At 32.2% G+C, this 218,210-nt stretch carries 200 protein-coding genes, 3 tRNA genes and 1 other RNA gene (1 of these 204 only partly in view); 143 read left to right on the forward strand and 61 right to left on the reverse strand.

What is annotated here, in order from left to right; all coding sequences use genetic code 11:
- The 5 genes from EV196_RS15555 to EV196_RS15575 all read left to right on the forward strand — a co-directional run.
- Nucleotides 1–647: the 3' portion of a polysaccharide biosynthesis/export family protein gene (locus EV196_RS15555; protein WP_132218700.1), read on the forward strand. 151 nt of this gene lie to the left of the window's left edge; the window shows 647 of its 798 coding nt (coding positions 152–798); its start codon lies off the left edge, out of view; the stop codon is at nt 645–647.
- Between the two features lie 9 nt (nt 648–656).
- A complete protein-coding gene (locus EV196_RS15560; protein ID WP_132218701.1) occupies nt 657–3,110 on the forward strand; it encodes an exopolysaccharide transport family protein in 2,454 nt (817 codons plus the stop codon).
- 57 nt (nt 3,111–3,167) lie between these two features.
- On the forward strand, nt 3,168–3,956 hold the full coding sequence (cysQ, locus tag EV196_RS15565) for a 3'(2'),5'-bisphosphate nucleotidase CysQ (protein ID WP_132218702.1): 789 nt from the start codon (nt 3,168–3,170) through the stop codon (nt 3,954–3,956).
- A 5-nt stretch (nt 3,957–3,961) separates the two neighbouring features.
- Complete coding sequence (cysC, locus tag EV196_RS15570; protein ID WP_132218703.1) at nt 3,962–4,546, forward strand: adenylyl-sulfate kinase; 585 nt, start codon at nt 3,962–3,964, stop codon at nt 4,544–4,546.
- 481 nt (nt 4,547–5,027) lie between these two features.
- A complete protein-coding gene (locus EV196_RS15575) occupies nt 5,028–5,342 on the forward strand; it encodes a GIY-YIG nuclease family protein (RefSeq protein ID WP_132218704.1) in 315 nt (104 codons plus the stop codon).
- A gap of 111 nt (nt 5,343–5,453) precedes the next feature.
- Here the strand turns inward: EV196_RS15575 and EV196_RS15580 are convergent, their stop codons facing one another.
- The gene (locus EV196_RS15580; RefSeq protein ID WP_132218705.1) at nt 5,454–6,203 is read right to left on the reverse strand and encodes a hypothetical protein; all 750 of its coding nucleotides are present in this window, start codon (nt 6,201–6,203) and stop codon (nt 5,454–5,456) included.
- A 562-nt stretch (nt 6,204–6,765) separates the two neighbouring features.
- Between EV196_RS15580 and EV196_RS15585 the strand changes: the two genes are divergently transcribed.
- The 36 genes from EV196_RS15585 to EV196_RS15755 all read left to right on the forward strand — a co-directional run bounded on the left by EV196_RS15585 (nt 6,766) and on the right by EV196_RS15755 (nt 43,979).
- Nucleotides 6,766–6,969 (forward strand): hypothetical protein, encoded by a 204-nt coding sequence (locus EV196_RS15585; RefSeq protein ID WP_132218706.1) that lies wholly within the window; start codon nt 6,766–6,768, stop codon nt 6,967–6,969.
- A gap of 178 nt (nt 6,970–7,147) precedes the next feature.
- Entirely contained in the window at nt 7,148–7,993 is an 846-nt protein-coding gene (locus tag EV196_RS15590) for an ABC transporter permease (protein ID WP_132218707.1), read from the forward strand.
- 94 nt (nt 7,994–8,087) lie between these two features.
- Nucleotides 8,088–8,438, forward strand: a complete 351-nt coding sequence (locus EV196_RS20055; RefSeq protein ID WP_207902869.1) for a four helix bundle protein — start codon at nt 8,088–8,090, stop codon at nt 8,436–8,438.
- Nucleotides 8,439–8,543: 105 nt separating this feature from the next.
- On the forward strand, nt 8,544–9,779 hold the full coding sequence (locus EV196_RS15595; protein ID WP_132218708.1) for an ABC transporter ATP-binding protein: 1,236 nt from the start codon (nt 8,544–8,546) through the stop codon (nt 9,777–9,779).
- Nucleotides 9,763–10,392: a sulfotransferase gene (locus EV196_RS15600; RefSeq protein ID WP_132218709.1), complete on the forward strand. Its 630-nt coding sequence runs from the start codon at nt 9,763–9,765 to the stop codon at nt 10,390–10,392. The genes EV196_RS15595 and EV196_RS15600 overlap by 17 nt, the downstream gene beginning before the upstream one ends.
- Complete coding sequence (locus EV196_RS15605; RefSeq protein ID WP_132218710.1) at nt 10,389–11,468, forward strand: DegT/DnrJ/EryC1/StrS family aminotransferase; 1,080 nt, start codon at nt 10,389–10,391, stop codon at nt 11,466–11,468. The genes EV196_RS15600 and EV196_RS15605 overlap by 4 nt, the downstream gene beginning before the upstream one ends.
- Nucleotides 11,462–12,103, forward strand: coding sequence for a NeuD/PglB/VioB family sugar acetyltransferase (locus tag EV196_RS15610; RefSeq protein ID WP_243652255.1), 642 nt, complete (start codon nt 11,462–11,464; stop codon nt 12,101–12,103). Before EV196_RS15605 ends, EV196_RS15610 begins: the two co-directional genes overlap by 7 nt.
- Nucleotide 12,104: 1 nt before the next feature.
- Nucleotides 12,105–13,085, forward strand: a complete 981-nt coding sequence (locus tag EV196_RS15615) for a glycosyltransferase family 2 protein (protein WP_132218712.1) — start codon at nt 12,105–12,107, stop codon at nt 13,083–13,085.
- Nucleotides 13,082–14,035, forward strand: coding sequence for a sulfotransferase family protein (locus tag EV196_RS15620; protein WP_132218713.1), 954 nt, complete (start codon nt 13,082–13,084; stop codon nt 14,033–14,035). The genes EV196_RS15615 and EV196_RS15620 overlap by 4 nt, the downstream gene beginning before the upstream one ends.
- A gap of 11 nt (nt 14,036–14,046) precedes the next feature.
- Complete coding sequence (locus EV196_RS15625) at nt 14,047–14,826, forward strand: glycosyltransferase family 2 protein (RefSeq protein WP_132218714.1); 780 nt, start codon at nt 14,047–14,049, stop codon at nt 14,824–14,826.
- A gap of 4 nt (nt 14,827–14,830) precedes the next feature.
- The gene (locus EV196_RS15630) at nt 14,831–15,970 is read left to right on the forward strand and encodes a glycosyltransferase family 4 protein (RefSeq protein WP_132218715.1); all 1,140 of its coding nucleotides are present in this window, start codon (nt 14,831–14,833) and stop codon (nt 15,968–15,970) included.
- A 74-nt stretch (nt 15,971–16,044) separates the two neighbouring features.
- The gene (locus tag EV196_RS15635) at nt 16,045–17,037 is read left to right on the forward strand and encodes a hypothetical protein (RefSeq protein WP_132218716.1); all 993 of its coding nucleotides are present in this window, start codon (nt 16,045–16,047) and stop codon (nt 17,035–17,037) included.
- Between the two features lie 12 nt (nt 17,038–17,049).
- Complete coding sequence (locus EV196_RS15640; RefSeq protein WP_132218717.1) at nt 17,050–18,039, forward strand: glycosyltransferase; 990 nt, start codon at nt 17,050–17,052, stop codon at nt 18,037–18,039.
- Nucleotides 18,036–19,253, forward strand: coding sequence for a glycosyltransferase family 4 protein (locus EV196_RS15645; RefSeq protein WP_132218718.1), 1,218 nt, complete (start codon nt 18,036–18,038; stop codon nt 19,251–19,253). Before EV196_RS15640 ends, EV196_RS15645 begins: the two co-directional genes overlap by 4 nt.
- Before the next feature lie 73 nt (nt 19,254–19,326).
- A complete protein-coding gene (locus EV196_RS15650) occupies nt 19,327–20,271 on the forward strand; it encodes a glycosyltransferase family 2 protein (RefSeq protein WP_132218719.1) in 945 nt (314 codons plus the stop codon).
- Nucleotides 20,268–21,215 carry a glycosyltransferase family 2 protein gene (locus EV196_RS15655; protein WP_132218720.1) on the forward strand — a complete coding sequence of 316 codons (948 nt, stop codon included), beginning with the start codon at nt 20,268–20,270 and terminating at the stop codon, nt 21,213–21,215. The genes EV196_RS15650 and EV196_RS15655 overlap by 4 nt, the downstream gene beginning before the upstream one ends.
- A 26-nt stretch (nt 21,216–21,241) precedes the next feature.
- Nucleotides 21,242–22,060 carry a polysaccharide pyruvyl transferase family protein gene (locus tag EV196_RS15660; protein ID WP_132218721.1) on the forward strand — a complete coding sequence of 273 codons (819 nt, stop codon included), beginning with the start codon at nt 21,242–21,244 and terminating at the stop codon, nt 22,058–22,060.
- Entirely contained in the window at nt 22,050–23,081 is a 1,032-nt protein-coding gene (locus EV196_RS15665; protein ID WP_132218722.1) for a glycosyltransferase family A protein, read from the forward strand. Before EV196_RS15660 ends, EV196_RS15665 begins: the two co-directional genes overlap by 11 nt.
- Nucleotides 23,074–24,138 (forward strand): glycosyltransferase family 2 protein, encoded by a 1,065-nt coding sequence (locus tag EV196_RS15670; RefSeq protein WP_165876179.1) that lies wholly within the window; start codon nt 23,074–23,076, stop codon nt 24,136–24,138. Before EV196_RS15665 ends, EV196_RS15670 begins: the two co-directional genes overlap by 8 nt.
- Complete coding sequence (locus tag EV196_RS15675) at nt 24,135–25,286, forward strand: glycosyltransferase (protein ID WP_132218724.1); 1,152 nt, start codon at nt 24,135–24,137, stop codon at nt 25,284–25,286. Before EV196_RS15670 ends, EV196_RS15675 begins: the two co-directional genes overlap by 4 nt.
- On the forward strand, nt 25,283–26,440 hold the full coding sequence (locus EV196_RS15680) for a hypothetical protein (RefSeq protein ID WP_132218725.1): 1,158 nt from the start codon (nt 25,283–25,285) through the stop codon (nt 26,438–26,440). The genes EV196_RS15675 and EV196_RS15680 overlap by 4 nt, the downstream gene beginning before the upstream one ends.
- 113 nt (nt 26,441–26,553) lie before the next feature.
- Complete coding sequence (locus tag EV196_RS15685; RefSeq protein WP_132218726.1) at nt 26,554–27,708, forward strand: acylneuraminate cytidylyltransferase; 1,155 nt, start codon at nt 26,554–26,556, stop codon at nt 27,706–27,708.
- 856 nt (nt 27,709–28,564) lie between these two features.
- Entirely contained in the window at nt 28,565–28,891 is a 327-nt protein-coding gene (locus EV196_RS15690; RefSeq protein ID WP_132218727.1) for a GIY-YIG nuclease family protein, read from the forward strand.
- Between the two features lie 666 nt (nt 28,892–29,557).
- Nucleotides 29,558–30,433 (forward strand): N-acetylneuraminate synthase family protein, encoded by an 876-nt coding sequence (locus EV196_RS15695; RefSeq protein WP_132218728.1) that lies wholly within the window; start codon nt 29,558–29,560, stop codon nt 30,431–30,433.
- Between the two features lie 12 nt (nt 30,434–30,445).
- Nucleotides 30,446–31,840: a glycosyltransferase family protein gene (locus EV196_RS15700; RefSeq protein ID WP_132218729.1), complete on the forward strand. Its 1,395-nt coding sequence runs from the start codon at nt 30,446–30,448 to the stop codon at nt 31,838–31,840.
- Nucleotides 31,837–32,982 carry a glycosyltransferase family 4 protein gene (locus tag EV196_RS15705; RefSeq protein ID WP_132218730.1) on the forward strand — a complete coding sequence of 382 codons (1,146 nt, stop codon included), beginning with the start codon at nt 31,837–31,839 and terminating at the stop codon, nt 32,980–32,982. The genes EV196_RS15700 and EV196_RS15705 overlap by 4 nt, the downstream gene beginning before the upstream one ends.
- Complete coding sequence (locus EV196_RS15710; RefSeq protein ID WP_132218731.1) at nt 32,979–34,523, forward strand: glycosyltransferase family 2 protein; 1,545 nt, start codon at nt 32,979–32,981, stop codon at nt 34,521–34,523. Before EV196_RS15705 ends, EV196_RS15710 begins: the two co-directional genes overlap by 4 nt.
- 41 nt (nt 34,524–34,564) lie before the next feature.
- Nucleotides 34,565–35,383 (forward strand): FkbM family methyltransferase, encoded by an 819-nt coding sequence (locus EV196_RS15715; RefSeq protein WP_165876180.1) that lies wholly within the window; start codon nt 34,565–34,567, stop codon nt 35,381–35,383.
- Entirely contained in the window at nt 35,376–36,407 is a 1,032-nt protein-coding gene (locus tag EV196_RS15720) for an exostosin domain-containing protein (protein ID WP_132218733.1), read from the forward strand. Before EV196_RS15715 ends, EV196_RS15720 begins: the two co-directional genes overlap by 8 nt.
- 1 nt (nt 36,408) lies before the next feature.
- Nucleotides 36,409–37,410 carry a glycosyltransferase family 2 protein gene (locus tag EV196_RS15725; protein ID WP_132218734.1) on the forward strand — a complete coding sequence of 334 codons (1,002 nt, stop codon included), beginning with the start codon at nt 36,409–36,411 and terminating at the stop codon, nt 37,408–37,410.
- A 150-nt stretch (nt 37,411–37,560) separates the two neighbouring features.
- Nucleotides 37,561–37,962 carry a serine O-acetyltransferase gene (locus EV196_RS15730; RefSeq protein WP_243652256.1) on the forward strand — a complete coding sequence of 134 codons (402 nt, stop codon included), beginning with the start codon at nt 37,561–37,563 and terminating at the stop codon, nt 37,960–37,962.
- The gene (locus tag EV196_RS15735) at nt 37,962–39,077 is read left to right on the forward strand and encodes a glycosyltransferase family 4 protein (RefSeq protein ID WP_132218736.1); all 1,116 of its coding nucleotides are present in this window, start codon (nt 37,962–37,964) and stop codon (nt 39,075–39,077) included. Before EV196_RS15730 ends, EV196_RS15735 begins: the two co-directional genes overlap by 1 nt.
- Nucleotides 39,074–40,150, forward strand: coding sequence for a glycosyltransferase (locus EV196_RS15740; RefSeq protein ID WP_132218737.1), 1,077 nt, complete (start codon nt 39,074–39,076; stop codon nt 40,148–40,150). Before EV196_RS15735 ends, EV196_RS15740 begins: the two co-directional genes overlap by 4 nt.
- Nucleotide 40,151: 1 nt before the next feature.
- On the forward strand, nt 40,152–41,525 hold the full coding sequence (locus EV196_RS15745) for an O-antigen ligase family protein (protein WP_243652257.1): 1,374 nt from the start codon (nt 40,152–40,154) through the stop codon (nt 41,523–41,525).
- Complete coding sequence (locus EV196_RS15750; RefSeq protein ID WP_132218738.1) at nt 41,522–42,532, forward strand: glycosyltransferase family 4 protein; 1,011 nt, start codon at nt 41,522–41,524, stop codon at nt 42,530–42,532. Before EV196_RS15745 ends, EV196_RS15750 begins: the two co-directional genes overlap by 4 nt.
- A 55-nt stretch (nt 42,533–42,587) precedes the next feature.
- Complete coding sequence (locus EV196_RS15755; RefSeq protein WP_132218739.1) at nt 42,588–43,979, forward strand: sugar transferase; 1,392 nt, start codon at nt 42,588–42,590, stop codon at nt 43,977–43,979.
- Nucleotides 43,980–44,129: 150 nt separating this feature from the next.
- On the opposite strand, the gene EV196_RS15760 is transcribed toward EV196_RS15755, so the two are convergent.
- Nucleotides 44,130–45,305, reverse strand: a complete 1,176-nt coding sequence (locus EV196_RS15760) for a lipoprotein N-acyltransferase Lnb domain-containing protein (protein WP_132218740.1) — start codon at nt 45,303–45,305, stop codon at nt 44,130–44,132.
- Nucleotides 45,306–45,316: 11 nt separating this feature from the next.
- Nucleotides 45,317–46,390, reverse strand: a complete 1,074-nt coding sequence (locus EV196_RS15765; protein ID WP_449405349.1) for a putative type IX sorting system protein PorV2 — start codon at nt 46,388–46,390, stop codon at nt 45,317–45,319.
- A gap of 115 nt (nt 46,391–46,505) precedes the next feature.
- On the opposite strand from EV196_RS15765, the gene EV196_RS15770 reads away from it, so the two are divergent.
- Both EV196_RS15770 and EV196_RS15775 read left to right on the forward strand, forming a co-directional pair.
- The gene (locus EV196_RS15770; RefSeq protein ID WP_132218742.1) at nt 46,506–47,249 is read left to right on the forward strand and encodes a CDP-alcohol phosphatidyltransferase family protein; all 744 of its coding nucleotides are present in this window, start codon (nt 46,506–46,508) and stop codon (nt 47,247–47,249) included.
- A 12-nt stretch (nt 47,250–47,261) separates the two neighbouring features.
- Nucleotides 47,262–48,137: a DUF808 domain-containing protein gene (locus EV196_RS15775; RefSeq protein ID WP_132218743.1), complete on the forward strand. Its 876-nt coding sequence runs from the start codon at nt 47,262–47,264 to the stop codon at nt 48,135–48,137.
- Nucleotides 48,138–48,166: 29 nt separating this feature from the next.
- Here EV196_RS15775 and lptB read toward each other — a convergent pair whose 3' ends face one another.
- From lptB to EV196_RS15795, 4 genes are all read right to left on the reverse strand, one after another.
- Nucleotides 48,167–48,907 carry an LPS export ABC transporter ATP-binding protein gene (gene lptB, locus EV196_RS15780; protein ID WP_132218744.1) on the reverse strand — a complete coding sequence of 247 codons (741 nt, stop codon included), beginning with the start codon at nt 48,905–48,907 and terminating at the stop codon, nt 48,167–48,169.
- Nucleotides 48,908–48,970: 63 nt separating this feature from the next.
- A complete protein-coding gene (locus EV196_RS15785) occupies nt 48,971–49,330 on the reverse strand; it encodes a carboxymuconolactone decarboxylase family protein (protein WP_132218745.1) in 360 nt (119 codons plus the stop codon).
- Nucleotides 49,314–50,153 carry a twin-arginine translocase subunit TatC gene (gene tatC / locus EV196_RS15790; RefSeq protein WP_132218746.1) on the reverse strand — a complete coding sequence of 280 codons (840 nt, stop codon included), beginning with the start codon at nt 50,151–50,153 and terminating at the stop codon, nt 49,314–49,316. Before tatC ends, EV196_RS15785 begins: the two co-directional genes overlap by 17 nt.
- Entirely contained in the window at nt 50,153–51,118 is a 966-nt protein-coding gene (locus tag EV196_RS15795; protein ID WP_132218747.1) for a KpsF/GutQ family sugar-phosphate isomerase, read from the reverse strand. The genes tatC and EV196_RS15795 overlap by 1 nt, the downstream gene beginning before the upstream one ends.
- A gap of 203 nt (nt 51,119–51,321) precedes the next feature.
- Here EV196_RS15795 and EV196_RS15800 point away from each other — a divergent pair, with 203 nt between their 5' ends.
- The 5 genes from EV196_RS15800 (at nt 51,322) to EV196_RS15820 (ending at nt 56,311) form a co-directional block, all read left to right on the forward strand.
- The gene (locus tag EV196_RS15800; RefSeq protein ID WP_132218748.1) at nt 51,322–53,526 is read left to right on the forward strand and encodes a RecQ family ATP-dependent DNA helicase; all 2,205 of its coding nucleotides are present in this window, start codon (nt 51,322–51,324) and stop codon (nt 53,524–53,526) included.
- Nucleotides 53,527–53,733: 207 nt separating this feature from the next.
- On the forward strand, nt 53,734–54,666 hold the full coding sequence (locus tag EV196_RS15805; RefSeq protein WP_132218749.1) for a peptidylprolyl isomerase: 933 nt from the start codon (nt 53,734–53,736) through the stop codon (nt 54,664–54,666).
- 166 nt (nt 54,667–54,832) lie between these two features.
- Nucleotides 54,833–55,255 (forward strand): hypothetical protein, encoded by a 423-nt coding sequence (locus tag EV196_RS15810; RefSeq protein ID WP_132218750.1) that lies wholly within the window; start codon nt 54,833–54,835, stop codon nt 55,253–55,255.
- A gap of 21 nt (nt 55,256–55,276) precedes the next feature.
- On the forward strand, nt 55,277–55,822 hold the full coding sequence (locus tag EV196_RS15815; RefSeq protein ID WP_132218751.1) for a YfiT family bacillithiol transferase: 546 nt from the start codon (nt 55,277–55,279) through the stop codon (nt 55,820–55,822).
- Between the two features lie 6 nt (nt 55,823–55,828).
- Nucleotides 55,829–56,311 carry a GNAT family N-acetyltransferase gene (locus EV196_RS15820; RefSeq protein WP_132218752.1) on the forward strand — a complete coding sequence of 161 codons (483 nt, stop codon included), beginning with the start codon at nt 55,829–55,831 and terminating at the stop codon, nt 56,309–56,311.
- A gap of 19 nt (nt 56,312–56,330) precedes the next feature.
- Here EV196_RS15820 and EV196_RS15825 read toward each other — a convergent pair whose 3' ends face one another.
- Entirely contained in the window at nt 56,331–56,888 is a 558-nt protein-coding gene (locus EV196_RS15825) for a thioredoxin family protein (protein ID WP_132218753.1), read from the reverse strand.
- Nucleotides 56,889–56,935: 47 nt separating this feature from the next.
- On the opposite strand from EV196_RS15825, the gene EV196_RS15830 reads away from it, so the two are divergent.
- Entirely contained in the window at nt 56,936–57,271 is a 336-nt protein-coding gene (locus tag EV196_RS15830) for a tRNA-binding protein (RefSeq protein WP_132218754.1), read from the forward strand.
- Nucleotides 57,272–57,431: 160 nt separating this feature from the next.
- On the opposite strand, the gene EV196_RS15835 is transcribed toward EV196_RS15830, so the two are convergent.
- Nucleotides 57,432–57,821 carry a PUR family DNA/RNA-binding protein gene (locus EV196_RS15835; RefSeq protein ID WP_165876181.1) on the reverse strand — a complete coding sequence of 130 codons (390 nt, stop codon included), beginning with the start codon at nt 57,819–57,821 and terminating at the stop codon, nt 57,432–57,434.
- A gap of 143 nt (nt 57,822–57,964) precedes the next feature.
- A complete protein-coding gene (locus EV196_RS15840) occupies nt 57,965–59,728 on the reverse strand; it encodes an ABC transporter ATP-binding protein (protein ID WP_132218756.1) in 1,764 nt (587 codons plus the stop codon).
- 274 nt (nt 59,729–60,002) lie between these two features.
- Here EV196_RS15840 and nusB point away from each other — a divergent pair, with 274 nt between their 5' ends.
- The 7 genes from nusB (at nt 60,003) to proB (ending at nt 64,469) form a co-directional block, all read left to right on the forward strand.
- Entirely contained in the window at nt 60,003–60,947 is a 945-nt protein-coding gene (gene nusB, locus EV196_RS15845) for a transcription antitermination factor NusB (protein WP_243652258.1), read from the forward strand.
- Between the two features lie 82 nt (nt 60,948–61,029).
- Complete coding sequence (locus EV196_RS15850) at nt 61,030–61,485, forward strand: DUF1573 domain-containing protein (RefSeq protein WP_132218757.1); 456 nt, start codon at nt 61,030–61,032, stop codon at nt 61,483–61,485.
- A gap of 46 nt (nt 61,486–61,531) precedes the next feature.
- The gene (gene yajC / locus EV196_RS15855; protein ID WP_132218758.1) at nt 61,532–61,813 is read left to right on the forward strand and encodes a preprotein translocase subunit YajC; all 282 of its coding nucleotides are present in this window, start codon (nt 61,532–61,534) and stop codon (nt 61,811–61,813) included.
- Between the two features lie 381 nt (nt 61,814–62,194).
- Nucleotides 62,195–62,635, forward strand: coding sequence for a GNAT family N-acetyltransferase (locus EV196_RS15860; RefSeq protein ID WP_132218759.1), 441 nt, complete (start codon nt 62,195–62,197; stop codon nt 62,633–62,635).
- A 32-nt stretch (nt 62,636–62,667) separates the two neighbouring features.
- Entirely contained in the window at nt 62,668–62,859 is a 192-nt protein-coding gene (locus tag EV196_RS15865) for a hypothetical protein (protein WP_132218760.1), read from the forward strand.
- 29 nt (nt 62,860–62,888) lie between these two features.
- On the forward strand, nt 62,889–63,695 hold the full coding sequence (gene proC / locus EV196_RS15870; RefSeq protein ID WP_132218761.1) for a pyrroline-5-carboxylate reductase: 807 nt from the start codon (nt 62,889–62,891) through the stop codon (nt 63,693–63,695).
- Nucleotides 63,696–63,698: 3 nt separating this feature from the next.
- Entirely contained in the window at nt 63,699–64,469 is a 771-nt protein-coding gene (proB, locus tag EV196_RS15875) for a glutamate 5-kinase (RefSeq protein ID WP_132218762.1), read from the forward strand.
- 64 nt (nt 64,470–64,533) lie between these two features.
- Here proB and nhaD read toward each other — a convergent pair whose 3' ends face one another.
- Both nhaD and pepT read right to left on the reverse strand, forming a co-directional pair.
- Nucleotides 64,534–65,832 (reverse strand): sodium:proton antiporter NhaD, encoded by a 1,299-nt coding sequence (gene nhaD / locus EV196_RS15880; RefSeq protein ID WP_132218763.1) that lies wholly within the window; start codon nt 65,830–65,832, stop codon nt 64,534–64,536.
- 147 nt (nt 65,833–65,979) lie between these two features.
- Nucleotides 65,980–67,224 carry a peptidase T gene (pepT, locus tag EV196_RS15885; RefSeq protein WP_132218764.1) on the reverse strand — a complete coding sequence of 415 codons (1,245 nt, stop codon included), beginning with the start codon at nt 67,222–67,224 and terminating at the stop codon, nt 65,980–65,982.
- Between the two features lie 166 nt (nt 67,225–67,390).
- On the opposite strand from pepT, the gene EV196_RS15890 reads away from it, so the two are divergent.
- Nucleotides 67,391–68,422: a quinone-dependent dihydroorotate dehydrogenase gene (locus tag EV196_RS15890; protein WP_132218765.1), complete on the forward strand. Its 1,032-nt coding sequence runs from the start codon at nt 67,391–67,393 to the stop codon at nt 68,420–68,422.
- Nucleotides 68,423–68,428: 6 nt separating this feature from the next.
- Here EV196_RS15890 and EV196_RS15895 read toward each other — a convergent pair whose 3' ends face one another.
- On the reverse strand, nt 68,429–70,351 hold the full coding sequence (locus EV196_RS15895) for a T9SS-dependent choice-of-anchor J family protein (RefSeq protein ID WP_165876182.1): 1,923 nt from the start codon (nt 70,349–70,351) through the stop codon (nt 68,429–68,431).
- A 237-nt stretch (nt 70,352–70,588) separates the two neighbouring features.
- On the opposite strand from EV196_RS15895, the gene EV196_RS15900 reads away from it, so the two are divergent.
- From EV196_RS15900 to EV196_RS15925, 6 genes are all read left to right on the forward strand, one after another.
- On the forward strand, nt 70,589–71,452 hold the full coding sequence (locus EV196_RS15900) for a hydroxymethylglutaryl-CoA lyase (protein WP_132218767.1): 864 nt from the start codon (nt 70,589–70,591) through the stop codon (nt 71,450–71,452).
- Nucleotides 71,453–71,651: 199 nt separating this feature from the next.
- Nucleotides 71,652–72,425: a diaminopimelate epimerase gene (gene dapF / locus EV196_RS15905; RefSeq protein ID WP_132218768.1), complete on the forward strand. Its 774-nt coding sequence runs from the start codon at nt 71,652–71,654 to the stop codon at nt 72,423–72,425.
- Nucleotides 72,422–72,946, forward strand: a complete 525-nt coding sequence (locus tag EV196_RS15910) for a GNAT family N-acetyltransferase (RefSeq protein WP_132218769.1) — start codon at nt 72,422–72,424, stop codon at nt 72,944–72,946. The genes dapF and EV196_RS15910 overlap by 4 nt, the downstream gene beginning before the upstream one ends.
- A complete protein-coding gene (mltG, locus tag EV196_RS15915) occupies nt 72,947–73,990 on the forward strand; it encodes an endolytic transglycosylase MltG (RefSeq protein ID WP_132218770.1) in 1,044 nt (347 codons plus the stop codon). It abuts the gene before it with no gap.
- Between the two features lie 41 nt (nt 73,991–74,031).
- The gene (locus EV196_RS15920) at nt 74,032–74,901 is read left to right on the forward strand and encodes a DUF2279 domain-containing protein (RefSeq protein WP_132218771.1); all 870 of its coding nucleotides are present in this window, start codon (nt 74,032–74,034) and stop codon (nt 74,899–74,901) included.
- A gap of 111 nt (nt 74,902–75,012) precedes the next feature.
- A complete protein-coding gene (locus EV196_RS15925) occupies nt 75,013–75,672 on the forward strand; it encodes a peptidoglycan-binding protein LysM (protein ID WP_132218772.1) in 660 nt (219 codons plus the stop codon).
- A gap of 1 nt (nt 75,673) precedes the next feature.
- On the opposite strand, the gene EV196_RS15930 is transcribed toward EV196_RS15925, so the two are convergent.
- The 4 genes from EV196_RS15930 to dnaA all read right to left on the reverse strand — a co-directional run bounded on the left by EV196_RS15930 (nt 75,674) and on the right by dnaA (nt 79,759).
- Nucleotides 75,674–76,390 (reverse strand): SAM-dependent methyltransferase, encoded by a 717-nt coding sequence (locus tag EV196_RS15930; protein ID WP_132218773.1) that lies wholly within the window; start codon nt 76,388–76,390, stop codon nt 75,674–75,676.
- Nucleotides 76,390–77,796: a PQQ-dependent sugar dehydrogenase gene (locus EV196_RS15935; protein WP_132218774.1), complete on the reverse strand. Its 1,407-nt coding sequence runs from the start codon at nt 77,794–77,796 to the stop codon at nt 76,390–76,392. Before EV196_RS15935 ends, EV196_RS15930 begins: the two co-directional genes overlap by 1 nt.
- Before the next feature lie 67 nt (nt 77,797–77,863).
- Nucleotides 77,864–78,319: a low molecular weight protein-tyrosine-phosphatase gene (locus tag EV196_RS15940; RefSeq protein WP_243652259.1), complete on the reverse strand. Its 456-nt coding sequence runs from the start codon at nt 78,317–78,319 to the stop codon at nt 77,864–77,866.
- A 12-nt stretch (nt 78,320–78,331) separates the two neighbouring features.
- The gene (dnaA, locus tag EV196_RS15945; RefSeq protein WP_132218775.1) at nt 78,332–79,759 is read right to left on the reverse strand and encodes a chromosomal replication initiator protein DnaA; all 1,428 of its coding nucleotides are present in this window, start codon (nt 79,757–79,759) and stop codon (nt 78,332–78,334) included.
- A 183-nt stretch (nt 79,760–79,942) separates the two neighbouring features.
- Between dnaA and EV196_RS15950 the strand changes: the two genes are divergently transcribed.
- Nucleotides 79,943–80,341, forward strand: a complete 399-nt coding sequence (locus EV196_RS15950; RefSeq protein WP_132218776.1) for an acyl-CoA thioesterase — start codon at nt 79,943–79,945, stop codon at nt 80,339–80,341.
- 1 nt (nt 80,342) lies between these two features.
- Here the strand turns inward: EV196_RS15950 and EV196_RS15955 are convergent, their stop codons facing one another.
- The 3 genes from EV196_RS15955 to ribD are packed head-to-tail and all read right to left on the reverse strand — an operon-like array spanning nt 80,343 to nt 82,565.
- The gene (locus tag EV196_RS15955; RefSeq protein WP_132218777.1) at nt 80,343–80,951 is read right to left on the reverse strand and encodes an IMPACT family protein; all 609 of its coding nucleotides are present in this window, start codon (nt 80,949–80,951) and stop codon (nt 80,343–80,345) included.
- Between the two features lie 5 nt (nt 80,952–80,956).
- Nucleotides 80,957–81,568, reverse strand: a complete 612-nt coding sequence (locus EV196_RS15960; protein WP_132218778.1) for an HAD family hydrolase — start codon at nt 81,566–81,568, stop codon at nt 80,957–80,959.
- Nucleotides 81,561–82,565 (reverse strand): bifunctional diaminohydroxyphosphoribosylaminopyrimidine deaminase/5-amino-6-(5-phosphoribosylamino)uracil reductase RibD, encoded by a 1,005-nt coding sequence (gene ribD / locus EV196_RS15965; RefSeq protein WP_132218779.1) that lies wholly within the window; start codon nt 82,563–82,565, stop codon nt 81,561–81,563. Before ribD ends, EV196_RS15960 begins: the two co-directional genes overlap by 8 nt.
- Before the next feature lie 189 nt (nt 82,566–82,754).
- On the opposite strand from ribD, the gene EV196_RS15970 reads away from it, so the two are divergent.
- The 5 genes from EV196_RS15970 (at nt 82,755) to EV196_RS15990 (ending at nt 87,959) form a co-directional block, all read left to right on the forward strand.
- The gene (locus EV196_RS15970; protein WP_132218780.1) at nt 82,755–83,246 is read left to right on the forward strand and encodes a GNAT family N-acetyltransferase; all 492 of its coding nucleotides are present in this window, start codon (nt 82,755–82,757) and stop codon (nt 83,244–83,246) included.
- 56 nt (nt 83,247–83,302) lie between these two features.
- The gene (prmC, locus tag EV196_RS15975; protein ID WP_132218781.1) at nt 83,303–84,172 is read left to right on the forward strand and encodes a peptide chain release factor N(5)-glutamine methyltransferase; all 870 of its coding nucleotides are present in this window, start codon (nt 83,303–83,305) and stop codon (nt 84,170–84,172) included.
- Nucleotides 84,173–84,255: 83 nt separating this feature from the next.
- Nucleotides 84,256–86,250, forward strand: coding sequence for an NAD-dependent DNA ligase LigA (ligA, locus tag EV196_RS15980; protein WP_132218782.1), 1,995 nt, complete (start codon nt 84,256–84,258; stop codon nt 86,248–86,250).
- An 86-nt stretch (nt 86,251–86,336) separates the two neighbouring features.
- Nucleotides 86,337–87,053 (forward strand): hypothetical protein, encoded by a 717-nt coding sequence (locus tag EV196_RS15985; RefSeq protein ID WP_132218783.1) that lies wholly within the window; start codon nt 86,337–86,339, stop codon nt 87,051–87,053.
- Nucleotides 87,054–87,257: 204 nt separating this feature from the next.
- Entirely contained in the window at nt 87,258–87,959 is a 702-nt protein-coding gene (locus EV196_RS15990; protein WP_132218784.1) for a hypothetical protein, read from the forward strand.
- On the opposite strand, the gene EV196_RS15995 is transcribed toward EV196_RS15990, so the two are convergent.
- Together EV196_RS15995 and EV196_RS16000 are read right to left on the reverse strand one after the other, a co-directional pair.
- Nucleotides 87,956–88,873, reverse strand: coding sequence for a bifunctional metallophosphatase/5'-nucleotidase (locus EV196_RS15995; protein ID WP_132218785.1), 918 nt, complete (start codon nt 88,871–88,873; stop codon nt 87,956–87,958). The genes EV196_RS15990 and EV196_RS15995 overlap by 4 nt on opposite strands.
- A gap of 110 nt (nt 88,874–88,983) precedes the next feature.
- Nucleotides 88,984–89,742 carry a 5'-nucleotidase C-terminal domain-containing protein gene (locus EV196_RS16000; RefSeq protein WP_132218786.1) on the reverse strand — a complete coding sequence of 253 codons (759 nt, stop codon included), beginning with the start codon at nt 89,740–89,742 and terminating at the stop codon, nt 88,984–88,986.
- A 59-nt stretch (nt 89,743–89,801) separates the two neighbouring features.
- Here EV196_RS16000 and EV196_RS16005 point away from each other — a divergent pair, with 59 nt between their 5' ends.
- The 13 genes from EV196_RS16005 to EV196_RS16065 all read left to right on the forward strand — a co-directional run bounded on the left by EV196_RS16005 (nt 89,802) and on the right by EV196_RS16065 (nt 102,274).
- Complete coding sequence (locus EV196_RS16005; protein ID WP_132218787.1) at nt 89,802–90,329, forward strand: DUF6913 domain-containing protein; 528 nt, start codon at nt 89,802–89,804, stop codon at nt 90,327–90,329.
- Nucleotides 90,322–91,200: a 4-hydroxy-tetrahydrodipicolinate synthase gene (dapA, locus tag EV196_RS16010; RefSeq protein WP_132218788.1), complete on the forward strand. Its 879-nt coding sequence runs from the start codon at nt 90,322–90,324 to the stop codon at nt 91,198–91,200. The genes EV196_RS16005 and dapA overlap by 8 nt, the downstream gene beginning before the upstream one ends.
- A gap of 137 nt (nt 91,201–91,337) precedes the next feature.
- Nucleotides 91,338–92,165 (forward strand): outer membrane protein assembly factor BamD, encoded by an 828-nt coding sequence (locus EV196_RS16015; protein ID WP_132218789.1) that lies wholly within the window; start codon nt 91,338–91,340, stop codon nt 92,163–92,165.
- A gap of 12 nt (nt 92,166–92,177) precedes the next feature.
- Complete coding sequence (locus EV196_RS16020; protein WP_132218790.1) at nt 92,178–92,504, forward strand: DNA-directed RNA polymerase subunit omega; 327 nt, start codon at nt 92,178–92,180, stop codon at nt 92,502–92,504.
- Nucleotides 92,505–92,515: 11 nt separating this feature from the next.
- Nucleotides 92,516–93,727: a bifunctional phosphopantothenoylcysteine decarboxylase/phosphopantothenate--cysteine ligase CoaBC gene (coaBC, locus tag EV196_RS16025; RefSeq protein ID WP_132218791.1), complete on the forward strand. Its 1,212-nt coding sequence runs from the start codon at nt 92,516–92,518 to the stop codon at nt 93,725–93,727.
- Nucleotides 93,720–94,607, forward strand: a complete 888-nt coding sequence (gene porD / locus EV196_RS16030; RefSeq protein ID WP_132218792.1) for a type IX secretion system protein PorD — start codon at nt 93,720–93,722, stop codon at nt 94,605–94,607. The genes coaBC and porD overlap by 8 nt, the downstream gene beginning before the upstream one ends.
- Nucleotides 94,608–94,733: 126 nt before the next feature.
- The gene (gene recN, locus EV196_RS16035; RefSeq protein ID WP_132218793.1) at nt 94,734–96,386 is read left to right on the forward strand and encodes a DNA repair protein RecN; all 1,653 of its coding nucleotides are present in this window, start codon (nt 94,734–94,736) and stop codon (nt 96,384–96,386) included.
- Nucleotides 96,387–96,443: 57 nt separating this feature from the next.
- Entirely contained in the window at nt 96,444–97,262 is an 819-nt protein-coding gene (locus tag EV196_RS16040) for an enoyl-ACP reductase FabI (RefSeq protein WP_132218794.1), read from the forward strand.
- A gap of 112 nt (nt 97,263–97,374) precedes the next feature.
- Nucleotides 97,375–98,385: a glycosyltransferase gene (locus EV196_RS16045; RefSeq protein ID WP_132218795.1), complete on the forward strand. Its 1,011-nt coding sequence runs from the start codon at nt 97,375–97,377 to the stop codon at nt 98,383–98,385.
- On the forward strand, nt 98,379–99,338 hold the full coding sequence (locus EV196_RS16050; RefSeq protein ID WP_132218796.1) for a YbbR-like domain-containing protein: 960 nt from the start codon (nt 98,379–98,381) through the stop codon (nt 99,336–99,338). The genes EV196_RS16045 and EV196_RS16050 overlap by 7 nt, the downstream gene beginning before the upstream one ends.
- A complete protein-coding gene (gene coaE / locus EV196_RS16055; RefSeq protein ID WP_132218797.1) occupies nt 99,335–99,922 on the forward strand; it encodes a dephospho-CoA kinase in 588 nt (195 codons plus the stop codon). The genes EV196_RS16050 and coaE overlap by 4 nt, the downstream gene beginning before the upstream one ends.
- A 76-nt stretch (nt 99,923–99,998) precedes the next feature.
- Nucleotides 99,999–101,570, forward strand: coding sequence for a sensor histidine kinase (locus EV196_RS16060; RefSeq protein ID WP_165876183.1), 1,572 nt, complete (start codon nt 99,999–100,001; stop codon nt 101,568–101,570).
- A gap of 2 nt (nt 101,571–101,572) precedes the next feature.
- Nucleotides 101,573–102,274 (forward strand): response regulator transcription factor, encoded by a 702-nt coding sequence (locus EV196_RS16065; protein ID WP_132218798.1) that lies wholly within the window; start codon nt 101,573–101,575, stop codon nt 102,272–102,274.
- A 222-nt stretch (nt 102,275–102,496) separates the two neighbouring features.
- Here the strand turns inward: EV196_RS16065 and EV196_RS16070 are convergent, their stop codons facing one another.
- Complete coding sequence (locus EV196_RS16070; RefSeq protein ID WP_132218799.1) at nt 102,497–103,195, reverse strand: outer membrane beta-barrel protein; 699 nt, start codon at nt 103,193–103,195, stop codon at nt 102,497–102,499.
- A gap of 221 nt (nt 103,196–103,416) precedes the next feature.
- Nucleotides 103,417–103,653: a hypothetical protein gene (locus tag EV196_RS16075; RefSeq protein WP_132218800.1), complete on the reverse strand. Its 237-nt coding sequence runs from the start codon at nt 103,651–103,653 to the stop codon at nt 103,417–103,419.
- Between the two features lie 144 nt (nt 103,654–103,797).
- Here EV196_RS16075 and EV196_RS16080 point away from each other — a divergent pair, with 144 nt between their 5' ends.
- The 6 genes from EV196_RS16080 to EV196_RS16105 all read left to right on the forward strand — a co-directional run bounded on the left by EV196_RS16080 (nt 103,798) and on the right by EV196_RS16105 (nt 114,505).
- A complete protein-coding gene (locus EV196_RS16080) occupies nt 103,798–105,753 on the forward strand; it encodes a peptidylprolyl isomerase (protein WP_132218801.1) in 1,956 nt (651 codons plus the stop codon).
- Nucleotides 105,754–106,605, forward strand: coding sequence for a peptidyl-prolyl cis-trans isomerase (locus tag EV196_RS16085; protein ID WP_132218802.1), 852 nt, complete (start codon nt 105,754–105,756; stop codon nt 106,603–106,605).
- Nucleotides 106,568–108,022, forward strand: a complete 1,455-nt coding sequence (locus EV196_RS16090) for a peptidylprolyl isomerase (protein ID WP_132218803.1) — start codon at nt 106,568–106,570, stop codon at nt 108,020–108,022. Before EV196_RS16085 ends, EV196_RS16090 begins: the two co-directional genes overlap by 38 nt.
- Before the next feature lie 3 nt (nt 108,023–108,025).
- Nucleotides 108,026–108,979: an AAA family ATPase gene (locus EV196_RS16095; RefSeq protein WP_132218804.1), complete on the forward strand. Its 954-nt coding sequence runs from the start codon at nt 108,026–108,028 to the stop codon at nt 108,977–108,979.
- A gap of 277 nt (nt 108,980–109,256) precedes the next feature.
- Entirely contained in the window at nt 109,257–112,034 is a 2,778-nt protein-coding gene (locus EV196_RS16100; protein ID WP_132218805.1) for a bifunctional aconitate hydratase 2/2-methylisocitrate dehydratase, read from the forward strand.
- A gap of 200 nt (nt 112,035–112,234) precedes the next feature.
- Nucleotides 112,235–114,505: an aconitate hydratase gene (locus EV196_RS16105; protein ID WP_132218806.1), complete on the forward strand. Its 2,271-nt coding sequence runs from the start codon at nt 112,235–112,237 to the stop codon at nt 114,503–114,505.
- Between the two features lie 344 nt (nt 114,506–114,849).
- On the opposite strand, the gene EV196_RS16110 is transcribed toward EV196_RS16105, so the two are convergent.
- Nucleotides 114,850–115,644 (reverse strand): cation transporter, encoded by a 795-nt coding sequence (locus tag EV196_RS16110; RefSeq protein WP_132218807.1) that lies wholly within the window; start codon nt 115,642–115,644, stop codon nt 114,850–114,852.
- 984 nt (nt 115,645–116,628) lie between these two features.
- On the opposite strand from EV196_RS16110, the gene mazG reads away from it, so the two are divergent.
- Both mazG and EV196_RS16120 read left to right on the forward strand, forming a co-directional pair.
- Entirely contained in the window at nt 116,629–117,402 is a 774-nt protein-coding gene (mazG, locus tag EV196_RS16115; protein WP_132218808.1) for a nucleoside triphosphate pyrophosphohydrolase, read from the forward strand.
- Between the two features lie 81 nt (nt 117,403–117,483).
- A complete protein-coding gene (locus EV196_RS16120) occupies nt 117,484–119,628 on the forward strand; it encodes an Ig-like domain-containing protein (RefSeq protein ID WP_165876184.1) in 2,145 nt (714 codons plus the stop codon).
- A gap of 53 nt (nt 119,629–119,681) precedes the next feature.
- Here EV196_RS16120 and EV196_RS16125 read toward each other — a convergent pair whose 3' ends face one another.
- The 11 genes from EV196_RS16125 to EV196_RS16175 all read right to left on the reverse strand — a co-directional run bounded on the left by EV196_RS16125 (nt 119,682) and on the right by EV196_RS16175 (nt 133,745).
- Nucleotides 119,682–121,679, reverse strand: a complete 1,998-nt coding sequence (locus EV196_RS16125; protein WP_132218810.1) for a DUF349 domain-containing protein — start codon at nt 121,677–121,679, stop codon at nt 119,682–119,684.
- Nucleotides 121,680–121,784: 105 nt separating this feature from the next.
- On the reverse strand, nt 121,785–122,525 hold the full coding sequence (locus EV196_RS16130; protein ID WP_132218811.1) for a shikimate dehydrogenase family protein: 741 nt from the start codon (nt 122,523–122,525) through the stop codon (nt 121,785–121,787).
- Nucleotides 122,518–123,537, reverse strand: a complete 1,020-nt coding sequence (locus EV196_RS16135; protein WP_132218812.1) for a DUF368 domain-containing protein — start codon at nt 123,535–123,537, stop codon at nt 122,518–122,520. The genes EV196_RS16130 and EV196_RS16135 overlap by 8 nt, the downstream gene beginning before the upstream one ends.
- Nucleotides 123,537–124,457 (reverse strand): DUF368 domain-containing protein, encoded by a 921-nt coding sequence (locus EV196_RS16140; RefSeq protein WP_132218813.1) that lies wholly within the window; start codon nt 124,455–124,457, stop codon nt 123,537–123,539. Before EV196_RS16140 ends, EV196_RS16135 begins: the two co-directional genes overlap by 1 nt.
- Before the next feature lie 52 nt (nt 124,458–124,509).
- Entirely contained in the window at nt 124,510–125,898 is a 1,389-nt protein-coding gene (locus EV196_RS16145; RefSeq protein ID WP_132218814.1) for a tetratricopeptide repeat protein, read from the reverse strand.
- 159 nt (nt 125,899–126,057) lie between these two features.
- Complete coding sequence (locus EV196_RS16150; protein WP_132218815.1) at nt 126,058–127,239, reverse strand: aspartate aminotransferase family protein; 1,182 nt, start codon at nt 127,237–127,239, stop codon at nt 126,058–126,060.
- A gap of 36 nt (nt 127,240–127,275) precedes the next feature.
- Nucleotides 127,276–129,006: an OstA-like protein gene (locus EV196_RS16155; protein ID WP_132218816.1), complete on the reverse strand. Its 1,731-nt coding sequence runs from the start codon at nt 129,004–129,006 to the stop codon at nt 127,276–127,278.
- Nucleotides 129,007–129,114: 108 nt separating this feature from the next.
- Complete coding sequence (locus EV196_RS16160) at nt 129,115–130,392, reverse strand: adenylosuccinate synthase (RefSeq protein ID WP_132218817.1); 1,278 nt, start codon at nt 130,390–130,392, stop codon at nt 129,115–129,117.
- 12 nt (nt 130,393–130,404) lie between these two features.
- Nucleotides 130,405–130,857, reverse strand: coding sequence for a Fur family transcriptional regulator (locus tag EV196_RS16165; protein WP_132218818.1), 453 nt, complete (start codon nt 130,855–130,857; stop codon nt 130,405–130,407).
- 26 nt (nt 130,858–130,883) lie between these two features.
- Nucleotides 130,884–133,103 carry a RelA/SpoT family protein gene (locus EV196_RS16170; RefSeq protein WP_132218819.1) on the reverse strand — a complete coding sequence of 740 codons (2,220 nt, stop codon included), beginning with the start codon at nt 133,101–133,103 and terminating at the stop codon, nt 130,884–130,886.
- Nucleotides 133,104–133,166: 63 nt separating this feature from the next.
- Nucleotides 133,167–133,745, reverse strand: coding sequence for a non-canonical purine NTP diphosphatase (locus EV196_RS16175; RefSeq protein ID WP_132218820.1), 579 nt, complete (start codon nt 133,743–133,745; stop codon nt 133,167–133,169).
- Between the two features lie 160 nt (nt 133,746–133,905).
- On the opposite strand from EV196_RS16175, the gene hpf reads away from it, so the two are divergent.
- The gene (gene hpf, locus EV196_RS16180; RefSeq protein ID WP_132218821.1) at nt 133,906–134,205 is read left to right on the forward strand and encodes a ribosome hibernation-promoting factor, HPF/YfiA family; all 300 of its coding nucleotides are present in this window, start codon (nt 133,906–133,908) and stop codon (nt 134,203–134,205) included.
- A 19-nt stretch (nt 134,206–134,224) separates the two neighbouring features.
- Here hpf and rlmH read toward each other — a convergent pair whose 3' ends face one another.
- The gene (rlmH, locus tag EV196_RS16185) at nt 134,225–134,698 is read right to left on the reverse strand and encodes a 23S rRNA (pseudouridine(1915)-N(3))-methyltransferase RlmH (RefSeq protein ID WP_132218822.1); all 474 of its coding nucleotides are present in this window, start codon (nt 134,696–134,698) and stop codon (nt 134,225–134,227) included.
- 127 nt (nt 134,699–134,825) lie between these two features.
- On the opposite strand from rlmH, the gene nadC reads away from it, so the two are divergent.
- From nadC to priA, 3 genes are all read left to right on the forward strand, one after another.
- Nucleotides 134,826–135,686, forward strand: coding sequence for a carboxylating nicotinate-nucleotide diphosphorylase (nadC, locus tag EV196_RS16190; protein WP_132218823.1), 861 nt, complete (start codon nt 134,826–134,828; stop codon nt 135,684–135,686).
- Between the two features lie 100 nt (nt 135,687–135,786).
- Nucleotides 135,787–136,728 (forward strand): YihY/virulence factor BrkB family protein, encoded by a 942-nt coding sequence (locus EV196_RS16195; protein WP_132218824.1) that lies wholly within the window; start codon nt 135,787–135,789, stop codon nt 136,726–136,728.
- A 3-nt stretch (nt 136,729–136,731) separates the two neighbouring features.
- Entirely contained in the window at nt 136,732–139,182 is a 2,451-nt protein-coding gene (priA, locus tag EV196_RS16200) for a replication restart helicase PriA (RefSeq protein WP_132218825.1), read from the forward strand.
- Nucleotides 139,183–139,198: 16 nt separating this feature from the next.
- On the opposite strand, the gene EV196_RS16205 is transcribed toward priA, so the two are convergent.
- On the reverse strand, nt 139,199–139,894 hold the full coding sequence (locus EV196_RS16205) for a LytR/AlgR family response regulator transcription factor (RefSeq protein ID WP_132218826.1): 696 nt from the start codon (nt 139,892–139,894) through the stop codon (nt 139,199–139,201).
- A 211-nt stretch (nt 139,895–140,105) separates the two neighbouring features.
- On the opposite strand from EV196_RS16205, the gene rpsF reads away from it, so the two are divergent.
- The 6 genes from rpsF to hisS all read left to right on the forward strand — a co-directional run bounded on the left by rpsF (nt 140,106) and on the right by hisS (nt 144,911).
- Entirely contained in the window at nt 140,106–140,444 is a 339-nt protein-coding gene (gene rpsF, locus EV196_RS16210) for a 30S ribosomal protein S6 (RefSeq protein ID WP_117176518.1), read from the forward strand.
- Nucleotides 140,445–140,446: 2 nt separating this feature from the next.
- Nucleotides 140,447–140,743, forward strand: coding sequence for a 30S ribosomal protein S18 (gene rpsR / locus EV196_RS16215; RefSeq protein ID WP_132218827.1), 297 nt, complete (start codon nt 140,447–140,449; stop codon nt 140,741–140,743).
- Between the two features lie 13 nt (nt 140,744–140,756).
- A complete protein-coding gene (gene rplI / locus EV196_RS16220) occupies nt 140,757–141,206 on the forward strand; it encodes a 50S ribosomal protein L9 (protein ID WP_132218828.1) in 450 nt (149 codons plus the stop codon).
- Between the two features lie 238 nt (nt 141,207–141,444).
- A complete protein-coding gene (locus EV196_RS16225; protein ID WP_243652260.1) occupies nt 141,445–142,263 on the forward strand; it encodes a glycerophosphodiester phosphodiesterase family protein in 819 nt (272 codons plus the stop codon).
- A 43-nt stretch (nt 142,264–142,306) separates the two neighbouring features.
- Nucleotides 142,307–142,777 carry a DUF6495 family protein gene (locus tag EV196_RS16230; RefSeq protein ID WP_132218830.1) on the forward strand — a complete coding sequence of 157 codons (471 nt, stop codon included), beginning with the start codon at nt 142,307–142,309 and terminating at the stop codon, nt 142,775–142,777.
- 367 nt (nt 142,778–143,144) lie between these two features.
- Nucleotides 143,145–144,911, forward strand: a complete 1,767-nt coding sequence (hisS, locus tag EV196_RS16235; protein ID WP_132218831.1) for a histidine--tRNA ligase — start codon at nt 143,145–143,147, stop codon at nt 144,909–144,911.
- Between the two features lie 177 nt (nt 144,912–145,088).
- Here hisS and EV196_RS16240 read toward each other — a convergent pair whose 3' ends face one another.
- The 6 genes from EV196_RS16240 to rlmD form a co-directional block, all read right to left on the reverse strand.
- Complete coding sequence (locus EV196_RS16240) at nt 145,089–149,474, reverse strand: Ig-like domain-containing protein (protein ID WP_132218832.1); 4,386 nt, start codon at nt 149,472–149,474, stop codon at nt 145,089–145,091.
- Nucleotides 149,475–149,976: 502 nt separating this feature from the next.
- Entirely contained in the window at nt 149,977–151,014 is a 1,038-nt protein-coding gene (locus EV196_RS16245) for an agmatine deiminase family protein (protein ID WP_132218833.1), read from the reverse strand.
- A gap of 34 nt (nt 151,015–151,048) precedes the next feature.
- Nucleotides 151,049–151,936: a carbon-nitrogen hydrolase gene (locus tag EV196_RS16250; protein ID WP_132218834.1), complete on the reverse strand. Its 888-nt coding sequence runs from the start codon at nt 151,934–151,936 to the stop codon at nt 151,049–151,051.
- A gap of 47 nt (nt 151,937–151,983) precedes the next feature.
- Entirely contained in the window at nt 151,984–152,715 is a 732-nt protein-coding gene (locus EV196_RS16255) for a DUF6048 family protein (RefSeq protein WP_132218835.1), read from the reverse strand.
- Nucleotides 152,681–153,226, reverse strand: a complete 546-nt coding sequence (locus EV196_RS16260; protein WP_132218836.1) for a DUF6452 family protein — start codon at nt 153,224–153,226, stop codon at nt 152,681–152,683. The genes EV196_RS16255 and EV196_RS16260 overlap by 35 nt, the downstream gene beginning before the upstream one ends.
- 96 nt (nt 153,227–153,322) lie before the next feature.
- Nucleotides 153,323–154,732, reverse strand: coding sequence for a 23S rRNA (uracil(1939)-C(5))-methyltransferase RlmD (rlmD, locus tag EV196_RS16265; RefSeq protein WP_132218837.1), 1,410 nt, complete (start codon nt 154,730–154,732; stop codon nt 153,323–153,325).
- A gap of 302 nt (nt 154,733–155,034) precedes the next feature.
- Here rlmD and rocD point away from each other — a divergent pair, with 302 nt between their 5' ends.
- Nucleotides 155,035–156,279 carry an ornithine--oxo-acid transaminase gene (gene rocD, locus EV196_RS16270; RefSeq protein ID WP_132218838.1) on the forward strand — a complete coding sequence of 415 codons (1,245 nt, stop codon included), beginning with the start codon at nt 155,035–155,037 and terminating at the stop codon, nt 156,277–156,279.
- A gap of 72 nt (nt 156,280–156,351) precedes the next feature.
- Here rocD and EV196_RS16275 read toward each other — a convergent pair whose 3' ends face one another.
- A complete protein-coding gene (locus EV196_RS16275; RefSeq protein ID WP_132218839.1) occupies nt 156,352–156,684 on the reverse strand; it encodes a CCC motif membrane protein in 333 nt (110 codons plus the stop codon).
- Between the two features lie 10 nt (nt 156,685–156,694).
- Complete coding sequence (locus tag EV196_RS16280; protein ID WP_132218840.1) at nt 156,695–156,976, reverse strand: DUF2752 domain-containing protein; 282 nt, start codon at nt 156,974–156,976, stop codon at nt 156,695–156,697.
- A gap of 285 nt (nt 156,977–157,261) precedes the next feature.
- Here EV196_RS16280 and EV196_RS16285 point away from each other — a divergent pair, with 285 nt between their 5' ends.
- Together EV196_RS16285 and EV196_RS16290 are read left to right on the forward strand one after the other, a co-directional pair.
- Nucleotides 157,262–157,450: a hypothetical protein gene (locus EV196_RS16285; protein WP_132218841.1), complete on the forward strand. Its 189-nt coding sequence runs from the start codon at nt 157,262–157,264 to the stop codon at nt 157,448–157,450.
- 2 nt (nt 157,451–157,452) lie between these two features.
- The gene (locus tag EV196_RS16290) at nt 157,453–158,016 is read left to right on the forward strand and encodes a Smr/MutS family protein (RefSeq protein ID WP_132218842.1); all 564 of its coding nucleotides are present in this window, start codon (nt 157,453–157,455) and stop codon (nt 158,014–158,016) included.
- On the opposite strand, the gene EV196_RS16295 is transcribed toward EV196_RS16290, so the two are convergent.
- Nucleotides 158,009–158,908: a hypothetical protein gene (locus tag EV196_RS16295; RefSeq protein WP_132218843.1), complete on the reverse strand. Its 900-nt coding sequence runs from the start codon at nt 158,906–158,908 to the stop codon at nt 158,009–158,011. The two genes, EV196_RS16290 and EV196_RS16295, sit on opposite strands and share 8 nt — an antisense overlap.
- Before the next feature lie 100 nt (nt 158,909–159,008).
- Here EV196_RS16295 and EV196_RS16300 point away from each other — a divergent pair, with 100 nt between their 5' ends.
- The gene (locus tag EV196_RS16300) at nt 159,009–160,151 is read left to right on the forward strand and encodes a cysteine desulfurase family protein (RefSeq protein ID WP_132218844.1); all 1,143 of its coding nucleotides are present in this window, start codon (nt 159,009–159,011) and stop codon (nt 160,149–160,151) included.
- Here EV196_RS16300 and EV196_RS16305 read toward each other — a convergent pair.
- Nucleotides 160,148–162,610: a TonB-dependent receptor gene (locus EV196_RS16305; RefSeq protein ID WP_243652261.1), complete on the reverse strand. Its 2,463-nt coding sequence runs from the start codon at nt 162,608–162,610 to the stop codon at nt 160,148–160,150. The two genes, EV196_RS16300 and EV196_RS16305, sit on opposite strands and share 4 nt — an antisense overlap.
- Nucleotides 162,611–162,627: 17 nt before the next feature.
- Entirely contained in the window at nt 162,628–164,313 is a 1,686-nt protein-coding gene (locus EV196_RS16310; RefSeq protein WP_132218845.1) for a M23 family metallopeptidase, read from the reverse strand.
- Between the two features lie 178 nt (nt 164,314–164,491).
- On the opposite strand from EV196_RS16310, the gene EV196_RS16315 reads away from it, so the two are divergent.
- The 4 genes from EV196_RS16315 to rny all read left to right on the forward strand — a co-directional run bounded on the left by EV196_RS16315 (nt 164,492) and on the right by rny (nt 166,890).
- The gene (locus EV196_RS16315) at nt 164,492–164,782 is read left to right on the forward strand and encodes a hypothetical protein (RefSeq protein ID WP_132218846.1); all 291 of its coding nucleotides are present in this window, start codon (nt 164,492–164,494) and stop codon (nt 164,780–164,782) included.
- Nucleotides 164,783–164,797: 15 nt separating this feature from the next.
- Nucleotides 164,798–165,091, forward strand: coding sequence for a cell division protein ZapA (locus tag EV196_RS16320; protein WP_132218847.1), 294 nt, complete (start codon nt 164,798–164,800; stop codon nt 165,089–165,091).
- 58 nt (nt 165,092–165,149) lie between these two features.
- Nucleotides 165,150–165,256, forward strand: a non-coding RNA gene (ssrS, locus tag EV196_RS16325) — 6S RNA.
- Between the two features lie 59 nt (nt 165,257–165,315).
- A complete protein-coding gene (gene rny, locus EV196_RS16330) occupies nt 165,316–166,890 on the forward strand; it encodes a ribonuclease Y (RefSeq protein ID WP_132218848.1) in 1,575 nt (524 codons plus the stop codon).
- A 45-nt stretch (nt 166,891–166,935) separates the two neighbouring features.
- Here the strand turns inward: rny and EV196_RS16335 are convergent, their stop codons facing one another.
- From EV196_RS16335 to EV196_RS16345, 3 genes are all read right to left on the reverse strand, one after another.
- Complete coding sequence (locus EV196_RS16335; RefSeq protein WP_132218849.1) at nt 166,936–168,093, reverse strand: PAS domain-containing sensor histidine kinase; 1,158 nt, start codon at nt 168,091–168,093, stop codon at nt 166,936–166,938.
- A gap of 269 nt (nt 168,094–168,362) precedes the next feature.
- Nucleotides 168,363–169,475 (reverse strand): sensor histidine kinase, encoded by a 1,113-nt coding sequence (locus EV196_RS16340; RefSeq protein ID WP_132218850.1) that lies wholly within the window; start codon nt 169,473–169,475, stop codon nt 168,363–168,365.
- Nucleotides 169,476–169,630: 155 nt separating this feature from the next.
- A complete protein-coding gene (locus EV196_RS16345; protein ID WP_132218851.1) occupies nt 169,631–170,542 on the reverse strand; it encodes a site-specific tyrosine recombinase in 912 nt (303 codons plus the stop codon).
- A gap of 182 nt (nt 170,543–170,724) precedes the next feature.
- On the opposite strand from EV196_RS16345, the gene EV196_RS16350 reads away from it, so the two are divergent.
- The 4 genes from EV196_RS16350 to EV196_RS16365 all read left to right on the forward strand — a co-directional run bounded on the left by EV196_RS16350 (nt 170,725) and on the right by EV196_RS16365 (nt 173,202).
- Nucleotides 170,725–171,327, forward strand: a complete 603-nt coding sequence (locus EV196_RS16350; protein ID WP_132218852.1) for a porin family protein — start codon at nt 170,725–170,727, stop codon at nt 171,325–171,327.
- Nucleotides 171,328–171,584: 257 nt separating this feature from the next.
- Nucleotides 171,585–172,097, forward strand: a complete 513-nt coding sequence (locus EV196_RS16355; RefSeq protein WP_132218853.1) for a porin family protein — start codon at nt 171,585–171,587, stop codon at nt 172,095–172,097.
- A 76-nt stretch (nt 172,098–172,173) separates the two neighbouring features.
- Nucleotides 172,174–172,590 (forward strand): type II 3-dehydroquinate dehydratase, encoded by a 417-nt coding sequence (gene aroQ, locus EV196_RS16360; RefSeq protein ID WP_132218854.1) that lies wholly within the window; start codon nt 172,174–172,176, stop codon nt 172,588–172,590.
- A gap of 129 nt (nt 172,591–172,719) precedes the next feature.
- A complete protein-coding gene (locus tag EV196_RS16365) occupies nt 172,720–173,202 on the forward strand; it encodes a hypothetical protein (RefSeq protein WP_132218855.1) in 483 nt (160 codons plus the stop codon).
- Between the two features lie 75 nt (nt 173,203–173,277).
- Here EV196_RS16365 and lpdA read toward each other — a convergent pair whose 3' ends face one another.
- Nucleotides 173,278–174,654, reverse strand: a complete 1,377-nt coding sequence (gene lpdA, locus EV196_RS16370; RefSeq protein WP_132218856.1) for a dihydrolipoyl dehydrogenase — start codon at nt 174,652–174,654, stop codon at nt 173,278–173,280.
- Between the two features lie 116 nt (nt 174,655–174,770).
- Between lpdA and EV196_RS16375 the strand changes: the two genes are divergently transcribed.
- Nucleotides 174,771–176,054 (forward strand): NAD(P)/FAD-dependent oxidoreductase, encoded by a 1,284-nt coding sequence (locus tag EV196_RS16375; protein WP_132218857.1) that lies wholly within the window; start codon nt 174,771–174,773, stop codon nt 176,052–176,054.
- A gap of 148 nt (nt 176,055–176,202) precedes the next feature.
- Here EV196_RS16375 and EV196_RS16380 read toward each other — a convergent pair whose 3' ends face one another.
- Both EV196_RS16380 and msrB read right to left on the reverse strand, forming a co-directional pair.
- Nucleotides 176,203–176,754 (reverse strand): DUF1572 family protein, encoded by a 552-nt coding sequence (locus tag EV196_RS16380; protein WP_132218858.1) that lies wholly within the window; start codon nt 176,752–176,754, stop codon nt 176,203–176,205.
- Nucleotides 176,755–176,860: 106 nt separating this feature from the next.
- Nucleotides 176,861–177,334, reverse strand: coding sequence for a peptide-methionine (R)-S-oxide reductase MsrB (gene msrB / locus EV196_RS16385; RefSeq protein ID WP_132218859.1), 474 nt, complete (start codon nt 177,332–177,334; stop codon nt 176,861–176,863).
- Between the two features lie 170 nt (nt 177,335–177,504).
- Between msrB and EV196_RS16390 the strand changes: the two genes are divergently transcribed.
- Nucleotides 177,505–178,320, forward strand: a complete 816-nt coding sequence (locus tag EV196_RS16390; RefSeq protein WP_132218860.1) for a M48 family metallopeptidase — start codon at nt 177,505–177,507, stop codon at nt 178,318–178,320.
- 73 nt (nt 178,321–178,393) lie between these two features.
- The gene (locus tag EV196_RS16395) at nt 178,394–179,704 is read left to right on the forward strand and encodes an MFS transporter (protein ID WP_132218861.1); all 1,311 of its coding nucleotides are present in this window, start codon (nt 178,394–178,396) and stop codon (nt 179,702–179,704) included.
- 64 nt (nt 179,705–179,768) lie between these two features.
- On the opposite strand, the gene EV196_RS16400 is transcribed toward EV196_RS16395, so the two are convergent.
- On the reverse strand, nt 179,769–182,315 hold the full coding sequence (locus EV196_RS16400; protein WP_132218862.1) for an ATP-dependent Clp protease ATP-binding subunit: 2,547 nt from the start codon (nt 182,313–182,315) through the stop codon (nt 179,769–179,771).
- Nucleotides 182,316–182,575: 260 nt separating this feature from the next.
- Here EV196_RS16400 and gyrA point away from each other — a divergent pair, with 260 nt between their 5' ends.
- Nucleotides 182,576–185,131 carry a DNA gyrase subunit A gene (gyrA, locus tag EV196_RS16405; RefSeq protein WP_132218863.1) on the forward strand — a complete coding sequence of 852 codons (2,556 nt, stop codon included), beginning with the start codon at nt 182,576–182,578 and terminating at the stop codon, nt 185,129–185,131.
- A 16-nt stretch (nt 185,132–185,147) separates the two neighbouring features.
- On the forward strand, nt 185,148–186,398 hold the full coding sequence (locus tag EV196_RS16410; protein ID WP_132218864.1) for a tetratricopeptide repeat protein: 1,251 nt from the start codon (nt 185,148–185,150) through the stop codon (nt 186,396–186,398).
- 117 nt (nt 186,399–186,515) lie between these two features.
- On the opposite strand, the gene EV196_RS16415 is transcribed toward EV196_RS16410, so the two are convergent.
- Together EV196_RS16415 and EV196_RS16420 are read right to left on the reverse strand one after the other, a co-directional pair.
- Nucleotides 186,516–187,265, reverse strand: coding sequence for a C40 family peptidase (locus EV196_RS16415; protein ID WP_132218865.1), 750 nt, complete (start codon nt 187,263–187,265; stop codon nt 186,516–186,518).
- A 100-nt stretch (nt 187,266–187,365) separates the two neighbouring features.
- Entirely contained in the window at nt 187,366–188,550 is a 1,185-nt protein-coding gene (locus EV196_RS16420; protein ID WP_132218866.1) for an acetyl-CoA C-acyltransferase, read from the reverse strand.
- A gap of 128 nt (nt 188,551–188,678) precedes the next feature.
- Between EV196_RS16420 and EV196_RS16425 the strand changes: the two genes are divergently transcribed.
- The 5 genes from EV196_RS16425 (at nt 188,679) to EV196_RS16445 (ending at nt 194,368) form a co-directional block, all read left to right on the forward strand.
- Nucleotides 188,679–190,730, forward strand: a complete 2,052-nt coding sequence (locus tag EV196_RS16425) for an HD family phosphohydrolase (RefSeq protein ID WP_132218867.1) — start codon at nt 188,679–188,681, stop codon at nt 190,728–190,730.
- Between the two features lie 96 nt (nt 190,731–190,826).
- A tRNA-Ser gene (locus EV196_RS16430) sits at nt 190,827–190,910 on the forward strand.
- Nucleotides 190,911–190,918: 8 nt separating this feature from the next.
- A tRNA-Pro gene (locus EV196_RS16435) sits at nt 190,919–190,993 on the forward strand.
- Between the two features lie 250 nt (nt 190,994–191,243).
- Entirely contained in the window at nt 191,244–192,497 is a 1,254-nt protein-coding gene (locus EV196_RS16440) for a site-specific integrase (protein ID WP_132218868.1), read from the forward strand.
- 605 nt (nt 192,498–193,102) lie between these two features.
- Nucleotides 193,103–194,368, forward strand: a complete 1,266-nt coding sequence (locus tag EV196_RS16445; RefSeq protein WP_132218869.1) for a site-specific integrase — start codon at nt 193,103–193,105, stop codon at nt 194,366–194,368.
- A gap of 233 nt (nt 194,369–194,601) precedes the next feature.
- Here EV196_RS16445 and EV196_RS16450 read toward each other — a convergent pair whose 3' ends face one another.
- Nucleotides 194,602–194,829: a helix-turn-helix domain-containing protein gene (locus EV196_RS16450; RefSeq protein ID WP_132218870.1), complete on the reverse strand. Its 228-nt coding sequence runs from the start codon at nt 194,827–194,829 to the stop codon at nt 194,602–194,604.
- A gap of 284 nt (nt 194,830–195,113) precedes the next feature.
- On the opposite strand from EV196_RS16450, the gene EV196_RS16455 reads away from it, so the two are divergent.
- The 21 genes from EV196_RS16455 (at nt 195,114) to EV196_RS16555 (ending at nt 214,854) form a co-directional block, all read left to right on the forward strand.
- Nucleotides 195,114–196,127: a HEPN domain-containing protein gene (locus tag EV196_RS16455; protein WP_165876186.1), complete on the forward strand. Its 1,014-nt coding sequence runs from the start codon at nt 195,114–195,116 to the stop codon at nt 196,125–196,127.
- 67 nt (nt 196,128–196,194) lie between these two features.
- Entirely contained in the window at nt 196,195–196,521 is a 327-nt protein-coding gene (locus tag EV196_RS16460; protein ID WP_132218872.1) for a hypothetical protein, read from the forward strand.
- A gap of 5 nt (nt 196,522–196,526) precedes the next feature.
- Nucleotides 196,527–196,856: a hypothetical protein gene (locus EV196_RS16465; RefSeq protein WP_132218873.1), complete on the forward strand. Its 330-nt coding sequence runs from the start codon at nt 196,527–196,529 to the stop codon at nt 196,854–196,856.
- Between the two features lie 1,099 nt (nt 196,857–197,955).
- Nucleotides 197,956–198,549 (forward strand): hypothetical protein, encoded by a 594-nt coding sequence (locus EV196_RS16470; RefSeq protein ID WP_132218874.1) that lies wholly within the window; start codon nt 197,956–197,958, stop codon nt 198,547–198,549.
- 42 nt (nt 198,550–198,591) lie between these two features.
- Nucleotides 198,592–198,795 carry a hypothetical protein gene (locus tag EV196_RS16475; RefSeq protein ID WP_132218875.1) on the forward strand — a complete coding sequence of 68 codons (204 nt, stop codon included), beginning with the start codon at nt 198,592–198,594 and terminating at the stop codon, nt 198,793–198,795.
- A gap of 11 nt (nt 198,796–198,806) precedes the next feature.
- Complete coding sequence (locus EV196_RS16480) at nt 198,807–199,133, forward strand: helix-turn-helix domain-containing protein (protein ID WP_132218876.1); 327 nt, start codon at nt 198,807–198,809, stop codon at nt 199,131–199,133.
- A gap of 56 nt (nt 199,134–199,189) precedes the next feature.
- Nucleotides 199,190–199,275 (forward strand) — tRNA-Phe (locus tag EV196_RS16485).
- A gap of 183 nt (nt 199,276–199,458) precedes the next feature.
- Nucleotides 199,459–200,016 (forward strand): restriction endonuclease subunit S, encoded by a 558-nt coding sequence (locus tag EV196_RS16490; protein WP_132218877.1) that lies wholly within the window; start codon nt 199,459–199,461, stop codon nt 200,014–200,016.
- Nucleotides 200,017–200,023: 7 nt separating this feature from the next.
- Nucleotides 200,024–200,245, forward strand: coding sequence for a hypothetical protein (locus EV196_RS16495; RefSeq protein ID WP_132218878.1), 222 nt, complete (start codon nt 200,024–200,026; stop codon nt 200,243–200,245).
- Between the two features lie 17 nt (nt 200,246–200,262).
- On the forward strand, nt 200,263–201,795 hold the full coding sequence (locus EV196_RS16500; protein ID WP_132218879.1) for a type I restriction-modification system subunit M: 1,533 nt from the start codon (nt 200,263–200,265) through the stop codon (nt 201,793–201,795).
- Nucleotides 201,796–201,808: 13 nt separating this feature from the next.
- Complete coding sequence (locus EV196_RS16505; protein ID WP_132218880.1) at nt 201,809–202,576, forward strand: metallophosphoesterase; 768 nt, start codon at nt 201,809–201,811, stop codon at nt 202,574–202,576.
- 81 nt (nt 202,577–202,657) lie between these two features.
- The gene (locus EV196_RS16510; RefSeq protein ID WP_132218881.1) at nt 202,658–203,668 is read left to right on the forward strand and encodes a MarR family transcriptional regulator; all 1,011 of its coding nucleotides are present in this window, start codon (nt 202,658–202,660) and stop codon (nt 203,666–203,668) included.
- Nucleotides 203,662–204,432, forward strand: a complete 771-nt coding sequence (locus EV196_RS16515; protein ID WP_132218882.1) for a hypothetical protein — start codon at nt 203,662–203,664, stop codon at nt 204,430–204,432. Before EV196_RS16510 ends, EV196_RS16515 begins: the two co-directional genes overlap by 7 nt.
- Before the next feature lie 11 nt (nt 204,433–204,443).
- Complete coding sequence (locus tag EV196_RS16520) at nt 204,444–205,724, forward strand: nucleotidyltransferase domain-containing protein (protein ID WP_132218883.1); 1,281 nt, start codon at nt 204,444–204,446, stop codon at nt 205,722–205,724.
- Nucleotides 205,717–206,148, forward strand: a complete 432-nt coding sequence (locus EV196_RS16525) for a hypothetical protein (RefSeq protein WP_207902870.1) — start codon at nt 205,717–205,719, stop codon at nt 206,146–206,148. The genes EV196_RS16520 and EV196_RS16525 overlap by 8 nt, the downstream gene beginning before the upstream one ends.
- A gap of 9 nt (nt 206,149–206,157) precedes the next feature.
- On the forward strand, nt 206,158–207,438 hold the full coding sequence (locus EV196_RS16530) for a restriction endonuclease subunit S (RefSeq protein WP_132218884.1): 1,281 nt from the start codon (nt 206,158–206,160) through the stop codon (nt 207,436–207,438).
- Nucleotides 207,435–208,460, forward strand: coding sequence for a CBASS cGAMP-activated phospholipase (locus EV196_RS16535; protein ID WP_132218885.1), 1,026 nt, complete (start codon nt 207,435–207,437; stop codon nt 208,458–208,460). Before EV196_RS16530 ends, EV196_RS16535 begins: the two co-directional genes overlap by 4 nt.
- Nucleotides 208,457–209,209, forward strand: coding sequence for a GGDEF domain-containing protein (locus EV196_RS16540; protein ID WP_132218886.1), 753 nt, complete (start codon nt 208,457–208,459; stop codon nt 209,207–209,209). Before EV196_RS16535 ends, EV196_RS16540 begins: the two co-directional genes overlap by 4 nt.
- Before the next feature lies 1 nt (nt 209,210).
- On the forward strand, nt 209,211–212,432 hold the full coding sequence (locus tag EV196_RS16545) for a type I restriction endonuclease subunit R (RefSeq protein WP_132218887.1): 3,222 nt from the start codon (nt 209,211–209,213) through the stop codon (nt 212,430–212,432).
- Nucleotides 212,432–213,142 (forward strand): M48 family metallopeptidase, encoded by a 711-nt coding sequence (locus tag EV196_RS16550; RefSeq protein ID WP_132218888.1) that lies wholly within the window; start codon nt 212,432–212,434, stop codon nt 213,140–213,142. The genes EV196_RS16545 and EV196_RS16550 overlap by 1 nt, the downstream gene beginning before the upstream one ends.
- A 428-nt stretch (nt 213,143–213,570) precedes the next feature.
- Entirely contained in the window at nt 213,571–214,854 is a 1,284-nt protein-coding gene (locus EV196_RS16555) for a site-specific integrase (RefSeq protein ID WP_132218889.1), read from the forward strand.
- A gap of 620 nt (nt 214,855–215,474) precedes the next feature.
- Here the strand turns inward: EV196_RS16555 and EV196_RS20295 are convergent.
- Complete coding sequence (locus tag EV196_RS20295; RefSeq protein ID WP_317128023.1) at nt 215,475–216,467, reverse strand: thioredoxin domain-containing protein; 993 nt, start codon at nt 216,465–216,467, stop codon at nt 215,475–215,477.
- A gap of 13 nt (nt 216,468–216,480) precedes the next feature.
- Nucleotides 216,481–217,563: a thioredoxin domain-containing protein gene (locus EV196_RS20300; RefSeq protein ID WP_317128024.1), complete on the reverse strand. Its 1,083-nt coding sequence runs from the start codon at nt 217,561–217,563 to the stop codon at nt 216,481–216,483.
- Nucleotides 217,564–218,210: the final 647 nt, after the last annotated feature.

Raw genomic sequence — 218,210 nt, forward strand, 5'->3', positions numbered from 1 at the left:
TTCAAATTAACGATATACTAAGTATAAATGTAAAGGCTTTAGATAATGAACTTACGGCTATTTTTAATCCGGTGAGTACAAACAATACAAGTAATGGGCAAGGGCAGGCTGGTTTATATTTTAGTGGGTTTACCATCGATTTACACGGAAATATTAAATTCCCAATTTTAGGTGAGATTAATGTTTTGGGCTATACCATTAAAGAAATAGAAGATAAGGTTAAAAGTGAATTACTGGCGCAATATTTTAAAGAATCGGCAGAACTGTTTGTAACCGTAAAATTAGCGGGACTAAAATACACCACCATAGGAGAAGTAGGTACGGGTGTGCAGACTCTTTATCAAGATCGTGTAAATATTATTGAGGCTTTGGCAAATGCAGGCGATATCAGTCAAACAGGGGATAGAAGAGATGTTTTGATAATACGGCAATACCCCGATGGGCAAAAAATTCACCACATCGATTTAACAGATATTGCAGCAATGCAATCGCCCTATTATTATATCCAACCTAACGATATTATATTGGTGAAACCATTAAAACGTAAAGCTTTAGGTGCAGGACAAACGGCTATTCAAAATATAACAACCATTGCTTCCATATTATCGGTTCTAGTATCCACTTATTTTTTAACTAAAAATTTATAAGCTTTTAATATGAATGATGAATTTGAAGTATCGGAATCGCAATTTCAATCGGCATTTGATTTTAAAGCTTTTTTGCATCGAGCTTTAAGTTATTGGAAACTGTACATACTTTTTATTGGGATTGGCGTCTTCATCGTCTATCAACAAAATATAAGAAAACAACAATCTTACCGGTTAGCCACTCAAATCTCCATTGAAGAAGAATCGAACCCTTTATTTACTTCAACTGCCAGTTTAACATTTAATTGGGGAGGTGTTTCTGGTAAAGTACAAACCATGATGACCTCTTTAAGTTCGCGCTCTATTCACGAAAAAGTAGTTGATAATCTTCAGTTTTATGTGTCCTATTTAAAGCAAGCACGTTTCAGAAAAGACGATATTTATAAACAAGCACCTTTTAGACTTCAATTAATCCCCAACACCAATCAAGTTTTAAATGTTCCTATAAAAATTGTTTTCATAGATAAAAACACGTACGAATTAACGTTTAATTTTGAAACCAGTGTTGTAAGCGCACAAAACTTTACGACTAAAGAAAGACTTAATTTAGATGTGCCAGTTGAAGAACTTAAAATGAAATTTGCTTTGGGTGAGCCCGTTATTCTCCCATATTTTAATGGCACTATTGAACTTGCCGAAAAAAGAACAGCAACTATTGGTGATGAGTATTTTATACAATTTAGCGATTTTGATGCCGTTGTAGCCAATTATAAAAACCGATTAGCCATTGACAACCCAAGAAATTCTGCCATATTAAATTTAAGTATGGTAGATGTCAATACAGGGAAAATAGTCGATTATTTAAATGAAACGGTTCAAGTTTTAAGTGAAGATCAATTAAACAGAAAAAACCAGTTTGTAACCAATACCATCAATTTTATTGACGCACAGCTAGAAAGAGTGAGAACGCAACTTACCTTAAACGCCGATTCTTTAAATAATTATAGAGAACAAAATAAAATTTATAATTTGGATGGTGAAAGTGCCACTATAAACAATAAATTAACTGATTTAGAATTAGAAAAAGATAATATGAATAGGAAACTCGCTTACTATGCCAGTTTAAAAACCTATTTAGAAACAAGCAATAGTTTTACAGATGTTCCTGCACCATCTATTGCAGGGATTGATGATGGTAACATACTTTCAAACATCGGGAAAATAAATCAACTATCTGTACAAAAATCCAAATACGAATCTACAGTAAGAAAAGATGCCTTAATTTTTGATGACCTTAACAGGCAAATAGAGGGTATAAAAACCGTACTTCTTGAAAATATAAGTTCTGCAACCAGCGGCATTAAAAGAGAAATGCAGACTGTAAATTCTAAAATAGCTACAGCTGAATCTGAAATAAGAAGACTCCCTAAAGCGCAACAAAAATTATTAGGCATAAAAAGGCAATATGCTTTAAGTGAGCAAACTTATAATGTGTTTTTAGCAAAACGAGGTGAAGCAGATATTATAAAATCGGCAAGCGTTTCAGATGTTTTGGTTATCGATACCGCCAAAGATACAGGAGCTATTCCTATAGATTTAAAATTAAGCTCCAGATATTTATTTGCGGTAGTTGGGGGCTTATTATTACCATTAATGCTTGCCTTAATACTCACTTTTTTCGATAAAAAAATTCATAGTCCACAGGCTTTAGGGAATTTATCTAAAATACCGTTGTTAGGAGTGGTTGGTAAAAGCACTTTAGAGAACAACTTAATTGTGCATTTAAAACCGAAATCGGCAGTTGCCGAGTCTTTTAGAGGTATCAGATCGAGTTTGCAGTACATGTATAGTAAAAAAGATTTAAACAGCTCAAAAACAGTCATGGTCACTTCGTCTGTAAGTGGTGAAGGTAAAACGTTTTGCTCTATAAATATTGCAACAGTTTTTGCGTTAAGCGGAAAAAAAACAGTGTTGGTAGGGTTAGATTTAAGAAAGCCGAAAATTTTTGGTGATTTTGAAGTGAAAAATGATATCGGTGCCGTAAACTATTTAATAGGGCAAGAAGCTGTAAAAGACATTGTTCAGCAAACAAATATTGAAAATTTAGACGTGATAACATCAGGTCCTATACCACCTAATCCATCAGAGTTACTTATAGGTGAAAAAACCGATGCTTTAATGGCTACACTAAAAGAAACCTACGATTTTATTGTGTTAGACACACCACCAATAGGTTTAGTGGCCGATGCTTTTGAATTATTAAAATATACAGATGCTACGGTTTACGTAGTAAGACAAGACTATTCCGAAAAGGGCATGTTGAACCTTATTAACGATAAATACGATAAAGGAGAAGTTAAAAATTTAAGTTTCCTTTATAATTATTACGACCAAAAAGGAAAATATGGTTATGGCTACGGATATGGTTATGGCTATGGACATTATGCCAATGGGTATCATGAAGATGAAAAAACTAAAAAAGGATTGATATTTAAATTAAAGAAGTTCTTTAAAAAAAGTTAATAATTCTATATCAATTTATAATTTAAGATTTTTGATTTTTTATCGAGCGAATATACAATGAAGATATTGCTTAAAATAGCTATAAAGGCAGCAATTCATGCAGGAGAAGACATAATGAAAATTTATTCTGAAGGTTTTGAGGTCACTTTAAAACAAGATAATTCGCCGTTAACAATCGCCGATGAAAATGCAAATGCCATTATAAATTCTTATTTAGAAAAAACGGACATTCCTATTATAAGTGAAGAGAATAAACAAGTTTCTTATACCATTAGAAAAGATTGGGATATGTGTTGGATAGTAGATCCTTTAGATGGTACCAAAGAATTTATAAAACGAAACGGTGAGTTTACGGTTAATATAGCACTTATAAAAAATAACACACCTGTTTTGGGCGTTATTTATGTGCCTGTAACCAAGACCTTATATTATGCCATAGTTTCAGATAATAAAGCGTACAAATGTGAGTTGAATTCACATGCGTTTACAGAAAGTATATTTCAAAACAGTGTAGAAATAGCAGCTAAAAAAGAAGAAAATAATCAAATAAAAATAGTAGGGAGTCGTTCTCATAAAAGTGAAGAAACCGATGCTTTTATTAAAACCTTAGAATTACAAGGAAAAGGTATTGAGTTAGTTTCAAAAGGAAGTTCCTTAAAATTTTGTTTGGTTGCAGAGGGGCGTGCAAATATATATCCAAGATTTGCACCAACTATGGAGTGGGATACCGCCGCAGGACATGCTATTTGTAATGCCGTAGGTTTAAAAGTGACTCAAGCAAATAAAAACGAAGCTTTATTATACAATAAAGAAAATTTATTAAATCCTTATTTTGTTGTACAATAGAGGTAATGAAAAATAATAAAAAGCAAAATTATACTATAAAGGGGCAAGATAGAGCGCTCATTAATAAGCATAAACCCTGTTTAATTTGGTTTACGGGTTTATCTGGTTCTGGTAAATCGACTATTGCTAATTTGTTGGAAAAAGAATTATATAAAAAGGACATACATACTTATACCTTGGATGGCGATAATTTAAGAAGAGGTTTGAATAAAGATTTGCTGTTTACCAAAGAAGATCGCATTGAAAATTTAAGACGTACCGCCGAGGTCGCTAAATTATTTATTGATGCAGGTTTAGTAGTTATAGCCGCTTTTATTACGCCATATAATAAAATACGGGAAGATATAAAAGCCATTGTTGGTAGCGATTATTACATTGAAGTATTTGTAAATACGCCTTTAGAAGTATGTGAGCAACGTGATGTAAAAGGACTGTATAAAAAAGCACGTACTGGAGAAATAAAAAACTTTACAGGGATTAGTTCGCCTTTTGAAATGCCTATGTATCCAACTATAGAGATAGAAACCGTTAAGGAGAGCCCAGAAGCGGCAGTAGCTAAAATTTTAGCAGTTTTAAAGGGGCGGTTGTAAACTGTAATTTATTTTGTCCTGCTGAATTTATTTCAGCATCAAAGTTCATTTAGAACTTTGGTTTCATAAGGTGTAGATTCCGAAACAAGTTCGGAATGACAAATGAGAGAATGTTTGGAATGATAAAAGTAAATTGCTTTGTTTTGCTGAATTTATTTCAGCATCTAATTTGCTGTTATGAGAGATTCCGAAATATTGAAGCAGGACTCTGATAAGACCCTGAAATGAATTCAGGATGACAAGTCTAAATGTGATTGATTTATCATGGTAAGTTTGTTTTAGCATCTAATATAAAGTTACATAAGATTCCGAAATGTTGAAAGAAGGAGGCTGTCTTAAAAGTGTATGGTATTTACTTTGTCAGGTTGAGCTTGTCGAAACTGATATTGATTATCAGTAAGTTAAAATATTTCGACAGGCTCAATATGACACAGAATTACACTTTTAAGACAGCCTCGACAAATTATAAGAAATCAACTCATTGAAGCGTGCATATCATAATTATTGGGTCTATATTTTAACCAACAAGGCTAGAGGCACGCTCTATATAGGTGTTTCAGGAGGTATAGACGATAGGATGGAACGCCATGTATCTGGTAACGGCTCAAAGTTTACAAAGAAGTACCAGCTCAAACACCTAGTGTATTTTGAGGAATTTCAATATATAGATGATGCTATAAAACGAGAAAAGCAATTAAAGAACTGGCATCGGGAATGGAAAATTAATCTGATTGAAAGTCAAAACCCAGAATGGAAAAACTTGTGGACGCCTGTAGTGACTGAACTAAGACCCTGAAACGAGTTCAGGGTAACAAGTAGGAGTTTAGGGTTACAAGTTTTTTGGGGGACGGTGCGATAAAAAAGCACCACCTTTTGAAATGTATAGATGGTGCTAAATTTCTTTTTTTTACAGAATTTCCACTAATTTTAAGGCATTAAAGGTGCCATTGTTCAGGGCATATTGTAAACCATTTACTTCTTGATAAAATGCCACTTTAAGAAAATACATTTTATTTCCTGTTCCAGAAGGTACTCCAGCTGGCGTTAATGTTACCGGCGTGTTTGTGTTGTCGATAGGCAGATTAACCGATGGACTCACCTGTAGGTCTTTTACATCTGTATTAAAATCGATATCTAAAAACCCGGCTATTAAACTTACATGTGTGCTGCCTTGAGGCGCATTTAGGTTTTGAGAGGGAATAAATTCTGCCATACTTATGGCACCAGTGGTGGTGTTTAACGTAAAGTCTGAGAGTAGCACGCTGCTTAAAATGGCATTGATATTAAAGTTGAAGCCGTTTAATGCCAATTTACCAAGTGGTGTTGCGAGACCTATGGCTACTTGGCGTTGGCCTCTGGGGGATGTGGTGTCTGCATCTTTAACTTTTGTCATGGTTTGGGTTAAACGCGATGTGACTAAATCGTCTTTAGCATCGGTTAACAGGTCTAAAATACCACGACGCAGTTGTTTTCCGCTGGTGGCTGCATGTCCAAATTCGACACCGTTTTCCCTGGTTCGTGCATAAGCAGGATCGTTTTTAATGCGTTTGGCGCTCACGCTACTTTTTGTTTTTACTAAATACCCTTCTTTGCCCTTGTAAAAGGTAAGATTGTCTAGGGTGCCTTCAATCTTAATAAAGCTGTTTAATTTTGCCATGATTTGGGGGTTTATGTTCCGTAATTTTTTAGGAACTGGTTTAGGCTTTACTACCGCTTTGGTAGTTTTTGTAAGGGTAAACATAGTGTGTTTTTTGTTTCCATGTTTTTGGATAAGGCTTTAAACGGTGTTTTTTTCGTGAATAGGTGTTTTTTGTTTATTTGTATGGGTTTTAGTGGTTTTTTCTGCTTTTTTTAGCTATTTGTGGCTTTGTGCATTAGTTCTGTCGGCATGCCTTATCTATGCTTTAGCTATACATGAGCTATGTGGATGTTGTTTATTTGGTTTATGAGGTTATTGGTTTATAAGTTTATGAGGTTATTGGTTTATAAGTTTATAAGGTTATTGGTTTATAAGGTTATTGGTTTTGAGTAGATTACTGCTTTTGTAGGGATTGATTTGTTATTTTTGCCTACATTAATTATTTTTTTGTATTAAAAATTATATTATTATTGTAAAGTAATATATTTATGTGTGTTTGTAGGTTATTTAAATTATGTGTACCCCTTCTAATTTATTATAGCTCTTGTAATTAGTGTTTCGTTTAACCATTATTTATTTTATGCATCGAATTTGTATTTATTCCCAAGATATTATTTGGATAACGGGACGAAGTGAACGTTATGCTCAAGAAGTGATGCGGGATATTCGATTATTGTATCATAAAGATAGGCATCAACATGTTACCATTGCCGAAGCTTGTTCTTATTTGGGCTTGCCTTATGAAGACGTTTTTAATATGATTAATAATATTAAGGTTGGATAGGTTTGTTATTTGTTGAGATGTTTGTTGTTTAGCTGTTTAGTTGTTTGCTTCTAATGTATTTCATCTATTACAACTGTATCATAATACCTTATTTTATATTATTTCTAAGTGTATGCCTTATCTTATCAAAGATAAATCCTCTATAATTATTATATTAGCCAAGTAATTACATCTTAGCATGGCCCTAGAAACTCGTATCTATCAAAAAGAGAATAACATCCATTTTTTAAAACTTTTAAAAGCAAGTGCTAAAGATTTATTTGGGTCTCATTTTTTAGCAAAACAATTAGCAACTCGAGATATAAAATCGCAATACAGACAATCCTATTTGGGTATTATTTGGGCTTTTATTATGCCCGTTACTTCAGCTTTAGTTTGGATATTTTTAAATTTAACTGGTACTATTAAGCTTTCTGATACTGGCGTACCATATCCTGTGTATGCGTTTTCGGGTACATTAATTTGGTCTATCATTACCGAAGCTATTAATTCGCCAACCAGTAGTACTAATGCGGCAAGGGGTATTATGTCTAAAATAAATTTCCCCAAAGAAGCACTTGTATTATCTGGTATTTACAAACTTCTTTTTAATAGCCTCATAAAAATAATGCTATTAGTGGTTTTTATTTTTGTTTTTGGAATAGGCTTTCATTGGTCATTGTTATTGTTCCCTTTTGCGATATTAGCGGCTATATTGTTTGGTACAACGCTAGGTTTGTTTATGACGCCCATAGGTATGATTTACAATGACATTGCGAAAATAATAAGTATGAGTTTAAGTTTTTTAATGTACGTTACACCGGTAGTATATGCGATTCCAAAAAAAGGCATCATGAAAACTATTATGGAGATTAATCCTTTTTCGGCTTTAATTTTAACATCACGAGACCTTGCTTTAGGTACTTCGCCTGACTATTTGGGATATTTCTGTTGGATTTTTGCTGCCAGTGTCGCTTTATTTTTTATAGCCTTATTATTTTATAGGATATCGATTCCAATTATTGTTGAACGTTTAAGTGCTTAAATACGTGAAAGGTGAAATGGGAGTTGTGAAACTTGAGGCGCGAAAGGTGAAAGGTGAAACGTGAATTTCGTCTTACGTTTCACGTGAAAAAAATATGGAACATATAGATTTAGATGTTTGGAAATATAGCATGAATTTGGTAGAGGACATTTATAAGTTATCCTCTAAATTTCCTGATGATGAGCGGTATGGATTAACAAGTCAAATTAGAAGAGCTGCCATTTCAATACCTTCAAACATAGCAGAAGGCTCAGGTAGAAAAAGTGATAAAGAATTAATTCAATTTATTTCAATAGCTTTAGGGTCATTAACCGAATTAGAAACACAGTATCTTATTGCCATCAAATTGAAATATGTAGATAAGAATGATGGATTAATGACGTTAATATTAAAAGTAAAACAATTGTTATTGGGATTTAGGAATTATTTGAAACGGAAAGGGTAAAAGGTGAATCGTGAGACGTGAAATGTGAAGCGTAAAAGGAGAATTATTTCACTTTTCATAAAACCCCGTTTCACATCTCACGAGCATCGTGTCACGAAAAAATATATGATTGAAGAAAAAAACATAGAAACCAATAAAGAAGTTCTTGTAAAAGTTGAAGGCTTAAGCAAGAAATTCTGTAAAGATTTAAAAACCAGCTTATGGTATGGTGTAAAAGATTTAGTGTCCAATATAAAGGGTAACAAAAATGAAAGATTACTTCGAGATAAAGAATTTTGGGCAGTAAAAGATATTAATTTTGAGTTACGCCGTGGCGAATGTTTAGGCTTGATAGGGCATAATGGCGCAGGGAAATCTACTTTATTAAAAATATTAAATGGTTTAATAAATCCTGATGCAGGAAAAATCACTATCAAGGGTAGGGTTGGTGCATTAATTGAATTAGGAGCTGGTTTTAATCCCATTTTAAGTGGGCGTGAAAATATATATAATAACGGCGCGGTATTAGGGTTCACCAAAAAAGAAATAAATGCTAAAGTTGAAGATATTATAGACTTTTCTGAAATACGCGAGTTTATAGATATGCCAGTACAAAATTATAGCTCTGGTATGAAAGTACGTTTGGGGTTTGCCGTAGCAGCACAAATGGAACCTGATGTATTGATTATTGATGAGGTTTTGGCGGTTGGGGATTTGGGTTTTGTACTAAAATGTCTAAAGACGATTGATATTATTTTGCCAAATACAGCTATCATATTTGTTTCTCATAGCATGCCAATGGTATCTCGTATTTGTAGTCAAATAATTTTAATGGATAAAGGGATGGCTAAATTCCAAGGAGTAGATGTTTCAACAGCTATTGATTTATATTATACTAGATTCTCTAACAATGAAAGTAATGTGGTGTTTACGGATTATAGCTTAGTATTAGAACATGTTGAAGTTATTACTAATAAAAAAAACGAAAAAAATATATCCCAATTAAATTGGGGTGATGATTTAAAAGTATTAATAAAATTAAGTTTTACTAAAAATGTTAAGGTACCAAAATTTTTCATATCTGTTTTTGATAAAGAACAAAGAGCGGTGGCATTGTTTAAAAACAATGATGTATATTCAAATATTAAAATAATAAATAATAAAATTGAGTTTATTATTACTCATTCCAATTTACAATTTTCAAAGGGAATATATTCTTTGAATATATCTATAGGGAAAATGGAAAATGAAGAACCTTTATTTAGAGCCAACAATATAGTTTCATTTCAAATTATAGATAAAAAAGAAGTATGGCCACCGTTTTTGTTAAACTCATCTTATAATAATGTTTACAATAAATAAAAATAAAATATTTTGTATTGGTTATAATAAAACAGGTACAACTTCTCTTGAGAAGGTTTTAATGGATTTTGATTTTAAAATGGGGAAACAGGAAGAAGCAGAACTTCTGATAAAGAATTATTTGGAAAAAGATTATAAACCTATTGTGAAATATTGTAAAAAAGCCGAAGCTTTTCAAGATGTCCCTTTTTCTTTGCCATATTTGTGGATAATTCTTAAAGAGCATTATCCAAATGCTAAGTTTATATTGACTATAAGAGATCCTAATAAATGGTATAATTCTATAACAAAATTTCATTCAAATAAATTTGCGGATGGGGCTCGGGTTCCAGAAAAAAATGATTTAATTAATGCGACCTATAGGTATAAAGGTTTTTTGTGGGATTATAATCGTGCTGTGTTCAATACTCCTGAAGATGATATATACAACAAAGAGTTATTATTGGAAAGCTATAACAAACACAACAAAGAGGTGATGTTGTATTTTAAAAATGATCCTAATTTTATTTGTATTGATGTATCTAAAAATAGTGATTATAAACAATTATGTAAATTTTTGAAAAAAGAATCAAATAATGAATGCTTTCCACATTTAAATATAACAGATTTATGATTAATGTTACTAAAACATTTTTTCCTCCACTAGAAGAATATCATGCTATTCTAAAAACAGCTTGGGATGTTGGTTGGTTAACTAATAGAGGTGTGCTTGTTTTGGAATTAGAACATAAATTAAAACAATATTTAAAAGTTAAAAACATTATTATTACAAACAATGGAACAATTCCATTACAAATAGCCTTAAAATTATTTGGAAATAATGGAGAAATTATAACAACGCCCTTTAGTTATGTAGCTACTACAAGTAGTATTGTTTGGGAAGGATGTACACCTGTATTTGTTGATATAAACCCCGATTATTTAACTATAGATGAAACAAAAATAGAACAAGCAATAACAAAGAAAACTACAGCAATATTGGCTACTCATGTATTCGGTAATCCATGTCATGTGGATGCGATAGATGCTATTGCCAAGAAGCATGGTTTAAAAGTTATTTATGATGCTGCTCATTGTTTTGGCGTAAACTACAAAGAACAGTCCCTTTTTAATTATGGAGATGTAAGTACCTGTAGTTTTCACGCGACAAAATTATTTCAAACAGGAGAAGGAGGTGCTATGTTTTGTAAAGATAGGGATGTATATAACAAACTTTATTATAGTCATAATTTTGGGCACGATGGACATTTAGAATTTCATGGATTAGGCATTAATGGAAAGATTTCTGAATTGCAAGCAGCTATGGGGCTTGCTGTTTTTCCTTATTTAAAAACTATACTTAAAGAAAGAAAAATTGTTGTTGAGTATTATTTGAATCATTTAAAGGAATTAGATTTAAAATGTCTTAAAATTAGAGAACACACTGAGTGGAATTATAGTTATTTTCCAGTTGTTTTTAGTTCTGAAAAAGACTTGCTTAAAGTAGAAAGAGCATTAAATGAAAATAATATTAATGCTAGGCGATATTTTTATCCCTCATTAAATAAATTACCTTATATAAAAGAACAAACCATGGAAATATCAGAATCTATTTCTTCTCGGGTTTTGTGTTTGCCTCTTTATGTAGGATTAGATGAAAATAATTTAAAAATTATTGTAAATATTATAAAACAACAATTACAATGTTAATTGTAGGAGCTAAAGGACTTGCAAAAGAATTGCTACAAGTTTTATCGATAGATATGAATTTATCTGATGAAAGCATTCTATTTTTTGATAATGTAAGTCATGATTTACCAGAAAAAATATATAATAGATTTAAAATTTTAAATTCTTTTGATGCAGTTGAAAATTATTTTAAAGCATATATAGATAAATCTTTTGTTCTTGGATTAGGTCATCCTCTACGTCGAGAAAAATTATATAAACAGTTTGTTGAATTAGGTGCCAATCCAATAATATTAATCTCGAAAAGTGCTGAAGTTGGTGATTTTGAAGTAGAAATTAAAGAAGGAACTTCTATTTTGGCAGGAGCAAGAATATCTAATTCTGTACAAATAGGAAAAGGCTGTTTAATATATTATAATTCAGTTGTTGCACATGACTCTAATATCGGTGATTTTGTAGAAATATCTCCAAATGTAACAATACTAGGTAGGTGTATTATTGGAAATAATTCAACTTTAGGTGCTGGTTGTGTGATTTTGCCAGACGTTATTATAGGGGAGAATGTTAAAGTAGGTGCCGGAGCTGTTATTTTAAAAGATGTACCGGATAATTCTACAATTGTAGGAGTGCCTGGTAGAGTTATAAAATCATTTTAATATGGTAATAGTTTCAGTCTGTATGATTACTTATAATCATCAAGATTATATTGTTGAGGCAATTGAAAGCGTGTTAAAACAAAAAACTTCCTTTTCATTAGAAATTATATTATCTAATGATGCTTCTGTAGATAATACAAATAGTGTAATTGATAATTTTATACTTAATAATCTCAACTCTAATATTATTAGGTATTATAACCATAAAACCAATATAGGTATGATACCAAATCTTATTTTTGCTTTAAAAAAATGTAAAGGAAAATATATTGCACTTTTGGAAGGAGATGATTATTGGACAGATTGTTTGAAATTACAAAAACAGTTTGATTTATTGGAGAGTAACCCAAACTTAATAGCTTCCCACCATTGGCAGAAAATTTCTGAAAAAGAAAATAATAAATTTATTGAAAAAGAAAGTCCTAAACAAGGATACTTTCCTCAGCCTATTTCTAGTGTAGCTCCAATTTTTTGTAATAAAATGCGGGTAAAATTAAGAACTTTAATGTTTAGAAATGTTATTAATGAGGGTTTTTTTCCAAATTGGTATTACGATGTCGCTTTTGGTGATGTGCCTTTATCTTTTTTATTAGGTAAATATGGTGATTTCGGCTTTATAGATGAAAAGATGGCTGTATATAGATATATCGACTCGGGTGTTTCTAAATCAGGATTAAAAGAATTAGGTATTAAGAAATTAAGTATTCTCCATAGTGAAAATTGGATAAAAATATGGGATTACGCAGATAAGCATTTCAACTATATATACCATCAAGAAGCATCTAGATCAGTAAAAGGTTTTTACCAAACGATTGTTTTAAATTTACCAAAAACTATGTCGAGTTTTTATAAATTATTAAAATATACAATAGTTATAAGGAAATTGTCGGTTTCGAAAACCATATCACATACTATTTGGTTATTCTTTTATTACTTTAAATTTTTTGGATACAAACTTAAGAAAAAATTACAGAGACTATGAAAGAAGAAAGTCTTATTTTTATTATATCCCAACCTCGAGCAGGTTCCACATATCTACAAAATTTGTTATCAAATAATAGTGAAGCTAACACATGTAGTGAGCCTTGGCTTTTGTTAAATTTTGTAAACCAAATTAAGCCAGAATTAATTAAAGCTCCGTTCGATAATAGTTTGGCACACAATGCTTTTAAAGATTATATTGATAAATATAAAATAGATTTTAATTTAAAACAAAAGCAATTCTTATTAAGTTTATATAAACCAGTATCTGAAGGTTTTACGTTTGTTATAGATAAAACCCCTAGATATTGGGAAATTTTAAATGAAATAATTTTACTTTTTCCAAAAAGTAAAATTATTATTTTAAAGCGAAATCCTATAGATGTGGTGAAGTCTATAATTAAAACATGGGAAGTGGAAACCTTAGAAAGGTTAAATTACTATAAACGAGATTTGTTTTTGGCACCCAAGAAAATACATTCATTTTGTGAAATGAATAAAAATAATGATAATATATTTGTTATTAGATATGAAGATTTAGTACAGGACACCTCTAATAAGGTAGAAGTTTTATACAATTGGTTAGGTATAGGTTTTCATGATGCTGTTTTAGATGTTTCAAAAAATCATAAATTTAAAGGTAAATACGGTGACCCATATCAGAATGCCGAAGTCGATGAGATGATTAATAGAAAAATTGGTAATGAAAAATATTTAGAAAATGAAATTTTTATTGATTTTTTAAAAGGATATGCTCATTATTTAGGTAATGATTTTTTGTTTGACTATGGTAATTATCAATTAAAAAGTAAAACAAAAACATCTAGAAAATTTAAAGCATTTATGTACTTGGGAGATTATGAAAATATTGATAGTATAAAGAATTCTAGAGAGTTTAAAATTGGGAAATTAATTTTAAAACCTATTAGATTTGTTAAAAACATCCTTTAAAGTATTAAATAATGAAAATAAGCGTCCTTACACCTAGTTTTAATTCTGGAAATTATATAGCTAAAGCTATAGAGAGTGTAATGAGACAAACTTACACTAATTGGGAACATATAATAGTAGATGGAAAATCTATAGATAATACAATTTCCACTTTAAAAGATTATCCTCATGTAAAATGGGTTTCAGAAAAGGATTCTGGTCAATCTGATGCTATGAATAAAGCTTTTTCACTGAGCACAGGAGATTTAATTATCTATTTAAATGCAGATGATTATTTTTATCCTGATGCTTTTCAAATTTTTGTTGGAGCATTTAATAAAACCCCAAAAGCGGATATTATTGTTGGGAATCTACATATGAAAATAAATGATAAATTTATTGAAAGCTCGAATGTCACAATATCATGGAAGGATTTATCTATCCTTAAAGGGCGTTTTCCAACAAACCCATTAAGCTATATGTATAAGCGTAAAGTTCAAGAGAAAATTGGTAAGTTTCCAATAAAAGAACATTATACTATGGACTATTGGTTTTTGCTACGAGCATTTTATTTTTTTAAACCTTTAAAAGTTGAAGATTTTCTAGGCTGTTTTGTGTTTGTAAAAAATAATAAATCTAGTACAATACAAGGAGAGTTTCAAATACAAATGCCACATGCCCTTAAGTTTTGCTTAAAATATACACCGAAACGATTTTTATATGTAAGCAAACAACTATTGACACATGCAAAAAACCCAAACAAACAGGTAAAAAGAATATTAAAAAATTATCGTACAATTAAGAATAGATAAAAATTTGAAAAAAAGATTCCTCTTCATTACACACGAAACATCAAGAACAGGAGCTCCTATGGTCATGCTCCTTTTTATAAAATGGTTACAGGATAATAAACCAGAGGTGCTTGTGGATGTTTTAGCCTTAAAGGGAGGAAGTCTAGAAGCTGATTTCCAAGCCAATTGTAACACATATTATAATTATGCTTTGTCAATTAAAAAAGAAGGCATGCCATTTGCTAAACGTATTTTAAAGAAACTAGGAGTTTATACTCCTTTAAACAAAAAGGAAGTCTTTATATCTAATGTTTCAAGTATAGGGTATGATATTATATATGCTAATACTATTATATCAATTCCTATGTCAATAGATATAAAATATGGCAGTCCTAAAAGTAAAATTATAGGTCATATACATGAGTTAGAGGTAATGATTAAAAATATGTTACCAAACTTAAATTGTTTTTTGCCAGATATAGAAATGGTTATTGTACCAGCAAAATTGGTAAAAGCAAATTTGTTGAAAAATTGGAAAATTGACGAATCGCAAATCAAAGTTGTGTATGAGTGTGCTTTTAAAGATTGTTCTGTTTCTAAAATTGAGAAGAAAAAAGAGACACATAGTTTTATTGTTGGTGCATCGGGTACAGTTGATTGGCGTAAAGGTTATGATTTGTTTGTGTTGGTTGCTCGTTATATAAAAGCACAACAGCCATCAGCAGTTATTGTTTTTAAATGGGTGGGACGTTTATCAAAGCAGGTTGCTAATATTATTGATGAAGATCTTAACAAAATGGGGCTTTCAGATCGTGTTACTTTTGTTGGAGAAGTTGAAAATACGGAAGACTATTTTAATGATTTTGATGTGTTTTTAATGCCTTCAAGAGAGGATCCATTTCCTTTGGTGTGTATTGAGGTTGGTTTATTAGGGAAGCCAATAATTAGTTTTGATCAAGCTGTAGGAACTAATGAGATTTTAAAAGATGGTGGTGGGTTTATTGTTCCGTATTTAGATGTTGTAGCTATGGCTGAAAGTGTACTTACTTATTATAACAATAGAGAAATATTAGAAAGACATGGAACATATAATAAAGTTGCTTTCACTAAATTTACACCAGAAGAAATTTGTCCACAATTATATGACATAATTAAAAGTATTTAACATCATAATTTTAGCCATAGGTTTATTTAAAGTAATACTTAGAATTTTCGAAGAATAATAAAAAAATAAAACATATGATTGGTGCATTCACCATTTGTGCAAATAACTATTTGGCACATGCCAAAACTTTAGCGGTGTCTTTTAAAAAGCATCATCACAACAAAAGGTTTACAATAGCCATACTAGACGCACCTTATAGCACTATAGATTATAACGATTTAGGTGCAGATGAGGTTTTATGGATTCCTACTTTATTTAAAGATTTAATTGATAGTTTGCAATATAAATATGGTATAGCAGAATTATGTACTGTAGTTAAGCCCGAGTTGTTTAAGTATTTTTTTAATCAAGGTTATGAAAAGTTACTTTATATAGATCCAGATATCAAAGTATTTTCTCCTTTTAAAGAAGTATTTTCAGCTTTAGAAACTCATCAAATGGTGCTTACACCGCATATATGTAGTCCTACGGGAGAGGTTGGCCATCCACAGGATAAAGACCTAATGCGTACAGGTATTTATAATTTAGGCTTTTTAGCTGTAAATAATACACCTGAAATTTTAAGTTTTATAATGTGGTGGGGTAAAAGAGTTAAGACCTACGGGTATCATGATTTGAGTAAAGGCTATTTTTACGATCAGATATGGTTGGGTTATGGACCTGCCTTTTTAGATAAGGTATATGTTTTAAGACATTTAGGTTATAATGTTGCTAATTGGAATTTGCATGAGCGTCAAATTTTAAAACTAGCAGATACCTATTATGTTAATACAGAAAATACAGCACTACGCTTTTTTCATTATAGTCATTATAAGATTGAAAACGAACCACTATTAGCTTCGTATAACAAGAATTTTAATTTAGAAAATCGATTAGATATTGTTCCTATATTTAATTTGTATAAAGCATGCTTAAAAGCTAATAATTATGTAAGATTAAAACAGGTGAATTTTGTTTATGGAAAACAACCAGCATTAAAAATAACGAATGCACACTCAAATGCTAATCGATTTAAAAATGCTTATAAAGCTTTTAAACAGGTGATTAAAATATTACTAGGGAGGTGAAAATATTTAATTATGCTTAAAAAAGGAGTTTCTATAGTATTATGTACTTATAATGGTAAAGAACGTTTAGCACCAACACTAAGCCATTTAGCAAAGCAAAAATTAAATATTCCTTGTGAAATTATTTTTGTAGACAATGCTTCTACAGATGGTACCAAGAATTTTGCTGATGATTTCTGGAAAGAAAATGGAAATTTACACATAGCATATCAATCATATGTACAATCAATTCCTGGTAAATCTTACGCACAAGAATTGGGTTACGAAAAAGCAAATTATGAATACTTATTAATTTGTGATGATGATAATTGGTTGTGTGATACTTATGTTCAAAATGCTTATGATGTTATGGAATCTGATGATTCTATTGGTGCGTTGGGAGGATGGTGCGATGCTGTATTTGAAAAAGAAAAACCGGAGTGGTTTGATAATCTGTCCAAATATTTTGCTATATCTAAACAAGGAAATGTAAGTGGCGACATTACAAATAAAAAAGGGTGTTTGTATGGAGCAGGAATGGTTGTTAGAAAAAGCCATTGGCAAACACTTCAAACATTAGGTTTTAAGCAGCAATTAACCTGTAGAAAAGGAACTTCGTTAAGTAGTGGCGGCGATACAGAACATAGTTATGCTTTACGCTTATTAGGATATAAAATTTGGTTTGATGAACGCCTATATTTTAAACATTTTATGTCGAACAGTCGGCTCAATTTAAGTTATATATCTAGATTGAGAAAGGGAATGACGGATGCCAATTTTATTTTAAAACCTTATTTAGATTTGATTTCAAATAAAGAACAAACTAAAAATACCTTAAGAAAAGAAGCTAACACGCTTTTACTTAAACATTGGAAAAAAAACCTATTTTATTTGATGTTTGGAAATTTTTCTAAAAAGGAAGATTCAAAACATTTTTTTAGAACACTAAAGAAAATGTATTTTAATTTTGAAGTCTATCAGCAGTCAAAAGAAAGTATTTTAAAATGGAAATCTAATAGATGAAGTCTATAGTTATAAAAATCCAATCATTTCCTAATGTCTCAGAAACCTTTGTTACACAGGCTACTGTTGAGGCTATAAAGTTTGGTTATGAAGTACAAATTATAACCGATAAATTAAAAAGTTTAAATAATTCATCGCAGCAAGAACTCATATTAAAATACAATCTCTTAGATAAAGTAATAGTTTTTAAAAATCCTAAAAACAGGTTTAAACGGCGTTTAGATTTTGCGTGTATATGCTTCAACCCAATAAAACTTTATTATTTTATTAAGTATTGCAAAACAAGAAAAAAAATAAGTTTAGATTATTTATATTACCTAAAGTTTTATGAACAGTTTAAAAATACACCTGTTTTTCATATACATTTTGCAACAGCTTTACAGCCCATACTATATTTAAAAAAAATTGGGTTTTTGAAATCGAAAATTATTGTAACATTTCATGGTTATGATGCCCATTATTTACTAGAAAGAACGATGCTAAAAGAGATGGTTAATGATTATAAAACCTATGTAAATGAAATAACTACGAACTCTCAATTTTTAAAGAACAAATTAATTGACAAAGGTTTCCATAGTGACCAAATAACTGTAGTCCCTATAGGTATTGATACTCGTTTTTTTAACCCTGGTAGTGAAAGTAAAATTAGAAATACAAACGAGCTCTTTAAATTAGTGTCCGTTGCTAGGTTAACTCCTTTAAAAGGACAAGAATTTGCCATTCAAGCTTTGAAAATTTTAATAACAAAAAAATATAAAGTTCATTTAACATTGGTAGGAGCTGGACAGGATGAAAATAGATTGAAAAAAATAGTTAAAGACTTAGAATTAAATGAATATGTGAGTTTTTTAGGAAAAAAATCACAAAGTGAAATAAAAATTATTCTATCTAATCATGATTTATTTTTAATGACTTCAACAAAAGATAAAGATGGCAGAAGCGAAGCATTTGGTGTTGTGTCATTAGAAGCACAAGCCATGGGTTTGCCAATTGTAGGGTTCAATTCAGGAGGTGTGTCAGAAACATTAATACAAGATCAAACAGGCTACTTGGTAGAGGATAAAAATGTAGAAGCCTTTGTAAATGCCATTCAAACATTGTATGATGATATGGCGTTATATAAAAAAATGAGTGCCAATGCAATATATGCAGTACAGAAAAAGTTTAATATAAAAATAATGGCTAAACAATACCAAATGCTTTACGAAAAGTAACTCGTAGATTTCAAAGTCACTTAATTTACCATTTAATTTTTTTGCTTGTATATTAGCTGTTTAAATTCATTTAATGCAACAACCTTTAGTCTCCATAATAATTCCAACCTACAATCGAGCACGCTTTATAGGTGAAACACTTGATAGTGTGTTGGCACAAACCCACCTAAATTGGGAATGTATTGTGGTTGACGATGGTTCTACAGATAATACAGCAGAAATTTTAGAAAAGTACATAGAGAAAGATAGTCGATTTCAATATCATTTAAGACCTACTAATTATGCTAAAGGAGGAAATGGTGCTAGAAATTATGGTTTGGATATAAGTAATGGTGAATTTGTAAATTGGATTGATGATGATGATATCATGGACATTAACAAGCTTTCAATTCAAATAGCATCTTTACTGAAATCTGATTTTAAGTTTTCTATTTGTCAAACATTAAATTTCAAATATGAACTTGTTGATTTTTATGGTCTTAGACCTGAAAATGAATGTTTAAAAGATCCTTTTGAAGCTTATTTGAAAGAAGAGTTTGTTGTTTTTACACCATCCACACTATGGAATAAAAGCTTTCTTGTTGAAAGAAACTATAAATTTAATGAAAGTTTGAAGGCTTCTCAAGAGTGGGAATTTTATTGTAATGTTTTCTATAATGATAAAATCTTTTGTTTTGTTGAAAAACCTTTAGTTTACATTAGATATCATGACCAAAGAATAACAACAAAAAAACCAAGTCAAAAGTTCTGGCATTATTATTTAGCAAGATTTATTATCTACAAAAAATACTATAAAAAATTACCATTGGAGATTCAGAAGTACCTTGTAAATTATTTTATTTCAATTTATAAAACACTATTAAAACGTAAAGAATACATAAAATCCTTGAAGATATTTTTTGTGGTTTTTTTTGCAAAAACATTGAATTTAAAGATGAAATTTTTTTTAATTATGAGCCTGTTTTCATTTATTTTTTTTAAAAGAGGAGAATTTTTTATTAATAGAATAAAGCTATGATTTCAATTGTTATTCCATGTTATAATAGAGAAAATTTAATTGTTCAAACATTGTTGTCAATTAAAAAACAAACCTATGAAGATTGGGAGTGTATTATAGTTGATGATGGTTCTCAAGATGGAACTTATTTTGAAATTGAAAAATTTATTGAAACAGACAGTAGGTTTAAATTATATAAGAGGCCTGAAACCAAACCTAAAGGCCCAAGTGCTTGTCGAAATTATGCAATTACAAAATCAAAAGGAGATTATCTTCAGTTTTTTGATAGTGATGATGTTATGCATCCAGATCATCTTAAAATTAAATTTGAGGCAATTAATACTCACGATTTTCAATTTGTTTCTTGTGATTTAAAACGGGTGGTTTTTGAAAATGAATTGGATTTTGACTTATATAAAAAAAAAGATCTAGATAATAATTTGGATATTTTTAAAGATTTTGTAAAAGGTGGCTTTCCATTAATGATGATGGCACCATTATGGAAATTTGATTTTATAAAATTGTATTTACCAATGCGTGAAGATATGGATATGCTTGAAGATCATGAGCTATACGCAAGAGCGTTGAAAGATGTTACAAGCTATTTTCATATAAATAAAGTATTAATACTGCTAAGAGATGGACATGAAAGTTTAACCAATAAATTTTTAAAAGATGTAAGTTCAGGAGTTGTTTCCTATTTAAAAGCAACAAAAACGGTTTTTGATTTAATTGATGGAGATAATGAAATAGAATTAGCGTTATTAAAAAAGGTATTATGGGTTTTTAGATTAGCTATTGCACAAAAAGAATATGATAGTGCAGATTTATGTTTAACTTTCATAAAAAAAAATACTAAGGGAATTATTTTAAATATGAAAATTCTAAGAATTGAAGTGTTTTATAATTTATTTAGGTCTATTGGTCGAGGCGATACATTGTTTAAAAGATTATTGAAAATATAAAAGGTTTAAAATTAAGTATAATTAATATGATGGGGATAAGGTTATATTGGTGGCGTGAAAAGAGAAAAAATGGATTAGAAAACTATGGCGATTTATTGTCGAAGTATTTAGTTGAAAAAATATCAAATAAAAAAGTAATATCTATTAAGCATCCATTAAAAGGGTTCCATAAATATTTTTTCAAGCACTATATTTGTATAGGTAGTATTATTTCTTCTGCATCAAAGAAATCCATTGTTTGGGGAAGTGGTATTATTAAGAAGAATGATAATATTCGAAATGCAAAATTTTTAGCCGTAAGAGGTCCAGAAACAAGAGCAAAAATATTGGAAAAAGGTTTTGAATGCGCTGAAGTTTATGGAGATCCAGCAATACTATTACCAGATTATTATTCTCCTAAAATAAAAAAAATATATGAGTTAGGTATTGTGCCTCATTATGTTGATTATGATAGGGTTGTTGAAGTTTTTTCTAATGAAAAAAATATTAAAATTATTAATCTATTAACGACTGATATTGAGAAAACTACTGATGAAATATTAGAATGTGAAAAAATCATATCATCCTCACTTCATGGCTTGATATTACCACATGCATATGGAATTCCTGCTATTTGGATTAAATTCTCAGATAAATTATCAGGTGATAATATTAAGTTTTACGATTATTACAAATCCATGGATATCGATTTTAATGCAGAATCTTTGATAGATTTAACAAACACTTCCTTTCAAAACTTAAATAGGCTTTTTGAGGTAAATAAATTGTTCTTGTTACCAAAAGAATCTATTTTAAACTCTAGAAAAAAGGCATTAATAAATAGTTGTCCATTTAATGATGCGTAAGGGAGAAAACATATCTAAAGAGAATCTATTAAATCTAACCCAGTGTTCTCATAGGGTCATTATCCCTTTACATATTCCTCATCAAAATGATTATTACAAAGACGCTTTTCAAATATTTGAAATGTGTTTGAAATCAGTTTTAAAAACAGCGCAATCCCCTTTAAAAATTTCTATAATTAGTGATGCTTGTTGTGATAAGGTTAATAAACAGCTGCTTAACCTAAAGGAACAAAACTATATAGATGAGCTTATTTTTGAGACTGAAAACATAGGAAAAATAAATAGTATATTAAAAGCATTACGTAATACACAAGAACGTTTAGTAACTATAACCGATGCCGATGTGATTTTTATAAACAATTGGGAACAAGAGGTTTTAAAAGTTTTTGAAAGTTTCCCCAATGCAGGAGTCGTGTGTCCTGTACCTGTGTTTAGAACTCATTTTCGATTAACGAGTAATATCTGGCTTCGTTATTTATTTTCAAAAAAACTTTACTTTTTGCCTGTTAAAAATGAAGTTGCGTTAACTAAGTTTGCCAATAGTATTGGTTGGCCGTGGCTAGATACTAAATGGAAAGATACTATAGGCGCCATTAAGGCTAAAAATGGAACTATAGCAGTTTTAGGAAGTTCGCATTTTGTAGCTACTTACAAAATCGAAGTATTTAAAAAGTTGCCCAAAGATGATTCTGTATATAAGTTGGGTGGTGATAGTGAACACCTATATACTGATCTACCTGTTTTAAAAGTAGATGGATTTAGACTAGCAACGTATGATAATTTTGCATATCATTTAGGGAACACTTTGGAAAATTGGGCAATAGATGCTTTTGAAAATTTAGAGGAAGAACCCAAGGTTTTCAATAATTTTCAGTCTTTAAAAAAACTCAAAAGTCAACCTTTTAACTATTGGTTATCTGAAAAAATTTTTAAAAAGATATTTTATTTTATACCTTTTAAAAAGTTCATTTTAAAAACTAAAGGACTTAATAATGAACAAATAAAACATTTCGTTGAATAATTTGATAACTATTGTACTTACATATCGAGATAGAGAGAGAAGCATTGTAACTAAGTGTTTAGAATCTTTAAAAAACCAAACGAATAAAGAATTTGAAGTCGTTTTGGTTGACTATGGTAGTAAGGCAGCGATTGATGAATTGGTACTAGCTTATACATTTGTTAAGCTAATTAAATGTAAAACGGAACAACAACTTTGGTGTAAATCGAGAGCTATAAATATTGTTTTAAAAAATTGTAAAACACCCTATTTTTTTGTGGGTGATATGGATATGATTTACCATCCAAATTTTATTGAAACATTGCAGCAATTAAAGCAAAAACAAGAAGCTATTTATTTTCAAGTCGGATTTTTAAATGGAACGGAATCAAAAAAGGATGTTTCTTTTCATGATTATTCAATAAATTTTAAATCGTATGAAGATGCTACTGGCATGACATTCTTCAAAACGGAGGCTTTAAAATCAATTCATGGTTATGATGAATTTTACAATGGTTGGGGTGGCGAAGATACCGATGTGCATGTCAGATTAAAAAACGCTGGTTATAAAGTCAATTTTTATACCGAAAAAGTGTTAATGCTTCATCAATGGCATCCTAAACACTATAGGATAGCAAGCGATATCATGCCTTTTCACCCTAAATTAGAACAAATAAATCATCAATATTTAGAATTTACAAGGCAGACAAATAAAACCAAGGCTAATTTAAATTTTGATTGGGGAATTTATAATGAATCAGACTATGTTACCCTTGAGAATGCAGATTTCAATTTTAGTTTAACTAACAAAGAAGCTGAAGTAAAATCGTTTATTAGTAATGTGTTATTAGCAGAAAAAGACAAGGTGATTAAAGTTTCTATTACACTTGATGCTGATTATAAGTCTATAAAGCAAACCACCAAAAAGCTTCTCCAAAAAAAGACCATATCGTTTTTAGAGATGTTTGCTATAAATAAATTGCTATTGGAGTGCATCATCAATAATTTAAGAGATTGCGCTTATCAATATCAATACAATTCTAATAAACAAACCATTCATTTAATCATAAAATTATGAGAATATTAATGGTTTCCATGAATTCTATCCATTTTGTACGATGGACACAGCAACTAGAAAAATCTGGTCACGACGTGTTTTGGTTCGATATTTTGGATGGTGGTAAATCAAAACATCTACCGTGGGTAAAGCAAATTACTGGCTGGAAACAAAAGTACCCCAATTTCAAAGGTCGCTATTTTTTTAAAAAAAGATTGCCCTTTTTATACAAAAAACTAAGTTTTTTGTTTGAATACAATACGGAGAAAGTTTTTGAAAACGTATTGCTTGAAGTAAAACCAGATGTGGTACATAGTTTTGTTTTGCAAATCTCATGTTTACCTATTTTAGAAATCATGAAAAAGCACAGAGGCATCAAGTGGATTTATTCGTCATGGGGAAGCGATTTGTTTAATAAGAAAAATAAGCCCAATTATAAAAATGATTTAAAATCGGTTCTTTCTCGAATAGATTATTTGTTTACTGATTGTAGAAGAGATTATAATATTTCGGTTGAATATGGGTTTAAAGGAACTTTTTTAGGGGTTTTTCCTGGTGGTGGAGGTTTTAAATACAGAGAACTTGAAGTTGATTATATAAAACCATTGAATGGAAGAAAAATTATTTTGGTAAAAGGATATCAAGGAAAATTAGGAAGAGCAATAGCTATTTTAAAAGCATTATCTTTATTGACTGATCAGTTAAGTAATATTAATGTTGTTGTTTTTGGAGCAGATGAAGAAGTTCGGAAATATATAAAAAGAAATGAAATATTTTCTAAATTAGAAATTGAAGTAAAACCAAAGAAAGAATTTTTACCTCATGAAGAAATTCTTAAACTAATGGGAAAGTCTTTAATTTACGTTGGTAATAGTGTGTCAGACGGTATGCCGAACACCTTGTTGGAAGCGTTAGTTATGGGGGCTTTTCCTATTCAATCCAATCCAGGAGGTGCTACCGAAGACTTTATTGAATCGCGCAAAAACGGGTTACTTATTAATGATTGTGACAATCATGTTCACATAGCAGAACTTATTGAAGGTGTTTTAAAAAATCCAGAATTACTTGAAAGTGCATTTAAAATAAATCAATATAAAATAAAACCTAAACTTGAATATTCATATATTCAAAAACAAGTACTTAATGCTTATGATGGAATAGAAATATGATTATATACCCACCCAAAATAATTGTTAATGTAAATAAATGCGTCCTTGAAACTGTTTTTGAAACACAAGGAAGACAGGATGTTTTGTGGTATAAATTCCCATTGGAGTATAAAGAGTTGTTAGTGTTAGAACAATCTGATGCTGCTTTAGTAGGACTTTTAGTTTTGGCTATGAAAAACAATGAAGATATTCACATTAAGGGTGCCATATCTTCAAAACTATATTATACAATAAGTTCTTATTTAATAAGAGCGATACATATTTCAAATCCAACCTATCATCTTATTACTATCTATCCAGAATCGTTAAGTGAAAAAGTGTTTAACATTCGAAAGATTGCAGCTACTGGTATTTCTTGTGGAATAGATTCTTTTGCTACTATAGCGACACATGAAGAATTCGAAGATGCATATCAAATAAAATATTTCACTTATTTCAATGCAGGATCTCATGGAGTTTTTGGAGGAGCTATTGCCAATAAAATATATGAAAAAGGTATTGCAAAAGCAAAAGCTTATGCAGCTTTAAATAATATTCCATTGATTTCTATAGAATCGAATGTTGTAGATGTTGTGGGTATAAATTTTCAAAAATTGCATAGTTTATATCATTTGTCATGTGTATTAACATTGCAGAAAATAATTAGTGTTTATTATTATTCATCTGCTTTTCGCCTAGATTATTACAAATTAAGCGATAATGATACCAGTGATTGGGACATTGTTTTAATTAGACTGTTAGAAACAGAGTCAGTTAATTTCTATTCTTCGGTTTCACAATTTACAAGGTTTGAAAGAACAGCATTGGTTAGTAACTATAAACCATCATATGAATTTTTAGATGTTTGTACTGCCGCTCAGAATTCAAAAAAAATAAATTGCTCTAAATGTGAGAAATGTTTAAGAACTCAAGTTTCCTTGGAATTGTTGGGTAAATTAAATGAGTATGGTGCTGTTTTTGATTTTGAAGTGTACAAAATCCATAAAGACCAATTTATAAGTAAACTGATTTTTGAAAAAAATAAAAATCAAATAAATTTAGAATTATATTTAAAACTGAAAGCAGCAAATCAAATTAAATTAAAGCAATATTTGTTAAATGTCCTTCCGTTTTTTTGTAAAAGAATTTATAATTTGAAGAAATGGTTTAGATAAGAATAAATCTGAGTGACTGTATTAATGAAAGAGAAATCTAAGTTTTTTGTAAATTCTTTTTCAAAAACTGTATTTTAGCGATTAATTATTGATATCAGTCTTAAACCATTTCCATGAAAAAAATCGGCTTTATACCTCTTAGAAAAAAATCCAAAGGAATTGCAAATAAAAACAAACGTAAAATGGTTGGCAGACCCCTATTTACATGGGTTTTAGGTGAAGCTATTTTTTCTGAATTAGACATGGTTTATGTTTATACTGATGATACTGATATTATCGATTTTATAAATAAAGAATACCATTGGACTACTAAAGTAGAAGCTATTTTGCGAAGTGATGAAAGTGCGACCGACACCGCTTCTACCGAGTTTGCCATGTTAGAATTCGCTGAAAAAATAAATTATAATTTTGACGTATTTTGTTTACTTCAAGCCACATCGCCATTCACTAAAAGAAACGATATTAATACCTGTTTAGATAAACTTAAAAATGGGTTTGACTCTGCTTTAACCGTTGTAAATACCCATCGTTTTTTATGGAATGAAAATGGAACAGCGATTAATTACAATCCACATAAAAGACCACGTAGACAAGATTTTGAAGGCTTGTTGGTTGAAAATGGATCTGTTTATACCACAACAAAAGAAGCCTTACAGAAGCATAAAAATAGAATAGGCGATAAAGTAGCCGTGGTTAAAATGCCAGAAGATACCTTATTGGAAATAGATTCTGAAACAGATTGGCTAGCCGTTGAAACCTTACTCATCGAACGCCAAAAACGAGCAAAAGAATCACAAAAGATCACGCACATTGTTTTAGATGTGGATGGTGTTTTTACCGATGGCACTATTACTTATACCAAAGATGGCGAACATACCAAAGGTTTTGATATGCGCGATGGCATGGGCCTTGAAATTTTACGTCAATTTAATATTGAGGTTATGATTATGACATCGGAACAGTCTGAATTGGTTGCCAAACGAATGCAAAAGCTAAAAATTAATCATGTGTTTTTAGGCGTTAAAGATAAATACAGCTTATTGCAACATGTTTTAAAAGAACAAAACGTATCACTAAACAACGTCGCTTATTTAGGTGATGATGTAAACGATTTAACCAATATTTGCAGTGTGGGTTGGTCTTTAACCCCCAATAATGCTACGGATGTTGTGAAACAGCATGCAGACATAGTGCTTTCTAAAAATTCTGGTGCAGGTGCTATTCGAGAAGCATGTCAGTTCATTTTTAATTATAATAAACGTTTTTAATATAATACGCTTGTCACGCTGAGCTTGTCGAAGCGCATGTGTGTAGTGAACATGAGGACTTCGACAGGCTCAGTCTGACAATGCAGTTGGTAGTGATGTACGTTTGATACGCTTTGCTTGTTGAAGTGTAAATGAGTATTGGATATAAGGACTTCGACAGGACTTCGACAGGCTCAGTCTGACACTAAGGTTAGTATTGATGTACATTTGTCACGCTGAGCTTGTCGAAGCGCATGTGTGTAGTGAACATGAGGACTTCGACAAGCTCAGTCTGACAATGTAGTTGGTAGTGATATACGTTTGTTACGCTTTGCTTGTTGAAGTGTAAAAGAGTATAGGATATATGGACTTCGACAGGACTTCGACAGGCTCAGTCTGATAATGTAGTTGGTAGTGATGTACGTTTGTTACGCTTTGCTTATTGAAGTGTAAATTAGTATAGGATATAAGGATTTCGATAGGACTTCGACAGGCTCAGTCTGACAATGTAGTTGGTAGTGATGTACGTTTGATACGCTTTGCTTGTTGAAGTGTAAATTAGTATAGGATATACGGACTTCGATAGGACTTCGACAGGCTCAGTCTGATAATGTAGTTGGTAGTGATGTACGTTTGATACGCTTTGCTTATTGAAGTGTAAATTGATATAGGATATACGGACTTCGATAGGACTTCGACAGGCTCAGTCTGACACTAAGGTTAGTATTGATGTACGTTTGATACGCTTTGCTTATTGAAGTGTAAATTAGTATAGGATATATGGACTTCGACAGGCTCAGTCTGACAATATAGTTGATATTGATATACGCTTGTCACGCTGAGCTTGTCGAAGCGCTAATAAATCAGGATAATTATTATGAAAACCTATTTTGTTTATATCGTAAAATGTAAAGATGATTCATTTTACACAGGAATTACGAACAATGTATCAAGACGCTTAATAGAACATAATCAAGGTTTAGATATTGATGCTTACACGTATAAACGAAGGCCAGTGACGTTGGTTTGGTTTGAAATGTTTACCGATCCAAACCAAGCTATTGCATGTGAAAAGAAAATAAAAGGGTGGAGTAGAAGAAAAAAGCAAGCTTTAATTGATCAGGATTGGGATAAATTGGTAACATACTCAAAAAATTATACTCAATTTGGAAAGGGTGATGGGACTTCGACAGGCTCAGTCTGACACTAAGGTTAGTATTGATATACGTTTGTTACGCTTTGCTTGTTGAAGTGTAAATGAGTATAGGATATAAGGATTTCGATAGGATTTCGACAGGCTCAGTCTGACACTAAGGTTAGTATTGATATACGTTTTTTACGCTTTGCTTGTTGAAGTGTAAATGAGTATAGGATATAAGGATTTCGATAGGACTTCGACAGGCTCAGTCTGACAATACGGTTAGTATTGATATACATTTGTTACGCTTTGCTTGTTGAAGTGTAAATGAGTATAGGATATATGGACTTCGACAGGACTTCGACAGGCTCAGTCTGACAATACGGTTAGTATTGATATACGTTTGTTACGCTTTGCTTGTTGAAGTGTAAATGAGTATAGGATATAAGGATTTCGATAGGACTTCGACAGGCTCAGTCTGACAATACGGTTAGTATTGATATACGTTTGTTACGCTTTGCTTGTTGAAGTGTAAAAGAGTATAGGATATAAGGACTTCGACAGGACTTCGACAGGCTCAGTCTGACAATATGGTTAATATTGTATATTTTTGTTGCGTTCTGCTAGGTAAAGCGTTAATTTGTTTTGTAGAAAAAATAATAAAACTATCAACTAAAATTTAGATTATTCAGTGTAATTGTTTTTTCTTTATTTTGTTAAATAATGAAGAAAATGAATTTATATAAAAAACCCTACATCATAGCCGAAATTGGTTGTAACCATAAAGGCGACATGGAAATAGCCAAAGAACTCATTAAAGTGGCAAAAATATTTTGCAATGCCGATGCGGTAAAGTTTCAAAAACGAAATAATAAAGAATTACTAACTGAGGAACAATACAACCAACCACACCCCAATCCTGCCAATTCCTATGGGGAAACTTATGGGGAACATCGGGAATATTTAGAGTTTGATGTGAAGCAACATCAAGAATTGAAGTTGTATTGTGAGGAAATAGGCATTACGTATTCAACATCTGTTTGGGATCTTACATCGGCTAAAGAAATAACTTCTTTGAACCCAGATTTTATTAAAATACCATCAGCATGTAACAATAACATGAACATGTTGGATTGGTTGTGTAAACATTATCAAGGGGAACTTCATATTTCAACAGGTATGACCACTAAAAATGAAATTGAAGACTTGGTTCAGTTTTTCAAAAAACACAATAGAAATAAAGACTTGGTGCTTTACAATTGTACATCAGGGTATCCCGTTCCGTTTGAAGATGTGTGTCTTTTAGATATTAATTTACTTATTGAAAAATATAAAAACGACGTAAAACATATTGGTTTTTCTGGGCATCATTTAGGCATTGCTGTAGATGTAGCTGCATATACATTGGGTGCAAACATAATTGAAAGACATTACACTATCGATAGAACATGGAAAGGCACCGACCACGCTGCTTCATTAGAGCCTATGGGGCTGCGTAAATTGTCAAGAGATTTGAATGCCGTTTATAAAGCGCTTAGCTACAAATCTCAAGATATTTTGCCCATAGAACAAGTTCAACGTAATAAATTGAAAAACCAAAAAGGTTAGTTAATAATTAAAATGAAGAAAAAAATATTCGTTTTTTTTCCCGATGGCGTAGGTTTAAGAAACTTTGTATTTACCGATTTTAAGGATATAGGCGAAAACAAGGGCTTTGATATTCATTATTGGAACAACACCGTTTTTTCGCTAAAAGATAATTTAGGCTTTAATGAAGTTAAGATTGAGAATCATCAAACGCATCCATTAACGCCATTATATTTAAGAGCTAGAAAACACATTGAATTGAATGTCTCAAAAAGAAAATTTGATGATCAGGTGTATCCAACCTATAAATTTCCATTCAACTACAGAGGGTTTAAAAATACACTAAAAACGCTTTATATTAAATCACTGATTGGTTTAAATAATTCTGAAAGAGGCATTGAACGCATTCGAAAAAAAATAAATACGTTAGAACGTTCTACTTCAAAATATGCTTACTGTAAGGCACAACTAGAAGTTCATAAACCAGATTTGGTGTTTTGTACCACACAACGTGCATCTCAATCCATAAGTGCTTTATTGGCAGCTAAAGATTTGGGTATTCCAACGGCAACGTTTGTATATTCTTGGGATAACGTGCCTAAAGCGATGCAAGTGGTAGAAACCGATTATTATTTTGTTTGGAGCGACCTTATGAAAGCTGAGGTATTACAATACTATCCTTTTGTTAAAGAAGAACAAATATTTGTAACAGGAACACCTCAATTTGAAACACATTTTGATACCAGTTTATTGGAATCAAGAGTTAATTTTTTTAAACAGTATAGCTTGGATGTAAACAAAAAATACATTTGTTATTCAGGTGATGATGAAACCACATCGCCATTAGATCAGTATTATTTAGAAGATTTAGCAAATGCCGTTAGAAGTTTAAATAATAAAGGCTATAACTTAGGTATTATTTATAGGAAGTGTCCGGTCGATTTCACCAAAAGGTACGACGCTGTTATTGAGGCTAATAAAGATGTTATTGAAGTGATAGATCCCATTTGGAAACAAGTTGGTACTATGTGGAATGAAGTCTTGCCTGCCAAAGAAGATTTAAAATTGCTATACAATGTGTGTGAACATAGTGAATTTGTTACTAACGTTTGTTCATCTACGGTATTCGATTTTGTAGCTCATAATAAACCTTGTATTTATTACAATTATGAACAACCTCAATTAAAAAAAGGCATTCGTGATATTGGTCAGAATTACAAATACGTTCATTTTAGAAGCATGCCAAGTGATCAAGCGGCTGTATTTTGCACAAATAAAAACGATTTAGAAGGATTGGTACAACAAATTTTAGATGGAAAATTATCTAATGTTTCTGAAGGTAAAAAATGGTTTGAAATTGTGGCAGGAAAAACACCAACAAAGGCCTCTGAGAATATTTGGAAGGCTGTGAAAACTATACTGGAATGAAGGTAGGTTTTATCACATCCGAATATCCTCATCCCCAAATAACTCATGCTGCAGGAATTGGTACGAGTATTAAAAACCTAGCAGTTGCATTAGTAAACAAAGGCGTTGGTGTTACGGTATTTGTATATCAGCAAAATGAGAATACTATTATTTCAGATGAAGGTGTTGAAATTCATCTTATAAAAAAAGAATCTTTTAAATATTTCACGTGGTATTTTTATAGAAAACTGATTCAACTATATGTAAACAAAGTCGTTGAAGATAAGAAGATAGATGTTTTAGAAGCACCCGATTGGACAGGCATTACAGCTTTTACAACGTTTAAAGTGCCTTTGGTAATTCGGTTTCATGGAAGTGATGCCTATTTTTGTAAATTGGAAAAACGAAAACAGAAGTTTAAAAATTTTGTTTTTGAAAAAAAGGCTTTAATTAAAGCAGCTGCTTACATCGCACCAACAACCTTTGCAGGTAAAGAAACGCAAAAGATTTTCAGCTTAAATAAAAAGAAAATAAAAACCATTCATTACGGGTTACAATTAAAGGATTTTGAAAATGAAACGCCTTTAATTTATAACCGAAACACGATACTTTATATAGGAACCATCATAAGAAAAAAAGGTGTTTTTGAATTGGCCGAAATATTTAATAAAGTAATAGAATCAAATCAAGAAGCGCAGTTAATTTTAATAGGAAACGATGCTCCAGATATTAAAACGGGGGCTTCTTCAACTTATAAATTGGTAGAAAATTTGTTTTCAAATGAAGCAAAAAAGAAGGTTAACTATTTAGGAAAAGTACCTTATTCCGAAGTGAAGAATCACATTAAAAATGCTCATGTTTGCGTTTTTCCTAGTTTTGCTGAAACGTTAGGGATGGTAGCCATAGAATCTATGGCGTTACAAAAACCAGTAGTAAATACAAATATTGGGTGGGCACAAGAATTAATAGATGATGGCGAAAATGGCTTTTTAGTGCATCCTTCAAATATTGATTTATATGCAAAACATATTTTAACTTTAATGAATGATGAAAACCTATGTGCTAAAATTGGTAAAACAGCAAGAAAAAAGGTTGAAACTACGTTTAATATTGAAATTTTAGCAGACCAAAATATAGCTTATTACAAGTCCATATTAAAATGATTATACTAGTTCATAAAAATAATAAGCCAGTGGCGATCAATTACGCAACAAGTGGTGATGCTATTGATTTTGATATTCAAAAATCAGTAAGCAGCATATTATTTGAATTGGCAAAAAATAATCCTGACGACTTATTAATTTGGGTACACCAAGATTATAAAAACCATATAAACATAGATGAACTAAATAATATTTTTCACCATAAGCTAATCATGGCTTCTTATTCGGTTTCAAATCACTATGTTATTCCACCGCAAATAGGGTATATAGAGCAGAAACCTTATACGAACGTGTCTCATTCTGTTACTTATCCAACATGGTTGATGAGTAGTGACATAGGTGGCATTTATGCTGAAACGCTTCAAAACATAAAAAGTAAACATCCTAAAGAGAAGAGTTTCGATGCTCTTTTATGTTCATTAGCGAAACAAGCGATGCCTAAAGGACTTTTTTGTTATTCCAATCCGAATTTGTTTATAAATAAAAATGAGTTAAAGGTTCGTGAAATAAAAGTTTCAACGTTTCAATTGTTCAAATTTGTAAAGCAACATTATAAAATTGTTTGGGTATTCAACTTATTGTTCTGTTTTTTGTTTTTTGAGCATAAACTTCAATTGTTACCATTCTTTAAAAGTTTGTTTTTTAAAAGGTTACATGCTCAAATTGATTTTAGCAATATCCGAGTAAAATCAACCATTGACGAAAACATAAACGAAGATGTTGATGTTATTATACCAACTTTAGGAAGAAAAGCTTGTTTGTATGATGTATTAAAGGACTTATCAAACCAAACAATCCTTCCTAAAAACGTAATTATAGTGGAGCAAAACCCTATAGAAAACTCAGTTTCAGAATTAGATTATTTAACCAATCAATCGTGGCCGTTTACCATTAAGCATCATTTTATTCATCAAACAGGCGCTTGTAATGCGCGTAACTTGGCTTTGAGTTTAGTTGAAACCGATTGGGTTTTCTTTGCTGATGACGACATTCGGTTTGAGAGAAACTTAATAGAGAAGACTTTTACTTTTATACAAAAATACAGAGTTAAGTCTTTTAATTATTTATGTTTGCAACGACAGGAGAAGCAAGCCTATTTTATAATTTCGCAGACGGAAATTTTTGGTTCTGGCACTAGTTTTCTAAACTCATCCTTGTTAGAAAAAGTAAAATTTGATACTGCTTTTGAATATGGTTATGGAGAAGATTCCGATTTTGGTATGCAGTTAAGAAAAACTGGAAACGATGTTATTTTTTTTCCAGATATTAAAATAACACACTTAAAAGCATCCATAGGTGGTTTTAGAACCAAAGTAAAACAACTTTGGGAAGAAGATGATGTTCAACCAAAACCATCGCCTACTATCATGTTGTTTGCAAAAAAGCATTATAATGATTTTCAGCTAAGAGGTTATAAGTATAATTTGTTTGTTAAATTTTATGGAAAACAAAGTATTAAAAATCCTTTTAAATATTTAAAAACCATGCAGACTCAATGGGAACGAAGTGTGTTTTGGTGTAATCAGTTAAAGATTAGATGAAAATAAATAGGGTTTATAATAAGTTGATTTTAAGATTTGGGATGTTAAAAAAACATCCTTTAACAAAAACATCACCTTTAAAAGGAATGTTGAGATACTTAATGTTTAATGTATATCAAACAATATTTCCTAAACCAAGAGTTTATAAATGGATTAACGGATTAAAATTTTATGCAGAAAAAGGAGACGCAGGATTGGTTGGGAATATTTATTATGGATTAATGGACTACGACGATTCCATGTTTTTAATTGACCATTTGAAAAGCGAAAATTTATTTGTAGATGTTGGTGCAAATTTAGGGCATTACACATTATTAGCAAATGGAATATGTAAAGCAAAAGTAATAGCTTTTGAGCCTATAGAAAGTACAATTGTAAAATTAAGAAAGAATATTGTTTTAAACGGTTTAGAAAAAAACGTGACTATACTTAAATATGGGGTTGGAGATAAAAACGAGATGCTTAATTTTACAACCAATAGAACGGTAATGAATAGTGTTTCGATTAAAGAAAATACAAACACTATTAAATTAGAAGTAAAAACGCTTAATGAATTGTTGAAAAATGAATCGCCTACATTTATAAAGATTGATGTAGAAGGGTATGAATATAAGGTGCTTATAGGTGCTTCAGATATTTTAGAGAAACCATCATTAAAATACTTAATGGTAGAGTTTAATAACTCAGGTGAGCGCTACAATATAAAAGATGACGATGTGTATCGTTTAATTTTAACACATAATTTTGTGCCGATAAGCTATAATGTTGAAACAAAAGAAATTGCTATTTTAGAAAGTTATAACAAAGAAAAGTTTAACACACTATTTATTAGAAAAGACTCCTTGCCAAATAATGCTTAAATTATACACCGATATACAATTTTTAACAGAAGCCCATCGTAAATCGGTATTCCCATTATTGTTTGATTTGCACTATTTGAAAAATGAGAAACTATCTGATTATTATGTTTTAAGCAACGATGTTTCAAACTGCGACGTCATTGTATTTCCTACAAATTATTCACAGTTTATAAAATTTTCAAAAGCCTTTAAAAATTTACTTCAATTAGCAAAAAAGCATGATAAACCTATTTGGATTTATTCTGGTGGCGATTATGGTTTTACAACATACATAAAGAATAGCATTACATTTAGATTGGGGGGTTTTGATAGTAAATTAAGTGACACCAATTTTATATTGCCCTCTTTTATAAACGATCCATATTTAAGTTGTTTACCCCAAGGTTTTTCTACTTTGAAAAAAGAAAATGAGCCAACAATTGGTTTTGTTGGGCATGCTAAATCGGGTATTTTTAAATATGCAAAAGAATTATTAATCCATTTTAAATTCAAAATTAAAAGAAATATGGGCTTTGTTTTGGCGGATAAACAATCATTTTATCCTTCTAGTATAAAACGAGCGGGGTATTTACATAAGTTGCGATTATCAAAAGGTTTAAAAACCCATTTCATTTTAAGAAATCATTATAGAGCAGGTGTACAAACTCAAACTGATAAACAAACATCAACCCAAGAGTTTTACAATAATATTTTCAATAATGCCTATACCTTTTGTAGTCGTGGAGTTGGTAATTTTTCAGTTCGGTTTTACGAAACTCTAGCGGTTGGACGTATTCCCATTTTATTAAATACCGATTGTAGATTACCTTTAAATGATATTATAGATTGGTCAAAACATTGTGTTATTTTAGATGAAACAAGGAAGATGTCATTTGAAAATCAAATCATGGAATTCCATAATTCTAAAACAGAAATAGTATTTGAAGCACTTCAAAAAAGCAATAGAGCGCTTTGGGAAACTCATTTAATGCGACCATCATATTTTATTAAAGTTCACGATGCATTTTTAAATAAAGTGAGTTAAAATGAATAAAATATTTACACTTATCATTTGTACTTACATGAGGCCAAAACCACTCGTTAAATTGTTGGAATCAGTTGAAAAACAATCTCTTTATCCCAACGAAATTTTAATTATTGATGGCTCAACCAATAACGAAACAAAAGTCATTTTAGATGAAAAACCATTTCGTAATTTAAAGTATTATAAAGTTGATGACGCCAATAGAGGTTTAACAAAACAACGTAATTATGGTGTTAATTTGGTTCAAGAAACATCTGAAATCATTTGTTTTTTGGATGACGATACAGTACTAAATGCGGATTATTTCATGGAATTATTAAATACATATACAATGTATCCAAAAGCTTTAGCTGTAGGAGGTTATATTTCGAATGAAATTGAATGGCAAATTACCGATGGGAAAAAAAATAAAAAAAAATTTTATTATGATGGTTGGGTGCGCAATGAGCCCTCTCGGTTTAAAATACGTCGGTTTTTTGGACTTTTACCAGATATGCCTCCAGGGTTTTTACCAACTTTTTCACATGGCAGATCCATTGGTTTTTTTCCTCCTTCCGGTAAAATTTATGAGGTGGAACAAATTATGGGAGGTGTTGCCAGTTATAAAAAAGAAGTTTTTGAACACTTGTCATTTTCTAAGTATTTCCAAGGATACGGATTATACGAAGATGCCGATTTTTCATTAAGATTAGCAAAAAAAGGGTCACTTTATATAAATACTAAAGCGCAATTAGCTCATTATCATGAAGACTCTGGTCGTCCAAATCAATATAAATATGGAAAAATGGTGGTAAGAAATGGCTGGTATGTTTGGCGGGTTAAGTATCCAAATCCTAATTTTAAAGCAATATTTAAATGGCACGCTACGTCATTTTTATTAACACTAATAAGATTTACAAATACAATTAACACGAATAAAAAACAAGAAGCCTTTACCGAAAGTTTGGGAAGAGTGGTAGGATGGTTATCTTTATTTTTTAATAAACCTAGTATTGAAAGATAAATGGGAACGTTTTATTCTGATATAAAAAAGTATAAAAAATATAGTAACAATAAACCCACTATATTATTGGTGTTATTGCATCAAGGCCTTTGGGCGCTATGTGTTTATCGTATATCCAATTCTATTTATAGAAGTAAACTTCCAAATATTTTGAAACAGATACTTTTGGTTTTTGCAGTACTCTGGCAAAAAATGATAGAGATTCTTACAGGTATTTCAATTTCGTATTCAGCTCAAATTGGTTCAGATTTTTATATTGGTCATTTCGGGGGTATTATTATTAATGCGTCAGCAGTAATAGGTAATAATTGCAATATATCTCAAGGTGTTACCATAGGTGTAAGTGGACGAGGCGAAAAACGTGGTGTTCCAATAATTGGTAATAATGTTTATATGGGGGCTAATGCAGTTATTGTTGGTAGAATTGAAATTGGTGATAATAGTGTTATTGCAGCAAATTCATTGGTTGTAAACAATGTGGAACCAAATACAACTGTTATGGGTGTTCCAGCCATTGTAATAAATAATAATACATCTAAAGACTATATTTAATGAAGTTTTTAGTAATAACCAATGCGCCAACCTTACAGCAAGACCAAATGTATGCTGCTTATGCACCTTATGTTAAGGAAATGGATATTTGGTTTAAGTATGTTGATGATGTTGCTATAATATCGCCTACCAAATACAATCAACCATTATTAAAACAGACTTTTAAAAAGCAACCCACGGTTATATCTATCCCTTTACTTGTATTTACATCATTTAAAAATACATTTTCATCTGTAATTAGAATTCCAATAATTCTTTGGACTATTTTTAAAGCGTGCAAAAAGGCAGATCACATTCACTTACGCTGCCCAGGAAATATAGGATTGTTGGGATGTTTCGTTCAAATATTATTTCCAAAAAAACCAAAAACAGCGAAATATGCTGGCAATTGGGATCCCGAAGCAAAACAACCTGTTAGTTATAAACTTCAAAAATGGATTTTAAGCAATACCTTTTTAACGAGAAACATGCAAGTATTGGTTTATGGCGATTGGAACAATCAAACCAAGAATATCAAGCCTTTTTTTACAGCCAGTTATTCAAATTCTGAAAAAGAAATGCCTCAAACAAGAGATTATTTAAACAAACTAAATTTTGTTTTTGTAGGCAGTTTAGTAGAAGGTAAAAGACCATTATTAGCCATCAAAATAGTGGAAGCTTTGCAAAAACAAGGAAATGAAGTGCAATTGGATTTGTATGGTGATGGTATTTTAAAAGATGAATCACAAAAATATATTTCTAATAATCATTTAGAAAATTTCATAAAACTACATGGCAATCAAGAAAAAAAAGTTGTAAAAGAGGCATTAAAAAACGCCCACTTTTTAATGTTACTTTCAAAATCTGAAGGTTGGCCAAAGGCAGTTGCTGAAGCTATGTTTTTTGGAGCTATACCTATTACCACGTCCGTTTCATGTATTCCTTTTATGTTGAATGGTGGTGAAAGAGGCATTATCGTTGATCCAGAATTATTGACGGCTTTAAAAGCTATTAATAAAGCAGTAGATAATACCGAATCCTTAAAAAGGATGAGTAAATTAGCATCCAATTGGTCTCAAAATTATACATTGGAGGTTTTTGAATCCGAAATTTCTAAGTTACTGAATAACGTATGAAGGTTTTACAATTAATAGATTCTTTGGAAGTTGGTGGGGCAGAGCGTGTGGCGGTAAATATAGCCAATGCACTAGCCGCCAAAATTGAAGGTTCTTATTTGTGTGTAACAAGAGTTGAAGGATTATTAAAGGGAAGCATTAATGAATCTGTTAATTTCTTATTCTTAAATAAAAAATCGACATTCGATTTAAAATCTATTTTGAAGTTTAATGCCTATGTAAAAAAAGAAGAAATAGATATTATTCATGCACATTCTTCTTCGTTTTTTCTAGCAACTATTATTAGAATTTTAAATAGCAACGTAAAAATCGTTTGGCACGACCACTATGGTAATAGTGCATTTTTAGAAAATAGAAAGTTTAGGGTTTTGAAAGTTTGTTCTTCATATTTCAATCATATATTTAGTGTAAATAAGCAACTAGAACAATGGGCGAAAGTGCATTTAAAATCAAAAAATGTAAATTACTTACCAAATTTTTCGGTAATTAATAATGAACTTTCTGAAACTAATTTGCATGGTGACGAAGGAAAACGCATTATCTGTTTAGCGAATTTAAGAGAACAAAAAGACCATCTTACTTTACTAAAAGCATTTCAATTGGTTGTTGAAAATCATAACGATTGGAGTTTGCATTTAGTTGGTAAAGATTTTAACGATTCATATTCAGAAGCCATAAAATCCTTCATTATAAATAACAAATTAGAAAAACATGTTTTTATTTACGGAAGCAAGCCCGATACGTATCATATATTAACACAAAGTAATATCGGTGTATTATCATCAAAATCGGAAGGTTTGCCATTAGCGTTGTTGGAATATGGATTAGCTAAATTGCCGGTTATAGCTACCCGTGTGGGTGAATGTTCAGAAGTTATTAGGGATACTGATAATGGTTTACTGGTCTCTCCTGAAAATTTTAAAGAACTTTCAAAAGCAATTATTCAGTATATTGAAAATAAAGATTTAAGAGATAAATATGCTCTATCTTACACTTTTCATATACAAAATAATTATTCTGAAACAGCTCAAGTAAGAGCCATTTTAAAAGTTTATAACAATATCTATAATTGATTTGAAGTATAGTAATTACATAAAAGCTATCGGGTTACATGTTTTAATAGGTATTGCTATTTATGCATTACCTTTTTTATCTAAAGTGTATTTTTTTGGTATAGTAGTGTACTATACAAATCAAATATTTAAAACAAAACCTTCCATTCGTGCAGTAAAAATATTAATGGCTTGTGCTTATGTAGTAGGAGCAGAGGTGTTTATTAGAATGACTGGAGGAAGTTTTTTGTATGAAGCATCAAAATACCTAGTAATATTGTTTTGTTTAATTGGACTGTTTACTGTGAAGAAACAAAGCCAACCTATAGCCTATATAATTTATATGTTGCTGCTTATTCCGGGTATTTTTGTTGCAGCTTTTAATATGAGTGAAAGCACCACATTACGAACTGCCATAGCTTTTAATTTAAGTGGCCCCATTTGCTTGGGTATCGTTTCTGTATTTTGTTATAAACTTAAAGTGAGTTATAACAATATTCATAAAATATTTTTCACCATGGCACTGCCGTTAATAGCCACTACCACTTATTTGTTTTTATTTAATCCTAGCGTTAGAGATACTATTACAGGTACGGGATCTAATTTTGAGGCTTCGGGAGGGTTTGGCCCTAACCAAGTGGCAACGGTTTTAGGCTTAGGTATGTTTGTTTTTAGTATTCGTTTTTTTTCTCAATCACCTTCAAAACTGTATAAGGTTATTAATGTTATACTATTTTTTCTAATTAGTTATAGGGCCATAATTACCTTTAGTCGTGGTGGTGTAATTACGGCGTTATTTATGATTGCTGCTTTTGTATTTTTCTACTTTAAAAAGGTAAATGTTTTTCATAAATTAAGAATTAGCAGAATGGTGGTGGTGTTTATTGGAATTGGTTTTTCTATTTGGCTGTATTCTTCATTGCAAACAGGAGGCTTTATCGATAAACGTTACGCAAATAAAGATGCTTTAGGAAGAGAAAAGGAAGATGTAACTACAGGGCGGGGCGATTTGATTTCTTTTGAATTCAATGAATTTTTAAACAACCCACTTGTAGGTGTTGGCGTAGGGAAAATTAAAGAACTGAGAGAGCAAAAGGAAGGTGTTTTAGCCGCTTCGCATAACGAAATGAGCCGTATTGTATCAGAACATGGGCTACTTGGCGTTATAGCCTTTTCCATTTTGTTGTTCACACCTTTAATGTACCGGTTAGAAAATAGATCAAACCTGTTTTTTTATTCCTGTTATTTATTTTGGTTACTTACCATCAATCACTCGTCCATGCGTATTGCAGCACCTGCTTTTATTTACGGCTTATGTTTATTAACTATTACTTATGAAACCAACAAAACAAAAAGCACCAAGAATAAAGCTATTTCAAAACACGTAGAGGCATGAAAACCCTTTTGTACATAGGAAACAAGCTTTCTAAAAGTGGAAAAACGGAAACCACTATTGAAACTTTGGGTAAAAAATTAAGTTCAGAGGGCTATTCAGTTGTAACTTCTTCTAATAAGAAAAACAAGGTCTTACGACTTTTTGATATGCTTATGGCCATTCTAAAATATGCTAAAAAAGTAGATTATGTTTTAATTGATACGTATAGCACCTCAAATTTTTATTATGCCTATCTGTGCAGTCAATTATGCCGGTTTTTAAAATTAAAATACATTCCTATTTTGCATGGTGGCAATTTACCCAATCGGTTAAAATTAAGTCCTAAATTATGCCATTCTATATTTACAAATGCTTACCTAAACGTGGCGCCTTCAGTTTATATACAATCTGAATTTAAAAAGTATGGATATTCCAATTTAATTCACATTCCTAACACTATCAATCTTCAAAATTATTCCTTTAAAGAAAGAAATTTTGAAACCATTAAGTTGCTTTGGGTGCGGTCTTTTTCAGAAATATATAATCCGTTTTTGGCTGTTGAAATTTTAAAATCACTTTTAGATGAAGGCATTCAAGCGTCACTTTGTATGGTGGGACCAGATAATGATGGTTCACTCCAAAAAACAAAAGCATACGCCAAAACTTTACAGGTTGAAGTAATTTTCACAGGTAAATTATCAAAACCAGAATGGATAGCACTTTCTAAAGATTTCAACATATTTATAAATACAACTCATTTTGATAATATGCCAGTTAGTGTCATAGAGGCGATGGCTTTAGGGTTACCCGTTATTTCTACCAATGTAGGAGGTATGCCTTTTTTAATTGATAATGATAATGATGGTATTTTGGTAAAGCCGAATACTGCAACTGAATTTGTTTCAGCTATAAAAACGATAAGATCCAATCCAAAGAAAATGAATCAAATGACTTTTAACGCCAGAAAAAAAGCAGAAAGTTATAATTGGGATGTTGTTAAAAACTTATGGATTAGTGTATTGAAATAAGCCAAGGTTTAGCTAATTCTTGCTATCTTTATCCCTTCCCAAACAATAAAAAACAATGAACAAAAAAGGGATTCATTTTGAAATTTCCGAGCGTAAAATATTATTACGAATTTTTGATGTCGTTTCAATTTTTATTGTTTTATACTTTGTTAGTAATACGTTCGATTTTGATTATTTCAGCATTACAAAAGAAAATTGGAGTTGGGCATTGGTGCTTATTCTTTATGTTTCCGTATTCGGAACTATTTTTGAACTCTACGACTTACAAAAATCAAGTAAAATTGAAAAAATATCAACCAGTATTGTTTTTACCGTTTCCATTACCGTTTTATTCTATTTTTTAACTCCCTTTTTCACCCCCATATTGCCCGATAACCGGCTACAGATTATCTATTTTTATTCCTCCATACTTTTAGCTTTGTTTATATGGCGCATTGCGTATTTAACCTTTATAGTGTCGCCTCGTTTTTATAAAAGGGTGCTTATTGTAGGCGAAACTTCAAACATTAAGGCTGTTATTGAAACATTTAAAGCGTCTGATCCTAATTATAAAATCGTAGGTTTTATCAATTGTGAAAAGAAAAAACCAAATAATATAAAGTTTAAGGGTGTTGTTGAGTATAGTCCGAAACAAATTTATCAAGTTATTAAAGACGAAAAAATATCTGAAATTGTTATCGCAAGTTTCAATTCAGAATCTATAACCACGGAAATTTATAAAGACCTTATCACCCTTTTAGAAGGTGGTTTTCCTATAAAGGAATATACTCAGGTTTATGAAGATATAACGCAACGTGTTCCTGTTCAGTTTGTTGGAAAGGATTTTTACAGATATTTTCCGTTTAGCAGAAGCAATCATAACAAATTGTATTTATTTTTTCAGCGTTTGTTCGATATATTCATTTCTGTTTTAGGAATTTTGATTGGTGTAGTATTATTACCCTTTATTTTATTAGGAAATTTGATAGGTAATCGTGGATTCCTTTTTTATTCTCAAGAACGTATTGGGAAGAATGGCAATCTTTTCAGAATTATAAAGTTTAGAACCATGATAAAAAATGCCGAAGCATCTGGAGCTGTTTGGGCAAAAAAGAATGATATTAGAATAACGCCGTTTGGAAAATTTTTAAGAAACACCCGTTTAGATGAATTTCCTCAGTTTTTGAATATCCTAAAAGGCGATATGAGTTTAATAGGCCCCAGACCAGAACGCCCACATTTTGTTAGGCAATTATCTCAAATAATTCCTTTTTACGAAACACGGCACATCGTAAAACCGGGACTAACAGGTTGGGCACAAGTAAAAACAAGATATGGGGGATCGGTGGATGATAGTTTGCTAAAATTACAATACGATTTGTATTATATTAAACACCGAAGTTTTATGCTAGATGTCAATATTCTTGTTAAAACGTTGAGTACTATTATCTTTTTTAGAGGGCAGTAAGAGTAGTTTTCAGTCACAGTCACAGTCACAGTCGCAGTCACAAAAGTTTTTAGTGAAAACCTTAAACGATTAGGTTCTTGAAATTAGTTTTAAAGAAATACGTCTTCAGTTTTCTGTCATCCGTCTTAAAAAAAATTGGGACTTAGCGCCTCAGTGAGACAAGCTAAAATACTTTATTAAATAAATATACCTAATAAACAGAGCGATTAAAAAAGGAATGAGTCCGATAGCAAATACTTGAACACCCATAACCCAATGAAGTGTAAGTAAGCAAAGAAGAATTACTAAAAGCTTTAAATATTTAATAAACCAACTGCTTGTTTTTTGCTTCCATAATTGCCCAATTACTAAAATGTTTAATGCAAATGCCCACAGTAAATTATAATTTTGGTGTGTGCCTGTATGGTCTGTGGCAAACCAAAGTAACAGAACCAGAATACCTACAAGCCCAGTAATTGTGAATAAGCTTACATCCAACCAAACCGTTTGTTTTTGTTTCTTAAAATCGTTGAATGTTATGAATAGAATGAAGCAACCTAAAACCCCAAATACAAATAACGGACTTGTTAAAAAATTGCTTGGTGTTGGAGATTCTATCTTTTCATAAAGCACTTTACTTTCTTTAACCAAAGGTTTGTTACTGTTTTTTATAGTGGCAACTTCAAAAAATTTATAAATGTTTTCGGGTAAAAACATGTGGTCTTCGGTTCGGGCTTTTTTATCAATAACAGAACCCAATGCGATGTCAATTCCAAAACTTCCCCAAGAGTTCTTGTTTACATTATCATAAATTAGGCTTCTAAAAGTTTGGTCTTTAAAGCCTTTTGGTTTATTAAAAACTATGTTGTTGTTTAAAGAAATGTTGCAAACATCTTTTATTTTAGTGGCACAGTTATCATAAAAGAATTCATATAAATAAGCTCGGTTTTCTGGTTTTATATTATTCAACAAATAATCGAATAACGTCTGTTTTTCTGAAGTAGATAGATTTAAAACCTGTTCCTTAATACTTCTGTTTTGTGATATGTAAGCTTCAAAAAAATCTTCATAATAATTTACCCCAATTAAATAATTGAGTTTTCCTTGAGCAAATTTTAAATAGAAATTAGGGGTGTTAAAATCGTAAACTCCATAATTAAATACCAAATCGGTACCTCTTATAGGGTCTTTTACTCGAAAACCACTATGCCCAAATGCATCATTTAACGAGGCCCCAGCGCCTATGGTTAAAACGCTAATTTCGGCTTGTTCAGAAAGGATGTTTTGTTGAGCGGTTGTTATTTCAGCAACTAAAAGAAGAAATAAAAAGAGTAATTTTTTTTGCATAAAAATTCAGATTATCTAAAAAAGCTGAAATCAACTTTTAATGAAAACACGTTTGAATATAAAGCCACACTTTGGTCGCCAATATCGGTAAAAGCATAATCAATTTGAATACCATTATATTTAAAACCCACACCAAAACTAGGTTGAAAGGTTAATTTTTCGGTAATATCATCAATTTGCAATTCATTTTGAAAATTGCCAACTCCTGCGCGTAAATATACCATGTCAATATAACCAAATTCAAATCCTAAAGCAGGATTGACACTGGCAAAGGAGGATGAAATAATATCGTTATTTTCTTCAAACCTTACATTTAGGTTGGCAGCAGCTAAAAGTGTGTAATCGTAATTAAAATCGAATAATTTTGAAACACCAATTTGTAATTTTGGAATGGTTATTTCTGTAGTTTCGGGCAGTTCTTGATTTTGTCCTTCAACAGCATCTTGTACTTTTTTAAATTCATCTTCATTAATGGTCCATGCATTAAAAGTGGTTGTAATATCGCGTGCCATCACACCAAATTTCCAATCGTTATCGGTTTCAAACTGGACACCGGCATCAAAACCAAAACCCCAAGACGAGGCAAAATCGCCAATAATACGACGAATTATTTTGGCATTCACACCGTAATTAAGCCCTCTAACGGGAAGCGAACGTGCATACGAAAAGGTTAATCCATAATCGGCAGTTGAGAATAAGCTTATTCTGTCGTAATTTATATTCCCTTGTTCGTCAATAAGTTGGGTGGTGTTTAAAATATCATCCACCGCAAATCGAATTAACGACACCCCTATAACACTATTTTTATCCAAAGGTTTTGCGAATGCGATATAATCATAATTGGCAATATTGGCAAAATAACTGGAATGCATTAAGGCGAGTTGGTTATCTTCCAATTTCAATAAACCGGCAGGATTCCAATATCCAGAATTCACATCGGAAGTATGTGAGGTCATCGCACTACTCATACCCAAAGCTGCAGCATCCACACCAATATTCATAAACTCGTTGGAGTATTTTCGAACGGTTTGACTAAATACAGATGCAGTTAAAACGCAAAACAATGCCGTAATGTAAGATCTCAATCGCAATTTTTTTACAAAGATGCACATAATTTATAAACCTATAAACTTGAAATTATAATAGATATTGCTTTAGACGAAAATTGTTTACTATTTTTACAACTTTAAAAAAGTAACTATGAAGCAGTATATACCAAATGCCTTAACACTTTTAAATCTTTTCTGCGGAACGATTGCCGTTATTTTTGCGGTAAATGAGAACTTTATAGAAGCTGCATTATTTGTGTTTTTGGGTATATTTTTTGATTTTTTTGATGGTTTTGCCGCTAGAAAATTAAATGTTCAAAGTGAATTAGGTGTACAATTAGATTCGCTAGCCGATATGGTGACGAGTGGTGTGGTACCAGGAATTATTATGTATAAATTGCTTGCTATGACGGTTGAAATTCCTGAAGCATCAACTAGTTGGGAGACGTCCAGTTTTGGGTTTGATTTACCGTTATTACCACTAATAGGCTTATGTATAACTTTAGCTTCAGCTTATAGATTGGCGAAATTTAATCTAGACGAAGACCAACAAACCTATTTTAAAGGGTTGCCAACACCTGCGAACACCTTATTAATTATCTCGTTACCTTTAATTTTAGAATTTCAAAATAGCGATTTTATAAATTCAATAATTATAAACAAATGGTTTTTAATTGCGCTTACAGCTTTAAGTTGTTATCTGTTAAATTCAAGCATTAAACTATTCGCTTTAAAATTTAAAGATTGGGGCTTTAAAGCCAACGCCACACGATACATTTTTATTATACTTTGTATATTGTTGCTAATTGTGTTGCAATTTGCTGCCATTCCTCTTATTATATTACTTTATATTAGCATGTCTGTTTTAGATAATGTTACTTCCAAATTAAAATAACTTACACTTACAATGGCTTCAGGATTTTTTGCCCTATTAGATGATATTGCTGCTCTTATGGATGATGTAGTGGTAATGAGTAAAATTACGACTAAAAAAACAGCAGGTATTTTAGGAGATGATTTAGCGGTTAACGCCGAAAAAGCGACCGGTTTTGTTTCTTCAAGAGAGATACCTGTTTTATGGGCAATTACCAAAGGCTCGTTTTTAAATAAGCTTATTATTTTACCCATTGCTTTTTTACTGAGCTACTTTTTGCCTTGGGCTGTAACCGTTATTTTAGTATTGGGAGGCGTTTATTTGGCTTATGAAGGTGTTGAAAAAATAGTAGAATATTTTGTGCCTCATAATCATGAAGTTACTAAAATTGAAGAAGTAAACCCTTCGGAAGAAGATGTTTTATTGATTGAAAAAAAGAAGATAAAATCGGCTGTATTAACCGATTTTATTTTGTCTGTTGAAATTGTAATCATAGCACTCGGTTCTGTTATTAATCAAACCTTAACGACCCAAATATTAGTCGTTTCTATAGTTGCGATTATTGCAACTATTGGTGTTTACGGTATTGTGGCATTAATTGTAAGAATGGACGATTTAGGTTTCCGTCTTATTAAAAAGAGCAAAAATGGAGAAGGGTTTTTAGCCAATATTGGAAACCTTCTGGTTAAAGCATTGCCTTTGGTTATTAAAGGTTTATCAATAGTAGGAACTATAGCGCTTATTTTAGTGGCAGGTGGTATTTTTACCCATAATATCGAATTCCTTCATCATTTTATGGAAGTTATTCCAGGTTTTATAAAAGATTTTATTGTTGGGTTATTGGTAGGTTTTGCGGCAGTTTTGGTTGTTTTAGCTGTTAAAAAGGTTATTAAGGTTATTAAAAAATAGTTGAATTTTTTATATAAAATGAAAAAAAACTACTCCCTAATTTTCTTCTTACGCAACTCAAAATTTTGTCCTAAATATACTTTACGTACCATTTCATCTGAGGCTAATTCTTCGGGTACTCCGGCTTTAAGGATGCTACCTTCAAACATTAAATAAGTTCTATCTGTAATGGCCAGTGTTTCTTGTACGTTGTGGTCGGTAATTAAAATACCAATATTCTTTTTGGTAAGTTGGGCTACAATACGTTGAATGTCTTCAACCGCCACAGGATCAACACCTGCAAAAGGTTCATCTAATAAAATAAAACGGGGATCGGTAGCCAAAGCACGTGCAATTTCGGTACGTCTACGTTCGCCACCCGATAATAAATCACCTCTGCTTTTACGAATATGGCCTAAACCAAATTCTTCGATAAGCGATTCCATTTTATGTTCTTGCTCTTTTTTACTAAGCTTGGTAAGTTGTAGTACGCTTAAAATATTATCTTCAATACTCAATTTTCTAAAAACTGAAGCTTCTTGGGCCAAATAACCAATACCGTTTTGTGCACGTTTGTACATAGGGTATTGTGTGATTTCGGTATCATCTAAAAAAATTTTACCACTATTTGGTTTAATTAACCCAACGGTCATGTAGAAAGAAGTCGTTTTACCAGCACCATTAGGTCCTAAAAGTCCAACAATTTCGCCTTGTTCTACTTGTAAAGACACATCTTTCACCACTTTTCGTCCGCTATAGGACTTCATTAAATTTTGAGCTCTTAAAATCATATCTTATATAATGAACGTCAAAAATAGTGAAATCATATTCACTTTAGTGACAGATGTTTTAATTTATATTTTGTTTAACGCCTGCGCTTCTAAAGCATCCCAAAACTCGTAAGCACGACGTAAATGCGGGATTACAATAGTACCACCAACCAAAGTGGCAATACTTAAAGCTTCAACAACTTCTTCTTTAGTTAGCCCAATTTTGTGGCTTGTTTCTAAATGATATTTCACACAATCATCACAACGCAATACTGCCGAAGCGACCAAACCTAAAAGTTCTTTGGTTTTTACATCAAGCGCACCTTCCGCGTAAGCGTTCGTATCTAAATTAAAAATACGTTTGATAACTTTGTTATTATCAGCTAAAATTTTGTCATTCATTTTAGCACGGTAGTCATTAAATTCTTTAACTATTTCGGACATGTTTTTTTAGTTTTCTATTTTGGTTTCTTACTACAATTTTGGAAATAAGAATACTTACTTCATATAAAATTAAAATAGGAATCGCTACAATTACCTGACTTGCGATATCTGGTGGTGTTATAATTGCTGATAAAACTAGAACAAGTATTAAAGCATATTTTCTGTATTTCCTTAAGAATTCAGGCGTCACCAAACCAATTTTAGTTAAAAAATAGATGATAATTGGTAATTCGAAAATAATACCCGAAGCTAATACCGAGGAACGTACCAAACCTATAAAAGAACTAATATCTATTTGGTTATCTACCCGTGATGAAATGCTATAATTTGCTAAAAAATTAATAGATAACGGGGTGATGATGTAATACCCAAATAAAGCACCCGTGAAGAATAATAATGACGAGATAATAATGAAACCACGTGAATGCTTGCGTTCATTGTCATGTAATCCAGGACTGATGAATTTCCATAATTGGTAGATAATATATGGAAATGAAATAATGAAACCAGCTAAAATAGCAGTCCAAATATCTGCTGAAAACTGTCCCGCCATGGTTCTATTTTGTAAAATAAGCGGTATTTTATCATTACAGAAACTCGTATCCAAACTCATATATGTAGCCATGTCGCACAACCATTTGTAGGTTGGAAAACTCATGTCTAGTGGTGCGAAAATAATGTCGTCAAAAATAAATCGACTGAAAATAAATGCCAACGTACCAACAATAACAATGGCTAAGGTAATTTTTATAAGATGCCAACGTAAATCTTCAAGATGGTCTAAAAAAGACATCTCATTTATATTTTTCTTCTTTCTTGCCATTATATAATGCCTTCTTTAATTAAATCGTGAATGTGAACTACTCCTGCATAATTACCGTTTTCTTCAACTAAAAGTTGAGAAATACCATGCGCTTCCATAAGTTCTAGCGCATCAATAGCCATAGCTTCTGCTTGTATGCGTTTTGGGTTGGCGCCCATAATATCTTTTGCGGTAAGTTTCGAGAAATCGTCAACCTTCGTTAACATTCTACGTAAATCGCCATCGGTTATAATGCCTATAATTTTATTGTTTTCAACAACAGCAGTAACACCAAGCATTTTTGCTGTAATTTCTATAATAACATCTCTAATACTAGTTGAACTGTTTACTTTTGGTTTTTCATTCACTGAAGAAATATCTTCAACCCTTAAATATAATTTTTTACCTAAAGCACCTCCGGGGTGGTATTTAGCGAAGTCGCTGCTCGAAAAACCACGTAATTCAAGTAAACAAACGGCAAGCGCATCACCAATAACCAATTGTGCTGTTGTGCTTGTAGTAGGAGCAAGATTGTTAGGGCATGCTTCTTTTTCAACAAATGCATTTAAAATAAAATCAGCATGTTGCCCTAAAAATGAATCATTTTTGCCAGTAATAGCAATTATTTTGTTTTTTGCTCTTTTAATAAGAGGGATAAGCACTTTTATTTCAGGAGTATTCCCACTTTTTGATAAACAAATAACAATATCATCTTCTAGAATTAAACCTAAGTCCCCATGAATAGCATCCGCAGCATGCATAAAAATAGATGGTGTTCCAGTGGAATTCAACGTCGCTACAATTTTACTTGCTATTATAGCGCTTTTACCAATTCCTGTTATAATAACGCGTCCTTTAGAGTTGTAAATTAAGGTTACAGCATCGGCAAAATCATCATTTACAAGACTAGATAGGTTTAAAATGGCTTTACTTTCGGTTTCAATAGTTTGTTTTGCTATATTGATAATTGAGCTTTTACTATTCAAAATTTATTAATTTTTTAGTTGATGCTTTTAAAGAAATTGTTATCTTTAAATGTAAATCGAAATTAATTTTGTTGTAATTTCGATTTCCGTTACAAAACTAACGAAAAAATCAAGAGGGTTCTCTCAATACACTTTAAAAATAATCAATTGATTTTTTGAATGTTTTTATAATTTTAATGATTAAATAAATATTAGTATCATTCATGTTAATAGATAAAAACGACTTACAGTCTGCATTAAAAAAATATTTTGGATTTGGTAAGTTTAAGGGTCTTCAAGAAGGTGTTATAGAAAGCTTAATGTCTGGTAATAATACATTTGTAATTATGCCAACTGGTGGAGGAAAATCGCTTTGTTATCAATTACCAGCTCTCATGCAAGAAGGAACAGCTATTGTGGTGTCGCCATTAATAGCCCTAATGAAAAATCAAGTGGATGCCATTCGAGGTGTTTCAAATGAAGAAGGTATAGCACATGTTTTAAATTCTTCATTAAACAAAACAGAAGTAAAACGTGTTAAGGAAGATATTGTAAATGGGGTTACCAAATTACTTTATGTGGCTCCAGAATCGCTTACTAAAGAAGAGAACGTTGAGTTCCTGCGTTCGGTAAAAGTGTCGTTTATGGCTATTGATGAAGCCCATTGTATTAGTGAATGGGGACATGATTTTAGACCAGAATACCGTAATTTAAAACATATTATTGGCCGTATTGGCGATAATATTCCTATTATAGGTTTAACGGCTACAGCTACGCCTAAAGTACAGGAAGACATTATTAAAAACTTGGGTATAAGTGGTGCAACAACCTTTAAAGCATCCTTTAATAGACCCAACTTATATTATGAAGTACGCCCAAAAACCAAAAATGTAGATGCCGATATTATTCGATTTATAAAACAAAACAGTGGTAAATCGGGTATTGTTTACTGCTTAAGTAGAAAACGTGTTGAAGAATTGGCACAGGTTTTACAGGTAAATGGCATTAAAGCAGTACCATACCACGCAGGTTTAGATGCCAAATCGAGATCGAATTATCAAGATCAATTTCTTATGGAAGATGTTGATGTGGTGGTGGCAACCATTGCTTTTGGTATGGGAATAGATAAGCCCGATGTGCGATTTGTAATCCATCACGATATTCCTAAAAGTATAGAAAGTTATTACCAAGAAACCGGTAGGGCAGGGCGCGATGGTGGCGAAGGGCATTGTTTGGCGTATTATGCTTACAAAGACATAGAAAAATTAGAAAAATTCATGTCGGGCAAACCTGTTGCAGAACAAGAAATTGGTCAAGCTTTATTGCAAGAAGTGGTTGCGTTTGCCGAAACTTCAATTTCACGTAGAAAATTTATTCTTCATTATTTTGGTGAAGAATTTGATAATAAAACGGGCGAAGGTGGCGATATGGATGATAATGTTAGGCACCCAAAAAAGAAACGCGAAGCCCAAGACGATGTTAAATTACTTTTAGAAACCATAGATAATACGAATGAAAAGTACAAGTCTAAAGATTTAGTAAATGTCATTACGGGTAAAGAAAATGCGTTAATAAATTCTCATAAAACCAACGAGCAAGCTTTCTTTGGAAAAGGAAGTAGTAAAGATAAAAAATATTGGATGGCCTTATTAAGGCAAGTTTTGGTGTCTGGTTTACTTAAAAAAGATATTGAAACCTATGGTGTTATTAAGTTAGTAGATGCTGGCAGAGATTTTATTAAAAATCCAACATCTTTCATGATGACCGAAGATCATATTTTTGATGGTGAACAAGAAGATGGTACAATTGTAACGGCTGCTAAAAGCGAAGGCGCCGTGGCAGATGAGCTATTAATGAATTTACTGAAAGACCTACGTAAAAAGAATGCCAAAAAATTAGGTGTGCCACCTTTTGTTATTTTTCAAGATCCATCGCTTGAAGATATGGCGTTAAAATATCCAATTACAATAGCAGAACTTGCCAACGTACATGGTGTTGCAGACGGAAAAGCTAAAAAATACGGTAAAGATTTTATAGAACTTATCGCCGAATATGTTGAAGAACATGATATCATCAGGCCAGACGATTTGGTTGTTAAATCCACAGGAACTAATTCCGCCAATAAGCTTTACATCATTCAAAATATAGATAGAAAACTACCTTTGGATGATATTGCTTCTTCCAAGGGCATGTCTATGGAAGATTTTATAAAAGAAATGGAAGCTATTGTATATTCTGGCACAAAACTGAATATAAACTATTGGATTGATGAGATTTTAGATGAAGACCAGCAAGAAGAAATTCACGACTACTTTATGGAATCTAAAACGGATAGTATTGATGCTGCAATTAAAGAATTTGATGGCGATTATGATGATGAAGAGCTTCGTTTGTATCGTATTAAGTTTATAAGTGAAGTAGCTAATTAAAGTTTCAAAGTAGCAAAGTAGCAAAGATTCAAAGTAACTCAGATTCAAAGAAATAAAAATCCAAAAATAAAAGCATTTAAAGTTCCAAAGTTAAAAATGTGTTTACATTAAACTTTGGAACTTTGCTATTTATAAACTTTGCCCATCTAAAGAATAAACAATCGTTAATCATTTCATATATTTGCGTTTTCAAATAAAATTAGAACAATGCAAGACGGATTATACGCAAAATTCAATACAACTAAAGGAGAAATACTAGTTGCTTTAGAATTCAAAAAAACACCAGGAACAGTTGGTAACTTCGTAGCTTTGGCCGAAGGAAATTTAGAAAACAAAGTAAAACCTCAAGGAACGCCTTATTATAACGGTTTAAAATTCCATAGAGTTATCCCAGATTTTATGATACAAGGTGGCTGCCCATTAGGTACAGGAACTGGTGATGCAGGTTATAAATTTGATGATGAGTTTCATCCAAATTTAAAACACGATGCGCCAGGTATTTTGTCTATGGCAAATGCAGGTCCGGGCACAAACGGAAGTCAGTTTTTTATAACGCACGTTGCAACGCCTTGGTTAGATAACAACCATACCGTTTTTGGAAAAGTAGTTGAAGGGCAAGATGTGGTTGATGCTATTGCACAAGGTGATAAAATAGACACTTTAGAAATATTAAGAGTTGGTGCTGAAGCAGAGGCTTTCAATGCCGTTGAATCTTTTAGAACATTTGAAGGCTCCAGAGAAAAAAGAATAACCGAAGCAAAAAAAGCAGGCGAAGCAGAATTAGATAAATTAGCAGCAGGTTTTAAAAAGACTGAAAGTGGTTTGCGTTACCAAATTATTCAAGAAGGGAATGGTGCAAAAGCAGAAAAAGGAAAAAATGTATCAGTACATTATAAAGGCCAGCTAGCCGATGGAACTGTTTTCGATTCTTCATACAAACGCAATCAACCTATCGATTTTCCAGTAGGAGTCGGTCAAGTTATATCTGGTTGGGATGAAGGTATACAACTTTTAAAAGTAGGCGACAAAGCTCGTTTTGTAATTCCTAGCCATTTAGGATACGGAAGCAGAGGTGCTGGAGGTGTTATTCCGCCAGATGCCACATTAATTTTTGATGTAGAATTAATGAATGTTAAATAACATTTAATAATATAAAAGTTTAAAAAGCACCTGATTTACAGGTGCTTTTTTGTTTTAAACAGGTAGTTTATCGCTTAAATTTGCTATATTTTATTTTATAACTAATTAAAATCTGGGTTTATCGAGTATTTTTTATTAACTGATAGTATAAAATTAATTTTACATCATGATAAGTGTAAAAGAAACTAATTTATATACCAAAGCTCTTAAAGAATTAAATTATTCTTTTGGAAACGTATTTATTTTTGATGGGTACATAATTTCTGAAATAAACCAGGGTGTTATTTTCAATTGGGAAGAACATGCCAAAATTATTGTTGATGATGTTACTTGTTTTCTAGGAACCGATGGCCATGATTTAATTTATATTTCACATCGCATTAATTCGTATTCTGTGGTTCCACATGGCTGGATTAATTTTTTTAAAAGTAGATATAAGTTAAAAGGCTATTTTATTGTTTCAGATGATAAAGTACGAATTCTGGGTTTATTGATTGAAAATCTGTTTTTTAATAATAAAATCAAACGGTTCAATAATCTTGAAACTGCCATAAACTCCATAAAAATTGGGCTGCTTGAAGTTGCATAGTATTTTTCTATCTTTGTTTTTATGACAGAGACAGAATTAGAAAAACTTAAATATCCTATTGGGCAGTTCGATTGCCCTAATAATATTTCTCCTCAGCATATAGAAAGTTGGATTTCTATTTTAGAGCATTTCCCAAATCGTTTAGAAAATCTTGTTAAAAATTTATCTGACACACAATTAGATACTGTTTACAGACCAAATGGTTGGACCGTTAGGCAGGTTGTTCATCATCTGTCCGATAGTCATCACCATAGTTACACACGCTTTAAGTGGTCGTTAACAGAAGATAAACCAATAATAAAAGCTTATTTTGAGGAACGCTGGGCAGCATTGTTTGATAGTAAATTGGCACCCATCGATATGTCCTTACTCCATTTAAAAGCAATTCATGCTAAACTTGTTTATTTGTTGAAAGGCTTATTTGATGATGATTTAAACAAATGTTTTATTCATCCAGAAACACAAAGTGAAGTAGTTTTAAAGAGAAATGTTGGAATTTATGCATGGCATAGCAACCATCACTACGCTCACATAGAAAATTTAATGAAACAAAACAACTGGATTTAGAAGTTTATGATTAGACCAGTAACTATTGAAGATGTCCAACAACTTGTTGATATTTATAACTATTACGTTTTAAATACCGTTGTTACTTTTGATGATGTGCCGTTTACAGTTGAAGCTTTTAAAGAAAAAATTGAAACGATATATAAAACATACCCATTCTTTGTTTTTGAAGAAAACAATAAAATTTTAGGTTATGCTTATGCCAATAAATGGCGAGAAAAACCTGCTTATAAACATACCGTTGAAAGTACTGTTTATTTACACGAAAAAGCTTTAGGTAAACAAATTGGTTCTAAATTATATACCGAACTCTTAAAACAGTTAAAAGCACAAAATTATCATGTGATAGTTGGCGGTTTAACATTGCCAAATGAAGCCAGTGTAAAACTTCATGAAAAATTCGGATTCAAACAAGTGGCTCATTATAAAGAAGTAGGTTTAAAGTTTGATAAATGGTTGGATGTTGGTTTTTGGCAGTTAACTCTTTAAATCCTAACAATCTAAATTATTAGTTTTTCCACTTAATACTACAGCCAATACTTGGTTTTTGTTCTAAAGTGTTTTCTTTGTTTTCAATTAAACATTCTAACGCATTTCGTAAATCTTTACCTGTAACAGATTTGTTATTTCCAGGTCTGGAATCATCTAATTGTCCACGGTAAACTAGTTTTAAATCTTTATCAAACACATAAAAATCTGGCGTGCAAGCAGCATCATAAGCTTTGGCTATAGTTTGACTTTCATCATACAAATAAGGAAACGGATAATTTTCCTTTTTCGCATGAAGTTTCATTTTATCGGGACCATCTTGCGGATATTTTACAGCATCATTACTGGAAATAGCAATAAAACCGATCCCTTTTTTTGAATAGGTATTTGCAATGGCAACTAGTTCTTCATTCACATGAATTACAAAAGGGCAGTGGTTGCAAATAAACATAATAACAGTTCCTTTTTTACCTTTTAAGGTTTCTAAACTAACAACGGATTCGCTGCTGGTGTCTGGTAATTGGAAATTAGGTGCGGTTGTGCCCAAAGGCAACATATTTGAAGGTGTATCGGCCATAATCAATTGTTTTTTTCAAAGTTCGCCAAAATTTGTATTTTTAAATAATGAAAAGCACAATAACTTTTGAAGATTTTTCTAAAATAGACTTACGAGTTGGAACTATTGTTGAAGTAAACGATTTTCCTGAAGCCAGAAAACCAGCATACCAATTAACTATTGATTTTGGTGAATTAGGTTTGAAAAAGTCGTCTGCACAAATAACATCGCTTTATAAAAAGGAAGATTTACTCAATAAACAGATAATTGCCAACATAAACTTTCCGAAAAAGCAAATAGCTAATTTTATGAGTGAATGTTTGGTTATGGGAGCAGTAAATGGCAAAGATGTGATATTATTAAACCCCGAAACTAAAGTGAAAAATGGTAGTGTTGTAAGCTAAAAAAAACCGCTACTAAAAAAGCAACGGTTCGTTTTATTTGATTTTTCAGGATTTAATACCAGAGGCTTGCCTCGTCTTTATTTATGGAATTTCCCTTTTTTTTGAATTTAATACCTCATGGGCTTGCCCTGAGGTCGTTTATTTATTTTTTAAATGACTATTAAATATCGTCAAATTCAATATCGGTGAAACTTTCGGTTGGTTTATGTAATTCACCATTTGTACTTGAAATATCTTCATTGTCATATTCTTTTTTGAAATCTTTTTGATGACGCTCGCTAATTACTTCATCACCTTTTTCATCAATAATATAATCGGTCATTTCAGCAAGAATGTCTCTAAATTCATTAAAGTCTTCTTTGTAAATATAAATTTTATGTTTTTTGTAATGAAACGAACCATCATCGTTGGTAAACTTTTTACTTTCGGTAATTGTTAGGTAATAATCGTCTGCTTTTGTAGATCTAACATCAAAAAAGTATGTACGTCTTCCTGCTCTTAATACTTTAGAAAAAATCTCCTCTTTCTCCATCATGTCATTGTTGTTCATAATTATATAGAAATTTATTAAATTATCAATTTATATCAAAAATCTAAAAAAAACCGATATTAACCAACATTTTATGATGTTTCTTTTCAAAGTATTATTTTTTGTTGCATTTAATACAAGCTATCGGTTTATAAATAAAGGGTTTAATCCGTATTGGAAGTGGTTTCGCTTAACTGCTTTAAGTATAGGTGTTGGTAATAACCATCTACATTTATAAGTGTTTCGTGAGTGCCTTCTTGAACTATTTTGCCATTGTCCAACACGATGATTTTATGGGCATTTTTAGCAGAAGACACGCGGTGCCCTACAATAATTGATGTTTTTCCTTTGGTTATTTTTGTTAAATTCTTAAGTATTTTTTCTTCAGTTTCGGTGTCGACGGCCGATAAACAATCATCAAACAACAAAATTTCTGGAGATTTTATAATGGCTCTGGCAATAGATACACGCTGTTTTTGTCCGCCAGAAAGGGTTATACCACGTTCACCTAAAACAGTATCATAACCGTTGTTAAACTTTATAATGTTTTTATGTACTTGGGCATTTTTGGCAGCTTCAAATACATCTTCATCGGTTGCTTCTTGATTTCCGAATTTAATATTGTTTTTAATGGTGTCTGAAAACAAAAAGGCATCTTGTGGCACATAACCAATACTATTTCTTAAATCGGTTAAATTATGCTCTTTAATAGGAATGCCATTTATTAAAATAGAACCTCCATCAATATCATAAAGTCTTCCAATTAAATCTAAAATAGTTGATTTTCCAGAACCTGTTTTTCCTAAAATGGCCAATGTTTCCCCTTCTTTTATGTGGAAACTTACGCCGTTTAATGCTTGAATGTTGGTGTCGTCGTATTTAAATGTTACGTTATTAAAAGCGATATCGCCAGTAATTTTAGTATGTGTCTCTACCAGGTTTGTTATTTCTGGTTCTAATTTTAAAAACTCGTTAATACGTTTTTGAGACGCTTCAGCTTGTTGCACAATGGAGGTGACCCAGCCCACCGTTGCCACGGGCCATGTAAGCATATTTACGTAAATAATAAATTCTGCAATAGTTCCTAAACTTTCAATTTCACCATTAATGTATTGCATGCCACCAACATAAATAACCAGTAAATTACTTGTTCCTATTAATAAGATCATCATAGGGAAAAACCACGCTTGTACTTTCGCTAAATTAATTTGTTTTTCTTTGCTTTCTCCAGCTAGCGATATGAAACTAGCAGACGTTTGCGGTTCAATTCCATAGGCTTTAATAACCGAAATACCACTAAATGATTCTTGGGTAAACGTTGATAACTTTGATAAAAATTGCTGTACAATAGTACTTCGGTTGTGTATTTCTTTACTTAATTTATAAATAACAATTGATAATATGGGTAACGGTAAAACGGTGTATAATGCCAGTTTTGGAGCTTCATTAAACATGTAAATAAGGGCAATTACAAAAAGCGTAATTGTATTGATGCTGTACATAATGGCTGGACCTGCGTACATACGAACATTACCTACATCTTCACTTATACGGTTCATTAAATCGCCCGTTCTGTTCTTTTTATAAAAATTTAAAGAAAGTTTTTGGTATTGATCGTAGATTTCATTTTTCAAATCGAATTCTACATAGCGCGATACATTTATAATGTATTGACGCATAAAAAACGTGAAAATGGCAGCAATTAATGCAGCTCCTATAATATAAACGATAACTAGGGTTAATTCTTCTTTTACAATTTGTTCAGAAACGCCTCCTTTTAAGTATTTTTCAATAACCACAAATATTTCTCGAACATATCGTGGTGTAAAAAGTAAAAATATTCGGGCTATTATAGTGATTACAGTACCTATTATAAGCTGTTTTTTGTATTTTAAAAAGTATTTATTTAAGTGCTGTAATTCTTTCATTTAAAGGTTCTAATCTGTATAGAAAATAGTAGTAAATAAGAAAGCAAATATAAAGTTTTAAAAGCATAAATAGGGATAATTACTGTGTAGTAATTGTTAAAAATATTGTAAAGTCACAGTTGCAATTTTTGTTCTTTGTCCCTTTACAACATGGCAAGAAAAAATACTCTACCTAAAAATTAAAAAATATAGAGCCGTTTTTTAAAATAGTATTACTTTTGCAGCTCGAAATAAATAAAATTTTCGTCATTATAAATTTAAGTTCATTGTAATTATGCTAAACAGAAGACATATTCGTGTAAAAGTAATGCAAACCATGTATGCCTTTAAAGGGGGAGAAAGTGACGATTTTAGTAAAGATCAAAAATTTTTACTGTTTAGTATAGATAATATGTACAACTTGTACTTATTAATGCTTTCATTATTAATAGAAGTTCAAAAAAGAGCAGAAAGCGATTTACAAAAGAAACAAAAAAAGCATTTAGCCACTAAGGAAGATAAAGACCCAAACAGAAAGTTTGTTAATAATCAACTGCTTACATTAATATCAGATAACTATCAATTAAAGAATCAATTAGAAGTTAATAATATTACTAATTGGAATCTTGACAGCGAATATGTTGATGTGATTTTTAAAGCGATAACTTCAAGCGATTTGTATAAAGATTACATGACCACTAAAGTGTCTGATTTTAAAGAAGATAAAGACTTTGTTGTTGATGTTTTTAAAGATATTATAGCACCAAACGAGAAGCTTTATGATTATTTGGAAGATAAAAATCTAACCTGGTTAGATGATTTACCAACTGTAAATACAACCATTTTAAAACTTTTAAGAAAAGCAAAAAGCACATCGGCAGAAGGTTATTTTACTCCAAAACTTTATAAAGATTTAGATGATAAGCAGTACGCTATCGATTTATTTAGAAAAACCCTTTTAAATAGAAGCGCACTTAATAATGAAATTGAGAAAAAAACACAAAATTGGGATTCAGACCGTATAGCGAATGTAGATTATGTGTTACTTCAATTGGCTATTAGTGAGTTGAAAAACTTTCCATCCATTCCTGTAAAAGTAACTATTAATGAATATTTAGAAATAGCAAAAGAATATTCAACCCCCAAAAGCAGTGTTTTCATCAATGGTATTTTAGACAAATTGGTAAAAGAATACGAAGAGGCAGGAACCTTAAAAAAAGTAGGTCGCGGATTGATGTAAAATAGTGTTAAGAAGCTTATAAAAATTTTTAATAGCTTAAATAATTACTATTTTTACTGCTTGAACAAAAAATAGCTTAGTAATGAAAAAAATAATTTTAGGAATAGTAACACTTGGTTTAGTAGCTTTTACATCCTGTAAAGATGATGCCTCAAAAAAAATCAATGAAGCAAATGTAGCTGCTGCTGCTGAAAGAGATTCAAATGCATCCAAATTACCAATACTTACTTTTGATAAAACTGAACATGATTTTGGTGATATAACAAAAGGAGTGCCAGTTAAAACTGAATTTACATACAAAAATACAGGAACCGCACCTTTAGTATTAACAGATATTAAAACGTCTTGCGGTTGTACAGTGCCACAAGATTGGAGTAGAGAACCCTTAGCTCCTGGAAAAACAGCTAAGTTTACTGTTGATTACAATGCAAGCGGTCCTAATAAAATTACAAAAACAATTACAGTATCAGCAAATACGGAAAAAGGATCGGAAGTTGTAAAAATTACAGCTAATGTAATAGATCCTAATGCAAAATAATAGTTGCAAGAGCAACACCAAATAACTAACAAATAACAAAAAAACAATGGAAGGAATCGGTCAATTTTTACCGTTTATACTCATGTTTGTGGTTGTGTATTTCTTTATGATTGCACCACAAATGAAACGTGCAAAAAAAGAGAAAAAGTATAATGCAGAATTAAAAAAAGGCGATAAAGTAATTACCAAAAGCGGTTTGCACGGTAAAATTTTAGAGCTTAATGATAAAGACCAAACATGTATTATAGAAACCATGTCTGGAAAAGTTAAGTTTGAACGTTCGGCTCTTTCAATGGAGTTAAGCGTAAAAGCAAACACACAAGCTTAAAATTAATTAGTTTTAATGCATATAAAAAGCTTCCTGATTTGGGAAGCTTTTTATGTTAATAATAACCGTTTCATACATACTTGTCATTATCTTAACAAGGGTTATTTGCTATTGGTAGTGCATTTTCGTACCTTTGCGGCATGAGTAAAAAACTTCATGAAAGGCAAAACTGTAGAATATTCAATTTTAATTTTTTGGTTTTCCGTACCCAATCCGACAAATTTATTCCTCCAAGCACCTCAAATTAAGAGGTTCTATTTTATATAGACCCCGATTATTATCCCCCCTTCTTTATTTAAGTGCTTCATTATAAAAGTACTTGTATACCTAATTAGTTGCATTTATTATAGGTTTAAATGCGATTGAAACCATACATAATTAATGACTATAAAAACCTTTGATGCCTTTACGAGGTTATCAATTAATGATATAAACCGCATTACCAATTTTTTATTTGAATATTCAGATGAAGCTAGAGACACTAAAAGTGCCATTAGAAAATCCTTATTGTATGCCGCAAAAGAAATACCAGGATTAGGAGGCTATGTATTTGTTATGGAGTATAAAAATGAAATTATTGGAGCAACAGTTGTGAACAAAACAGGAATGAATGAGTATATACCAGAAAACATATTGGTATATATAGCTGTAGAAACATCCTTTAGAGAAAAGGGCATTGCTAAAGCATTAATAGCACACACGATAGCATATTGCGATGGCGATATTTCAAAACATATAAATAAAGATAATCCTGCTATTAAATTATTTGAAAAACAGGGTTTTAAAACAAGAAACATAGAAATGAGGTTGGTTAGGAATTAGCCGACTGCTTAATAGAAATAATAAAAAAACACATGAAAATTTTATATATAAAAAGAAAAACAAAATACGAAAAGCGTCACAGTTTAAAAATGGGCGAGTTAACCACAAAAGTTACTTACATAAAAAGGTATCTGTTAGGTTTGCCTGTTAAAACACTTCACAAATACAGAGAAACCTATTATGGAGAGGTTAAAGACTGTAATGATTGTATGCTTTTTATTTAAACAAAAACATAAAAACTAAAAAATAATAAATGAAAGTACTAGTAATTGGTGCAGGTAACATGGGGTTAACCTATGCAGAGGGCATGTCGAAATCAAAACTATTGAAGAAACGAAATATCATGGTTTTGGATAAATCTGAAGAAAAACTTGCAGAGCTAAACGAGATATCACATTTTGATGCTTTTAGCGAGTTACAAGATTGTGTTCCGCAGGCAGATATCATATTTATAGCCGTAAAACCCTATCATGCAGAAAGTGTATTTAAAGCCATAAAAACGCTTGTGCAACCACAACAAATTTTAGTGTCTATTATGGCGGGTGTTTCTATACCATCTATAAAAGAACTTACTGGGTTGAAAAAAATAGTTAGGGCGATGCCGAATTTACCAGCTCAAATAGGAAAGGGCTTAACATCCTATGTTACATCAGCAGAAGTGTCTAGAGTTGAAATGCTAACCGTAGAAAGTTTGTTGGACACCACAGGGAAATCGATGCGTGTATCCAGTGAAAACTTTATTGATGCTTCTACAGGTATTTCTGGTAGTGGTCCCGCTTATGTGTTTTATTTTATGCAAAGTATGATGGAAGCTGCTCTACAAATGGGGTTTTCAAAAAACGATTCTACGGTGTTGGTGAGTCAAACCTTTACGGGTGCTGTCGAGCTTTTTAACCAATCTAATTTATCACCTAATTCCTGGATGGAAAAAGTGGCCTCAAAAGGTGGTACCACCCGTGCAGCATTAGATTCTATGCAAGACAACAACGTAGGTGAATTAATTAAAGAAGCAGCATTTGCAGCATTTAATCGTGCTGTTGAATTAGGAAAAGAATATTAAATAATGTATAAAGAAAGAATAGTTATTAAAGTTGGTACCAATGTTATGACCAACAAAGACAATAGAATTGTTAGACCTGTTTTGAGTAATTTAGTAAAACAAATTGCAGAACTTTATGAGCGTGATATTATTTGTGTGCTTGTATCATCAGGTTCCGTTATTGCGGGAAGAGAAGTTTTAGGAAAGTCTAAAATAAAAGACAAAACGCAACGTCGCCAAGTATATTCTGCAATAGGGCAACCACGTATGATGCGTTTGTATTACAATATTTTTCATGATTTTGGTATGAAATGTGCGCAGGTGCTTCCAACCAAACGCGATTTTAGCCCCGGAGTACACAGGCAAAACATGATTAATTGTTGTGAAGGTTTGTTGGCAGAAGGCGTTATTCCTATTGCAAATGAAGATGATGCCGTATCGGTTACCATGTCTATGTTCTCTGATAATGATGAGTTAGCAAGTTTAATAGCACAACTTATCAATGCAGATAAACTTATTATTTTAACAGATATTGACGGACTTTATACGGGTCATCCTGATGCAGAAAGCAGTGATTTAATAAAAAATGTAAATCCAAATGAAGATTTAAATAAGTATATTAAAGACAGCAATAAAGGTGAAGCAGAAGGTAGAGGAGGTATGGGTTCTAAATTGGACTATGCTCAACAAGCAGCGGCAAATAATGTGCCTACTTATATTGTAAACGGAAAAACCGAAAACGTTATTATAGATGTTATAGATGGTAAAGACGTTGGGACCAAAGTATCATTATAGTTTGTAAAAACTATATAATAAAAAAAGCTTCCATAGGGAAGCTTTTTTTTCGGTTACTCACTACTTATAAGTTCAAAATATAATAAGTTAAAACACCGGCTAAATATCCAAGAATTGCCAACCAGCTAATTTTTTTTAAATACCAAATAAAGTCAATTTTCAAAATACCCATAATAGCAACACCAGCAGCAGATCCGATAATTAACGAACTTCCACCAGTTCCTGCACAATATGCTAAAAGCTCCCAAAACGCATGGTCTTGGGGATAAAGTGATAACGGGTACATACCCATGGCACCAGCAACGAGCGGCACATTATCTACAATGGAAGATATTAAACCAATGATGATGTTAATAATGTAAATGTTGCCAAAGGTCTCATTTAGCCAAGTTGCAACTTGCGCCAAATGACCGCCAGTTTGCAAACTTGCTACCGCTAAAAGTATTCCTAAAAAGAAAAGTACACTTGGAGTGTCCACTTTTCTAATAACACTTGCTACCGATAAATTATGACGGTGTTCTGCGGGTTTGTTTTTATGAATAAGTTCGGTAACAACCCATAAAACACCTAAGCTTAAAAGAATACCCATAAAAGGAGGTAAGTGCGTGAGTGTTTTAAAAACAGGAACAAACAGCAAACCACCAACACCAAGCCAAAGGATTAATGATGCTTCAGATGAAGAAGCTAAATGCGCATGTTCATCGCTATTATTTACACTAGCGGTTCTTGTTATTTCTCCTTTTTTTATAAAAGATAAAACTAAAAGCGGAACTGTTAAACACACGATACTAGGCAGCAATACTTCCTTAATTATATTTGCAGCGGTTACTTGTCCGCCAATCCATAGCATAATGGTGGTTACGTCTCCAATGGGCGACCAAGCACCACCAGCGTTGGCAGCAATAACTACAATACCTCCAAAAAACCAAATATCTTCTCGGTCTTTCATAAGTTTTTTTAGTAAAGCAGCCATAACAATAGTGGTAGTAAGGTTATCTAAAACAGACGATAATATGAATGTTACAATGCCAATAATCCAAAGTAATTTAATACGATTTGTGGTTTTTATTTTTGAAGTAATGATATGAAAACCACCGTGGATATCAATCAATTCCACAATAGTCATAGCACCCAAAAGAAAAAATAAAATTTGGGATATTTCGCCTACGTGGTGTAAAATAGACTCATCAATAAAATGTGCTTCATGCGGCGTTTGAAAGATACTGTCTTGACCGAGAACCAAAATAACCCAACAAATAACACCGGTTAAGATGGCAGAAGCGGCTTTGTCAATTTTTAAAGGATGTTCAAAGGCTATAAAAATGTAGCCAATTATAAATGCAATAGCTAGTAGAAGATACATATTAATGGGTTTAGCTTATCACGGTTACAAGCACTTGTACGGTTTGAAGATGTACTGGGGTGTTTGTAAAAATGTTAAGCTAATGTAGTATATATTTCGTTTGCTAGAAATTAAAAATAAAAAAAAATTAAATCAATTTTTTAGTGATTATTTGTTTTGATTTTTGGATGTAATTTCAGCAATTTTACAAATTACCTCTGTTGCTTTAATCATACTTTCAACAGGAACATATTCATAACGTCCATGAAAATTATGTCCACCAGCAAATATATTAGGGCATGGTAAACCTTTATAACTTAATTGCGAACCATCAGTCCCACCACGAATGGGTTTTATAATAGGTTCAATATGTAGTTGTTTCATGGCTTCTTCAGCAATATCAACAATATGCATAACAGGTTCAATTTTTTCACGCATATTAAAATATTGGTCTTTTATTTCAATGCTTATTACGTCCCAGCCATATTGTTCATTAAGTTCTATGGTTAAGTTTTCCATAACCGCTTTACGAGCTTCAAAATGCCCAAAATCGTGGTCACGAATAATATATTGTAAAACTGTTTCTTCAACCTCACCTTTTATAGAAGATAGATGGAAAAACCCTTGGTAATCTTCAGTATGCTCGGGAGTTTCAATGCGAGGTAACGAGTTTATAAACTCTTGAGCAATGTACATAGAGTTTATCATTTTACCTTTAGCGTAACCAGGGTGTACGATTTTGCCCTTAATTTTTACAACAGCACCGGCAGCATTAAAATTTTCGTATTCTAGTTCACCTATTTGGCTGCCATCCATGGTATATGCCCAATCGGCTCCAAATTTTTCAACATCAAATTTATGGGCACCTCTACCTATTTCTTCATCTGGGGTAAAGCCAACTTTAATGGTGCCGTGTTTAATTTCTGGATGGTTAATTAAATATTCCATGGCAGAAACAATTTCTGTAATGCCCGCTTTATCATCGGCGCCTAATAACGTAGTGCCGTCGGTAGTAATTAGAGTCTGACCTTTATATTGGTGTAAATCTTCAAAATAATCGGGAGATAGTATAATATTTTCAGCTTCATTTAAAACAATATCTTTTCCATTATACTGTTCAATAATTTGAGGATTTATGTTAGCTCCAGTAAAATCGGGAGACGTATCAAAATGTGCAATAAAGCCAATAGTAGGCGTTTTGTGGCTTACGTTACTTGGTAAGGTTGCCATAATATAAGCGTTTTCATCAATGCTCACATCACTCATGCCAATAGCTTTTAACTCTTCGGCAAGTTTGTTTGCTAAATCCCATTGTTTAGCAGTACTAGGAGTGGTGTTTGAAGTTGGGTCCGATTCCGTATCAATAGTAACGTAACCTATAAAGCGTTTAATAATGTTTTCTTTTGAAATCATTTTGAGATGAATTTTGAATAATTAAAGTCAGAAAATTTTAGAGTTTGAGTGTGATAATCTAAAGCTTTCTAAAGGTGTAAAAGTACGATTATTAATTTTTTTGGCTTTTGAAATGGATGATTTTTTATTTAGAATATTTAGAAGTACTTTTGCATAAATAATACAGATGTACAAACTATTACTTCGCCCGTTATTTTTCTTGTTCGACCCAGAAAAGATTCATCATTTTACATTTTCACTTATAAAAAACACCTCTAAAATCCCAGGTTTTGCAGCCATTTTTAGAAGTTTATACGTGGTAAAAGACAAACATTTGGAACGCAACCTATTTGGAATTACGTTTAAAAATCCTATAGGTTTGGCGGCAGGATTTGATAAAAATGCGGTGTTATATAATGAATTGGCAAATTTCGGATTTGGTTTTATCGAAATTGGGACCGTTACTCCAAAAGCACAAGCTGGAAACCCAAAAAAGCGTTTGTTCCGTTTAAAGGCAGACCAAGGGATTATTAACCGTATGGGTTTTAATAATGAAGGTTTAGAAGCTGCAATTACCCAATTAAAAAAGAATAAAGGGAAACTTATTATAGGTGGAAATATTGGTAAAAATACCACTACCAAACCAGAAGATTATACGAAAGATTACTTGGAGTGTTTCAATGCTTTGCATCCGTATGTTGATTATTTTGTTTTAAATGTAAGTTGCCCAAATGTTGGAAGCCATGCCAAACTAAACGACAAAGACTATTTAGAAGAGTTAATTGGTGCCGTACAAAAAGCAAACACTGCCTTCGAAAAACAAAAACCAATTCTTTTAAAAATTGCGCCCGATTTAAATAACAATCAATTAGATGAAATTATAGAATTGGTCGCTACCACCAAATTAGATGGTGTCATCGCGAGTAATACTTCTACCGATAGAGCGGGTTTAAAAGTTTCTAACGAGCAATTGGAAGTTATTGGAAACGGTGGTTTAAGTGGGCAACCCATTAAAGAAAAAAGCACTCATGTTATTAAATATCTAGCAGATAAAAGTAACAAAGCATTCCCAATAATTGGAGTTGGTGGTATTCATTCTGCTGAAGATGCTTTGGAAAAAATTAATGCAGGAGCCGATTTGGTGCAAATTTACACTGGTTTTATTTATGAAGGACCTGGTTTGGTAAAAGCTATAAATAAAGCCATTCTAAAAGGATAGTGCGGTTTACTTTATAATTTTTTTAATTACCGTAGCGTCTTTACTTCTCATAGTTAGCAAATACATACCAGCACTAATTTCACCCATATCAATTTTATTATCTGATAAGTTTCCTGTTACAATAATATTTCCAGTTAAATCGGTAATGCTATAATTTACAGTGTTTTGAGGGTTTGAAAAGTCGACATAGATAGTGCTACCACGCATTGGATTTGGATATACTTTAACGGAATTATTTGTAATGGGAATATCTATGGTTTTAAAATATACATTATCAATAGCGATATCGCCATCCCAATTGGAGCCTCTAACGGCTCTAAAACGCACATTGATGGTTTGGTTTACATAAGATGATAAATCGATGTTTTCAATTAAAAAAGGATCATCTTCAGACATTTGATGGCTACCAATTAGCGCCGGAATTACATCATTTATATAACCGTCTTCTGTTTTAATATCAATATGTAATTCGCCAATGCCTTTTCCAAACATATGGTATGAAAATTCTAACTCAGAGTTTGGGTTGTAAACATCTATACATGGTGAAATAAGTTCGGCAATGTCACCTTCTTTTGCACCAGAAGCCTCTGCATACATATAGGTATTGGTTTGGTTGTTGGCTGTTTTTAATAAAGAAGGTCCTGTATTAATGGAAGCCGTTTGTCCTTTGTTCAACAGCCAGTTGTAACCATTTTGGGTAACATCTCTCATGGTCCAATTTATTTCGTTCTGTAAATTATATGAATCAAAATCTTCATTGAATAATGATTCAACATCTCCAACTTTTATGAATTTTGAATAGGTTTTTCTAACGGATCTGTTTTGGTTTGAAATGGTTAAAGTTACATCGTAAACTCCGGTTGTAAAGGTATGCGTTGGGTTTTTTGAGGTATAATCTACTACACCGTCACTGTTTATATCCCATTCCCATTTGGTAATATTTTCACAATGGCTTTCAAAGTTTACAGTTAATGTTTCGTCACAAGTTTGGCTCACATCTGCAGTGAAATTCGCATTAAATGTTGGGCTGGCTAAATAGTTTTTTGCGGTAAGGTAAAAAGCGTACATACGAGATAATTGCTGTTGCGTAAAATGTGTACGGCAGCCTTTCATGGCATACGACATAATATTATTCACATCTGGTTTGTAAGCAGCTCCCTTAGCATCGGTTTCAGTCCCTATATACTGACAAAAATTATTAACGTTTTTGGTGGTTAATTTAGGGTCGGCGGGTGTGTCGCAAATACCATCGCCATCTGTATCACAGTTGCTGCCATCTACTAATTCGGTAGATTGTGCATCATCTGGACCGTGGGTATGCACTAATGAGAAAAAATGACCTATTTCATGGGCCAACGTAGAATCGTTAGTAACACAGCTGTTTTTAAGTACAATGACATCATTTCTGCCTTCGTTATCAGTGTAACCGCAAATGCTTTCGTCACTATAATTTACAAGATAATCAGTAAAATAAATATTTATTAACCCAGAAACATTGTTGGTTTCTATTAAAGTTTTCTCATCACCTTTTTTAAAATGACAAAGACTGTCATCATCTAAATAATTAATGCCATCACATAGAAAAAATTCCATAAATGCATCAGCATATATACTATTTAAATTAGCAATAGCAGTATTAATTGTTGCTTCACAAATACCTCCAGTTCCATTAGAATTTCTAATGACATGCGCCTTAATAGGAATGGAATTAATAAATTTTGTTTGAAATTTACTTTTTGATGCTTGTTTTTGAGTAAAAGACTGCTCGAAGTTTTTTAATTGCGGCTTAATGCTGTTATAAAAGTCTATGTTTTTTTGTGAAGTTATTGTGCCACAAGATAAAGGTTCATTTTGAGCAAATATACTCCAACCAATTAGCAGGAATATAAAGAATAAAAAAAGTGTTATTGTAGATTTTAAAACATGCATTTGGGAAAACATTTTTTCAAATATATTTGTTAGCACTTTCTTAATACAATAAAAACGTTTAACTGTGCGATTTGTCGACTATTTGACAATAATCTTGTTAATTTATATACTTATTTTTATAAGTGTCAAATTTTTAATGTACTATTTTATAAATATTTAAATAAAAACGTTTCCTTATTTGGAATGTACTTTTTATAAAAATAATAGTATTTTTAGCATCGTATTTTAATCCAAATAATGTCAAAAGAAATAAAAATAATAGAGTGCCCTCGAGACGCTATGCAAGGAATAAAGCAGTTTATTCCAACTCAGAAAAAGGTGCAATATATCCAGTCGTTATTACGTGTTGGTTTTGATACAATTGATTTTGGAAGTTTTGTTTCGCCAAAAGCCATTCCGCAAATGGTTGATACTGCGGAAGTTTTATCGCAATTAGATTTAAGTAAAACAACCAGTAAGTTGTTGGCTATTATAGCCAATACCCGTGGCGCTGAAGATGCTAGTAAACACCCAGAAATAAATTATTTAGGCTATCCGTTCTCCATATCCGAGAATTTTCAAATGCGAAACACTCATAAAACCATTGCAGAATCTATTATTACACTATCTGAAATTTTGGAAATTGCTAACAAAACCAATAAAGAAGTGGTCGTTTATATTTCTATGGGTTTTGGAAATCCGTATGGAGACCCTTGGAATGTGGACATAGTAGGCGAGTGGACCGAACGGTTAAACAATATGGGGGTAAAAATTTTATCCCTAAGTGATACTATTGGAAGTTCTAATGCTGAAAGCATTCACTATTTGTTTTCAAACTTAATACCACAATATCAAAACATAGAATTTGGAGCCCATTTACACACCACGCCATCTACCTGGTTCGAAAAAGTAGATGCCGCTTATAAAGCAGGTTGTATCCGTTTTGATGGTGCTATACAAGGTTACGGCGGTTGCCCAATGGCAAAAGATGAATTAACGGGCAACATGCCTACCGAAAAGTTATTATCCTATTTTACTTCACAAAAAATTAATCCTCTAAACGCCCTTAGTTTTGAGAGTGCACATAACGAAGCCACTAAGATTTTCAGTATCTATCATTAAAAAAAAATCACTATTAACCTTATTTTTAATTGCTTTTGTAGTTGTAAAATTTTTTTTGGTTTACTTCATACCAATTAATAGCATCAATTAAAGCTTAGTTAGATGTGCAACGTCTGCACAATTACAAAGTTCAAAAATCATTAATCGTTAATCAAAAATCGTAAATCATAAAAAGACTTCTTTATATTTGTACCTTATTATGCAGCAGACTTTTTATAAATATCAAGGAACAGGAAACGATTTTGTGATGATTGATAATCGTCAACAAACGTTCAATAAAAAAGACACCAAACACATTGCCTTTTTGTGCGACCGACGTTTTGGGGTAGGAGCCGATGGTTTAATTTTATTAGAAAACCATCCTAATTTAGATTTTAAAATGGTGTATTACAATGCAGATGGTAACGAAAGCACCATGTGCGGTAACGGTGGGCGCTGTTTAGTAGCGTTTGCAAACCAATTAGGTGTAATAAAAGATAAAGCCGTTTTTGAAGCGATTGATGGGTTGCATCATGCTAGCATAAATAATGGCATTGTAAAACTTCAAATGTTGGATGTAGATGTGGTTGAAAAACATGAAAACCATGTATTTTTAAATACGGGTTCACCACACCATGTGCAGTTTGAAGATCAGATTGAAAATTTTGATATTAAAACCAAAGGCGCTTCCATTCGTTACGGTGCACCATATAATGAAGTGGGCAGCAATGTGAATTTTGTAAAGAAAATAAACGACCAAATATTCACCGTTAGAACCTACGAACGTGGAGTGGAAGATGAAACTTTGTCTTGCGGTACGGGCGTTACAGCTGTAGCTATAGCAATGCATTCGTTAAAACAAACCAACCATAATCTAATTACTTTAAAAGTACAAGGTGGCGAATTAAAAGTAAGTTTTGATGATGAAAATGGCGTTTATAAAAATGTTTGGCTTATTGGGCCAGCAACTTTTGTGTTTAGTGGAAGCTTATGATAACCTTAAAAGGAGAACATATCTATTTAAGAGCTTTAGAGCCAGAGGATTTGGAGTTTATTCATGCCATTGAAAACGACGAATCGGTTTGGGAAATAAGCAATACGATTACGCCCTATTCAAAATTTTTAATAAAACAGTATTTAGAACATTCGCATAAAGATATTTTTGAAGTAAAACAATTGCGCTTGGTTATTTCAAGTTATGATGAGGTTGCCTTAGGAATGATCGATTTATTCGATTTCGATTTTAGAAACAGCAGAGCGGGCGTAGGTATTTTAGTAAAACAGCTTGAAGACAGAGCTAAAGGAATTGGTAGTGAAGCTTTAAAGCTACTTGTAAATTATAGTTTTACACATTTATGTTTGCATCAGTTATATTGTAATATTTCAGAAGAAAATGATGTAAGTATTAAACTTTTTACCAAACAAGGTTTTCAACAAATAGGATTAAAAAAGGACTGGAATTTAGTTAACGGTTCTTATAAAAACGAGTATATATATCAGCTTATAAATAATTAAATGTATATTAAAAAAATACTTCTTGCCATTGTTTTTATTGGGTTAGCAATCGCCGCCTATTTTGCTTATTATGTGTATAACACCATGATGAACGCTAATACGGCGTTTAATAATGATACAGCCTATATTTATATAGCCACAAATTCGACCTATGAAGATGTGAAGCAACAATTAGAACCTTTGTTAAAAGATATCAATACTTTTGATGCCCTTGCAAAGCAAAAAAAATATAATACAAATCTTAAGGCAGGTAAATTTGCAATAACAAAAGGGATGAATAATAATGATATTATTAATTCTATACGAAGTAAAAACTTGCCTATAACCTTATCATTCAACAATCAGGATTCTATGGAAAAACTGGCTGGAAGAATTAGTATTCAAATTGAAGCCGATAGCATGTCATTATTGAATGCCATGAAAGACAGCGCTTTTTTATCAAATTACCAATTTAACAAGGCTACAGCATTAGGTATGTATTTGCCTAATAGTTATGAGTTTTTCTGGAACACGTCTGCAGAACAATTTAGAGATCGTATGCTAAAAGAATACAATCGTTTTTGGACTCCTTCTAGAAATGAAAAAGCACAAGCTATTGGTTTAAAACGAGAAGAAGTAGTTGCATTGGCATCTATAGTTTATGAAGAATCCAAACAAGCTTCAGAGCAACCAAGAATTGCAGGTGTTTACATGAACCGTATTAGAATAGGTATGCCATTACAAGCAGATCCTACCTTAAAATTTGCCGCCTATCAACTGCCAGAATATAAGGATACCGTTATTAAACGTGTCTTAAATATTCATAAAGACATTGTATCACCTTATAATACCTATAAGAATTTAGGATTGCCTCCAGGACTAATCGCCATGCCCGATATTTCAGCTATCGATGCGGTTTTAAATTTTGAAAAACACCAATACCTTTATTTTGCAGCTGATGCAAACCGATTTGGGTTTCATAAATTCGCCAAAACATTGTCTCAGCACAACGTAAACGCTAGAGAATATCAGCGGTATTTGTCATCTCAAGGCATTAATAAATAGTGAGGTGCTTAGCAATAAAATATTTGTTAATTGTTGTTTTATTGCCCCAGGTTTCATTTTCACAATCAAAACTCGATTTATTTTTAACACCAAGTGATTCGCTTAATAAAACAAGGCGAAATGCCGTTATTATTTCTGAAGCTTCTATAAGTGGATTGACATTAGTTGCTTTGAATCAACTTTGGTATGCTGATTATGAGCGTTCCCAATTCCACACCATTAATGATAACAGCGAATGGCTTCAAATGGATAAAATGGGGCATGTGTTTACGTCCTATCAAATGGGAAAACAGGGTGCACAATTATTAAATTGGAGTGGTGTTAGTAAAAAAAATCAGTTAATTTATGGGTCAACCCTTGGTTTTACATTTTTAACTACTGTTGAAGTTTTAGACGGTTTTTCAGAAGAATGGGGCTTTTCTTGGGGTGATATTTTAGCAAATGCATCTGGTACAGGGTTGTATGTGGGGCAAGAATTGCTTTGGAACGAGCAACGCATCGCCTTAAAATTCTCTTTTCATCAAACAAAATATGCGTCTCTTCGTCCTGATAAGCTTGGTGAAGATTTTTTGGAACAGATTTTGAAGGACTACAACGGACAAACGTATTGGTTAAGTGCCAATTTGCATTCGTTTTTTAAAGAAAAAAACATACCTAAATGGTTGAATATTGCTGTAGGTTATGGAGCTGATGGCATGTTGACAGGAGTAGAAGATATTGACAATCAGTTGTTAACAAATATAAACCGGCAGCGTCAATTCTACTTAAGTTTAGATGTAAATTTGTCCAATATTGAAACTAAATCAAAGTTGTTGGGGTCTGTTTTTAATGTTATTAATATCATAAAAGTTCCCTTTCCAACGTTAGAATTCAATAGAAAAGGTTGTGTATTTCATCTATTCTACTACTAAAAAAAGTAGTTAATCGATTAGTTTTGAAATATTTAAAAAAAAGTGTACCTTTGCACGCTGAAATTTTCAAGCAATTTTACGATGTGATTTTGCAGAAGAAATTTAAAAACTATGAGAAAAAGTATTGCAAGTTATTTAATGTTAACTGTAACAATATGTATTCTATTGTTCGTATCGTTTTCATCAAATGAAAAGATAGACTTAAGTAAATACTCTACAGCTGGTTTAGAGTTAAATTATACTGTAAGTCAAGACCATAGCATTAAGGATGATGCTTTAGCGTCAAAAGACCTCAACAAACCAATTACTCCCATTTTAGGAAAATCATTTGTTGGCTTTAAAGAAGCCTTAGCATTTAAAGAGTCGCGAGGCGATTATTTTGTGGTAAATACATTAGGTTATTTAGGAAAATATCAATTTGGTGCTGAAACTTTAAAATTAATAGGTATTCATAATCCATCATTATTTTTAAAAACACCCGAGCTTCAAGAAAAAGCGTTTGTGGCAAACACCCAACGTAACAAATGGATTTTACGAAGAGACATTAAGAATTTTGTTGGCAAAAAACTTAATGGCATCTTAATTACCGAATCTGGTATTTTAGCGGCTGCTCATTTAGCAGGTGCTGGAAGTGTAAAAAACTATTTAAGAAGTTACGGTATTGATAATTTTGAAGATAGTTATGGTGCTAACATTGAGTACTATATGAAAAAGTTTTCAGGGTATGATACGTCGTCAATAACAGCTAACAAAAGAGCTAAAGCTATTTAATTTAGCTTTTGTGAATAATAAATATCGTAGGTCTTTTATGAAGGTCTACGATATTTTTTTTCCATTGGTTTGCCGTTTGGGTTTTAATAAATTCTGTTGGTAAAGTAATATCGCAGGCTACGCAAATTTCAGTATTTTGGTCTAAAACATTTTGTAAATCTTCTAGCATTTTATTGTTTCGGTAAGGTGTTTCAATAAAAATTTGCGATTGGTTGTGTTCAAATGATAAACGTTCTAAGCGTTTTATCTCACTTTTTCGTTCACCTTTATCGATAGGTAAGTAGCCATTAAAAGCAAAACTTTGTCCGTTCATTCCAGAACTCATCAAGGCCATTAAAATGGATGATGGTCCCACTAAAGGAATTACTTTAATATTTTTTTGATGTGCAATCTTTACAATATCGGCACCAGGATCTGCAACGCCAGGGCATCCAGCTTCAGATAAAAGACCAACGTTAATGCCGTTTAAACAAGGTTCTAAAAAAGTTGGTAAATCGGCAACATTAGTATGTTTATTCAAATGAAACATTTTTAATGAAGGCTGCGATTTTTCAGGAGAAATACGTTTTATAAAATGTCTTGCTGTTTTATCATTTTCAACAATAAACGTATCGGTTTCATTTATAATCTTCTTAACTGTAACTGGAAGTACTTCTAGAGGTTCGTTGTCGCCTAAGGTTGTTGGTATAAGGAATAGTTTTCCTAAAGGATTTGCCATTAATATTTGATGAGTTTTTTAATTTCTTTTACACCACTAATATCTAAAAACTCAATAAAATAAATGCCATTTGCTAAATTATTTACGCTTAACGTTGTTAAAGGCGAGTTTATTGAAGTTGTTTGTTTTATTAGTTTGCCGTGAATATCGGAAATTTTAATAAATTTTAATGGGTTTTTTAGCAGAGAAACATTAAAATTTATAAGATTGTCTGTCGGGTTTGGATAGATGCTTATATTTAATTGATTAACGTTTTCAATACTTAAACTGGTATCAACAATTTTAAAAACTTCACCCGATTCTATGCCTGCAATATAGAGTTCACCATCGTTTCCTTCACCAAACGTAGTCCAGCCTTTGTTGCTGTATTGCTTTGGAAATGTCATGGTCCAATTAGACCCGTTAGGCGTAAGTACTCCAATTTCATCGCTACAAAAATCAGCAAAAAAGTAAAGACCTGTAAAGTTTGGGTAAAGCGTACCTCTATACCTAAAACCTCCCGTAATAGAGCATTTAAAAACGCCATTGCCATTGTGTGAATATTCTGCAATTGGTCTTGTTGTAGCGCTTTCAGAAGGGCAATTATCGGTGTTATAAGGGTGATTGGCGCCTTCATAGCAACGCCAACCGTAGTTTAAAGCGGAAGTTGCAGATAAAACCATGTTTATTTCTTCATAAACTCCTTGCCCTACATCAGCAATCCATAAATCGCCCGTTGTTTTGTCAAATGAAAATTTCCAAGGATTTCTTAAGCCATAAGCCCATATTTCAGGTAAGGTGTTGCTGTCTCCATCATTTAGATACGGGTTGTTTGAAGGTATGGCATAATTGTTTCCGTTGCTTGTATTATCAACATCAATTCTAAGTAATTTTCCTAATAAGGTATTCAGGCTTTGGGCATAATTGCTAGGATCTCCCGATCCGCCACCATCACCACTAGCTATATACAAATAACCATCAGGACCAAAATTCATATCGCCACCATTATGATTTGTGTCTGGTTGATTGATTCTTAGTAAAATAAGTTCGGAATCTACATTGGCAGTTGTTTCATTTGTTCTGGTATATCTTGCAATAACGGTGTTGCCAGAGTCGTTTATATAATTGACATAAAAATAACCGTTGGTAACATAATTAGGGTGAAACGCTAATCCTAAAAGGCCTCTTTCTCCACCCGAATCGCTAACTTTTTCAGTAATATCTAAAAAAGGCGTGCCATTTACAGTACCATTGCCGTTAAGTATTTTTATGACCCCATTTCGTTCAACAATAAATAATTTGCTGTCGGTTGTAGCTTTTATGCTAACAGGGCTATTAAATCCATTGGCTATTAATTCAATATCTATATTTTGAGCATATAAAAATGAAGTAATAAAGAAAAGCAGGAATAAAGTTGATTTTTTCATCTTGCTAATATTTAAGAGGTTACATTAGCCTAAGTTACGAAAAAACTTTTATGAAAACGATTAAAAACTAATTTTGAAGTTTGTTGGCAATAATAGTACATGCTTCGTCTAACATGTTGTAAACCTTTTCAAAACCATCGTGTCCACCATAATATGGGTCTGGAACAGCATCATTTTGATTAGGATGAATTTCATTTAGAATGTACTTAACTTTTGCTTTGTCCTTTTCGTTTCTTGTTAGTATAAGAACGTTTCGGAAGTTAGATGCGTCCATGACATAAATAATATCAAATGCATCAAAATCTGAAACCTTGAATTGACGTCCTCTTAAATTTGAAATATCCAAACCATGTTTATTAGCAATAGCGATAGAACGACTGTCTGGTTTTTTTCCAATATGATAATCGCCCGTGCCAGCAGAATCTATAACGAATGAATCGTTAGGAAGTTTAGATTTTAAAATACCTTCGGCAAGTGGAGAACGACAAATGTTTCCCAAGCATACCATCAGAATTTTAGTCATTTTAAACGTATTTTAAACAGATAGTTTTTTAGTAATATCTTCAACGTACTTTTTAAACTGCTTGTCTGTAGAAGATAAGTTGTCAACAGTCTTGCAAGCGTGTAAAACAGTAGCGTGGTCGCGTTTTCCTATTTGCGAACCAATACTAGCTAATGATGCTTTCGTGAATTTTTTGGCAAAAAACATAGCCAATTGTCTTGCTTGAACAATGTGGCGTTTTCTTGTTTTTGATTGTAACGTATCAATATCCATCTGAAAATAATCGGATACTACCTTTTGTATATAATCAATGGAAACTTCTCGTTTGGTGTTTTTAACAAATTTTTCAACGATAACTCTAGCTAAATCGATTGTAATTTCTTTTTTGTTAAAAGAAGATTGTGCAATTAATGAAATTATAGCACCTTCCAATTCCCTTACGTTCGATTTGATGTTTTTAGCAACATATTCAATAATATCATCGGGCATATCTACACCATCACGATATAATTTATTTTTTAGAATAGAAACACGCGTTTCAAAATCTGGTGTTTGTAGTTCTGCTGAAAGTCCCCATTTGAAACGGGATAGCAAGCGTTGCTCAATATCTTGCATATCAACAGGTGCTTTATCACTTGTTAGAATAACTTGTTTTCCGTTTTGGTGTAAATGGTTGAATATGTGAAAGAATACATCTTGCGTACCTGTTTTTCCTGAAAGGAATTGTACGTCGTCAATAATCAACACATCAATAATTTGATAGAAATGGATAAAATCATTTCTATTATTTTTCTTAACAGAGTCTATATATTGTTGCGTGAATTTTTCAGCGGAAATATATAAAACTGTTTTTTCTGGATATTTGTCTTTAATATCTACACCAATAGCATGTGCTAAATGTGTTTTCCCTAAACCAACACCACCAAAAATAAGTAATGGATTAAAAGAGGTGCCTCCTGGTTTAGATGCCACCGCTAATCCTGCACTACGTGCCAAACGGTTTGAATCCCCTTCTAAAAAGTTTTCAAAACTATAATTAGGATTAAGTTGAGATTCAATTTTTACATTTCGAATCCCTGGAATTACAAACGGATTGCGTAATTCTGGACTTTTATTGTTTAACGGCACATCAACTTCTTGAGATTTCATGGCACTTCTGTTAGCACTTGGAATCTTCTCGGTAAAAGGCTGCTTGTTGCCATACGTGTTTTCCATTTTAATAATGTAAACAAGTTTAGCTTTTTCGCCTAATTCTTTGGTTAATGATACTTTTAGTATTTTTACATAATGTTCTTCAAGCCATTCGTAAAAAAATTTACTAGGTACTTGAATACTCAATGCGTTGTCTGTAAGTTTAACTGCTTGAATGGGTTCAAACCAAGTTTTGTAAGCTTGCGGTTGTATATTATCTTTTATGAATTCAAGACAATTATTCCATACCGTTTGCGCAGTTACACTCATTGTAAAATATTAAAGTTTTGTTTGTTAGTTTTGTAAGAAAAAATAAATACTCTTACTTTTTTTAGTTCGGCAAATATGTGAACAAAATTCTTAAAAAAAAAATCAAATAGTATTGAATTTTAAAAAAAAAATCCCCATGTTTATCCCTTTGCCGAAGCTACAAAAAAATATTTAATAAACCTTATGAAAATCGATGAAATACAAATAAGAGTGAGATACGGTGAAACGGACCAAATGGGTGTCGTTTATCACGGAAACTACGCATTATATCTAGAGATGGGGCGAATTGAATGGCTTCGTAAATTAGGGGTTTCTTATAAAAATATGGAAGAAAATGGTGTGATGTTACCCGTAGTTTCCTTATGTATAAACTATAAAAAATCAGCGGTTTATGATGACGTAATTAATGTAAAAACACAACTAAAAAATATGCCAACTGCTAGGATAGAATTTGAGTATGAAATTACTAATGAAAAAGGCATTTTGTTAACAACAGCAAGTACTACTTTAGTTTTTATAGACATGAAAACAAACCGACCTATAAAGGTGCCTCAATACATTTTAGATGCAATTAATAATTAATCTAAATTGATTTAATGTCGATTTCAAAAAGCCGATCAAAGGTTTCAAAAATAGCTTCTGAATCTTTTTTTCTAACAGAAATGGTTATTTGACAATCTAGCTCTAATTTTTGATGGTTCATGGTTAAATTTTTCTCCTTTATAATTCGCATTACGGTATTTATGTTTTTATAATCGAATGAAATGAGATAATGAATATCGATGGTTTTTTCAATAATTGTAGATGCTTCAAGCGTTAATTGAGCGGTGGTTTTATAAGCGCTTATTAAGCCGCCAACACCTAGTTTAACACCGCCAAAATACCGAACGACAACTATTAAAATATTCGTCACTTCAAACGATTGTATCTGCCCGTAAATAGGCATGCCTGCCGAATTACTAGGTTCGCCATCATCATTAGCGCGGTAGTATATGGTTTCGGTTCCTGTTTGGTAGGCATAACACCAATGTCTGGCGGCATGATGTTCTTTTCTTAATGCTTCGATATGAAATTTTACATCGTCTTCATTTAAAACAGGGTAGGCAAAACCAAAAAATTTGCTGTTTTTTTCTTTAAAAAGAATGCCTTCTGTTGAAGTTTCGATGGTTTTGTATGTGTCTTTTTCAGTCAAATTAATTAAAACAGGTCGCTTTTAATTTTGAATAGATTTGAAACGTCTTCCGTTTCTGGGTTTATATGCCACGTTTCAATGCCTAAAGATTTTGCGGTTTTGCAATTATCAGCATTATCATCTATAAACAGACATTCGTTGGCTTTTAGTTTGTTTTCACTTATAACAAAGTCGAAAATATCCTGGTTTGGTTTTCTTAAATTGATTTCGTGCGATAAATAAAACGCATCAAAACAGTTTTTAAAAGTTTCGTAAAATGGAACTTGTTCTTTTACCCAATCGATGTGTAGTTCGTTGGTGTTACTTAATAAAATGAGTTTATATTTTGAATTGTTTCTCAATTGTTGAAGAAATTCCAAGCGGTGTTCAGGAAAATCTTTCAGCATAAAATTCCAAATGTCTATTAATTCATCATTTGAAAGCTTCGGAAAATTTTCAGTATAAAATTCGATAAATTCTTCTGTTGAAATCAAGCCTTGTTCATAGAAACTGTTGAAAGCAATCATTTCTTCCGAAAGGCCATCAATTTCAAATTCATTAAAAGTGTGTTTCATGGCACCTTCAATATCTAAATTGATAAATACATTGCCAAAATCGAATATAATAGTTTTAATCATTTTTGTAGATTCTAAGTGTATCAGTTAATATTTTTTCTTCAGAAATTAATACTCCTGAAAATTCAGGTGCTTTTACACCATTTTTAAATTCCATAACGCCCGTAAATACTCTGGCTTCGTCCCATATATTTTCATTTATAAACGTTTGAAGTGTTTTTGAACCACCTTCAATGATTAGGGAATTGATGTTGTTAGTATAAAGAATATCACAAATATGTTGCGCCAAATTTTTTGAATAATCTATATTTTTCTTAGAAATAGCGATGGTTTTAGCCTCATTGTTGAAAACATTTAAGCCTTTTGATAGTTTGTCATCTTTATCCAATACAATACGAATAGGGTTTTGTCCCGTCCAGTCCCTTACTGTTAAACTAGGGTTGTCTTGTAAAACGGTGTTCGTGCCTACCAAGACAGCCTGTTCTTCAACGCGCCATTTGTGTACTAATTGTCTGGAAAATTCATTGGTAATCCAAACTGGTTTTTGTTCGTTTTTAGTTTCGGGCGCAATAAAACCATCAACTGTTTCTGCCCATTTTAAAATAATATAGGGGCGTTTTTTATTGTGAAATGTAAAAAAACGTTTGTGGTGTTCTTTACATTCGTTCTCTAAAACACCAACAATAACATTGGAACCCGCTTGTTTTAGTCTTTCGACACCTTTTCCTGCTACCTGGATATTATCATCAATGCAACCAATAACCACATTTGGTATCTGGCGTTTTATGATTAAGTCGCTACAAGGTGGCGTTTTTCCAAAATGGGAGCAAGGTTCTAAAGTCACATAAATGGTAGATTCCTTTAAAATTGATTTATCTTTTACTGAATTTATAGCATTTACTTCGGCATGATTGCCACCATAAGCACTTGTAAAGCCTTCGCCTATAATTTTGTTTTTATGAACAATAACACTGCCAACCATGGGGTTTGGTCTGGTAGAACCTAATCCGTTTTTGGCAATTTCAATGCAACGTTTTATGTATATTTCGTGATTATTCAAATGTAATTTCTTGTTCTGTTTTAGGTTTCTGTTTTGTGAATTTTAAATGAAATGAATCAAATTCTTATCGGTACAATTCATTAAATAGTTAAAAAAAGTAAGTGGTATTGTTGATAAGATTATAAGATGTTTCATGGTTGCTTTTTTAGAATTCATGTATCTTCACTTTTTCAAAATTAGCATTTAAAAGTGAGTAAAGATACTATACTTATTCGAAAAATAGAACCAAATGACAATGCTCAATTAGAGCAAGTTATTAGAGCGTGTTTTCATGAATTTGAAATTCCTTTGGAAGGAACTGCTTATACCGATAAAGAAACACCACGAATGTACGAATCCTACCAAAATGATACTGATGTTTATTTTGTAATTGATGCCGATGGTGAAATTTTAGGAGGCGGTGGCGTAAAACCGTTAAAGGATTTTGAAACCGAAGTGTGCGAAATTCAAAAAATGTATTTTTCGCCAAAAGTAAGAGGTAAAGGTTATGGTCGAGCCCTCTTTGAAACATGTTTGGAAGCAGCAAAAAGCCTAGGATATAAAAAGTGTTATTTAGAGTCGGCACCACAACTTAAAGCGGCCATTCATATTTATGAAAGTCATGGTTTTAAGCATTTAAAAGGTGCTTTAGGAAATACCGGGCATTTTTCGTGTGGTGTTTGGATGGTAAAAGATTTGTGATTTACTAATACGATCTGTTTGAGCGCACTAAGGAACTAATGTTTTAATATAAAAGAGTGAATTTAAAAGAGATACAACATACATTTCATACAGAATTAGATCCTTTATATGGAAAAGAAGAAGTGAATAGCTTCTTTTTTATGTTGATAGAATCCTATTATCAAATTTCTAGGATAAAACTGGCTATAGAGCCCGAACTTTCGGTTGAGAATTATGATACTATTTTAAATGCTTTAGGATTATTAAAAAACCAGTACCCCATACAATATATATTAGGTGAAACAGAGTTTTACGGTTTACCTTTTAAAGTGAATAAAAACACGTTAATACCTAGACCTGAAACTGAAGAATTGGTGGAATGGATTGTTAGAATACAAACAGCAAACAAACAACAAATAAGAATTTTAGATATAGGAACGGGCAGCGGTTGTATCGCTATTTCATTGGCAAAACAGTTGCCAAATGCCAAAGTGTATGCTTTAGATATAAGCGCCGATGCTTTAAAAATAGCAAAACAAAACGCTGAACTTAATAAGGTTCAGGTGGAGTTTGTTGAAGCTAATATTTTGAATTCTGAAACATGGATTACCGATTTTAAAAATTCTAAATTTGATATTATTGTCTCAAACCCACCCTATGTAAGGGAGAAAGAAAAGCAATATATGAAACCTAATGTGTTGGAAAACGAGCCGCATTTAGCGTTGTTTGTTGAAGATCACGACCCGTTGTTGTTTTATAAAATGATTACAGAGTTTGCTGTTGATAGATTGGTTGATAAGGGTAAATTGTTTTTTGAAATAAACGAATATCTAGGGAATGATATGATTCAGTTATTGGAAAAACACCATTTTGGAGATATTGAATTAAAACAAGACATGTTTAGGAAAGATAGGATGGTTAAAGCAGTTAAAACAATTAACAATTAACAATTAACAATTGACAATTAACAATTAGCAATTAAACCAACACCGAACACCCAACACCCATTTTTGAATTAGCGTTAAATACAATGAATATAGAAGAACAAATACAAAGTTTAAGAGAGGAATTAAGTTTACATAATTATAATTATTATGTGCTTGATAATACAACAATTTCAGATTTTGATTTCGACATAAAACTAAAAGAGCTTCAAGATCTAGAAGCGAAGCATCCAGAGTTTTTCGATATTAATTCGCCAACACAGCGCGTTGGTGGCGCGGTAACTAAAAATTTTGAAACCGTTGCGCATGAGTTTCGTATGTATTCATTGGATAATTCATACTCTAAAGAAGATTTATTAGATTGGGAAACCCGCATAAAAAAAATGATTGATGGCCATATTCAATATACTTGCGAATTAAAATATGATGGTGCTTCCATAAGCTTAACCTATGAAAATGGTATTTTAATGCGAGCAGTAACCCGAGGTGATGGGTTTCAAGGTGATAATGTAACAGCTAACGTAAAAACCATTAAGTCGGTACCACTAAAGTTGAAAGGTTATTACCCAGAAAAGTTTGATATACGTGGTGAAATTGTGTTGCCATTTGAAGGTTTCAATAAAATGAATGAAGAACGTGTTGAAATTGGTGAAGAACCATATAGAAATCCAAGAAATACAGCTTCTGGAAGTTTAAAATTGCAAGATAGTGCAGAGGTAGCGAAACGTCCACTAGAGTGTTTACTTTATAATTTAACAGGTTCTAGTTTAGGTGTTAATTCACAATTCGATGGTTTAGAAAAAGCTAGGGAATGGGGTTTTAAAGTGCCAAATGCAGCAAAATTAGTTGATTCAATTGATGAGGTTTTAGAATTTATAGATTATTGGAATGTACACCGCCACGAGTTACCTTATGAAACCGATGGTGTAGTAATTAAAGTGAACAATTTACAGCAGCAAGAAGAGTTGGGTTATACCGCCAAAGCACCTCGTTGGGCTATGGCGTACAAGTTTAAAGCAGAACAGGTTTCAACAAAATTAAATAGTATTACTTATCAAGTTGGAAGAACGGGTGCTATTACACCAGTAGCCAATTTAGAACCTGTTGAGCTTGCTGGAACTACAGTAAAACGTGCGTCTTTACATAATGCCGACCAAATTGAAAAGTTGGATATTCGAGTAGGGGATGAAGTTTATGTTGAAAAAGGAGGCGAGATTATCCCGAAAATCTTGGGTATCGATTTAAGTAAACGACCTTCAAATTCGCAACCAACTCAATATATAACCCATTGTCCAGAATGTGAAACAGAATTGGTTAGGCAAGAAGGCGAAGCACAGCATTATTGCCCTAACTATAATGGTTGTAAGCCACAAATAATTGGTCGTATTCAGCATTTTATTTCTAGAAAAGCGATGGATATTGAAGGTTTGGGTGGAGAAACTGTGGCGCTTCTAGTGAATGAAGGGTTGATTACCAATTATTCAGATTTGTATGAATTAACCAAAGACCAGGTGATTCCTTTAGAACGCATGGCAGAAAAGAGCGCTGATAATTTAATTCAAGGCATCGAACAATCTAAAAATATCCCTTTTGAACGTGTTTTATATGCTTTGGGTATTCGTTATGTAGGTGAAACGGTGGCAAAAAAATTAGCAAAACACTATAAAAGTATTGATGCCATTGCAGAAGCTTCAGAAGAAGCTCTAGTAAATGTTGATGAGATTGGAGTTAAAATAGCCGAAAGTGTGCGTGCCTTTTTTTCTTCAGAAGAAAATATAACAATAATAAACAGGTTGAAAGCGTTTGGTGTACAGTTAGAAATTTCTGCGGAACAACTTATTGGGCAAACTGATATATTAAAAGGGCAAAGTATTGTTATTTCTGGGGTTTTTGAATCTCTTTCTCGGGATGAACTTAAAAAACTTATTGAGGATAATGGTGGCAAAGTAAGCAGTTCGATTTCTTCTAAAACAAGCTTTATTGTTGCTGGTGATAATATGGGGCCAAGTAAAATGAAAAAAGCTGAAGACTTAAATATAGAGCTATTAAGTGAATATGAATTCTTACAAAAATTAAGTTAAAACATGTATTTTGTCGATAAGATGTAAATTTTAACGATTAATTGTAAATTTTCATTATCTTTGAGCCTCAACAATAAATTGTTATTATGAACAAGACGAAAGCCTTGGTGATTTTAGTATTGTTGCTTTATGTTCTATCGGTTACATTTCATTTTGGAAGTGAAGACGTTATTGCAAATGCTCTCGAATCATTTATATTACCAGTAATTACTTTGTTATATTTTATAACGGTAAAAAGAAAATCCTTATTTTTTACACTGTTCTTGGTGCTTTTTTCTATATCAGATTTAATGATTTTTATAGGACCGTACATTCCATATGATCTCGATTATTATTTAGGTAATTTTTTATACATATCAGCCTATATTTCTTTAAGTATTGAAATTTTTAAATCTGTTTCTTTATCTTATATTTTAAAAAATTATAAACTTCATTTACTTATTTTAACTATTTTGAATATATACATAATTTATGTTTTACAGGTTATAGTAGACCCTCACGTAGGAGAAACGAATATATATTATGTGGAATTATTGTATAATATAGTGATGCTTACACTTTTGTCAGGCTCTTTAATGAATTATTTTTATAGAGACAATGTGAAGTCTTTGTTTTTGTTTTTAGGGTCTTTGTGTATTGTTTTTGGTGAAGTTATTTGGGTAGCTTATATATACATTTCAGAGCGGTATTTACTAAATGTTGTTTCTACCACTTTATATTTAGTAGCATTTTATTTCTTCTACAAACAATCGAAAATTAAGCAAGATATAAGGCGAGAAGAAGAAAACATGTTTTTAAGTTAGTTTTTCTGTTATTATTTTTCAGATTAATATGAATCAATCCGACAAACCGCACACAAATCAATTTTTATATCGATAAAAAGCATAGTTTTAACGCTGAAATGGTTTTTATTTATATATTTGTTTCAACCTACTTATCTGAAAATTGTGAAAAATTGGTTTAAAATTACTTTCAATTCGGTTTTTTTTAGTGCATTAATCATATTAATGGCATTAAATGTTGTTGTTGTTTTTACAAATGACACTTTGATATTGAAAACCGCCACGTCACTTTTTATTCCCGTATTTTTAATTTTATTTTTAGTAAGATATAACTCTTTAGGTATTGTATTTATCTCCTTTTTGTTATTTTATTTTTTAGGGGATGTTGCTTTTTTGTTTTTTGCTAAAAATGAACTAATTGAAGCTTCGAGTGTGTTTTATATTGCAAGTTATCTGTTTCTACTAATTTTAGTGGTTCCTAAATTTAAACTTTTGGAAGTCGATTTATTGGTGGGTGCTTATTTATTGGTAGTTTTTGTAATAAGCCTTTACTTCTTGTACACTATATATAATATTTTAAATGTGCTTATGCCAAATACAACAGAAGTGATTTTGTATGGCGTAAAAAGTCTTGTTTTAATTGTTTTAACTTTAGTATCGTTTGGTGTGTATTTACACACACAATCGACACAATCTGCTTTGTTTTTAACTGCGGTAGTGTTTTTTGGTTTATCTGTAATTTTGAATTATTTAAACCTATATTATTTAAACTATTGGATATTAGAATTGTTTTATAGAATACTATATGCGTTAGCGCTTTACGTTATGTTTAAATATATAATGGTGAATAAAGAAGAAGTTTTAGTTAAAAAACCTAAGTTAATACGGTTAAAAGAAAGCTATGCTTCTGATACGGTTTTATCTTAAACAATAATAGATGTCCCGTTAGCGGATTTATTATTGTTGGCATCAAAATAAAAATCTATTTTCCCTAAATTCAATCCGTAGCATCCTACTTGGTTTACTAACATGTTTTTGCCTTCAATATTTTTTACAACAGTTGGTTTTGGTAGGAAAGTATGTGTGTGGCCTCCAATAATCAAATCTATGTCTTTGGTTAAAGCTGCTAATTTCAAGTCGCTTATTTTGTTAGGATTTGTTTTGTAACCATAACCTAAATGGGATAAGCATATTACCAAATCACATTTTTCATTGGTTTTTAATAGTTGTGTCATGTCTTGGGTTATTTCAATAGGGTCTAAATATTTTGTTTCTTTAGACATAGCAGGATCAACTAATCCATCCAGTTCAATTCCCAAACCGAAAACCCCAATTTTTATTCCATCTTTAATGAATATCTTATATGGTTTAACATGTGTATCCATGATGGTGTTCGAAAAATCGTAATTTGCAGAAATAAATTCAAATTCAGCATGTGGTAATTGGGCGTATAACCCATTAATGCCATTATCAAAATCATGATTGCCAATAGTGGCTACATCATATTTTAATTTGCTCATTAGTTTAAATTCAAGTTCACCTCCATAATAATTAAAATAGGGTGTTCCTTGAAAAATATCGCCAGCATCCAGTAAAAGGGTGTTGGGGTTTTCATTTCTAATGGATTCAATTAAATGTGCTCTTCTAGCAACCCCACCTTTATTGGCATTTCTACCATCTTCAGGACCAAAAGCATCAATATGGCTGTGAACATCGTTGGTGTGTAAAATAGTAATTTTAGTTTTTTTAGGTATAGTCGAGAACGATTGTAGCCCAAAACCTCCAATAGTTACCAATGCTGTTGTTGCCGATACTTGCTGTATAAAATCTCTACGTTTCATTTTTTGTTTTTTTAAGTTTCAGAGTTTCAGAGTTTCAGAGTTTCAAAGCTTCAGAGTAACAAAGTTTAAAGTAGATAGCTTTATTAATATTATTTTACTTAGCCACTTTATTACTTCTTCATAATAAACCTATCGTCTCTCACAGGTCTTATGGTATCCACTTTCTTAAAATTATCAATTAAAGCATTTCGTATCTTATAGTCTAAAATATAAAGGCCTTCATCTGGTTTAAAAAAGGTCATGTTGTCGCCTCCATTATATAAATAATCGTTGGTAGCAACATAATAAGTTTTATCAGGTTCAATTTTTTTACCCTGAATTGAAGCTTCAATCAAATTAAAATTTTTATCAACGGATAGTTTAAGTTTGGAAATAGGATGTGGTGTGTCAGATTTGCATAAATAGCTAATTAAACTATCTACTTGAGTTCCTTTAATGGCAACAACAACAATACTGTTTTCAAACGGCATTAGCTCGAAGGCAGTCCTGGTAGTTATGTTTCCTTTGCTAATAATAGACCGAATACCGCCATGGTTTAAAATAACCATATCTATATTTTTACCCGTTTTACTTTTAAAAATAGGGTTGGATTCATCAAAAACAGCATCTGCCATAAAATTTCCGATGGCCGTATTAAACGCTCCTTCAGTTTTTGTGTATGTGTCAACTGAATATGCCAACACACTATCTAAATCCTTCTGAATGTGCGTTCTGTAAGGTTTTATAAAAGCTTCAATATCTGCATCTCCAGCTATTGAATCTGTAATTTGAATTTGCTTGCCTTCAATTTTGGTTAAATGCTCTTTAGGAGACTTACAATTGAAAAGCAGTAATATATATAACAAATAAATTAAATATGTAAACCTCATATTTTTAATAGATTTTTTGAATGCGATTTTGTTACCTTTGCGCAAAGTATAAAGATAAAATGATTTTAAAAGGTTTTAAAGAAAAATCTATTAAAAAACACATCAATAAATTGTTATCCGAACGCTACGTAAATGTTTCGGCTAAGAAGGTTGAAAGTTTAGGGATTATCTTTAATTTAGATGAGGTTGATAATTTTGAACAGTTTAATGTACTGTCATCTTGTTTAAAAGTGATGCCAAATAGGTTAAAGGTTATAGCGTTTTCTTCAAATAAAAAAGAAACACTTAAATCTTGGGATGTTTGTTTTAATCCAGATGATTTTGGTTGGAATGGCGTTGTAAAAAGCGGGGAATTACAAACTTTTTTAAATACCAAATTTGATGTTTTGATAAGTTATTACGAAGCTGATATTACCGAGTTAAAATTACTTACGGTCAAATCGAAGGCAGAATTTAAAATAGGCTTATTGCAAATAGACGAGCGTTTAAACGATTTAATTATAAAAACTAACCTAAAAGAATTTAACGTATTTAAAGATGAAGTTTTTAAGTACCTAACTATATTAAAAAAAATTAAAAATGAATAGTAAGTTTCTAGGAACTGGAGTTGCATTAGTTACACCTTTTAAATCAGATTTAACTATTGATCATGATGCTTTAGTAAATATTGTAAATTTCAATATAGAAAACGGAGTGGAATACCTTGTGGTTTGTGGTACTACCGCCGAGAGTGTTACTATAACAAAAGAAGAAAAGAAAGCTATTATAAACACTATATCTAAAACTAATAACGGGCGTGTGCCATTGGTTTTAGGAATTGGAGGCAATAATACAGCACTGGTTATAGAAGAAATAAAATCTACCGATCTAAGCAATATCGATGCTATTTTATCGGTATCTCCATATTATAGTAAACCTACGCAAGAAGGCATTTATCAGCATTTTAAAGCGATCGCCGAAGCGTCGCCTATTGATATTATTTTATACAACGTTCCCGGTCGTACTTCTAAAAACATGGAAGTTGAAACCACATTACGATTGGCAAACGGTTTTAAAAACATTATTGGCGTTAAAGAAGCAGGAAACAATGTGTCGCAGTATTTACAATTAATTAAAAACAAACCAGAAGATTTTTTAATAATCTCTGGGGATGACGATTTAGCTTTAGGTATTGTATTGGCTGGAGGTGCAGGTGTTATTTCTGTAATTGGTCAAGGGTTTCCTAAAGAATTTTCAGAAATGATTCGTTTAGGATTAAATGGAAATGCAAAAGACGCCTATAAACTACATTTCAGATTAATGGATGTAATTGGCTATATTTTTGAAGAAAATAATCCTGCCGGCATCAAAGGTGTTTTTGAAGCTTTAGGGATGTGCAAAGACAGTGTTAGATTGCCTTTAGTGCCAGCTTCAAATGCATTAAAAGAGAAAATTAAATCGTTTGTAAAAAATTTTTAATAATAAAGTTCAATTAATATATCTGTTAAATATTACTTAATCCTTATGATGGCTGTGTTTAAGCCATTATTTTAGCGGTAAAATAATATTTTTAAAATCCATATTAATAACTTAATTTTGCATCTTGTTTAAAAATTATGAAGAGATTTCTTTACATATTAATAACTGTCACACTTTTAAGCTCTTGTAGCGAATATCAAAAAGCATTAAAAAATGAAGATATTGCTACCAAGTTTAAAATGGGAGAGGATCTGTATAACGAAGGTAAATTTGCTAAAGCCAATAAATTATTTGCGCAAATAGTGCCTAATTATAGAGGGAAACCACAAGCTGAAAAACTCATGTATTTGTATTCAAACTCATTTTATCAAATGAAGGAGTTTTATACAGCAGGCTATCAGTTTGAGCGTTTTGCGTCTAGCTATCCAAAAAGTGAAAAACTAGAAGAAGCATCTTTTTTAGCAGCAAAAAGTTCTTACATGTTGTCGCCAGTTTATAGTAAGGACCAAAAAGAAACGAAGGAAGCTATTGAAAAACTGCAAGAATTCATCAATTTGTTTCCAGAATCGGAATACCTTTCCGAAGCTAATAAATTAGTGAAAGAATTAGATTTTAAGCTAGAAAAGAAAGCATTTAGTATAGCAAAACAGTACAATACTATTTCCGACTATCCGGCGTCTGTAAAGTCGTTTGATAATTTTATGTTCGATTTTCCAGGTTCTACTTTGCGTGAAGAAGCCTTATTTTTAAGGTTTGATGCAGCTTATAAACTAGCCGTTAATAGTGTTGAATATAAGAATACAGCAAACGGAATAGTTCCTTTAAAGAAAAACCGTTTGGAACAAGCTAAAGAATACCACGATTCATTTAAAAAAGCATATAATAATTCTAAGCATACAGAAGAAGTTGAGAAAATGGCTTCGGAATTGAATGAACAATTAAAAAAATATAGCACTAAAAGTTAAATAACAATGACAATGGATTTAAAGAAAACCAATGCACCTGTTAATACCATCACGTACGACAGAAATCAAATTGACGAGCCAACTGAGAATATCTATGAGTCAATTTCAATCATCGCAAGACGTGCAGAACAGATTAACACAGAGATTAAAAAAGAACTTATCGATAAGTTGGAAGAATTTGCCACTTACAACGATAGTTTAGAAGAAATCTTTGAAAATAAAGAGCAAATTGAGGTTTCTAAATTTTATGAAAAATTACCAAAACCGCATGCGCTAGCTGTTCAAGAATGGTTAACAGATAAAATTTATTTTAGAAATACTGAAGAAGATAATCAGTAAACTTTTTTAAAATGTCAATATTAAGCGGCAAGAACATACTATTAGGAATTAGTGGTGGTATTGCCGCTTACAAAACAGCTTCTCTAGTAAGATTGTTCGTGAAATTGGGCGCTAACGTAAAAGTCGTTATGACGCCTGCCTCCAAAGAATTTATTACACCTTTAACTTTATCAACGCTTTCAAAAAACCCTGTATCTTCTACTTTTGTAAATGAAGAGGATGATAATGGCGTATGGAATAGCCATGTCGATTTAGGTTTGTGGGCAGATTTGTTTATAATTGCGCCTGCAACGGCAAATACCTTAGCAAAAATGGCAAATGGCGTTTGTGATAACTTGTTATTAGCAACTTATTTGTCGGCAAAATGTCCTGTGTATTTTGCTCCAGCCATGGATTTAGATATGTATATCCACCCAAGTACCTTACAGTCTTTTAAAATATTAGACAGTTTTGGTAATATTATGATTCCCGCAACTAGTGGCGAATTAGCAAGTGGTTTAGTGGGTGAAGGTAGAATGGCAGAACCCGAAGATATTGTAACTTTTCTAGAAGATAACATTTTAGAGAAACTGCCCCTAAAAGGAAAAAAAGTGCTTATTACAGCAGGTCCAACGCATGAAGCGATTGATCCGGTTCGTTTTATAGGAAATCATTCTAGCGGAAAAATGGGCTTTGAAATCGCAAAGGCTTCGGCAAATCTTGGTGCTGAGGTAATTTTAATAACTGGGCCAACTCATGAAAAAGTATTCAATAGCCTTATTCAAGTCATTCCTGTTATAAGTACAGATGATATGTACAATGCAGTTCACGACCATTTTAAAGTGGCTGATATTGCTATTCTTTCCGCAGCCGTTGCCGACTATAAACCAAAAGAAGTAGCATCTCAAAAAATAAAAAAGAAAGAATCTACGTTAACATTAGAGCTAGAAAAAACAAAAGATATTTTAGCATCATTGGGAGCTATTAAAACCCATCAGTTTTTAGTAGGTTTTGCTTTAGAAACCAATAATGAACTCGAAAACGCAAAAGACAAATTAAAAAGAAAGAACTTAAATTTAATTGTTTTAAATTCGTTAAACGATACAGGTGCTGGTTTTAAAACCGATACAAATAAAGTTACTTTTATTGATGCAGAAGATACCGTAACCGAGTTTCAATTAAAATCGAAAGCAGCCGTTGCTACCGATTTATTAAATAAAATTTTAGAACAAATTAATGCGTAACATTCTTATAGTTTTAATATTCAGTTTTGGAATTGTAGGTTTCTCTCAAGAGCTAAACTGCAATGTAGTAGTGAATGCCCAACAAACGGGTAATGAAAATTTGCAAATTTTTAAAACTTTAGAAAAGCAACTAAAAGAGTTTGTTAACAATACTAAATGGACTAATAAGACCTTTGCAGCCCAAGAGCGTATCGATTGCAGTATGGTTGTAAATGTTGTAAACTATAGTGGGGAGTCGTTTCAGGCATCATTGCAGGTGCAATCTTCAAGACCAGTTTATGGTTCTTCATTTACCACACCCATTTATAATTTCAATGATAAAGATTTTAATTTCACCTATTTAGAATTTCAGAATTTAATTTTCAGCCCAACACAATTTGAATCTAATTTAGTTTCTGTTTTGGCATTTCATATATATATGGTTTTAGGCTTGGATGCCGAATCGTTTGCCGAAAATGGTGGTGAACCTTATTTTCAACAAGCTCAAACCATTGTTAATTATTCGCAACAAGGTAATTTTAATGGCTGGAAATTGGCAGATGGTTTACAAAGTAGATTTGCTTTAATAGACAATATTTTGTCGCCAACTTACAAGGAATATAAGGACGTTATGTACACGTATCACCGTAAAGGTTTAGATGTTATGAGTAGTAACGCGAAAGAAGGTAAAGAGCAAATAGCTGAGTCTTTAAAACAATTTCAGCTGATGAACAGTCGTAGACCAAACTCGTTTTTACTCCGTACTTTTTTCGATGCTAAATCAGATGAAATAGAACAAATTTTTAGTGGCGGTCCCAACGTAAATATTGCCAGTGTAAAAGAAACGCTTCAAAAAGTAGCGCCTATGCACAATAGTAAATGGCAAAATATTAAGTTTTAGTCTTTTTAAGTATCAAAGTTTCAGAGTTTCAAAGCTACAAAGCAATTAAGATTTGAAATTTCAATAAAAATTTAAAAGCCATCAACCAATAACAAAATACCAACAACCAAGTACCATCAACCCAAAATGCTTACATCACTTTCCATAAAAAATTACGCTTTAATTGATAAACTTTATGTGGAGTTTAACGATGGGTTTTCTATAATTACAGGTGAAACTGGTGCTGGGAAATCGATACTCTTAGGAGGTTTATCTTTAATTCTTGGGAAGCGTGCCGATTTAAGTAGTTTAAAAAACACTGAAGAAAAATGTGTAATTGAAGCTGTTTTTAATATTTCAAATTACAAACTTCAAGCACTTTTTAAAGCTGAAGATTTTGATTATGAAGCCCAAACCATTATCCGTAGGGAGATTTTGCCTTCTGGAAAATCTAGAGCTTTTGTAAACGATTCCCCAGTAAATTTAAATAGTTTGCAATTGTTGGGCGAACGTTTAATTGATATCCACTCGCAACACGAAACATTACAACTTACAAGTAACGAATTTCAGTTTCAGGTCATAGATGCTTTGGCTAAGAACGAAGACACGCTTCAAACGTATAAACTAGAGTTAAAAAGCTATAAAAAATTAAAAAAAGAACTTCAAGAACTTTTAGATTTTCAAGCAGATGCTATTAAGGAACACGATTATAATTCGTTTTTATTGAGTGAGTTGGTTGAAGCCAATTTAGTGGATGGTGAATTGGAATTGCTTGAAGAAGAATACGAAACCTTAAATAATATTGAAGGGATTAAGGAAAAACTTTCTGAGGCGTATCAAATATTAAATGAAGAACAAATTGGAATTCTTCCTGCGTTAACAACTTTAAAAAACACGTTTCAAAAACTAACTAGCTATTCGTTAAAGTATGAAGATTTATTCAACCGTGTGAATAGCAGTTTGATTGACATGGACGATGTTTTTAAAGAAGTGGATGTTTTGCAAGATCATTTGGAAGCAGACCCAAATCGATTGTCGGTTATCGATGCTAAATTACGGGTACTCCATAATTTAATGCAAAAGCATGTTGCAGAAAGTGTTCTTGATTTGATCAAAATAAAAATTCAATTAGAAGAAAAAGTATCTTTCACCGAAAATTTAGACGATTCTATTCAAAAGAAACGTTTGGAAATAGAAACGAAGGAAGCAGAATTAAATACCATTTCAGAAGATATTCATAATAATAGAACAGCAGTAATTCCAAAGTTAACAGAGCAATTAGAAACTATTTTAGGAAGTTTAGGGATTCCAAACGCACAATTTAAAATAGACGTTGTTTACGGAACAGCGTTTTTCGCAAACGGAAAAGACGACTTGTCCTTTTTGTTTTCGGCCAATAAAGGCGGAAATTTTAACGAACTCAAAAAAGCAGCTTCGGGTGGTGAATTATCGCGTATTATGTTGGCTATAAAGTCTGTTTTATCAAAATACATTCAATTACCAACCATCATGTTTGATGAAATTGATACAGGTGTTTCTGGTGAAATTTCAAATAAAATGGGCGATATTATGCTGCAAATGAGTAAAACCATGCAAGTATTTTCTATTACTCATTTACCTCAAATTGCAGCAAAAGGCCATTCACATTTCAAAGTATATAAAGAAGATATTAACAACGTAACCCAGACCAATTTAGTGAAATTAAACCACGATGAACGTATTGTAGAAATTGCGCAAATGTTGGGCGGTTTGGAAATGTCATCTTCTGCAATAGCGCATGCAAAAGAATTATTGAATTAATTGTATATTTGCGCACTAATTTAACATAAAAACGAATCAACATATAAACCAGAAGGCATGTCATACAATTTATTAAAAGGAAAAAGAGGAATTATTTTTGGAGCATTAGACTCAAATTCAATTGCTTGGAAAACAGCAGAACGTGTTCACGAAGAAGGAGGAACCTTTGTTTTAACCAATGCACCAGTTGCCATGAGAATGGGACAAATTAATGAGTTAGCTGAAAAAACAGGGTCTCAAATTATTCCTGCCGATGCTACTTCTATGGAAGATTTAGAGAATTTGGTGAAACAATCTGTGGAAATTCTTGGAGGTAAAATTGATTTCGTTTTACATTCTATTGGTATGTCTATCAATGTTAGAAAAGGACAACATTATACGAACCAAAATTACGAATGGACCCAAAAAGGAACCGATGTTTCTGCCATGTCTTTCCATAAAGTAATGCAAACACTTTACAAGCAAGATGCTATGAACGAGTGGGGAAGTATTGTTGCTTTAAGTTATATGGCAGCACAACGTGTGTTCCCAGATTATAATGATATGGCAGATAATAAAGCCTATTTAGAAAGTGTTGCCCGTAGTTTTGGTTATTTCTTTGGGCGCGATAAAAAAGTGCGTGTAAACACTATTTCGCAATCGCCAACGCTAACAACTGCTGGTAGTGGTGTAAAGGGTTTTGACGGGTTTATTTCTTACGCCGATAAAATGTCGCCACTTGGTAACGCAACGGCTTTAGATTGTGCAAACTATACGGTTACCTTATTTAGTGATTTAACAAAACGTGTTACACTGCAAAACCTTTATAACGATGGTGGTTTTAGTAACATGGGTGTTAGTACCGCGGTTATGGAATACTTTATGGACAAACAATAAATTATAATAAAAGGTCTTAAAGGTTTAAAAAATCGCGAGGACTTTTATAAATATAGAAAATAGCCACCTGCTTTAAGGTGGCTTTTTTGTTTGCTTTAATTACATTTGTGTTATGCAATTACAATTTTCATTCATCATTCCTGTTTATAATCGTCCAGACGAAATACAAGAGCTTTTGCAAAGTTTTGTTGAGTTGAAAACAGCTACTAAATTTGAAATTGTTATTGTGGAAGATGGATCTACTATTCCATCCAAAGAAATTGTAAATACTTTTAGCTCTAAACTGAATATTTCCTATTTTTTTAAGGGAAATTCAGGTCCGGGTGATTCCAGAAATTTTGGAATGCAACATGCTAAAGGAAACTATTTCATTATTTTAGATTCCGATTGTATTTTACCTAAAAATTATTTATTTGAAGTTGAAAAAAGCTTAAATGAAAATTATGTAGATTGTTTTGGTGGTCCCGATGCGGCACACCATTCGTTTTCCAATTTACAAAAAGCAATTAATTTTTCAATGACATCGGTTATTACCACAGGTGGTATTCGAGGTAATAAAAATAGCGTGGACACCTTCCAACCGCGAAGTTTTAATATGGGCATTTCCAAAGAAGCTTTTTTAGCGTCAGGTGGTTTTGGACGTATTCACCCAGGTGAAGACCCCGATTTATCCATTCGCCTCTGGAATTTAGGTTATAAAACAACTTTAATACCAGAAGCTTTTGTGTATCACAAACGGCGCATGTCTTGGAGCAAATTTTATAAGCAAGTACATAAATTTGGCTTGGTGCGCCCTATTTTAAATAGTTGGCACCCTTCAACAAAAAAAATAACTTATTGGTTTCCTACGTTGTTTTGTTTAGGGTTTGTTTTATCAGTTTTATTACTTGTGTTCCAAATAAAATGCTTCGTAATGCTTTATGCTTTTTATTTTGTTTCAGCTTTTTTTATAGCGCTGTTTACAACTAAAAGTGTTGTGGTTTCGTTATTAGCATTAATAGCCATTGTAATTCAGTTTTTTGGTTACGGCTATGGTTTTTTAAAATCGACACTAGCTATTAATGTTTTTAAAAAGAAACCAGAAATGTGTTTCCCTAATTTATTTTTTAAATCACCATGCTAAAAAAAATAAAATCAAACTTATTAACTTCCATTAAGAACAAAAAAATAAATGTGTTTTTTTTCTTTTTAGTGCTAGCGTTTATCATTTTAATGTTCACCAAACTGTCAAAAACATACACTAATACGATTGTTTTTAACATTGAAAAAATAAATGTTCCGCAAGAAGATATTATTCTAAATGATTCTATTGTATTAAACATCACGTTAAAAACACATGGTTTTAAATGGTTGACCTATTATTTTGCTAAGCCAAAAATTAAAATTGACTTTGAAAAGGATGTTAAAAAACAAGATTCTACTTTTATCTGGAATAAATCCAAGGCTTATTTAGAAAATACCCAGTTTGATAAGCAGGTTGAATTATTAAATATATCTCCAGAAATATTAACGTTTAGATATAGTATAAACATGGTAAAAAAAGTGCCTGTTAAACTTAATTCGGATATAAAATATAGTTTGGGGTTCGATGTTTCTAAACCTTATGAATTAAAACCAGATTCCATTGTAGTAATTGGTCCCAAAGCTTTAGTTTCACAAGTGAATTTTGTTCAAACAGAAAAAATTTCATTAAATGATGTTAGAAAAAACATATCGGAAACCGTTAAATTAAAGCTTCCAACAAAGCATAAAGATTTAACTTTTTCAAACGATAAAACCATTTTAAAAGCAACGGTTGAAAAATTTACTGAGGGTACATTAAAAATTCCGGTTACCATAGTTAATGTTCCAGAAAACATTAATTTAAAATATTTTCCTAGAGAAGTAAACGTATCTTATTATATAAGTTTAAGTAATTTCAACAATATTTCAGCTAAAGATTTTAAGGTAGTTTGCGATTATAGTAATGCTGTAAACAATCAATCGCTTTTAGTGCCAGAGTTAGTTGAGTTTCCAAAATCTGCTAAAAACGTAAAAATTAAACAACAACGAATAGAATTCATCATTATAAAATGAAAGTAATAGGGTTAACTGGTGGTATTGGAAGTGGTAAAACAACGGTTGCCAAACAATTTGAAGCGTTGGGTGTCCCTGTATATATTGCAGATGAGGAAGCAAAAAAGCTCATGAATACATCCAAGGTTATCAAGCGAAAACTCATTCAACTATTTGGTAATGAAGCATATGTAAATAACCAATTGAACAAACCTTTTATAGCCAATATTATTTTTAATGATAAAACTTATTTGCAAAAAATGAACGCCATTGTGCATCCAAGAGTGGCTACACATTTTAAAAAATGGCAATCCAAACAAAATGCTCCTTACGTTATAAAGGAAGTCGCTATTTTGTTTGAAAACGGAGGGCATAAACAATGCGATTACGTTATTACAGTTATCGCACCAAAGGATGTACGCATAGAACGTTTGCTAAAAAGAGACAATACTACTAAAGAAAGGGTGGAAGCCATCATGAAAAATCAATGGTCTGATGATGAAAAAATTAAACTTTCAGATTACGTAATAACTAACATAACACTTGAAGATACTAAAAATCAAGTAAGTAAAATTCATGTTAAAATTATTAAATCGATAGAATAAACACAAATTTTAACATTTTTGTTAATGTAAGGTTAAAAGGCATGAGCACTAAATGTTAAAATGTTAATTTTGAACAATGGGCAAGAAATTATTTGTATTATTAATCCTGTTAATGAGTTTGTCTCTTATAGGAATTATTTTTGTTCAGGCATATTACATTAACAATTCTGTAAGGAATGAAAAGGAACGTTTTAGGTTTAATGTAAATAAAGTACTTAATTATGTTTCAAATACTATTGAAAAACGTGAGTACTCAGAATATGTATATAAACTTCAAGATTTAATTTCCCAAGGTGTTAAAGTTGACACTGCGGCCATAAGAAATTTATATATTATTAAAGAAGATTTAGACTCTAAAGAGACCACAATTTACAGAAACGGCACTTTAGAAGAGAATTATAAGTTTAATTCGTCGCTCTTTGACATAGGTTTAGATACCATTAGCGTAAAACGTATTTTAAGCAATCGTGAAACCAAAGTGTACCAAAATGGTGGTTCTAGTTTGGATTTAGATTTAAGTACAAACGATAAATTGTTGCTTTTAGACAAAATGTCGAGCACCGATGAAATTGTTTTTGAAGATGTTTATAAAGATTTAGCATCCCGTTTACCAATTCATAAACGTGTTACTAAAGAAGAAATTCAAAAGTTATTATCGGAAAAACTAAAAGAAGATGGCATTAACATCGATTATGAATTTGCTATTTACAGTAATGGTTTAGCTACAAGGGTACGTAGTGATAATTTTGAAAATTACGACGAATCGGCATTTAGTGTGTTTATGTTTTACAATGAAAACAACCAAAGCACATACAAACTGTTGGTTAGTTTTCCAGATGATAAAAAGTTTATTTTATCGTCTATTATGGGCATGATTTTATTATCGGTTATTTTTACATCCATCATTATTTTAGCTTACGGAAGTGCTTTGTACCAATTAGTTAAACAGCGTAAAATATCTGAAATAAAAACAGATTTTATCAATAACATGACGCATGAGTTTAAAACACCCATTGCCACCATAAATTTGGCCTTGGATGCTATAAAGAACCCAAAAATTATTGATGATAAGGAAAAAGTGATGCGTTACTTGGCAATGATAAAAGAAGAAAATAAACGCATGCACGCCCAAGTGGAAAACGTATTAAGAATATCTAAACTTGAGAAAAACGAATTAAATATAAGTAAGGATAGGTTAGATTTAAACGACTTAGTGGAAGATGCCATAACGCATGTTGAACTTATAGTTGAAGACAGACAGGGTTATATCAAAACATTTTTTGATGCACCAAAATCGACTGTTTTAGCAAACGAAACCCACTTTACAAATGTAATAGTAAACATTCTGGATAATGCCATTAAGTATTCTCCAGATGCACCAAAAATAGAAGTACATACCGAAAATGTTGGAAACAATATTTTGTTAAAAATAAAAGATCATGGTAGTGGTATGAGTAAAGCAGCTGCCAAACGTGTGTTCGAAAAATTTTATAGAGAACATACCGGAAACATTCACAACGTAAAAGGTCATGGTTTAGGTTTGGCCTATGTAAAGCGTATTGTAGAAGACCATCAAGGTTATGTATCAGTAGAAAGTGAAAAAGACAAAGGAAGCACATTCATAATAAAGCTTCCAATAATATCATAAACATGGAAGAGCAAAAAAAGAAAATATTATTAGTTGAAGACGATCCGAATTTTGGAATCATTCTTAAAGATTATTTGATGATGAACGATTATGATGTTGTTCATGCTAAAAACGGAATGGAAGGCTTCGAAAAGTTTAAAAAGGACGATTACGATTTATGTATTTTAGATGTTATGATGCCTTATAAAGATGGGTTTACTTTAGCAAAAGAGATACGCGAAAAGAATACCGATGTGCCTATTGTTTTCTTAACGGCAAAAACCATGAAAGAGGATGTTTTAAAAGGTTATAAAGTTGGAGCTGACGATTATTTAAACAAACCGTTTGATAGTGAAGTGTTGCTCATGAAAATTAAAGCCATCATGCAACGTAAAGCCACTGAAACGATTTCCGATAGTAAACAATTTGAATTTAAAATCGGAAGATTCGATTTAAATTCGAAGCTTCGTTTTTTAAAATTTGATGGCGGAGATCCTGTTAAACTATCTCCTAAAGAAAATGAATTGTTACGTTTATTGGCATTGCATGAAAACGATTTAATGCCTCGTGAATTAGCACTGACCAAAATTTGGAGAGACGATAATTATTTTACCTCACGTAGTATGGATGTGTACATTGCAAAACTGCGTAAGTATTTAAAACTTGATGAAAAAGTGGAGATACTAAACATACACGGTGAAGGTTTTAGATTGGTGGTAAACTAGTTAAAAAAAAACAGTATTTAGATATTGAAAATCCAGCTTTTAGCTGGATTTTTTTTGTGTTTTATGAACTTTGGAGTGTTCGTTTAACGTTTTTATATGGAAAGTTGCGTGTTTTTGAAAAAGGATTTTCCAAAGGAAAATCAGAAGCCAACAAACTGACAAATAACTTTGGTTTAGCTTAAAATAGCAATTTCTTTTACAACGTGTTATTGTAATGCTTTTTTATATTTTGTAATTTATACTAAAAATTACTCCATAGGAAAGTTTAGTTGATTTCATTCTGTTTTCATCTAGAGTTGTTAATCTTTTTGATATGAATGGGGCAAAAACCATGCTTAAATTCTCTTTAGCATTATATTCAAATCCAAAATCTAGACAAAGAGATAATAATGTTTGATTTATATCATTGCCTAAATATTTACTTTCACCATTTAAGCCATCCTGATAATAAATATTTTCTTTTTTATCAATTTGAAAATCAAAAATGGTACTCAAAGACGGTTTGAGATCTAACTTGCCTAATTTAAAAAGTGTCGTACCAACTTTTATTGGAACTCTTAAATAGTAAACTTTCAATTCGCTTTTGGTAGGAGGAATTACGTTTGTTAAAGAATTGTAATTATATAAAAGTTCGTAACCTTCCGATGCGTAGGCAATTCCAGTTCCAACTGATATTTTTTCACTTAAATCATAAAAAAAATTTAGTCCTATTGAATACCCTATTAACGGATTATAAACATTGTTTGCATTAGAATACCCTTCAAATGGATTATAAATATCGCTAGTATTAGGTGGAGTTTTTTTAAATTCGTAATTACTGAATTCCAACTTACCAGAAATTCCAATACTTAATTTATTATTTTGAGACCAAATTGAAACTGCGCAGAATATAAACAGAAACGTTAAAGTATTAATTTTCATTTTTTTTAATAATGTATTGCGTTATAAATATAAAGTTCTGTTTCAATGAGCTTTATCGCTTATTAAACGAATTTAGTTGATTTTTCTGGTAAAGTTATATTTAAATATAAGGTGTCACGTCTATAATTTTTTAATAATCACTTTGTGAAAATTTATGGGATAGCCTTCGTATTGCAATAAAATGGGTTTTTCTAAATGCGATATGAAGAATTCACATCAAATTAATTTAAATAAACCTCACCTCTGTGTGGTTTTAAAGCATCTCGAATAGGCTTCATGTCTGGCTCATTCACCACCAAAAAAGCGATAGCATGTGCTTCATTCAAGACTTCAAAACCTATGATGGTAATATCTAATTTTTCAATTTTTATGTACTCTTTTAAATGAATTTCGTGGTGTTCAGCAATTTTACTGGCGTCTGGTCCATGAAAATCCCATATTAACTTTAGTTGTCGCATTATTTTAAATGATTAAGTAATTCTGAAAGGTAAAAATATATCATGTAAAATGGTAATATTTTATCTTTTTAATCGTTTGTTAAAGCAACTTGCATAAAAGGTTTATATTACTATTTTTGTGCTACCAATTAATTTTCTTTTCAAATGAATTATAAATATTTAATTATTTTATTTTTTTCAGCAGCAATTTTTAATGTTTACGGTCAATCTACCAAAGAAGAAGTCCTTTTTTCAGTAGATGATGAACCCGTTTATGTGTCGGAATTTTTAAGAGTTTATAATAAGAATTTAGATTTGGTTCAAGATGAATCTCAAAAAGATGTAGATGAATATTTGTCACTTTTTACCAATTACAAATTAAAACTAAAAGAAGCTAAAGCCTTAGAACTTCAAGAGAAACCTACTTACATACGCGAACTAGATACTTATAAAAAACAGTTAGCTAAAAGTTTTATTTCAGATTCCAAAGTAACAGATGCCTTGGTGCAAGAAGCCTACGAACGTATTTCCAACGACGTTAAAGCGTCGCATATTTTAATTAAAATTCCAGAAAACGCGAATCCCAAAGATACGTTGGCGGCTTATAACTCTATTATAAAATTACGAGAAAGAGCTTTAAAAGAAGGTTTTGAAAAAGTTAGAAAAGAAGTACACAATGGGCAAACAGTTTATGGTGAAGATTTAGGTTATTTTTCAGGTTTCAGAATGGTTTATGCTTTTGAAAATGCAGCTTTTAATACCAAATCTGGTGCTGTTTCGCAACCGTTTAGAACCCAGTTTGGCTATCATATTGTATATGTGCAAGATAAAAGAAAATCGAGAGGAGAGCGTACCGTAGCTCATATTATGGTTGTTGAAAAGCCAGGTGACTCCTTAGCTGAAAAACCAGAAGATAGAATTCAAGATATTTACAAAAAACTAAATCAAGGTGAAGATTTTGAAGCGTTAGCAAAACAATTTTCGGATGATGGAAATTCGGCACCTAACGGTGGTAAGTTAGCACCATTTTCTGGCGGACAAATTAACTCGGAAGAGTTTGAAAATACTGCTTTTGGACTAAAGGAAATAGGCGATGTTTCCAAACCTTTTAAATCAACTTATGGGTGGCATATTGTTAAGTTGTTAGGTAAAAAATCTATAGCGTCTTATGAAGAAATGAAACCAGAATTAGAACAAAAAGTAAAACGCGATGAACGTTCTAAATTAATAGATGAGGCATTATATGCCAAACTTAAAGCGAAGTATAACATTTCAGAAGAAAATCCAGCATTGGCTTATTTTGTATCTATTTTAAATGAAGATTACTTTAAAAACACATGGCAACTGCCTAAAGGTTTTACTGCAGAAAAACCTCTTGTTAAAATAGGGAACAAGCAATTAACCTATAAAGATTTTGGCGATTATTTAGTTTCCGTACAGCGTAATACTGCCGCTAACTCCAATTTTAAAACTTTAGTTTCAAAGCATTATAACACGTTTTTAAATACTAATTTAGTAACTTACCAAGAAGATAACCTAGAAAACGAAAATGAAGAATTTGCAAATGTCGTGGCAGAATATAGAGATGGTTTATTATTGTTCGATTTAATGGAAACAACTATTTGGAATACGGCTAAAACCGATTCTTTAGAAATTGAAAATTACTATAACTCAAACAAAATCAAGTACACAACTCCAAAACGTATTGATGCGGTTGTTGCTTCATCAAAAGACCAAAAAACGCTTAAAAAAGTAGCAAAACTGTTAAAAAAAGGAATGGCATTGCCGCAAATTAAGGGGCTTATTAATAGTAATAACAAAATAGACGTTATCTTTACAGTGGATACTATGGATGCCACCCACCAAGCATTGCCAAAAGCGTTTGAGTTTAAAAAAGGAATCTCTAAAATATACAATCATAATAATGCCTTTGTTTTAGTTCAAGTAAAAGAGGTCTTGCCAGAAACTCAAAAAACATTGGAAGAGGCTAAGGGTTTAATTATAAGTGATTATCAAACGTATAAAGAAGAAAAATGGCTAAAAGAGTTGGCAGATAAATATAAAGTAGTTTTAAACCAAGAGGCTTTAAAAAGTGTGAAAGCTCAAATAAAAAACCAGTAAGTGCGAAATAAAATTTTCATATTTTTTCTTTTAATTGTTGTTACTTCGTGCGACTTTTTTAAAAAAACAGACGACAGGGTACCTGTCGCTAGGGTTAATGACACCTATTTGTATTATGAAGATATTAAAGATTTAGTGTCTGAAGGAACACCCAAAGAAGATAGTATGTTGGTGGTTCAAAACTTTATTAACCGATGGGCAACCCAACAGTTATTTATAGATGGTGCTAAAGTGAATTTAAGCGAGTTAAAACAAGACGAATTTAACAAATTAATAAAGCAATATAAAAACGATTTGTATACCAAGGCGTATATTGAAGCGTTGGTAAAAAGAGATATGGATACGGTAGTAACGACCCAAGAAGCCGAAAATTATTACAACCAAAATAAAGATGTATTTAAATTAAATGAAGAATTGCTTAAGTTCAGATATATTCATTTGGATGAAAATATTCTTAATTATAGCTCCGTTGTTGAAAAGTTTAAACGCTTCAATTCCAAAGACAAAAAAGATCTAAATGCTATTTCAATTCAGTTCAAATCGTATTCTTTAAATGATACTATTTGGATTAAAGCCAGCCAAGTAGTCAACAGAATTTCAGCTATTACACCCGAAAATAAAAATCAACTGTTAAAAAAATCTAATTTTATACAACTCAAAGACTCATTAGGAGTATATTTGATGCAAATTAACGACGTTTTACTTCGAAATGATACAGCGCCCTTAGAGTATGTAAGGCCAACTATAGACCAAATTGTCGTTAATAAAAGAAAGCTTGAACTTATTAGAGAATTAGAAAAAGATATTACTAAAGATGCTATTAAAAATAAACAATTTGAAATTTACAAATAATTTGAAACACCTTGGGTTTTTATGTATAACCCTATTGTTGGTAAACAATATAACTGCACAAGAAGTAATTGATGATGTGATAGCAGAGGAAGCACCTAAAAAAGTAGACACAACTAAAACTCAAAATGCTAAAAAAGTAGATGGGGTTGCTGCTGTAGTGGGAGACTATATTGTTTTAGATTCAGATGTTGATAAAGCCTATTTGCAATTGCAAGCACAAGGTGTTAATACAGATGATATTAAACCATGTGAATTATTCGGAAAGCTATTAGAAGACAAACTATATGCTCACCAAGCAGTACAGGATAGTATTTTAGTGCCTGATGCTGAAATTAGAAGAAATGTAGATTATCAAGTCGAGCAATTTTTAGCGCAATCTGGTAAGTCTATGAAAGAACTTTTAGAGTTTTATAAAAAAGACGATGAAAAATCTTTTAGAGACGAAATGTTCGAAATCAATAAAACCAATGAGTTAGCTAAAAAAATGCAAGCTAAAATTGTTGAGGAAATTGAGATAACACCTGAAGAAGTACGTGCTTTTTTTGAAAGAATACCTAAAGAAGAACGCCCTACATTTGGTACCGAGTTAAAAGTAGCCCAAATAGTTGCTGAACCTAAAGTATCAGAAGAAGAAAAACAACGTGTTATAAACAGGTTAAAGGAATTTAAAGCTGATATTATTGAAAACGGTGCTAGTTTCCGTTCTAAAGCCGTTTTATATTCAGAAGATCCAGGATCGGCAAGTAAAGGTGGAAAATACACGCTAAACAGAAAACAACCTCGAATGGTTAAAGAGTTTAGACAAGTTGCTTTTTCACTTCAAGAAGGCGAAATATCGGAACCTTTTGAAACCGATTATGGGTACCATATCATACAATGTGATAAAATTAGAGGACAAGAATACGATGTCGCTCATATTTTATTATCACCAAAAGTATCTACTGAAGCTGTTAATGAAGCTAAAGAACGTTTAGAAAAAATTAGAGAACGTATTGTTGATGGTAAAATTTCTTTTGCTGATGCAGCAAGAGAAGCTAGTGATGAAAAAGAAACCCGAGGTGATGGTGGTCAATTAATAAACCCAACCACACAAGACTATAATTTTGAATTAACCAGGATGGAACCAGAGTTATATTCTCAAATTCAAAATTTGAAAGATAATGAAGTGAGTCTTGTTTTAAAAGAGGAAGACCGAACTGGTAAAGTGAAATTTAAAATTTTAATGGTTACCGACAGAGTTAATGAGCATGAAGCAGATTACGCTCGCGATTATTTAAAAATTAAAAGCTTAGCTTTAGATGAAAAGAGAATAAATGCAATTGCAAAATGGCAAGAAGAGAAAATTTTAGATACTTATATAAAAATTAGCGGAGAACATAGAGATTGTGAGTTTTCTAGCAACTGGTTAAAAAAGTAAACTATGTCCGATGTAGCTGCGATTGAACAATTTGTAAAAAGATATAAAGATTTAAAAACCGAAATTGCCAAAGTTATTGTTGGTCAAGATGACGTAGTAAATCAAATATTAATTTCTATTTTTTCTGGCGGACATTCACTACTTATTGGTGTTCCAGGTTTAGCAAAAACATTAATGGTAAACACCATTGCACAGGCGCTAGGACTCGATTTTAAACGTATTCAATTCACCCCAGATTTAATGCCGAGTGATATTCTTGGTAGTGAAATTTTAGATGAAGACCGCCATTTTAAATTCATAAAAGGTCCCATTTTTTCAAATATTATTTTGGCAGATGAGATTAACAGAACACCGCCAAAAACCCAAGCAGCTTTATTAGAAGCCATGCAAGAACGCGCAGTAACTGTAGCAGGACATCATTATAAATTAGAATTACCATACTTTGTTTTAGCAACTCAAAACCCCATTGAGCAAGAAGGAACCTATCCGTTACCCGAAGCACAACTAGACCGTTTTATGTTTGCTATCAATTTAGATTATCCTTCATTTCAAGAAGAAGTGGAAGTTGTAAAAGCCACTACAACAGACAAACAAGTAAAGGTTAATGCGCTTTTTTCGGCTAAAGAAATAACAGATTTTCAACATTTAATAAGAAGAATACCTGTAGCAGATAATGTTATTGAATATGCTGTAGCCATGGTTGGTAAAACAAGACCCAATGGCAATACAGCAAACGATTTGGTTAAAAATTATATCGATTGGGGTGCTGGCCCAAGAGCTTCACAAAACTTAATTTTAGCTGCTAAAACACACGCAGCAATACATGGTAAATTTTCTCCAGATATTGAAAATGTACAAGCGGTAGCTTACAGTATTTTAAGGCATAGAATTATTAAAAACTACAAAGCTGAAGCTGAAGGAATTTCAGAGATTAAAATTATAAATAGCCTTTTTTAATTCTTTTATGTTAAAGCGTTATTAAATCATCATTTTTTTACTGATTTCATTAAAAAAACACAAATCATATTGAAAAATAATAGTACTATAATAATTTAGTATTATTGTATGTTGCATTCCATGTTTTATTTTCAAAACTTTGTATTTATTTAGTATTTTGCATCACTTTTAAAATAAACTAACAACTATAATTAGGGTTTTTAATATGAATATTAAGGTCTGTAGTCTTACAGGCCATATTTTTGTAGTAAGCCTAAAAAACGAAAGACTTTCCCATATGAACATTTATGAAGATTACATCAAGGAGATCGAAGAAAGAAAAGCTCAAGGGTTACACCCTAAGCCTATTGATGGAGCTAAATTAACAAGCGCGATTATCGCTCAAATTAAAGATTCAAGTAATCCAAACAGAAAAGATTCTCTAAACTTTTTTATTTACAACACCTTACCAGGCACAACCAGTGCTGCAGGTGTAAAAGCTGAATTTTTAAAAGAAATTATTCTTGGTGAATCTGTTGTTGAAGAAATCACACCTGCTTTTGCATTCGAACAATTATCTCACATGAAAGGTGGGCCTTCCATAAAAGTGTTAATTGATTTGCTTTTAGGAAATGATGCAGATATTACTGCCGAAGCGGCAAAAGTGTTAAAAACGCAAGTGTTTTTATACGATGCCGATACAAAACGTTTAGAAGATGCTTACAAAGCAGGAAATGCTATTGTTAAAGAAATTATTGAAAGCTATGCTCAAGCGGACTTCTTTACAAAACTTCCAGAAATTGATGAAGAAATTGAAATCGTAACCTTTATTGCTGGCGAAGGCGATATTTCTACAGATTTATTATCACCAGGTGCCGATGCGCATTCTAGATCAGATCGTGAGTTACATGGCCAATGTTTATTTGAGCACAATAAAGAGATGCAGAAATCACTTACTGCTCTTAAAGAAAAACATCCAGATAAGCGTGTTATGTTAATCGCTGAAAAAGGAACGATGGGAGTTGGTTCTTCTAGAATGTCGGGTGTAAATAATGTGGCTTTATGGACAGGTGTTCAAGCGAGTCCGTATGTGCCTTTTATCAATATAGCTCCAATTATTGCAGGTACTAACGGTATTTCTCCCATATTCTTAACGACTGTTGGTGTTACTGGCGGTATAGGAATAGACCTTAAAAACTGGGTAAAACAAAAAGATGCTGAGGGAAATACGGTTGTAAATGCAGATGGCGAGCCTATTTTAGAGCAAACCTATTCTGTGGAAACGGGAACGGTTTTAACCATCAATACAAAAACTAAAAAACTATACAAAGACGGTAAAGAGTTAATTGATATTTCTACTTCATTAACACCTCAAAAAGTGGAGTTTATAAAAGCAGGAGGTTCTTATGCGGTTGTTTTTGGTAAAAAATTACAAACATTTGCAGCTAAAGTTTTAGGAATTGATATTCCTCAAGTATATGCCACTGCAAAAGAAATTTCTGTGGAAGGACAAGGATTAACAGCTGTTGAAAAAATATTCAATAAAAACGCTGTGGGTACAACTCCGGGTAAAATTTTACACGCAGGTTCTGATGTTCGTGTTGAAGTAAACATTGTAGGGTCGCAAGATACTACGGGATTAATGACGTCTCAAGAATTGGAAATGATGGCTGCTACAATCATTTCTCCAATTGTAGATGGTGCATATCAATCGGGTTGTCATACAGCTTCTGTTTGGGATAACAAGTCGAAGGCTAATATTCCAAAGTTAATGAAGTTTATGAACGATTTCGGATTAATCACAGCGCGCGATCCAGATGGAAAATATCATGCGATGACCGATGTAATTCATAAAGTTTTGAATGATATTACGGTTGATGATTGGGCTATAATCATAGGAGGAGATTCTCATACAAGAATGTCTAAAGGTGTTGCTTTTGGTGCCGATTCTGGAACTGTTGCTTTAGCACTTGCTACAGGTGAAGCTACCATGCCAATTCCCCAATCTGTAAAAGTAACGTTCAAAGGAACTATGAAAGATTATATGGATTTCCGTGATGTGGTGCATGCAACGCAATCTCAAATGCTTTCACAATTTGGTGGAGATAATGTATTCCAAGGTAGAATTATTGAAGTTCATTTAGGAACACTTACAGCAGATCAGGCATTTACGTTTACAGATTGGACTGCAGAAATGAAAGCTAAAGCATCGATCTGTATTTCTGAAGATGCTACTTTAATAGAATCTTTAGAGATTGCAAAAGATAGAATCCAAATCATGATAGATAAGGGCATGGATAATAAATTGCAAGTTCTTAAAGGATTGATTGCCATTGCCAACAAGCGAATTGCTGAAATTAAATCTGGCGAAAAACCAGCATTAACTCCAGATGCAAACGCGAAGTATTTTGCAGAAGTGGTTATTGATCTTGATAAAATTGAAGAACCAATGATTGCAGATCCAGATGTAAATAACGAAGATGTTTCTAAACGTTATACACATGATACTATTAGACCATTATCGTTTTATGGAGGTACTAAAAAAGTAGATTTAGGATTTGTAGGATCTTGTATGGTTCACAAAGGCGATATGAAAATATTAGCTCAAATGTTGAAAAATATTGAGGCACAACATGGTAAAGTTGAATTTAAAGCACCACTTGTTGTCGCACCTCCAACCTACAATATTGTTGATGAATTGAAAGCCGAAGGCGATTGGGAAGTATTACAAAAATATTCAGGTTTTGAATTTGATGACAACGAGCCTAAAGGATTAGCGCGTACTAAATATGAAAATATGTTGTATTTGGAGCGTCCAGGTTGTAATTTATGTATGGGTAACCAAGAAAAAGCAGAACCTGGAGATACGGTTATGGCGACCTCTACACGTTTATTCCAAGGAAGAGTAGTAAAAGATTCTAGCGAGAAAAAAGGGGAATCTTTATTATCATCAACTCCCGTTGTTGTTTTATCTACAGTATTAGGTAGAACACCTAATTTAGCGGAGTATCAAGCGGCAGTAGTCGGCATTAACTTAACCAAGTTTAAACCTTCAAGTAAATTATTAGTAATGTAATTTTATATCGCACAAGAATAATAAAAGCCTGAGTTTTATAACTCGGGCTTTTTTATTTCCCTTTTAAAGAATTTTTTTCAGTAATATTTGGATGATTTATTGATTCATATTGTTAAAAATTATTAAAACTAGAAATCAATTTTTTAAGCCGTCCTATTATTTTGTATCTTGTGTTGATTAAATAGAAAAAATAAAAAACTATGGCATTTGACATTGATATGATTAAAGAAGTTTACGCAAGAATGAAAGAACGCGTAGATGTTGCCCGAAAAATTGTTGGCAAACCATTAACTTTATCTGAAAAAATATTATACAATCACCTTTGGGATGGTAATCCTACAAAAACATTTGAAAGAGGTAAAGATTATGTAGATTTTGCTCCAGATAGAATTGCATGTCAAGATGCTACAGCGCAAATGGCATTATTGCAATTTATGCAAGCAGGAAAAACTAAGGTGGCAGTACCTACAACGGTACATTGCGATCACTTAATTCAAGCGAAAGATGGTGCTGCAGTCGATTTAAAACACGCAAACAGTGTAAGTAGCGAAGTATTTAACTTCTTAGAGTCTGTATCCAATAAATATGGTATTGGTTTCTGGAAACCAGGAGCAGGTATTATCCACCAAGTAGTTTTAGAAAATTATGCATTTCCGGGCGGGATGATGATTGGTACCGATTCACATACCGTGAACGCAGGTGGTTTAGGTATGGTTGCCATTGGTGTTGGTGGTGCCGATGCGGTAGATGTTATGGCAGGTATGGCTTGGGAATTGAAATTTCCAAAATTAATAGGAGTGAAGTTAACAGGTAAATTATCTGGTTGGACGGCTCCAAAAGATGTGATTTTAAAAGTAGCCGAAATTCTTACTGTAAAAGGAGGAACCGGTGCTATTGTTGAATATTTTGGACCTGGTGCTACTTCAATGTCTTGTACAGGTAAAGGAACTATTTGCAATATGGGTGCCGAAATTGGTGCTACAACCTCTACGTTTGGTTATGATGAATCTATGGAACGTTATTTACGTGCTACCGATAGAACTGATGTAGCAGAAGCTGCTAATAAAGTGAAAGACTATTTAACTGCAGATGCAGAAGTTTATGCTTCGCCAGAAAAGTATTTCGATCAAGTTATTGAAATTAATTTATCTGAATTAGGACCATTATTAAATGGACCCTTTACACCAGATTTATCTTCAACAGTTGGTAAAGATATAAAGGAAAAGGCAATAGCAAACGATTGGCCAATAGCAGTAGAGTGGGGATTAATCGGGTCTTGTACCAATTCATCTTATGAAGATTTATCACGTGCATCCTCCATTGCGCAACAAGCATTAGACAAAGGACTTAAAATGAAAGCAGAATTAGGTATTAATCCCGGTTCTGAACAAGTTCGATACACGGCAGAACGCGATGGAATTCTTCAAGTGTTTGAAAAATTAGACGCTAAAATATTTACGAATGCATGTGGACCATGTATTGGGCAATGGGCACGTTACAGTGACCCGAAAAACGCACCAAAAAACAGCATTGTCCATTCGTTTAATAGAAACTTTGCAAAACGTGCCGATGGAAATCCCAATACACATGCCTTTGTAGCTTCACCAGAAATTACAGCAGCAATCGCTATTGCAGGACGCTTAGATTTCAACCCGATGACAGATAAACTTATCAATGAAAAAGGAGAAGAAGTCATGTTTGATGAACCAACAGGATGGGAATTACCTCCTAAAGGTTTTGAAGTTAAAGAGAATGGGTATTTAGCTCCAGAAGCCGATGGTAGCCATGTTCAAGTAAAAGTAGCTGAGGATTCAGAAAGATTGCAATTATTAGAGCCTTTTAAACCATTAGGAAACACCATTAATGGCGCTAAATTATTAATAAAAGCATTTGGCAAATGTACAACAGACCATATTTCTATGGCGGGACCATGGTTACGTTTCCGTGGGCATTTAGATAATATTTCAAACAATTGTTTAATTGGAGCAGTAAACGCATATAACCAGAAAACTAACTTTGTTAAAAACCAATTAACAGGTGAGTACGGTGGTGTGCCAGATGTACAGCGTCAATACAAAGCAAAAGACATTAAAACAATAGTGGTGGGCGATCATAATTATGGAGAAGGGTCTTCGAGAGAACATGCAGCTATGGAACCTCGATTTTTAGGTGTTGCGGCAGTTATTGTAAAATCGTTTGCACGTATTCATGAAACAAACCTTAAAAAACAAGGGATGCTAGGATTAACATTTGCTAATGAAGCAGATTACGATTTAATTCAAGAAGATGATACCTTCAATTTTATTGATTTAAAAGATTTTGCACCAGGAAAACAATTAACATTGGAAGCAGTTCATGCCGATGGAAGTAAAGATCTTATCAAATTAAATCATACCTACAATCAACCTCAGATAGAATGGTATAATGCAGGATCTGCATTAAATTTAATAAAAAGGCAAAACAATGCATAATTAATGCATTTATTATTAATAGAAAATCCAGCACCCTAGCTGGATTTTTTGTTTGTATAGAATAGTTTGGGCGTTACCACAGGGGTCGGGCTATTCGTTACAAGTCCTCGCTCCTGCGTCGCTGTGGGCTTTCCACTTCTATCCCTAACGCACTTATTTGCTAGTTTCTGTTTTTAAACTATAGTTAATTTTATTTTTTGGAAAGGTTCGTTTAACAATTATATGTATTAGTGGCGTGTTTAAGCACTTAATTTAGCAAATACAAACCAAATAGAATCCGCGAGGATTTTCGTAAGTAATTGATAACTATATATTAATTGTAAATAGTGTTATAGCTAGTGCTTTTATTTACTCAATTTCAGAATTCTAAATGCACCTTGAATTACTAAAACAAAAACAATTGTTCCAATAATTAAATCAGGTTTTCCAGAATTTAACCAATTCACTAAAAGTCCTGCTGTTAAAACTCCTAAATTGATAATCACGTCATTTGAAGTGAAAATCATACTTGCTTTCATATGTGCTTCTTCTTTGCTTTTAGACTTTTGCATTAAATACAAACAAATTCCGTTTGCGACTAGGGCAAAAATTGAAACAATAATCATTGTCTTAAAATTTGGAAGATTTTCATGTCCAAAAAATCTTCTCAAAATCTCTACAAATCCAATAATAGCAAGTACGATTTGAAAATAGCCAGCAAGCTTTGCAATCCGTTTTTTTTTAATTAGAGTTCCTCCAACAGCAAATAAGCTAATTCCATAAACAAAACTGTCCGCTAACATATCCAAACTGTCCGCAACAAGTCCCATTGATTTTGAAATTATACCAGTTGCCATTTCGATGATAAAAAACGCAAAATTTATTCCGAGAACTGTCCAAAGTAATTTTCGTTGGTTAGCATGTTCCTCAAAATCCGTTTTTTCGGTGTGTTCCGTTGATATTTTTTTTCCACCTAAATTCAGTTCGATAACAGACTTTTCGATTTGGTCAATTTCTCCGCTGAGAAAAACTGTCAATTTTCGGTTCGGAATGTCAAAGTCCAAATTCGTAATACTTGAAATTCCATCCAATTTCATTCGGATAAGATTTTCTTCTGAAGGACAGTCCATTTTAGTAATTTTAAATACTGTTTTGTTCATTCAGTTTTTGAGTTTGGGCATTAGCTCCAGCGTTGATGTATATAGAAAGTTGATTGTTTAGTGCGAGGATTTTCCGAAGGAAAATTGGATGCAAGCAAACAAAGCAGTTAACATTGGTTAAGCTAAAAATAGCAATTTTTTTATTTACTGTGTTGGCATTAGTTTTTTAATTCAGTAAATGTTTTTATGTTTCCTCTGTCATTTTGTGAGTTATGGCTGGTTTCTCATACATATGATGTTGATGGTTTTTTATATTTGCTAATCTTATATGTTTTGTCACAGAACTTTATTAATAATTCTAACGTAGGAACAACTATCAAGCCATTTAATCCGATTGAGTTTGTCCTCAAAACCAATAGTCTTAATTAGTTCATAATCTTTGTTGTTCTCTGAATATCGAATAATAGTGTCAATTCCATTTACGAAAGTGCCATACTTTATTTTATTGCAATCTATTGGGTTAGAAACTAATTCAATCTTTTCTATTTCTAATAAGGATTTTGGTTCATTTTTATCGTGGTCAGTAAAGAAAATTTGATTAATAATTAGGAAAATCTGCAGGCCTATACTAAATAAAATATGGGGAATATAAAATCCGAGTAGGCTAATTCCAAAACTCTCTTTTTTATTAATTACTGCATAAACAATTAAATACATAAATAAAGTTCCAGCTATTATTGCAGTCCAAGTTCGAATTCAGTCATTAGAGATGAAATCAGAGTTATATCCTAAAAGGATAAATAAGTAAAATAAAAATCCAAAGAAAATTGGACGAATTATTGATTTCAGGATTTCTTTCATTTAAATTAATACCAACGACTTGATATGAAATCGTTTTAATGTTTTTATATCTAATGCTACTGAAACAAGTTCAGCACAAGTAAACTAAGTTCGACTTTTTATTTGAAAAAGTCAAGTGGTTTTCTTAGATGTATAATCAAGAAGTAATGTATCAAAATTGTATTTTTACCAAAACACTTTTTTATGAATACCAGAGAAAATCAGCTAAAAGCTTTTGATAGATTATTAACCATTATGGATGAATTGCGGGCCCAATGCCCTTGGGATAAAAAGCAAACCATGGAAACGTTGCGCCATTTAACCATTGAAGAAACCTACGAACTAGGTGATGCTATTTTAGATAATGATTTAGAGGAAGTTAAAAAGGAATTAGGTGATGTACTCCTACATATTGTGTTTTATTCTAAAATTGGAAGTGAAACCAACGACTTTGATATTGCCGATGTATGTAATGGTATTTGTGAAAAACTAATAAACAGACATCCACATATTTATAGCGATGTAAAAGTGGAGAATGAAGATGACGTAAAACGAAATTGGGAAAATTTAAAACTAAAGGAAGGTAAAAACAGTGTTTTGGAAGGAGTTCCAAATAGTTTGCCAGCGTTAGTAAAAGCAAACAGAATACAAGAAAAAGTTGCAGGCGTAGGTTTCGATTGGGAACATCCTAACCAAGTTTGGGAAAAAGTAGAGGAAGAACTTGCCGAGTTTAAAGTGGAAATAAAAAAAGGCAATCAAAAAGCTATGGAAAGTGAATTTGGCGATGTGTTATTTTCTATGGTAAACTATGCGCGCTTTTTAAAAATAAACCCAGAAAATGCTTTAGAGCGTACCAATAAAAAATTCTCAAAACGCTTTCAATACTTAGAAGAAAAAGCAAAAGCTATCAATAAGCCATTAAAAGACATGACACTAGCCGAAATGGATGTGTTTTGGGAAGAGGCTAAAAGTCTTTAATCAGTTTAAAATAAGAATTTAACAAGTATATTTTTGGAAATTTAAATTTACGCTATCTTTATATGATAAATTATCCAACTTTTGAAAAATCATTTTAAAAGCCTCAGTATATCAAATAGTGTGTTTTTTTTTCTTGTTTGCCATTTTTGTTGGTCACAAAATGTAGCACCCATATTAACCGCTTCTGGTAATCAAGCTTATTGTCCAAAAAGTCAAATTAATATTGTTACAGATTTCAATATTGTAGACCCAGACGATTCCTTAATTGAGGCATTATATGTTCAAATTTCCACAGGTTATATTTCTGGAGAGGATTCATTAATACTTTTAGGGACACATCCAAACGTAATCACTTCTTGGAGTGCATTAGAAGGTAAGCTTACAATAAGAGGTTTAGCCTATGGACCTGTTAGTTACCTAGATGTAATAGCAGCAATAAAAGATATTGTTTTTCAAAGTACCAGTAATACTCCAACAGATAAAACCTTTTCAATAACGATAAGCGATGCTAATTTTTTGCCATCAACAGGGCATTATTATGAATATGTACCAGCTTTGGGTATAACATGGACAGATGCTAAAGTGGCAGCTGAAAGCAGGTTTTATTATGGATGGCAAGGTTATTTAGCAACTATAACATCTGCAGATGAGGCTCAACTAAGCGGAAAACAAGCAGCCGGTGCCGGTTGGATTGGAGGTAGTGATGCTGCTACTGAAGGTGTTTGGAAGTGGGTAACAGGACCAGAAAATGGCACTATTTTCTGGAATGGTTTGTCAAATGGATCGTCTTCCAATTTTTCATTTTGGAATACTAATGAACCAAACCAAGCTGGTGATGAGGATTATGCCCATGTAACGGCTCCTGGTGTTGGAATAACTGGTTCTTGGAACGATCTAAGTAATACGGGTGAACTTAGCGGTAATTATCAACCTAAAGGGTATATTGTTGAATATGGAGGCATGCCAGGTGAGTCCCCATTAAATATTTCAGCAAGCACAAATATATACACAACAGTTATTGAAAACACAAAATCGGCATCAATATGCGATGGTGGAATGGTTACTTTAGAAGCTCAGGCATCGCAAGGAGGTAACGTTTTATGGTTTGATGTGCCTACAGGCGGATTACAATTACATAAAGGTAATATATATACTCTGAATGTTAATGCAACAGCCACTTATTATGTTGTTGCTTCATTAAATGGGTGTGCAACAGGAGATAGAATTGCTGTTAAAGCTACGGTAACACAAACACCGGTAATAGACAACGTAACCAATGGTTTTGTATGTGGTACAAATAGTGGAAATTTATTAGCTTCAGCATCGGCAGGAATTATTAATTGGTATCATAAACCTATAGGCGGTTCTCTATTACAAACAGGAAATTCATATACCGTTTCAGGGTTAAATACAACTACAACTTTTTATATTGAAGCATCTTTAAATGGCTGTATAAGTTCAAGAATTCCAATAACTATGGATGTTTATACCGTTCCAGAGTTTGAAGTAACAAACGCTCCAATAATTTATTGTGTGGGAAGCCCCATTGTTTTAAGCACATTTAATGCGCAGGGAATATATACGTATCAATGGAAAAACGATACAGGGCAAGTTGTGAGTGATTTACCGTACGTTGAAGTTGATGCAGGAGGTACATACACTGTAATTGCAACATCAGCTAACAGCTGTGAGACTACTTTATCGGTTTTAGTAAAGGAATCTGATTTAGCTTTAATTTCTAATGAAAATATTACTGTTATTGAGAATTCTGAAAATAATAGCATTTCTATAGATAGTAATTTAGGTATTGGTGATTATGAATTTACTCTAGATGACATTAATGGAGTTTATAGAGATGAACCGTTTTTCGATAGAGTAAGTGATGGTGTCCACACTATTTATATAAAAGATAAAAATGGATGCGGAGTAGTACCATTTGAAGTGTTTATTCTCGGTTTTCCGAAGTTTTTTACACCAAATAATGATGGTTTTAATGATGTTTGGCGTATTAAAGGATTTGGAACCGACTTTACCAATGCATCTGTTGTAAGTGTTTTTGACAGATACGGAAAATTGATTAAACAAATTGGTGGTGAAAACGGTACATGGGATGGCACATTACATGGCATTCCATTAGTAGCTTCAGACTATTGGTTTGTTGCAGAACTAGTGGAACCATCTGGAAAGATTAGAAGGTATCGAGGGCATTTTAGTTTGGTTAGATAGCATAAAAAAAACTTAGGTTTCCCTAAGTTTTTAATATAATATTAGTTTTCTGTTTAATAATGATCTTTAATCATACTAAGTTTTTCCTTCCATAATTTTAGAGCATCTTTATGTCCTTTTATATTATTGCGAACTTCTTTTACAAGCGGATTATCATCATTTACATTGGTGAAAAATTGTAGATTATTTTCCAATTGATTGATTTGGCTTCTTACTTCGTCAATCTTTTTTCTAATAAAGTAACGTTCGTTGTCTAAGTCTCTATTATCATCAGCAGCACTCATGGTGTCAAGTTTGTTTTCAAACTTAATAAGTTCTACTTCATTTTTATCCATTTTTAAACTTGATAAATGGTCTTCAATGGCTTTGTTAAATTTACCTTCTATATAACGTTTATCATTGGGAACTCTTCCTAAATCTTTCCATTTATTTATATAGTCTTTTACGCTTTCAACATCTTTTTCTTTATCACCAACAGGTTTTAAATCTTTTAAAGCGTCTAAAAGTGCTAGTTTACTATTAAAAGCATCTAAGCTTTCTTTATTAGCGGCATTTCGTGTAGCATGTAGTTTATCGAAATAGAAATTACAAGCCGCTTTAAAACGTTTCCAAATTTTATCGCTGTCTTTGCGAGGTACATGCCCAATTTTTTTCCAGTCGTTCTGGATTTTTTTCATCAAGGCCGTAGTAACCTCAAAGTCATCACTGTCTTTGTTATCTTCAGCAATTTTAATTAATTCTAATTTTTTTTGAAGATTAGTGTATTGGTCTTTTTTAAGGTCTTTGTAAAAGGCATTTTTTTGTCTGTTAAAAGTTCTTACAGATTCTTTAAATTTAGCCCAAGTACTTTCGTTAACATCTCGAGGCACTTTTCCAATGCTAAAAAATTGTTCTCTTAAATCTTCAATTTCCTTAATTTTCTTTTGCCATGCGTTATGTGAGTTCGTGTTTTGAGCGTTTATGGCATTTATACCTTCAATAAGTTCAAGCTTTTTCTCTAAGTTTTTTTCATAAACTTTATCAATATCTTGGTAGTAAACTTGGCGTTTATCGTTAATTTTTTTGGTTGCTGCTTTAAATTTATCCCAAATAATTTCTCTATATTCTTTATCTACAGGACCTAATTCCTCTTTCCACATTTTATGAAGTTCCTGTAATTCTCTAAAGGCGCGCATAACGTTATCATCTTCGGCTAATTCTTCTGCACGATCAATGATTAATAATTTACGTTCTAAATTATGCTTAAAATCTAAATCGCGCAGATCTCTATTTAAGTGTAAAAAATCGTAAAAAATTTCTACATGGTGGTGGTAACTATTCCATGCATTGTTGTATTTGTCTCGCGGAATAGGACCCGTTGTTCTCCAACGTTCCTGTAATTCTTTAAAGTGTTTGTAAGTGGTGTTTATGTTTTCTTCAAGATTAATTAAGCCTTTTAATTCTTCAATAATTTCAAGTTTATCGGCTAAATTTTGCTTTAAGTTTTTTTCTAAACTCTGGTAGTGTTCGTTTAGTTTTTTTCGGTATTCGTTATAAGCTTCCTTATATCGTTTTTGCACTGGAGACACATAATAAAAGTCTATTTCATTACCGCCATCATTTAAAAATTCTTCTTTTTTATCGTCTAATAAGGCTTGAAATTTATCTTTAAACTCATTATTAATCCCTTCTACATGCGATTTTATTGCTTGAACTTTTTCGTTTCTAACAAGCCGTTCCAATTCAATGGCAAGTGCTTCCAGCGACATGGTGTCATAAGCCTTTAGTTCAATGGTGTGTCTTTCTTTATTGCCTTCATCTTCAGCGTCTTCAGCATTAGAATCTTCAATTTCATTTAAAACTTCGTCGTTATTGTTGTTTGAATTATCAGTATCTGCAATAGAACTTTCATTTGTAACAATAGATTTTTCTTCAGAAACAAGTGGTGTATCTAAAGTTTCAGATGGTTTGGTTTCTACCGATTTATTTTCTTCCGAAAGGTTTTCAGAATGATTCACATTCTTGTTAACTTCTTCTCCTTCTGCTTTAGGCAGGTTGTTTATATCAGACATTTTAAAAATGTTAGGGTTCCTTAAATTACTTTAGAGTTTAAAGATACTAACAAGTCTATTATTTACAAAGTACTAAAGGTTGTTTTAATGCTTTAAGTGTCGTAATTAATATAATTTCCAAATAGCCCAAGCTTTTTCGGCTTGTAATTTTAACATATTTAGTCCATTAATGGTTGTCGCTCCCTGCGCTTTACCCAATCTTAAAAATTTGGTTTCTTCAGGGTTATAAATTAAATCGAATAAAATATGGTTACTTGTAATAGCAGTGTAAGGAATATTCGGGCATTCTTCTATATTTGGAAAGGTGCCTAAGGGCGTGCTATTTATTATGATTTGATGATTTTTCACATCCGTTTCAGTAATTGAATCGTAAGTAAAACTAATACCTTCAGATTGTTTTCTGGACACATAATGGTAAGGAATGCCTAATTCTTTAAAGGTATAAGCAATCGCTTTGCTAGCGCCACCTGTGCCCAAAATTAAAGCACTTTTATGATGCGATTTTAAATAGGGTTTTAATGTTTTTTTAAACCCATAACAATCAGTATTATAGCCAACCAATTTACCTTTCTTTGTTATTTTAATGGTGTTTACAGCTCCAATAGCTTTCGCTTTTTTATTTATTTTATCAAGAAAAGGCAACACTACTTCCTTATATGGAATGGTAACGTTTAAACCTTTTAAATTTTCGGTGTTTTTGATAATTGAAGGAAATAAATCGATGGTTTCTATATCGAAATTTCCGTATTCGGTATCTGTAATGCCTTCGTTCTCAAATTTTTCTTTAAAGTATGCTCTTGAAAAAGAGTAGGATATGTTTTTTCCTAAAAGGCCTAGTTTATTCATTCACTTTTCTGGTTTTTTGTCCGTAATATTCAAGTGCCAAAACTATAGCAATTCCAAGAAAAATAAAAGCGATGGCGTAATAAGTATCGGTATTTAACTGCGGAATATAACGTTCGTAATTTAAAACGACTTTGGAACCAGTAGAATCTAGGATGGCTGTACCGTTATCCGTTAGTTTATAAATAGTGTTTTTCCAAGGCCACACCACGCCTAAAGAGCCAATTATAAACCCAATAATAGCCGAAAGTGTAATGCTTTTATAATGTTTTAAAATATAGCTTAAAATATGAGAAAAGGTTACTAAACCAGTTACAGAGCCTAGAGTAAAAACAACAAGGACTTTAAGCATCCTAATACGTTCATGATTGTTGATAAATCCAAAATCACCACTTAGAATTTCATAAAAAGTATCGGATAAAGCATTAACGGAATCTACTAAAAGCAACACGTAATTCCCAAGTAGGATGAGGATGAACGAACCGGAAAAACCTGGAAGCGTCATGCCCGAAACACTTATAATACCACAAAAAAAGACAAACAAAAGATTGTCGTTTTCTTTTGCAGGATTTAAAAAACTAATACTAAGGCCAGCTAAAATACCTAGTGCCAGCGATGTATAGGTTTTATAATTCCAATCTTTAAAATCTTTGTTGATGTAATAAATGGAACCGATAATCATTCCGAAGAAAACACTCCATATATATAATTCATAGTGTTTAATAAAGTAATCCAATACTTTTGAAATACTAAAATAGCTAACAACCATTCCAAAAAGCAGTAAGCTTAAAAACCGCCCGTTTATATATTTGTAAAAGCTTTTAAACCGCCCGTTAACAAGCAATTTAAAAGCTTTCCCATTTACTTTTTTAAGGGAATAAATAAATTCTTCGTAAAAACCAGCAACAAAAGCAACCACACCACCAGAAACACCAGGTACTTTATTTGCAGCACCCATTCCTAATCCTTTCAAGATTAGAAATAATTTGTCTTTAAGTGTTCTGGTGCTTTCCATTATTCTTTTTTAGAACCTACTTTCTCAAGAATAAAAATAGTTAAAAATCCGAGAATCACTAAAATTAGTGCAAATAGAAGCTTACTATCGCCATCAAATGTAAAAGGAGAAACACTTTCTTGAAGTAATGGACTTTTAAGACCTTTAGAATCGATATGCCAAGTTAAGGTTTTTTTCCATGGCCATACTTTGTTTAAGGATCCCAAAATAAACCCTGTTAGCAAAGCTAATGTGATATTATGATAGTGTTTAAATAGCCATTTTAAAACATGGCTAAAGCTTAGTAAACCAATAACAGCACCTGCAACGAATAAGGCAATTTTTTTTACATCTACATCATGAATGGCATCGCTTAAGGTTTTATATGCTCCTAAAATTATCAAAATAAAAGAACCTGAAATACCAGGCAAAATCATAGCACATATAGCAATAGCTCCTGCAAAAAACAGGAAATAATCGTTATTGCTGGTAGAAAGTGCTGGAAGCATAGTAATATAAAATGCTGCCAATGTACCGATTACAAAAGCAATGATAACGGGTAGATTCCACTTTGTTATTTGTTTGCCTACAAAATAAATACTGGCTATAATTAAACCGAAAAAGAAAGACCAAATGAGTACGGGATGATTTTCTAGCAAATATTTAGCAAGTTTCATGAAAGAAATATAGCTAATTATGATACCACTTAAAAGCGCTAAAATAAAATTAGCATTGGCTTGTTTCCAAAACGCATTGAATCCTTTGTTGAATAGTGTTTTAAAAAGTGATGCATTTATGTTACTTATTGTTGAAACCAATTCTTCATAAATACCGGAAATAAAGGCGATGGTGCCTCCTGAAACTCCTGGAACTGCATCTGCAGCACCCATAGCTAAGCCTTTTAGTGAAATAACGGCATAGTCTTTAAAACGTCTTTGCATAGTTTGATTTTTAAACTGAAACCAAAGGTATGGATTTTAGTGTGACGTAAGACTATTGATTTGTTTTTAGTAAATTTTTAACTAGTATTTTATTCGCAACTTCAGGGAAAAGTTCATCTATTATAAAGGTGTATTCCTCGTTGTAACGTAATCCGTTTTTTAAATGAAATATGCCTTTATCAGTTTCATTTAAAGAAAAATTTAAGCCAGCAAGACGGTATTCAATTTCAGCATTTTCAGGATAGAAATCTAAAGCTTGTTCAAAATTGGAAACAGCAGCTTCAGGTTCGCCTAATTTTATCAACAAATCGCCACGAGACAACCAAGTGTTTAGTTCAAAATTACCAAGTTCCAAAGTTTTTTTGAATCCACGTTCGGCTTCTTCAAAAAGGTTTAAACGTTGGTTTATTTGAGAATATAATTTCCAATAGGTTACATTTTCCGCATCAATATTTATGGCCTTGTTAATATAATATAATGCTTTTTGATAATTCTTTTTTCGATTATAATAACGGGTAATGGCAATCCAACCTTTATCCAATAAGGGGTCTTCATGTACTGTTTTGTAGAAATATTGAACGGCTAAATCATCATTCCTTAATTTTTCGTAACAAAAACCAATGCGTAACAGTGCAAACGATGTTGGTTCGTCCAATTGTAAAGTTATGCTGTAATTTTCTATAGCTTCTTCAAAACGTTTTAGTTTTTCCAGTACTTTGCCGCGTTCAATATAGGCGCCAACAAATGTATCGTCTGAAATGATTGCAAAATCAAATGCTGCTAATGCTTTTTTATAATTTTTAAGTTTGTAGTATTGTATTCCTAATTGATGCCAAGCGACTTCACAATACGGATTTTTATCTAAAAAGCTGTTTAAATATTCAATAGCTTCTTCCGTTTGGTTTAAGAATTCAAAGCAATATATGATGTTGTATAGAGCCGAGTAATCTTCTGTGTCTTCCTCTAAACACTTCATAAAAAAGTCTTTAGCTTCTTCAAATTGATCTAAAAACAAGTATTCCATACCAATTAGAGAATATAGATCTACAACATCATCTGTTAGTTCTAAGGCTTTTTTTAATACTTGAATAGCTTGTTCGTGGTCATCTTTTTTTGAAAATATATTAGCCTTCTGAATGTATATTTCTTCATTCATTGGGTCTAAATTATAAAGTTCATTCAACAGCCTATCTGCCTCAATTAGTTTATCTTCAAAAACATAAATTTCAACCTTAAAAAGTCTCAGATTTATAGATGTAGGATGCTGATCTAAACCAAGTTTTATCGCTTTTTTAGCTAAAGCAATTTTACCTTGATTAAGATAGTGGTGAATGATGTTTTCAAATTCTTCAGAATCGAAGAATAAAACATGATTAGTTTTTAGCATCGATTCAAACTTGGTTAATGGTAAATCGTTATTGTCATCATGACTAAACTCCATAAGCACATTTGTAAAGTTCTACTTGATTAAATTTAAGCTTCTATTTCTTTTTATTAGTCGTAAAACTCAAATGTTTTTAACAAAGTAATCAACAGTTTTAGTTATTGTATTAATAACAGAGTTTAGGTGGTTGATTATCAGTGTGTTTTGTAATTATTTTTATTTTTGAATTTTATTTAAAATATCAATAATAATACTGCAACCTTCAATAATTTCTTTGTTTGAGATGGTTAAAGGGGGTGTGATTCTTACGGCTTTAGGTTCAAAAAGCAACCAGAAAAGTATTAAACCTTTGTCTTGACTCTGTAAAATTACTGTATTTGTTATATCGGCAGAAGGGGTGATGATGGCAAGCATGAGACCTATTCCTCGAATATCTTTAATTAAAGGATGCACTAAAAGTTTGCGGAATAATTGTTCTTTTTCTAGGGCTTGTGCCATTAAATTACTTTCTGTTATTTCTTTTAAAGTAGCAAGTGCTGAAGCAGCAATTACGGGATGCCCTCCAAAGGTTGTGATGTGACCAAGTTTTGGATTGTCTTGAAGTAAATTCATTAATTTGGTAGATGCAGTGAAAGCTCCAATAGGCATGCCGCCGCCCAAACCTTTTCCCATAACTAAAATATCCGGAATGCAGTTGTAATTTTCAAAACCAAAAAGTTTTCCTGTTCTGCCAATTCCTGGTTGAATTTCATCTAAAATTAAAATAGCGCCTACTTCATCACATCTTTTTCTAACTTTTTCTAAATAGCCATTTTCTGGTTGAATAAAGCCTGCTCCGCCTTGTATGGTTTCTAAAATAACACCTGCTGTTTTTGTGGTAATAAGGTTTAAATCTTCTTCATTATTAAATGTAATAAAACGGACATCTGGAATTAACGGTCTAAAAGCTTGTTTGCGTTCTTCATAGCCCATTACGCTCATGGAACCCATTGTGTTTCCATGATAGGCGTTGTTTGCTGAAATAATTTCAATTCTACCGGTGGCGCGTTTAGCTAATTTTAAAGCACCTTCAATGGCTTCGGTTCCAGAATTTACTAAATACGTGTTTTCTAGAGGATAGGGCAGATTGTTAGCCAATAATTTAGCGAGTTCTACAGCTGGTTTTTGAATGTATTCACCATAAACCATAACATGTAAATACTTGTCTAATTGCTCTTTAATCGCTTTGATTACTTTTGGGTGATTATGTCCTAAAGGTGTTGCAGAAACACCTGCAACAAAATCTAAATAAGCTTTATTATTGGTATCGTAAATATAACTTCCGTTGGCATGGGAAACTTCCATAGCTAACGGATGTGGAGAAGTTTGGGTTTGGTATTTATAGAAATCGGATTTCATTTTCGTATTTGATCCCTTAATTAGACTTTGAATTTCTTATTCAGGTTGTGCTTCTGGAATATTTTGAGCTGCTTTATTTACCAGAACCCCTTGTCCTGCAAGTTTTACCCGTTCGAGTAACTCTGCATCAAAGAAATTTTCTTGAGGCACATAATCTTCTAAACCTTTTATAACAGGCAATTCAAAAGGTTCGTCCTCTTTAAATAAATCTTCAACACTAAGTGGGCGTTCATCTTCACGCCAATCGAAACCTTTTAAAAGCTTTTCTTTTTCCGGATATTTGGATTCTGGATATAAATTACCATCCACTTGGTTAATTCTTGTGTATTCCTCTATATCTCCATCGGCAAAAAGAATGGAAATACTGCCAGATCTGGCTTTGTCTATTCCTATAAGCTCTTGGTCTTCGTTCCTAGCATAAAATATAGATTCGGCATTTTTATCGATATTGACTTGTCGTAATTTGTTATCATCATTAAACAGCCCCGTTAATTTTATGCCAAAAATTTGATTGAATCCCGTTTTGCTGATGGTGTCTTTGCTAATGATGAAAGCATTATTAAATACCAATAACGAATCTAATTTTTCGGTTTTAGGATTAGAAATTAGGTGAATTGTATCACCTGTCATTTGGTTTTCAACATTCCACATGATGGGTCTTCTTTTGGTTGAAAACACATCTGTAGATGATAAACGTGCTAAATTTATTAATTTGGTAATACCCGTTTTTTGGTCAGAATGGATAGAATCTGCTTTACCACTTAAATCCGATTTATAAATTTTAGCTTTATAATACGCTCTAACAATACGGTTTTCGGGTTTACCAGTCATCATTATTTTATCGGCATGCATATAAATGGAATCATTTTCTTGTTTTGTTGCTACTAATGCACGTTTGATAATAAACAAGGAGTCTTGGGCTTTAAAAACTTCAGCATAATGCCCTTTTGCAATACTATGATTTATGGTGTCGGTTACTTTAACATTATTGGTTGCCGATGCAAATTTTTTTGAGTCATCAAAATAAATGCTATCGCCAACAATGATGCGATTGTTATAATGAATTTCAGATTTGTTAACGGCATAACCATTTTTGTTTTTTGTATCATAAAACCCTTTTTCGGTATAGGTTTTACTTTCAGTTGTTTTAATGGTTGATGGTCCAAATAAATAGGCATAACCCGTATCGGAATAAAAATCGAAATAATTGGAATTGATGGTGGCATCTTTGTTTACTAAAACCACATCGTCTACAAACTGATATTTCTTTTCTTGCATAAAATAGCGTCCTAACTTGCTGGTAATAGTTCCAGAAGTATCTTTAACAACGGTACCTCCACTTTTATAAAAAGCTTGTTGTTTTACGCGGTCATAGTACAAAGTGTCTGAAGAAATAGTTGAATTTGGGTCTTTTAACACCACCTCACCACTAGCAAACGCTAATTGTGTAATACCGCTATATTCAATATACTTAGAGCTCATATGAATGGTGTCACCTTCAACCAGTTTCACATTGCCGTAAGCTTCAATAAAATTTTCTTCACTATAATAAATGGCTTTATCACTCCACATATTAATGCTCCCTTGCATAATATGCACTTGTTGCATTTCATCACGAGTTAGAATTTTTGCTCCTGGATAATTGGCTTCATCAATATCTAATCTACCAGCATATTCTATTTGTATTTTCTTTTTTTCTTGAGAATAAATAATATCTGTTGAAAATGAGAAAAAAAGCAATATGATATATATAATTTGTTTGTTCAAGTTCTAAAAGTTTGTGACAAAAATAACGATAATTATGATGTATAATTGTATTGGAACAAAAAACGCTCCAAATAATTTTGGAGCGTTTTTAAATATATTTAGTAATATTTATTTTTTTCTAAAAATTGTCTGTTTTCTATCTGGTCCAACAGAAACGATCGTGATAGGGATTTCAAGTTCTTTTTCTAGAAACTCAATATAATCGTTTAATGCTTTAGGCATTTGAGAACCTTCAGACATTTGTGTTAAATCTTCTTTCCAACCATCTACTTCGGTGTAAATTGGCTCTACATTTTCTGGTTCGATGTTGTAAGGAAAATGTGAAATAACTTCACCTTTATATTTATAAGCGGTACATACTTTTAAGGTATTAAAACCAGAAAGCACATCACCTTTCATCATCATTAATTGTGTCACACCGTTTACTTGACAAGCGTATTTTAAGGCTACTAAATCTAACCAGCCACAACGTCTTGCTCTTCCTGTGGTGGCACCAAATTCTTGACCCACACGACTCATGGTCGCGCCATCTTCATCAAATAATTCAGTAGGGAAGGGACCAGAACCAACACGGGTAGTGTATGCTTTGAAAATACCAAAAACTTCGCCTATTTGGTTTGGTGCAACACCTAAACCAGTACAAGCACCAGCAGCAGTTGTGTTACTAGATGTTACGAATGGATAGGTTCCAAAATCGATATCTAATAATGAGCCTTGAGCACCTTCAGCAAGAATGGTTTGTCCAGATTTTTGTGCTTGGTATATAAATTCTTCAGAATCGATAAATTTTAATGTTTTTAAAACTTCAATAGCTTTAAAAAATTCAGTTTCTAATTCAGATAAGTTGTATTCAATATCCACATTGTAAAAAGCAATCATACTTTCGTGCTTATCAGCCAATGCTCTGTAACGTTCTTTCCAATCGCTTAGTTCTAAATCACCAATACGAAGACCATTTCTACCAGTTTTATCCATGTAAGTGGGACCAATACCTTTTAGTGTAGAACCAATTTTAGCTTTTCCTTTTGAAGCTTCACTAGCAGCATCCAATAAACGATGCGTTGGTAAAATAATGTGTGCTTTGCGAGAAATAACTAAAGACTTTCTATAATCTACATCTTGTGCTTCAAGTTTATCCAATTCCCCTTTAAAAATTACAGGATCTATTACAACACCGTTACCAACTAAATTGGTAGTATCATCATGAAAAATTCCTGATGGAATAGTATGTAATACATGTTTTTTCCCGTTAAAAACGAGTGTGTGTCCTGCATTTGGACCACCTTGAAAACGTGCAATAATGTTGTAGTTTGAAGTAAGTACGTCAACAATTTTCCCTTTGCCTTCGTCTCCCCATTGTAGTCCAAGTAGTAAATCTACTGCCATTGTAAAAAAAAGTTATTTAGTTGATTTTCTATTTCCGTAGAAATAAAGTGAATGATTATTAATTTCTATATCGAAAATTTCTTCGATGGTTTTTTTTATAGATTGAATTCTTGGGTCGCAAAACTCGATAACTTCGCCAGTATCTGTTAATATGACATGGTCGTGTTGTCTGTCAAAATACGATTTTTCGTAATGTGCTTGGTTTTGTCCAAATTGGTGTTTTCTAACCAATTTGCAATCAAGAAGTAATTCTATAGTGTTGTAAAGTGTTGCTCTAGATACACGATACTTTTTATTTTTCATGCTCAGATATAACGATTCTATATCAAAGTGTTCTTTATTATTATAAATTTCTTGTAGTATAGCGTATCTTTCGGGTGTTTTTCTATGCCCGTTATTCTCTAAAAAGTTAGTAAAAACTGTTTTTACTATCTCTTGATTTTTAGTTTCTGCGCTTTCATTCATAATTTCGTGGCAAATTTACACTTTTTTTACACTCTAGTAACCTTATCGATACCATTAATTTTTTTAAGTTTATCTAATAGCTTTTTTAATAGGGTATTATTTTTAACTACCAGATTAATTTTTCCCGAAAACAAACCGCCGTCACTCTCAAAACTAATACTTTTCATGTTTACGTGCATGTTTTCAGAAATTACTTTAGTAACATCGTTAACTAAGCCTATGTGGTCTATACCCGTGATTTTAATTTGAGCGGAAAACTCTTGTTGCGAAGAGTCGGCCCATTTTGCTTGCATGATCCTGTAAGCATAATTAGATTGTAAACTTAATGCATTGGGACAATTTTTTTTATGGACTTTAATGCCTTCAGAAACTGTTAAAAAGCCAAAAACATCATCGCCGGGTATTGGGTTGCAGCAACTTGATAGTTTGTAATCAAGTTTTTCTTCCTCTTTTCCAAAAACTAACGAATCGTAATTAGTGGTAATTTCATCTCTTTCAATTTCCTCTTTTTTAACGGTAGTTTTTCTGGAGATTTTACTTTTAATAAAACTCATTAAAGCATTGCTTCTAGACGATGCGTAATCTTTAAGCATGTTGTTGTCTATGGTGCCAATACCAACTCTGTAAAATAAATCTAAACTGGTTTTTAGTTTAAAAAAGTTTACTAATTCGTTTACCGATGCTTCATTAAGGTTTACTTTTAGTTGTTTTAATTTACGGCGCAGTATTTCTTTTCCTTCTTCAGCAATGCGTTTTTTATCTTCTCTTAAAGCGGATTTTATTTTGGTTCGGGCTCTGGCCGTAGTTGCATAATCTAGCCAGTTTGGGTTTGGTTTTGCACTTTCTGAAGTTAAAATATCTACTTGGTCGCCACTTTCCAGAACATGGTTTAAGGGTACTAATTTGCCATTTACTTTTGCTCCACGGGTTTTCATACCTACTTCAGTATGAATATTAAATGCAAAATCTAAAGAAGTAGCACCTTTTGGGAGCGATTTTAATTCACCCGCAGGTGTAAAAACAAAAATTTCTTTTGAGTATAAATTGAGTTTGAATTGTTCAACGAAATCTACCGCATTGGTTTCTGGGTTTTCCAATGCCTCTTGTAATTTGTTGATCCAATTTTCTAAATTATCTTCTTTTTCGCCTTCTTGTTTGTATTTGTAGTGAGCTGCATAGCCTTTTTCGGCAATTTCGTTCATGCGCTCACTGCGTATCTGCACTTCAACCCAACGGCCTTTTGGTCCCATTACGGTAATATGCAGGGCTTCATAACCTGTAGATTTTGGTGAAGAAATCCAATCGCGCAATCGGATAGGGTTCGGTCTAAAATGATCTGTTACAATAGAATAAATTTTCCAAGCTAAGAATTTTTCAGTTGAAGGATCGCTTGCATATATAATTCTAACAGCAAATTTATCGTACACTTCATCAAAAGAAACGCCTTGTTTAAGCATTTTTTTTCTGATGGAAAAGATAGATTTTGGGCGTCCTTTAATGGTATATGCTAAATTCTCTTTATCTAATGAATTTTTTATAACTTCACTAAATTGAGATATATATAGATCTTGTTCTTCCTTGCTTTCCTTTATTTTGAATAAAATATCATTATAAACATCGGGTTCTGTATATTTTAAACTTAAGTCTTCAAGTTGGGTTTTTATGTTATAAAGTCCAATTCTATGTGCTAAAGGTGAATAAATATATAAGGTTTCAGAAGCAATTTTTTCTTGTTTGTCTGAACGCATCGAGTCCATAGTCTGCATATTATGCAAACGGTCTGCAATTTTTATAATAATTACACGTACATCATCATTCAGCGTAAGCAGCATTTTCCTGAAATTTTCAGCTTGCAAAGACACGTTCATGTCCTTTTCTTTACTTAATGAAGATATTTTGGTAAGCCCATCTACAATGGTTGCTACGGTTTTTCCAAATTGGTTTTCAATATCGGCAATGTCGTAATCAGGACTGTCTTCAACTACATCATGCAGTAATGCCGCGGCAATAGATGTAGCATCTAAGCCAATTTCTTGCGCAACAATTTTGGCAACAGCAATGGGGTGAAATATGTAAGCTTCACCAGATTTTCTGCGCTGATTTTTATGCCCGTCTACAGCAACTTCAAAAGCCTTACGAATTAGTTTTTTATCATCATCAGTTAACGTGGTGTAACTAACTTTTAATAACTCTTTGTAGGCTTTGGTTATGGCGGCATTTTCTTTTTCAATAGCTTCCTCTGTCATAATTTAAAAGTAACATAAAGAATATTAACAACCAATAGTATTGTTAAATTTTATAATGATTATTTAAGATTGAGAATTTAAAAAAGTAACGAGTTGCGATACTGCTTTTCCTCGGTGTCCCACACTGTTTTTTAAGCTTAAGTCCATTTCTGCAAATGTTTTATCATAACCGTGGGGTTTAAAAACAGGATCGTATCCAAAACCATTTTCGCCTTGTTTTGTTTTTGTAATTTCACCTTTGCAAATACCTTCAAAAGTGTACTGTTTGTTGTTTAGCTGTAAACAAATAACTGTTTTAAATTGAGCGTTTCTATTTGAATTGCTTTTTATGGCTTCTAATATTTTTTTCATATTGTCTTCATCACTGCGTTGTTCACCAGCATAACGTGCAGAAAACACACCAGGTTCACCGTTTAAAGCCTCAACTTCCAACCCAGTATCATCGGCAAAACAATCGTATCCATAATTTTCTTTAATATAAGTTGCTTTTTGAATAGCGTTCCCTTCAATAGTGTTTTGAGTTTCAGGAACGTCTTCAAAGCATTCAATATCCTTTAAACTGAGTAGTTTAATGTAGTTAGGTATTAAAGCTTGTACTTCTTTAAGCTTGTTTAAATTATTGGTAGCGAAAACGATTTGCATATAAGTATGATGTAAAATTGATTTCAAAAATACTATTATAAAATTTTCAAGATGAATTTATATACGTAAATATTTTAACTTTTTTTATGATTAAAATATGAAGATTTTATTAAAAATAATGTAATTTACATCACGATAAATTAATAAAAAAGTAATTATTATGACAGTAAATTTTCAATACGTAGGAGTCGATGTAAGTGAAACATTATCAGCTTTCACAGAAGAAAAGTTAGAAAAACTATTCAACAAATATGAATTTTTAATAAGTGCCACTGTATATTTTAAGCAAGATGAAAATAAACATGAAACAGGTAAAATATGTAATATAGAATTAAGTTTACCAGGGCCTAGAATTTTTGCTACTTCTACTGAAAAAAACTTTGAAGTAGCCGTTAGAGAAACTATTAGTGATTTGGAGCGCCAATTAGGCAAACGAAAAGAGGTTTTTAAAACTCATTAAATCAATTAATAATTAACAATTATCTATGATGGTAGGGTTCGTTTTTTAATATTGTAAACCCTCTATATAGTTGTTCAATAAAAAACAAGCGAATCATTTGATGGGAAAATGTCATTTTAGATAATGATATTTTCCCATTTGCTTTATTATACACATCCTGCGAAAAACCATAAGGGCCTCCAATTACAAATACTAATTGTTTAATACCGGAATTCATGTGTTTTTGTAAATACTCCGAAAAAGCTAACGAGTCTTGTTGTTTTCCATTTTCATCCAGTAGAATTAAAACATCAGTCGCCGTTAGCTTACTTAAAATAAGTTCGCCTTCCTTTTGTTTTTGCTGTTCTTCACTTAGGTTTTTGGCCTTTTTTATATCTTGAATAATATCTATTGAAAACTTAATATAAAAACCCAATCGCTTGGTATAGTCGTCCATTAACGATTGTAAATTGTTATTATCTGTTTTCCCTATGGCAATTAATTTGATGGTCATAATGACAAAATTACTACTTACTATTTATGAATAATGAATTTAAATATGAAAATTTTATAAAATTCATAAATGTAAAATATAAATAAGTAAATCAATTTCTTATTTTTGTGGCAAATCAACCTATATTATGATAACACAAGAGCAATTTGATGAAGAAGTCAAATCAATAATTTCCAATGCCATTAGAGAAGATGTTGGAGATGGCGATCATAGTTCATTAGCATGTATTCCAGATAATGCCAGAGGCAAAGCGAAACTTTTGGTAAAAGATAAAGGTATTATTGGCGGAGTTAACTTTGCTAAAAAGGTTTTTGCTTATGTTGATAAAAATTTAAAGCTAGAAATTCTTATTGAAGATGGCTCTGAAGTGACCTACGGCGACATCGTTATGTATGTTGAAGGATCATCGCAATCCATACTTAAAGCAGAACGCACCGTGTTAAATGCCATGCAACGTATGAGTGCTATTGCAACAAAAACACGCATGTTTGTAGATTTGTTGGAAGGCACTAAAACCCAAATTTTAGATACAAGAAAAACAACTCCGGGTATTCGTGTGTTGGAAAAATGGGCTGTTAAAATTGGTGGAGGTGAAAACCACAGGTTTGCTTTATATGATATGATCATGCTAAAAGACAACCATATTGATTTTGCTGGAGGTATTACTAAAGCTGTTGAAATGAGCAAGCAATATCTAAAAGACACCGGGAAAGATTTAAAAATAATGGTGGAAGCTAGAAACTTAACCGAAGTTGAAGAAATTCTGCAAAACGATGGAGTTTATAGAATTTTACTTGATAATTTCGATTATGAAGATACCAAAAAGGCGGTGAAAATGATAGGGGACAAATGCTTAACCGAATCTTCTGGAAATATTAACGAAACAACCATTAGGCATTATGCAGAATGTGGCGTCAATTATATTTCATCGGGTGCATTAACGCATTCTGTTCATAATATGGATTTAAGTTTAAAAGCAATTAAGTAGTTTTACTTAGTATATATTTTAATGTCAGTATAATTTATTTTTATTATACTGACATTTTTAATTTTAATAACTTTGTTTTGAATTTTAACGTACATTATTAATGACAAAGCCCCTTGAAGATAAACTCGATAAAATTCCTATTATAAATATTTTAGTGCGTTTTTTTAAACGAGCCAAATTACCGGGTCTTGAAGGTTTATCGTTTTACGATTTATTAGAGCTTTATATTACAGGTATTGTAAAGGGTGCTTTAACTACAAGGGCAAGTGCCATTGCGTTTAGTTTTTTTATGGCCATATTTCCTTTTTTACTCTTTGTTTTAATCATTATACCTTATGTACCTATAGACGATTTTAAAATTGAGTTTCTTCGGTTTTTAGAATCATTTTTACCACCAAAAACCTCCGATTTTTTCTTTGATAGTATTTTTGAAGGAATTGATAATTCTCAACGAGGTGGTTTATTGTCATCTGTATTTGTGTTATCTATTGCACTTATGGCAAATGGTGTTAACGCTTTGTTCTCTGGTTTTGAGAACTCATATCACCAACAACTATCTAGAAATGTATTTCGTCAATATTTATTTGCTTTGGGAGTCGCAGTAATTTTGGCTTTTTTGCTCATTATTACCATTGCAGTATTAGGGTATTTTCAAATTTTTGTAGTGCAAAAAGTATTAGATGCTTTAGATAATAAAGGCTATAATGTTGCAGAACAAAGTGTTTTTTGGTTCAACCTAGCTAAGTATGTTTTTTTCGTATTTATTGTGTACATAGCAACAGCAACCATGTATTATTTTGGAACTAAGGAAGGGAAATATTCTAAATTCTTTTCTGTTGGTGCAGGTTTTACAACATTCCTTATCATTATATTGTCTTATCTATTTGGTATTTATATTGAAAATTTTGGACAGTATAATAAATTATATGGCTCTATTGGTGCACTTTTAATTCTTATGATTTATTTGTGGCTAATTGCCAATATTTTATTGTTGGGTTATGAATTGAATGCCTCTTTAAATAAATTGCGTAGAAGATCTTAAATTATGCCATATTTTATAGACATTATTATACCAATACCACTTCAAAAGTTGTTTACATATAGTATAACAAAAGCAGAAGCTGAGTTTTTGAAAATTGGTATGCGTGTGTCTGTTCCTTTTGGGAAATCTAAAATTTACACGGGCATTGTCGCAAGAATTCATAACAATCCACCAACAACATATGAAGCTAAAGAGATTCATCAAATATTAGATGAAGGGCCTATTGTAAATGAAAAACAATTACAATTATGGCAATGGATAGCGAACTATTACATGTGCACTTTGGGCGATGTGATGAGAGCTGCTTTACCAAGTGCTTTCATTTTAGAGAGTGAAACCATTATCACAAAGCATAAAAAACTGATTGACGAATCCATTTTGTTAGATGATGAATTTTTGGTTTATGAAGCATTACAGCATCAATCATCATTAAAAATTCATGATATTTCTAATATTCTTGATAAAAAAAATGTGCTTCCCGTAATTAAGAGGCTGATTGAAAAAGAAGTGATTGCTGTTGAAGAAGAAATATACGAAAAGTACAAACCAAAATTGGTGCGTTATGTGAAGTTGCACGCTCAGTTTGCTTCGCAATCAGCTTTACAAAAATTACTAGAAGATTTAAGTCGCGCGCCCAAACAGCATCAGGTGGTTTTAACTTTATTTTCAATTTCTGCAAAAACAAAGAAACCTGTAAAAGTAGCAGATTTATCTACCGAAAGTGGTGCATCTTCGTCAATTATAAAATCGTTAATAGATAAAGGTGTTCTTGAAGAATATTTTATCCAAACGGATAGAGTTCAGTATTCTGGTGATGACAATGAAGATTCTAAAAGTTTAAATGACTATCAAGCCACAGCATTAACTGAAATTAAAGAATCATTTAAAGATCAATCTGTGGTATTGCTTCATGGTGTCACCTCTTCAGGAAAAACCGAGGTTTATGTAAAACTTATTGAAGACGTTTTAAATAAAGGTCAACAAGTTTTATATTTATTACCAGAAATAGCATTAACAGCGCAATTAATCACCCGTTTACAAAATTATTTTGGGGAACAAGTGGCGGTGTTCCATTCTAAATATTCATCGCATGAACGTGTTGAGGTTTGGAATCATGTACTAAACAATTCCGCAAAAGCGCAAATAGTTTTAGGGGCGCGTTCCTCTATATTCTTACCATTTAATAGCTTAGGATTAATTATTGTAGATGAAGAACACGAGCAATCCTTCAAACAATTTGATCCAGCACCGCGTTATCATGCACGAGATACTGCTGTGGTGTTAGCACATATTCATAATTCAAAAGTGCTTTTAGGGTCTGCTACTCCAAGTTTAGAAAGTTACTTTAATGCGAAACAAAATAAATATGGTTTTGTTGAAATAACAAAGCGGTTTAATGATGTGTTAATGCCTGATGTTGAGTTGGTAGATATTAAAGATGCCTTGAAAAAGAAACGCATGAAAGGGCATTTTAGCGACCGACTTTTAGAAGAAATGACCGAAACCTTACGTGAAGGACATCAAATTATTCTATTTCAAAACCGTCGTGGGTTTTCACCCATAGTAGAATGTCATACCTGTGGGCATTCACCACAATGTCCCAATTGCGATGTGAGTTTAACTTATCATCAATATCGCGATCAATTACGATGTCATTATTGTGGTTTTGTTGAAATTATGCCGAAAACCTGTAAAGCTTGTGGAAGTCCAGAATTAGATAATAAAGGTTTTGGAACCGAACAAATAGAAGCCGAAGTAAAACTGCTTTTCCCAGATTATAAAGTAGCTAGAATGGATTTAGATACCACACGTGGTAAATACGGCTATGAAAAAATTATTACAGCTTTAGAACAACAAGAAATTGATATATTGGTGGGAACCCAAATGCTAACTAAGGGATTGGATTTTAGAAACGTTAAACTTGTTGGAATAATGAACGCAGATAACATGTTGAATTTTCCAGACTTTAGAGCGCACGAACGTAGTTTTCAACTCATGTTACAAGTATCGGGTAGGGCAGGGCGCACCGAGGAACGTGGCAAAGTGTTAATTCAAACTTACAATCCACACCATAATATATTACAGCAGGTTTCTACTAATAATTATATAGATATGTATAACGAACAAATGAACGATCGTTATAATTACAAATATCCGCCCATTTATAAGCAAATAAAAATCACATTAAAACATAAAGATTTTAGTAGAGTAGATACTGCTTCCATTTGGTATGCCAAATCGCTTCGAAATGTATTTGGAGATAACATATTAGGACCTGAATCGCCACCAATTGCCAGAATTAGAAATCAGTTTCTTAAAAATATTTTGGTAAAAATTCCTAAAAAGCAGTCCTTATCAAAAACAAAAGAAGCTATCATTAAAATAAATAATAGCTTCTTAAATGTAAAAGATTTTCGGTCGGTTAAAGTAATTTTAAATGTCGATAACTTTTAAATTTAGTTGGTTAAACTTAAATGTTATTTAAAGCATCAACCAGTTGGGTCTTTTTATTTCTACTTAAAGGAATTTCATAAGCGCCAACTTCAACATTTTTACTGTTAAACCTGTCAATTTTATCCAAGTTCACAATGTAGGATTTGTGAATTCTCAAAAATTTGTTTTCAGGTAATTCTTTTTCAAAAGATTTCATAGTAGAAAGTACTACTAAGCTGTTTTCTTCTGTAACAAGTTTTACATAGTCACCAAGGGCTTCAATCCACTTAATGTCTTTAATGTAAACTTTACGTTTTTTAAGATTGCTTTTAACAAAGATGTGTTCCCCTTCTTCTTCGTTAAAATCTTGCGTTAATTTGTGTTGCTCTAAGGCTTTCTCTACAGCAACATTAAAACGTTCTCTGGTAATTGGTTTGTGTAAGTAATCGGTAGCATCGTAATTAAATGCTTTAAAAGCATACTCTGTTTTACCGGTTACAAAAATAATTTGGGGTTTGTTGTTTAAAACATCCAAAAGTTCAAATCCATTTAGCACTGGCATTTCAATGTCTAAAAAAATTAAGTCTACTTGGTGTGTATTTAAACCATTTTTGGTTTCTAAGGCACTACTGTACTCTGCAATCAAGTTTAGAGCGGGGTGATTCTCCACTAACTTAACAATAGAGAGACGCTGTATTGCTGAATCGTCTACTACTACACAGTTTAAAGTCATAACATTTATATTATTTCGGTTAAGATATCGACAATAGTACAAAAAATTCGGCTAAAAACCAAAAAACATCGTTAAACAGTTTAAATTAACATAATTTTAACATTTGTTTTTCTGTACCAAATATACAATTAAATTAACTTTTAAATATAGTTGTTTTATATGTATTTAATAACTATTTTTGCACCCATTTTTAACAATAAACACGATTTTTATGAATCATTATGAAACTGTTTTCATCTTAAATCCCGTTTTATCTGAAGATCAGATAAAGGAAACAGTAAAGAAATACGAAGATTTTCTTGTTTCTAACGGCGCTAAGATGGTATCAAAAGAAGATTGGGGGCTTAAAAAATTAGCTTATCCAATTCAGAACAAAAAAAGTGGTTTTTACCATTTATTTGAGTACACCGTTGCTGGTGAAGTAATCAATACTTTAGAAGTAGAGTTTAGACGTGACGAGCGTTTTATGCGTTATTTAACGGTAGCGTTAGATAAACACGCTATTTCATGGGCAGAGAGAAGAAGAGTTAAACTTAAACAAAAAGCTTAATTATGTCATCTATAGAACAACAATCTAAAGGAAAAAAAGACGGAGAAATTAGATATTTAACTCCTCTTAACATAGATACGAATAAGAAGAAGAAATATTGTATGTTTCAAAAGTCTGGAATCAAGTATGTTGATTACAAAGACGCAGATTTCTTATTAAGATTTATAAACGAACAAGGTAAAATTTTACCAAGACGTTTAACAGGAACTTCATTAAAGTATCAAAGAAAAGTGGCTGTTGCTGTAAAAAGAGCGCGTCATTTAGCTTTAATGCCTTATGTAGCAGATTTATTAAAATAAAATACCGATAACAATGGAACTTATATTAAAACAAGACGTTGAAAATTTAGGATTTAAAGACGATGTTGTAACAGTTAAGAACGGTTATGGTAGAAATTTTTTAATTCCTCAAGGTCAAGCTGTTATGGCTACGGCTTCTGCTAAAAAAGTATTAGCAGAGAACTTAAAGCAACGTGCTTACAAAGAGAAGAAAGAGGTTGATGAAGCGAATGTAATTGCTGAAGCTATTAAAGCTTTAGAAATTAAAATTCCAGCTAAAGTTGGTGCAGGCGATAAATTATTTGGTTCTGTAAACAACATTGATGTTGCTGCTGCTTTAGAAAAAGAAGGTCAATCTATCGATAAAAAATTCATTACAGTTACAACTGTAAAACGTACAGGTAAGTATACTGCTGTGGTACGTTTACACAGATCTGTTACTGTAGATTTAGAATTTGAAGTTATAGCACAAGCTGCTGAATAATTTTAAATTATTAAAGTTTAGATAATAAGAACCACTCCTATTGGGGTGGTTTTTTTATGTAAAAATGTTAAATAACGTTTTAATTTGAAGAAAACAAGAATGTTTATGCTATGTTTTTTTAAGATAATAACATATATTCTTAAATTTACACGCCATAACTAAAGGGCATTTTTTTTTGTATAATATGAAATATGTAGTAATAATTTGTCTTTTTTTAGTAAGTTTTTCGTGTAAGGTAATGACCGAAAAACAAACGGAAACTAATAAATCGGCATTAATAAGCAGGTTTGCTTATTCATCGAATAAAACACCAATTATAAGTGTGCACAGAGGTGGTAAATCTATTGAGAACTATCCCGAAAATTGTTTAGAAACCATAAAATACATAAACGATAGTATTCCTGCTATTTACGAAATAGATGTCGCTAAAACAAAAGACAACGTGCTTGTTTTAATGCACGATAATAGTTTGAATAGAACTTCTACTGGTGAAGGTGATATTACTAATTATACCTATCAAGAATTACAGCAAATTAATTTAGAAGACGATTTTGGTAATGAAACTACCTTTAAAATTCCGTTATTTAAAGATGTTCTAATTTGGGCGAAAACAAATCATGTTATTTTAACTATCGATATAAAAAAAAGTGTTTCGGTAAATCAAGTTGTTGCTTTAGTTAAGGAAACCCAAGCAGAAGATGTTGCGATTATTATTACTTATGATATGGAACAAGCCAGAGCAGCTTATAATGCATCACCCAATTTGTTGTTATCAGTTTCGGCTAGAAATGACAAGGAACTAGATTGGTTGTTACATTCTGAAATTCCAACAGAAAATATGCTTGCTTTTACAGGCATCCAATTGTCATCTGAAATATTTTATAAAAAATTACATGATTTAGGAATCACTTGTATGTTAGGGACTTTAGGAAACTTAGACAATCAGGCTCAGGCTAAGGGTGATTATCTCTATCAAAAATGGGTGGATTTAGGTGTTGATGTGATCGCAACCGATAGACCATTTGCAGTTGCAGCAAGTTTAAATATTACAAAATAAAGCATAGATTACTCGATTAGTTCGGGTGAGAAAAAAGATTAACATGAAATATTCAAGATTAACAAAAGAGCAATTTGAAGAACTGCACCAAGAGTTTATAAACTTTTTAGCCACCCAGCAGGTTACAGCAGACGAATGGGCAAATTTAAAAGTGAATAAACCAGAACTAGCAGAAACCGAATTGGATGTTTTTAGCGATTTAATTTGGGAAGGTGTTTTAAATCAAGCAGAATATTTAGAACATTTTTCGGCACAACACATCTATTTATTCCGTTTAGGAAAAAAGAAAATGAAAGCCATTGTAATAAACGTTAAAAATAAAGAAGTAGATATTACCACTCAAGAAGGATACGATTGGTTGCGAGCTAATTTAATGGATGAACGCGTTGAATTTTTACAAGCTGATAAACCTTATAGCGAAGATAAAAATCTTGATAAATTCAAAATGATAGAACAAGGTGCATCCATTACTAAAGGCCAATTGTTTAGGTATTTTGATGAGTTGATAAATTGATACGGAGTCATTTCGACTTTAGGAGAAATCATATAACACTAATTGTATTTATATTTAATATTATGTGATGTCTCAATCGTACCTCATTCGACATGACAAACGGAACTTCTATTTTGAATTTTATTTGATTACGTCATTGCGAACGCAGTGAAGCAATCTTTTAATTTAAGTTCAAAACATAATTTAGAAAAGCAATGAGCAGATTGCTTCACTTTTTTTCTTATGAAAAAGCTCGCAATGACGTTTTCATTAATTATTTTTGCTCAATTCCGCATCATACAGCTACAGAGGTTGTATTAGTATGTGGACTCAATAAATTTAAAAGTATTTCATTAATTAAAAGATTCCTGCTTTCGCAGGCATTCATATGGCTCAAAAACCAAGCATCCCAAAAGGAACCCGAGATTTTAACCCCGAACAAGTAGCAAAACGTAATTATATTTTCAATACCATTCGTGGTACATTTGAAACTTTTGGATTTCAACCTATTGAAACCCCAAGTTTTGAAAATTCTGAAACCTTAATGGGAAAATATGGTGATGAAGGGGATAGACTGATTTTTAAGATTTTGAATTCTGGGGATTATTTATCAAAGGTAAATTATGAAATAGATAATTTCAGTGACTTTAGCAAACAAATTGGAACATTTATACAAAGTTTATGTGGAGAACTTGATGAAATTATTGGCTTTAAATTGAGAAGTCAAGTAGAGTTAATCCCACTATATAAAAATTTGTTAGAAGATTTCGAAATAAGAAACATTTATAATATGATTAAAGTAAATGAGTTTTTTCGAATAAATGGATTTGAAACAAATACAGCAATGCTTCGCTATGTTATTGATAATTTTGAAAATGATTTGTTGTATAAAAGTTTTAATGCAATAAGAACTAGAGATGAAATAAGTGATGTTGCAACTAAAATTTTAGGAAAGCCTGTATACAATTATACTGTTAATCAGGATTTTTTGAAAGAGATTTATAAAATAGGTTTACTGAATATATTAGATTTAAGCCAACTTTCTGATCAAATCTCCGAAAAAGCCTTACGCTACGACCTAACAGTACCATTCGCACGTTATGTAGTACAACACCAAAACGAAATAGAATTTCCATTCAAACGGTATCAAATTCAACCTGTTTGGCGTGCCGACAGACCACAAAAAGGGCGTTTTAGAGAGTTTTACCAATGCGATGCCGATGTGGTTGGTAGTAAATCGCTTTGGCAAGAAGTGGAGTTTATTCAATTATACGACACCGTTTTTTCAACGTTAAAACTGGAAGGTGTTACCATAAAAATAAATAACCGAAAAATATTGTCTGGTATTGCAGAAGTTATTGGAGCATCAGATAAATTAATTGATTTTACTGTCGCTTTAGATAAACTTGATAAAATAGGCGAGGAGAAGGTAAAAGAAGAAATGCTTTCCAAAGGAATTTCAGAAGAAGGCATATCAAAATTACAACCATTATTTACTTTAACAGGTTCGTTTGAATCGCAAATTGAAAGTTTAAAAGGTATTTTATCAACTTCCGAAGAAGGCAAAAAAGGTATTGAGGAATTAGCATTTATAAACGAAGCTATTTCAGAATTAGGTTTAAAAACAGCCACTTTGCAATTAGATGTTACTTTAGCACGTGGCTTAAACTATTATACAGGTGCTATTTTTGAAGTTGCTGCTCCAAAAACCGTACAAATGGGTTCCATTGGTGGTGGCGGTCGTTATGATGACCTTACCAGTATTTTTGGAAAACCAGATACAAGTGGTGTGGGTATTAGTTTTGGTTTAGACCGTATTTATTTGGTATTGGAAGAACTCGGTTTATTTCCGGAAACGGTAAATAAAAACGTAGAGGTTTTATTCATCAACTTTGGTGATAAAGAAGCTCTATTTTGTTTGAAAGCCATTAAGGAATTACGTTTAGCAGGGATTAATACAGAACTATATCCTGATAAAGCGACTAATAGTAAACAAATTAGAAAGCAAATGGATCATGCCAATAAACGAAATATTCAGTTTGTGGTTATTGCGGGTGATGAGGAAATTGCTTCAAATACGTATACTTTAAAGAATATGATTTCAGGAGAGCAGTTTAAAGTGTCGCTTTCTGAATTGGTAGATCATTTAAAATAAAAAGAGGCTGTCTGAAAAGTGTAGTTCTGTGTCATATTGAGCCTGTCGAAATATTTTAACTTATTGATAATCAATATCGATTTCGACAAGCTCAATCTGACAAAGTAAATATAATACACTTTCCAGACAGCCTCTTTAAAGTATTTTGAATAATTATACGAAGCGACTAACTCAAATTTATTCTATCAATACTTTTTTAGAAACAATTCCAGTATCTGTTTTTAACTTGATAATGTAGGTTCCTGCACTTAGGTATTTCGTTTTTTGGGTTATAATGGATTTATTTGAATTCGTTTCAATTTTAAGTACAGATTGACCTAGCATATTAAACATTTCGGTTGTTTTAATATTTTTAGAATGAGGGTTCTGGATCACAATGTTTTTATCTTCATTTGTAAAATAAACTTCCAAAGTCGCATCTGCAATGGATTGATTTTCTAAACCAAGTGTTTGTGCATTTGAAAACGTAATTTCAAACCTGCTTAAATAACTGCCAGCTTCTAAATAAACCTGATAATTACTTTCCTGCAAGTTGTGGTACACATTTAATTGTTTATCATGAAGATAAATTTTTATACTACTTGGCGAATTTTCTATGGCATCAATAGTAATTGAGTTTAAACCTTTTGTTTTTGTGTGTATACCTAAAGGTAGAATGGTTTTTTCCGTAATAGTATTTATCCCTTGAATAACATATTTACTATTGTCAATCAACCAATACATATCATCTATTTGTTCATCTATATGAGGGGCATCATACCCCCAATCATAACCTATTGAAGCGTTGGCATCTACCGTGGTTAAAAGTTGTCTTCTAATGGTGTTTACAGATTGGAACCCGAGTCTTATTTTTTCTCTGGTATCATCATTTCCATTAGTTGAGCTGGCTGTTTTTTTAGTATTATCAGATTTCATAAAGACAGAATTAGTACCATCTTCTTTCTGAAAAACACGTTGCCCATTGTTAAATTTAATGGTTCCTGTAGCTTCCGCAGTTACAAAAAATCCTTGAGCCACAGGAATATAGCGACCAGGTGTTTTTGTAGGTGTGCCACCTGTAGCAACACCAGCCGCTGAAGTGCCCATTGAAACCGCAGGAACGCCACCAGATAATGAATAGGTTGCATACCCACCTTGGTAATCTCTTAAATTATGCGAACCACCACCCCAATGTTCCCAAAAGTACAAGGTGCCCGTTGTTGATCCCGGACCGTCTATGGTTGTGCCATTATCTAATATAAATTGTGTAGCATCGAGTGCACAAGGGTATGGGTTTCCAACCAAATAATCGTTACCTGCCGTAATTGTTAAGTCAATATTGCCATTATTGGGTTTGCCTAACATCTCATAGTTTTGTGATGCAGAAATAGAACCGCTTCCTGGGCCTTTCATGGAAAAACCTTCGCCTGCAGCCAGCGTACCAGTACTTCTTACATGTTGCCAAGAAGCGTAATTACCACTGAGTTGATTGCTAAATTTCCAAATCCAATAATCGGCAAGACTAAGCGGTGACGCTTTTCCGTTGTATCCAGAAGTTAAAAAGGTTACATTTTTAAATACGTCGGTTACTTTATAGCTATTATTGTTTGTTGAACTATTGCTTTTTCCCACTGGAGATGACCAATAATTATAGGTATAGGTATCAGCCGTTCCTTGTTGGTCTATCTCTAAGGTACCAGAACTTGTAGGATCTAAAGTACTGCCCGAATCTTGCAGCAATTGGGCATCACCTTCTAAATCTATGTTACCATTAAGTATTAAATTTTCGGTAACGCGTAAATAATTGTCTATTATAATAAGCGTGGTATTGTTTTGTAACTCTATGGTTTTTACATAACCAGGCGTATCTGTTTTGGAAATAACGGGGTAATTTGTTAATCCTGAAGGTATTAGTGCATATAAGGTGGGTTCTATTCCATTTGTTGGTACACCAGCACACCAGTTGGCAGCGTTATTCCAATTAGAATCGACATCACCTGTCCAATAATTTTTATTAATAGTTGCTATTATTTCGGTTCTTGTTGAGGTACAAGTACTATTTGTAGCTTCTACCCAATAGCTGGTAGTTGATGAAATACTTGGTGTTGTATAACTTGTTCCTACATGAATGGATGCTCCACCAGTTTCATTCTCATACCAATTAATTGTTCCAGCTGAAGAAGTTGCATCTAAAGTTACAGAACCTTTTCCACATCTTGAAGCAGGCGTTGTTCCTGAAATAGTTGGAATGATATTTATAGTTGCGGTTACAGCAGTTCTTGTGGCACTGGTACAACCACTATTAATGGCTTCTACCCAATAGGTTGTGGTAGAGGAAATATTTGGGATGTTATAACTAGTTCCTGTATGAATAGACGATCCGCCAGTTGAGGACGTATACCAATTTACAGAGCCAACAGAAGTAGCAGCTTGTAACGTTACAGAACCTGTTCCACATCTTGAAGCACCAGTTGTGCTAGTTATAGTGGGAATTGCTGGTTGCGTATTGATTACTATATTAGCAGAAGTTGTTGATGTACAACCCGTTGCTTCTGAGTATAATTGACTTTGTGGAATTATTTGTTTTGATTGACTTGGAGAACTCCAGTAAAGTTGAGATACTGCAAGACCACCATTTTCATAATATTCTAATACAATATCATATTTTGTACCTGCCGTTAAACTTACAGAAGTTGAATTATTAGTCGTTATTGCATGATCGGTCCAATTATTAATGATTCTGTTTCCATTTACCCATAATCGAATACCATCATCGCTTAAAGTGGAGAATGTATAGTTTTCAGTATAACATGGTTGTATTTTACCGGTCCAACGAACCGAAAAATGATCATTATTTATTGGGCTTCCTGGATTTCCCCCTCCCCAGTCATTATTTACGGTTGCATCTGTACGGGTTAACGCAGCGGGTGCAGTAAGGGTTGTATTATTAAAATATTCGGCAAGAAGGCCTGTTCCAGAACCAGGACATGAAGTGCTAGTATCTTCTGCTGTAACCGTATAAGTGTAATTACCGGGGTTTAATCCTGTAATTGTTTTACTAGTTCCAGTACCTGTTGTTTTAATTCCATCATTTCTAGTTAAAGTCCATGTTCCAGTAGGTAAGTTATTTAAAATAAAGCTTCCTGTTGAAACAGAACAGCTAGGTTGGGTTATCGTGCTAACTGTTGGGGGAGAAGGAATGGTGTTAATGGTAATATTATTTCCGTTGTCTGTTACAGTTGCAAGCGGGTTACTGCTCACCACCCGTATGCGATAACCGGTTCCTGTTGTTGTTGATACAGGAATTGTTCCCGAAATAGTACCAGCCGTGGTTGAAGTTAAGGTTCCAATGGAAATAGGTGAGCTAAAACTACCAGTAGCATTCGATAATTGAGCTGTAAAAACATTTCCTGAAGTAAAAGTACCTGTAATAGTATAAGGTACGCTTATTGACGACCCAGAGCAATAGGCATTTGGCGAAATTGTACTTGTTGTTATAGTTGGTGTTGCTGCAATCACATTGATGCTGTAATCTTCTACTTCTCCATCAAAACCTGTTTCACAAGAACTTGGAGAATAATTGTATTTGGTTGATACTCTCATACGTGTTGTTCCCAAAGTAGCTGTTGATGGTATCGTTATTGATAATGGAGATAATGATGTATTTTCATTATTAATGTTTTCAGCTATTCCTAAATAAAAGGATTCACCAGCATCATCAAAATCTGAATCTTGATTCCAGTCTATCCAAGCATTAGTATATGTTCTATAATTTCCATCAGTATTAACTTTTACTGTTAAGTTATAAGATGTACCTTGAGTTACTTCAGTAGATGTAGACGTGTAATCTGAGTAAGCATTAAACTCTGTAGGAGATGATGTGTTAATGGTATTAAATATGACTTGACGAGTTCCAGTTCTATAAGAAGTGTTTCCTGTTGATAAACAATAACCATTATATCCTTTAATGATAATTTCATCAAAAGCAACTCCAGTATTGGTAATACTATTGTCAGTAGCAAAAAGAAATCTAAATTTTGCTTGAGTTGCAGAGTTAAATCCAATATCTTCAGTATTTAAAATTATAATTTTAGTTATCCATCCAGAACTACTTCCAGACCAGCCATCTTCATTACTATTAAAGGCATCTACACCTGAATCATTATACCAATTTGAACTTACAGATCCTAAATCGCTCCAACTACTTCCATTATTTAAGGAATATTCTATTTTCATTCCGTCATAAGTTGCTTCAGTTTCGTGCCAAATTTTAAATTCAAACGTAGTTGTATTGTATCCTGTTAAATCGATAGCAGGACTTGTGGCAGTTATATAAGTATTGTTATTATATTGTGAGCTGTATTTTTGTGAATAAAAATAATTTCCCGTAGCCCCAGAAGAATGACTAGAATTCGTACTCCTCACCCAAGCCCCAGTTCCTGAGCCAGTAGAAGTGACAGTCCAACCTCCTGAACCAGAAGTAAAGCTTTCAGAATAAATGGTAGTTTGTGCAAATGAATTTATTGCAAATGTTGAAAATAAAGCAAGGAGTAAACTCCTTGCTTTTAGTGAGAGACTTTTCATAGTGAGAGACTATTGAATTTTTTTAATAACTATTTACACTACAATAGTAAATCAAAATTCCACAAAATGCAAATAAAATCGATGAAATACATAATTTTTTAAAAACACCTAGTAAAATGAACTCAAAAAGACCTATTTTGAATAATATTTTTTTATATTAAACAAAATATATGTAAGAATTACTGGTGTAAATAATTTAATATTTCTATTGTTATTTTATAATTTGTGTTTTCAAGTATTGTATTTTACGAAAAGACACTTTATTTAGTATTTTAAAATATGATTTTAAATTTTAGACTTTTTAGTCCTAGTAAAATAGACCAAAGCCAGAGAAATTACTAATAAAATAATTTTACCAACAAGCGCACCTAATCCGTAATTGCTTAGTTGTGCATAGACCAATGATAGTATTTGGATAGTTTTGTGGAGAAGAATAACAGAAGCTGCTATAAAAATATAATCATCTTTCAATCAGTTAATTGAAAGAATTGACTCCTGGTTTTTATAACGGTATTTGTTGGCTCAAACAATGTAATGTGCCAAAGCCCCATATAAAATCGGTGGCTGCAATACCAATAACAGCTCTATCTGGAAAGCAATCTGCAATGGTATTTAAAGCAATGCGATCGTTCGCATCATTAAAGGTTGGAACTAAAACCGTTTTGTTTAATATTAGGAAGTTGGCGTAACTAGCAGGAATGCGAATACCATCAAAATCCAAGCGTTTTGGCATAGGTAGGGTCACTATTTTTGGTTGTTTACCATTTTCTAAAGTGGCGGCTTGTAGTCGGTTTAAATTGTCTTGAAGCGGCTTGAAATTAGCATCATTTGGATTTTCTTCAACTACGGTAATAATAGTATCATGGTTTACAAAACGTGCTAAATCATCAATATGCCCGTGGGTATCATCACCTTCAATACCATTTCCTAACCAAATAACATTTTTAACACCTAAATAGTGTTTAAAAGCAGCTTCGTAATCTACTTTTGTTAAACCAGCATTTCTAACTTGTACGGTTGGATGTAGCAAACATTCTTCCGAAGTTATCAAGGTTCCTTTTCCATTAACATCAATAGCACCACCTTCTAAAATAAAAGGTTTTCCGTTATAAATTGCTTGTTCTAAAGGGATGTTTAAGAAGTTAGCAACTTTTGCAGGAACATGTTTATCTAGTTTATAGTTTTTGTATTTCGCCCAACCATTAAAATTGAAATTGATTGCTTTTCGGTCTTTTCCATTTTTTACAATGATGGGACCAGAATCGCGCATCCAACTACGGTTGGTTTTATGAATGATAAAAGATACATTTTTTAACTGAACATGTGCCATTTCTAACATGCCCGTTACTTTGGTTTTTAATTTTTCATCAGCCACTAAAAGCATCACTTCTTCAACCGAAGCTATTTTTTTAATAAACTCAACAAAAGCCCATTGTACGGCTTCGTATTTCCCGGGCCAATCGTTACCGTTATGGGGAAAACATAATAAAATACCTTGTTGTTTTTCCCATTCGGCAGGAAATATCCAATTATCGTTCATCCTAATTTTTTTGGAATTTGGAATTTTTTATTTTTTAATCGATGACTCTTTTAGTAATATCGCCATATCTGTCAATACGTCTGTCACGTAGAAATGGCCAGTTTTGACGTACATTTTCTTGTAAGCTTAAATCAACTTCAGCTATTAAAATTTCTTCTTTATCAACAGACGCTTGCGCTAAAATTTCACCTTGTGGCCCTGCAATAAATGAGGATCCCCAAAATTCGATACCGTTAGTATCTGGAATGTATTTTTCCAATCCAATTCTGTTTGCAGCTGCAACGTACACTCCATTTGCAACGGCATGACCACGCATCACGTTCATCCAAGCACCTTGTTGGTTTTCACCGTACTGTTCTTTTTCTTGCGGATGCCAACCAATGGCGGTTGGGTAAAATAGTACTTCGGCACCTTGTAAGGCTGTTAAACGCGCTGCTTCTGGGTACCATTGGTCCCAACAAATTAATGTACCAATATTTCCCTTTTTGGTAGGGAAAGATTTAAAACCGATATCACCCGGTGTGAAATAGAACTTTTCGTAAAAATGCGGATCGTCTGGAATGTGCATTTTTCTGTATAAACCAGCTTCAGTGCCATCAGTATCAATAATGTAGGCACTGTTATGATAAACGCCAGCCATTCTTTTTTCAAAAAATGGTACAATAATAACCACTCCTAATTCTTTGGCCAACTCGCTAAAAGCAATAAATGATGTGCTGTAAAGCGGTTCCGCGTAAGCGAAATTATCAACATCTTCACTTTGGCAGAAATAATGGCTGCTATATAATTCTGGTAATAAGATAACTTCTGCTCCTTTTTTGGCTGCATCTTTTACCCATTGTATGCATTTTTTTAGATTGTTTTCAGGCTTGTCGTTCAAATTTAATTGAAGAACAGCTATTTTGTATTTGTTTTTAGACATTACGAATAATTGAAAATTTAATACAAAGATATAATTTTTTAAAAAAACTATTTATCCTTCTTATAAAGTGGAATTCTATATGAAAGTGAATAACTATATCCAGCACCTAAACCAGTGCTGTCGTAGGTTTTATTATAACCGGGGATGTAAACATTCTCGAAATTATTGGGTTCGGTTTCACTTGCCTTAAATTTAAGCTGTACGTTTAAACCCAAATACAGGTTGTTAAACAATTCTGTTTTTAAGCCAAGTATAAGCTCTCCCCAAAAGGCGGTTAAACCATTAAATTCCTGTACATCTGACGACGAAAATTGTGGTGACCAATACGGATTGGTATTATAAATAGTGTAGCTGTTTAGTTTCTGGTTAAATGTACTGGCACCAATACGAAACCCCGCATAAATCATGTTGTCCATATCCAACCAGTTTTGATATAAATTATAATCTATTCCGGCTTTTATATAACTTCCACTTGTGGTAATATCCAAATAATCAGTAGTGGTTTGTTTTTCTTCAATGCCCAATTCGCCTGCAATATATAAACGTTTTTTTAGTCGGAAATCTGCCGAAACTTCAAAACCCGTATAATCATCATCTACAAATGAACGCACTAATTTTCCAAGATCACCACCCACACGCAGGCCGTATTTTTCTTTAATTTTTATGGAGTCTTTACTAGTAATGGCAATGCTATCGTTTTGAGCGTTTAAAGACACAGAAAACAAAAGCATACACGTTAGGCTACTAATGAAATATGTTAAAATGTGTTTCTGTTTCATCTTCTACAGATTGGTTATCGTTTAAGGGTTGTCTTGATTTTATCCAGTTGTCACTATCAGGTTCAATAGTAAAAGTTACATTTTTATAAATGGTTTTGTAGCCACACGCCCGAGATACATAAACTTCTTCTCTGGTGTAATTTATGGTAACATAATCGGTATTACCATCTAAATAATCGTCATTTGTGTCATCAGGTGTGTCATTGTCATTTACAAAAGCATCTTTAACAAGTGCATATCTTGTGGTATTGACATCGGTTTTTAGTGGTAATACTATTTGAGAGACAGTTGCTATGGCGTATCCTGATAGTATTTCATCATTATCAGTACCATAAACCAATAAATCATTTACAGCCAGCAAATCATCTGTAGAATCTACATCATAAGCATCAATAATTAAACTAGGGGTTGTTGCGGTGCTTTCCGGACATATATCATCACGTTCACAACTTATCGTAATTATAATACCTACTACAGTTATAAATATTAAAAGTAAACTTGTTTTTTTCATTAATCTCTATTAAGAGTTTATTCGTTGATGTGTTTATTCTTTATTGCACAGTTACATACTTACACAATTCCACAGTTAAACAATTCAACATTAAAATTATCGTTTTTCCAAAAGTACAACATTTTCAACATGAAACGTTTGCGGAAACATATCAACCGCTTGCGTTTTTGTTACTTTGTACATCGCATCCATAAGTTCTAAATCTCTGGCTTGTGTAGCACTGTTACAACTTACATACACTACTTTTTTAGGTGCAATATTTAATATTTGTTGTACGACGTCTTTATGCATCCCATCACGTGGCGGATCGGTGATAATAACATCTGGTTGTCCGTGAGCAACTATAAATGCATCGTTGAACACATGTTTCATGTCGCCTACAAAGAATTCAACGTTATTAATACTATTTAATTGTGCATTTTCTTTTGCAGCGGTAATGGCATCGGGCACAGCTTCAACACCAACCACTTTTTTAGCTTGTTTTGCCACAAATTGCGCTATGGTACCTGTTCCTGTGTATAAATCGTAAACCAGTTCATCACCTGTTAAACCTGCAAAATTTCTGGTTATTTTATATAATTCAAAAGCTTGCGCTGAATTTGTTTGATAAAACGATTTGGCATTTATTTTGAATTTCAACCCTTCCATTTCTTCAAAAATGTGGTCTTCACCTTTATAGCAAATTACATCTTGATCGTAAATAGTATCGTTCGCTTTTCCGTTGATGATGTATTGTAACGAGGTTATCTGCGGAAATGTTTCAGCTAGAAAATCTAATAACAAAACACGTTTAGCTTTATCTTCTTTAAAAAATTGAATCACTACCATGACATCGCCCGTACTAGAAGTACGAATCATCATGGTACGCAATAAACCAGTTTGGTTACGGGTATTAAAAAACTCAAAGTTATTATCCAATCCAAATTGCTTTACCGCATTTCTAATAGCGTTAGAAGGATCTGCTTGTAAATGGCATTTCTTGATATCTAAAATTTTGTCCCACATTCCAGGAATATGAAAACCTAAGGCATTTCTATCACCTAAATCGGCATCCGATTGTACTTCTTCCAAAGTCAACCAGCGGCTATCGCTAAATGAAAATTCCATTTTATTTCTATAGAAATATTGTTCAGCAGCACCTAAAATAGGTGTTATTTCCGGTAATTTTATATGTCCAATGCGGGTTAGGTTATTGGTAACTTCTTTTTGCTTATAATATAATTGGTGCTCGTAACCCATATCCTGCCATTTACAACCACCACAAACTCCAAAATGTTCGCATGCAGGTGTGGTTCGTTTATCAGATAGTTTATGAAACACGGTGGCTTTCGCTTCGTAATAGGCTTTTCGGGCTTTAAATGTTTGCACATCTACGATATCACCAGGTACGGTATTGGATAGAAAAATAACTTTTCCATCGGGTGCTTTGGCAATAGTTTTGCCTTTAGCACCAGCATCTAAAACTTCAACGTTTGTAAACGCTTGTTTTTTTGTTCTTTTTGACATGCTGCAAAAGTAATGAAACGAATAAATATTAGCGATTTTGATTAATGATTTTTGATTAATGAGTTTCAAAGTTTATGAGTTGCATAAAATCTAAGTATGAAATAAACATTCTAGCAAGCTAAAAAACTTTGATACTGTGCCGCTTTGTAACTCTGCAACTTTCAATTATATTTATTAACTTGCAGTTCTATCTGGGGATGATTTCTCTCCCACGCTGCTTTTTCGTCCCGATACCTATCGTGATTTCGAAAGAATAAAGGTACAGAAGGAATGGTTATTTTATCAATTTAAATAAAATTAAAATGGCTGTTTTAAAACAATTAACACCACAAGAAATTATTGCGTTAGAAAACAAGTATGGCGCACACAACTACCATCCGCTTCCTGTTGTATTGAATAGGGGTGAAGGCGTATATGTATGGGATATAGAAGGGAAGCGGTATTACGATTTTTTATCGTCCTATTCTGCTGTAAACCAAGGTCATTGTCATCCAAAAATTGTCAATGCCATGGTACAACAAGCGCAAACTCTAACTTTAACATCGCGCGCTTTTTTTAATGATGTATTAGGGACATATGAAAAATTTGCATGCGAGTTATTTGGCTTTGATAAGTTACTACCCATGAATACGGGTGCCGAAGCTGTAGAAACTGCTTTGAAACTTTGTAGAAAATGGGCCTATGAAGTTAAAGGAATTGATGAAAATGAAGCTGAAATTATTGTTTGTAAAGATAATTTTCACGGACGAACAACAACCATTATTTCGTTTTCTAACGATCCTGTGGCTCGGGAAAATTTCGGGCCTTACACAAAAGGTTTTATTAAAATTGAATACAACAAATTAGAAGATTTAGAAACGGCTTTAAAAAACAACCCAAATGTAGCAGGTTTTTTAGTAGAGCCTATACAAGGAGAAGCGGGTATTATTGTACCACAAGAAGGTTATTTAACCAAAGCAAAAGCATTATGCGAAAGCTATGGCGTATTATTTATTGCAGATGAAGTACAAACAGGTATTGCACGTACAGGTAAACTGCTAGCTGTTAATCACGAAAATGTAAAACCTGATGTTTTAATTTTGGGTAAAGCACTAAGTGGAGGCATGTACCCAGTATCGGCAGTTTTGGCAAATGATGCTGTAATGAAGGTTATTAAACCCGGAAACCACGGAAGTACCTTTGGAGGAAATCCTATAGCTGCAGCGGTTGCCATTGCCGCTTTGCAAGTGGTGCAAGATGAAAATCTAGCAGAAAATGCCGAAGTTTTAGGCAACTTGTTTAGAAGTGAATTAAATAAATATATTGAAAAAAGCAGTATTGTAAATTTAGTACGCGGAAAAGGTTTGCTTAATGCCATTGTAATAAATGATACTGAAGAAAGTGAAACGGCTTGGAATATTTGTTTAGCCTTACGAGATAATGGCTTATTGGCAAAACCCACACACGGTAACATCATTCGTTTTGCACCACCTTTAGTGCTAACTAAGGAGCAATTATTAGACTGTGTAAGCATTATTGTAAAAACACTAAAACAGTTTGAAAAATAATCTTTAAACTTTAAACAAAAACAAAAAAGCAACCTATAGATTGCTTTTTTGTTTTTAAAAAATAAAGTTGAATTAGTTTCCTTGCAAACCTTGTTGATATCCTTGCATAAAATCTTCAATTATCTGCTGTCTAGTTTGCCATCCTCCTGTAGATAAATCATAAATATTATAAAGCAAGGTTATACCACAAATAATGGTTACAACCAAAGCAACTGTTTTTGCAGTATTCATTGCTTTTAGGTCGCCTTCATAATCATCTGGATTTAATTGAGCATCTTTTATTTTATTTGATGCTATAAAATAAGCAGGACCTGCTAGAAAGACGCCAAGTCCACCTAAGCAGCAACATAGTAGACCGAATATTGATAATACGTAAATTAGCGTTGTGTTAAGATTTTTTTTCATGGATATGTTTTTAGATTCTCTTAATTATAAAACTAATAATAATAATTGAAACAGAAGCAATAGCAAGTATATTTATAATTTTGCTTGAGTATTTAAATTTAAAAAAAAAGGAGGCTATTATAAACAACGCCAATGGTATGAGCGTATAAATAGCGGCATACATATAAAAAGCACCTATAAAATCACCATGAAGCATAAGGCTTAATGCCCGCTGCAAACCACAACCCATACACTCAAAACCAAAAAGTTTCTTGTTTAAACAGGGTATCATATAATCGTCTAAAGAGGACATTTTTGTAATTTTTTTTGAACCAATCAAAATTATAAAAATTATGAGTGCGATTTTAATTTTTGTTCTTGTTATTTTTTCATGCCTGATACCAGTATCAGTTATTAACTTTTTATTAGTTAAAAATTCATTAATCAGATACGTTTAATAACTCTAATTTTTGATGTAATTTTAACGCTGTAAATTTATTTTTTAAAAAATGCATATTCATAACTAAATCTAATCATGTTGAAGGATGATTTTTATAGATGTGATATGTAGCCAATTAAAAACATTAGATATTAACACATGAAATACATAAACTATATATTAATAGTAATAGGTGCTATTGTTGCTATTTATGCTAAAACAGGAACAGACCAAAATCAATATATTTTAATTGGTGGTATTGTAGTATTAATGATTGGAGTTTACAGGGTTTCGAAAGCGATTCCTAGTAGAAATGACGATGAGTTAGATAATAATGAAAATGGATAAAAATGATTTTTAATATAGACGACAAAGTTTTAGTTATAGACGAAGCCATGTCTGGTGTTGTGAAAAAAATAGTAGGAAACACCATTTCAATAGAAACCGATGATGGCTTTTTGCTCGATTTTGAAAGTAATGAGTTGGTTAAGGTCTCTTCAAAAGTAAGTATTAAAAAGAGTTTGTTTTCGCACGAAAGTGCTCAAGAGGCTATAATAGGAAAAGAGCAATTTCCTAAAAGAAAGCAACCCAAAGTAAAGCCTAAAGACCGTTTTGAACCGACTATGGAAGTCGATTTACACATCCATCAATTAGTTAAATCATATAAAGGAATGAGCAATCATGACATGCTAACACTGCAATTGGATACTGCGAAACGTCAACTGGATTTTGCCATATCCAAACGTATTCAAAAAATAGTTTTTATTCATGGCGTGGGCGAAGGTGTGCTAAAAGTAGAGTTAGAATATTTATTCGGGCGTTACAATAATGTTAAATTCTACGGTGCCAATTACCAAAAATATGGTGTTGGTGCTACCGAAGTTTATATTTTCCAGAATGTAGCTCCTAATTAAAATCTGGGGTTTCTTTTCTAGAAGTTGATAACTCACCATCGTCTAAAATACCAAAATCAAAAACATCTAACGATATTATTTCTAAATCAAAGTTAGACACCGTAAGACTAACTACATAAGTTTGGTAAATAGTGTGTTGTCTGTAGGCAGTAGCTGGTACTTTTGTTGCCACTGCAGGGTTTAAATAATCGGCAATACCATCTAAACTAATATCGTTTGCAGGATTTTGATCTATAGATTGATTTTCTTCATCGATGGTTAAAACACCATCATCATCATCATCCGTATCCAAATAATCTGGCGTGCCATCACCATCGGTATCTTGCGCATCACTCAAATCGCCATCACCATCAGGGTCTGGTTTTTCATTTTTAGTAAGTACATTATCGCCATCATCATCTTCATCTAAGTAATCTAAAATACCATCTCCATCGGTATCATTGGTGTAGCCTTCTATTTCGGCAGAAATCCCATCATTATCATCTTCAGTAAGTACCGTTTTAATATGCACATTTCCGCTGGTACTTTCAATATCTTTAGTGATTTTAACAGAAGAAAGCGGCACATCGCTACAAAATAATCCAGATGTAGGCAACGATGCATTACTATAAGTTCTATAATTAAATACGTTTGTAGAGCTTAAAGAAAAATCTACTTCGTAGGTGTTATCGTCACCAACAACCAGTAAATCGCCAATACTATCAAGTTCTTTTATTATAATAGATAAGGATTCCGATGGGTCGTCTTTTGTTTTGTAAAAAACTAAACCATCCGTTCCACAAGCTTCAAATGTTTCATCAAATTCAAAGTCAACGGTAATAACATCCCCATCATCACAGGTGTAAAAACTTAAAACAGATATACTAAATAGAATAAAAAATAACTTGCGCATTAGGTTTGGGTTTTAGGCAAAAATAAACGAATTGTTATTTATAACGCAGCATATTGATAATAATTTTATTCTAAGTATTTTTGCAATCTAAAAAAAAGTCATGCAACAGGTATATTTTGATAATGCTGCCACAACACAAATACGTGATGAGGTTATTGATGCGATGACCCGAGTTATGAAAGCCAATTACGGCAATCCTTCTTCATCCCATAGTTTTGGCAGATCATCAAAAGCATTAATTGAAAAATCGAGAAAAGCGGTTGCCCATTATTTAAATGTTTCAGCTAGTGAAATTATTTTTACTTCTGGCGGAACGGAAGCCGATAATTTAATTTTGTTGAGCGCTGTTCGAGATTTAAAAGTAACTCACATTATTACTTCTAAAATTGAGCATCATGCTGTTTTACACACCATAGATCAATTGGTTAAAGATTATAAGATAGCCGTTAGTTATGTTGATTTAAAGCCCAATGGAAACATTGATTATTTACATTTAGAAACCCTGTTGAAAAATGAAAGTAAGACCTTAGTAAGCTTAATGCATATTAACAATGAAATTGGTAATGTATTAGATTTGAAACGTGTTGCAACCTTATGTAAAGTAAACAACGCCTTGTTTCACAGCGATACGGTACAGTCTGTTGGTCATTTTAAAATGGATTTACAAGATGTTCAAGTAGATTTTATTACCGCTGCAGCTCATAAATTTCATGGGCCAAAAGGCATTGGTTTTGTTTTTGTAAGAAAAAATTCAGCATTAAAACCGCTTATTTTTGGAGGCGAGCAGGAGCGTGGGCTTCGTGCAGGTACCGAAAGTGTTCATAATATTGTAGGCTTAGAAACGGCATTAAAAAGTGCCTACGATAATTTGGATAATGAGGTTGCTTATATTAAAGATTTAAAGCAATACTTTATTAATAAAATTGAAACCGAACTAGCCAATGCCACTTTTAATGGAAAGTCTGGTAATATGGAAAAAAGCACCTACACTTTGGTGAATGTATGTTTGCCCATAGCACCCCAAAAAGCAGCCATGTTATTATTTCAACTGGATTTAAAAGGAATAGCTTGCTCAAAAGGAAGTGCGTGCCAAAGTGGAAGCAACCAAAACTCGCATGTATTGGCAGAAATTTTAACTGCTGAAGCATTGCAAAAACCATCTATTCGTTTCTCATTTAGCTTTTACAATACCAAGGAAGAAGTTGATTATGTAGTTGATGTTTTGAAGGCTTTTATTGATTAAAACTTCATCGTAGTCCGCACATTAAACACACGTGGCGTTAAATAATTAGGAATGGCATATTGGCGCTTCGTATACACATCGCGTACCCAAGTGTTGGTGATGGAGTTTTGTACATCGAACATATTATAAATTTCAAAACCAAAAGAGAGTTCTTTAAATGGTTTTTTCCAACCGCTATTAAATAGCTTTTTAGCATCCACCAATACAAATTGCAAGCCTAAATCGGCACGCTTGTAATCTGGTAATCGATTTTGATAGTCGTACGGGTCTGCATAACTTGGTGAACCTCCGGGTAACCCCGTATTGTAAACCAAATTTAAGTACAGTTTCATATGTGGAACATTGGGTACATAATCTTGGAATAAGGCAGCAAACTTTAAACGTTGGTCTGTAGGGCGGGCAATATAGCCTTTACCATCAATGTTTTCTTCCGTTTTTAAATAACCAAAACTAAACCACGATTCGGTTCCGGGCACAAATTCACCATTCAATCGCATATCCAATCCATAAGCATACGCTTTGGCATTGTTATTAGCGGCATAACGAATACGTACATTTTCTAGAGTATATGGATTTACATCCGAAAGGTTTTTATAATAAGCTTCAGAAGTTAGTTTAAAAGGTCTGTCCCACATTTTAAAACTATAATCGTTACCTAAAACCAAGTGAAACGATTGTTGTGCTTTTACGTCTGTTTGCACCACACCATCGGCATCACGTAGTTCTCTGTAAAAAGGTGGTTGGTAATACACACCGGCAGCAATTCTAAAAAGCATGTCTTTTTCCCAATAAGGTTTGATGGTGAATTGTGCTCTCGGACTAAAGACGGTTTGGTTAGACGATGTAATGTCATCACCTTTTACGGTCCAATTATGCATACGAATACCTGCATTATACCAAACATCGCTCGTGCCTAAAGTGGCACGCTTGCTCCATTGTGCATAGGCTTGTATTCGGTTAATTTGTGTGTAATTAGTAGCCCTTACATTGGTGTACGGTTCTAATGGTCCACTATAAGGTGTATAAGGTTGCTCGTTTACTGGTATTGTTTTTGGAGGCCTTATTGAAAACCCTGCCGAATCTATCACTTCCCATTCAATTAAGCGGTCGCGAATATCTTCATTGGTATATTTTAAGGACCATTCAATACGATTATCATTGATATTAAAATCGCCTTTATGTTCAATATTAGTAATGAGAGCATCCAAATCGTTTCTACCATGGTTTAATTGTGCTCCAACACCACGGCTAAATTCAACGTCGCCCAAATTTTCATCACCAATGTTGGAGTTTACTTCCCCTAAGCGGTATTGAGCCAAAATATCAAAATATTCTTCTTCTGTGGTGTGGTATCTGGAAGCAATCAGTTTTAAAGTTAAATCGTTATTTGCAAAATAAGTTCCTTTAAAAGCACCAAAATAGGTTTGGTAACGGTCTTTTTCTTGACCTTCATAATACACCAAAAGTGCAATAGGGTCGGTAAGCGTACCAAAATTGGTTTGACGCGTCTGTGGTTCGTAATTATATTTGTTAATGGAAGCGTTTCCTAAAAAACTTAAATGGAATTTACTTGAGAATTTATAAGTGAAATACGCCTGAGCATCGGCAAACGATGGTTTAAAATTGGTTTCGGTTTCTTTAGCATCTACAAATAAACTGTTATCGCGGTAACGAAGCCCCACTATACCAGAGAACTTCGAGTCTTTACTTATATTTTCTATTGAAAAACTGCCACCTAACAAACTTAAATCGGCATTAGCTTCAAATTGATACGGGTTTTTATAGGTGATATCTAAAACAGATGATAGCTTATCGCCATATTTAGCCTGAAAACCACCTGCTGAAAAATCGACATTCTGCACCATATCGGTATTTACAAAACTTAAACCTTCTTGTTGGCCCGAACGCACTAAAAAGGGTCTGTAAACTTCTATATCGTTTACATATACTAAGTTTTCATCATAATTACCACCACGAACCGAGTATTGTGTGCTTAATTCGTTATTATTGCTAACCCCAGGAAGTGTTAATAATAAGTTTTCTACACCTGCATTGGCACCTGGAATTTTGCGAATGGTTTCAGGTTTTAAAGTGATAATACCTTCAATATCGCGTTGGCGCTTATTGGTAATGACTACGGGCGCTATTTGTTCAACAGACGTACTCATAACAGGATTGAACTCATAATCCTCACCATTTTTCAAATTGAAAACACTCACTATTTTTTTATAGGAAAGGTGGGTGATTTCAATTGAAACATCTTGGTTCGCTGGTATTTCTAACAAATAAAAACCGTTAACATTTGTAACGGTTCCTTGATTATCCGACTTAATATTTACGTTTGCAATAGGAGCGTTGTTTTGGTCTAAAATAACCCCCTTTATGGTAGCCGTTTGCGAATAACCAACAAGAATAATCGAAAAAAACACTAAGGTAAAAACGTAAAAATTTGTTTTCAAATGAAAGTTATTAAGTTTTATTTTCTAAAAAATGATGCTTCAAAAGTAGTACTATTTCCAACATTATCGGTTACAATTACTTTTAAATCGTTCTTTCCGTCGGTAACTACATTGTCATTAAAATCGTGTGTTAGTGTATCCTTTTTGTAATCGTATTCCATTAAAATCCATTTGCCATTTACAGTGGCTCTGTAATTTGAAATTCCAGAAAGCGCATCATCAATTTTAACTTTCAAAAATCTAAAATTGCTTAACCATTGCCCATCTTTAAAATTTAAAGCGGAAACAGTTGGTTTTACAGTATCGGTCGCCAAGGCGTAAGTGCCTAATGTTTTAGTACTTGTAGATAAAATATCACCCTCTCTTTTTGTAAATGCATATAGTGGGTAATTTTTATAGCCTACCAATCTCGCTATGTACAATTTGTCTTTATCTGCATCTTTATAATTGCTAATATCATATTTTATGGTGAAATTTTTTCGGGTTGGAACGACATCTTTATGCAGCGTTAAGGTGTCGTTGTTCACATCAAAATCTATATAAAAATCTTCGTAAAAGGTATCTGGATAAAAATCGACAGAGATATTGCCTAATTTCAAATTGGTAGATTGACTTGCTGTAATATAATAAGGTGTTATTTTTTCTGCTTTAGGATTTGAAACAGTTGGTTTATTGCCTTTGATATTGATAGTAACAAAGGTCTCGTTATTTTTAAAATCGGAAACTCTAATTTTATAGACTGAAGAAGTGCTATCCTTAACCGTTAAAATACCATCATTCAAGGTAGGTTTTAACATGCTTAACGGATTATTTATTTTGAATAATTTTTGAATGCGTTGTCTGCTATTAATATAATGCTCATAATCTATAAACTGGTTGATGCACGACGATTCATCAAAAGAAAACATACTAAAATCGACTTCAAAATTTTGATTCCCATTTAAAAAAGTTTGCATGTTGTAAACCCCATTGGAGTTAGCAGCCAAATCTTGTCTGTCGGTTGTTACAATTCCAAAACCAATATTTCCATAGGCTTCAATACTTTCGGTAGTATAGTCTCCGCTCTTTAAAAGGATAAGACGTAGTTTTTGTTTAGTATTCAATTTGTTAATAGTCGCATTTTCATCTAAAGCATACGCATAAATAGAGCTAACAATAGGTTTTGAACTGTCTTTAATATCAATACCAAAAAGCATCGGGTTCATGGGGCGTTCTTCTTTATCGCGAATTTCAAAATGCAAATGTGGGCCGCCAGACCCCCCTGTATTCCCAGTATAGGCAACCAAACTACCTTTAGTAACAGGTAAAGTTTCTGCACTAGGGAAGAGCTCTATTTCATAAGTTTCCTTTTCGTATTGCTGTTTTTTAATGTAAGCTTCAATTTCTGGTGAAAATGATTGTAAATGCCCATAAACGGTTGTATAGCCGTTAGGATGCGTAATGTACAAAGCTTTGCCATAACCAAAGTGTGCTAATTTAATGCGGCTTACAAATCCATCAGCACATGCCAAAGCTTTTAAACCTTCACGCTGTTGCGTTTTTATGTCCAGCCCTGAATGAAAATGATTGGTGCGTAATTCGCCAAAGTTACCAGATAAAATAAGTGGCACTTCTAATGGTGACCCAAAATAATCTTGAGGGTAATTATTTTGCGCGTTAGAAAAAAGTGAGAAAACTAAAAAGAAATAAAGGATGAATCGCATATGAATAGTAGTTGCTGCTAAAATATTAATAAGTTATCAATGTGCAAAAGAATAAAATAAAAATCGAGCCACCGCATTGATTATGAGGAATAACGAAATATTTGAAATTTTATTAAAAAACAATTGTAATTTATAAGCAGGTATGTTAACTTTGTGAGATAAGTATTGAAATTTGTAAATGAGTAATATTGAAGATATTGTAGATTCTTTAGAAAACAAAATTAGCAAAGTATTACACAAACTAGAGCTTTTGAAGCTTGCTAACTTGAAGTTGAATGAAGAACTAGAGGTTTCAAAGCAAGAAATTTCATCCCAAAAAAAGCATATTGCTGGTTGGGAAGAAAAGTATGAAGCGCTTAAAATGGCAAATACAATACTTGGTAGTGACGATAATAAAAGAGAAACTAAGCTTAAAATAAACGCATTAATTAGAGATATTGATCATTGTATTGCTCAATTGTCCGATTAAGCAACATCAAATTCAATGTCAGAAAAGCTTAAAATAAAGCTGTCTATAGCAAATAGAGTGTATCCTTTAACTATTGATGCGAGTCAAGAAGAAGGTTTGCGTAAAGCGGCAAAGAACATTGATGAAATGATTAAGCAATTTGAGCAAAGTTATTCGGTTCGAGATAAACAAGATGTATTGGCTATGTGTGCTTTACAATTTGCTTCTCAAGTAGAACAGAAGTCAATAGATAAAGAGAGTGTAAGTGAGCATGTAGAAGAAAAACTAAATGCTTTAAACAGTTTGTTACAATCTCATTTGGTCTCTTAAACGTTCTTTAAAATAAACTAAAAAGTTACTGCCTACATTAGTTATTTATTTTTGATAAACTCAACGTTAATTCTTTAAAAAGGGTGAGTTTAAGTTGTAAAAGCATGCTGCCTTGAGCAGATCCTTGATCAGCTTGTTAGCCCTAAACTTGTTTTTAAGGAGTTTATACAAAATCTCAAACTGGTGTAGGCTTTTTTATATATTAAAATTAACTAAACACAATAATGGATAACTCAATTATATTGATTGCTGGGGGTGTATTATTAGGGCTTATAATAGGCTTTATAATAGCAAAAACCTTAGAGAAAAACAATGCTTCTAAAATGGTGAAGGAAGCTAAAAAAAGCGCCACTTTAATACTTAAAGAAGCAAATAGCGAAGGAGAGTCAATTAAAAAAGATAAAATTCTTCAAGCAAAAGAAAAATTTTTAGAGCTTAAATCGGAACATGAAAAAGTTATTTTATCACGTGATAAAAAAATGGCAGAAACCGAAAAGCGTATTCGTGATAAAGAATCTCAAGTATCTAGTGAACTTGCTAAGAATAAAAAACTAAGTGAAAGCCTTGAAGAAAAAGAAAAAGATTACGACCATAGATTGGATGTTCTTGAAAAGAAGCAAGAGGAGATAGATAAATTACACAAAAGTCAAGTACAACAACTTGAAGTTATTTCCAGTCTTTCCGCAGAAGAAGCGAAGTCACAATTAGTGGAATCCTTAAAAGGAGAAGCCAAAAGTGATGCGATGGCATATATTCAAAGCGCACTGGAAGAAGCCAAATTAACGGCGGAGCAAGATGCTAAAAAAATAATTATAAATACCATTCAACGTATTGGTACAGAAGAAGCGGTTGATAATTGTGTATCTGTATTCAATATAGAATCTGATGATGTTAAAGGACGTATTATTGGTCGTGAAGGACGAAATATTCGTGCTATAGAAGCGGCTACAGGTGTAGAAATTATTGTTGATGATACCCCAGAAGCGATTATATTATCTTGTTTTGATTCTGTTAGACGTGAAATTGCGCGTCTATCATTACACAAATTAGTGACCGATGGTAGAATTCACCCAGCTAGAATTGAAGAAGTTGTAGAGAAAACCAAAAAACAAATTGAACAGGAAATTATTGAGGTTGGTAAACGTACCGTTATAGATTTAGGTATCCACAACTTACACCCAGAACTTATCAAGATGGTTGGTAGAATGAAATACCGTTCGTCTTATGGTCAAAACTTGTTACAACACTCGCGTGAAGTAGCAAAACTTTGTGGTGTAATGGCTGCGGAGTTAGGCTTAAACCCAAAACTAGCTAAACGTGCCGGATTATTACACGATATTGGTAAAGTGCCAGATGCTGAAACAGATATGGAAACACCTCATGCTATTTTAGGGATGCAATGGGCTGAAAAATATGGTGAAAAAGACGATGTAATTAATGCTATTGGAGCGCATCACGACGAGATAGAAATGAAATCGTTACTAGCGCCAATTATACAGGTTTGTGATGCTATTTCTGGGGCACGCCCAGGAGCACGTCGTCAAGTTTTAGATAGTTACATTCAACGTTTAAAGGATTTGGAAGATATTGCTTTCGGATTTAGTGGTGTTAAAAAAGCATATGCTATTCAAGCTGGTAGAGAATTGCGTGTTATTGTTGAAAGCGAAAAAGTTGATGACCAAAAAGCGGCAGATTTATCGTTTAGTATATCTCAAAAAGTACAAACCGATATGACCTATCCGGGCCAAGTTAAAGTAACTGTTATTAGAGAAACCAGAGCGGTTAATATTGCAAAATAGAATTCTTAAAGAAATTAGAAATTATTATAAAAAAAATCCAGTTAGCTAACTGGATTTTTTTGTGTTCATTGTTATTGTAAAAGTAGTACCTTCATTAACTATACTTTTAATTTCTATATGACCACCAAGCGTTTCAACTTGTCTTTTGGTAAGATATAAACCGACACCTTCTGCATTGGTATTCCCATGAAAAGTACGATATAATCCAAATACAGCATCCCCATATTTCTCTAAATCAATACCTATACCATTATCAGCTACTGTTATAGTTAATAGGCCACTCTCTGTTAAGTGAGAATCAATATTAAGGATAAGCGCTCTATCTGGATGGCAATATTTCAAGGCATTTGAAGCTAAATTTTGGATAATGCTTTCTAAATAGGTACGATTAGAATAAATAAAAATATCAGAATCTACATTATTATTTATAATGGCTTTTTTATTGGAAATCTCCAATTCTAAAAATTTAATTGTATTTTCAATAAAGTGATGTATGTTTAAGTTTTTGCGTTCTAACTTTTTTTCTAATTGTTTACTTACAATTTCATTTAAACTACCAATGGTTTTGCTTAAAGACTTTGATACGGTTTCTAAAAGACCTATTAATTCTTTTTTTTCTTCTTCTGTTTCAGAAGTATTGTAAAATTCAAGTAAACTTTCAAAATTGCCAGCATACTGTTTTAAATTGTGAGTTACTATATGAGCAAAATTTTGAAGTCTGCTATTTTGATTTGTGATTATGTTTAAGTTTAAAGATAAAGCAACCTCTTTTTCTTTTCTTTCAGTAATATCACATATAATACCAATAATACGAATGGGATTGCCGTAAGTGTCTTTTTCAACAACACGTCCAGTTTCTTTTACCCACTTATATTTGTCATTTGTATCTTTAATTCTATGTTCACTTATATAACTTAAAGTCTTTCCATTATAGTGGCTATTTAAGTTACTTAATAGTTGGTCAATATCCTCTGGGTGTATTGATTTTTTCCAATGATAATTTGCTAATGAATCGTCAGAAATCCCTAAAATATTTTTTGCTTCTTTGGAATAATTTACAGTATTAGTATTTATATGAAAATCCCAAACTCCTGTATTACAGTTTTCTAATGCAAACTGAGAGGTTAGCTCGTTGTATTTTGAAGATGAATTTAAATAAACAATATCCCCAATGGTGAATTCTTTTTCTAATACATTAGTCATAATGAAGTAGGTTTAGTCAACGTAAATATAGTATTATATCCGATTAAATAAATATAAAATCGATGAAATGCATTATTTTTAAATATTACTATTTTTAAAATTACATAGAAGACATGTATTTCTATATATTTAAACAGGTACCAATTACATTAATTTAAGTATAAAAAAGAAGAAGTTGAAGCGAAATTCAAGACGCAAAAAGAACTTGCGGAAACATATATAAAGTGAAATACTTTTATTTTAAGAATTGAAATAAAAACCCCAGTTAATCAACTGGGTTTTTTTGGTAAATTGATGGTAAAGATAGATCCTTCGTTTATCTTGCTATTAACCATGATAGTGCCCCCGAAAGATTCTATATGGTTTTTTATCAAATAAAGACCAACACCTTCAGCATTTTGGTTTTGATGAAACGTTCGGTAAAGTTTAAATACTTCGTCCCCATATTTATCCATGTCAATACCTATGCCATTGTCCTGTATGGTTATAATGTATGAATCTTTTGTTTCGGCTGAATTGAATTTAATAGAAGGATGCCTTTTGGGATGTTTGTATTTTATCGAATTTGACAATAAATTTTGAAAAATACTTTCCAAATAAGCAGGGTTAAAATCTATGTTTATTGACGGTTTTACATGGTTTGTAATTTCAGCTTTAGATTGTTCTATTTCAACGTCTAAAAGCTTTATAGCGTTATTAATATAATCGTGTATGTTTAACGTTTTTATATGTTCATTTTTATGTGTTTGTATAGATACTATTTCCTGTAAATTAGAAATCGTTTTAGTTAATGATTGATTAACTGTTTTTATGTGTGTTATTAATTCTTCTTTTTCGGCAGTTGTTTCTGCCTCATCATAAAACTCAAGTAAATTTTCAAAATTAGCGGCATGCGATTTAAGGTTGTGGGTAACTATATGGGCAAAATTGGTTAGTTTTTCATTTTGAATTGTTAGCAATTTCAGTAATTTGGCATTAGCTATTTCTTTTTCTTTTAGTTCGGTAATGTCTAAGTGTGTTCCAATAATTCTTAAAGGATTTCCTTCGCTATCACGTTCTAATATTTTTCCTTTATCTGAAATCCATTTATAAGTTTCGTCTTTGCATAAAATGCGGTGCACGTTTTTATAAATTGGTGTATGCCCTTTTAAATGATCTTGAAAATTTTTGAAATACTCATCTTTATCATCTGGATGAACTCTAACATTCCAATCTTGAGGGTTGGATCCAAACTCTTCCGATTTAAAGCCTATAATATTTTTTGATTCGTCTGAAAAAAACACCCTGTTTAAATTGGCATCAAAATCCCAAATTCCAATATTGGAATTCACCAATGCGAATTTCCATTTTAACTCATTGAAATTGTTCGATGTTGAATTGATTGACTCAACCTTATTAGAACCATCTGTTTCTTAATCCATTATAATATGAGAGGTATGAGGGTTTTAAATTTTAATTATTATAAGATAATATATGTGCTAATTACAGCCAAATATGAATGAATTTAATAAATATAATAAAAAATGATGACATGGGTTTATTTTCTAGGGTGGTATTTTTCTACAATTTTTGCTAGATGGCTTTTATCTAAATGCACATAAATTTCGGTTGTAGTAATACTTTCATGCCCAAGCATAAGTTGTATAGAGCGCAAATCGGCATTATTTTCCAGTAAATGTGTAGCGAACGAATGCCTAAATGTATGTGGAGAAATATTCTTTTTAAGCCCAATTTTTTCAGCTAATTGTTTTATAATGGTAAAAATCATGGCTCGTGTAAGCTGTTTTCCTCTATGATTTAAAAAGAGGGTATCTTTAAATTCAGGTTTTATGTTAATATGGGTTCTAACTTCATTTCTGTAAATGTTAATATATTTTTGGGTATCGCTAACAATAGGCACAAAACGTTGTTTGTCGCCTTTACCAGTTACCTTTATAAAGCCTTCCTCAAAAAACAAATCGGATATTTTCAAGTTTGTTAATTCACTTACTCGTAAACCACAGCCATAAAGGGTTTCTAAAATGGCTTTGTTACGTTGCCCAATGTTTATGTTGTTGTATTGTTGCGATAAATCTATGGCATTTATTAAGTCATCAATTTCATTAATACTTAAAGTGTCGGGTAATTTTCGTCCTATTTTAGGAGATTCAATAAGGTCTAATGGGTTTGTTGTAATATAATCTTCAAACACCAAATAACTAAAAAAACTGCGCAACCCAGATATTAAGCGCGATTGCGAACGTGTGTTTACAATTTTAGCAGTTTCATAAATAAATTGTTGAATGGTATCTGTTTTAATGGAGATAGGCGACTTATTAATAGCATGCTCTTCTAAATAACCAATAAGTTTTTTAACATCAAGACTGTAATTATCAATAGAATTTTTAGATAAACCGCGCTCTATTTTCAAATAGAGTTGATAATCTTTTAGTGCGTTTTCCCATTTCATGGTTGTAAAAATAATTCAAATTACTATGTTTTTTTCTATTTATAAGTGATAAATATCATTTGTGTATTGATAATTTTATTTATAAGAAAAGTATTATGATATTTATAGCGTTTTTCTTTTTTATTACTTTTTTTAGGTTTACTTTTATTATAATAATGTTATCAACTAAAATTTAATTATTTATGAAAAAACTTTTCTTTAATGTTTTGTGTTTATTAGCAATAACAACTTTAAGCGCTCAAAGCGACTCTGGAGACTTTACTATCGCTCCACAATTAGGTTTAAATTTATCAAACTATTCAAGTTCTGAAAATTTAAATAATAAAATTAGAACTGCTTTCAATGCTGGTGTTATAGCAGAATATTATTTTAACGACCGTTGGAGTCTTCGTTCTGGTATTATTTATGATTCGAAAGGAACAAAAATAACCCAATCTGGGTATGATTACATTGACAAATTAAACTATATAGCGATTCCTTTACATGCTAATTGGCATTTTGGTTCTAATAGAAATTGGTTTTTAAACTTTGGGCCTACTATCGGGTTTTTAGCTAGTGCAAAAGCCGATACACCAGAAGGAGAATTTGATATCAAAGATTTTATTGAAAATTCTTTTGATGCAGGTTTAGGGGTAGGTATAGGTTACAAATTTGATATAGCCGATGATACACAATTATATATTCAGTATCAAGGTTATAATGGTTTTATTGATTTATTCAATGAAGACTTTAGTGTATTTAATGCTACTTCAGCATTTAATCTCGGAGTTGTTTTTCAATTATAAATTGGTTATGGTATAAAATAAAACCGAAGTTAATAGCTTCGGTTTTTTTTGTGACTTTTTAATACTTTTTGAATTTAAATAAAACACAGTTTAAAGCATTAATATTGTGTAATGTAAGTATGTGTATTGCGTAAGTTTTTTATTTACTCAATCTTCAAAAAGCATATTATATCGATAATATGTTATTTTTTGCTTGCTAATGTGAGAAAAAAAAACTTTATTTGCTGTGAATTAATCAAATTTAATATTTAAAAATTATGAAAAAATTATTATTAAGTGCTGCAATTGCAGTATTCGCAATGAGTAATATTAATGCTCAAGAAGTAAAATTCGGAGTAAAAGCAGGAGCAGATTTTGCTTCTATTAGAGTAGATTATGATGGAGACAATATTTCAACTTCAGAAACTGGCTTTTATTTAGGAGCTTTTGCCGAAATTAAAATATCAGAATCTTTCATCTTCCAACCTGAAGTACTTTATGTCTCTGTTGAAGATCTTGATCAAATTGCAATTCCACTTATGGCTAAAATTCCAGTTTCTGATAAATTTAATGTATTAGCTGGTCCAGCTTTAGGAATTTTACTTGACACAGCAGAAGACATGAAATCTTTAAATTTTGGTCTTGAAGCAGGTGTTGCTTATGACGTTTCCGAAAACTTTTTATTAGAAGCTAGATATAATTTAGGTTTAGCTAATTTACAGGAAGATGCTCCAAGTGGATATTCTGCTAAATTAAGCGGATTCTTCGTAGGTGTAGGTTACAAATTTTAATTTTATTGCATAATAAAATTATAACCGAAGCATTTGCTTCGGTTTTTTTATGCCCATTTTTTAATATATTTACCCTATGAAAAAACTAATCATCATCAACGGTCCCAACTTAAATTTATTAGGTAAACGTGAACCCGCCATTTATGGCAGTTTAACATTTACCGAGTTTTTTGAAGAAATAAAAGCCAAATACCCAACCGTTCAAATAGACTATTTTCAATCGAATATTGAAGGTGTAATTATAGACAAATTACACGAAGTTGGTTTTAGTTTTGATGGTATTATTTTAAATGCAGGTGCTTATACTCACACTTCTATTGGTATTGGTGATGCTGTAAAAGGTATTGAAACGCCTTTAGTAGAGGTGCATATTTCCAATACTTTTGGTCGTGAAGCGTTTAGGCATCAATCCTATATTTCTGCTCATGCTAAAGGTGTTATTCTTGGTTTTGGATTGCAAAGTTACGAGTTGGCTATTCAAAGTTTTCTGTAATTTCATTTTTTGAGTATTACATTTCTTTATCTATAATTTCTTTGAATTTTTTTTATGATTTTCTTGTGAGAATTTTAACAACGAGTGTTTTTATATTTGTTTGATTCAAAATAAACATCACTTCGTACCATGAAAATTAAAACTACAATATTATTAATTATAACGCTTCATAATCTAGTGGTAGCTCAGCAAAACGAAGAAAATAATAATATAAAAGTTGTTGAGGATAATGAAGTTAAGAGTGAATCAAATTATTACAAAGCTTATTTCTCAGAAATTAAAATTAACAGTAATTTGACTTTTCAACAAGAAAGAAATATAAGAGTAGAAAGTGATTATACAGTTTTTGAATTTCCTTTATTGTTAAAATATAATATCACCAAAAAAGTAAGTCTTTTAGCAGGTCCAAAAATTGATTTATATACTGATAAATTCGGATTAACTGGTGGTCCTGTAGTTAACTTAACCGTAGGAATTGATTACGAAGTTAATGATTCTTTTTTAATGGAGGCGAGGTTTAATTTTAGACCCCATGATGATATCCCAATACAAACTGATTATACTTTTGGATCCAATACTTTCATGACGTTGGGTTCCAAATTTAGATTCTAAAAGCAAAAAAGGTTTCAGAATTTCTGAAACCTTTTTTATATCTAACAATCTAATTTATCTAAAAATTTAAGAAGTCTATAAGTGAATAACTTCATCGTAAGCAGCAGCTACTGCTTCCATAACCGCTTCACTCATGGTAGGGTGAGGATGTACTGCTTTTAATACTTCGTGTCCTGTGGTTTCTAATTTTCTACCTAAAACAGCTTCAGCAATCATATCGGTTACACCAGCACCAATCATATGGCAACCTAACCATTCGCCGTATTTAGCATCAAAAATCACTTTTACAAAACCATCTTTATTTCCAGCTGCACTTGCTTTACCAGAAGCAGAGAATGGGAATTTTCCAACTTTAATATCAAGTCCTTTTTCTTTAGCTTGTTTTTCGGTTAAACCAACACTAGCAATTTCAGGAGAACAATAAGTACAACCTGGTATGTTTCCATAATCTAAAGCTTCAACATGTTGTCCAGCAATTTTTTCAACACATAAAATACCTTCAGCAGAAGCAACGTGCGCTAAAGCTTGACCCGGAGTTACATCGCCAATAGCGTAATAACCTGGTATGTTTGTTTGGTAAAAACTATTAACTAGAATCTTATCTCTATCAACTACAATACCTACATCTTCTAAACCAATGTTTTCAATGTTTGTTTTAATTCCAACAGCACTTAAAATAATATCGGCTTCTAAAATTTGCTCACCATCTTTTGTTTTAACGGTTGCTTTAACGCCATCACCAGACGTATCAACTTTAGTAACTTCGGCAGAAGTCATAATATTAATGCCACTTTTCTTAAACGATTTTTCTAATAATTTTGATACATCTTCATCTTCAACAGGCACTACGTTTGGTAAAAATTCTACTATAGTTACTTCAGTTCCCATAGAATTGTAGAAGTAAGCAAACTCAACACCAATAGCTCCAGAACCTACAACAATCATCTTTTTTGGTTGGTTAGGTAAACTCATCGCTTCTCTATATCCAATTACTTTTTTACCGTCTTGAGGTAAACTAGGTAATTCACGAGAGCGTGCACCAGTAGCAATAATTATGTGATCTGCACTATATTCGGTACCATCAACATCAACTTTTTTACCCGGTTTTAATTTTCCGAAACCATTAATAACATCAATTTTGTTCTTTTTCATTAAAAACTGAACACCTTTGCTCATGCCATCTGCAACACCACGGCTACGACTTACAACAGCTCCAAAGTCTTTGTCATAATCTTTAACAGATAAACCGTAATCGCCTGCATGTTTCAGATATTCAAATACTTGAGCAGATTTTAATAATGCTTTAGTAGGGATACATCCCCAGTTTAAACATACACCGCCAAGGTTTTCTTTTTCAATAACAGCGGTTTTAAAACCTAGTTGCGATGCTCTAATAGCTGTAACATAACCACCTGGGCCACTTCCAAGAACAATAATATCGTATTTACTCATGAGATTTATTTAATGTTAAATTTACTGGCTACGAATTTACGAAACCTATTTTGAATATAGAATTTAGAATCCTATAAATTTATATCTTTTATTACCTTTGTTTTAAGATTTACCTTATGAACATACCAAGAACCAGTTTTCCACGTGTAGTAATAATAGGTGGTGGTTTTGCAGGCGTTGCTTTAGCAAAAAAATTATCGAAACAAGAAGTGCAAGTTGTTTTACTTGATAAAAACAATTATCACACCTTTCAACCGCTTCTATATCAGGTTTCTACGGGTGGTTTAGAGCCAGACTCTATTGCATATCCCATTCGTAAAATATTGAAAGATTTTCCGAATTTTCATTTCAGATTGGCAAATGTTGAAGAAATTAATACGGTTGAAAATAAAGTTTTAACGGATATTGGCGAACTTAAATTTGATTATTTAGTAGTGGCATCTGGTGCAGAAACGAATTATTTTGGGAATTCTGAGGTAGAAAAAAACAGTATGGCCATGAAAACCATACCCGAATCTTTAAATTTAAGAAGTTTAATTCTTGAAAATTTTGAAGAAGCCTTATTGACTTCCGATTTACACGAGCGTAATGCCCTTATGAATTTTGTTATTGTAGGTGGCGGACCAACAGGTGTGGAACTGGCAGGTGCTTTGGCAGAAATAAAAAAAGGAATCTTGCCTAAAGATTATCCAGATTTAGATACACGTTTGGCACAAATTCATATCATTCAGTCTAGTGATTGTATTTTAAAAGGAATGAGTGCTAAAGCATCTGAAAAAGCTGAAGATTTCTTAGAAAAATTAGGCGTTAATGTTTGGAAAAACGTAAGGGTAACCAATTATGATGGTAAAATAGTAACAACAAATACCGATTTAACTTTTGAAACCGCTACTTTAGTTTGGGCAGCAGGCGTAAAAGGTGCTACTATAAAAGGTTTGAATGCGGGCGATTTTATTTACCGTGGTGATAGATTGTTAGTAAATGAATTTAACCAAGTAAAAGGATTTAAAAATATTTACGCCATTGGAGATATTGCTTGTATGGTAACCGAAGAATTTCCAAATGGCTTACCTATGATGGCACAACCTGCTATTCAACAAGGAAAACAATTAGGTGAAAATATGGTTCGTTTAATTGAAAACAAACCTTTAAAACCATTTGAGTATCATGATAAAGGTGCTATGGCAACCATAGGGAGAAATAAAGCCGTAGTCGATTTACCAAAATTTAAATTTCAAGGTGTTTTTGCTTGGTATGTTTGGATGTTTGTGCACTTGTTTTTCTTAATAGGTTTTAGAAACCGTATGGTGGTTTTTATAAATTGGGTATATAATTATATTCGATTTGATAGAGAAGCACGTTTAATTATAAGACCATTTAAGAAGAAACTTAAAAGTTAGATTTTTAGACTTCTTAGACTATTAGATTGTTGAATTTTTTAACTTAGAAACTTAGAAACTTAGAAACTTAGAAACTTAGAAACTTAGAAACTTAGAAACTTAGAAACTTTGTCACTTTGAGGCTTTGAAACTTTGAATCTTATCAATTTCATAAATCATCTGTAAAATGCCGAACGCCTTTTTCTTTATTAAATTTATCTTCATTGTATTTTGAAGAATTTCCTTTAGGAATGGATAACGATTGCCATGCATCACCTTTTAAAAGTTTTGCCAAAAATACCATTTGCCCAATGTGATAGGGGTAATGTGCCAACTGCCTGTTTATGGCTTCGGTTACCGTATGCCCTTCATTTCTAATGTAAATGATGCGTTCTAAATCTTCAGTTTTTAAAGTTTTTAAACTATTGAATAAACAGAACCAACCACTTTCCCATGACGCTATTAAATCTTCTTTAGAAGTGTAAGTGTCTTCAAATTCGGCATCACGATTTCGCCATGGTTTTTCACCATCTTCTGTTAAAAAATGAGTCCAGCGGCTTAGCATATTACCAATAATGTGTTTTGCAATGACCGAAACCGAATTTGAGGTCTCATTACTTTGCCATTGCATTTCTTCAAAGCTTAATTGGTTAAAAGTTTTGTCTCCTAAACTTTTATAGTATTCAAACTGCTTAATAACACTTTCTAAATAGCTTTCCATATTATTCAAATTTCAAAAAACTAAATTACAAAAAGCAAGTTCCAAAAACTATTTCTTGATAAGATTAAGTTGGAATTTGGGATTTGCTTTCTGGAATTTTTAGAGTTTATTTTTCAGGAATAAATTTAAGCGCCACACCGTTTATGCAATGCCTTTTTCCAGTAGTATTTCTAGGTCCGTCATTAAAAACATGCCCTAAGTGCCCACCGCAAGTAGCACAATGCTCTTCATCTCGGGTATATCCCAAATTATTATCTGTACCAAAAGCCACATTTCCTTTTATTTCTCTATCAAAACTAGGCCAACCCGAACCGGAATCAAATTTATGCTCACTTTTAAATAAGGGCGTATTACACGCAGCACATACATAAGTGCCTTTTTTGTAGTTTTTATTTAAAGGACTTGAAAAAGCAGGTTCTGTTCCGGCCTTTCTAAGAACATAATATTCCATTTGAGATAATTCTGCTTTCCATTCGGCATCCGTTTTAGAAACCTTATATGTTTTTTTGGTTTCTTTTTGTGCATTGCCATTACAGTTAAATAATAAAAAAGCGATGCTCAAAAACAGTATTTTATTCATTTGTTTTATTTTGAAGTCCAACATGTTAATTTTGTCGTACTTAATTATTAAACATAACACATTAAAGAAGTTAAAAATTTATTAATTCTATTGTGACAAATAAAATATTTTTGAGTCTAATAACTAAAGCTCAATTTTTGTATTTTTACTGATTAATTAAAATAATAACGATGAAACTGAAAAACGCATTTATAATATTAGGAATCTTAGGATTAATTGTTTCTTGTGCAACAAATCCTTTTACAGGAAAAAAAACAATGGCTTTGGTGCCAAATTCTCAATTATTTCCAACAGCATTTGCACAATACGACCAATTCTTATCTGAAAACAAAGTTGTTACTGGTACAGCTGATGCTGCTATGGTAACCAAAATAGGGCAAAAAATAGCAGTAGCTGCAGAACGTTGGTTAACGGCAAATGGACATGTAGGTTATCTAAATGATTACAAGTGGGAATACAAGTTAGTTAATGATGAAACTGTAAATGCTTGGTGTATGCCAGGTGGAAAAATTGTAGTATACACAGGTATTTTACCCATTACCAAAAACGAAGCAGGTTTAGCAGCGGTTATGGGGCACGAGGTAGCACATGCATTAGCTAATCATGGCCAACAACGTATGAGTGCTGCTTATGTACAACAAGGTGTTGCCATTGCAGGAAATGTAGCTATTAAAGATGAGCAATCTAGAAATGCATTTAACCAATATTATGGTATTGGTTCTCAAGTAGGGGTTATGTTACCTTTTAGTAGGAGTCATGAAACTGAAGCCGACAAAATTGGTTTGTATTTAATGGCAATTGCGGGTTATAACCCAGAAGAAGCAGCCGAACTTTGGAAACGTATGAGTGCTGCAAGTGGACCTTCGTCTACTCCAGAAATGTTAAGTACGCACCCTTCAAACGATTCCAGAATTGCAAATCTTACCGCTTTAGCACCAAAAGCAAAAGAAGAAGCTGCTAAATTTGGTGTCACTTCATTCAAATAATATTTTGTTAAGTTAGATTTAAAAAATATTCACTTACTTTGAAGCTGCTCATAAAAGAGCAGCTTTTTTATTTATGGCAGTATTGAAAAAAGGAAGCAAAAAGCTTCTTAATGCATGGGCTTTTTACGATTGGGCAAACTCGGTTTATACTTTAACTATTGCTTCCTCTATATTTCCTATATTTTATTCTGCGTTATTTTTAAGTGAAGTAAAAATAGTTCACGCTTTTGGAATGGAGTTTAAAAGTACTGCATTAATCACCTTTGTTACAGCGTTTACATTTTTAGTGGTAGCTATTATTTCACCTATATTATCTGGTATAGCAGATTATGTAGGGAATAAAAAAAACTTTCTTAAATTCTTTTGTTATGTTGGAAGTACTGGTTGTATAGGGTTATATTGGTTTGATATTTCGCCAGATAAAATTCATATTAGTTTAGTTTTTTACTTTATGGGTTTAATAGGGTATTGGGGAAGTTTGGTTTTTTATAATTCTTATTTACCAGATATAGCTTTTCCTGAACAACAAGATAAAGTGAGTGCCAAAGGGTTTTCACTTGGGTATATAGGAAGCGTAATTTTACTTATTCTAAATTTAGCAATGGTGATGAGTCAAGATGATGGCGCATCTAAAATGCAAATGATGCGTTATTCTTTTATTACAGTAGGGTTGTGGTGGGCATTATTTAGTCAATATTCATTTTATTTTTTACCTAAAGGAACTTCCTCTGGACATAAAGTTACCGCAGCTATTGTTTTTAATGGATTAAAAGAATTGAGAATAGTTTGGAAACAATTGAAGCAAAATTTAAGATTGAAACGTTATTTGTATGCTTTTTTTGTGTTCAGTATGGCGGTTCAAACTATTATGCTGGTTGCTGTATATTTTGGAGAAGAAGAAATAGCATGGGGTGGAGATGGCGAAAAAACAACAGGCCTTATAGTTAGTATATTAATAATACAGCTAGTCGCTGTTGCCGGAGCCATTTTAACATCAAGAGCCTCATCAAAATTTGGAAATATCAAAACACTGATTTTTGTTAATTTTGTATGGATGCTATTATGTTTTTATGCCTATTTTATGGAAACACCTCTTCAGTTTTATATTGCAGCATCATTAGTTGGTTTGGTTATGGGTGGAATTCAAGCTTTGGCAAGATCAACTTATTCGAAATTTTTACCAGAAACTGAGGATACAACGTCGTATTTTAGTTTTTATGATGTTGCTGAAAAAATAGGAATTGTAATAGGTATGGTTATTTTCGCTTCCATCGACCAAATTACAGGAAGCATGCGAAATGGCATTCTGTTTTTATTTTTATTCTTTTTAGCGGGTATTGTTTTGTTATTTCGTGTTCCTAAAGAAGTAGAAAAAATAAATTAATCACAAAAAAATCCTGCAGTTATATATTGCAGGATTTTTTGTTTTTATAACACTCTATAAATTTTTATGATTCAGCTGGTTTTTCAGCCTTTTCAATATTAATATTTAATTCTTGAGTACTATCATCTAAATCAATATTAATACTGTCTCCTTCTTCAACATGTGAAGTAATAATTTCTTCAGCTAATGCGTCTTCAACGTATTTTTGAATAGCTCGTTTTAAAGGTCGTGCACCATATTGTTTATCGAAACCTTTATCAGCAATATAGTCTTTTGCTTTATCACTAAGTTTTAAGTTATAACCTAAATCTTTAATTCTTAACAGAAGTTTGCCAAGTTCGATATCAATAATTTTGTTGATGTCTTCTTTTTCTAATGGATTGAATACTACGACATCATCAATTCTATTTAAGAATTCTGGTGCGAACGATTTTTTCAAAGCATTCTCAATAACGCTTTTGGCGTTTGCATCTTCTTGTGCTTTTTGCGAAGCAGTGCCAAATCCAATACCTGCACCAAAATCTTTTAACTTACGAGCCCCAATATTGGAAGTCATAATTATAATGGTGTTTCTAAAATCTATTTTTCTACCTAAGCTATCGGTTAAATAACCATCGTCCAGCACTTGAAGCAGCATGTTAAATACATCTGGATGTGCTTTTTCAATTTCATCTAAAAGAATAACAGCATAGGGTTTGCGTCGCACTTTTTCAGTTAATTGTCCACCTTCTTCGTAACCAACGTATCCTGGAGGTGCTCCAACTAATCTTGAAATAGCAAATTTTTCCATGTATTCGCTCATGTCTATTCTAACAAGTGCATCTTCACTATCAAACAATTCACGAGATAAAACTTTTGCTAATTGCGTTTTACCAACACCCGTTTGTCCTAAAAATATAAACGAACCAATGGGTTTGTTAGGGTCTTTAAGTCCTGCACGATTACGTTGAATGGCTTTTACAACCTTAGCAACGGCATCGTCTTGTCCTATAACTTTTCCTTTAATAAGCTTTGGAAGCTCTGCTAATTTATTGATTTCGGTTTGTGCAATCCTGTTCACAGGAATGCCAGTCATCATGGAAACTACATCGGCTACATTATCTTCTGTAACAACCTCTCTGTGTTGTTTGGTGTCTTCTTCCCACTTTTCTTGTGCGATAGCTAATTCTTTTTCAATGCGTTTTTCATCATCACGAAGTTTTGCTGCTTCTTCATATTTTTGCTTTTTAACAACCGAATTTTTAGTTTCTTTTACTGTTTCAAGTTGTTTTTCAAGCTCAATAATTTGCTTTGGAACTTCAATATTGGTAATGTGAACACGAGAACCTGCTTCATCTAAAGCATCAATAGCTTTGTCTGGAAGGAAACGCTCGGTCATATATCTACTGGTTAATTTCACACACGCTTCAATAGCTTCAGGTGTGTAATCAACATTATGGTGTTCCTCGTATTTGGCTTTAATATTATTAAGAATTTCAATGGTTTCAGCAACCGTAGTTGGTTCTACAATTACCTTTTGAAAACGACGTTCTAAAGCGCCATCTTTTTCAATGTATTGACGGTATTCATCTAAAGTTGTAGCACCAATACATTGGATTTCGCCACGTGCCAACGCTGGTTTAAACATATTGGAAGCGTCTAAACTCCCTGTGGCACCACCTGCACCAACAATGGTGTGGATTTCGTCTATAAACAAAATAACATCATCATTCTTTTCAAGCTCGTTCATAACGGCTTTCATGCGTTCCTCAAATTGGCCACGATATTTAGTTCCAGCTACTAAACTGGCTAAATCTAAAGTAACAACACGTTTGCCAAAAAGAATTCGTGATACTTTTCGTTTTACAATTCGAAGCGCTAAACCTTCAGCAATGGCAGATTTACCAACACCTGGTTCGCCAATTAAAAGCGGATTGTTTTTCTTTCTTCTACTTAAAATTTGAGAAACACGCTCAATTTCTTTTTCTCTACCAACCACAGGATCTAATTTTCCTTCTTCTGCCAACGCTGTTAAATCGCGTCCAAAATTATCTAAAACGGGTGTTTTGGATTTTTTGTTTGTTTTGCTTGTTGGGGTATTGAAAATGTCCTTAGAGGAATCATCTTCTGTATGAGAATCATCATCTTGAAATGATTCTGCTTTTGGTTCTATATAATCGTTATCGTTTGTTATCATAAATTTGAATTGTTCTTTAACGTTGTCGTAATCAACTTTGAGCTTATTTAAAAGCTTGGTAGTGGGGTCGTTTTCATTTCTTAAAATACATAGCAATAAATGCGCCGTGTTTATTGAGGTGCTTTGAAAAAGTTTAGCTTCTAAAAATGTTGTTTTTAAAGCACGTTCTGCTTGTCTGGTAAGATGTAGGTTCGTTTTATTGTTTGAAGCTACTGCTATATTTGGGTTCGCAGGACTTAATATTTCGACCTTGCGCCTAAGATGGTTTAAATCTACATCCAGTGCATTTAAAATATTTATTGCCTTACCGTTGCCATCACGCAAAAGTCCGAGCATTAGGTGTTCGGTTCCAATAAAATCGTGACCTAAGCGAAGTGCTTCTTCTTTGCTAAATGCAATTACATCTTTTACTCTTTGCGAAAAATTATCATCCATAGTTCGTTTCCTTTCTGCATTAAAAATACTAAAACATTTTACTAACGGCAAAAACTATACCCTAAAATGTGTGAAAGTTGCTAATTGACGAAAAAATCTTTATAAAATCAAAATTTTTCAATCGATACTTATTAACGAAAAAAGCCTTTAAAATTGTTAATAAAAAACACGAAAAAACACCATTTTTAAACACATCTTCGCTATTGAAATGCGTATATTAGCATGTTTTGAAAAACTCATAAAACTTAATTAAATTATTTATGGCAGAAGGAGAAAAATTGATCCCTATTAATATTGAAGATGAGATGAAAACGGCTTACATTGATTATTCAATGTCGGTCATTGTGTCACGTGCTTTACCAGATGTAAGAGATGGGTTAAAACCAGTTCACAGACGCGTACTGTTTGGTATGCACGAACTAGGAGTTAGGGCAACAGGCGCACATAAAAAGTCAGCAAGAATAGTTGGAGAGGTTTTAGGTAAATACCACCCACATGGCGATACATCGGTTTACGATGCCATGGTACGTATGGCTCAAGAATGGAGTTTACGATATATGTTAATTGACGGCCAAGGAAACTTTGGCTCTATAGATGGTGATAGTCCTGCAGCAATGCGTTACACCGAGGCGCGTATGCGTAAAATATCGGAAGATATGTTGGCGGATATTGACAAAGAGACTGTAGACCACAAATTGAATTTTGATGATACCTTACAAGAACCAACAGTTTTGCCAACCCGTATTCCGGGGCTTTTGGTAAATGGAGCTTCTGGTATTGCCGTAGGTATGGCTACCAATATGCCACCTCACAATTTAACCGAAGTTGTTAATGGTACTATTGCGTATATTGAAAATACGGATATAGAAATTGACGAGTTAATTAAACACGTTAAAGCACCCGATTTTCCAACAGGAGGTACTATTTATGGATACGATGGTGTTAAAGAGGCATTTCATACCGGTAGAGGTCGTATCGTAATACGTGCCAAAGCGAATATAGAAGAAGTTCACGGGCGTGAGTGCATCATTGTTACCGAGATACCGTATCAAGTGAATAAAGCAGAGATGATTAAGAAGACTGCAGACTTGGTAAATGAAAAAAAATTAGATGGTATTGCTACGATAAGAGATGAATCTGATAGAAACGGTATGCGTATTGTTTATGTTTTAAAACGTGAAGCTATACCAAATATCGTACTAAATAAATTATACAAATATACAGCCTTACAATCGTCATTTAGTGTGAATAATATTGCACTAGTAAATGGGCGTCCACAATTATTGAATTTAAAAGAACTTATTCATTATTTTGTTGAGCATAGACATGAAGTTGTTGTAAGACGTACTACTTATGAATTACGCAAGGCAGAAGAACGTGCTCACATTTTAGAAGGCTTAATTATTGCTTCAGATAATATTGATGAAGTAATAGCTATTATTAGAGCATCTTCAAACGCAGATGAGGCTAGAGAAAATTTAATAAAACGTTTCGAACTTTCAGAAATTCAAGCGAAAGCTATTGTTGAAATGCGTTTGCGTCAACTTACAGGTTTAGAGCAAGATAAATTACGTTCTGAATATGAGGAACTTATGAATACCATCATCGATCTTAAAGATATCTTAGAAAAGAAAGAGCGTCGAATGGAAATCATTAAAGATGAATTAAATGTTGTAAAAGAAAAATATGGTGATGAGCGTCGTTCAACTATTGAATATGCAGGTGGCGATTTAAGTATTGAAGATATGATTCCAGATGAAAAAGTAGTTATTACTATTTCTCATGCGGGCTATATAAAACGTACCTCATTATCAGAATACAAAACACAAAATAGAGGTGGGGTTGGTCAAAAAGCTTCAACTACCAGAAATGAAGATTTCTTAGAATACTTATTTGTGGGGACTAACCACCAATATATGTTGTTCTTCACTCAAAAAGGAAAATGTTTCTGGATGCGTGTTTACGAAATTCCAGAAGGCAGTAAAACCTCAAAAGGACGTGCTATTCAAAATTTAATAAATATTGAACAAGATGATACTGTAAAAGCATTTATTTGTACGCAAGATCTTAAAGATGAAGACTATATAAACAGTCATTACGTTATTATGGCGACTAAAAATGGTCAAGTTAAAAAGACTTCTTTAGAGCAATATTCACGTCCGAGAACCAACGGTATTAATGCTATTACCATTAAAGAAGACGATATTTTATTAGAAGCACGCTTAACAACCGGTAACAGTCAAGTAATGTTGGCTTTAAAATCTGGCAAAGCCATTCGTTTTGAAGAAGCTAAAACTCGTCCAATGGGTAGAAGCGCATCTGGAGTTAGAGGTATTACGCTTGCCGATAAAAACGATGAAGTAATTGGAATGGTTACCATAGAAAACCCTCAAGAAGAGTCTGTATTAGTAGTTTCTGAGAATGGTTATGGAAAACGTACCTATATTGACGATCCTGAAGATGGAGAACCAGTATATAGAATTACCAATCGTGGCGGAAAAGGTGTAAAAACCATTTCTATTTCAGAAAAAACTGGTAAATTAGTGGCCATAAAAAGTGTTTCAGATAGTGATGATTTAATGATTATCAATAAATCTGGCATAGCCATCAGGTTAGAAGTGAAAAATTTAAGGGTTATGGGTAGAGCAACTCAAGGCGTTAAATTAATCAATCTTAAAAATAACGATTCCATTGCAGCTGTTGCTAAAGTAATGCGTGATGAAGATGATGAAAGTGAAGATGTTGAAAATATGGACGTTTCAGAGGATGGCACAACTCTTGATATTACAGAAGACGAAAATAACACAGAAAATTAAATTTAATATTATTACAATGAAAAAACAGATTATCATAGCTATAGCACTTTCGGTTAGCGCATTTTCATTTTCACAAAAGAAAGAATTGAAAGCTGCGGATAAAGCTATAACAGGGAAAAATTATGCTGAAGCAAAAGCTGCATTAAAAGAGGTAGAGCCATTATTATCTACTATGGATGATAAATATAAAGCTCAATATTATTATTTAAACGCTTCGGCTTTATATGCAGGAGGTGCAGGCTCAATGAACGATATTGATGCCGCTTTAAAAAGTTTAGAGAACGTTAAGGGAGACTATGTTTCAGAATCTTCTGAATTAAAACAAACCATGGTTAATGGTTTACTAACTAAAGGAAATAAATTTTATGAAAGTAAAGATTTTGCAAATTCCTCTAAATATTTTGAAAAAGCTTACAGATTAAGCACTAAAGACACTTTGTTCCTTTATTATGCAGCTGCTACTGCTATTAATGTTCAAGATTACGACAGAGCATTAACTATTTATGAAGAACTTAAAAACTTAGGTTACACAGGTATTGAAAAACAGTATTTCGCTACTAATGTAGAATCAGGAGAAGAAGAAGTTTTGGATAAAGCTACTCGAGATCTTTATGTAAAAGCAAAAAGCCATAACAACCCAGGAGAACGTATAACCGAGTCTAAAAAACCTGAAATTGTTAGAAACATAGCACTTATTTATGTTGACAAAGGCGATAATGATAAAGCAATTACGGCCATTAAAGAAGCAAGAGAAGAAAATCCTGAGGATATTAATTTAATTTTATCTGAAGCTAATATTTATTATAAAACTGGTAAAATTGAGGAATTTAAGGGGTTATTGGAAAAAGCAACTCAAATGGATCCTAATAATCCTGAATTACAATATAATTTAGGAGTTATATCAGCAGATTCAGGACATCCAGAAGAAGCTAGAGCTTATTATGAAAAAACAATCTCTTTGGATCCAGAATACATAAATGCATATATAAATTTATCTGCTTTAATTTTATCGAAAGAAGAACCAATTATTAAAGAAATGAATGGTTTAGGTAGTTCTAAAAAGGATGATTTGCGATATGATGAATTAAGAGAGCAACGTTTAGATTTATACAAACAGGCTGTTCCATATTTAACTAAAGCACTTGAAATTGACGGTAAAAACATTAGTGCAGCTAAAACATTAGCGAATATTTACAGTATTTTAGGTGAAAAAGCGAAACACGACGAAATGAAAGCAAAAGCTGATGCTTTAGAAGCTGAAAATTAAAAAAATTGATTTTAATATAAATAAAAACGCCGCTATTTGCGGCGTTTTTTATTGCTTATTTTTCTTTCAAATGAATGAATCGTTTTAAAATAATGAAAGAAATTATTTTAAATTATTTTAAATTATTTTTTTAATAACCCGAAGTTTATGGGTATGTATTTTTCTGTCCACATTATAAATACCGGAATGGTCTAATCTATCAATTCTAACCTTTCCGTGGGCGTGAATAATGTAGTTATCGCTCATTATAATACCAACATGGGTAATATTACCTTCGTTATTATCAAAAAAAGCTAAATCTCCAGGCTCGCTTTCTTCAATAAAACTTAAAGCCTCTCCTTGTGTCGCTTGTTGCGAAGCGTCCCGTAATAATTTATAACCGTTAAGTTTGTACACCATTTGCGTGAAACCCGAGCAATCAATTCCAAAAGGAGTTTTTCCTCCCCATAAATAAGGTGAATTTAAATATAGAAAAGCGGTTTTAATAAGATTGTCTTTTGGTTTTTTACCTTCAACGACAGTGCCTTCATGCTTGTGATTTAAAACAGATAAACCATTAAGAGACGAGCCTAGTAAAATGGGGTGTAATTGTTGATTGGTGTCTTCAATAAATTCTACTAAATCAAAGGAAAGTTTTAGGGTTTCTTTATGTAATTGGTAGTATTGTTCTTCGGTAATTTCTATAAGTTGTTTGTTATCAATCCAACCTTCATATTTATCAAAAGCAAGTCTTATTTTACTCCAACTTTTACGTTGTTCTAAAATTTTAAAAATATCGCCATATAAAACCTGAGAAACAAGTTCGCTAGCATCCGACGGTTCATTTCTAAGAGGAACAATGCTTAAATTACAAATTCCGTATTGCATATAATTATTGTCTATTGATTATTGATAATTATATATTGATATGTGGTGAATGATACGGTACAAAATCTTGAATAAAAAACCATGTTTAAATAAAAAATAATCAATCCTCTTTGCGTTCTATAATAATTGCTGATGCGCCACCGCCACCATTGCAAATAGCAGCTGCACCAATTTTGGCATTGTTTTGTTCTAAAACATTTAATAAAGTAATCACAATTCTAGCGCCAGAACAACCTAATGGATGCCCAAGTGATACCGCACCACCATTCACATTGACATTACTATCGTTAAGTCCAAGAATTTTCATGTTAGCTAATCCAACCACAGAAAAAGCTTCATTAAATTCAAAAAAATCAACATCATTAATATCAATCCCTGCCTTATCTAAAGCTTTTGGAAGTGCTTTTGCAGGCGCTGTAGTAAACCAATCAGGCTCGTGGGCAGCATCGGCATAACTTTTTATAGTTGCAAGCGCTTTTAAACCAAGTTCGTTGGCTTTTTCTTTACTCATCAAAACTACTGCTGCTGCACCATCGTTAATGGTAGACGCATTGGCCGCGGTTACGGTTCCATCTTTTGAAAACGCAGGGCGTAAATGCGGAATTTTATCTAAAATAACATTAGTGAATTCTTCATCTTTTCTGACTATAACGGGTTCTCCACGACGCTGTGGCACTTCAACAGGCACAACTTCATTATCAAATTTACCAGTATCCCAGGCTGTCGCTGCACGTTTGTATGATTGAATAGCATAAGCATCTTGCTCTTCACGCGAAAATTTATATTCGGTAGCACAAGCATCTGCACATACACCCATGGCATTTTGGTTATAAGCATCAACCAAACCATCTTTTTGCATTCCATCAACTAGTGAGGTAGGTCCAAATTTAGTAGCTGTTCTGGCGTGTAAATAATGCGGAATTAAACTCATGTTTTCCATACCGCCAGCAACAATTATATCGGCATCACCCAAAGTAATACTTTGTGCTGCTTGCATAATGGCTTTCATGCCAGAAGCACATACTTTGTTTACAGTCGTGCAAGGTACGGTATTAGGGATTCCAGCATATATAGCAGCTTGTCTTGCAGGAGCTTGCCCTGTTCCTGCCTGTACTACATGGCCCATCAGCACTTCATCAACCAATTCTGGCTTTAAATTTATTTTGTTTAAAGCACCTTTTATTGCAATAGCACCCAATTGTGGTGCAGGAACTGTTGAAAGTGCCCCCATAAAACTACCAATTGGTGTTCTTGCTGCCGAAACAATCACTACTTCTTTATGCATTAGATAATTCTTAAAACTTATAGTATGCGAAAATAATGATTTTTTAATAGAAATTAGAGCGATTCAATGATTATAAAAAATAGGATTGCCTTATAATTTTATTACTTTTGATTTCATTAACTTTTTAAATGGAAGACTTTATAAATAAATTATATAGAAACCATTCCTTGATTTATAAAGGACTGTTGTTTGTTTGTACCACTTTTTTAATTGTGTATTTGTTTCCAAAAAGCGGAAAGTTTAAATACAATTTTGAAAAAGGAAAACCTTGGCAATCTGAAAATTTATATGCGCCTTTTGATTTTGCCATCAAGAAATCGGATGCTGAAATTGCTTCAGAAAAACAAGCCATTATTGATAATTCCATTTTGTATTTTGATATAGATAATACCATTGAAGCCAAAGTAAACCAATTGTATAAACAGCAGTTTAGAAGTGCCTTTTCCGATTCCATTCCAAAAAGGACTTTGGATAATTTAAATAAGGCCGGTCAAGAAATAATAGATGCGTTTTATGCTTTTGGTGTTTTAAATGAAAGTTATAGTTTTTCAGAAGATAGAGCTATAGCCATACTTGATGAGCGTGTAAAAAAACAAGACGGTTTTTTTTCAGATTTAATAAAGCTAGATGCTGTTACGCCAGTAATAAATAAGGTTTTAGAAAAGCATCGGTTAACAAATTTCAAAACGAATTTTGCGGCGTTATTTTTCGAACTTATTCAACCTAATTTAACTTTTGATAAATCTTTTACAGAAAAAGGTGTACAAGAAGAGTTGGATAAAATTGCTTATGCAAGAGGGAGTGTTGAAAAAGAAACATTAATTATATCGAAAGGTGAAATAATTGAAGGAGATAAGTATTTGGAATTGAATTCATTAAAGTCTGAATACGAATCTCAGGTTTGGACCAAATCTAATTACAACTGGATACTTTTTGCTTATACCTTATTGGTTTCATTGGCTTTATTGATGCTGCTTTTATTTCTAAGGAATTATAGAAAAGAAGAAGTATTCGAAAACAATACGAAGGTCACTTTTATTTTCTTTAATATATTGTTAATGGTCTTTATAACCACTTTGGTGGTAAATTATAATTCGAAGTTTATTTACGTAGTGCCCATTTGTATTTTACCGTTAATTTTCAAAGCATTTTTTGATGCGCGTTTAGGTTTGTTTGCACACGTAATTACAGTGCTTCTATTAGGATTTATTGTGCCTAATAGTTATGAGTATATGTTTCTTCAAATTATAGCTGGTATTGTAACAATTTTAACGGTCTCAGAATTGTATAAACGTGCTAATTTATTCATATCTGTAGGGCAAATAACTCTTATTTATATTATCGCCTATTTCGCGTTTTTCGTAATTCATGAAGGTAGTGTTGAAACCATTAAGTGGGAAATGTTTATTTGGTTTGTTTTAAGTGGGCTTGCTACTTTATTTGTACAACCATTAATTTACGTGTATGAAAAGATTTTTGGTTTGGTTTCAGATGTATCGCTTTTAGAATTATCTGATACTAATTCAAAGTTATTAAAAGAACTTTCAAATAAGGCACCAGGCACATTTCACCATTCATTAAATGTTGCAAATCTTGCTGAAGCTTCTGCTAACGAAATTGGTGCTAATGCCATGTTAGTAAGGGTAGGAGCGTTGTATCATGATATTGGGAAAATGAAAAACCCAACCTATTTTACCGAAAATCAATCCACAGGAATTAATCCGCATGACGAACTATCCTCAAAAGAAAGTGCTAGAATTATTACTGGACATGTTATAGATGGCATAGAAATAGCAAAAAAATATAATTTACCAGATAGGGTGATAGATTTTATTAGAACACATCATGGTACAAGTGTGGTGTATTATTTTTACATGCAAGAAAAAAAAGATTTTGAAGATGTAGATAAATTAGATTTTAGCTATCCCGGTCCTAAACCATTTAGTAAAGAAACTGCCATTTTAATGATGTGCGATAGTGTTGAAGCGGCTTCTAAAAGCTTGAAAGATCCAACATCCACAAAAATTGATGCTTTTGTTGAAAACATCATAGATAAGCAAATTGAAGGTGGCCAATTTTTAAATGCGAACATTACTTTTAAGGAAATTCAGTCCATAAAAAAAGTCCTAAAATACAAGCTAGCAAATATTTACCATTTAAGAATTGAGTACCCTGAATAATATTTAAAAAAATCGAATAAAATAGTTGCGTTCTTATTATGTATATACTACATTTGCAACCGCAATTTTATTGCATAAGTTCAAAATAAAATTTTAGGAGAGGTGCCAGAGTGGTAATGGAGCAGATTGCTAATCTGTCGACGGGTAACTGTCGCCAGGGTTCGAGTCCCTGTCTCTCCGCAATTTTTCGGGGTGTAGCGTAGCCCGGTTATCGCGCCTGCTTTGGGAGCAGGAGGTCGCAGGTTCGAATCCTGCCACCCCGACAAATAGGGTATCAATCTAAACCAAAAACCTGTTAATCGTATGATTAACAGGTTTTTGCATTTTTATTGGTTTCAATTGAAAGTAAAAAATGCAATTAAAAAGGACAACAAATCGGATAACAAAACCAATTTTAAAAAAGTGTTGACCGAATTGTTAAAATCCATCGATTAGTTGGGCAATTAAATGTATCTTTAAAGTGATTTGGCTTTCGTCTGATAATAAACCAATTATTAACAAAAAGACGAAAACATGAAAACAACCGCAACTTTCAGCATCCTGTTCTGGGCAGACCTTCCCAGAGCAAAAGAGGATCAAGCCTCCATTTACGCAAGGATTACAGTAAACGGCAAACGTGCAACAATCAGCCTAAAGAGAAAAGTTCCCATACAGGATTGGGATGCACATAAGGGTAGGGCAAGAGGGATCAACCAAAATGCTAGGGCTCTCAATAACTATTTAGAAGAAGCCAATAGTCACTTTTTTAAATGCTATCAAGATCTAAAATTAGAAGGCAAGCTAATAACTTCGCAAGTCGTAAAGGCGAGGTATTTGGGAGAAGATGAGCAGAACCATTCCATAAATGATATTATAAGCTACCATAAAGAAGACATGGATGGCAAGTTAAAATGGGGCACGCAAAAAAACTACTACACAACCCAAAAGTACCTGGCGAAGTTTATGTTAAAGACCTATAGAACCACGGATATGTATTTGAGGGAACTTGACTATAATTTCATAATAAAGTTTGAAAAGCACTTGAGAAACCATATGCCGGAAGACCATCAGAAGCCCATGGGCAACAATACCGTGATGAAACATATCGAGCGGCTTAGAAAGCTGGTGAACCTAGCTTTCAAATTGGGCTGGATTGACAGAGACCCTTTTGTCAACTTCAAGGCCCAATTCATAAAAACGGAACGTTGTTTTTTAAGCCCAGAAGAATTGAGGTCCCTAGAAAAGAAACAATTCAGCATTGAGCGATTGCAACTGGTAAAAGACCTGTTTGTATTCAGTTGCTATACCAGTCTTAGCTATATTGATGTGATAAACCTATCGGAAGACAATATTAACATTGGAATTGATGGTAAACTTTGGATCCATTATAAACGAGAGAAAACCACCAAGGTTATAAGGATTCCCTTACTGCCAAAAGCATTGGGGGTAATTGAAACTTATAAAGGCAAACAAAAAAACAAGAGCCAAGAAAACGCATTGTTCCCAAACATATCGAACCAAAAACTGAATGCCTACCTAAAGGAAATAGCAGACTTGTGTGGTATTAAAAAGAACCTGACCTTTCATATTGCCAGACATACTTTTGCCACAACCGTTATGCTATCCAATGGTGTGCCAATAGAAACAGTTTCCAAGCTTTTGGGACATGCAAAGCTATCGACAACACAGGTTTATGCCAGGGTAGTGGAGGCCAAGATAAGTGAGGATATACAGAACCTGCTCATTCGGTTTGATGCCCAAGAACAACAATCTCAAGCCATAAAATAGTTCAATGATTTTTTATGCAGGAATAGTTTCCTTTTATCTTATGATCAGTTACCATGATTCGAGTTTTACAAATATAGAGATCATAACCCGAAGGTCACTGGTTCGAGTCCAGTTCCCGCTACTAGGAATAACAAGGGTTTCAAGAGATTGAAACCCTTTTTTTATGGTGTCCAGTACAGAATAAGTACAGAATTGGTCTGTTTTCATGTTCAAAATAAGGATTGATATTATTTATTGTCTTTTGTTAGTAGATGTTATGAATTGGGCTAAGACGTATTTTGACAATTCATAAAAAGCAAAAAAGACAGATATACCTTAATTTATAAGCATGTTAGAATTAGTATAGTATGCAACTACCCTAGTATAGGTTTTTAAAATCCTGTCATCCCGACGAACCTTATTTTTATAAAATTAAAATACTGTTAATTGTATGATTTTCAGTATTTTGATTTTTTTTGGTTTCAAATGAAATCAATTAAAATCAAATAAAAGGTGTACTATTCGGTGAATGGATTCTAATCAGAATTGTCGTAATTTTAATGAGCTTTTAAGAGCAATTTGACTTTTGTTTTACAATTAAAATTGTTTAACTTAAAACTCGTAAAATGAAGACAAACACCACATTTTCAGTACTTTTCTTCACAAGGAAATTATCAGTTTCAGTAGATAAATTATCAATTTATGCTCGCATTACCATTAATGGAAAACGTTCAGAAATTAGTTTAAAAAGAATCGTCCTAGTGAGTGAATGGGATGTTGATAAGGCTAGATGTAGGGGAAATACGTCAAAAATTAAATTTTTAAATGCTTATCTCGATGAGGTATATAGTAAAATATTGGATTGCCAAAAGCAATTATTTTCGGAGGGTAAAATGGTTTCTGCCAATTCAATAAAAGCTAGATTCTTGGGTGAAGATGAAAATCATAAGTCATTAAGAGATATTATTGAGTATCATAATTCAAACATGATTGATGTTTTAAAGTTTGGCACCATGAAGAATTATTATACTACTGAAAAGTATTTATATAAATTTTTAGCTAATGAATTAAAGACAAGTGATATTTATTTAAAGCAACTAAATCATAGGTTCATATGTGATTTTGAGTTTTTTTTAAGGAATAGCAGGAATTCTAAGAACGAATTGACTTTAACCAATAATGGTGTCATGAAACATTTAGAACGCTTAAAAAAAATAATAAACCTTGCTTGTAAACTGGAATGGATTAACAAAAACCCATTTCAAATGTTCCAGTTAAAATTCAAAAAGTTTGATAGACAGTATCTTTCAGATAGAGAACTGGAACTTATAGAGAGCACTTTTTTTAAAAAAGAGGAATTAGAAAGGGTAAAGGATTGCTTTTTGTTTTCATGTTATACAGGTCTTTCTTATGTAGATGTCAAAATGCTAAAGAGCAATCATATTACTAGGGGCATAGATAACAATTATTGGATTTTTACCAAACGAGAAAAAACAAATGAAACGGTTAAGATTCCTCTTTTGCCCAAAGCTCTAGAAATTTTAAACAAATACAAAGCCTTTTCCAAACACAATAATGGAGAAAAAGTATTACCTCTTTTCTCTAACCAGAAAATTAATGTTTATTTAAAGGAGATAGCTGAGGATTGTGGTATTCATAAAAACCTCACTTTTCACGTTGCTAGACATACCTTTGCCACAACGGTTTTGTTGTCTAATGGAGTGCCTCTAGAAACCGTATCAAAGCTTTTAGGGCATACTAAGCTATCTACAACACAAATCTATGCTAGGGTAGTGGAAACAAAGATAAGTGAGGATATAAATAATCTACTAATTAGATTTAAAACGAAGAAGCAACAATACCAAGCACTAAACCAAACCAATAATTTTTAAGGCTCAAAAAAGAATTTCCTTTCAATACCCTCCTCATATGGTAACGGGGGTGTATTGAAAGGAAATTTTATTATTTATATAAAAAACTAGTAGATTTTATTCAAGGCGCTACATATTTTTTTGGTTTTAAAAAGCTTATAGATTTATATATGTACATTTATTTGTTCACGGTAGGTCATTTTGCCCATCTTATTCATTCTAGGTTAGTACAATAAAATGAACTTGATTTTATTTCAATAAGCTTTTTCTATTGGGAGTTTTAAGTCTTTACACACTTCCTTTAATAATTCACCAGGGTCTTCATCAACAGCAAGTGAAATCAAGTACAATTCTTTTACCTTCAGTTGTGTATTTAAGTTATTTGCAAGTTCACTTAATCTTGTTTTGCTAATTCCAGTTTTACGGGACACATCTGACCTGTTTATTGATTTTTTAGCAAAGTATAGTCCTAATTGAGTCATGAATTTATCCTATTTTCAGTATATAAAGTTAATATTTAAGATAAAGTTTTCCGATTTTCTAAACTTCAGTTTGGTATTTTATCCTATTATATGTACATTAGTTCCGATTATAGGAAATATATATCTGAATTTATTAACTTAAACTTTTAGAAATTATGGATCAAAAGACTAATTCACATATAGAAAAGGTCGTAAATAAGCTTACAACTTTTCTCGAGGTAAAATACATTTACCAGTCAGACATTAAGTTTGATGACTATAACAAATCCCTACTAATTGTCGTCTTGAAAGGAAACTGTTCTTCCTTAACGAATGAATTATCGACGATGGTTGCTAAAATATTTCAGGAAGAAACGGACTTTCTATACCGAATATTTTCATTTGAATATGCCCTGCAACAATTAAAAGAAGAAAACCTATTTTTTGTGTATGGGTGTACGTGGGATAAAATAATATTTCAGAATACTGATTTAGAATTAGACAGTTTTCATGAGTATAATATTACCGAAAAAACACTTAATATTATTCAATCCTTTTTCGAAAAGGAGTGCAATAAAATAGCTGCCTTTTTGGATGGAGCGACCTTTTTTATCGAAAAAAATAATCTCTCCCATGCTGCTTATATGATGCATCAATATATAGAACTGTGGTTTCGTTTTGTCGCTCTTTTTACAATGGGCAAGGAGCGGAAAAGCCATAGTATTAAGGAGCTTCAAATCTATATAAAAACATTTGCTCCAGAAATGGGCAACCTTTTCAGTTCAGAAATAGAGGAGGAGCAACACCTTTTAAAATTATTGGATGATGCTTATATAACGACACGTTATGAAAACAATTACCATATCAATCTAGAACAAATCCATAAAATAATGGAGAAAGCCAATAAAATGGAATCATTGGGAGTATCATTGTTTAAAAACAAATGGGAAGCCTGTATTGTTGAAGTATCAAATAATGAAGAAATCAAAGTTTCTAAAGATCAAAGTTCAGTGCCAAATGAAAAAGAATTATTGAAATTCATTAAATCCCTGTCCAAAAAGGATTTCTCTTCCTTAACACCATATTCCTTTAAAAAAGGGCACTATACCATTGGATTGGTCACAGAAGGCTATTTAGAAACTTCTTTCATGATATCAAATCTTTTAAAGGTATGTATCATCGCTATGGAAGCTGACCATTGTTCAACACGTTCCATACCTGAGCCAGAACACAACATTAGAGAGGTTTTAGGCTATGTTTTGGACATGCTACCACATAATGAAATGGAACTTTTGGATGTCATCAGAGATTTAGCTTAAGGGTCAGAAACGAATAGCCAATGAAAGAAAAAAAGAAAAGAATATAAAGATAAAAACTTAAAGCGCCATGAAAACAAAAAAGAAAGACCTCAAAAGGTTATTAACATTAGCAAAGTATCAATTGGTAACCTTAAAGCCTTCTAATGTAAAGAAAGATAAATTCAAACCAACATTCTTACAATTTGAGGGCTATAAGGATCTGTTTATTACCATTGAATCCTTAATAAATGTCTGTATCATGGCAAGCCATATCGAAAACTCAACAATTCCCGAAGACCATGGTTTGGATATTCGTAAAACATTGGAACTGGCAAACCAACTATTGCCATTTGATGAAGGAGAGTTTTTGGATAATGTGAATACGCTGATTAAACAAATTGAACCAGAAAGTTAAGCACCATGGAAAAGAAAAGAAACAAATTAAAGGCAATCAAAAAACACATAGAAAACTTCCCGGGAGTAAACAAAGAAGCTTATGGTAACAGAACGCGAAAGACCATTGGTTTTGAAGTAGCGGACAACGAGGACATCACGAGCAGTATCTCGGCACTCTTGGAAGTGTGCTATTACGCACTAGATGGTAATGGCACTTTCGTTTATCCCAAGCATAGTAATAATACAAAAATAAGTAGTGTGACCAAGGTTCTCGAAATGATCATTGACCTTTTGCCACATGACCAGATGTTTTGTATGGACAAGGTTACTGAAATCCTTTCGAATGACAAATAGAAGGGTAATTAAAAGAGAATGTCAACAAACACCGAGCAAGGGAATGTTTGTGATTGGTAAGGGGAAATTAGTTCTATATTGAGCGTTGGGAATCCATCGCTTCAAAAATGAACCAAACTCGCCAGAGCGAGTGCGGTAGTTTTTATAATATTTTCAATTTAAAATAAGATTGTTAATTTAATTGGGAGATAGGGCATAGGCTTTGTTTCTTCCCCTACCAATTTGATAAATTAGCTTATGGTAAATCAGTTTGTCTATTTCCCTATTAAGGGTTGGAATGCTAATTGGCTCTTGCAATAATGTTCTGATTATGCCTAAGCTTGCCTTTTCCTGAACGGTAACAATATTTATAATATTAGTTTGTCGATTGGTAAGATCCATTTACAAATTTAAAAATTCTGATCAATAATAAAAGTGAGTACATTAGATATTGGCATTTTTAAATTCTTTTACGGATTAAAAGCCCCAACATCTATCGAGCTAATACTATGAAGTGTTTTTGGGGAATTCAAAGCTTAAAGTTTATTTTTTAGTAAAAAAATTATTGTTTTTACTGGGCTGAGCGATTCTTTTCGTAAAAATCTAATTTTCAATTCCTCATAAATATTTCTATAACTTCAAAAAAGACCAAAAGTCAACAAAGTCAATAAAGTGAACTAAAAGCCTATTTTTTCACGGAAAAAATTATTGATTTTATTGGCTTACCAGCGTTTTTACGTGAAAAATGATTAGAATTCAGTCCGTTTAAACCCTCGAAACTACTGAAAACTAAGGGGGTAAAAAAAGTAACATCGCTTTAGCGTGTTACCCTCTTGCTTCTCCCTTAGATTCTCCCCCTTAGTTTTACAATCACGCTTATACAGAGATTTTTTTATGATAGTATGTACTTTGTATTAAGTAACTTTATACCGCTTTAAAAGTATAATAGAATACTCTCTATGTGAAGCAACGTTAGAATCGAAATGAGAATATGTATGGAGTTGCATCATTAAAAGCAACTTTAAAATTGAGATAAAATCTTAATATAATAATAAAAACAAAAACAAACTTGCATAATATGTAAGTTTTACTTATATTCGTATTTTAATACTGAATAATTATGAATAAAATGTTGTTATTGATGGAGAGTTTGTCCAAAACTATATCATCTTTCTTTGAGAAACCATATGAGGAAGTCATTGTTGATTCTCTTTTAAAAAAGAACGATGTTTTAAGAGGAGGTTATGTTTTGAAGTCTAAAGTTCATAAATACTATGGAGGCGGAATGTCTAGTGATCTAGAAAATTCACTCAGTTGTTTAATTTCCGCAAAGAGTATTCAAGAGGTAAAACTTGATACAAAAAAGAAATCTTTTTTCGAAAAGCTGTCTGAAATACTTATAGGTTCTCCTGATTATGAAGATGTCAAGAAAATATCTCAATATAGTGAAAAGGAGATATTAGCAATATTAAATGATTGGGATTTAGATGCGTATGTCCGTGTTCAGATATCTCAAGATTTTAATGAGATCAGGAATAGTAAGAGGTTGGTACGAACATTAGAGGGGAGAATTAAAAGTATTCTCGGAAATATTCGAAAAAATCTTAGAAATTATAAAGACGTTTTTAAAAGGCAGCATAGCTTTCATTTTAAAAATTTAGATGATTATCATTCTTCAATCTTAATTAACAAGTTCGAGTTAATTAAGGTTTAAAAGTTTAAACCTTAATATTTATTAATAAAATAAATTAAGGTAATGCCACTAAAAGAAGAGTTAAAAAAACAAATAGACGAGGCTATTGCTTCAGAAAACACATCAGATTCAAATAGAAAATTATTAGTCGAGATAAAAGAGGACTTGAATAACGCAAAAAATGAAAAGCAATATTTTTCATTTGCAATAAAAGTTATTGAGTTAATAGGAGCTTTGGCTAAAGTATTTGTTGCAGGGTCTGGTTAAAATTTTAAATTATGGAACTAGGTAAAGTTATTAATCTTTTAATAAAGAAAAGAGGATTAACTCAGGTTGAAGTAGCAAATCGAATAGGAAAAAGCACTACAGCATTATCCCAAATTATTAAGGGTAGTTATAATCCTAACCCAGATACATTAGAAAAAATATGTTTGGTACTTGAAGTGCCTCAGCCAATTTTATATTTTCTAACAATATCAGAAAAAGATATTCCTAAAGATAAGATTGAATTATACAGAATGTTGGCTCCAAGTCTAAAGGATTTTTTAATAAAGATTTTTGGAGAAGAAAGTGTTGAACTTAAGGAAGGGGTTAGTTTGAATTAAAGTATTAGCCTAAACATTTCCAAATTTTACTATTAGTAGATAAATAATATTATAATATAGATGGCTCGAGTGGTTTATGGCACTTGATTGAAAATCAAGCATAAGGGAAACTTTATCGGGAGTTCGAATCTCCCTCTATCCGCAGATACGTTAGTATTATAGCCCGCAATCATAAATTGCGGGCTTGTTGGTTTTATAATAACATATTTTAAAAATAAAGATACTTATTTCTATTTTTGAATAATTCTACAATATTAAAAATAATTTGTATTCTTTATTTTTATATATTTGCATCAGAAATGAATAATATTACAAATATAATCTAATGCAATTAAAAATAAAAGAAATAGCAAATATTCAGTTCGGTTATTATGGTAGGCCTAGTAATGACGGTACGATTCCCTATTTGCAAGCAAAGCATTTTAATGAATTTGGTCAATATATAGGTGAAGATGAAACTACTTTAGAAGAGGATGATAAATCAATAACTAATCTTTTACAAAATGATGACATTTTATTTGTTGCCAAAGGATTTCGATTTTTTTCTACAATTTATAAAAAGGAGTTTGGTAAAGCAATTGCATCATCTATATTTTTTATTTTAAGAGTTGATAAATCTAAAATCATTCCTGAATATTTGGTTTCAGTTTTAAATCTACCAAAAAACTTGATGTATTTTCAACAATCTGCTTCTGGTAGTTCTATACCTTCTATCCGAAAAAGTGAGTTGGCAGATTTTACTTTTAATTTAATTCCTATTGCTGAACAATTAAAAGTGGTAGAAATTCAAAAGCTTTATCTAAAAGATATTGATATAACTAACAATATAATAAAAGAGAAACAAAAACTATTTCAATCAACAATTTCAACAATAATAAAATAAAAACAACATGGCAAAAGTAAAAAACGATGCTCCTGGTATGAAAGGAGAAAGAAGCAGAAATGAAACTGGCGAATTAAGACAAAAAAGAAGTGATACACATATTGGTACTATTGAAAAAAATTATAACATCAACTTAAATGTTAGAAGCGATATGCATCTTGGTACTTATTTAGAAAAGAATAATATTGCTTCTTTAAATGATTTGATAAACGATAAAAACAATAAATAGAAAATAAAATACAGAAAATGGGTAATACTAAAATTACACAAAGAGAAATCAACAATATAGTTTGGAAAGCCTGTGATAGTTTACGACCTGTAATGGGAAGTGAACAATACAAAGATTACATACTTACACTTTTGTTTATAAAATATCTATCGGATGTTTGGAAAGATAAAGTAGCTCAATACCGTATTAAATATCCAGATAACGAAGAAATGGTGCAACGTCAATTAAAAAGAGAGCGTTTTATTTTGCCTGATGTTAGTAATTTCGACTATCTTTTTCAAAACCGCAATGAAGCTAATGTTGGTGAAATTATTGATATTGGATTAACAGCTTTAGAGGATGCAAATCGTGCCAAATTAGCAATGGTATTTCGTAGTATTTCATTCAATTCCGAAACGGTGTTTGGTCAAACAAAACAACGCAATGCAATAATGAAAAACTTATTGGTTGATTTTTCTGAATTAGATTTACAACCATCACATTTAGAAGGTAATGATGTTATTGGAGATAGTTATGAATTTCTAATTTCAAAATTTGCAGGGGAAAGTGGTAAGAAGTCTGGTGAATTTTATACTCCAAGCGAAATAAGTACACTGCTTGCAAAATTAGTAGATCCACAATCAGGTAATAGAATTTGTGATCCTGCATGTGGTTCGGGTTCATTATTGATTAAAGTAGCTAATGAAATAGAAGGAAAAAACTATTCTCTTTATGGTCAAGAAAACAATGGTAGTACATGGGCTTTGTGTCGTATGAACATGTTTTTGCATGAACAAGACAGTGCTACTATAGAATGGGGGGATACAATTAACAATCCCAAACTATTAGAGAAAGATAATCTAATGAAATTTAATATTGTAGTTGCAAATCCACCTTTTTCGCTTGATAAATGGGGCGCAGATACAGCAGCCTCTGATCAGTTTAACCGCTTCCATAGAGGTGTGCCACCAAAAAGTAAAGGAGATTATGCGTTTATAAGTCATATGGTAGAAACCACCTATGAAGATGTAGGTAAAGTGGGTGTAATTGTACCTCATGGAGTATTATTTCGTAGCAGTAGTGAAGGTAAAATTCGTAAGCAATTAATAGATGAAAACTTATTAGAGGCTGTTATTGGGTTACCTGCTAATTTGTTTTTTGGCACAGGAATTCCAGCTGCTATTTTAATTTTTAATAGAGGAAAAGGAATAAACAAAGACATTTTATTTATTGATGCGAGTAGTGAGTTTGAAAACGAAAAGAATCAAAATAAATTAAGAGAAAAAGATATTGAACATATTGTTACAGCTTATAAATCATTTAAAGAAGCTAAACCACTAACATCTGAAAAAGGCATTGTATTAGAAGATAAATACAGCTATCGTGCTACGATTGCTGATATTGTTGAAAATGATTACAATCTTAATATTCCTCGTTATGTAGATACATTTGAAGAAGAAGAAGAAGTGGATATAAAAGCTACACACAACAATATTAAAGAATTAAAAAAACAACTTACTGAAGTAGAAAACCAAATGGAAAACTACTTAAAAGAATTGAATTTAATTTAAAAGAGCCAAAAGAATGAATGTCAATAAGATACAATATGCATCTGACCTACATTTGGAATTCCCCAAAAATAAGGAATTCTTTAATGCAAATCCGTTAGTTCCTAGTGGGGATATATTGATTTTGGCAGGAGATATTGTTCCTTTTGTTGTCTTGGATAAACATCAAGACTTTTTTAGCTTCTTATCTGATAATTTTCAAATGACTTATTGGATTCCAGGCAATCACGAATATTATTATTTTGATGCAGCCACAAAGCCCGAAACTTTTTATGAAGAAATCAGGAGTAATGTAATTTTATTAAACAATTCGGTAGTTCACTATCAAAACACAAAATTGATATTTTCTACTTTGTGGTCAAAGATTAGTCTTTCTAATCAGTGGAGTATTGAACGTGGTCTAAGTGATTTTCATGTAATTAATTACCACGGTCATAAGTTAACAACTGATGATTATAATCAATTGCATACTAATTGTATCAACTTTATTAATCAAGAATTGCAGAAGAATGATGCTGATAAAACAATTGTAGTAACGCATCATGTTCCTACATTCAAAAAGTATCCTAAGATATATAAAAATAGTGCCTTAAATGAAGCTTTTGCAGTAGAGCTTTTTGATGTTATCGAAGCGTCTAATGTAGATTATTGGATTTATGGACACAGTCATCATAATACTAAAGATTTCAAAATTGGTAGAACTCAAATGAGAACTAATCAATTAGGATATATACAACGAAATGAAAACGAGCGTTTTGATCCTAAAAAATATTTTAATATATGATTTTCAATATAATAAAGTTATATTTGCACAATAAAGTTAATCACTTTATTGATTGTTTTTGACTTTATTAAGGTATAAATTATGAAGAAAGCTATTAATTATATCAACGAAACACTAGGCATAAATGCCATAGTAAATCCAATTCAGAATAAAGATTTGGGGAACTTGCCTATGTATTTTTCTAAAGCGTATAAGCTATATGGTACTACAATTTTTGATAAAAACATAGTATTGGTAGAACTAAAAAACGAGGATGATTTAAGTATTCTTCAAGCAGATAAGCACTTACTGCTACTTAAAAACACCTGGAATAAAACAGTAGTGCTAGTGCTAGACACTATTTTATCTTACAACAGAAATCGATTAATTGAAAAAAGAATCAACTTTATTGTTCCAGGAAAGCAATTGTTTTTACCGGAACTATTGATCAATTTAAGCGAAAATTATTCACTACCAAAATCAAAACAGAAAAGCGAGACATTAATGCCTTCGGCGCAATTGCTATTGCTTTATCATATTATCCATAGGTATAACAAATGGCAAATTGAAGAACATGCTTTTAATGAAATTGCCGATAAGCTAAACTATTCGCCAATGGCAATTACAAATGCTGTAGAAGATTTAAAACAACATGAATTTATTGATGTAAACGGGGAAAAAGAAAAGTACATCAAGTTTAAATATGAAAGAAGTGAATTGTGGTACTATGCACAAGAACAAAAGCTATTAGTAAGTCCAATAATAAAAACAGTTTATGTAGATGTATTGCCAAGCGATAGTTTTATGTTAAAATCCAATGCTTCTGCCATGCCAGAATACACAAGCTTAAACCCAAGCAGACAAGATTATTATGCCATAGAAAAAAACACTTTTTATGCCTTAAAAAGAAACAATCGTTTAGTAAATGCAAATGATCGAGAAGGTCAATTTGCCATTGAAGTATGGAAATACAACCCATTAACAATAGCAGAAGAAATGGATAATGACCTAGTTGTAGTTGATCCACTATCTTTATATTTAAGCTTAAAAGATAGTCATGATGAACGTGTAGAAATGGGATTAGAACAAATAATTGAAAAATATATATGGTAGTAGGATTAGAGGTTTTTAGCCTACATTTTAAAGATTTTCAAGATAGTTACATCATCATTGGTGGAACAGCTTGCGATATTATTATAGAAGGAGCAGGTTTTACACCGCGTGCTACCGATGATATTGATATGATATTGATTGTTGAAGCTTTGTCCCCAGAGTTTGTAACCAAGTTTTGGGAATTTATTAAGCTCGGAAAATATGCTGTACAACAAAAAAATCAAGAAGAAAGAAACTGCTACCGTTTTGCAAGTCCTGCCAATCCAGATTATCCAAAACAACTCGAATTGTTTTGCAAAGTTCCAGATGTTATCGATGCCAATGAAGGCGCACATCTAACCCCAATTCCAGTAGAAGAAGGTTTATCCAGTTTGTCAGCCATATTGCTAGACGAAAACTATTATAACTATACCATAGAGCATAGCGAAGTGAAAGAAGGGGTGCATTTTGCAATACCACAAACTTTAATTTGCCTAAAAGCTTTTGCCTTTTTAAACAATACTGAAAGAAAAGCAGCAGGTCAAAATGTGAGAACAGTAGATATCAAAAAACACAAAAATGATGTGTTTAGAATGGTAATGATGCTCACAGAAAACGACCGTTTCGTTTTGCCTGGTACCATTAAAGCCGATTTGAAAAAGTTTGTTGACACTATAAAAGACGATTTACCAAGTACAGATACATTAACATCCAATGGATTTGGAAACCAAGACATGAACCAAATTTTTAACAAATTAATACAAGCTTTTCAATTAACATTATAATATTAAAAAAAATGGCTATAACTACACAACAAAAAAAAGAATTAGAAGAAATATTAGATGTCCTAGGAGAAAATTTAAGTATTACTGAAGCACAACATGAAGCTGCAGTAAATAGTTATAAGGCTGTTGGAAATTGGTTGACTAATGATGATTCAGAATTAGCAAACTACAATCCTGTTGTTAGTCCACAGGGTTCATTTATCATTGGAACTTTAATTCAAACTGTAGATCCTGACGGAGATATTGATTTGGATATTGTATGTGAATTAAATGGTAAAAAACAAAGTTGGACCCAAAAGGATGTAAAGGAACTTGTTGGTGATCAACTTCGTAAACATAAAAAGTATGAATCTATTCTTGATGATGAAGGAAGAAGATGTTGGACGTTGAAATATAGAGAAAATGGTAATGCAAATGAAAGGTACCACATGGATATTCTTCCAGCTGTAAACACATCAGGGCATTCAATAATAATGGAAAGAGCTTATTCAAATTTATCCGACCAGAAAATTGAGAGCTTGGTTTTGAGTATTACTGATAAAGAAAAAGTACCAGATTATTATTTATCTACAAACCCATTAAGTTGGTATTTAAGCAATCCATTTGGTTATGCAATATGGTTTATGAAAAGTGCTGAAAATGTTAAAGGTCTTAGAACGAAAACATTCTCATTAAATGAATCTGTAAAACCTACACCAAAATATCAAAAACAGCGATTGCCATTGCAAAGAGCTGTCCAGTTATTAAAAAGACATCGTGATATTATGTTTAAAGATTATTCTGATGAAGATAAAAAAGAAAAACCAATTTCTTGTATTTTAACAACATTAGCAACACATGCTTATAATGGAGAAGATAATATTATGGAGGCATTAATAAATGTTATCAATAATATGGAAAAATTCATAGAGGTTAGGTTAGACGAAAAAACTGGTCAGTACGTCAAATGGATTTCTAATCCTGTAAAAACTTCAGAAAACTTTGCCGATAGATGGGCATTGCCTAATTCTAAAAGAGAAAAGTTTTTCAAAGATTGGATAGAAAAATTAAAACTTGATTTTGGAATTTTTAATGCTCCTTTCAACAGAATTAATTTATCAGAATCATTAAAAAAATCTTTTGGTGATGCTCCTGTAACTAAAACATTCTCTGATATAGGTAATAACATGAGAATATTAACTGAAAACGGAAATAATAATGTTGATAGAAATCTTGGACTAGTTGGAACGGCTGTAACAGGATTAAAAGAAGTGACTAAAGTTCAGCCACATAAATTTTTTGGTAATGAATAAACCACCAAAGCTCACTATTGCGCAACAGTTTGCAGGTTTAAAGAGAGATTATGGTTTTGGAGAAACTAAAATGAGTACATACAGTCAAATAGTTTGGGAGGGTAAATTAAAATCTTCTCCATTGGGTGATGAATACTTGGTTAGAGTTACTTACAAAAAAGGAGACAGTCCTAAAATTTATGTTTTAGAACCTAAAGAACTTAAACTACCCGAAGGGAAAAATAAATTAGAGCATGTATATGACCATAAAAAACAAAAGCTATGTTTGTTTTATCCAAAAGCAAAAGAATGGAATGATACAAAAACAATCACTAGTACAATAATGCCTTGGGCTATGGAGTGGTTGTATCATTATGAAATGTGGCTAATTACTGGCGAGTGGTTAGGTGGTGGAATTCACCCAGGTGGTAATAATTTAAAATAAATCGATTGTATGTTAAAAGAATTTAATAATAAATATAAAGAAACAGCTATTGGTTTAATCCCAAATGATTGGAAAGTTGAAAGATTTGATAGTGTTTTTGAACTATTTTCAACTAATTCATTTTCAAGAGATAACTTGACTTATGATGTGACTTTGAATGAAATTCAAAATATTCATTATGGTGATATTCATTCTAAATTTAAGAGTGAAATATTGGACTGTGAAATTGAAAAACTCCCATATATTAAAGATGAATTAATTCTAAATCAAAAATTTAATTACTTAAAAGATGGAGATTTAATTATAACCGATGCTTCTGAAGATTATGCAGGAGTTGGAGAATGTATTGAAGTAAAAAATATAAAGTCAAAAAAAATAGTTTCAGGGTTACATACTTTTTTAGCAAGAGACATTTCTAATAAAACGGTTCAAGGTTTTAGAACATATATTTTCAACAATCCTAAAGTTGGTGTTGAATTAAAAAAAATAGCGACAGGAACTTCTGTCTACAGCATTTCTAAATCGGAACTTCAAAAGCTTAAAATCCCGATTCCACCTGTAGAAGAACAACAAAAAATAGCAACCATACTATCAACTTGGGATAAAGCGATTGATAATTGCAAATCAATAATTGATAATTTGAAACATAGAAATAATGGCTTAACTCAAAAATTACTTTCTGGAAAAATGAGAGTAAAAGGGTTTAATGAAAAATGGAAAGTTAGAATTATGAGTGAATGTTTAAATTTTACTCCCAGACCAATTTTAAAACCTGTTGAAAATTATTTGGCACTTGGTTTAAGAAGTCACGGAAAGGGGATTTTTCATAAAACTGATTTTGACCCAGCCTCTATTGCAATGGAAACAATGTATGAAGTAAAAGAAAATGATTTAATCATCAATATCACATTTGCTTGGGAACACGCAGTAGCAATAGTTAGTAAAAAAGATGAAAGCGGTTTGGTTTCGCATCGTTTTCCGACATATACATTCAATTCTCAAAATTCAATTCCTGAATATTTTAGACATTTTATTTTACAAAAAAGGTTCAAATTTTTATTGGAACTAATTTCTCCAGGAGGTGCAGGTAGAAACAGGGTAATGAGTAAAACCGATTTTCTAAAATTAGAAATTAAACTTCCCGATGTTGAGGAACAAAAAGCAATTGCAACCATTTTAGATAAAGCATCCGAAGAGCTAAATCAATATCAACAAAAACTTGAAACCTTGCAGTTAGAGAAAAAAGGAATTATGCAGCAGTTATTGACAGGAAAAGTAAGAACAATATGAGCGGGAAAAAATTTAGAGTATTAAGTTTAGATGGAGGTGGTATTCGAGGTATTTTTCCAGCAGTAATTTTAAGTGAAATCGAAAAGGAGCTTAAATCTAAAGAAGTTGAAAATTGGCAAATATATCAGAATGTAGATTTAATTTTTGGCACTTCTACAGGTGGTATTCTTGCATTAGCATTATCTTTAGGGATTCCAGCCGAAGAGATTAAAGACCTTTATTTCAATAATGCTAAAAAAATTTTTGGTAATAAAAAAGGAATTTTAAAATGTCTTAATCATTCCTCACATGATAGAGCAAGCCTTAAATGCTTATTGGAATGTGTGTTTAAAAAATATCACAATAATTCTATTCCTAAACTTAAAGATTGTAAAGTGCCTGTTGGAGTATCAATTTACGATTTAAGTATTGGAAAACCATCTGTTCTAAAAAGTCTTTACCATCACAGATTTACTCGAGACCCTAATCTTCCATTATTAGATGCCGCTTTATCAACTTCATCTGCTCCTACATATTTTGATCCGTATTCAGGTGATATGTATAAAGATATGAAAGGAGATGTTTTACAATTTAAAAATAAAGTAGATGGTGGTGTTTGGGCTAATAATCCCAGTTTAATAGCTTTGATTGAAGCTCAAAAAGCTTTTCAAAAAGAATTAATTGATATTAATTTACTCTCAATTGGTACAGGTGAAAGAATATTTCTAGAGCCTAGTAGAGAAAACAAATTTGGGATTTGGTATTGGATAAATAATAAGCGTAAAAGAATTATAGAGTTATTTATGCAAGGTCAATCTCAACAGGCGGAAAATATTTTAAGCTTGTTAAAAAATGGTATTGATAGACAAGAACCGGATAATTTTGCATACTTAAGACTTAATACATTATTTAAAACTGAGGCAGAAAATATTGAAATGGATGAAACTGACAAAGATCGACTTAAAAACCTTGAGACCCGTGCATTAGAGGTTTATAATGAGAATAAAGTAGAAATTTATAAACTACTTAACATTGAGTTATGAAACATATTAAAAAATCATTTGAAAAATTTAAATCTGAATTATTATCAAAAGGATTTTATGACATTTTCAAAGCAATTTTAATTTTTTCTGGAGGATTGTTATTTACATATTTTGTTAGCTTAATTCCTTTGGTAAAGACTTTTTTATTTTCTGAGATTAAAACACCTTTATATCTGATAATCATTTTAACAATATTCATTATTAGTTTGTTTTTTTTAATATTTAGATATAAATCAAAGCTTGATAATTTAATAAGAGATAATAATATTGATGAATTAACAGGTTTAAAAAATCATAAAGGATTAAAAATTTCATTAGAATCCTTAATTGAAGATTTTAAAGATAATACCAGTATTATCTTAATTGATATTGATAATTTCAAATCCTTTAACACGAAGTATGGCTATGGAGAGGCTGATTTAATATTAAAAAAGGTAGGTGAATTACTTGGCAGTGATAAAAGAGCAACAGATGAAACTTTTCGTTTCTTTCAAAGAGGAGATGAATTTGTTGTTATTGCCAAGGAAACAAATCTTGGTCAAGCTTTACAAGCAGCTGAGCGTAAAAGAAAAATGATCAGTAATAATATTTTTTCAATTGGCGATAATAAACATCGTTTGACCATTTGCTGTGGTGTAACTAGTTTAAAAAGGGAAGATTCAATTGACACTTTAACTGATAGACTATCTAAAGCTTTAAAAGAAGCTAAGAATACAAAAGGTAAAAACAACACTAAATCAATTAGTTAATATGACTCCATCCTACATAGAAGACCACATTAGTCAAATTCCAGCATTGCAGTTACTCATAAAAATGGGATACCAATATGTATCGCCAGAAGAAGCAATGGAGTTACGTGGCGGTAGAACCAGCAATGTACTGCTTGAACCCATTCTTAAAAAACAACTCGAAAAAATTAACAGCATACAATACAAAAACAAAGAGTTCTCTTTTTCAGAGACTAATATCAATACTGCTATTATTGCAATGCGTGAATTACCTATTCAGGATGGTTTTATTAAGGCAAACCAAGAGTTTTATGATTTAATTACATTGGGTAAAAGTTTAGAACAAACTATTTTAAACGATAAAAAAAGTTTTTCTTTTCAATTCATAGATTGGAAAAATATTGAAAATAATATATTTCATGTAACTGAAGAATATGCTGTATTAAGAAGTGAAAGAAATGATACCTATCGTCCAGATATAGTTTTATTTATCAATGGTATTCCAATGGTAATAATAGAATGTAAAAGTAATGTAATAAAGGATCCAGTTAATGAAGCCATTTCGCAACATCTACGAAATCAACAAGAAGATGGAATAAGGGGTTTATATCAGTATTCTAATATAGTGTTTTCTTTAGCTGTAAACGAAGCTAGATATGCGACTACAGCAACACAAAAGGAGTTTTGGAGTGTATGGAAAGAAGTATTTCGTTCTAAAGATGAAGGCATTCATTATGGTGATGCTATTAGACAATTAAAAAATAGTGAATTACCAAATACGGAACGAACCGCTATTTTCAATCAACGATTTAAAAATGTTTTACAATTTTTCAATCAATTAGAAAAAGAAGAAGTAATAGTTACAGAACAAGACAAATTAATTTTTAGTTTATGTCAAAAACAAAGAATATTAGACCTAATATTCAATTATATAGTATATGATGACGGGGTTAAAAAAATAACAAGATACCAACAGTATTTTGCAATAAAAGAAACACTTAAAAAAATTAGTATTCCAGATGCCAATGGAAAACGAATTGGTGGTGTCATTTGGCACACGCAGGGAAGTGGAAAATCATTAACAATGGTCATGTTAGCACAAATGATAGCGACCCAAAAAGACATTAAAAACCCAAAAATCATATTAGTTACAGATAGAATTGATTTAAACACTCAAATTACGGAAACATTTCAAAAGTGCCATGTAGGAGTAGAAGAAGCGCAAACTGGTAAACATTTAGTAGAATTAATCAACAGCCCAACAGACGCTGTAATTACAACATTAATACACAAATTTGAAGCGGCCATAAACCAAACAAAAGAAGGTTTTACTTCTCCAAATATTTTCGTGTTGATTGATGAAGGACACAGAAGCCAGTACGGAACGTTTAATGTGAAAATGCAAAAAGTATTTCCTAAGGCTTGTTTTGTAGCTTTTACAGGAACACCATTAATGAAGAAAGAGAAAAGTACAGCTAATAAATTTGGGGGTCTAATTGATGTATATTCAATAAATGATGCTGTAGAAGATAAAGCTGTAGTGCCATTATTGTATGAAGGAAGGCATAATATTATTGAGGTAAATGATAAGCCATTGGACACTTATTTCGATAGAGTTTCTGAACAAGCAACACTGTATGGAAAAGTGGCATTAAAAAGAAAATTCAGTTCAACTAATCAAATCAATAAAGCAGATCAAGTTGTAGAGGCTAGAGCTTGGGACATTAGTGATCATTTTGTAGATAATATTCAAGGAACAGGATTTAAAGCCCAATTAGTAGCACCTAATAAAACCACAGCAATCAAATACCGAGAATATTTAAAAGAAATAGGTAAGGTAAGTTGTGAAGTATTAATTTCTGCTCCAGATACAAGAGAAAATTATGATGATGCTTTTGAAGAAAATGAAGATGTTGTTTTAAAATTTCATAAAGCAATGATGAGTAAATATGGTAAACAGGAAACCTATGAAAAGTCAGTAATTAGTGCATTTAAAAAACAAGAAAAACCCGAAATTATTATAGTTGTAGATAAATTGCTTACTGGTTTTGATGCACCAAACAATCAAGTATTATATGTAACTAGAGCGTTGAGAGAGCATACTTTATTACAAGCTATTGCTAGAGTAAACAGAGTTGCGCCAGGAAAAGAATATGGATTTATTATTGATTATTTTGGAAATTTAGAAAACCTAGATAGTGCATTAAATACATACAGTGGATTAGATGACTTTGAACAAGAAGAATTAGCTGGAACAATAATAAACATCAATAAGGAAATAGAAAAATTACCACAGGCACATAGTGAATTATGGGATTTATTTAAAACGATAAAAAACAAATACGATGCTGAAGCTTATTCAGAACTATTGAGTGATGATAGTATTAGACATCCTTTTTATGATAAATTATCTGCTTTTATTCGTTTGTTTAAATTAGCAATGGCATCAATAGAATTCAATGATATCGAAAATGAAAAAACCATTGACAGATATAAGAAAGACAGTAAATTTTTCTTGCAACTAAGAGTAGATGTAAAAAGAAGATATTATGACGATATTGATATTTCAGCATTTGAACCTCAAATTCAAAAATTAATAGACAAACATATTACTACTGGAGGAGAAGTTTTAAAAATAACTGAATTAGTTAATATTTTTGATAAAGATAAACGTGAAGCTGAAGTAGAAAAAATGGTTGGTAAAGCTGCTAAAGCAGATCATATAGCAACTCGTACAATTAAAGCGTTAAATATAAAAATGAATGAAGATCCAATCTTCTATAAAAGTTTATCCACATTGATTAGAGAGGCAATAAGCGACTATCATCAACACCGTATTGATGAAGCTTTATATTTGCAAAGAGCTAAAGAATACGAAAATCAATTTCTTACCGGAAAACAAAATAATGTACCAAGCTCTATCCAACAAAAACCAAATGCAATTGCATTTTTTAATTTAATTAATGCAGTATTTGAGAATAGTTTTAATAACACTCCAGAACCAAAAGAAGTACAAGCAAAAACAGCTTTAGAAATAGAAGAATGTATTAAAAGTAGTATTTATGAAAATAATACTCTAATAATTGATTGGCAAACTAATTCGGAAATCGAAAAAGAATTGAAAAACAATCTCGATGATTTACTTTTCGAAAAGCAACAACAATATGATATGCAATTCTCTTTTGATAAAATTGACGAATTAATTGAAGAAGTAATTAAAATCGCTAAACTCAAATATATTTAATGTTACACTCAATCCAAAAAGTAAATTATGGAAGTAAAAGCATTGAGTATAGTTTAACTTTTGCTTCTAGAAAATCATTAGGTATAAAAGTATTGCCTGATGGTTTAGTATCCGTTATTGCTCCAGATGATGCATGTATTGAAGATATTAATAAAAAGGTGAAATCAAAAGCAAAATGGATTCTAAAACAACAAACTTTTTTCTCTAGTTATAAACCTCATACTCCACAACGTAAATATATCAATGGAGAAACACATTTGTTTTTAGGACGGCAATATAAATTACAAATCATTGAAGATACGGTTAATGAAATTAAATTATTTAGAGGTGCAATGATGATGAAAACTAAAAACTGCAATCCTGAATATTTAGAAAAAAAGTTAAACGAATGGTATAAAGAAAAAGCAAATTTTTATTTTGAAGAATTATTAAATAGTTCATTAGAAAAATTTAATAAATATAAAATTGAAAAACCAATTTTAGAAATAAGATTAATGCAAAAGCGTTGGGGTAGCTGTACAAAATCAGGTAAAGTAATTCTAAATACTGAATTAATTAAAGCACCAAAGGGAAGTATAGAGTATGTTGTAATTCACGAACTCTGCCATTTAGTACATTATAGTCATAATAAAGATTTTTATAGACTTCAAAATGAATTATTTCCAGATTGGGAAAAATGGAAAAACAAATTAGAGTATAAACTATCCTAAACAACACGAGTTTTATTATTCTAAGAATATTGAGACTATTCAATGAAATTTGTATCTTTATATCAATAAAAACAAATAAATTTTGTTTTTAAATAGCTCTTTTTGACTTTAGTGTACTATTCGGTGAATCCACTGAAACAAAATCACTTAAAACACTGTAAAACAGTACTTTATAAAACGCAAGGTAATCCTGTCATCCCGACAATTTGGGTATCAATGGATATCAAAACAATGCTAATCAAATGAAATTCAGTATTTTAATATTTTGTTTGAATTCATTTGTATCCATTTGAGTACAAATTTAAAGGTGTCCTATTAGGTGTCCTTTTTTTAAGAAATAATTCCTTAAATTTGTACCATTAGTATTATTTCATCTTTACAGCGATTTGGCTTTCGTTTAACTGATTTATTCATTAAAAACGAAAGTAATGACATTCCTAAAAACCTTCAATGTCCATTTTTGGCTAAAAAGGACGGTCTTCAGAAAAGAAGGAACATTCCCGATTTATGCGAGGATTACAATAGATGGCAAACGTGCCGATCTAAGTACTCAACAAACCACCTTTGAAAATAGCTGGTGCACAAAATCAAGACACATTAAGCCCAAATTTTCAGGGGCTAAAGAAATTAATAATGTCCTTGAAAATATCCATTCCAAAATAGTTTTATGCTATAGGCAACTATCCGACAGCGGCGTTGTTGTTTCTGCACAAGCGGTTAAATTAAGGTATTTGGGAAAGGACAAACCCGTTGCAACAATTCATGACCTCATAAATTATCACAGGAAGAACGATTTGATTTATTTATCTCAAGGAACGGCCAAAAACTATCCCTCTACAGAAAAATATCTTCACAGGTTTATTTTGAATGAGTTTAAGTCATCAGATTATTACCTTAAGAACATCAACTATTCCTTTGTGGCCAGCTTTGAAAGTTACCTGAGACAATGCGAACCTTTAAGAAAGTCGCAGCCTCTGCGAAATAATGGTATAATGAAGCACATGGAACGTTTTCAAAAACTGACGACTTTGGCATTAAAACACGGCTGGGTAAAGAAAAACCCTTTTTCCTTATATCAGTTGAAGTTTGAGGAATTTGATAGTGCCTTTTTGGACCAAACAGAAATTGATAGGGTAAAATTGCTCAATTCAAGCAATGTTTCATTAGAAGATGCTAAGAACATTTTTATCTTTTCTTGCTACACAGGTTTATGTTATATAGAGGTGAAGAACCTTATTGCCAAGAGTATAGTTACAGGTATAGACGGTGAACAATGGATAATGGTCAAGCGCCAAAAACCAAAAACCCCCTTGAAAGTTCCACTTCTGGATGAGGCAAAAAGAATACTGGAGATTTATAGAGATTATCCCTCTGAGCAAAATGGCCATCAGCTTTTACCCGTGCTTAGCCGCCAAAAAGTCAATAAGCATTTAAAGAAAATCGCTGAGTTGTATGGTATTGATAAAAAACTGACGTTCCATGTTGCCCACCATACTTTCGCCACCACGATTACTCTTCTAAACAATGTGCCGCTGGTAACGGTTTCAAATCTTTTGAGCCATAAAAAAATTTCAACGACCCAGAAGTATGCTCGGGTTATTGAAACAAAGATTAGCAGGGATATGTTGAAACTTGCACAGGCATTAAGGGAGATTGAATCGAAAAGAGAAGATGTTGGTTCTGATATTACAAACCATTTAAGAATTCTTTGATGAAAATGTAGTTCAATTTGATTCTGGTAGATATAAATAAAGTGCTCATCCTTTGGTTTAATAGTTCCTTTTTTGTCTTTGACTTATTTGTTTATGCGTCAATATAAAAATGAATTACTGAAATAAAGACAGCTATCCACAGAAATAAAGAAAGCGTAAACTCACGATGTCCAGTCCTGTTCCATCTAATCTATATAAGAGCTATATTTATTATGTTAAGAATAGCTCCAAGATTATTGCTTACCCCGTTTTCATGGACAAACTATCCGTTGATTTTTTAAATTCTACTTTAAATATGAATCTTTAATGCAATTCCGCGCAAATCAGACTTAGTAACTAGGCAAGAAAAAGTTTTTAAAATATAAATGCTGGTGTAGTGGAATTGAAATTTTATAAACTCAAACTTATTTGACGTAATTTTCGAAGGATTTAAATAGAATACTGTCTTTTTCAACTTGTTGTTAAATCTACTTGTAATATATAATAATGAATTTAATCGATGAAGCAGATGTCATGAGAATTGTTGTATTTAATATGTTTAGAGTATCTAAATCTTTGATAAACTATCAACTAACTATTCCATAAAATTTAACCAATTATCAATTCATTCAAGAATGAAATTATTTAAATTTTATTTGTGTCAAGGCTTTTTCAGGGCTTGTTGTCGGTAAATTACAGGTTGAATTGAGGCAGATATAAATATAAGTCTCGTCAGAAACGTATCGATTTTCCAACAAAGACAGATTACTTTCTTTTGTAGAACCAGCTATCAAAATATTTGGCAAATAGTTAGAATTCAGTGATTTCAATTTCTGTTTGGCATCCTTTCCTGAAATGGCAACTTCATAATATGGGTTTGAATAGTTCAAATTAAGTGAAAGCCAATTTGAATAACCTGAAGGAACCGACATGATGTCAGAATACACATTGTTAAGCATTTGTTTAGCCATTTTTGAGTAGGTTTCATTTGAATAATAATGACTTAATTTAAGTAAATTTTTAGCCATTATTGAATTGGAGGATGGGATAACACCATCAATAACTTCCATTTTACGTGTTATTAAATTGGTCTCCAAATTTGAAGTGAAGAATAACATTTTACTCTTGTCGTCCAAGAAATGAGTGATTGTATAATCGGTAAGTTCTTTGGCAGATTGAAGCCATTTTTCGTCAAGAGTGACTTCATAAAGTGTAATAAAAGCTTGGACGACCATCGCGTAATCTTCCGAAAATCCTTCAATTGTGCTTTTACCATTTTTATGGTTACGGAATAATCCACCATCCTTACGGAGTTGATTGGTCTTAATGAAATTGGCATTCTTCAAGGCTTTTTCCAGATACTCTTCATTACCAAAAACACGGTAGGCATCTACATAACCTTTCAACATGAGCGAATTCCATGAAGTCAAAATTTTATCGTCTGTTCTTGGTGGCTTACGTAAGCTTCTGATTTTTAAAAGTTTGATATGCCATTTTGAAACCATGGAAATCAAATCTTCCAATTTGATGGAGTGCTGGCTTGCAAAATCTGCATCGCTTTTCGTTTTGAACAAAATATATTGTCCATCTTCCCATTTTCCAGTGGAATTGATATTGTAATAGTCTTTGAACATGTCAAATTCAGACTTAAAAACTGTTTTTTAATTCAGCTTCTGTCCAACTGTAATAGACACCTTCTTTCAGATTACCGTTTTTGTCTTCGCTATCCGCATCCAAAGAAGAATAGAAACCACCGGATTCATCAGAAAGTTCCACGTTGATAAAATTCAATGTTTGTTCAACAATGTCTTTAAATCTATCATTCTTTGAGATGAGATAGGCATCGGAATATAGACTGACGAGTTGCGCATTGTCATACAGCATCTTTTCAAAATGCGGGATGTGCCATTTTGCATCCACCGAATACCTCGAGAATCCACCACCAATTTGGTCATAGAGTCCTCCATCTGCCATTTTTGTTAAAGCTTTCATAACATAACTTTGCAATTGGGCATCATCATTCTGAAAGCTGTACCTTAAAAGAAAATTCAAATTATTTGGCATTGGAAATTTTGGTGCAGTTGCTTGTCCACCATACTCAAAGTCCAGATTTGATTTCCATGCTTTAATAATCGCACTGAGTTTTTTAGGTGTAAACTTTATATCTTCGGTATTGAGAGACACCAGTTCGGAAGTTTTGATACCATGGGTCAATTTATCAGCGTAATCCATGACTTTTTGAGGGTCATTTTTATATAGGTTTGAAATATCTGTTAGAGCCTTTATCCATTGGTCTTTTGTAAAATAAGTGCCACCAAAAATTGGTCTTCCATCAGGTAGTGTTATGCAATTTAATGGCCATCCTGCGCTTCCAGTCATCAACTGAATGGCGTTCATATATATTTGATCGACATCAGGACGTTCTTCGCGATCGACTTTGATAGATACAAAATTAGCGTTCATCAGTTTGGCGACTGAATCATTTTCAAAACTTTCTTCCTCCATCACGTGACACCAATGACAGGCGGAGTAGCCCACCGAAATAATAATAAGCTTTTCGCTCTTTTTTGCGAGTTCCAAAGTTTCGGAATTCCAAGCTTTCCAATCCACAGGATTAAAGGCGTGTTGCAATAGGTACGGACTCGTTTCATGAATCAAATCATTGACGAATTCCTTATTATCGTTCTTTTTGGAACTGTCTTTATTGGCGCAACCAAAACTGGCTGCCATTGCGCATAGGTATATTAATATACGTTTTAAATTTCAAATTTTATCCAATATACTACTAAAAACAGGAATAGTTTTCATTATATTAAAAGATTTCAGAACAATGCAACACCTGTTATAGGAATTGACACAATTTTATTAGAGTATAAGATTTATGTAATATTTAACCACAACTTAGTAGCTTAAATTTAAAGGTTCAGATTTTTTACATTTAACACTGTGCTTATAGTTTTCATTATTGAAATAAGTTTTTTAAAATTAATAAAATAATGTTCTGTAGAGATGTACTTATATTTTTTTTATAAGGTAAAAAGTATTCTTGTATTAAATAGAACAAGTGCAAAAGGTATGGTGTTTTCAAACAAAACTCTTTCTAGTTACAACCTTAAAAAACATCACTAAATTAAGTAAACGCATCATTTGTTCTATAAGTTGATTAATTTCTGCCATTACTTCTTTAAGCCTAAAACTAATTTTGCACTAAATTATATTTTTCAATAAAACTATAGGTATTTATTTTTTTAAAAAAAGATTTGGGTAGTCAATTGAAGTTTTTAAAGAAGTAAAAATTATTAATTAAATCATAAAACTTGTGTATTACTTAGGATTAGACATAGGGAGTTCATCAATTAAAGCGGCATTAGTAGAAA

This window comes from Mariniflexile fucanivorans (assembly GCF_004341235.1).
Taxonomy (GTDB): Bacteria; Bacteroidota; Bacteroidia; order Flavobacteriales; family Flavobacteriaceae; genus Mariniflexile; species Mariniflexile fucanivorans.

Excerpts from the sequence above, each read along its gene's own strand:
- EV196_RS15560 (WP_132218701.1), top strand. The coding sequence starts at position 657 with ATGAATGATGAATTTGAAGTATCGGAATCGCAATTTCAATCGGCATTT.
- cysQ (WP_132218702.1), top strand. The coding sequence starts at position 3,168 with ATGAAGATATTGCTTAAAATAGCTATAAAGGCAGCAATTCATGCAGGA.
- cysC (WP_132218703.1), top strand. The coding sequence starts at position 3,962 with ATGAAAAATAATAAAAAGCAAAATTATACTATAAAGGGGCAAGATAGA.
- EV196_RS15580 (WP_132218705.1), bottom strand. The coding sequence starts at position 6,203 with ATGGCAAAATTAAACAGCTTTATTAAGATTGAAGGCACCCTAGACAAT.
- EV196_RS15585 (WP_132218706.1), top strand. The coding sequence starts at position 6,766 with ATGCATCGAATTTGTATTTATTCCCAAGATATTATTTGGATAACGGGA.
- EV196_RS15590 (WP_132218707.1), top strand. The coding sequence starts at position 7,148 with ATGGCCCTAGAAACTCGTATCTATCAAAAAGAGAATAACATCCATTTT.
- EV196_RS20055 (WP_207902869.1), top strand. The coding sequence starts at position 8,088 with ATGGAACATATAGATTTAGATGTTTGGAAATATAGCATGAATTTGGTA.
- EV196_RS15595 (WP_132218708.1), top strand. The coding sequence starts at position 8,544 with ATGATTGAAGAAAAAAACATAGAAACCAATAAAGAAGTTCTTGTAAAA.
- EV196_RS15600 (WP_132218709.1), top strand. The coding sequence starts at position 9,763 with ATGTTTACAATAAATAAAAATAAAATATTTTGTATTGGTTATAATAAA.
- EV196_RS15605 (WP_132218710.1), top strand. The coding sequence starts at position 10,389 with ATGATTAATGTTACTAAAACATTTTTTCCTCCACTAGAAGAATATCAT.
- EV196_RS15610 (WP_243652255.1), top strand. The coding sequence starts at position 11,462 with ATGTTAATTGTAGGAGCTAAAGGACTTGCAAAAGAATTGCTACAAGTT.
- EV196_RS15615 (WP_132218712.1), top strand. The coding sequence starts at position 12,105 with ATGGTAATAGTTTCAGTCTGTATGATTACTTATAATCATCAAGATTAT.
- EV196_RS15620 (WP_132218713.1), top strand. The coding sequence starts at position 13,082 with ATGAAAGAAGAAAGTCTTATTTTTATTATATCCCAACCTCGAGCAGGT.
- EV196_RS15625 (WP_132218714.1), top strand. The coding sequence starts at position 14,047 with ATGAAAATAAGCGTCCTTACACCTAGTTTTAATTCTGGAAATTATATA.
- EV196_RS15635 (WP_132218716.1), top strand. The coding sequence starts at position 16,045 with ATGATTGGTGCATTCACCATTTGTGCAAATAACTATTTGGCACATGCC.
- EV196_RS15640 (WP_132218717.1), top strand. The coding sequence starts at position 17,050 with ATGCTTAAAAAAGGAGTTTCTATAGTATTATGTACTTATAATGGTAAA.
- EV196_RS15645 (WP_132218718.1), top strand. The coding sequence starts at position 18,036 with ATGAAGTCTATAGTTATAAAAATCCAATCATTTCCTAATGTCTCAGAA.
- EV196_RS15650 (WP_132218719.1), top strand. The coding sequence starts at position 19,327 with ATGCAACAACCTTTAGTCTCCATAATAATTCCAACCTACAATCGAGCA.
- EV196_RS15655 (WP_132218720.1), top strand. The coding sequence starts at position 20,268 with ATGATTTCAATTGTTATTCCATGTTATAATAGAGAAAATTTAATTGTT.
- EV196_RS15660 (WP_132218721.1), top strand. The coding sequence starts at position 21,242 with ATGATGGGGATAAGGTTATATTGGTGGCGTGAAAAGAGAAAAAATGGA.
- EV196_RS15665 (WP_132218722.1), top strand. The coding sequence starts at position 22,050 with ATGATGCGTAAGGGAGAAAACATATCTAAAGAGAATCTATTAAATCTA.
- EV196_RS15675 (WP_132218724.1), top strand. The coding sequence starts at position 24,135 with ATGAGAATATTAATGGTTTCCATGAATTCTATCCATTTTGTACGATGG.
- EV196_RS15680 (WP_132218725.1), top strand. The coding sequence starts at position 25,283 with ATGATTATATACCCACCCAAAATAATTGTTAATGTAAATAAATGCGTC.
- EV196_RS15685 (WP_132218726.1), top strand. The coding sequence starts at position 26,554 with ATGAAAAAAATCGGCTTTATACCTCTTAGAAAAAAATCCAAAGGAATT.
- EV196_RS15690 (WP_132218727.1), top strand. The coding sequence starts at position 28,565 with ATGAAAACCTATTTTGTTTATATCGTAAAATGTAAAGATGATTCATTT.
- EV196_RS15695 (WP_132218728.1), top strand. The coding sequence starts at position 29,558 with ATGAATTTATATAAAAAACCCTACATCATAGCCGAAATTGGTTGTAAC.
- EV196_RS15700 (WP_132218729.1), top strand. The coding sequence starts at position 30,446 with ATGAAGAAAAAAATATTCGTTTTTTTTCCCGATGGCGTAGGTTTAAGA.
- EV196_RS15705 (WP_132218730.1), top strand. The coding sequence starts at position 31,837 with ATGAAGGTAGGTTTTATCACATCCGAATATCCTCATCCCCAAATAACT.
- EV196_RS15710 (WP_132218731.1), top strand. The coding sequence starts at position 32,979 with ATGATTATACTAGTTCATAAAAATAATAAGCCAGTGGCGATCAATTAC.
- EV196_RS15715 (WP_165876180.1), top strand. The coding sequence starts at position 34,565 with ATGTTAAAAAAACATCCTTTAACAAAAACATCACCTTTAAAAGGAATG.
- EV196_RS15720 (WP_132218733.1), top strand. The coding sequence starts at position 35,376 with ATGCTTAAATTATACACCGATATACAATTTTTAACAGAAGCCCATCGT.
- EV196_RS15725 (WP_132218734.1), top strand. The coding sequence starts at position 36,409 with ATGAATAAAATATTTACACTTATCATTTGTACTTACATGAGGCCAAAA.
- EV196_RS15735 (WP_132218736.1), top strand. The coding sequence starts at position 37,962 with ATGAAGTTTTTAGTAATAACCAATGCGCCAACCTTACAGCAAGACCAA.
- EV196_RS15740 (WP_132218737.1), top strand. The coding sequence starts at position 39,074 with ATGAAGGTTTTACAATTAATAGATTCTTTGGAAGTTGGTGGGGCAGAG.
- EV196_RS15750 (WP_132218738.1), top strand. The coding sequence starts at position 41,522 with ATGAAAACCCTTTTGTACATAGGAAACAAGCTTTCTAAAAGTGGAAAA.
- EV196_RS15755 (WP_132218739.1), top strand. The coding sequence starts at position 42,588 with ATGAACAAAAAAGGGATTCATTTTGAAATTTCCGAGCGTAAAATATTA.
- EV196_RS15760 (WP_132218740.1), bottom strand. The coding sequence starts at position 45,305 with ATGCAAAAAAAATTACTCTTTTTATTTCTTCTTTTAGTTGCTGAAATA.
- EV196_RS15770 (WP_132218742.1), top strand. The coding sequence starts at position 46,506 with ATGAAGCAGTATATACCAAATGCCTTAACACTTTTAAATCTTTTCTGC.
- EV196_RS15775 (WP_132218743.1), top strand. The coding sequence starts at position 47,262 with ATGGCTTCAGGATTTTTTGCCCTATTAGATGATATTGCTGCTCTTATG.
- lptB (WP_132218744.1), bottom strand. The coding sequence starts at position 48,907 with ATGATTTTAAGAGCTCAAAATTTAATGAAGTCCTATAGCGGACGAAAA.
- EV196_RS15785 (WP_132218745.1), bottom strand. The coding sequence starts at position 49,330 with ATGTCCGAAATAGTTAAAGAATTTAATGACTACCGTGCTAAAATGAAT.
- tatC (WP_132218746.1), bottom strand. The coding sequence starts at position 50,153 with ATGGCAAGAAAGAAGAAAAATATAAATGAGATGTCTTTTTTAGACCAT.
- EV196_RS15800 (WP_132218748.1), top strand. The coding sequence starts at position 51,322 with ATGTTAATAGATAAAAACGACTTACAGTCTGCATTAAAAAAATATTTT.
- EV196_RS15805 (WP_132218749.1), top strand. The coding sequence starts at position 53,734 with ATGCAAGACGGATTATACGCAAAATTCAATACAACTAAAGGAGAAATA.
- EV196_RS15810 (WP_132218750.1), top strand. The coding sequence starts at position 54,833 with ATGATAAGTGTAAAAGAAACTAATTTATATACCAAAGCTCTTAAAGAA.
- EV196_RS15815 (WP_132218751.1), top strand. The coding sequence starts at position 55,277 with ATGACAGAGACAGAATTAGAAAAACTTAAATATCCTATTGGGCAGTTC.
- EV196_RS15820 (WP_132218752.1), top strand. The coding sequence starts at position 55,829 with ATGATTAGACCAGTAACTATTGAAGATGTCCAACAACTTGTTGATATT.
- EV196_RS15825 (WP_132218753.1), bottom strand. The coding sequence starts at position 56,888 with ATGGCCGATACACCTTCAAATATGTTGCCTTTGGGCACAACCGCACCT.
- EV196_RS15830 (WP_132218754.1), top strand. The coding sequence starts at position 56,936 with ATGAAAAGCACAATAACTTTTGAAGATTTTTCTAAAATAGACTTACGA.
- EV196_RS15835 (WP_165876181.1), bottom strand. The coding sequence starts at position 57,821 with ATGAACAACAATGACATGATGGAGAAAGAGGAGATTTTTTCTAAAGTA.
- EV196_RS15840 (WP_132218756.1), bottom strand. The coding sequence starts at position 59,728 with ATGAAAGAATTACAGCACTTAAATAAATACTTTTTAAAATACAAAAAA.
- nusB (WP_243652258.1), top strand. The coding sequence starts at position 60,003 with ATGCTAAACAGAAGACATATTCGTGTAAAAGTAATGCAAACCATGTAT.
- EV196_RS15850 (WP_132218757.1), top strand. The coding sequence starts at position 61,030 with ATGAAAAAAATAATTTTAGGAATAGTAACACTTGGTTTAGTAGCTTTT.
- yajC (WP_132218758.1), top strand. The coding sequence starts at position 61,532 with ATGGAAGGAATCGGTCAATTTTTACCGTTTATACTCATGTTTGTGGTT.
- EV196_RS15860 (WP_132218759.1), top strand. The coding sequence starts at position 62,195 with ATGACTATAAAAACCTTTGATGCCTTTACGAGGTTATCAATTAATGAT.
- EV196_RS15865 (WP_132218760.1), top strand. The coding sequence starts at position 62,668 with ATGAAAATTTTATATATAAAAAGAAAAACAAAATACGAAAAGCGTCAC.
- proC (WP_132218761.1), top strand. The coding sequence starts at position 62,889 with ATGAAAGTACTAGTAATTGGTGCAGGTAACATGGGGTTAACCTATGCA.
- proB (WP_132218762.1), top strand. The coding sequence starts at position 63,699 with ATGTATAAAGAAAGAATAGTTATTAAAGTTGGTACCAATGTTATGACC.
- nhaD (WP_132218763.1), bottom strand. The coding sequence starts at position 65,832 with ATGTATCTTCTACTAGCTATTGCATTTATAATTGGCTACATTTTTATA.
- pepT (WP_132218764.1), bottom strand. The coding sequence starts at position 67,224 with ATGATTTCAAAAGAAAACATTATTAAACGCTTTATAGGTTACGTTACT.
- EV196_RS15890 (WP_132218765.1), top strand. The coding sequence starts at position 67,391 with ATGTACAAACTATTACTTCGCCCGTTATTTTTCTTGTTCGACCCAGAA.
- EV196_RS15895 (WP_165876182.1), bottom strand. The coding sequence starts at position 70,351 with ATGCATGTTTTAAAATCTACAATAACACTTTTTTTATTCTTTATATTC.
- EV196_RS15900 (WP_132218767.1), top strand. The coding sequence starts at position 70,589 with ATGTCAAAAGAAATAAAAATAATAGAGTGCCCTCGAGACGCTATGCAA.
- dapF (WP_132218768.1), top strand. The coding sequence starts at position 71,652 with ATGCAGCAGACTTTTTATAAATATCAAGGAACAGGAAACGATTTTGTG.
- EV196_RS15910 (WP_132218769.1), top strand. The coding sequence starts at position 72,422 with ATGATAACCTTAAAAGGAGAACATATCTATTTAAGAGCTTTAGAGCCA.
- mltG (WP_132218770.1), top strand. The coding sequence starts at position 72,947 with ATGTATATTAAAAAAATACTTCTTGCCATTGTTTTTATTGGGTTAGCA.
- EV196_RS15925 (WP_132218772.1), top strand. The coding sequence starts at position 75,013 with ATGAGAAAAAGTATTGCAAGTTATTTAATGTTAACTGTAACAATATGT.
- EV196_RS15930 (WP_132218773.1), bottom strand. The coding sequence starts at position 76,390 with ATGGCAAATCCTTTAGGAAAACTATTCCTTATACCAACAACCTTAGGC.
- EV196_RS15935 (WP_132218774.1), bottom strand. The coding sequence starts at position 77,796 with ATGAAAAAATCAACTTTATTCCTGCTTTTCTTTATTACTTCATTTTTA.
- EV196_RS15940 (WP_243652259.1), bottom strand. The coding sequence starts at position 78,319 with ATGACTAAAATTCTGATGGTATGCTTGGGAAACATTTGTCGTTCTCCA.
- dnaA (WP_132218775.1), bottom strand. The coding sequence starts at position 79,759 with ATGAGTGTAACTGCGCAAACGGTATGGAATAATTGTCTTGAATTCATA.
- EV196_RS15950 (WP_132218776.1), top strand. The coding sequence starts at position 79,943 with ATGAAAATCGATGAAATACAAATAAGAGTGAGATACGGTGAAACGGAC.
- EV196_RS15960 (WP_132218778.1), bottom strand. The coding sequence starts at position 81,568 with ATGATTAAAACTATTATATTCGATTTTGGCAATGTATTTATCAATTTA.
- ligA (WP_132218782.1), top strand. The coding sequence starts at position 84,256 with ATGAATATAGAAGAACAAATACAAAGTTTAAGAGAGGAATTAAGTTTA.
- EV196_RS15985 (WP_132218783.1), top strand. The coding sequence starts at position 86,337 with ATGAACAAGACGAAAGCCTTGGTGATTTTAGTATTGTTGCTTTATGTT.
- EV196_RS15990 (WP_132218784.1), top strand. The coding sequence starts at position 87,258 with ATGGCATTAAATGTTGTTGTTGTTTTTACAAATGACACTTTGATATTG.
- EV196_RS15995 (WP_132218785.1), bottom strand. The coding sequence starts at position 88,873 with ATGAAACGTAGAGATTTTATACAGCAAGTATCGGCAACAACAGCATTG.
- EV196_RS16000 (WP_132218786.1), bottom strand. The coding sequence starts at position 89,742 with ATGAGGTTTACATATTTAATTTATTTGTTATATATATTACTGCTTTTC.
- EV196_RS16005 (WP_132218787.1), top strand. The coding sequence starts at position 89,802 with ATGATTTTAAAAGGTTTTAAAGAAAAATCTATTAAAAAACACATCAAT.
- dapA (WP_132218788.1), top strand. The coding sequence starts at position 90,322 with ATGAATAGTAAGTTTCTAGGAACTGGAGTTGCATTAGTTACACCTTTT.
- EV196_RS16015 (WP_132218789.1), top strand. The coding sequence starts at position 91,338 with ATGAAGAGATTTCTTTACATATTAATAACTGTCACACTTTTAAGCTCT.
- EV196_RS16020 (WP_132218790.1), top strand. The coding sequence starts at position 92,178 with ATGGATTTAAAGAAAACCAATGCACCTGTTAATACCATCACGTACGAC.
- coaBC (WP_132218791.1), top strand. The coding sequence starts at position 92,516 with ATGTCAATATTAAGCGGCAAGAACATACTATTAGGAATTAGTGGTGGT.
- porD (WP_132218792.1), top strand. The coding sequence starts at position 93,720 with ATGCGTAACATTCTTATAGTTTTAATATTCAGTTTTGGAATTGTAGGT.
- recN (WP_132218793.1), top strand. The coding sequence starts at position 94,734 with ATGCTTACATCACTTTCCATAAAAAATTACGCTTTAATTGATAAACTT.
- EV196_RS16040 (WP_132218794.1), top strand. The coding sequence starts at position 96,444 with ATGTCATACAATTTATTAAAAGGAAAAAGAGGAATTATTTTTGGAGCA.
- EV196_RS16045 (WP_132218795.1), top strand. The coding sequence starts at position 97,375 with ATGCAATTACAATTTTCATTCATCATTCCTGTTTATAATCGTCCAGAC.
- EV196_RS16050 (WP_132218796.1), top strand. The coding sequence starts at position 98,379 with ATGCTAAAAAAAATAAAATCAAACTTATTAACTTCCATTAAGAACAAA.
- coaE (WP_132218797.1), top strand. The coding sequence starts at position 99,335 with ATGAAAGTAATAGGGTTAACTGGTGGTATTGGAAGTGGTAAAACAACG.
- EV196_RS16060 (WP_165876183.1), top strand. The coding sequence starts at position 99,999 with ATGGGCAAGAAATTATTTGTATTATTAATCCTGTTAATGAGTTTGTCT.
- EV196_RS16065 (WP_132218798.1), top strand. The coding sequence starts at position 101,573 with ATGGAAGAGCAAAAAAAGAAAATATTATTAGTTGAAGACGATCCGAAT.
- EV196_RS16070 (WP_132218799.1), bottom strand. The coding sequence starts at position 103,195 with ATGAAAATTAATACTTTAACGTTTCTGTTTATATTCTGCGCAGTTTCA.
- EV196_RS16075 (WP_132218800.1), bottom strand. The coding sequence starts at position 103,653 with ATGCGACAACTAAAGTTAATATGGGATTTTCATGGACCAGACGCCAGT.
- EV196_RS16080 (WP_132218801.1), top strand. The coding sequence starts at position 103,798 with ATGAATTATAAATATTTAATTATTTTATTTTTTTCAGCAGCAATTTTT.
- EV196_RS16090 (WP_132218803.1), top strand. The coding sequence starts at position 106,568 with ATGCTATTAAAAATAAACAATTTGAAATTTACAAATAATTTGAAACAC.
- EV196_RS16095 (WP_132218804.1), top strand. The coding sequence starts at position 108,026 with ATGTCCGATGTAGCTGCGATTGAACAATTTGTAAAAAGATATAAAGAT.
- EV196_RS16100 (WP_132218805.1), top strand. The coding sequence starts at position 109,257 with ATGAACATTTATGAAGATTACATCAAGGAGATCGAAGAAAGAAAAGCT.
- EV196_RS16105 (WP_132218806.1), top strand. The coding sequence starts at position 112,235 with ATGGCATTTGACATTGATATGATTAAAGAAGTTTACGCAAGAATGAAA.
- EV196_RS16110 (WP_132218807.1), bottom strand. The coding sequence starts at position 115,644 with ATGAACAAAACAGTATTTAAAATTACTAAAATGGACTGTCCTTCAGAA.
- mazG (WP_132218808.1), top strand. The coding sequence starts at position 116,629 with ATGAATACCAGAGAAAATCAGCTAAAAGCTTTTGATAGATTATTAACC.
- EV196_RS16125 (WP_132218810.1), bottom strand. The coding sequence starts at position 121,679 with ATGTCTGATATAAACAACCTGCCTAAAGCAGAAGGAGAAGAAGTTAAC.
- EV196_RS16130 (WP_132218811.1), bottom strand. The coding sequence starts at position 122,525 with ATGAATAAACTAGGCCTTTTAGGAAAAAACATATCCTACTCTTTTTCA.
- EV196_RS16135 (WP_132218812.1), bottom strand. The coding sequence starts at position 123,537 with ATGGAAAGCACCAGAACACTTAAAGACAAATTATTTCTAATCTTGAAA.
- EV196_RS16140 (WP_132218813.1), bottom strand. The coding sequence starts at position 124,457 with ATGCAAAGACGTTTTAAAGACTATGCCGTTATTTCACTAAAAGGCTTA.
- EV196_RS16145 (WP_132218814.1), bottom strand. The coding sequence starts at position 125,898 with ATGGAGTTTAGTCATGATGACAATAACGATTTACCATTAACCAAGTTT.
- EV196_RS16150 (WP_132218815.1), bottom strand. The coding sequence starts at position 127,239 with ATGAAATCCGATTTCTATAAATACCAAACCCAAACTTCTCCACATCCG.
- EV196_RS16160 (WP_132218817.1), bottom strand. The coding sequence starts at position 130,392 with ATGGCAGTAGATTTACTACTTGGACTACAATGGGGAGACGAAGGCAAA.
- EV196_RS16165 (WP_132218818.1), bottom strand. The coding sequence starts at position 130,857 with ATGAATGAAAGCGCAGAAACTAAAAATCAAGAGATAGTAAAAACAGTT.
- EV196_RS16170 (WP_132218819.1), bottom strand. The coding sequence starts at position 133,103 with ATGACAGAGGAAGCTATTGAAAAAGAAAATGCCGCCATAACCAAAGCC.
- EV196_RS16175 (WP_132218820.1), bottom strand. The coding sequence starts at position 133,745 with ATGCAAATCGTTTTCGCTACCAATAATTTAAACAAGCTTAAAGAAGTA.
- hpf (WP_132218821.1), top strand. The coding sequence starts at position 133,906 with ATGACAGTAAATTTTCAATACGTAGGAGTCGATGTAAGTGAAACATTA.
- rlmH (WP_132218822.1), bottom strand. The coding sequence starts at position 134,698 with ATGACCATCAAATTAATTGCCATAGGGAAAACAGATAATAACAATTTA.
- nadC (WP_132218823.1), top strand. The coding sequence starts at position 134,826 with ATGATAACACAAGAGCAATTTGATGAAGAAGTCAAATCAATAATTTCC.
- EV196_RS16195 (WP_132218824.1), top strand. The coding sequence starts at position 135,787 with ATGACAAAGCCCCTTGAAGATAAACTCGATAAAATTCCTATTATAAAT.
- priA (WP_132218825.1), top strand. The coding sequence starts at position 136,732 with ATGCCATATTTTATAGACATTATTATACCAATACCACTTCAAAAGTTG.
- EV196_RS16205 (WP_132218826.1), bottom strand. The coding sequence starts at position 139,894 with ATGACTTTAAACTGTGTAGTAGTAGACGATTCAGCAATACAGCGTCTC.
- rpsF (WP_117176518.1), top strand. The coding sequence starts at position 140,106 with ATGAATCATTATGAAACTGTTTTCATCTTAAATCCCGTTTTATCTGAA.
- rpsR (WP_132218827.1), top strand. The coding sequence starts at position 140,447 with ATGTCATCTATAGAACAACAATCTAAAGGAAAAAAAGACGGAGAAATT.
- rplI (WP_132218828.1), top strand. The coding sequence starts at position 140,757 with ATGGAACTTATATTAAAACAAGACGTTGAAAATTTAGGATTTAAAGAC.
- EV196_RS16225 (WP_243652260.1), top strand. The coding sequence starts at position 141,445 with ATGACCGAAAAACAAACGGAAACTAATAAATCGGCATTAATAAGCAGG.
- EV196_RS16230 (WP_132218830.1), top strand. The coding sequence starts at position 142,307 with ATGAAATATTCAAGATTAACAAAAGAGCAATTTGAAGAACTGCACCAA.
- hisS (WP_132218831.1), top strand. The coding sequence starts at position 143,145 with ATGGCTCAAAAACCAAGCATCCCAAAAGGAACCCGAGATTTTAACCCC.
- EV196_RS16240 (WP_132218832.1), bottom strand. The coding sequence starts at position 149,474 with ATGAAAAGTCTCTCACTAAAAGCAAGGAGTTTACTCCTTGCTTTATTT.
- EV196_RS16245 (WP_132218833.1), bottom strand. The coding sequence starts at position 151,014 with ATGAACGATAATTGGATATTTCCTGCCGAATGGGAAAAACAACAAGGT.
- EV196_RS16250 (WP_132218834.1), bottom strand. The coding sequence starts at position 151,936 with ATGTCTAAAAACAAATACAAAATAGCTGTTCTTCAATTAAATTTGAAC.
- EV196_RS16255 (WP_132218835.1), bottom strand. The coding sequence starts at position 152,715 with ATGAAACAGAAACACATTTTAACATATTTCATTAGTAGCCTAACGTGT.
- EV196_RS16260 (WP_132218836.1), bottom strand. The coding sequence starts at position 153,226 with ATGAAAAAAACAAGTTTACTTTTAATATTTATAACTGTAGTAGGTATT.
- rlmD (WP_132218837.1), bottom strand. The coding sequence starts at position 154,732 with ATGTCAAAAAGAACAAAAAAACAAGCGTTTACAAACGTTGAAGTTTTA.
- rocD (WP_132218838.1), top strand. The coding sequence starts at position 155,035 with ATGGCTGTTTTAAAACAATTAACACCACAAGAAATTATTGCGTTAGAA.
- EV196_RS16275 (WP_132218839.1), bottom strand. The coding sequence starts at position 156,684 with ATGAAAAAAAATCTTAACACAACGCTAATTTACGTATTATCAATATTC.
- EV196_RS16280 (WP_132218840.1), bottom strand. The coding sequence starts at position 156,976 with ATGTCCTCTTTAGACGATTATATGATACCCTGTTTAAACAAGAAACTT.
- EV196_RS16285 (WP_132218841.1), top strand. The coding sequence starts at position 157,262 with ATGAAATACATAAACTATATATTAATAGTAATAGGTGCTATTGTTGCT.
- EV196_RS16290 (WP_132218842.1), top strand. The coding sequence starts at position 157,453 with ATGATTTTTAATATAGACGACAAAGTTTTAGTTATAGACGAAGCCATG.
- EV196_RS16295 (WP_132218843.1), bottom strand. The coding sequence starts at position 158,908 with ATGCGCAAGTTATTTTTTATTCTATTTAGTATATCTGTTTTAAGTTTT.
- EV196_RS16300 (WP_132218844.1), top strand. The coding sequence starts at position 159,009 with ATGCAACAGGTATATTTTGATAATGCTGCCACAACACAAATACGTGAT.
- EV196_RS16310 (WP_132218845.1), bottom strand. The coding sequence starts at position 164,313 with ATGCGATTCATCCTTTATTTCTTTTTAGTTTTCTCACTTTTTTCTAAC.
- EV196_RS16315 (WP_132218846.1), top strand. The coding sequence starts at position 164,492 with ATGAGTAATATTGAAGATATTGTAGATTCTTTAGAAAACAAAATTAGC.
- EV196_RS16320 (WP_132218847.1), top strand. The coding sequence starts at position 164,798 with ATGTCAGAAAAGCTTAAAATAAAGCTGTCTATAGCAAATAGAGTGTAT.
- rny (WP_132218848.1), top strand. The coding sequence starts at position 165,316 with ATGGATAACTCAATTATATTGATTGCTGGGGGTGTATTATTAGGGCTT.
- EV196_RS16335 (WP_132218849.1), bottom strand. The coding sequence starts at position 168,093 with ATGACTAATGTATTAGAAAAAGAATTCACCATTGGGGATATTGTTTAT.
- EV196_RS16345 (WP_132218851.1), bottom strand. The coding sequence starts at position 170,542 with ATGAAATGGGAAAACGCACTAAAAGATTATCAACTCTATTTGAAAATA.
- EV196_RS16350 (WP_132218852.1), top strand. The coding sequence starts at position 170,725 with ATGAAAAAACTTTTCTTTAATGTTTTGTGTTTATTAGCAATAACAACT.
- EV196_RS16355 (WP_132218853.1), top strand. The coding sequence starts at position 171,585 with ATGAAAAAATTATTATTAAGTGCTGCAATTGCAGTATTCGCAATGAGT.
- aroQ (WP_132218854.1), top strand. The coding sequence starts at position 172,174 with ATGAAAAAACTAATCATCATCAACGGTCCCAACTTAAATTTATTAGGT.
- EV196_RS16365 (WP_132218855.1), top strand. The coding sequence starts at position 172,720 with ATGAAAATTAAAACTACAATATTATTAATTATAACGCTTCATAATCTA.
- lpdA (WP_132218856.1), bottom strand. The coding sequence starts at position 174,654 with ATGAGTAAATACGATATTATTGTTCTTGGAAGTGGCCCAGGTGGTTAT.
- EV196_RS16375 (WP_132218857.1), top strand. The coding sequence starts at position 174,771 with ATGAACATACCAAGAACCAGTTTTCCACGTGTAGTAATAATAGGTGGT.
- EV196_RS16380 (WP_132218858.1), bottom strand. The coding sequence starts at position 176,754 with ATGGAAAGCTATTTAGAAAGTGTTATTAAGCAGTTTGAATACTATAAA.
- msrB (WP_132218859.1), bottom strand. The coding sequence starts at position 177,334 with ATGAATAAAATACTGTTTTTGAGCATCGCTTTTTTATTATTTAACTGT.
- EV196_RS16390 (WP_132218860.1), top strand. The coding sequence starts at position 177,505 with ATGAAACTGAAAAACGCATTTATAATATTAGGAATCTTAGGATTAATT.
- EV196_RS16395 (WP_132218861.1), top strand. The coding sequence starts at position 178,394 with ATGGCAGTATTGAAAAAAGGAAGCAAAAAGCTTCTTAATGCATGGGCT.
- EV196_RS16400 (WP_132218862.1), bottom strand. The coding sequence starts at position 182,315 with ATGGATGATAATTTTTCGCAAAGAGTAAAAGATGTAATTGCATTTAGC.
- gyrA (WP_132218863.1), top strand. The coding sequence starts at position 182,576 with ATGGCAGAAGGAGAAAAATTGATCCCTATTAATATTGAAGATGAGATG.
- EV196_RS16410 (WP_132218864.1), top strand. The coding sequence starts at position 185,148 with ATGAAAAAACAGATTATCATAGCTATAGCACTTTCGGTTAGCGCATTT.
- EV196_RS16415 (WP_132218865.1), bottom strand. The coding sequence starts at position 187,265 with ATGCAATACGGAATTTGTAATTTAAGCATTGTTCCTCTTAGAAATGAA.
- EV196_RS16420 (WP_132218866.1), bottom strand. The coding sequence starts at position 188,550 with ATGCATAAAGAAGTAGTGATTGTTTCGGCAGCAAGAACACCAATTGGT.
- EV196_RS16425 (WP_132218867.1), top strand. The coding sequence starts at position 188,679 with ATGGAAGACTTTATAAATAAATTATATAGAAACCATTCCTTGATTTAT.
- EV196_RS16440 (WP_132218868.1), top strand. The coding sequence starts at position 191,244 with ATGAAAACAACCGCAACTTTCAGCATCCTGTTCTGGGCAGACCTTCCC.
- EV196_RS16445 (WP_132218869.1), top strand. The coding sequence starts at position 193,103 with ATGAAGACAAACACCACATTTTCAGTACTTTTCTTCACAAGGAAATTA.
- EV196_RS16450 (WP_132218870.1), bottom strand. The coding sequence starts at position 194,829 with ATGACTCAATTAGGACTATACTTTGCTAAAAAATCAATAAACAGGTCA.
- EV196_RS16460 (WP_132218872.1), top strand. The coding sequence starts at position 196,195 with ATGAAAACAAAAAAGAAAGACCTCAAAAGGTTATTAACATTAGCAAAG.
- EV196_RS16465 (WP_132218873.1), top strand. The coding sequence starts at position 196,527 with ATGGAAAAGAAAAGAAACAAATTAAAGGCAATCAAAAAACACATAGAA.
- EV196_RS16470 (WP_132218874.1), top strand. The coding sequence starts at position 197,956 with ATGAATAAAATGTTGTTATTGATGGAGAGTTTGTCCAAAACTATATCA.
- EV196_RS16475 (WP_132218875.1), top strand. The coding sequence starts at position 198,592 with ATGCCACTAAAAGAAGAGTTAAAAAAACAAATAGACGAGGCTATTGCT.
- EV196_RS16480 (WP_132218876.1), top strand. The coding sequence starts at position 198,807 with ATGGAACTAGGTAAAGTTATTAATCTTTTAATAAAGAAAAGAGGATTA.
- EV196_RS16490 (WP_132218877.1), top strand. The coding sequence starts at position 199,459 with ATGCAATTAAAAATAAAAGAAATAGCAAATATTCAGTTCGGTTATTAT.
- EV196_RS16495 (WP_132218878.1), top strand. The coding sequence starts at position 200,024 with ATGGCAAAAGTAAAAAACGATGCTCCTGGTATGAAAGGAGAAAGAAGC.
- EV196_RS16500 (WP_132218879.1), top strand. The coding sequence starts at position 200,263 with ATGGGTAATACTAAAATTACACAAAGAGAAATCAACAATATAGTTTGG.
- EV196_RS16505 (WP_132218880.1), top strand. The coding sequence starts at position 201,809 with ATGAATGTCAATAAGATACAATATGCATCTGACCTACATTTGGAATTC.
- EV196_RS16510 (WP_132218881.1), top strand. The coding sequence starts at position 202,658 with ATGAAGAAAGCTATTAATTATATCAACGAAACACTAGGCATAAATGCC.
- EV196_RS16515 (WP_132218882.1), top strand. The coding sequence starts at position 203,662 with ATGGTAGTAGGATTAGAGGTTTTTAGCCTACATTTTAAAGATTTTCAA.
- EV196_RS16520 (WP_132218883.1), top strand. The coding sequence starts at position 204,444 with ATGGCTATAACTACACAACAAAAAAAAGAATTAGAAGAAATATTAGAT.
- EV196_RS16525 (WP_207902870.1), top strand. The coding sequence starts at position 205,717 with ATGAATAAACCACCAAAGCTCACTATTGCGCAACAGTTTGCAGGTTTA.
- EV196_RS16530 (WP_132218884.1), top strand. The coding sequence starts at position 206,158 with ATGTTAAAAGAATTTAATAATAAATATAAAGAAACAGCTATTGGTTTA.
- EV196_RS16535 (WP_132218885.1), top strand. The coding sequence starts at position 207,435 with ATGAGCGGGAAAAAATTTAGAGTATTAAGTTTAGATGGAGGTGGTATT.
- EV196_RS16540 (WP_132218886.1), top strand. The coding sequence starts at position 208,457 with ATGAAACATATTAAAAAATCATTTGAAAAATTTAAATCTGAATTATTA.
- EV196_RS16545 (WP_132218887.1), top strand. The coding sequence starts at position 209,211 with ATGACTCCATCCTACATAGAAGACCACATTAGTCAAATTCCAGCATTG.
- EV196_RS16550 (WP_132218888.1), top strand. The coding sequence starts at position 212,432 with ATGTTACACTCAATCCAAAAAGTAAATTATGGAAGTAAAAGCATTGAG.
- EV196_RS16555 (WP_132218889.1), top strand. The coding sequence starts at position 213,571 with ATGACATTCCTAAAAACCTTCAATGTCCATTTTTGGCTAAAAAGGACG.
- EV196_RS20295 (WP_317128023.1), bottom strand. The coding sequence starts at position 216,467 with ATGTTCAAAGACTATTACAATATCAATTCCACTGGAAAATGGGAAGAT.
- EV196_RS20300 (WP_317128024.1), bottom strand. The coding sequence starts at position 217,563 with ATGGCAGCCAGTTTTGGTTGCGCCAATAAAGACAGTTCCAAAAAGAAC.